Here is a 230686-nt window from a genome sequence, read left to right as displayed (position 1 = left end):
CGCTCTATCGCGCCTATTCGGTAGCCAGCCCGGCCTGGGATGAAGAGCTCGAGTTCTTCTCGATCAAGGTTCCCGATGGCCCGCTCACCAGCCACCTGCAGAATCTCAAGGTCGGCGACACCGTGCTGATGCGCAAGAAGCCCACCGGCACGCTCGTCAATGACGCACTCGTCCAGGGCAAGCGGCTCTATATGTTCTCGACCGGCACCGGCGTCGCGCCGTTTGCCTCGCTGATCCGCGATCCGGAAACCTATGAGAAGTTCGAGGAAGTCATTCTTTGCCACACGACGCGCGAAGTCGCGGAGCTGCAATACGGCTTCGACCTCGTGGAGGAGATTCGCAACCACGAATTCCTGTCGGAAGTCGTCGGCGTCAAACTCAAGCATTACGCGACCGTGACCCGCGACGCTAACTATCCGCATCAGGGCCGCATCACCGATCTGATGCGCAACGGCAAGCTGTTTACCGATCTCGGCGTGCCGCCGATCGATCCGGCAGTGGACCGCGGCATGATCTGCGGCTCGGCCGCGATGCTGAAGGAAACCAAGCAGTTGCTGATCGACGCGGGCCTCAACGAAGGCGCCAACAACAAGCCGGGCGAATTCGTCATCGAGCGCGCCTTCGTCGATTGATTTGATCGATAGCACCTACCGGACGACAGGGCGGCCATCGGCCGCCTTTTCTGTTTCTGAGGGCGCGATCACGTGTCCTGGGCGAGCAGTCCGTCGACCAATCGCGTCATCGCCTTTTCCGCTCCTGTTGCATCGCCTTGCAACAACGCACGAATGACGCCGACGTGCAATTCGACGGCCAAGGCAAGCGATTGGGAGGTGGCGCGATCGAACCAGTAGCGCCGCGAATGGGTCTGAAGCGATGCCAGCGCCTGCGAGATGAAGGGGTTGGGGCAGGCGGCCTCGATGATTTCGTCGAATGCCTTGTCAGCGGTGAGGAACCCCTCGAAGTCTCCCGTTAGCGAGCACTCTGCCATGGTCTTGGCGCAATCGATCAGCGCCTCACGCAAGTCTGCCGAAATGTTGCCGGCCATCAGCTGCGCGGCGAGGGGCTCCAGCTGCCGGCGTGTTTCCAGTACCATCTGTGGGTGGGCGGGGTTGAGCGGGGTGATCTGCAGCCCGGCGCGCGGACGCACGGCAAGCAGGCCCTGCCATTCCAGTTTCTGGATCGCCTCTCGCACGGGCGTGCGCCCATAGCCTGCAAGCTCGATCAACTGCTTCTCCGTCACCAGCGATCCCGGGGCAAGTTTGAGCGTGACGATAAGGCTTTCGAGCTTGAGATAGGCGAGGCGGCTTTGCGATTCCGGGGCTTCGCGCATTTGCTTGATTCCAACTGATATATCAGGCGCCAGCATGTCGTAAAAGGAACGCCCAGACTACTGATATATCAGATTGGGAATTTGTCCATGCGCTGAGAAGACAAAGCCTTAACCAGAGGGCTGGACTTCAAGTCTGTTTTGCATTGCGTCTGCAGAGGCGAACAATCGCCGACGTCAATCGATGAACTGTTCCGCGAGGATCCGGTCGGACCAGGAATGATCGGGATCCGACAGCAGTTTCGCCGACCGCCCCTCGGACAGGGTGATGGTAACCTCGACCACGGACTTTATCTCGGTATTGTCGGCGACAGCGTTTACCGGCCGCTTTTCCGGCTCCAGCATGAAGATTTCCACCTTGACCCGCTCCGGCAGCAGCGCCCCACGCCAGCGGCGCGGCCGGAAGGCGCTAACGGGCGTCAGCGCCAGCAGCGGCGCTTCGAGCGGCAGGATCGGCCCGTGCGCCGAGAAGTTATAGGCGGTGGAGCCTGCAGGTGTGGATAGAAGCAATCCGTCGCAGATCAGTTCCGGTAGTCGCTCATGGCCATCGACGATCACGCGCAATTTGGCCGCCTGATAGGATTGCCGGAACAACGACACTTCGTTGATCGCATAGGCGATCGCCGTATTGCCGTCAGAATCGACGGTCTGCATCTTCAACGGCCGGATGGTGTTTTCCACGGCATGCGCGATGCGTTCGAGCAAGCTCTTGGAAGAGTATTTGTTCATCAGGAAGCCGACCGAGCCGCGGTTCATGCCGTAAACCAGCTTGCCGGTATTCATCGTTGAATGCAGGGTCTGCAGTACAAAACCGTCGCCGCCCAGGGCCACGATCACATCCGCTTCATCCACTCCGACATGCTCATAGAGGTTGGTGAGCTCGTCACGCGCTGCCTGCGCGTCATCCGCGTTGGAGGCGACAAAGGCGATGGCGTTGACGGCACGGGGCATGGCACTCGATCATATGAGGTCGGGAGAAGACTGCTATAGCAAAAACCTGAGGATCAGAAGAGCCTGTTTCTTCCATGATTGCAATATCATGCGGATTCTTCTCTTTGATGACGATTGACGCCGGACGCCGCAGAAAGCAAAACGCGGACGCGATGGACCTGCTAGATAATCGGTAGGCGGAACTGGAGTGGCAAGATGCGCGAAATCCTGATTGTGGGCATCGGCTCGGGTAACCCCGAGCACATGACGATCCAGGCCATCAACGCGCTCAATCGCGCCGATGTGCTGTTCATCCCCACCAAGGGCGAGGCCAAGGCGGAACTCGCCGATGTCAGGCGCGAGATCATTGCCCGCTTCGTGAGCAACCCGGCAGGCCGTGTCGTCGAATATGCCGTGCCGGAGCGCAAGACCGCCGACCGCAGCTACACGACCAGTGTCGACGACTGGCATGCCGCGATCACGAAGATCTATGTCGATCTCTTTGTGAACGAACTCGGCGAAGCCGGCATCGGCGCGTTCCTCGTCTGGGGCGATCCGATGCTCTATGATTCGACGATCCGCATCATCGAGCGGGTGCGTGCAAGCGGCAAGGTCGCCTTCGACTATTCGGTGCTCCCCGGGATCACCAGCCTGCAGGCGCTCTGTGCCTCACACCGCATCCCGCTCAATCTGGTGGGCAAGCCGGTGGAGATCACCACTGGCCGACGCCTCGCCGAGACCTTCCCGCACCACACTGAAACGGTTGCTGTGATGCTTGATGGACAGCAGGCGTTCAAGGACATCGACGATCCCGATGCCGAGATTTTCTGGGGCGCCTATCTTGGAACCGGCCACGAGATCGTCATCTCCGGCAAGCTCGCCGACAAGAAGGACGAGATCCTCAAGGCACGCGCCGAGGCGCGCGAAAAGAACGGCTGGATCATGGACATCTATCTGCTTCGCAAGGGCGCGGATTTTGACGACTAGACCGCCATGTTGATCCTGCTCAATGCACGCTCTTGCGGGCTTCGGCTAAAAGCGGTTTAGAATGTGCACGTGAAAGAGACGATGACCTTGGCCCGGCCGAAATCAGCTTTGAACGATGTGACGCCGCCCATGCGACGCGGCGAATGTCCGACTGTGGCCCGGCCGATGCAGACAGGCGATGGCTTGCTGGCGCGGCTGCGGCCGATCGGAAACAGCCTTTCGATACCGGAGTTGAAGGGGCTTGCCGTGGCGGCATCCCGTTACGGCAACGGCATCCTCGAGATCACCGCGCGCGGCAGCCTGCAGATACGCGGGCTGCGGGCCGACACGGTTTCGGACTTTGAGAGTGCCGTTCTGGCCGCCGGCATTCGCCCGGAAACCGGCACTAGCGTCGAGACACCGCCACTCGCCGGCATCGACACTACAGAGCTGGTTGATACGAGGCCGTTTGCTGCAAGCCTGAGACAGAAAATTGCCAGCCACCAGCCAATGCTCGATCTGGCGCCAAAGCTGGCGATCACCGTTGATGGTGGCGGCAGATTTCATCTCGGTGGCGTCTCTGCGGATGTGAAGGTGACGGCATTTCGAGATGGCGAGGACATTCGCTTCCTGCTGGCCGTCGGTGGAACGGTGCAGACCGCAAGGGCTGTCGGCGTTTTTTCACCCGATCGCATCGAGGGTGCGGTTATGGCAGTTCTGGACTTGCTGTCCAACATGGGCCGAAAGGCGCGCGGCAAGGATCTCGAGCTTAGCAGGCTGGAATCGCTCCACGGCTCCCCATTGAGCACTCCTGAAATCGCTCAGGCCATCGCACCATTACTGGGCATCCATTCGCCCCCCTCTGCCCTTCGGGCATCTCCCCCACAAGGGGGGAGAGCAGCGGAGTCCGTAGAAGCTTGCTCGCCCCAAGTGGACGATTTCATTTCAGGCGAGAGGGAGCCGCGAATCTCTACTCTCCCCCCTTGTGGGGGAGATGTCCCCGAGGGACAGAGGGGGGTGATCCTCGGCATCGCCTTCCCCTATTGCCAAGCAAGTTCCGAGCAACTCACCGCTTTCGCCGATGCAGCCGAAGCTGCAGGCGCCGCTGAAATCCGTCTGGCACCGAACCATGGCTTCTTCCTCCCGGGCCTGACATCCCAGGCCGCTCTAATGCTCCAGCATGCCGGCTCAAATCTCGGCTTCCTGACCAAGCCGAACGATCCACGCGGCTCGATTGCGCTCTGCGCTGGCGCACGCGGCTGTGCCTCGGGGCTGTTGGATACGCATCGCCTTGCAGATCTCGTGCTCAAAACCGCTCCCGATCTCCTGGATGGTTCGTACACGCTGCACCTCTCCGGATGCCCGAAAGGTTGCGCGCATCCGGCACCTGCGTTGCTGACGCTCGTCGGTGCGCCATCAGGCTACGGCCTTGTCGTAAATGGCGCCGCCTCGGCAAAACCCAATGCCTATCTTGACGAACAGGGCATCGAAACTGCATTGAAGCGGCTGGCGGCGCTGGTCGGGGAGGAACGGCAGGCTGGCGAATCGGCCGGAGCCTGTCTTACACGGCTGGGCAGCGAGCGCATCGGCGCGGCCTTGCAACTGGAAAAACAATGATCGAATACGACTATATCCGCGACGGGAATGCCATCTATGAGCAATCCTTCGCCATCATCCGCTCGGAAGCCGACCTCAAGCGCTTCTCTGAAGCCGAGGCCGATGTCGCCGTGCGTATGATCCATGCCGCCGGATCGGTGGGCGCCGCACAGCATTTTGAATTTGGTCCCGGCTTTGTCGAGGCTGCCCGCAAGGCACTGCAGGCCGGCGCGCCGATCTTCTGCGATGCCGAGATGGTCGCTCGCGGCATCACTGCCGCCCGGCTGCCGGCTGGCAACGAAGTGGTCTGCACGCTGCGTGACCCGATGACAGCTGAAATCGCCAAAGAAATCGGCAATACCCGCTCGGCTGCCGCCCTTCGCCTGTGGGGCGAGCGGATGGCGGGTTCTGTCGTGGCCATCGGCAACGCACCGACCGCACTGTTCTATCTCCTCGAAATGCTGCGCGACGGTGCCCCCAAGCCGGCCGCCATTCTCGGCATGCCCGTGGGCTTTGTCGGCGCCGCCGAATCCAAGGCAGCACTGGCCGAGCATTCCTATGGCGTGCCCTATGCGATCGTGCGCGGTCGCCTTGGCGGCAGCGCCATGACAGCCGCAGCACTGAACTCGCTTGCGAGGCCGGGCCTGTGACCGGTGTGACAATCGGAAAACTCATCGGCGTCGGTACTGGTCCTGGCGATCCGGATCTCCTGACCGTCAAGGCGGTCAAGGCCATACAGAGCGCAGACGTTCTGGCGTGGTTCGCCAAGGAAGGCAGGCGTGGAAACGGGCGCGGTATCGTCGATGGGCTGGTGCCGGATACCACCATCGAACTGCCTCTTTATTATCCCGTCACGACTGAAATCCACCGGGCGAAGCCGGAGTATATCGATCAAGTCACCAGCTTCTACGAAGCCTCGACCGCCACGATTGCCGAACATCTCGCCGCCGGCCGCACGGTCGCGGTGCTCAGTGAAGGCGATCCGCTGTTCTACGGCTCCTACATGCATCTGCATGTGCGCCTTGCCAGCCGCTTTCCCACCGAGGTCATTCCGGGCGTCACTGCCATGTCGGGTTGCTGGTCGCAGGCCGGACTGCCGATTGTACAGGGCGACGATGTGCTGAGTGTTTTGCCGGGTACGATGGATGAGGGTCAACTGGTTCGTCGGCTAAACGATACGGAAGCTGCCGTGATCATGAAGGTTGGCCGCAACCTGCCGAAGATTCGCCGGGCGCTTGCTGAAGCCGGCCGCGTCAACGAAGCCTTCTATGTCGAGCGCGGCACGATGGCCAACACATCGATGACCCCGCTCGCCGAGAAGGATGATGACGAGGCACCGTATTTCTCCATCGTCCTGGTGCCTGGCTGGAAAACGAAACCATGACCGGCACGCTCTACGTCATCGGCACCGGCCCCGGTAGCCCTGAGCAGATGACGCCGGAAGCGCTGGCAGCGGTTGGCAAGGCGACCGAGTTTTTCGGTTATTTTCCGTATCTTGATCGCCTGTCACTGCGTAGTGACCAGAAGAAGATGGCCTCGGACAATCGCGAGGAACTCGACCGCGCCAAGGCGGCGCTCACCCGCGCGGCGTCCGGTATCGATGTAGCAGTCGTCTCCGGTGGCGATCCCGGTGTATTCGCCATGGCTGCGGCCATCTGCGAGGCCATCGAGGCTGGCCCCGACGAATGGCGCAATATCGATATCGTCGTCACACCCGGCGTCACCGCCATGCTGGCCGTAGCCGCGCGCGCCGGTGCGCCTCTGGGCCACGATTTCTGCGCCATCTCACTCTCCGACAATCTCAAGCCCTGGGACGTCATCACACGTCGGCTGCAACTGGTGGCTGAGGCCGGTCTGGTGATCGCGCTCTACAATCCCATCAGTAAGGCGCGGCCATGGCAACTCGGCCAGGCCTTCGATGTGCTGCGCAAAATTCTGCCCGGCACGGTGCCGGTGATCTTTGGCCGCGCTGCGGGCAGGCCGGACGAGAAGATCGTCGTCATGCCGCTTGTCGATGCCGATCCGCTGGTCGCCGACATGGCCACCTGCGTCATCATCGGTTCGCCCGAAACCCGGATCATCGATCGCGGTGATAAGCCTGGCCTTGTCTACACGCCGCGTTTCATCGCCGGAGCGAGCGAGTGATCGATGGTCTCGAGCGCGGTCTGGACGTCCCCAACGGTCGGGATGCCCAGTGGCTTTTGCCGTTCAATCATGACGACGGCGATGCCGAGCGCTCTTGCTGCGGCGATCTTGCCGTAGGTGGCCGTGCCACCGCTGTTCTTGGAGACCACGACATCGATCTCGTTGTCGCGGAGCAGATCGCGTTCATCGGCCTCGTTGAACGGCCCGGAAGCCAGCAGATATCGGCAGTCCGGCACATCGAGAGGCGGCTCTACCGGATCGACGCTGCGCACCAGATAGGAATGCTGGGGCGCTCGGGAAAACCGATGCGCTTCCTGCCTGCCGATCGCCAGGAAAACACGGCGCGGCATCTCTCCCAACGCCTCGACCGCAGCCTCGACACTGCCTACGGAAATCCACCGATCGCCATCTTGCCGCACCCAGCCCAGGCGGCTGAATGCGAACAGCGGCACGCCTTCCATCCGCGCCGCTTCGGCAGCATTGGCAGAAATCCGGTTGGCAAACGGATGCGTCGCATCAACGACGAGCGCTATTTCCTCGGATCGGATATAGTCGGCGAGGCCGGCCGCACCACCAAAACCGCCGATGCGCGTCGGGATCGGCAGCGGTTTTGGATCAAGCGTCCGCCCGGCAAGCGAGATGGTGGCATCAATGTCGCTGCGCATCGCCAACCGCTCGGCCAGCTGCCGCGCTTCGGTGGTGCCGCCGAGTATCAGGATGCGGGGTCTGCTCATGCCTGAAATGTCCAAATCCTCCATCGCGCCGATCCGTTGGCTGACCATCGTCGGCATCGGCGAGGACGGTATAGCCGGGCTCGGCGACGAGGCCAAGCACCGGATTACCCAAGCCGAATTCGTCTTCGGCGGCAAGCGGCATCTCGACCTTGCCGGTGCTCTGATCAAGGGGCAGGCCGAGCACTGGTTAAGTCCGCTTGACCACTCCATTGATGTGATCAAATCGCGGCGCGGGCGAGGGGTTGTTGTGCTGGCTTCGGGCGATCCGTTCTTCTTCGGCATGGGCGCAACACTTTCGCGGCACATCGCTCCCTCGGAGATGATTGCGCTGCCCGCACCTTCATCGTTCAGCCTTGCCGCCTCACGTCTGGGCTGGCCGCTTCAGGACGTGGCAACGGTCTCCGTGCATGGCCGTCCGGTCGACCTCATCCGGCCGCATCTGCAGCCGGGGGCGAGAGTTTTCGCACTGACTTCCGATGAAAAAGGGCCGGCCGAATTGGCACGACTACTGGCGGCCAATGGCTTCGGTCGCTCCGAAGTCACCGTGCTCGAAGCGCTGGGCGGCGAGCACGAAGAGATCAGCCGGCATGTTGCGTCCGACCTCGGCGATCCCAGGTTCAACGCGCTGAACATCTGCGCCATCGATGTTGTTGCGGATGCTAATGCCCGCGTGATGCCACTCGCCTCGGGGCTGGATGACAGCCTGTTCGAGCATGATGGCCAGATCACCAAGCGCGAGATCCGCGCTGTCACGCTGTCGACACTGGCGCCGCGCAAGGGCGAATTGCTCTGGGATATCGGCGCCGGGTCGGGTTCGATCTGCATCGAATGGATGCTTTGCGATCCCGCCATGCGTGCTATCGCCATCGAGGAAAATGCAGCGCGGGCCGCCCGCATAACTAGCAATGCATCGGCTTGCGGCGTGCCCGGTCTCAGTGTGGTGATAGGTGCTGCGCCAGATGCTCTTGACGATTTGCCGACGCCCGACGCGATCTTCATCGGCGGCGGCGGCAGCGAATCTGGGGTCATCGGGCGCGCCATAGCAGCGCTTCGTCCCGGCGGCCGGCTGGTCGCCAATGGGGTGACTTTGGAAATGGAAGCGGTGCTGCTGAGCCATCACGCTCGATTGGGTGGTTCGCTGATCCGCATCGATATCGCCCGCGCCAACCCGGTCGGCAGCATGACCGGCTGGCGGCCGGCGATGCCGGTGACGCAATGGTCCTGGACCAAGCAAGGATAGAGACATGAAAGTGCATTTCATTGGCGCCGGCCCCGGTGCCCCAGACCTGATCACCGTGCGCGGCGCAAAACTGATCGGCAGCTGCCCGGTCTGCCTCTATGCCGGCTCGATCGTGTCGCCCGAACTCCTGCAATATTGCCCGGAAGGCGCTGATATCATTGACACCGCGCCGATGTCGCTCGATGAGATCGAAGCGGAATACGTCAAGGCTGCAGGCAAAGGCCAGGATGTCGCCCGGCTGCACTCTGGCGACCTTTCCGTCTGGAGCGCGGTGGCCGAGCAGATTCGCCGGCTTGAAAAGCACGGCATCGAATTCACGATGACCCCCGGTGTGCCGTCTTTCGCTGCGGCAGCGGCCGCTCTCGGTCGCGAGCTGACAATCCCCACTGTGGCCCAGAGCCTTGTATTGACCCGCGTTTCCGGCCGCGCGTCGCCGATGCCGGCCAAGGAAACGCTCGATAATTTCGGCCGTACTGGATCGACACTGGCGATCCATCTGGCCATCCACGCCCTGCCGCAGGTGGTCGCCGAGTTGATGCCGCTCTATGGCGCCGATTGCCCTGTGGCGATCGTCGTCAAGGCGAGCTGGCCGGACGAGCGCATCATCCGCGCCACACTGGCCACGATCGAGGCAAAGGTGCTGGCCGAGCCGATCGAGCGCACGGCATTGATCTTCGTTGGGCCGGGATTGGAAGCCTCGGATTTCCAGGAAAGCTCACTTTACGATCCCGCCTATCAGCGCCGTTTCCGTGGCCGGGATTCGCTTTAGCAGTTGAAGCTATTGCGCAAGCCCTGATCGTCTGCGTGCCGTGCCGAGGCCACGCAGCCCGAACAGGCAAAGCAGCGCCGAGGCAAACAGGAACGCGTAGCCGCCGCAAAACCGGTAGAGCATCACGCCACCCACGCCGCCGAGCAGGAAGGCGACGATCGTCGTCAGATGCAGCCGGAGCCTCGTAATATTTCCCGCGGAATTGGGATTTGTCCTGCCGTGGAGTTTCCAGGCGAGGGCGATCTCGATTCCCAGATCCGTCGCCATGCCGGAAACATGCGTGGTGCGGACGCGCGCGTTCGAAAGCCGGGTGACGACGGCATTCTGCATCCCCATCAGGAATGCCAGCCAAACCACGAGCAAGTCGACGCGGATGGAGCCGGTTACCCAGAGATCGACTGCGGCAAGCGGGGCGAGAAGCAATCCCTCGAACAAGACCACGAAGGCATAGGGGCCCGTCATTTCCCGCCGCTCACCGGCAAGGACGACAAACGTGCACGCGGCGGCTCCAGTGATGAATGCAAATACAATGGCGACATAGAGCCACGCGCTGGCAAAGGCCCCGGTCGCAAGATGGTCCGAGAGTATGGACACATTGCCGGTCATGTTGGCCGAGAAGAAGCCGACAGCGTAGAAGGCGGCGGCGTTGATACCGCCGGCGATCGAGGCAAGCGTCACCGCCAGCCTCTGGTCGATGACTGCGTCTCTCTGGGTTCCGGGTGTGATTAGCATGCGCAAATGATGAATGTGGCGGGGCGGGAAGCCTGAACAGGCCTAGGCTTGATCATGCACGAGTCGCGCCGCGCCGCAAGGGGCTCTTTACATCGATTTCCTCGCCTGCCAGGCCATGCTCGTGAGTGCAGCACCGATACTGATCAGTTGGATGCCGAGCATCAACCCCACCAGCCAGATGGCGGTGACCGGCAGGTAGGCGAGCAGGAAGACCGATAGCAGTACACCGATGATGCCGCTCGCCAGCACCCATCCCCATTGCGCCATCGGCCGGATGGTGAGTGCAAACACGATCTTCGAGACGCCCTCGATCATGAAGAAGATGATGAGCAGTAGGGTGATCGTCACGAGGCCTTGGCCCGGATCGCGCAGGAACAGGAAGCCGATCAGGACACCCAGAATAGCGGAGATCAGTTGCAGCCAGAAATGTGGTACGTGGCGGGCGCCGAACAGGCTGAAACCCTGGATGACGCCGCTGAAGATGAGCAGCCAACCCAGCAGGACGACGACGGCAACCGCTGACATCAGCGGATAGATGATCGCCAGAATGCCGCCGATCAGCAACAGCACACCCTGAACGAGATACCAGAAAGAATGTCGCTTGAAGGTCTCGCGCATAGCGGTTCGGAAGGCTTCCGCCGCTGCTTCCAGATCGTTTGCCATGATGTCCCCTCTCGCATCGATTGATGAACAAGAGGAGACTATTCCCGTTTCGCTGGTGACTCAACACATGATTGCAACAGCGACGGTGTCGCTGTCAGTGACTGCGCGCCTCGAGCACCTCGACCGCTGCCTTGGACACCGTGATACGCTCGGCATTGGCAGTCCGAGCCGAAAGGCGCTTGTCGCCCGGCAGGCGCACGGCGGGCGTTTCCAGCACTGCCTCAAGCATCATTTCCAGTCGCTCGGCAAAGCCGGCGCCGGCGAACTTTTCCGGGGAGAGCGCAATAATCATCTGGCCGGTGCGCGGCGGGCCGCCCTCGTTGTCGCCGAAGGAGGAAGCCTCGAACGACCAATGCGAGCCTGTGAGACCGGCGGCAAGGATATCGACCATCAGCGCCAAGCCAAAACCCTTGTAACCGCCGATCGGCAGCAGGCTGCCTTCCATCGCCGCATTGGCGTCGTTGGTGGGTTTGCCGTCCTTGTCGATCGCCCAGCCATCAGGCAATGAAATACCAAGTGCCTGCGCTTCGATGACGGCGACCTTGGCCACCACGCTTGAAGACTGGTCGATGACCAGCGGGGCGCGATCCTTGCGCGGCACACCGAAGGCGATCGGGTTGGTGCCGAAAAACGGTGTCTTGCCGCCAAAGGGAGCGATCGACGGCGAGGCATTGGCGACCATGAAGGCGACGAGCCCCTGATCGGCAAGTTCCTCGACGAAATAGCCGAGCGAGCCGCAGGCATAGGAATTGCCGACCGCAAGCGCCGCAATGCCCTGTGCCTTGGCGGACTGGACGAGAGCAGGCAGGCCGAGCGCGATGGCTGGATGGGCAAAACCGGTTCCGGCATCGACGGTGACCAGCGACGGGGTGCGCTGTTCGAGCTTGGGCTTAGCGAAACCATCGACCTTGCCGACAGCAGCATGATCGCAATAGACGGGCAGGTAGGACAGGCCGACGATCTTCTGGCCGTCGCGCTCGGCAGCAGCAATCGAGCGGGCGACCGACGTTGCATTTTCCGGGCTGACCTTGGAGGCGGCAAGCGCGCGCTCGCCCAGTACAACGATCTCGTCGAAGGTCATCGTCATTGTTTCGGACATTATGCGGTCGGCTCCATTTCAGTCTTTTTCTGCAGCTTCGCCAGCTCGGCGAGCGGAATGTGGCAGCGTAGAGAGTGGCCGCTCTCCGCTTCGAGCAGTTGCGGCTCTTGTTCCTCGCAGATCGCCCCGATCTTGCGTGGACAGCGGGTCTGGAACACGCAGCCGCTTGGCGGATTGCTGGCCGAGGGGATCTCGCCTTCGAGCCGGATGCGCTCGCCATGCGTGCCGTCAAGTTTTGGCACGGCGGACAGCAGCGCCTCGGTGTAGGGATGGTGCGGGCCGTTGAAGACCTTTTCGGACGGTCCGAGCTCCATGATCCGGCCAAGGTAGAGCACGGCGATCTTGTCGGAGAGATAGCGGACGACACCGAGATCATGCGAGATGAACACATAGCTCACCTGCCGCTCGGCCTGTAGATCAGCGAGCAGGTTGAGGATTGCCGCCTGCACAGAAACGTCAAGGGCCGAGGTCGGCTCGTCGCAGACCACGAGTTTCGGCTCGCCAGCAAAGGCGCGGGCGATCGCCACGCGCTGTTTGAGACCGCCCGAAAGCTGGCGCGGCTTGAGCGCAAGGTGCCGTTCGGAAAGCCGCACGGATTTGATCAGTTCCAGCAATCGCGTGTTCAGCGCTTCGCCGCTCATACCGCCGAGCCGCTTCAGAGCTCGACCAATGACATGCCGGATCGTGTGAGAGCGGTTGAGCGCCGAATCCGGGTTTTGGAAGACGATCTGCATCGCCTTGACCTGTTCGCCTGAGCGCTCTTCAAGAATGGAAGGCAGCGGCTTGGCGTCGAGCGTGATTGCTCCGACCTGATCCGGCGGCATAAGACCCAGCAGCAAGCGGGCAAATGTCGTCTTGCCTGAGCCGGATTCGCCGACCAGTCCGAGCGTCTCGCCGGCCTCGATTGTCAGCGACACATCCGTCACCGCGCGCAGCGGGTGGCCATGCTGGTTGAACGTCTTGTTGAGATGCTCGATCTGCAGCACAGGCGCGGACGCCACATGACGTATCGGCACCTTGATTTCGTCCGGCGTCTCGCGCGGTAGAGACGCGGCCCGCTCGTGATAATGGCAGCGCGAGAAGCGACCGCCAAGATCGTGTAGCGGCGGTAGTTCGGTGCGACAGCGACCGTCGGCCAGCGCACAACGATCGACGAACGGACAGCCCTTGATCACGGCACCGGGCGCGGGAAGCGACCCGGGGATCGTATCGAGCCGGTTCTCATCCTTGCGCTCGCCTGCGCGCGGCAGGCAGCGGAGAAGTGCGACCGTATAGGGATGGCGCGGATCGTTGAACAGTGTATCAGTCGGGCCTTCCTCGACCAGCATGCCGGCATAAAGCACGCCAACGCGGTCGCACATCTTGGCGACGACAGCCAGATTGTGGCTGATGAACAGGATCGAGGTCGAAAATTCCCGGCGGAGGTGACCGATCAAGTCCAGAACTTCGGCCTCCACGGTCGCGTCCAGCCCCGTTGTCGGTTCATCAAGAATCAACAGGGCCGGATCCTTGGCGAGCGCCATGGCGATGGCCACGCGCTGTTGCATGCCGCCCGAGAGCTGGTGCGGATAGCGATCCATGACACTGGCCGGGTCGGCAATTCGGACGCGGCCCAGCATCTCGATCGAAAGCCTGCGAGCTTCGGCGGCATTCTCGCCATTGAGCTCGAAGGTTTCGGCGATCTGGCGACCCACCTTGATGGTCGGATTGAGCGACTTGCCCGGGTCTTGATAGACCATGGAAACCGCCTTGGCGCGCATCTGGTGCAGCGCATCGCGATCGAGCTTGACGATATCGGCGCCGTCGATCTCGATCTTGCCTGCGGTGATCTTGCCCGAGCGAGGCAGGTAGCGGACGGCGGTGAAAGCGACGGTGGATTTGCCGCAGCCGGATTCGCCGACGAGCCCGTAAGCTTCGCCCTTGCCTATACGGAAGCTTACGTTGCGTAAGACCGCCTTGTCGCGGCCCCCGGATCGGTAGGCAACGGAGAGATTTTCGATTGAGAGCGCGTCAGTCATCGAGGGCTCCCTGGAAACCGTCTGCAATCAGGTTGACGCCGATCACCAGCGAGGCGATGGCGAGTGAATCGAATAGCACCGCCCACCAGAAGCCGCCGGCGATCATGCCGTAATTCGTGGAAACGCTGAGACCCCAGTCCGGCGAGGGTGGCTGGATGCCAAAGCCCATGAAGCTGAGGGTGGCGACCGCAAAGATCGCATAGCCGAGTCGCACGGTGGTCTCGACAAGGATCGGCGGCAGAACGTTGGGCAGGATTTCAACGAACATGATGTGCAGCGCATTCTCACGCCGGAGCTTGGCCGCTGCGACATAGTCGAGTTCGCGCTCAGACAGCACGGCCGAGCGGACGGTGCGGGCGATGATCGGCGCAAACGAAAGGCCGATGACGCCGATGACGGTCCATTTCGACGTACCGAGAGCGACGATCGCCAGAAGTGCGATGATCACCGAGGGGATGGCCATGAAGGCTTCGAGCACGCGGCTTATCACATCGTCGACGATACCGCGGAAATAACCGGTCGCCAGCCCCAGCGCCGTGCCGACAATGGTGGCGGCGATCGTCGCCAGCGGTGCGACCGTCAGGATATCGCGCGAGCCGACGATGACGCGCGAAAAGATATCGCGGCCGAGCTGGTCGGTGCCGAACCAATGATCGGCATCCGGCGGCATCATAGAATTGATCACATCGTCGGCGAGCGGATCGTAGGGTACGAAATAGCCGCCGAACAGTGCGCAGAACACCCAGAACGACACGATAGCCAAGCCGGCGAGAAAGGTGGGTGAACGGAAAAGCGCCGACAGGATTTTTGAAAAGCCGGTGCGTTCCGGCGTGGGCGTTGCTTCGATCGTGCTCATTGTTCACCCCCAAGGCGGATGCGCGGATTGAGCACCGAATAGAGAATATCTGCCACCAGCGTTGCCACCGCATAGACGATGCCGATCGTCAGGATACCGGCTTCCAGCACAGGGAAGTCCTTGCCGCGCGCTGCTGTCAGGATCAGCGAACCGATGCCCTGGTAGCGAAACAGCATTTCGACGACGACCAGGCCGCCGATCAGGTAGCCGGTCTGGGTGGCAATCACTGTAATGGTCGGCGTGAGCGCGTTGCGCAGCACATGCCGCCAAATGACGGTCCGCCAGGGCAGGCCCTTGAGCACGGCAGTACGGGTATAGTCGGAATCCAGCGCTTCGATCATGCCGGCGCGCGCCATGCGGGCGATATAGCCGAACAGCACCAGAAACAACGGCAAGGCGGGCAGGATGAGATAATAGAGCTGAGTTCCAAATCCGGAGCCTTCCGGCCAGGTCGCCGAGATCGGCAGCAATGGAAACCAGATGCCAAGCACCAGGATCAGCACGATGCCGGTCACGAATTCCGGCAGCACAGTGGCCGAAAGCCCGCCGAGGCTGATGATGCGGTCGAGCGGTCGATTGACGTTGAGCGCGGCGATCACGCCGCCAAGGATGCCCACCGGCACCACCATGACGAAGGCGACGGCGGCGAGCTTCAGCGAATTCAGCAGGGCGCCGATGACGAAGGGCGCGACGGGCAGGCGATAGGCATAGGACATGCCCATGTCGCCGATGACGAAATGGCTGATCCAGTCCCAGTACTGCACGAGATAGGGACGATCGACGCCGAACTGATGATTGAGCAATTGCACGGCGGCTTCATCGGCAAACGGGCCGAGAATCGAACGGCCGACATTGCCCGGCAGCACTTGGCCGCCGAAGAACACCATCATGCTGAGTAGGACGAGCGTCACCAGCGATAGGGCGACACGTCGAGTGATAAACCTGGTAATGGCCGAAATCCCCTGTAGTCCGCAGTCGGCCGGGCGCACGCGCCCAGCCGATGGCGTTTAAGCCGATGCAGAGATCAAATCACGCCTTGGAGGCGCGGTCGAGGAAGATCTGCGACATTGCTGTCAGGTTGACACCGGACACGCCCTTGGTGGTCGCGCCGAGGTAATCGAGGAAATATCCCCAGATCACGGGCGTTTCCTCGAGCAGCAGCTTCTGGATCTTGCCGGCTTCAGCCTTCTGGGCTTCGAGATCGAGCGCAGCAATGTATCCGGCTGCGAGCGTATCGTAGTCCTTGTTCTTGAAGTGGGCGGAATTCCAGGTGCCTTCGCTCTTGAGAGGCGCCGTCAGATAGACGTTCGGCACACCGCGATGGCCGTAGTCGGTAATGCCCATGGCGGAATCCAGCCACTGCGACTTGCCGTAGACGGCATCGCCGTAATAGGCGCCGGAATCCATAACATTGAGTTCCATGTCGATGCCGATTTCCTTGACCGCATTCTGGATCAGCTGGGCGTAGTCAGGGATTTCCTGGTAGCGCTGCGTGGTCAGCGTGATCTTGGTGCCAGCCTTGTAGCCGGCCGCAGCCAGCAGTTCCTTGGCCTGGGCGATATCCTGCACACGCTGTGGAACCGTGGTGTCGGTCGATGGATAGACCGGCGCGAACGGGTTGTCGTTGCCGAGCGTGGCACGGCCACGGCGCAGGCCCTTGACGAGCTTTTCGCGGTCGATGGAGAGCGCAATAGCGCGGCGGACACGCGGATCCTTGAAGGGATCCATATCGGTGCGCATGTGCACCTGATAGTGGGTCGCCGACTTGATCGAGAGCATGGTGATGTTCGGATCAGCGATCAGGCCCATCGAAGCGAGCACCGGAAGCTGGTTGACGACGTCGACCTGCCCGCCCTGGAGTGCGAGAATCTGCGGCTGGATATCGGCGAAGAACACGAATTCCAGCTTGGCCGGAAGCGCCTTTTCACCCCAGTAATCGTCGTTGCGGACGAACGTCGCGCCGACCTTGGGCGTATACTTCTCAAGCTTGAATGCGCCAGTGCCGACGAAGTTCTTCTCGAAATCGCCGGCATAGTTGGCCGGCAGGATGATGGCGTTGTAGTTGTCGGAGGATAGCAGATACGGGAAATTGCCGTTCGGCGCATCGAGATGGAAGGCGACGGTGTAGTCGTCGACCTTCTTGGAGCCGCCCTTGGAAAGCACGCCGGCAAACACCGAAAGCGCATTCGAGGAGTTCTTCGGGTCGGCAAGGCGATCGATCGAGGCAACGACGTCGTCGGCGGTCATTTCGGCGCCGGTGTGGAATTTCACGCCCTTGCGCAGCTTGAAGGTCCAGACGATGCCCTTGTCATCCGGCGACCAGCTTTCGGCCAGCGCGGGCTTGAGGACGAGGTCCGAGCCGTCCATGCAGAGAAATTCGCCGGTCTGGCCGATCATGATCAGGCCGCCGACATCCGGCAGCGTGACGGGATCGATGGCGCCGGTCGGCGTGGAGCAGGCGACCTTGATGGTGGCGCCGGCAGCGCCTTCCGCACGAGCGAGCGACGGCGTGAAGCCGAGGCCGGCGGCAAAGCCGATCTGGCTGAGCAGCGGCAAGGAAAGGCCGAGAACGCTGCCGTGGCGCAGGAATTCGCGGCGGCTGACGCGGCCGTCGACGAGGCCGTCGATGAGGTGATTTTCAATTGGGTTGCGGTTACGCCGCAGGAGGTCGAGTAAGCGATAGTCTTTCATGGTCTGGTCCTTCCCCTTTTGTCTTCTGACTGAGAACACTTTGAAAGATATTATAATTCGTTTGGCCTTACCGCCATATCAGATCGGGTCGCCCCGATCTCTTTCTCCCTGGTCGCTTCCCACCCCGTCACCCAAACGGTCGGTCGCGTTTTTATTGTATATACTTATTACCGGTTTTTAGTTGAGCGGCAAGCGCCGATATGTGCCCGGCTTGACTGGATCGTGATATTTATTGCATGGCCCATTGTCGATGAGATCCTGATGGCAGATGGCGAGCTTCTCCTGCGAAAGCGTAACGCCGAGGCCTGGGCCTTCCGGTACACGCACCACATTGTTCTTCGGCGCGAACGGCCCGCCTTCGATGACATCCATCGGCTGCATGCGGAACAGCGATTGGTTCGGCTCACGAATCCATTCGATGGCGGCGCAGAGATGCAGATACGCCGAACTGCCGATACCACTGTCGCCACTATAGCACCAGAAATCGATCCCCGCAGCTTCACAGGCACCGACAAAGCGCAGCAGACGCCGAATTCCACCGACCGGCGTCGGATTGCCGACGATGGCATCCGGAACCCTCAGTTCCATGGCGCGGGCGATATCGAGGTTATGCGTCGAAAACGGAATGGAGCAATGTTTCCTCAGCTCACGCATGTCTTCGATCGTCGGCACCGGGTCTTCCCAGTTGCGGATGCCCAGCTCTTCGAGCTGATGTGCCAGCTGGCGCGCGGTGGCCAGCGAATAGGCCTGGTTGGAATCGATGCGGATCATCACATCGTCGCCAAGCTTTTGGCGGATCAGTTCGATCATCTTCAGCGATGTGCGTGGGTTCTCGGTGGAGAACTTGCCCTCGAACATGGTCGTACCATGCTCCTGGTTCATCCGCACACAATAGTCAGCGACCTCCTCGGGCGTGCCTTCGCCGCGCACATTGGGGCCGTCGCCGCGCAGCGAGAAGTAATCTGTGAACGGGATGTCCTTGCGCACCGCGCCGCCCAGCAACTGGTAGAGTGGCTGGTTCCAGGCTTTGCCCCTGATGTCCCAAAGCGCCATCTCGATAGCGCCGAAGGCCATGATGCGGGTGCGGTCATTGATGCTTTGAACGCCAGTCCAGTAGGGCAGGCAGACATGCTCGGCGCCGGCGAGATCGATGGGGTCGCGACCGATCAGCCGTGCTGCCAGCACATCGTTGATGATTTGTGCTGCAGCCGGGGTAGGGCATTCGCCCAGCCCGACAATGCCGTCGTCGGTCTCGACCTCGACAATCGTCGGCGAAAAGCCGTCGAGTTCTCCGAACACCCAGAGATAGGGCGCTTCGAGCTTGAGGTTGATCGGTGTCGCCTTGATGCTGCGGATCTTCATGTTCAGGCCCGCAGTTCGAGGAAGGGCTTGCCGATAAGGTCCGGGACCACGTCGATGCCGAGGCCCGGGCCATCCGGCACGCCCATCTGGCTGCCGACCACAGGCGGCTTGTTCGACGCCGTGCGCACGGTCACCCATTCGTGGAAAGCGATGGCATGCAGGCGACGCTCGACCGGTGTCGATAGCGACAGATGCGCCATCGCCGCCGTATCGATTTCCGCGCCGCCGGTATCCTCGACGGTCACCAGCAGGCCGAGATCGACGGCCAGATCGCGCAACTGGCGGGTCCGCGACACGCCGCCGAGGCGGGCGATCTTCAGAGTCACGCCGTCGGCTGCGCCGAGACGGTGGATTTCAAGCAGCGCCTCCAGCGTTTCGACGGACTCGTCAAGCACCATCGGCTTGTCCAGCGAACGGCGTACCGACATATTCTCGTCGATCGTCACGCAGGGCTGTTCGAAGACATAATCGATGGCGCGCGTGGCATCGGCGAACTGGCGGGCCTGGAACGGCGTCCAGCCGGCATTGGCGTCGCAGAAGATCACCGTGCCCTTGGGCACCGAAGCGGCAACGGCCGTCACGCGCTCGATGTCGCCATGCACGTCGCCGCCGACCTTGACCTGGATACGCTTGTAGCCTTCGCCGATGATGCGCTTGGCATGCGCTGCCATCGAATCCGGCGTGCCATGGGTGACGACCTTGTAGAGCTCGGCCATATCGCTGTCGGAACCGCCCAGCATCGTCACCAGCGGCGTGTCGGCAGCACGGGCCGTCAGATCCCAGGCGGCCATGTCGATCGCCGACTTGATATAGGGATGGCCCTTGAAGACGATGTCCATGCGGCGGTTGAACTGGGTCAGCGCGCGCGGATCGAGGCCCAGCAGATGAGGGGCGATCTCCTTGACGCCGGCTTCGGCACCCGCCGCGAAAGCTGCAGAATAGAAAGTGCCGAGCGGCGCCATTTCGCCCCAGCCGGTGATGCCATCATCTGACGTCAGCGCCACGATGATCGAATCGAAGGCATCGGCATGCCGGCCCTTGGACATCTTATAAGGTCCATCGATAAAGGGCTGCAGCATGCGGTAGGCTTTGATCTCTTTGATTTTCATGTCTTTATACCATTCTCCTCGAGGCTCTTGGCGTAAGCGACCAGTTCCTCGAAATTCCAGTTGATATGCTCATGTGCATGGTTTTTGGCAGCAGTGATGTCGTCGCCCTTGAGCAGCCGCACATAGTCCTCGTGCATGGTAACGTCTGGCACGACCTCGTCGCGGGCGCGCTGGTGAAGCGCAAAATACATCTGCAGCCGCCGCGCCAGCCGCTGCCAGCTGTCAAGCAGCAAGGCATGGTCGACCCATTCGTAGATCAGGCTGTGCAGTCGCAGCGCGGTTTCGATCTGCCGAGTCGTGTCCAGCGCCAACGTCGCCTGCTTAACGGCTTCATGGCGGCGGTCGAGTTCGGCAATAAATTCCTCGTTGCGGAGAGGCCAGACACGGGTAATCGCGAAGTCCTCAAGCACATGATGCATGGAATAGGCTTCGCTGATGTCCTTGGCGGTGACATTGATGACGTATGCGCCCGCATAGGGAATGTTGGTCAGCAGGCCTTCCTGCACCAATTCGCGGATCGCCTCGCGCAACGGTGCGCGGCTGACCTTCATCTGTTCGGAAATGCGGAGCTCGTTGACTTTCTGCCCCGGCTTCAACTGGCCGTCGAGGATCGCCCGGCGCAGCTGGCCGACGACTTCGGCGCGGCGCGTCGTATCGACAACGGGCTCGAATTCTGCCTTGGCCATGAGGTCCCCTGGATTGCTTTTTGCCAACAAATCACATTGTCGACAATCTAGCAATCAAGAAAAATGCGTTATCCAGACTTCGCTTGGACTCGCACTCTTGCTAACCAAGCAGTGGCTAAAACGTGAACATTGCCAGATATTTACCTATTGGAAACCATGTTTTTAGAATTCGAGGTTCTCAACACGTTTCCATTCGCAATTCGGCCGGGTTGTTGGCATCCTTTTAGGAAGTGTGGTTAATGAAGGCGTCTTCGCTGGGCGAGAAATTCGCCTTCATGAGCCAAAAGAATACAAAAATCGGCGCGGGACGCATGATCAAAAAAATGAATGCTGCTTGGTGGGCGAGGGGGTCGAAATGGCTCGTACTCGGCCTGGTATGCGCTGGAGTCGCCTCGTGCGGCACGACCGGCAAGCGTACTCACACCAAGCGTCACGGCAAGGAATATTTCTCCGAGAAGGAGTATGGCGTCAAGGCGAGCCCGCGCGTCTATTACGGCAAGAATGTTCCCAAGGGTGGCGGCCGCGACATGACCGGCAAGCCCTATATGGTCAAAGGCCAGTGGTATAAGCCCAAGGAAGACAAGAGATACGACAAGGTCGGCCTTGCCTCCTGGTACGGGTCCGCTTTCCATGGCCGCCTGACCGCCAATGGCGAAGTCTACGACCAGTATCACCTCTCTGCTGCGCATCCGACGTTCCCGCTGCCGAGCTATGCCCGCGTCACCAATCTTGCATCCGGTGATTCCGTCATCGTGCGCGTCAACGATCGCGGCCCCTATCATCCCGGCCGCATCATCGACCTCTCCAACAAGGCCGCCGACATGCTGGATCTCCAGCACCACGGTACCGGCATGGTCCGTGTGCAATATGTCGGCCGGGCGCGGATGGACGGGCGCGACATGCCCTACCTGATGGCATCGTTCAGCCACAAGGGTGATCGGCTCAAGCGGTTCAATCCGGGCGGCGAGATCGCCACGGGCGTGATGGTGGCCTCAAACGAAAAGCACATCAGCATTCCGAAAGACAATTCGGTAAGCGAGGTCGATTTCTCCTCGACCGCGACTGCGCTTCAGCCAACCAGGCAGGATCCTGCCATGATGCAGGCGCTCGCCGAGTTCGAGCAATTCGTCATGCTACCGGAGATCGGCCCGATCCCGCGCGAGCGACCGGGCAACTACGTGCTGCACAATGGCGCGCTCGCCGCCTATGCCGAAATGCGCGTCGATCAGGCCAATACGCCGTTCGACAAGGTACTGAAATCGAAGGGCAAGCTGACCGCCGAGAACATTCGCAAGGCGGGACAGAAGCGCTACGTCGCGATCGACTACAGCACCTGGCGCGACCAGCGCTAACCATCTGAATAGCGTTGGGCTTGTTGCCTGGGGCTTTTCGGTCCATTATCCCGCATGCGGCATACTGCATGTCCGAAGGGATGGGTTCGCGGCATCCGCAAGGAATTGAAGTGGAGCATGGACCTGGCGGGGCTCAGCCGCCCGCCCGGTGATTGCGCCAAAACTCCCAGGACGCCATGGTGCCGGAATTCTTGAAATATTGCGCATTCGCCGTCAGCCTTGTCCTGAGCTTGTCCGGCATTTCCGTTGCATCCGCGCAAACCGCCACCCAGTTCGAGCCGAAAGCCAAGCAGGTGTTCCTTCTCGAGGACAGCACCGGCACAGTGCTTTATGCCAAGAACGCCGATGATCTCATCCCGCCGGCCTCGCTCGCCAAGCTGATGACCGTCGAGTATGTCTTCAACGAACTGAAGCTGGGCCACATCAAGGAAGACACCCAGTACAAGGTGTCCGAATATGCATGGCGCACCGGCGGAGCATTGTCACGCACCTCGGCGATGTTTGCGGCGCTGAATTCGGAGATCAAGGTCATCGACCTGCTACAGGGCGTCATTGTGCAATCCGCCAACGACGGCTGCATTGTGCTCGCCGAGGGCCTAGCAGGCTCCGAGACTGCGTTCGCCGACCTGCTCACCAAGCGGGCGCGTGAGCTTGGGCTGGAGAAATCCACCTTCGGAAACTCCAACGGCCTGCCGAACCCCAGGAACCGCGTGACCATGCGCGAACTGGTGACGCTGGCCCGCCATATTCACTCGACCTATCCGGAATACTTCCACTTCTATTCCCAGGAAGGTTTCGAGTGGAACAAGATCTTCCAGCGCAATCGCAATCCATTGCTAAAGCTGAATATTGGCGTCGATGGCATGAAGACAGGCTACACCGAGGAATCCGGCTACGCAATCGTCGCCACCATCCAGCAGAATGGCACGCGATTGTTCCTGGCCATGAGCGGGCTTAAGACCGACAAGGAGCGCGCCGAGGAATCCCGCCGCGTGCTCGAATGGGGTTTGCAAAATTTCAGTCGCCGCACCGTGTTCAAGAAGGACGAGGTCGTGGCCGAGGCACCGGTGTTTGGCGGCGATCTCAGCCATGTGCCGCTCGAAGCGCCTGACAACGTCGATATTTACATTCCGGTCGACAACACCGACAGAATTCGAGCAAGAATCGACTATACGTGGCCATTGAAAGCGCCGCTGAAGGCGGGCCAGCAGATCGGCACGATGCAGATTTCGCTGGGCGAGCGCGTGCTACGGTCGGTTCCGGTGCATGCGACGAAGGATGTCGGCGTCGGCACGTTGACATCAAAGGCATTCGACGGCTTGAAGGAACTGATGTTTTTCTGGCTGTGATATCACTATATCAGTATGGCGCTATTTCCTGCTCAGTGCAGGATCGAAATAGGAACGGATAGGACTGGTGCGGTCAAGACAAGGTCTCTTTGTGACATTCGAGGGCGGTGAAGGCACGGGCAAGAGCACCCAGATCCGTCTGCTCGCCGACCGTCTGCGCCGCAAGGGCATCGATGTGCTGGTGACTCGCGAACCCGGCGGCTCGCCGGGCGCCGAAGCTGTTCGTCACGTGCTGCTGTCGGGCGCCGCCGAGCAATATGGCACGCGCATGGAAGCCGTGTTGTTTGCCGCTGCCCGCAACGATCACGTGGAGGAAGTCATCCGTCCGGCGCTACAAAGCGGAGCCGTGGTGCTCTGCGACCGCTTCATCGATTCCTCGCGTGTGTATCAGGGCATCACCGGCAACCTCGAACCGTCCTTCATGCAGAATCTTGAGCGGGTGGCGATCAATGGCGTCATGCCGGATTGCACGATCATTCTCGACCTGCCGGCTACCGTGGGTCTGCAAAGGGCAAAGTTGCGTGCAGAGGCCGAAACTGTAGGGCAGGCACCCGATCGTTTCGAGAAAGAGGAACTCGATACGCATGAGAAGCGCCGCGAGGCCTTTCTCGACATCGCCGATCAGGAGCCGTTGCGCTGCCGCGTCGTCGATGCCTCTGGCGACGCGGACATGATCGCCGCCAAGGTCTATTCGATTGTCGAGCCACTGCTGCCAATCCACGCCACGCGGGTCAAGGAGACTGGAAACGCGTGAGTACCGCAACCGAAACCACCACGCTGGACGGCGCGATCCCGCCGTCCGAAAACACTGTTCTGTTCGGCCACGATGCCGCGCAGGAATTCCTTGCGCAGTCCTATAAAAGCGGCAAGGGCCACCATGCCATCCTGATGGAGGGGCAGGAGGGCATCGGCAAGGCAACGCTGGCTTTCCGCTTCGCCAATCATGTTCTGTCGCATCCCGACCCCGCGAGCGCGCCCGATGCGATGATCGACCCGGATCCGGCGTCACCGGTTTTTCGCCAGATTGCCGCGGGCGCCTCCCACAATCTACTGCATATCAGCCGCCCCAACGATGCAAAGTCCGGCAAGCTGAAGTCGGCGATCACCGTCGATGAAATCCGCCGCGCCGGAAAATTCTTCTCGCAGACCTCCGGTACCGGCAATTGGCGCATCGTCATCGTCGATACTGCAGACGAGATGAACCGCAGTGCGGCCAACGCCGTATTGAAGATCCTCGAGGAGCCGCCGAAGCGGGCGCTGTTCCTGATGCTGTCGCATGCGCCCGGCAAATTGCTGCCGACCATCCGCTCGCGCTGCCTGCCGCTCAATCTGCGCCCGCTCAGCGAGGATGACCTGGTCGCGAGCCTCGGCCATCTCGGTATCCGGCTGGATGCCGGCAGCGCCGAGAAAATCCTCGCGCTCAGCGGCGGCAGCGTCGCCCAGGCGATCAAGCTCATCAATTATGGCGGGCTGGAGATCCTTGCGGCCTTCGATGCCGTTCTCTCGCAAAAAGGCCCGGCGCAGCGCAAGTCGATGCACAAGCTGGCCGATGCGGTGACACAGAAGGATCAGGAGACGCTGTTCTCGTTCTTCACCGACCATCTCAGCCAGTTCGTCACGGATCAAGCGCGAACGGCAGCGATGACCAACGACGTCCAGCGCGCCTATCAGCTCTCACAGCTGCAACGGGCGCTGACCGAGCGATTTACTGTCGCCGATGCCTACAATCTCGACCGCAAGCAAACGGTGCTGACGGCGCTCACCGAGCTCGCCGCCGCCGTCTGAGACAATCAGGAAAGAACAAGCTTCAGCGCCACCAGCGCCAGTGTGACGGCGAGGATCGGGCGGATGATCTTGTCCGGCATGCGCGGCGCCAGATGGCTGCCGATGATGATGCCGGGGATCGAGCCGATCAGCAGTGACACGAGCAAAACCCAGTCGATCTCGCCGATCATCCAGTAGCCGATGCCGCCCACCAGCGTCAGCGGTACCGCATGGACGATGTCGGAGCCGACGACATCGCGAATCTGCAGGCGCGGGTACAGGATTAGCAGTACGGTGACGCCTAGAGCGCCAGCGCCGACCGAGGTGAGCGTTACCAATGTCCCGAGCACGAGCCCGAGAACGACGGTGAGACCCGCAACGGTCGATTCCCTCACTGGCTTGTGATGAGCACGCCAGTCCGCGACTTTCGCGACGATCTGGTTGCGGAAAATCAGCAGGAACGCTGTCAGGAATAACATCCATCCCAGCGAATAGGTGATGAAGGAAACGGCGGAAAGGCTCTTGCGATCGACACCCGACATCAAGAGCAGTGTGATCAGCGCCGCGGGCACGCTGCCGACGGCGAGCAGCCGCACAATCTTCCAGTTGATCGTCTTGTTGGCGCCATGCACGGCAGTGCCGGCCGATTTGGTGATTGCCGCGTAAAGCAGATCGGTTCCCACAGCTGTAGCCGGATGAATGCCGAACAGCATAACCAGCAGCGGCGTCATCAGAGATCCGCCACCAACACCTGTAATACCGACCAGAATTCCGACAAACAGCCCCGATACCGAGTAAAGCGGTTCAAGCAGACCTAAAAATTCCAAAAGTCATCCCTTTCAAACATGGCGGTTGTACTCCGCCATGCTTGGCTTCCGGCGAGACGTTGCCAGCCTGCCTTTCACCACCCACACATCCCCCGGATAGTATTCGGCTGCTGCCAAGTCAAGCACGGGTGGTCGTTCGCCTGCCGCAAGCGGGCGGTGCGCCAATTCGCCAAGTGGGTTAAACTTGCTGTTTCCACAGGGATTAACATAGGTTAGAAGCGCCACAACAAATTGTGCGTAAAATCCAAAAGGCATTCGCGAATGAGCAACAATTCGCCCTATTACATCACCACAGCGATCTCCTATCCCAACGGCAAGCCGCATATTGGCCACGCCTACGAGCTGATCGCAACGGACGCGCTGGCGCGCTTTCACCGTCTCGACGGAAGGCCGGTCATGTTCCTGACCGGCACCGACGAGCACGGCCAGAAAATGCAGCAGACCGCGCGCGCCGAGGGTATTGCGCCGCTGGAACTGGCCACCCGTAATTCGGACGAGTTTCGCCGGATGGGCAAGGTCCTGAATGCCTCCAACGACGATTTCATCCGCACTACGGAGCCTCGCCACTACGAGGCTGTGCAGGCGATCTGGATCAAGATGTTCGACAAGGGCGACATCTACAAGGACAGCTATTCCGGCTGGTACTCCGTGCGCGACGAAGCCTATTACCAGGAAGGCGAAACGGAGGTCCGCGATGGTGTCCGCTACGGACCGCAGGGTACGCCGGTCGAATGGGTCGAGGAAGAGAGCTATTTCTTCAAACTGTCCGAATATGAGGACAGACTGCTGAAGCTTTATGCCGAAAATCCCGATTTCATCGGGCCGGACGAGCGTCGCAACGAAGTCGTCTCGTTTGTCAAATCAGGGCTGCGCGATCTCTCCATGTCACGAACGACATTCGATTGGGGCGTCCCGGTTCCCAACGATCCGAAGCACGTCATGTATGTCTGGGTCGATGCGCTGACCAACTACATCACCGCCGCCGGCTATCCCAACACATCCGATCCGAAATGGAAATTCTGGCCGGCGATCCACATCATCGGCAAGGACATCATCCGCTTCCACGCCGTCTACTGGCCGGCTTTCCTGATGTCGGCGGGCATTGATCTGCCCAAGCGCGTCTTTGCGCATGGCTTCCTGCTCAACAAGGGCGAGAAGATGTCGAAGTCGGTCGGTAATGTCGTCGATCCCTTCGATCTCGTCAGCCATTTCGGCTGCGACCAGGTCCGGCATTTCTTCCTGCGCGAAGTCTCTTTCGGTCAGGACGGTTCCTACAGCGAGGAGGCGATCGCTGTTCGTATCAATGCCGATCTCGCCGACAATATCGGCAACCTCGCACAGCGCTCGCTGTCGATGATCGCGAAGAACTGCGAGGGCCTGGTGCCGGACGCGGGCGCCTTCACAGCCGAGGACGAGGCAATCCTGGCTCTCGCGGAAAAGACCATCGTCACCTGCCGCGAAGAGATGGCGGGACAGATGATCCACAAGTCGCTCTCGGCCGTGTTCGCGCTGAGCTCGGAAGCCAATGGCTACTTCGCCGCACAGGCCCCCTGGGCATTGGCCAAAACGGACCTGCCGCGCATGGCTACGGTGCTCTACATCACTGCCGAGATCGTCCGCCAGATCGGCATCTTGTTGCAGCCCTACGTTCCGGCCTCGGCTGAAAAGCTGCTCGATCTGCTGGCCATTCCGGCCAACGAACGACATTTCTCCTATCTCGGCGAAACCGGCCGGCTGAAGAGCGGCGTGCCGCTAGACAAGCCCGTCCCGGTCTTCCCGAAATACTTCCCGCCTAAGGAGGTGTAAGGCCTCGGATGCTGATCGACACCCATTGCCATCTCGACTTTCCGGATTTCGATGCCGAGCGCGACGAACTCGTTCGACGCGCTGCCGATGCCGGCGTCAAGCAGATGATCACCATCTCGACGCTGGTGCATCGCTTCGAGCGGATCAAAGCGATTGCCGAGACCTATCCGACTGTCTTCTGCTCGGTCGGTACCCATCCGAACCATGCACATGAGGAGGATATCGACACCGAGGAGCTGGTGCGGCTTTCCGAATACGAAAAATGCGTGGCGATCGGCGAGGTCGGCCTCGATTATTTCTATGATTGCGCAACGCCCGAGCAGCAGGCCAAGGGATTGCGCAAGCATATTGCAGCTGCCCGCATCACCGGCCTGCCGCTGGTCATCCATGCGCGCGCTGCCGATGACGACATGGCGGAAATTCTCAGGGATGAGCACGCCAAGGGCGCGTTCCCCTTCCTGCTGCATTGCTTCTCGTCCGGCCCGGAATTGGCCAGGACCGGTGTCGAGCTTGGCGGCTATGTCTCTTTCTCGGGCATCCTGACCTTTCCGAAATCGACCGACATCCGCGATATCGCCAGGAACGTGCCGCGTGACCGCCTGCTGGTGGAAACCGATGCGCCCTATCTCGCGCCGAAAAAATGGCGCGGCAAGCGCAACGAACCGTCCTATGTCACGAACACGGCCGAAATTCTCGCCGAAACCATTGGCGTCTCTGCCGAAGAGATCGCCGATATCACCACGGAAAATGCGTTCCGTTGCTTTTCCAAGATGCCCAGGGTGGCCGATTGATGGGGAGACGGCGCTTCACCATCCTCGGCTGCGGTTCTTCTCCTGGCGTGCCGCGCATCACGGGTGATTGGGGCGCCTGCGATCCCAACAATCCGAAAAATCGCCGCACCCGCTCCGCCATGCTCGTCGAGCAATTCGCTGATGATGGTTCGCTGACCTCGGTCGTCATCGATACCGGCCCGGATTTCCGCGCCCAGATGGTGGCGGTCGGGGCCATCGACCTGCATGCCGTGGTGCTGACCCACGCCCATGCCGACCACCTGCACGGCATCGACGATGTCCGCGCGTTCGTCTACAAGAACCAGCATCGCATGCCGGTCTGGGCCGATGCCGTGACCATGGAACGCGTGCTCGAAGGTTTCCGCTATTGCTTCGAGACGCCCGAGGGCAGTTCCTATCCGCCGATCGGCCGGTCAAAGATCATCCCGGATCTCGAAGCGGTATTTGAGGTCGAGGGGCCGGGCGGCGCCATCCCGTTTCTGCCGCTCTGGCAGCAGCATGGCGATAGCCATTCGCTTGGCTTTCGGATCGGCGATTTCGCCTATTGCACCGATGTCAGCGATTTTCCGGAAGCGTCGGTCGAGAAGCTGTTGGGCCTGGATACGCTGGTGATCGACTGCCTGCAATACCGGCACCATCCCAGCCATTTGTCGCTCCAGCAGGCTCTCGGCTGGATCGATCGTATCAAGCCCAAGCGCGCGATCCTGACCCATATGCATATTCCGCTCGATTACGAGACAGTGCGCCGTGAGACGCCGGATCATATAGAGCCGGCGTTTGACGGCATGCGGATCGAAGTCGAGTTTTGACCCCATGACGTCATCCTCCGGCTTGTCCCGAGGATCTGCCTATGGTTCGTTAGGTAGTTGAAAATAATATATTTATTGCAAGTGCGCAGATCCTCGGGACAAGCCCGAGGATGACGAGAGAGACTTGAGGCGTCTAGTTCTCCCCTGTTGTGGGCAGGATTTAAGAGGGGAGCCTCCTACAGTTAGAAATACGGCTTCAACGCCGCCCGGATGCTCTCAAGCGGCTTTTCCTCGATCGTGCGTTCAAACGTGCGCCCGGTGATCATCTCGTAGGCCTGGATATAGACGTCCGATGCCTGCACCACGAGGTCTGCCGGGATCGCCGGAATATCGTCCTTGTAGGGATCGCAGCGTTCGGCCACCCAGGCGCGGATGAAATCCTTGTCGAAGCTCGCAGGCCGTTTGCCGGTGGCCAGTGCCTCGGGATAGCTTTCCGCGATCCAGTAGCGGCTCGAATCCGGCGTATGGATCTCGTCGGCAAGGATGATATTGCCGGCTGCATCGGTGCCGAATTCGTATTTGGTGTCGGCGAGGATAAGGCCGCGCTGGGCGCTCATCTTCTGGGCGCGCTTGAAGAGGTTGAGTGCATAGGTCGACACCGTGTTCCACTGCGCCTCGGTCAGCAGGCCTTGTTCGAGGATTTCGGCTGCCGACAGTGGCTCGTCATGACCGCCATCGAAGGCCTTGGATGTCGGCGTTATGATCGGCTCGGCAAGCTGCTCGTTGTCACGCATGCCGTCGGGCAGGGTGACGCCGTACATCTGGCGTTCGCCGTTCCTGTATTTGGTGAGCACCGATGTGCCAGTCGTCCCAGCGAGATAGCCGCGCACGACCATCTCGACCGGCAGGATTTCAAGCCGCTTGCCGATCACCACATTGGGATGGGGATAGGCGACCACATGGTTGGGGCAGATATCGGCGGTTTGTTCAAACCAGTAGCGCGCCGTCTGCGTCAACACCTGGCCCTTGAAGGGAATGGCCGTCAGGATGCGGTCGAAGGCGCTCAGCCGGTCCGTAGCGATGATGATGCGGTTGCCATCGGCGAGGTCATAATTGTCCCGCACCTTGCCTTTGTAATAGTTCGGCAATTCGGGAATGAATGCATCGTCGAGCACGGGGAGCGCGGTCATCGGGCCAAAACCTCTTCCGTTGGGGAATACCTGGCGATTAACCAGCGCCATCCCGAAACGTCAAGGGCCAATCGCCACAGCGCACAGCTACCGTCCGGTAGCGGCCGGGATTAGTGCGTGTTCAGCGTCTTCGGCCGATAGGTGCCCTTGCCGTCGGGGCTGAAATTCTCGCTGACGGCGGGATGCCGGAACGGATCGCCGCTCTCGTCGACGACGAGGTTCTGCTCGGAAACATAAGCGACATAAGCGCTTTCGGAATTCTCCGCGTAGAGATGGTAGAACGGCTGGTCTCGCGACGGCCGCACTTCGGCTGGAATGGAGTTCCACCATTCCTCGGTGTTGGCAAATTCCGGGTCGACATCGAATATGACGCCGCGGAACGGAAATACCCGGTGCTTCACAACTTGGCCGATCTGATATTTCGCTACTCTTTCACGCATCTGCGCACCTCGAATTTCTTGCCCAATGATGTGGTGCAAATAGGCAACATTTCAAGAGACATCAGTCTATCGCAGTGGTGAACATAATAGCGTAACATTGATGGCTGCGATATTGCCGCATTGAAAAAAATCGTGCATTTTCCGTGGCATTCCTGAATATGCTCCGGGAAAGTCAATCGCAGAGGTCAAACGTGGTCAATCAGTGGGGCAGGGACGGAACTTCTTCTTCCGGCGGCGGGCGTTCTGGAGGCAGTATCCTCATTCCGGCGCTGGTCGCATTGGTCATCGGCGGCGCCGGTGGCTATGCCGGCGGGCGCTATTTCAGCGGCGTTTCCACCTCCGACATCCAGTCGCGCGACAAGAAGATCGGCGAATTGCAGCAATCACTCTCGGAACTGAAGTTTAACACGGACGGCGCCAACACCCAGCAGGTGGTGATGCGCGAGCGGCTCAAGGAGTTGGAAGGTCAGGTCGCAACAGCCAACCGCATCAAGGAAGCCTTGCGCGCCGATATCGACAAGCAGGTAGCCGCGGCCAAGAGCCAGGCGCAGGCCGAGATCGAAGCGCTGCAGAAGACGCTCGACGAGGCCGGCGATGTCAATGGCCAGCTCGGCCGGGCGCGAAAGTCGCTTAAAGTTTCGGAACTGCAGATCATCGAGCTCGAAAAGCTGACCGAGGACCAGAAGGCGCAGATCGATGCGCTTCAGAAGACTGCCGATGCCAATGGCGGCGAAGCGGCGGCAGCGCTTGCCGTGCTGAAGAAGACCAATTCCAATCTCCGCGCCTCGCTTGACGATGCCAAGCAGAAGCTCGGTGCGATACCACGCCTTGAAGACGAGATTGCCAGCCTCAAGGAGCAACTGTCTCAGAAGGTCACCGACGCCGGCAGCGAGGCGCGCAACCAGATTGCAGCTCTCCAGAAGGACAAGGACAGCCTGCAGCGACAGTTGAGCGATGCACTGAAGGCCTCCGGCGATGTGGATGCCAAGGCTCGGCAGATCACCGAGCTCAGGAAGCAACTCGACGACATCACCGGGCAGCTGGCGGATCGGGATGAAGCTGCGCGCGATGCGGAGAAGGACCTCAAGAAGGCTGAAGCCGATCTCGAAAAATCCGAGCAGCAGGCCAAGTCTCTGGAAAGCGAAAACGAAACACTCAAGGACACGCAAGGCGAGCTGGCAAAGCAGGTCGATGCCTTGAAGGCGGAACTGGTGAAGGCGACGGTCAAACCGGTAGATGATACCCAGCCGCTGAACGACAAACCCGCCAGTGATGGCATGAAGGCCAGGGACCGCGACGAGGTCGAGAAGGCCGTCGCCGATCTGCCCGGTTTTGATAATCTCAGCGATGCGAAGCAGCAGACGCTGGTCGCGATGCTGGAAAAAGGCGAATGCGTGACGACATCGCTCAAGGCTGCCTATGGCCATGTGCCGGCGGTGGCACTCAGGAATCTCATACGCGAGCTCGGCGGCCGCTGCTGACCGATTGGAGGACAAGATGCGGATTTTGACAACGATCGGCGCGGTGCTGATATCGGCCATGCTGGGCATGCCCGCGATGGCTGCCGAAGTAGAAAAGAACATCATGACCGGCGGTGCCAAGGGCACTTACATCAAGATCGGCCGCGACATCGCCGGCCTCGGCAAGGAATGCGGCCAGACGCTGAACGTCGTCGAAAGCGCTGGCTCCCTCGAAAATTTCATCGGTGTCCGCAACCGCAAGAACACCCAGTTCGGCATCGTCCAGAATGACGTGCTCGACTACCTCAAGACCTTCGAGGCCAACGACAAGGACATCCAGCAGGCCGTCAAGGGCGTGCGGATCATGTTCCCGCTCTACAATGAGGAGGTTCATGTCCTCGCCAAGTCCTCGATCGCCAATCTTGAGGGTCTGGCCGGCAAGAAGGTTGCGGTCGGCGTCAAGGACAGCGGTACCTATCTGACTTCGACGCTGATGCTCGATATCCTGCAGATCAAGGGCGTCGACAAGATCACCATCAATCCCGACGAGGCGCTGCCGAAGCTGGAATCTGGCGAGATCGATGCGTTCTTCTATGTTGCCGGTGCCCCGGCCTCGCTTTTCCAGGGCGATGAGATCGATGGCACGAAATTCCATCTGCTGCCGATCACCGAGGCTCCGCTGCTGGCGACCTATATCCCCAGCAAGATCGATGCGGGCACCTACGCATTCCAGAAGGATCCGGTTGATGTCGTCTCGGTCAAGGCCGTGCTGATGACCTATGACTACGACAAGAAAAAGAACGCCTATCACCGTGACAGCTGCAAGGCAGTCGCTGATTTCTCCAGCCTGATCCTCAACAATCTCGACAAGCTGCAGGCGACTGGTCACCCCAAATGGAAGACTGTGGACCTGACTGCGCTGCCGCCCGGCTGGAAGGTGGGTGTCTGTGTCAAGGAGGGCATGGCGATGAACTACAAGCCGACCTGCACGGCGGCCGCCGAGCCCGCGGACGATGCCGGTGGTGAGAATGACGATTATCTCAAACTTCTGAAGCAGCGACTGAAGAAGTAGTTCAGGCGAGTTCGGCTAGCTGCTTTTCGATGAACCTCTTTTCCGGCGCCAGCAACGGCAGTTGCGCCGCTGTGCGATAGGCCTCGCGCGCCGCCGTGGTTTCGCCAAGTCGCTTGAGAAAGTCTGCACGAGCGAGATGGGCGAACTTGTAATCGACCAATTCGCCTTGTTCGAGCAGCGCATCTATCAAATCGAGCCCCGCTTGTGGCCCGTCGCGCATGCCGACCGCGATGGCGCGATTGAGTTCGATGATTGGGCCGGGATCGGCAATCAACAGCAGGTCATAGAGCCTGACTATCGCGGTCCAGTCCGTGGCGTCGGCCGTTCTGGCCTTGCTGTGTACAGCCGAGATCGCCGCCTGCAGCGTATATGTCGCGTATGGCGGTTGGGCTAATGCCTCATCTGTGAACGCCAAGCCCTGCTCTATCATCGGTAGATCCCACCGCGCGCGGTCCTGGTCGGCAAGCGGAACGATGTCGCCCGCCTCATCCAGCCGCGCCGCGCGCCGGGAGTTCTGCAGCAACATCAAGCCCAAAAGCCCGGCAATATCGGGATGCTTCAGGTCTGCATGCAGCAGGCGTCCGAGCCTGATGGCCTCGTCGCAGAGTTCGGTCTGGATCAACGTGTCGCCTGACGATCCCGAGTAGCCCTCCGAAAACACCAGGTAGATGACGCGCGCAACGTGGTCGAGCCGTTCAAGAAGTTCGTCTCCCTCCGGTACCGCATAGACGATCTGTTCATCACGGATCTTCGACTTCGCCCGAACGATCCGTTGCGCGATCGTTGCCGGCTTGGAGAGGAAGGCGGCCGCGATCGCTTCGGTCGTAAGCCCGCATACTTCCCTAAGACAGAGTGCACTCTGCGCATCTGCAGGCAAAACCGGATGGCAGCACGTGAAGATAAGCCGCAGCATGTCGTCCGGCATGGCTTCTATCTCCGCCTGCTCCACTAGTTCGTCCAGCGTTCGGGTCAGTTCCGGGGCGATCTCCTTGAATCGCTTGTTCTTCCGCAGCAGGTCGATAGTCTTGAAGCGCCCGGCTGAGATCAGCCAGGCACGGGGATTGGCGGGAATGCCACTGCTCTTCCATTGCTGGGCCGCGGCCAGGAATGCCGTCTGTACCGCTTCCTCGGCAAGCTCGAAACTGCCGAGCAGGCGGATCAGCGTCGCCAGGATGAAGGGCGATTCCCGGCGATAGATGGCTTCGATCGCGTCCAAGCCTCACCGCTCCGGATCGGGAATATTGTAGACGGCGCGGACTTCGATCGTGCCCAGCCTTGCCATCGGAATGCCGCCGGCGATGTTGACGGCTTCGGTCATGTCGCAGGCCTCGATCAGGATGAAGCCAGCGATCTGTTCCTTGGCTTCGGAGAAAGGGCCATCGGTCATCGACATCGCGTCATTGCGCACGCGGACCAGCACCGCGCTATCCGGCGATTGCAGCGCCTCGGCATGGATCATCTTGCCGCGCGCCAGCAGCGCCTGATCGTAACCCAGCGAGTCCCGGTCAAGCGTGCGCTTTTGCTCGTCGTTCAGTTCTGCGAATGCCGATTCCGCGGCGTGCACGATGCAAAGATATTTCATGTCATGGCTCCTGTTGTTGACAGCCATAGTCGAGCGGTGGCGCCGTCGATCGACATTATCCGGGAAAAAATCCAACCGAGGAAGAAAAAAAGCCGGCGGGACCTTTCGATCCCACCGGCTGGACTATCCGTCGATAGCTGTCTGATCAAACCGAATAGTACATGTCGAATTCGACGGGATGCGGGGTCATGTCGTAGCGCATGACTTCCTGCATCTTCAGGTCGATATAGCTGTCGATCTGGTCGTCATCGAATACGCCGCCGACGGTCAGGTACTTGCGGTCCTTGTCCAGGTTTTCCAACGCTTCGCGCAGCGAGCCGGACACGGTCGGGATCTTCTTCAGTTCCTTCGGCGGCAGGTCGTACAGGTCCTTGTCCATGGCCTTGCCGGGATGGATCTTGTTCTTGATGCCGTCGAGGCCAGCCATCAGCATTGCGGCAAAGCCGAGATACGGGTTGGCGGCCGGATCCGGGAAGCGGACTTCAAGACGCTTGGCCTTCGGATTGTTGCCGAAGGGGATGCGGCACGATGCCGAGCGGTTACGCGCCGAATAGGCGAGCAGCACCGGTGCTTCATATCCCGGAACCAGACGCTTGTAGGAGTTGGTTGTCGGGTTGGTGAAAGCATTCAGCGACTTGGCATGCTTAATGATGCCGCCGATGAAGTAGAGGCACGATTCAGACAAACCGGCATATTCGTCGCCAGCAAAAGTCGGCTTGCTGTCCTTCCAGATGGATATGTGCACATGCATGCCCGAGCCGTTGTCGCCGAAAATCGGCTTCGGCATAAAGGTAGCCGTCTTGCCATAGGCGTTGGCGACCTGATGGACGACATACTTGTAGATCTGGATCTTGTCGGCGTTGCGCACCAGGGTGTCGAACTTGACGCCGAGTTCGTGCTGGGCAGCGGCCACTTCGTGGTGCTGCTTTTCGACCACGACGCCCATTTCGGCCATCACGGTCAGCATTTCGGAGCGCATGTCCTGCAGGCTGTCGATCGGCGGCACCGGGAAATAGCCGCCCTTGACGCGGGGGCGGTGGCCGAGATTGCCGGAATCGTAGTCGGAGTCGTCGTTGGACGGCAGCTCGGAGGAGTCGAGCTTGAAGCTGGTATTGTAGGGATCGGCCTTGTACTTCACGTCATCGAAGACGAAGAATTCAGGTTCCGGGCCGACAAACACCGTGTCGCCGATTCCCGACGCCTTGAGATAAGCTTCGGCCTTCTTGGCGGTACCGCGCGGGTCGCGGTTATAGGCTTCGCCCGAGATCGGGTCGAGAATGTCGCAGATGATCACCATCGTCGATTGGGCGAAAAACGGGTCCATGTGGACCGTCGCGGGGTCCGGCATCAGAACCATGTCCGACTCGTTGATCGCCTTCCAGCCGCCGATCGAGGAGCCGTCGAACATGACGCCATCGGCGAACATGTCTTCGTCCACGACGCCTACGTCCATGGTCACATGCTGCAGCTTGCCCTTGGTGTCGGTAAAGCGCAGGTCCACGAACTTGACGTCGTTGTCCTTGATCTGCTTCATAATATCTTTAGCGGTCGTCATGCTGAGTTTTCCCTTTGAAATGACGATGTTTTCAGCCAGCTATACCCTGGCTGAATTTTCTATATGGCGTCGACGCCCGTTTCACCAGTGCGGATGCGAACCACTTCTTCCACATTGGAAACGAAGATCTTGCCGTCGCCGATGCGGCCCGTCTGGGCAGCATTGCGGATCGCGTCTATGACACGCTCCACATTCTCGTCGGCGAGCACGACCTCGACCTTTACCTTTGGCAGGAAATCGACGACGTATTCCGCGCCGCGATAGAGTTCCGTGTGACCCTTCTGCCGTCCGAAGCCTTTTGCTTCCGTGACCGTAATACCCTGCAAACCGACTTCCTGAAGGGCCTCCTTCACTTCGTCGAGCTTGAATGGCTTAATGATCGCTTCGATCTTTTTCATGAGAAAATGTCTCTCCGCTTCTCCCGTTTAGCGGGTTTAATCCCGCCCGCGTTGGTTATGCACGTAGCGTGCCAAGCGTCACCAACAATTCAGATTTTTGCTTGAAAATCTCCCGTATGAGCGCGATCATGCGCAAATCTCGGCAAAAAACCAGCGAAAAAATTGAAAAACAAGGAAATTTCGTGATGAAAGTGCCCGTCTTTCGCCAAGCAGCGTTTCCAACACGTTTATACCCATGAGCGGGCGGATTGATATCTAGGCAAATGCCTAAAAAATAATCTAAATCAAAGGCATCTCGCAGGAGCCTCAATTGTTCCCAACAAAGTTCCCAGAGTTTTTAGCGAATTCCTGCACCCATTTTAGGCAAAGGACACCGGAATGCTGATCGAACCATCCGCGGTGGCCAAAATCGATTCCGTCTGCATTGCCTCCGGCATTCCTGGATTTTCGCTGATGCTCGCTGCAGGCCATGCGGTCGCGGCCCACGCTTTGAGCACCTTTCCGGGTGCGGTTCGCTTCGTCATTCTGGCCGGTCCCGGCAACAATGGCGGCGATGGCTATGTCGTGGCGCGCTTGCTGGCCGAAAGCGGCGCCGCCGTTGCGGTTTTCGAGCTGGGCGCCAAGGGGCCGGTGACCGCTGATGCGAGGCGGGCCAATGCAGAATGCCCGATCAAGGGGGTGCCAATCGCCGCCTATGACCCGATGAAGGGCGATGTGATCGTGGATGCTTTGTTCGGCGCTGGCCTGTCGCGCGACCTCGACGACGGCTTGGGCGCTTTGATCGCAAAGATCCAAGGCCTGTCGCTGCCGGTTCTGGCGATCGACATGCCGAGCGGCATCGACGGCCGCACTGGCGCAGTGCGCGGCCATGCCTTCCGGGCGGATATCACGGTGACTTTCATGGCGCTGAAGCCGGGGCAGATCCTGATGCCGGGAAGGGAGTATTGCGGCGCTGTCGAGATCGCCGATATCGGCATCCCCAAACGCATTGTCGCTGCCCATTCCAGCCCGACGAAGATCAACCATCCCGACATCTGGCGGCAATTCGCCGGCGGCAAGTCTGCCGGGTCGCATAAATATTCGCATGGTGCGCTGGCTGTGTTCTCGGGTGGGGCGACGCATACCGGCGCGGCGCGGATGACGGCCGAAGCCGGGCTCCGCAGTGGTGCGGGACTGGTGACGCTCGCCAGCCCGAGCGATGCTCTCGGCGTCAACGCCAACCACACGACGGCGGTCATGCTGCGGCCAATCGATGATCTTGCCGAGCTCATGGATTGGATCGAGGACAAGCGAATTTCCGCCTTCGTGCTCGGCCCCGGCTTCGGTATCGGCCAGAAGGCGCGAGACTTCGTGCTTGCTCTGAAGGATCGCAACCTGGTTCTGGATGCCGACGGTATCAGCAGCTTTCGCGACGATCCCGACACCCTGTTTCAGGCCTTCTCCCAAGGTGAGCCGCATCTGGTGCTGACACCGCATGACGGCGAATTTGCCAGACTGTTTGCCGATATCGCCAGCGACGCCAGCCTTTCGAAGGTTGAAAAGGCCCAGATTGCCGCGAAACGCTCGCATGCCGCAGTTATCCTCAAGGGCGCCGATACCGTCATTGCCAGCCCCGATGGGCGCGCGGCGATCAACACCAATGCGCCGCCCTGGTTGGCCACTGCTGGCTCGGGGGACGTGCTTGCCGGCATTTGCGGCGGATTGATCGCGCAGGGTTATCCGGTCTATGAGGCTGCCTGCGCCGCGGTCTGGCTCCACGGCGAGGCGGGTAATCGTGCGGGCAGGGGCCTGACAGCCGAGACGCTGCTGGATCATGTCACTGGCTAATCGTCGCATTGTCGTCGGCTCAATTTATCAGAGCAGACGGCTGGTTCTCAGCAGTCCCGCCTGTGCCAGCACGGGGTAGGCGATCGACACCAGCAGCGAGTTGATTTCCTTTAGGTCCCGCATCGTGTCGATGTGGATAGAGGATGTGTCGATGCTCGCCGAATTGCCGCCACTCAGGCGCTTGAGATGCTTCTCTTCGCTCTGACGCACCATTTCGCGAACGATCTCTTTCTCATGCACCAACTGGCGGGCATGCTCGATGTCGCGATTGACGATCAAGTTGAAAGCAAGCCGAGCATTGCGGATCACCCGCTGATGCATGGCCGACAGTTCCTTCCAGCCTTCGTCGGAGAAGGCGGCATTGCGGAACTGCTTCTTCTTGGCCTTGGCGAGCATGTTCTGCGAGATCACGTCGCCGACCTGCTCAAGGCTGATCGTGGCGCTCAACAGGTCCTGTTGGCGGCGTGCGGCATCCTCATCGAGCTCGTTGCTCGACACCTTGGCGAGATACATCTTTATGCCGCGGTTGAAACTGTCGACGTCGTCGTCGAGCTTGTCGATCATCGCCATCTGCGCGTCGTCGGGCTTTTCGAAAACGTCGAAGATCCGGCTGAGCATCAGTTCGATCCGGTCGCACATGCCGATCACTTCGCGGGTGGCATTGTCGAGCGCCCGCGGCGGATTGGAAAGGTCGGTGGGATTGAGGGCGGTGGTCGGCTCCAGCGCCTGCGCATCGCTTTTCTGCGGCTCGGGCAACATGCGGCCCAAGAAGGCAGCGATGGAATTGACGAAGGGCAGGCCGATTGCCAGCACCAGCGCATTGGCGATCATATGCACCCAGACGACGGAATCGCCGGCCTGGGCGAAATAGTGCTCCGGCTGCAATTTGAGCGACATCTGCAGCACAAGCGCCAGCACCATGCCGAGCCCGCGGATCATCACATTGCCCAATGGCACGATGCGCGCGGCCTTCACCTCGCCGCGAGTCAGCGCCGCGCCGATGATCGCACCGCCAAAATTGACCCCGAGCACGAAGGGGATGATCAGTGCCGGCGGCACCAGCCCCTGTTCGGTCAGCGAGGCAAACAGCAGGATGGTGGCGACGCTGGAATGAAACGCCCATGCGAGCAGCCCAGCGAGAATGAAGGCAGTGATCCAGTCCTGGCTGAGATAGCCGATGATGATCGGCAGGATGTGGCTTTCCTTCAGCGGCAGCGATGCTTCGCCCACCAGCCTCAGCGACAGCAGCAGTAGCCCCAGACCAAAAAAGATGCGGCCGATCTCCCGCCAGCGCCGCGAATTGGTGCGGAACGAGATTGTGCCGAACACGAACAGCAGCGGCACCAGCAGCGACAGGTCATGCCGAAGCAGGCGGGTAACGAAGGCCGAACCGAAATCGGCACCCAGCAATGTTGCGATGCCGATCCCGGTCGACACATAGCCGCCGGCGACGAAACCGGAGATGATCAAGGCGACCGCGGTCGAGCTCTGCAGCGCAACCGCCATGAAGAAGCCTGCGGCCGCGGCGTTGGCCCGATTGCCGAGCGCATGGCGCAATTGCTGGCGCATGAAATCGCCATAGGCGCGCTCGATGCCGGTCCGGACCATGCGCGTCGCCCACAGAAGCAGCGCCACGGCACCCGCCAGATTGATGAAGATCACCGAGCCGCTCAATGCGAATTCACCTCCAGATGAAAGGAATGTTCCACGTTTGCGAAGTTTGCCGAACGAAAATGTATCAGGGCTTTCTTGATATTTCTCAAGTCCAATTGCGTCACTGTATGTCCGCTTGCGTCATTAACGACAGTTTTGTGACGGGCGCAGCATATCGTTCACGCGGCGGGATTCCGTCCGTGGCATGGGTCTCGATCCCTTTCGGCGTCAGCTTCGCTGAAGCCTGTCGGGATATTGGCGATCTGCTACGCAGACGCCGGGCCGGCCGGGGCGCATTACGTGCCTCGTTTAGTAATTTATATGTGGCGCATAATGCGCCCCGTTTCGGTGGTTTTTGCCTGCGAACCTGGAGATCTGCTTCCCCACCGCGGCAGTGTGCCCGGTGGGGAGATGTGTGCCTCTGAGGCACGTCCGCGGCCAGCCACGTCCTTTCGAACGCCGCCGAAGAGGGCTCCGTTTCTCACAAGCCCCCGATAAGAGAATTTACGTCGTCCTCTCAAACCAGGCACCGGCCCCACCTCGCCATGACGCCTCATGGTGTATCCGTGATGGGACGGGAATCAGTATAAGTGGGTTGGAGAGGGCGGGGATATTGGCGAGTAAGCTATTGAGTATGTTGGTGTATCTTGATTCACACGGTTGCTGGCTTGGTTTGTCTCCGCCTCATGAGCCCCTCATCTGCAATTTCTATCGTTTAGCGATTGCGCGCACCGTCCCATTTGTAGGCACCCTTTTTGGGCGCAATCGCTAAGCCGATGAAATTGCTTCTTCTCCCGCAAGGGGAGAAGTAGAGGTGCGGCGCAGCCTCGATTTTGCCTCTCCCCTTGTGGGAGAGGATAGCAAGCCCGCATGAGACATAGTCGAATGCTTGGGCGCGCTTGGTGAGGGGTAATGGAGAACTCCGCTAGACCCCCACATTCGGCCGATCGATAATCTCCCTGAGCGCGAAGCTCGACACGATCTTCACCACATGCGGCAGCGCCGACAGCCAGTCGCGGTGAATGCGCTCGTAATCCTCAAGATCCTTGCAGGCGATGCGAAGAATGTAGTCGTATTCGCCGGACATCAGGTAGCAGACCAGCACATTGGGCACCCGCTTTACCGCCGCCTCGAATTCGCTGAGCGTCTTGGCAAACTGGCCGGACAGCGAGATATGGACGATCACCATCATCTTGTAGTCGAGCGCCTTGTGGGAGATCTGGGCGTAATAGCCCGAGATGACGCCCGCCTTTTCGAGGATATCGAGCCTGCGCGAGCATGAGGAAGGCGACAGGCCAATGCGCTCGGCAAGGTCCGCGTTGGAGATTCTGCCATTCTGCTGCAGCACGCGCAATATGGAGATATCGATATTATCCAGCTTATCCATTCGCAGAACCTTCGAAAAAATGCTATATTTGCGAAAGAATATTCGAAATGTGTGAGCCGCGCAAACCCACTTTGCAAGGACATTCGGCGGCAATTGCTGTTTAATCCGCCCACCGAAAAACACCACGCCACTGGCGTCAACATTAGGGGAAAATTCAATGCGTGTCGGTTGCCCGAAAGAGATCAAGAATCACGAATACCGTGTCGGCCTGACGCCGGCTTCGGTCCGCGAATATGTCGCACACGGCCATGAAGTGCTGGTCGAAACCAATGCCGGCTCCGGCATCGGCGCGTCTGACGCCGACTACATCGCTGCTGGCGCGACGATTGCCGCCACGGCTGCCGAAGTCTTCCAGAAGTCCGACATGATCGTCAAGGTCAAGGAACCGCAGCCGTCCGAATGGGTGCAACTGCGCGAAGGCCAGATCCTCTATACCTATCTCCACCTCGCTCCGGACGCTGAACAGACCAAGGGCCTGCTCGCCTCCGGCGTCACTGGCGTTGCTTATGAAACCGTCACCGACGATCGCGGCGGCCTGCCGCTGCTCGCACCGATGTCGGAAGTCGCCGGCCGCCTGTCCATCCAGGCCGGCGCCTATTCGCTGCAGAAGGCCAATGGCGGCCGCGGCATTCTGCTCGGTGGCGTACCGGGCGTGCTTCCGGGCAAGGTCGTCGTCATCGGCGGCGGTGTGGTTGGCTTGCATGCCGCCCGCATGGCCGTCGGCCTTGGCGCAGACGTGACCATCCTCGATCGTTCGCTGCCGCGTCTTCGCCAGCTCGACGACATCTTCAACGGCCACATCCACACCCGCTTCTCCTCGATCGATGCGCTGGAAAGCGAAGTGTTCTCGGCCGATCTGGTCATCGGCGCGGTACTCATCCCGGGTGCTGCGGCTCCGAAGCTCGTGACCCGCAAGATGCTCGGCGGCATGAAGAAGGGTGCGGTCATCGTCGACGTCGCCATCGACCAGGGCGGTTGCTTCGAGACCTCGCATGCCACGACCCATTCCGATCCGACCTATGAAGTCGACGGCATCATCCACTACTGCGTTGCCAACATGCCGGGCGCAGTACCCGTCACTTCGGCCCATGCGCTCAACAATGCGACGATCTTCCATGGTCTCGCACTCGCCGACAAGGGCGTTGCCGCCATCCTCGCCGACAAGCACCTGCGCAATGGTCTGAACGTCCACAAGGGCAAGATCACCAACCAGGCTGTCGCCGACGCACTCGGCCTGCAGATGCATGCGCCGGAAGCCGCACTGGCTGCCTAATCGGCATCCACGACCATATCAGCATAAGGCCGGTCCGAGATTTCGGGCCGGCCTTTTTCGTTTTGTTGTTGGGCGTAGAAAAGCGCCCGGATTTCGCGTCTCAGACGTGCCAGGCGTTGTGATGATCGACGAAGGTGAAGTCCTTTTCCGACAGCGATGACAGGCTGACGCCCTTGAGGACGAGCACATCGTTGGCATCAAAGGTAATGACCGTGTCGGTGCCCTTCGTCGTCATCATCCCAGCCAGTTCCGAGAAGTCGGACACCAGGGCAATATCGAATTCGATTGTGTCGTGGAACTCCACGGTGCTGACGTGGAAGCCGGTGATCGAATCCTTGCCGAAGCCCTCGTTGAACACGAATGTGTCGCAGCCGCCGGCATAGCCCGTGAACGTGTCGCTGACGGCAGCATGTGAGGTGAGTTCGACGCCATTGGCATAGGATGTCTGCAGATGCGAGCCATCCGCCTTGGTGTAGTCCATCCACTGCTTGGCTCCCGAGGCGCCGTAATGGACTTGCTGGACAGTCGCAGCGGCCGTCGCCGAGCCGGAATAGGTATAGTTGAAGGCATCGCGGGAGCCGTCGGCGGCGGTAAGCATCTCGCTCGTCTCGCGGCCAAGGGTGTCATAGTTGTGCAGTTCGTTCGAGCCATCTGCATGGTTCTGCTGCAAAAGCGCGACTGTGTGATCCGCATCGCCATATTTTCGGGTCATTTCGACGAGCTTGCCGGTGGCGTCGTAGGTCACAAACTGCTGGGCGTAGGTCTTGCCGGTAACGGCGAGATTGGCTTCCTCGCGGCTCTTGTCCGCATAGACGATTTTGTAGCTCAGTTCGTCGTGTGTGAGCGGATTGTAGTTGTGGTATTCCCTCGAGCCGTCGTCATTGCGAATTTCGGCAGCAACGAAGTGCCCATTGGCGTCGAATGTGTCGATCTCGTAAAGTCCGCCTTGCGCCGAGTATTTTCTGGAGGAGATGGTGAGTTCCTCGTGGCCCGCGACAAACGTCGTAACGATGTAGGAACCATCCGCCGATGTCGTCGTATAGCCGATGGCGAGGCCCGTCGTGGCATTGTAGCTATAGACCCGGACGTCGTCGCCGAGATGTCCGTAGACATTGCCGTTGTCGTCATAGAGCAGTGTGTCGACCAGCGTGCCGGCGCTGTCGTAGATCGCCTTCTGCGCGATCTTGGTCTCGCTTCCGGCGACAAATGTCACGACTTCATAGGACTTGTCAGCGGCATAGAGTGTATAGCCGGTCATGACGAAGGACGCGTTGTAAGCGATGACCTTGAAGGTGGCGTTGGTTCCGAACGTCTCGGCGCTGATGAGATGACCATGTGAATCGAGAAGATCCCGTTCGATCAGCACCCCTGCCGTGTTGTAGGAGAGAACACGGCCGGAATAGGCCTGGCCTGTAATGCCGAGTGTTCCTTCGACACGCGAGCCGTCGAGTTCGATCAGCAGGAAGCTCGTTTCCTTGCCCGTGGCATCGTAGATATGCGTGTCGGTGCCGCCGTCGGCCGTCCACACACGAGAAAACAGCAGCGTGCCGTCAGCGGCGTAACGTTCCGCCGAAACCTGTTTGCCGTTCTTGTCGAATGTGGCGTCGGTCTCGACATAGGCCTGGCCGGTGATGCCAAGGGTGGCCACCTTTCGGCTGCCATCGGCGTTGTAAAGGGTATAGCTTGTCATTTTGCCGGTGACGGGATCGAAATTGTCGAATTCCTTGGACCCGTCGGCAAAATAGGTCTGCTTGTAGTAGAGAACACCGGAAGCTGTGAACCGCGATTGGCTAAGGAGCTGCCCATTGTCGAGGAGGGAGAATTCCGATGTCCCGTCGGCCTTCCATGTCGTCAGCCCCGTCGTGCCGTCTGCGTTTATCTTTGCGTCGAAGACCAGCAGGCTTCCTGAGTAACGAAGGGTTTCGGTAGTGACGCCGTTGGAGTCGTAAATGATGTCCTGGCGATCGTAGCCCGCCTGTCCTGAGACCGCAGAGCTGACCTTGAAGTTGAAATCCCCCACGATCTTGTCCATCGTGTCGGCGTATTTTATGAAGACGCGCATCTGAAATGCGCTGTCGACCGTCAGCGTATGCGTATCGGTAAGCACGATGGCTGCCAGGCCGGTGTTCTGGGCGATCGCATCCATCCGGGCGACAATGTCGGCAGCGGTGGAAATCTCGAGGGTCATCGGCGCTGCGGTGATGCCATGGCGCCCGGTATCGTCAACGGCGACGGCACTGAAATTATGCTGTCCGTTCGTCGTCAGTCTGACGTCCAGGCTGAAGTGGCCGGTCGAATCGACCTCGGCGGTGCCAAGCAGCAGGCCATTTTCAGAGATCCTCACCGTGGTGCCGGCTTTCGCTTCGCCGGTGAGATTGACGATGTGATCGCCATTGGCCGGATAGTCGATGTCGTTGAGCGTCAGTTTCGGTGCACCGATGAATTCGCTCTTGTCGGGAAAGACAACAGCCGTGCCGGTGTCGATCTTCAGATGGCCATATTCGGCAGCGACCGTCTCGGTTGCATTGGCGTGCCTGTAGATCCCTTCAGACCAATAGACCCCGCTGTTTCCGACGTAGCCGAGTGGTCCCGAATAGTCGGCGATGGTGACGCCGTCGAGAGTGACGACCAGCCGCCCGTTGCCATTGGGATCGAACACCGCCTTGATGTCGATATCGTATTTATGCCCGCGGTCTATGTCGGCAACATCTGTGAACAGTCGTTCGGTAACCGGTTGCCCGTCTGTACCTGTGTAGCGGATCTGGATGCAGAGTCGTTCCCCGACAAGACCGAGTTCATAAGGCGGGCTGCGAGGGTCATCAAGGGTTTGCAGATCCTGGTGAAGCTGACCCAGCACCATGAACCAGGCAGTGTTCGGTTCACCTGGTTCGAGCGTGAACTCATAGGAAATGTGCATCGGCGTGCCATTGGCGATTGTCGCCCTGTCGGCAAGCTCGGCACGCTCGACCTCATGGTTTTCCTGGACGTCCCACCAATGCTGGTTGCCGTCGCGCAGTTCGAAGCGGACGACATCCGCTTCCGGAACCGTGATGGTCCACGGCTTGCTGGCACTCTGCAATTCGAAAAGCTCTGATCCGATCTCAATCGAATAATAGCCTGTCATGGACGAGGTCCACTCTTCGGGCGTTATGATCGTGACTGCCATGCGGGTGCCTCTGGTTAAGCTACCAGAGGTTTTGTCAGGCCGGCATTAAGGGAGACGAAAATGGATTGCTAAAATGCAATCCATTCCCATTTTCAAAGCGGGCAGGGGCGCCAGATTCACTCCAGATTTTCGGCAAAACAACGGTAATAGTTGCTCGAAAACCGGCATGTTGCCGAGGGGCGTCGAAAACAACCTAAATATTGAGGCAAAAGGTTCCTGTGGTATTTTTTGAACGTTGTTGCAGCATGCTTAACACCCGGTAAGCGTTATATTCCATATCTTGCACTTTCCCCCTCAGTGCCGGTCGATCCGGCACTGGTAGCAATTATTGCGCGCCGAACGAACGTGGACATAGGCGATGTCGTCGCGCACCAGCAGGCCCTGCGCATAGGTCACCAGGTCGTCCGTTGGAATGACCGCTCCGGTGCCATAGACAATGCGATTGTCCTCCCCATAGCCGCGCAGGATGTAATCCTTGCTGGTCTGCAGGACCGGCGGCTGGATTTCCTTCGCCTCGTAGCGATTGCAGCGACGCGCATGCAGGAAGATCGGCCCGGTTTCCGCATAGGGCTGCAGACCGGGGAAGGGCCGGTAAGCAAAGACCAGCAGTTCCTCGCCTTCCTCGATGTTCTGCAGGCAGTGACGGCAGGGATACCCCGGGCCTCGCGACGTCATCGTTTCTGGCGCCAAGCCGTAGGCGTCCGTGGCGCCACTCCACAAGGCTTCGGCGTCGTCAGTCGGCATTGCGTGGAAGAGAATGTCGGTCATGGCAAATCTCCTTGATTGACTTGCCGTGTTATGGCCGCACAGGGGCGGCGGCGCCACCCGAAACCTGCAAAAGCGCTTGAGAACCAATGGCTGAAAAATTGCTAAAAATACTCGTCGCTGTTCAGGCGCGAAACATGGATGGTAACAAGATCGCCAACGACGACCGGATCACCATTGTCATCCATTCGTCTTTCAAGACGCCCCGGCAACAGTTGGCCATCCTGCGGCGATAGATAATGGAAATCGATAAATCGGGAACGAACGACAATCGGGCGCATCGTGAGTCTTGTATCGCTGAGCAACAGTCGTTCCAAGTCTTCGCAGTTGGGAGTGGGTCTTGTGTGCGATGACCCCCCACGCCCGAGAGGCGTCTTGATGTAGCATAAAGTCTCAACGTGCTCCACGCTCACCTTTTGCTTTGCGTGGACAACGAGGCGGAGCACGTAGACCAGCGGTGTCGCCACAAGCAGCACCAAGCACAGGACAGCAAGCGATTTCGGCCGCCTTAACATCAGCTTTTCTTGGCTAGATCCATCAATTCCTCGTCGCTCAGCGGCCTGACCAGTGCGTCGAAGGTCGAAACGGGATTGAAGCCGAACATCTGGTAGAGATGCAGCGCGCGGGGGTGATCGAGGTTGCTGGTGGTGACGCTGACCTTCTTCGGCTCCAGCGCCCATGCGGCATAAAGCGTCTGCAGCAGGAACCATTTGCCGACGCCCAGTCCCAGCGCGTGCTCGAACAGGCCGAAATAGCAGAGCTCGACCTGCTCCTCGGATTCGTGGAACAACTCGCAGAAGCCGGCTGGCGCGCCGTTGACGTAGAGCACGGTGATGTGAGTGCGCTTGTCACGCAGGATCGCCAGAAGCTTCTCTTCCGGCAGCCGCATCCGCTCGACCCAGTGCCAGCGTCGCCCGACATTGGTGTAGAGGAAACGATAGAAGGCCAGAGGAACCTCCGGCACGCCCATGACAGCTGTGTGCAGGTTGACGGGCAGCGGCAGGCTCTGGCGCGGCGCCGAATTCATTTCCAGGCGGGTGATATGCGCCTTGAGTGCTTTCGGCTTCTTGGAGGTCGAAGGTATTTTCATCAGTTCTTTCCGGTCACGACAGGCGTGTCGTCGCGGCTGCCCCATTCCGACCAGGAACCGTCATAGAGCGTATTTTCGGAATGGCCAAGCGAAGTCAGTGCCAGCGTGACGATCGCCGCCGTGACGCCGGAACCGCAACTGGTGACGACAGGCTTGGAGAGGTCGATACCGGCATTTTCGAAGTTGGCTCTGAGCGCTGGCAAAGACTTGAACCTGCCATTCTCGAAGAAACTGGCCGACGGCAGGCTTTTTGCACCCGGCATATGCCCGGAGCGCAGGCTGGCGCGCGGCTCGGGGTCGGTTCCTGCGAAACGGCCGGCGCTGCGAGCATCGGCGATCTGCCGGCTGCCGCTCGCGACGATCGCCTTCATCTGGTCGAGCGTGGTTACCTTTGAACTATCGAAATTGGCGTGGAAGGTCGCAGGCTTCGGCTCGGGAAGGTCGGTTTCCAGCCGGCGGCCTTCCGCTTTCCAGCCGTCAAGTCCACCATCGAGCACATAGACGTGGGCGGCGCCCATCAGCCGGAACATCCACCAGATGCGCGGTGCGGCCATCGTGCCGGGTCCGTCATAGACGACGATTGTATCCGTCTCCGTGATGCCGAGCTTGCCGACTGCATCAGCGAAGAACGCAGGCGAGGGGATTGTGTGCGGCAGGCCGCTCGTGTGATCCGCGATCACATCCTGGTCGAAGAACACCGCACCCGGAATATGGCCAGCCGCATATTCGGCGGCACCGTTACGATTTTGCGCCGTGAGGTACCAGGAGGCATCGACGATGCGGAATTCCGGCGCGCCGAGATTCTTCTCCAGCCAATCCGCCGATACGACAAAAGCGTTCTTCTGCTCGGCCACGACCCTTCTCCTGTAAATTATTAAAGGCTAACGTAAGGTAATGTCAGGCTTCCGGCGTGCCAAAACGTATGCGGAAGCGCCTGTTTTCCTTGCCTTTTTTCTCGATCTTCGCGATATGGATGTCGCCGACTTCCTGCGTTTCCGACACATGCGTGCCGCCGCAGGGCTGGCTGTCGATAGCAGCGCTCTCGCCAATGCAGACGAGGCTGACCCGCCCAAGGCCCATCGGCGGCCGGACATTCTTGGATTTGACGATGCCGGGATTGGCCGCAAGTTCAGCGTCGGTAATCCACTGCAGGTAAACGGGGTGATTGGCGCGGACGATATCCATCATCCCAGCCGTCACGTCGTCCTTGTCGATTGTCTCCGACATGTCGAAGTCGACGCGACTCTCGTCCTCGCCGACGGCTGCGCCGGTGATCGGGAACTGGCAGACGACGGACAGGATATGACAGGCGGTGTGCATCCGCATCAGCTTGTAGCGGCGTGGCCAGTCGACATGCAGGGTCAGCTTTTCGCCGACTTCAGGCGAGGGCTGTCCCTCCAGCGGCTTGTGCACGATGACGCTCTTGTCTTCACCATTGACTGTGAGACCGAGCTCGATCTTCGAGCCATCGGCGCGCTCGAGAAAACCGGTATCGCCGGGCTGGCCGCCCGATGTCGCGTAAAAACAGGTCTGGTCGAGTTCTATTCCGCCGTCTTCCCGGACTGCTGTGACCGTTCCCTCCGCCGTCGCCAGGTAAAAATCGTCGCGAAACAGAGGGATAACAGGCATGAAACGGTCTCGTTATTATGCAGCTTCGTAAGGCGGCTTGATCGTCGACGTTCTCGCCATCCATTCGGGAATCGGCAGGCCCTTGGAGGAGAGAAATTCCGGATTGAAGAGTTTCGACTGATAGCGGTTGCCGTAGTCGCACAGGATGGTCACGATTGTATGGCCGGGTCCGAGGTCTTTTGCAAGCCGGATCGCGCCTGCGACATTGATGCCCGACGAGCCGCCAAGGCACAGGCCTTCGTTCTCCACCAGATCGAAAATCAGCGGCAGCGCCTCGGCATCCGGGATCTGGTACTGGAAGTCCGGCGTAAAGCCTTCGAGATTGGCGGTGATGCGGCCCTGGCCGATGCCTTCGGTGATCGAGCCACCCGAGGATTTTAGTTCGCCATGTGCATAGAATTCATAAAGCGCGGCACCTTCCGGGTCGGCAAGGCCGATCTTGATATCGGGATTGAACGCGTTGAGGCCCGCGGCGACACCAGCCAGCGTGCCGCCTGAACCAACCGCGCATATGAAGCCATCGACCTCGCCATTGGTGTCGGCCCAGATTTCCGGTGCCGTGGTCTCGATATGGGCCTGACGGTTGGCTGTGTTGTCGAACTGGTTGGCCCAGATGGCGCCGTTCGGTTCTGTACGAGCGAGTTCCGCGGCGAGCCGGCCGGAAAGCTTCACATAGTTGTTGGGATTCTTGTAGGGGACGGCGGGAACCTCGACCAGTTCGGCGCCGAGCAGTTTCAGCGCGTCCTTCTTTTCCTGGCTCTGCGTCTCGGGAATCACGATCACCGTACGATAGCCGAGCGTCTGGGCGACCATGGCGAGCCCGATGCCGGTATTGCCGGCCGTGCCTTCGACGATCACGCCGCCGGGCTTCAGCAGGCCCTGCCGTTCGGCGTCGCGGATGATGTAGAGCGCGGCGCGATCCTTGACCGACTGGCCGGGATTGAGGAACTCGGCTTTGCCGAGAATCGTGCAGCCGGTGAGCTCCGAGGCGCGGTTCAACCGGATAAGCGGCGTCTTGCCGATGGCGTCGAGAACGTTTGCGTGCACGGTCATGAATCTTTCCTGATCTTTGTCTTCACGGTAAGCCCGGTGTTTTTCACCCGCAAGCGTTTTGGCGCAAGAAAATTCGTTGCGTTAGCCCGACCGCTTTGAAGAATAGAATTCTGATCGTATCAGGCATACACGACGTGGCGCACGTCGATGTTCCGTGTGCGAAATCCCGCTTCGCAATAGAAGAAGTAGAATTCCCACAGGCGCTTGAAGCGCTGGTCGAAGCCGAGCGGCTGCAATCCTTCCCAGACATCCCAGAACTTGACGCGCCATTCGGCAAGCGTTCGGGCATAATCATGGCCGAAGCCGAAATTGCTGACCAGCGACAGCCCCGCCTTCTTTCCTTCTTCTGAGAGGTGCTCGACCGTCGGCAGCATGCCGCCGGGGAAGATGTATTTCTGGATGAAATCGGGGTTGGCCTTGTAGTCGTCGAAGGCCTTGTCGTCGATCGTGATGACCTGCAGGCCGGCCTTGCCGCCGGGTTTGAGGCAGGCGCGCAGCTTGTCGAAATAGATTGGCCAGTATTTCTCGCCGACGGCTTCGAACATCTCGATGGAGACGATCTTGTCATAGAGGCCGCGCTCGTCGCGATAGTCCTGGAATTTCAGGTCCACCTTGTCGGAAAGTCCGCCGCGCTGCATGCGCTCACGAGCGAACTTCAGCTGTTCGTTGCTGATCGTCAGGCCGGTGACCTTGCAGCCGATCTCGCCGGCGGCATATTCGGCAAATCCGCCCCAGCCGCAGCCGATTTCCAGCACATGATCGCCGGGCTTGATGCCGGTGGCTTCGGCAAGCGCGCGGTACTTGGCCGTCTGCGCCGAGGTGAGATCGTTGGCGCCCGTCGAGTAGAGGGCCGAGGAATAGGTCATGGTCGGGTCGAGCCATGCCTTGTAGAATTCGTTGCCGAGATCGTAATGCGCAGAGATGTTGCGCTTCGAGCCTTTCCTTGTGTTGGCATTCATCCAGTGGCGGAATTTTTCGACGATCCGCAGCAGTCCGCGTGCGCCGTTGGCAAACCGGCCGCCGACATGCTGGTTGACGAGAAACAGCTCGAGGAAGGCGCCGATATCGGCGCTGTCCCAGTCACCATCCATATAGGTTTCCGCCGCCGCAATCGTACCGCCCGAAATCGCCCTTGTGAACAGGTTCCAGTTCTTCAACCCGATCTGGGCATCTGGGCCGGGTTTGGAGCCGGCGATCTTGCCGACCCGTCCATCCGGCAGCGTCACCGAGAGACTCCCGACATCGATGTTGATGAGGCCCTTGAAGATCATCTGCACCGACAGCGGCAGGCCCCGGACAAAGGCCGAAAGATTATGCGCGTCAAGCATCGTCAGCATCCCGTCGGAAGCGGGTGTTGTGGTCGAAGACATCCATTCCCCCTGGCCCGGTCGGTCAGTGCGCCTGCGGGCTGCTCTCAGAGTGCATTTCCGCAAATTTCCCGCGTCTTGTCGAGGGCAAAAGCGGAAAATCACAATTGTTTCATGGCTCTATCGAACCGGAAATCTCCTTGTAGGCGCCGAGCGGGCGCTTTTTGGCAGCATCATGCTCAATCAGCGGCTTCGGATACGTCTCGCCGAGCGCCACGTCCGCTGTCTTCAGCACCTCTTCGGGTGCATCGAAAAGCCAGTGGGCGTAGCGTTCGGGCAGACCGGAGAGTTCCGGGCAGGGGGCAGCCACCAGACTTGCGCTGCTGGCGTTTGGTTGGCAGCGGAGTCGGGCATGCAGGTGTCTGGGTATAAGCAGATCAGTGCTGTCACGCCGGCAGCACACAAGGGGATCAGTCTCTATGTCTGCGGCTTTCGATCTTCATCATATTGCGAAAGGCCGGGCAGGGCGGCAAGCCATGGCTCGCGGCGTTTCACCCATAATTCGTACTGGGGTTCGAGATCGGTGGGCGCGACGTCGAGAGAGCCTATGTGAATCTCGGCCTCCGTTTCGCTGACATTGAACAGCCTCGACCCGCACTTCCCGCAAAAGCCCCGGCCCTCATAGACCAGCGGCTCGCCCGAATAGCGGAAATGGTCGCGCGGCCAGATGGCGAAGACGGTGAAGACCGAACCGCTGTCCTTGCGGCAGTCCATACAGTGGCAAATGCCGACCCGCAAGGGCTCGCCGACAACCTCGTAGCGAATAGAACCGCACAAACATCCGCCCGCACGTCGTTGCATCATTTGCTCCCCGGCATTTGGAGATCCTGTTTGGCCCGCTGTGCGATGCGGCTTTGGGCATCTGCCCGTCTACTGCCGTCCCAGGTGGCCTCGGCAGGTTCGGCTTGCTCTGTCGATTTGCCGCTGCGTTCGGGTAGCTTCTTGGTGCTCGCCATTTCCATCGGGCTGGCAGAGTTGCGCTGCTCCTCGATGGGCTCGTGACCGCCCAGGGGATCGGTGGGATGGGCGACATCGTTCTGATCCAGGGTTTTCATGGGCACATCTCCATTCGTCTTGTTTGTGACAACGGATGGCGACGGAAACAGTTCCAATACGGTGTATTTTCATGAAACCAAATTGGAAAGCAGGCGTTGACCTGTCGAGACGCGAAGGCGTGCCAAGTGGACGTGACGGCGCGAAGAACATGTGGATTTTTCCGCTTTCTCCGCATGGCCAACGAAACGGCAGACGAGCTTCCTACCCGTCCGCCTCGCGTCTCTCCCCCTCAGGGGATGCTGCATAGAGCGATTCTCCAGATCATTTCAGCACGTCGCATGTGTCCTCCGGCAGAGCCTTGGGAACGGTGCAGGAACGACTCCTGCCACGGCGCGGCCTGCGGTGGCGTTCTGTTCTGCCACACCTGAGATATTATCAGGCAAAAACAAATGCTTGGGAATGGTGTATTTTTGTATTGGAGGCCTCGCCCGGAATCGAACCGGGATGCAAGGATTTGCAGTCCTCTGCGTAACCACTCCGCCACGAGGCCCCAATCACCACACCGTTAAGCCACAAAGCTTAATTGTCCGTTTGGATAAGGACGTTTTGGGTAAAAACCGACAACGCCCCGGCGGATGGCGGGCTTCTAACAGGAAGGTTTGTGATCCGCAAGACGATTTCTAGAGTCTTTCTATTTCCACTGACGGGTTTTTCCACATGCAACGAAGAAGGCCGAGTGATACAGTGCTTTGCTGGGGATAGGCTCGGCATCGGCCGATTATTCCGCGTGTTTTTGAAAAAATCGCTTGGCAAATCGGAAAAGCATTTGTATTAGGCGCACCAACGCTGCGGCAACGCAGATATTCCCTGGTAGCTCAGCGGTAGAGCATTCGACTGTTAATCGACAGGTCGCCGGTTCGAATCCGGCCCGGGGAGCCAAATTTGCAGGCCATGTGCCTGAAAAATTGAAGGAGCCAGTTCTTGACTGAACTGGCTCCTAATTTTTTTTCTGAATGATACAAATGAAAAACCCGCCGATTTCGGCGGGTTTTCGTTTCGGCACGGAATGTCTTATCTCCATGCGCAGCGATAGCGATTCCATCTCGGTCCGCACCAGCGCCAGTGGCCACGCGGCCTGACGACGATTACGGGGCCGAACGCGACCGGGGGGTACCAGAAGCCGCCGTAGTAGCGATATCCCGGACGGGAATATCGATAGCCGCGATGACCACGGTAGTAGCCGTATCGCACGACGACACGGGCCTGCTCTACGTCTGTACCGCGATTGACGGTCTGTGTTGGCACCGGCATCGCTTCAGCCGGCATGATGGCGGAAACGGCCATCATGGCGCCGAGCGCCGCAGCACAAATAGAAGATTTGCTCATGATGTTACCTTTGTGTTGACCCCTGTCGGGCGCAAAACACGCGGCGAGAATAAAAAGTTCCGCGCAACGCACACTATTGAACAGATTCCCTGTTCTGTCGTCAACAAGAGAAGGCGTTGGGCAGGTGCTCGAGATGGCGCCGGAGCGGGTAGCCCTAGGCGGCGATCCGCGCAAAATTCCTTCTGATATGATCGATGTAGAATTGGCCAGGAGATTGGGAAGAAACCATGTCGCGGACCACGTGCGGCGGCACGTCGGCAAACAGCCGCACCTGTTTATTCCTGAAGACGATATGCAGCTTGCGGCCGTCGCTGTCATAAGCCAGGCTCGATATGATGCGCGACTTTACGAGTATCTCTGTCATGTCTGCCTCCGTCTTTTGCGTTTGCACATTGCTAGCCCAAAAGCATGAAAGGAGGCCCAACCAAGGTGGTTAAAGGGCTGATAAAAGCGGCATTACTGCTGCGTTGCGATAATATTGCGGAGCCGCCCACGCTTTCGCCTTGAAAGCTTGCCGCAGGCAAATTATGACCAGCTTACGAATATGCCTATTTTCCGTGACTGAAGGACGGACTGACAATGGATTTCACAGCCCAGCGCAACAAGATGGTCGACAATCAGATCCGCACCACGGATGTGACCTCGCACTCCGTCCTCAACGCCTTCCTCGACGTGGAGCGCGAGAATTTCGTCGCAGAGAGCCTCAGGCCGCTCGCCTATAGTGACAACGACCTCGAGATCGCTCGCGGCCGCTACATCATGGAACCGTCGCCGCTGGCCAAGCTGCTGCAGCTTGCGGGCCTTTCCAAGAATGACAAGGTTCTCGAGATCGGCGCCGGCACCGGCTATGCAACGGCCGTCATGGCGCACCTCGCGGGCAGCGTCGTCGCCGTCGAAAGTGACCCGGCACTCGTCGAGGCCGCCAAGGCCAATCTCGCCGGCATCGAAAACGTCACGGTCGAAAGCGCCGAACTCACCGCCGGCTGTCCGTCGAAGGGACTGTATGACGTCATCCTCGTCAACGGTTCGGTCGCACAGGTTCCGGATGCGCTTTTCGCCCAGCTCAGGGAAGGCGGCCGGCTCGTCGGTGTCGTCGGTCAGGGCCTGTCGTCGAGCGCACAGATTTTCGTGCGCGAGCGCGGCACGCAGTCGCAGCGTTGGGCATTCAACACCTCGGTGCCGAAGCTGCCGGGTTTTGATAAGGCGGCAGAGTTCGTCTTTTAAGTAATTTCTGCGGATTTATCCGCAATTATTTGAAAATAATTCGGAAAGGCGAGGCGCACTCGCCTTTTTTCTTGTCTTGGAATGCGAGTATCTGGGCTGATCGGCTCAAACTTGTTGCGGATGCGCAACGTGGCTGCACATTGTTCCTGTGCCAACCAGCGAAATGATTGCCGCACCGGTTGTCACCGGTCATATAATGCGCAGTTATTGCGTCGAACAAGTTCCATCCGGGGCATGCGGGCGGATACCGGGACCGCATGACGCGGCCGTAGATAGAGACGGGCTGTTAAAGGTTCGCGATTTGGTGGCCTTACGGCTGCAGGCAGGGTGTGTGACGTGTTGAAGTTCAGAATGGCTACGCTGGCCGCGTTCATGCTCCCGGTATCGTTTGCCATTGCCGGTCCCGCTTGGGCCGATTCCATCTATGACGCGATGGCGAAAGCGTATGAGAACAACCCCGACCTCAATGCCGCCCGCGCCGGCCTCCGCGCCACCGACGAAGGCGTGACCATTGCCAAGTCCGGCTGGCGGCCGCAGGTTTCCGGCTTCGTGCAGAAGACGACGACGAACTTCAAGACGGTCGGCAAGTTGACCGTCGGCCAGACATCGATTGGCTTGCCGATTCAGAGCGATGACATCACCACCCATACCGGTCAGATCGGCATCACCGTCACGCAGCAAGTGTTCGACGGCTTCCAGACCTTGAACAATGTCCGCGCGGCCGAATCGAACGTCTATTCCGAGCGCGCCCAGCTCAAGGCCAACGAGATCCAGATCCTGCTGTCGGCCGCGGAAAGCTATGCCAACATTGCCCGCGATCAGCAGATCGTTTCGATCCGCAAGCAGAACACCGCCTTTCTGCGCGAACAGGTGAAAGCCGCCAATGCGCGGCTTGATGTCGGCGAGGGCACCAAGACCGATGTGGCCCTGGCCGGATCATCGCTTGCGCAGGCGCAGGCGCTGGTGGCGGACTCGATCTTCCAGCTCAAGCAGAGCGAGGCGGTGTATGTGCAGATCGTAGGCGACACACCGCGGGGCATCACCCAGCCAAAGCCGATCAGCAAGCAGGTCCCGAAGAACATCGACACGGCGGTCGCCACCGGTTGGCGTGAGCACCCTTCCATCGTCGCGACGATGTATGCGATCGACGCGGCAGGCTACAAGGTCAAGTCCGCCGAAGGCACGATGCTGCCCGGCGTCGTCGTTCAGGGGCAGTTCGCCAACAATACTGGTGACTCGCCGCTGACCTCCCTCAACAACTACAATTCGACCTCGATCACCGCACGCCTCAACGTGCCGATCTATCAGGGGGGCGCTGAATACGGTCAGATCCGCGAAGCCAAGGAACGTCTGGGCCAGCAGCGCATCCTGCTCGACTCCTCCCGCCTCGAAGTCCAGAAGACCATCGTGTCAGCAATGGCGCAATATGAAGCATCGCTCGCGGAAATCGCTGCGATCGACGTCCAGATCAAGGCGGCCAACGAGGCGCTCGCCGGGGTCATCGAGGAGCGCAAGGTCGGTCAGGCAACGACGCTGGACGTACTCGACTCCCAGACCCGTGTCTTGACCGCCCAGGAAAGCATGGCACAGGCGCGCCGCACAGCGGTGGTCGCGAGCTTCTCGATCGTGGCCTCGATCGGCCGACTGACCGTCGATGAGGTCAATCTCAAGGTCGCGAAATACGAGCCCAAGGATCATTACAAGGCCGTCAAGGACAAGTGGTTCGGGCTGCGAACCGTCGACGGACGCTAACTTCCGATGATTGCATGCGTGAGCGGGGCCGATTGGCCTCGTTTTTTCTGCTGACGATCTCAGACAAATCTGTGCATCATCGCATTTAATTGATTCGAGGCGGTTTTTTCGAATCCGCCGATGACATAAGCTTGCCTTGCTGCGTCGGGTGGGGCGCATGCAAGTTGAAATGCGGCACTTATTTCCGAGGACAAGCAATGGCTCAGCCCAATGTTGTGCGAGAACCTTCCATGGACGAGATTCTGGCGTCGATACGCCGGATCATCGAGAGCAACGATCCGGTGCCGCAGGCAGGGGTCGCGACCGCCATGGCCGAACCCGAAGGGTTCATGGGACGTCCCGCCAACGACGACTCCGAGGAAGTCACCCTGACCGTTGACGATGCCTTTGCAAGAGAAGTCGACGACTTCGCCGCAACCGAGCCGCCAATCGCGGCGCCATCGCCGATGATGGCGCATCCGCTGCGCACCGAAGCCACCGCAAGTGCCCGCGAGCCGGCTCGCATGCAGCGCGTCGAGCCTTCCTTCCATTCCGCGCCGCTCGAGGCACAGCCGCAGCCAAAATCCTTGTCGCTCGCCGATGTTGCTGCCCGCGTGCGCGCCGCCTCCGAGCGCGGCCAGGCCGAGCGCAGTGCTGCTTTGCAGGACCTAACCCCCGAGCCTGTGGCTGAGGAGCCGCTCTACGTCGCGCCTGAGCGCGAACCGGAACCGGTATTCGCTTCCAGCCCAGCGCCCGAGCCGGTTATGTCCGAGCCTGAACGCCCGGTGGAGCAAGTCGAGGTCCAGGCGCCTGCGACGCATGTCGAGCCCGAGCCGGTGAGCCAACAGCCGATTTCGCTGCTTTCGTCTTCGGTTGGCGAACAGGTTGCCCGTTCCTTCCAGGATCTCGCCTTTGCCGTCGATGACGCCGAGCGCCGTTCGCTGGACCAGATCACCGAGGATATGCTGCGGCCGATGCTGCAGGAATGGCTCGACGACAATCTGCCGACCATGGTGGAGCGCCTCGTACGCGAAGAGATCGAGCGCGTGGCCCGCGGCTCGCGCCGCTAAGACTGCTCGACACTTGCTGGCCAAGACTTGCCGAATAGCGAAAAGCCGCCGCACTGGCGGCTTTTTCATTGCGTCTGATTGACTTGCCCACGCTTCTCACATTACGGAAAGCGCACTTTCATACCATTGGCGGTACCATCATGCTTGAAAAAACCTATGACTCGGCCTCCGTTGAGCCGAAGATCGCGAAGAAGTGGGAAGATGCGGACGCATTCGCCGCCGGCGCCAACGCCAAGCCGGGCGAGGATTCGTTCTGCATCGTCATCCCGCCGCCGAATGTCACCGGCTCGCTGCATATGGGCCATGCGCTCAACAACACCTTGCAGGACATCCTGGTGCGCTTCGAGCGCATGCGCGGCAAGGACGTGCTTTGGCAGCCCGGCATGGACCATGCAGGCATCGCCACCCAGATGGTTGTCGAGCGCCAGCTTGCTGAACGCCAGCAGCCGTCGCGCCGCGACATGGGCCGCGAGGCCTTTGTCGAGCGCATCTGGCAGTGGAAAGACGAATCCGGCGGTATCATCTTCAACCAGTTGAAGCGCCTTGGCGCCTCCTGTGATTGGTCGCGCGAACGCTTTACCATGGATGAAGGCCTGTCGGCGGCCGTGCTCGAAGTCTTCGTCTCACTCTACAAGCAGGGACTGATCTACAAGGACAAGCGTCTCGTCAACTGGGACCCGAAGCTGCTGACCGCGATCTCCGACCTCGAAGTCGAACAGGTCGAGATCAAGGGCAATCTCTGGCACCTGCGCTATCCGCTGGAAGCCGGCGTCACCTACCAGCACCCCATCGCCTTTGATGAAGAGGGCAAGGCGACGGAATGGGAAACGCGCGACTATCTCGTCGTCGCCACGACCCGCCCCGAAACCATGCTCGGCGACACCGGCGTTGCCGTCAATCCGGAAGACGAACGTTACAAGTCGATGATCGGCAAGCATGTCATCCTGCCGATCGTCGGTCGCAAGATCCCGATCGTCGGTGACGACTATGCTGATCCGACCGCCGGCACCGGCGCCGTCAAGATGACGCCCGCGCACGATTTCAACGACTTCGAGGTTGGCAAGCGCCGGGGCTTGAGGCAGGTCAACGTGCTGACGACCGATGCCAAGGTCATCCTCAAGGACAACGAGGATTTCCTTGAGGGCCTGACGCCTAATTCGACTGAGCAGGGCTTCTGGGATCAGCTTGAAGGCAAGGATCGCTTTGCCGCCCGCAAGCTGATCGTCGAGATGATGGAAGAGGCCGGCCTGCTCGACAAGATCGAGCCGCACACCCACATGGTCCCGCATGGCGACCGCGGCGGCGTGCCGATCGAGCCGCGCCTGACCGAGCAATGGTATGTCGATGCGGCAACGCTCGCCAAGCCGGCAATTGCCTCGGTCCGCGAAGGCCGCACCAATTTCGTCCCGAAGAACTGGGAAAAGACCTATTTCGAATGGATGGAAAACATCCAGCCTTGGTGCGTCTCGCGCCAGCTGTGGTGGGGGCACCAGATCCCGGCTTGGTATGGTCCGGATGGCACCGTCTTCGTCGAGAAGTCCGAGGAAGAGGCGCTGCATGCCGCCATCCAGCATTACCTCGCCCATGAAGGCCCGATGAAGGCCGTTGTCGAGGACCTGCTCGAAAACATGAAGCCTGGCGAGATCCTGACCCGCGACGAGGATGTGCTCGATACCTGGTTCTCTTCGGCGCTCTGGCCATTCTCGACGCTTGGCTGGCCGGAAAAGACGCCGGAACTGGCCCGCTACTATCAGACCGACGTTCTGGTCACCGGTTTTGATATCATCTTCTTCTGGGTCGCCCGGATGATGATGATGGGCCTGCATTTCATGGAGGACGGGGAAGGCACGCCGGTCGAGCCGTTCCACACCGTCTACGTGCATGCGCTGGTCCGCGACAAGAACGGCCAGAAGATGTCGAAGTCCAAGGGCAACGTCACCGATCCGCTCGAACTGATCGAGGAATACGGCGCCGACGCGCTGCGGTTTACGTTGTCGATCATGGCGGCGCAGGGCAGGGATGTGAAGCTCGACCCGGCCCGCATTGCCGGCTACCGCAATTTCGGCACCAAGCTCTGGAATGCGACGCGTTTTGCAGAGATGAACGGGGTTAAGGCGGATCCGAATTTCAAGCCGGCTGATGCCAAGCTGACCATCAGCCGCTGGATCCTGACCGAACTCAACAAGACCGTGGCCGAGGTTACCTCGGGCATCGAGCAGTTCAAGTTCAACGAAGCCGCTGGTTCGCTCTACCGCTTCGTCTGGAACCAGTTTTGCGACTGGTATCTCGAACTCCTCAAGCCGATCTTCATGGGAGAGGACGAAGCGGCCAAGGCCGAAGCGCAGGCCTGCGCGGCCTATGTGCTGGAAGAGACCTACAAGCTGCTGCATCCCTTCATGCCGTTCATGACCGAGGAGCTGTGGGAGCACACCGACGCGAGAGCGAGCCTGCTTTGCCACGCTGCATGGCCAGCACCGTCCTTTGCCGACAACACGGCGGCTGACGAAATCAACTGGCTGATCGATCTGGTCACCGGCATCCGCTCGGCGCGTTCTGAAATGAACGTCCCGCCGGCTGCAACCGCGCCGCTGATCCTCGTCGGCGCCAGCCCGATCACCACGGAACGTGCCGAACGCCATGATGCGGCGATCAAACGTCTGTCGCGCGTCGAGAGCATCCAGTTTGCCACCGAGGCACCCAAGGGCTCTGCCCAGATCGTCATCGGCGAGGCGGTTGCCTGCCTGCCGCTGGGCGCTCTGATCGATCTCGTGGCCGAAAAAAGCCGACTCGAAAAGGCGCTAGTCAAGGCTCAGACCGAGATCGACCGCATTGTTGGCAAACTGGGTAACGAAAAGTTTGTCGCAAATGCAAAACCGGAGGTCGTCGAGGCTGAACGCGAGCGTTTGGCCGAACTCGACCAGCAGAAAATCAGCCTCAAGATTGCCGTCGAGCGGATCGCCGAAGCCTGATTTTCAGGGCTTTGCGCCAAAATGACATAGGCCCCGTCGCGATGTTGTCGCGGCGGGGCCCATCTTTTTTGCCTGCGTCATTTTGTGACGATTTCGCAACACTTTTAGCGTTATTCTTGGAACCAGCCCGGCGGTATGGAAAGCTCGTCCATTTCCTGCCACAAACCGGGAGCAGCCATATGCAAAGAGATTGCGGTGGCTGCAGATGCCCTCGCGCCAAGGCCAGTATGAATACGTTAGTGATGCAGTGTCCGAGTACCGCCGTCCCGCACCTCCCGTCATCGGAGAGCTGTGGTCCCGGGCGGTTTGACACCGTGTCGGTGCAGCATTCGGCCACCACTCTGCAACGATTTGCGTCGGGAAGCAATCTGCCCCGGCAAGTGAAAGATATTGCGTGAAATGCCGATACGTGCGTTGAACAGGGTGAGCAGGTTAGTTGTCGGCGCGACCTTGATCGTGCTGACCACCACTGGTGCTGCGTTCGCGCTTGACCCGAACGGCGCCGTCTCCAAGGAATCCGGCCCGTTCGATCTGTTCCGCCTCGGCTTCAAGGCCTATCGCGAAGGCAACAAGCAGGAAGCCGTCGAGGCCTATCGCTATGCCGCTGAAAAAGGCCATACCGGCTCTCGCTGGGCACTGGCCACCATGTATGCCGATGGCGATGGCGTGGTGAAGAACGATTTCGAAGCCTTCAAGATCTACTCCGAAATCGCCACCGAGGGCGTCGAGCCCGGTTCCAACGACACCAGCTTCTTCGTCAACGCGCTGATGTCGTTGGCCGAATATTATCGCAAGGGCATTCCCGACAGCCCGGTGCGCACCGATCTCAGCCAGGCGCGCCAGCTCTATTTCCAGGCGGCGTCCGCTTTCGGCAATGCCGAGGCGCAGTTCCGGCTCGCCAAGATGCTGCTGTCGGGCGAGGGCGGTGAGCCCAATATTCGCCAGGCCAAGAAGTGGCTCAATCATGCCCGCAAGGAAGGCCATGCCGGCGCCATGGGCATCTTTGGTAACGTGATTTTCCAGGAAGGCCAGACCGTGCGCGGGCTCGCCTATATGACCGCGGCGCTCGATACCTGCGAGCCACGCGACCGCGACTGGCTGCAGTCGATGCAGGAGCAGGCCTTCTCGATCGCCAGCGAAGACGATCGCCGCAACGCCATCGCGCTCTCGGCCAATATCCGCAAGAACGGCGATTGAGCCGCTTCTTGATCCGGCGTACCATCGACATTGCATTCTGGCGCCGCGATACCCAACTTTCACTCGACCGTACCGGAATGGCCAAAGGCGATAGTGACAGCTATCGCCATTTGCATTAGGACAGCCTGAAAACAGGCCTTTATAGATGTTTCAGGCCACGAGACTTTTCAGGGAAATATCGGCGCCAAGGCGCCGGCGGAATCCGAGGAACACACCATGCCAGCATATCGCTCGAGAACCACCACGCACGGACGCAACATGGCAGGAGCCCGCGGGCTCTGGCGCGCCACCGGCATGAAGGACGAGGATTTCGGCAAGCCGATTATTGCTGTGGTCAATTCCTTCACCCAGTTCGTTCCGGGCCACGTTCATCTCAAGGATCTCGGCCAGCTCGTGGCACGCGAGATCGAAGCAGCCGGCGGTGTCGCCAAGGAATTCAACACAATCGCCGTCGATGACGGCATCGCCATGGGCCATGACGGCATGCTCTATTCGCTGCCGTCGCGCGAACTGATCGCCGACAGTGTCGAATACATGGTCAATGCCCATTGCGCCGACGCCATGGTCTGCATTTCCAATTGCGACAAGATCACCCCAGGCATGCTGATGGCGGCGCTGCGCATCAACATCCCGGTCGTCTTCGTTTCCGGCGGCCCAATGGAAGCCGGCAAGGTCGTCCTGCACGGCAAGAAGCATGCGCTCGATCTGGTCGACGCCATGGTCGCCGCTGGCGACGACAAGATCAGCGACGAGGACCTGAACGCCATTGAACGTGCGGCCTGTCCGACCTGCGGTTCATGCTCCGGCATGTTCACTGCCAATTCGATGAACTGCCTGACCGAAGCGCTCGGCCTGTCGCTGCCGGGCAATGGCTCGACGCTCGCCACCCACGGCGACCGCAAGCGCCTGTTCGTCGAGGCTGGCCACCTAATCGTCGACCTCGCACGCCGCTACTACGAACAGGACGACGAGAAGGTGCTGCCGCGCACCATCGCGTCGAAGGCGGCATTCGAGAACGCCATGGCACTCGATATCGCCATGGGCGGCTCGACCAACACCGTCCTGCATATCCTCGCCGCTGCCCATGAAGGCAAGGTCGATTTCACCATGGCCGACATCGATGCGCTGTCGCGCCGCGTGCCGTGCCTCTCCAAGGTCGCGCCTGCCAAGAGCGACGTGCATATGGAAGACGTCCATCGTGCCGGTGGCATCATGTCGATCCTCGGCGAACTCGATCGCGGCGGCCTGCTCAATCGTGACAGCCCGACTGTGCATGCTGCGACGCTTGGCGACGCCATCGACCGTTGGGACATCACGCGCACCAACAGCGAAAGCGTCCGCGATTTCTATCGCGCGGCGCCGGGCGGTATCCCGACCCAGGTGGCTTTCAGCCAGAACGCCCGTTGGGAGGAACTCGATACCGACCGCGAAAACGGTGTCATCCGTTCGGTCGAACATCCCTTCTCAAAGGACGGCGGTCTGGCCGTGCTCAAGGGCAACATTGCGCTCGACGGCTGCATCGTCAAGACAGCCGGCGTCGATGAAAGCATCCTCAAGTTTTCCGGTCCGGCCAAGGTTTTCGAAAGCCAGGACGCCGCCGTCAAGGGCATTCTCAACAGCGAAGTTGGTGCCGGCGATGTCGTCGTCATTCGCTACGAAGGCCCCAAGGGCGGCCCGGGCATGCAGGAAATGCTCTACCCAACTAGCTACCTGAAGTCCCGCGGCCTCGGTAAAGAATGCGCACTGATCACCGACGGACGCTTCTCGGGTGGCACATCCGGTCTGTCGATCGGCCATGTCTCGCCGGAAGCCGCCAATGGCGGCGCCATCGGCCTGATCCGCGAAGGCGACACGATTGTCATCGATATCCCCAACCGGACGATCGAGCTTGCGGTCGACAAGGCAACCTTGGAAGCCCGCCGTGCCGAGCAGAATGCTCTCGGCTGGAAGCCTGCCGCTCCCCGCCGCCGCAACGTCACGACAGCGCTCAAGGCCTATGCGGCCTTTGCGACGTCGGCAGACCGTGGCGCAGTCCGCGATCTCGGCAACTTCGAATAATAAAATGGGGCTTTGCCGCCAAGGAAAGCCCCGATACTTCATTGATGGTTGAAAGCAGGCGATCCCGGATCGCCTGCTTTTTTCGTTGTGGGTTACACGAAGACGATATCGTCGAGATGGGCAATATCGAAGTTCTTGAATATCAGGCCAGCGGTCGTGGAGAAGCTGACGACGAGGTCTGTACCAACCTGTTTGGCGAGCGTATCGAACGTCGTTGCCATGGTCGCGAGATCGAAATGCAGGCTGTCGGTCGCATAGTCGAAGTCGGTGATGGTGTCCTTGCCAAAGGCCGCCTTTTCGAATTGGAACGTGTCGCCGTCGTCACCGCCTGTCATGATATCGTTGCCCGCGCTGCCGCGGATGGTATCCGCACCGGCCTCGCCGTAGAGGATATCGTTGCCGACACCGCCTGTGATGACATCGGCACCGTCGCCGCCATAGATCGTGTCGATGCCGCTACCGCCGGTGATCGTGTCGTTACCAGCATCGCCCACCAGGAAATTGGTGCCAGAGACACCGTAGATCTTGTCGTCCCCGTCGCCGCCGTAAATCGTGTCGTTGCCGGCATCCGCGTAGAGCGTGTCGGCTCCGCCGCCGCCGCTGACGTAGTCGTTGCCGGCGCCTGCCTTGACGTAATCGTCGTAGTCGCCGCCATAGATCGTGTCGACGACTGCACCGCCGACGATCGAGTCATTGCCGGCGCCGCCCGAGAGGTAGTTGATACCGGCACCACCGGTGATCGTGTCGTTGCCGTCGCCGCCATAGATGGTGTCGAGCTGAGCACCGCCGATCAGCGTGTCGTTGCCTGCATCGCCGTCGAGATAATTGTTGCCGGCCTCACCATTGATCTTGTCGGCACCAACGCCGCCGTAGACGGTGTCGTTGCCGGCCCCAGCGGAGATGATGTTTGTGCCGTCGGTTTCGTAGATGAAGTCGTTGCCCGCACCGGTCTTTATCGTGTCGTTACCGGTGCCGCCCTGGATGATGTTGTTGCCAAGCGTGTCGGTGATGATGTTCGTGCCGCTGTTGTAAGCGTGGATTTCGTCATCACCCGCACCACCGAGCAACGTGTTGTTGCCCGTACCACTGACAAAGAGGTAGTCGTTGCCAAGGCCGCCGTCGAGAATGTTGTTGCCATCGCCGCCGCCGAGCTGATCGTTGCCGGCAAAACCGTAGAGCTTGTCGTTACCGCCGTTGCCCAGAAGGACATTGTCCAGCAGGTTGCCGTTGATGATGTCGTTGCCCGAGCCGCCCGTGGCGTTCTCGATCAGAGAAGACGTATCCTTGTTGTAGAGCAGGGCGTTGTAGATGTTGCCGACTGCGCGCTTATTTGTTCCGAGGACCGCGATCTGATCGACATTGAAGTAGGAACTCTTGCCGGCGTCGAGATTGAGCTTCAGGTCCGTCGTGTAGTCCGAGAGATCGTAGGTGTCGTTGCCGCCGCCATCCCAGATGGTCGCGAAAATGACGTTGCCGCCGGCGTCGATCGCCACGTCGCCGTTGACCGTCGTGTCGCCGGATCCTGGCGTCCATTTGTAGACGGTGTCGCCGCTATTGGTTGTGTAGTCGGCGCCATACATACGCTGCAGGGCCGCAATATCGGCCATCATGTAGGTCTGTGGCGCGCTCCATGTCGAATAGGTGTAGCCCGTCTTCACATTGGCGCCGATATAGGCCTTGTACGACATGACGGTGTATTCGACATCGTCGTTGGCCGAGGCCATGAGGCCGAACGAGCCGTACTTTTCATGGGCGTGCTTCAGGCCAAGCGCGTGGCCCAGTTCGTGCAGCATCGTATGCCAGGCATAGTTACCGGCCTGTGGCGCCGTGTAGTCGTAGTTGGTGCCGAACCAGACGTCGCCACCGTGGACATCCGTCGTCGGAAAATAGGCATAGGCCGTCGCTGGATCGCTGGACTGCGCGAACCTCAACGTCGAGGTACTTGCAGCACCGGACTCGAAATTCGCAAGCGTGAAGCCTTCTACTGAAAATCCGTCATCAGCGCTGTTGCCATTGTCGACCTCGAGCGCGAAAAGAGCGTTGGCCTGTTGGGCGGCGCCGATCGCCGCAAAGCCGTTCGACGGTGCGCCCGTGTAGGAGTAATCCGAAGCCGAGGTCGGAAACGCGTAGGTGATCGTGCCCGACCAGGCAAGGCCGGTCAGAATGCCGTTTGCCATAGCCAGGTCGGATTTTGTGATTGCAGAAACTGTATGCGATGTGCCCGTCATTTATGCCCCCATAGAAGTCTGTGGAGGCATAAAAACAAATCCGCATTAAATCCCCGCCAAGAAGTTTGGCGAAGATTCCGTTACTGAGACTCAGAAGTTTCCAAATAAATTAATGCAAGATCTGGCTGAGGAACAGCTTTGTCCGTTCGTGCTGTGGATTGTCGAAGAACTGGCCGGGTTCGTTCTGCTCGACGATCTGGCCCTGGTCCATGAAGATGACCCGGTTTGCGACCTGGCGGGCGAAGCCCATTTCATGGGTGACGCAGAGCATGGTCATGCCTTCCTCAGCAAGGCCGACCATCGTATCGAGCACTTCCTTGACCATTTCCGGATCGAGCGCCGAAGTCGGCTCGTCAAACAGCATGATCTTCGGGCGCATGCAGAGCGCGCGCGCGATCGCCACGCGCTGTTGCTGGCCACCAGAAAGCTGGCCGGGATACTTGTTGGCCTGTTCGGGGATCTTGACGCGCGCGAGGAAGTGCATGGCGACTTCCTCCGCCTGCTTCTTGGGCATCTTGCGGACCCATATCGGTGCCAGCGTGCAGTTTTCGAGGATGGTCAGATGCGGGAAGAGGTTGAAGTGCTGGAACACCATGCCGACTTCGCGCCGCACCTCGTCGATCTTCTTGAGATCGTTGGTCAGTTCGATGCCATCGACGACGATGCGGCCCTTCTGGTGTTCCTCCAGACGGTTGATGCAGCGGATCATCGTTGATTTGCCCGAGCCGGACGGTCCTGCGATAACGATGCGTTCGCCCTTCATGACCTTCAGGTTGACATCGCGAAGCACGTGGAATTCGCCATACCATTTGTTCATGTCGGTCATCTCGACGGCGACTTCCGTCTTGGAGACTGCCAGTTTCTGAGCGGCTTCAATGGCCATGTTATTTCCCCTTTTTATCTTTTGTGGCCGGTATCGAGCCGTCGTTCAACGAAGGCTGAATAGCGCGACATGCCGAAGCAGAAAAGCCAGAATATGAAGCCGGCGAAAATTAGCCCCGTCAAGGGTGTTACCGGCGTGATCCATCGTGCGTCCCCAAAGCTCGCTTTGACGATGCCCAAGAGGTCGTACATGTTGATGATCGATACCAGCGACGTGTCCTTGAACATGCCGATGAAGGTGTTGACGATGCCGGGTATCACCAGCTTGATCGCCTGCGGCATGACGACGAAGGTCATTTTCTGGAAGTAATTGAGGCCAAGTGCGTCGCCGGCCTCATATTGCCCCTTCGGGATCGCCTGCAGGCCGCCGCGGATGACTTCGGCCATATAGGCGGAGGCAAAGATCGACACACCCACCAGCGCGCGCAGGAACTTGTCGATATTGGTGCCGGGCGACAGGAACAGCGGCAGGAGCACGCTGGCCATGAACAGCACGGTGATCAGCGGCACGCCGCGGATCAATTCGATGAAGCCGACGCAAGCCGCCTTCAGGATCGGCATTCTCGAGCGCCGCCCCAATGCCAGCAGGATGCCGAAGGGCAGCGAGACTGCGATGCCGATGAACGACAGGATCAGCGTTACCATCAGCCCACCCCAGTTCGATGTCTCGACAGGGCTAAGGCCGAACCAGCCGCCAAGCAGCAGGATGAAGGCGACGATCGGCAGCGCGATCAGCAGCAGGATGGCATTCAGCCCCTTGCGCGGTACCGAAGGCATCAGGAAGGGCACCAGCAGGCCGACGAACAGCACGGCCACCAGGATCGGCCGCCAGAGTTGCGTGCGAGGATAGGAGCCGACCATGAACTGGGTAAACCAGTCGCCCACATAGGCCCAGCACGCACCCTTCCAGCCGTCGGGCTGGATGCCACCTTGGGCGACCGTCGCGCACGCGGTGCGGTTTTCGCCCGTCCAGACGGCTTGCAGGAACAGGAAGTCGATCACAGATGCCACGAACCAGACAATGATCGCCAGCGTCAGGAGGCTGACGATCGTATCCTTGATCGAGGCGAAGAGATTGCGCCGCGCCCAGCCCCAGGCAGTTTTGTCGCTCATCGGAGCTTTGAGCGGGGCGAGGAACTGTGTGCGCACATAGGCGATATTTTCGGCCATCTCAGCGCTCCACCAATGCCATTTTGGCGTTGAACCAGTTCATGAACAGCGAAGTCACGAGGCTGATCGACACATAGATCATCATCCAGATACCGATGATCTCAATTGAATGGCCGGACTGGTTGAGGATCGTGCCGCCCACCGCCACCAGATCCGCATAGCCGATTGCAACGGCCAGTGAAGAATTCTTGGTGAGGTTGAGATATTGCGATGTCAGCGGCGGGATGATGATCCGCAGCGCCTGCGGCAGCACCACAAGACGTGTCGTCAGGCCAGGGCGAACGCCCAGCGCATGGGCCGCCTCCGATTGTCCTTTTGAGACGCCGCGAATACCCGCGCGGACGATTTCGGCGATGAAAGCGGCGGTGTAGAAGGACAGTGCCATATAAAGCGACAGGAATTCAGGCCCGACGACTGTGCCGCCCTTCATGTTGAACTTGCCGAGGATCGGAACATCGAAGGTCACGGGAAAGCCAGTCGCGACAAAGGCGATCAGCGGCAGACCGATGATCAGCGCCAGATTGACCCAGAGCACCGGCGGGCGGATACCTGTCGCCAGTTGCTTCTTGTTTGCCCAGCGTGTGTAGAAGATCGCACCGACGATGCCGATCGCAAAAGCAATCAGCACGGTCCAGATCCCTTCGCCAAAGATCGGCGCCGGCATAAAGATGCCGCGGTTGCTGACATAGACGGACAGAGGCAGCGACAGGGCCTTCTTGACGTCGGGCAGCAGCGACAGAACGCCCTTGTACCAGAAGAAGATGACCAGCAGAGGCGGGATATTGCGGAAGACTTCGACATAGATGGTCGAAAGCCGGGCAATCAGCCAATTGTTGGAGAGCCGGCCGATACCGACCGCCAGCCCGATGACCGACGCCGTGACGATGCCACATGCCGCGACGATCAATGTGTTGATCAGCCCGAGGACGAGGGCGCGAAAATAGGTGGAATCGCTCGAATACGCGATCGGCGTCTGGGCGATATCGAAGCCCGCACGGCCATTCAGGAAGCCGAAGCCCGCCGTCATGTTGGCCTTGGCGAGGTTTTGTGCTGCATTTGTCCAGGCGTACCAGACCAGCCAGACGATGAAGATCACGGTTAGCGCCTGGTACACAAACTGGCGCAATTCCGGGTTATAGAGCAAAGACTGCGACGGACGGCGCGCGCCGGCCCGCCCTGCGGCTTCAACTGCCATGCATTTTTCCCCTGTTTCCGCTCGCCCTTTTTCCGGGCGTTATTTTTCGGAAGTGTGGGAAGGCGGAGGCCGCCTTCCCGAAGTGTCGATCAACTCAGCTCGACGTGTCGATCGGGATCAACGGATCGGAGGTGCGTATTGCAGGCCTCCCTTGCTCCACAGTGCGTTCAGGCCACGCTTGATCTTGAGCGGGCTGCCTTCACCGACATTACGTTCGAAGGATTCGCCGTAGTTGCCCACCAGCTTGACGATGTTGTAGGCCCACTTTTCATCAAGGCCGAAATCCTTGCCGATCGTCTGGTCAGCTTCCTGGCCGAGGAAGCGCTTGATGTCCGGATTTTCCGACTTGGTCATTTCATCGACATTGGCCTGGGTGATGCCGAAGTCCTCGGCGGTCACCATGGCGTAATGCGCATAGGAAACGACGTCGAACCACTTGGAGTCGTTCTGGCGAACAGCCGGCCCGAGTGGCTCCTTGGAGATGATTTCCGGCAGGACGATATTGTCGTCGGGGTTGGCCAGCGACAGGCGGATCGAATAGAGGCCCGACTGGTCGGTTGTGTAGACGTCGCAACGACCCGCGCTGTAGGCGGCATCGACTTCTTCCTGCTTTTCAAACACGACCGGCTTGTATTCAAGCTTGTTGGCCTTGAAATAGTCGGCAAGGTTGAGTTCAGTCGTGGTACCGGACTGCACGCAGACTGCGGCGCCGGAGAGTTCGAGCGCCGACTTCACGCCGATATCCTTGTGAACCATGAAGCCCTGGCCGTCATAATAGTTGACTGCACGGAAATCAAAGCCCAGCTGACTGTCGCGGCTGGCGCTCCAGGTGGTGTTGCGGGCGAGCATGTCGATTTCACCCGACTGCAGGGCAGGAAAACGGTCCTTGGCGGAAAGTGGCGTGTACTTCACCTTGCTCGTATCGCCGAAAATGGCTGCCGCTACGGCTTTGCAAAGGTCGACGTCGAGGCCGGACCAGTTGCCGGCGGAATCCTGCGCGCCGAAGCCCGCCAGATTGGAACCGTTGACACCGCACTGCACGAAACCCTTGGCTTTGACATCATCAAGCGTGCCGGCATGCGCATAGGAGGCGCCGAGGGCGAGAACGGCGGCACCAAGCACACCGGTCAAAAGCTGTTTTGTCATTTTTCCAACCTTTATCTTTGTTGTTGTTTTTCCCCACGGAATCCCGCTGGGGACCCCGATCGCCACCCGCTTTCCCGAACGGGCGGCAGCGTATTAAAGACAATCTTAAAACCTGGTGGTGTCAAGACCAACAAACCAGTTTGTGAAAAAAAATGCGTAATTTAGCGTAGTTGTGAAAAATTGTGCAAAGGAAGGGTCGTAAACTGGGCGTTTTGGCGAATAATTTTGCGTTTTTATGCTTTCTCTATGTCGCGAGGGCAGGGCGAGCGGATTGATCTTGACCCGTCAATCGTCCTATGAAAAGCCAGACCGACAATCAATGGCAGGCAGAGGATCATGGCGGAAAAACAAAGCGGAAACAATCAATTCGGACCCAATACCAGGCTTGCGCATGACGGCTTCAACCCGCGCGACTACCATGGCTTCGTCAATCCTCCCGTGGTCCGCGCCTCGACGGTGCTGTTTCCCGATGCCAGGACGATGGATCAGCGCGCGCAAAAATATACCTATGGCACGCGCGGCACACCGACCACCGATGCTCTCTGCGAAGCGATCGACAGCCTCGAAGGCTCGGCCGGAACGATCCTCGTGCCATCAGGACTGGCGGCGGTCACGGTGCCGTTTCTCGGGCTGGTGAAATCGGGCGACCACATCCTCGTCGTCGATTCCGTCTATTTCCCGACCCGGCATTTCTGCGACACGATGCTGAAGAATCTCGGCGTCGAAACGGAATACTACGATCCGCTGATCGGCGCCGATATCGCCAAATTGATGCGTCCGAATACCGCGCTGGTGCACACCGAGGCGCCGGGCTCGAACACATTCGAGATGCAGGATATCCGTGCGATTGCCGATGCCGCACATGCCGGTGGCGCGGCCGTGACCATGGACAATACCTGGGCGACGCCGCTCTATTTCAAGCCGCTGGATTTCGGCGTCGATATTTCAATCCACGCGGCCACAAAGTATCCATCCGGCCATTCCGATGTGCTGATGGGCACGGTCTCAGCCAATGAGAAATATTGGCCGATGCTAAAGGAAGCGACTGTGACGCTCGGCATCTGCGGTGCGCCGGACGATGCCTACCAGATTTTGCGCGGCCTGCGTACCATGGGCATTCGCCTGGAGCGACACCACGAAAGCGCGCTTTCGGTCGCCAAATGGCTGGAAGGCCGCGATGACGTCGTCTCGGTGCTGCATCCGGCACTACCGAGCTTTCCTGGCCATGAGATCTGGAAACGCGACTTCAAGGGCGCATCCGGCATCTTTTCCTTCGTATTGAAGGAAAGCGATCCCGCGAAATACAAGACGAAAGCCTTCGCGTTTCTAGACACGCTGAAGCTGTTCGGGCTTGGTTATTCCTGGGGTGGCTACGAGAGCCTCGCAGTGCTCGTCAACCTGCATGACCGAAAGATCGCCAGGGCGCCGGCGGGCGGACCGCTCATCCGCCTGCAGATCGGTCTTGAGGACGTGCCGGATCTGGTCAACGATCTTGAAAACGGCTTCGGGGCATCTTCGGCCGCGACCGTCGATTGAGAGTCTATCTCAATCGCCGAAACGAACTGAACTGAAATTTCTGCACCGACCCCCACGGGGTCTGGTGCTCATGTGGCCGAGTGTCGATCAGTTCGAACGCGTCGCCGAGCATGTCAGCAAGGCTTGCCGCATCATGGCGCATGACCGGCAGGCCGCTGCATTTTTCGGGGCCGTCCGGGGCAAACGTACCGATGATCGCAACCCCTCCGATGCGTAGTGCGGCGCAGAGCGCTCCAACATATCCGGCCCGGTCGTCTTCCTCGGTCAGGAAATGCAACGCCGCCCGGTCGTGCCAGATATCGTAGAGGCCCGTGGGCTGCCAACGGGTAATGTCCGCGACAATCCAGCTGATATCATCTGCACGTACGCCGATTCGGCTTTTCGCGGCCTCAAGCGCCGAATGCGACAGGTCCAGGACTGTTACGGTGAAGCCCGGACGTATGACGAGGGCGTCGGCAAGCCGGGAGGCGCCGCCTCCGACGTCGATAAAGGATGCGGGTTTTGTCCCCCAGAGCGACTCGATGATTTCGAGGGACATAGCAGGGCTTTCCTGGAACCAGCTGACATCCTTTTCGGTCTTCGTAGCGTAGACCGATTCCCAGTGGTTCGCTCGCTCGACCCCATCACTCACGTTGCATCTCCCTCCATTCATCGGCCCGAAGATCATATCGTGATTGACGAGAATGTGTTCAACCCGGGGCCTTGTAGCCGTAAAGCCAATCGAGGTCCGCGGCGACATTCTGCGGGCTTCTGATCTTCAGAACCATGTCGCGGGCCATGCGCATCGGTCCGCGTGCATGATAGGCGAATTTGTTGAACGCGCCGCGCAGGCGGACGCGCGAGACGCGCATCTGTCGATGGCGCTCGAAGAAGGTCAGCGCATCGCCCATCTCCACATCGGCGGTGACGATGCCGGCCAACTCATAGGCATCCTCGATCGCCATCGCTGCACCCTGTGCGGCAAATGGCGTCATGGCATGGGCGGCGTCACCGATCAGCACATTCTGCTTGCCATCCGTCCAACGACCTTCGGAAACGCCAAACAGCGGCCACCAGGTGGGCTTCGGTGCATAGGAAAGCAGCGTGCGAATATCGCGATGCCAGCCGGCGAACTGCGCGGTCATTTCCGAACGGTTCATCGGATTGCAGTCGGCAGCCCAGGTCTCGCCGGGATTCTTGCCCTGCGACAGGGCCACCACATTGAACGCCCCGGATGCCTGCAACGGGTAGGCGACGATATGCGCCTTCGGTCCGACAAAGGCGGTGACGTTGCGCGGATTGAGGAAGGGCGGCGCATCTTTTTCGGGAATGATGTAGCGCCAGGCGACGAGGCCAGAAAACTCCGGCGTTCCCGAATGGGGAACGGAATTGCGGAATTCCGACCAGACGCCGTCTGCGCCAATCATCAGGTCCGGCGTTTCGCCTGTCAGTGCGCGAAACTCGTCCGACGTCGTCACCTTGGTGTCGAGCATCAGGGTGATGAGCGGTTCGGCCTTGACGGCGTCGAGCAGCACCTTTTGCAGCGTCGCGCGGTGGATGGCCGCATAGGGCGAGCCCCAGCGTTCCGTGGCGGCACGACCGGCCGACACCGAGGTGATCGGCGCCAGCGTCGAGCCCGATACCAGGCAGATATTGTCCGGCTCGCGCCAAAGCGTTTTCAGGGTCTCGTTCAGTCCGAGCTTGCCGAGCACATAGGTGGCGTTCGGCGACAGCTGCAGGCCGGCGCCGACCTCCTGGAGGTTGGCCACGCGCTCGACAACGACAGACGCCACGCCCTTGCGCGCAAAGGCCAGCGCACTCACAAGGCCGGCAATGCCGGCCCCAACAATTGCTACAGATTTCATAGTTCCAATCCTGCTCCCTCACAAGGGAGCCGAAAGCCGGTCAGGCAGCGCGTTCCGTAAAGACGCAACCAGCGGGGTTTGACTGATTTGCCTTCAGGTTCGCATCGTACTTGTAGAGGGTCGAGCAATAGGGACAGATCTTTTCATCGTCCTCGCCCATGTCGATGAACACGTGCGGGTGGTCGTAGGGAACGGATGCGCCTGTGCACATGAATTCCTTGACCCCGATATCGATCGTCTTGTATCCGCCATCATTCTGAAAGTGCGGGATGCTGTGACCAGCCATGCAAGTCTTCTCCAAAGGCATTATTGTGTGGCGCAACATAGTGCGTGTCGAATGAAAAGTGTAGGGCCTAATAGGCGCAATTCGCACATCCCAGTCATTTCGTTTTTGCAACTGTCGGCAGGTAAAGATGCATCTCAACGCCCCCGAATTTTCCCGCTTTACTCACGACGGACTGGAATTTGCCTATTTCGACGAGGGCGATCCCGCAGGCGCCCCTGTTCTGCTGATTCACGGATTTGCCTCCTCGGCAATGGTCAACTGGGTGCAGCCGGGATGGCTGCAAACGCTGGGCGGGGCAGGGCGGCGGGTGGTCGCCATCGACAATCGCGGCCATGGTGCGAGCGCCAAGCCGCATGATCCGGCCGCCTATCATCCCGCGCTGATGGCGGGTGACGCGGTGGCGCTGCTCGATCATCTCGGCATCGAGAAAGCGGATGTGTTCGGCTACTCGATGGGTGCGCGCATCTCCGCCTTCCTTGCCGTGGAACATCCCGAACGGGCGCGTTCGCTTGTCTGGGGCGGCCTCGGCATACGCCTGGTGCGCGGCACCGAGGATTGGGATCCGATCGCCAAGGCGCTGCTCGCGCCCTCGCTGGACGATGTGACCAATGAGCGCGGCCGCATGTTCCGCAGCTTTGCCGATCGAACAGGCAGCGATCGGCTGGCGCTCGCCGCCTGCATCGCCTCCAATCGGGTCTTGGTCAGCGAGGCGGCGGTATCGAGGATCATGCAGCCCGTGCTGATCGGCGTCGGCACCAACGACGATCTGGCAGGATCGGCGCAGGAACTTGCCGATATGCTGCCGGACGGACGTGCCGTGGATATCCCCGGCCGCGACCACATGCTGGCCGTCGGCGACCGCGTCTTCAAGAAGGCCGTGCTGGACTTTTACGACGATATTTCAGGTTGTTGAGGCGTCCGGCCGGATTTCTTCACCTTCCATCAAGGACAGCAGCGTCCACCCATTTCTAAATGTACCGAAATCCCCTATATTGGCGAGATGAGGAACGAAAAGGAGGGCCGTCATGGCCGTTAAGCCCGATATCCGACCGAGCGAGTTCATCGCGTCCGTCGATCCGATCTGGGACAATCTGAGGCAGGAGGCGCAAGCCGCTCTCGACCAGGATTCCGTCCTGACGACGTTCCTCTATTCGACCGTGCTCAATCATCGCAGCCTTGAGGAGAGCGTGATCTATCGCGTCTGCGAGCGCCTCGACCACGAGGACATGCCGGCCGCCCTGTTGCGCCAGGCGTTCCAGCAGATGTTCCAGGACTGGCCGGAATGGGGCCAGATCATCCGTGTCGATATCCAGGCCTATTACGACCGCGATCCCGTCTGCACGCGGTTCATCGAACCGGTGCTCTACTTCAAGGGCTTTCACGCCATCCAGACCTATCGGCTGGCCAACTGGCTGCTGAAGCAGGGCCGCAAGGATTTCGCGCTCTACCTGCAGAGCCGCTCCTCCAGCGTCTTCCAGACGGATATCAATCCGGCGGCGCGCATCGGCAAGGGTTTCTTCCTCGATCATGCCACCGGCCTGGTGGTCGGCGAGACCGCTGTGATCGGCGATAACGTCTCGATCCTGCAAGGCGTCACCCTTGGCGGCACCGGCAAGGAAGCCGGCGACCGCCATCCGAAGATTCGCGACGGCGTGCTGATTGGCGCGGGTGCAAAGGTGCTGGGCAATATCGAAATCGGCAAATGCTCGCGCGTTGCCGCCGGCTCTGTCGTGCTTAAACCGGTGCCGCCCAAAACCACCGTTGCCGGCGTTCCGGCCCGCGTGGTCGGCGAGGCTGGTTGCTCCGAGCCATCGCGTTCGATGGACCAGATTCTAGCCGCGATGGAATAGGTACCAAGCCAGGTTTGGGGTTTACACGACGCGTCTCTGCATGGCAGAAGCGCTGCAAATCAGTCAGAGACATGGAGAAACGTCGTGAAGCCCGACGAACTGAAAAAGCTGGACGCCTACCTCAAGAAGACACTCAATCCGGGCATCGTGGTCAAGGCACGTCCTCGCAAGGACGACTCGGCCGAGGTCTATGTCGGCGACGAGTTCCTCGGCGTGATCTATCGCGACGACGAGGACGGCGACCTTTCCTACAATTTCTCGATGGCTATCCTGGACGTCGATCTCTGAGGCATTCAGGTTTCATCGACGCGCATTTTCAACCCCGCCGATTCGGCGGGGTTTTGTTTTCATTCGGTTTTGTTGCTTTGCACAAATATTGACTTTATTGTGCAGTGCACATATATATCAGGAACTGATTGAAAACGGAGGATACCTACAATGTTCAAATTCGAAGATGCCAGCGTGTTCGGCAAGGAAGCCATGGATTCGGCTCTTGCCAGCTATTCCACGACCACCAAGGGCTTCCAAGCAATTGCCACGGAAACCGCCGACTATTCCAAGAAGAGCTTCGAAGCCGGCGTCAGCCATTTCCAGCAGCTTGCCTCGGCCAAGAGCGTCGAGGCTGCTTTCCAGCTTCAGGCCGCTTTTGCCAAGAGCGCGCTCGAAGGCTACATCGCTGAAGTAACAAAGCTTGGCGAAATGTATTCCTCGCTCGCCAAGGAAGCCTACAAGCCGGTCGAAGCGACGGTTCAGAAGACCACAGCGACCGTCAAGGCAAACGTCGAGAAGGCCACAGCCGCCGCTGCCTGATCCGTTTTGGGATGATTCTTTCGAGCCGGCTGCCTTGATTGGCGGCCGGCTTTTTGTTTGCCGGCTACGACATTGCAAACCTCGGGTTGTCCGGGAACTTTCCGCCGGCATTCCGGCTTTGATGAAATATGATTTCACCACTCCATTTCCCGACAAGTTTGCTGAATTAGTATTGCAGCGCAGGGAAAGGGTCTTAAAATGGTGGTTCGCGATACCACATAACGCAGTGGTTAAAAGTAGCTGAAGCCATGGGCTCAGTTGAATTTCGGATTTGAAGGTAAAAATGACTGAGAAGGCATACCGAATGCAGGGCGATGGTGAGCGGGACGGGGTTTCCGGTAGCCGCGGCACGTCGGTCATCACGCGCGTACAGCCTAAAGTTAAGAAGCCAAGTCTCTATCGGGTTCTGCTGATCAACGACGACTACACCCCGATGGAATTCGTCATTCATGTGCTCGAGCGGTTTTTCCAGAAGGATCGCGAAGCGGCAACGAAGATCATGCTTCAGGTTCATAATCACGGTGTGGGCGAATGCGGCGTCTTCACCTACGAGGTGGCGGAAACCAAGGTCATGCAGGTCATGGATTTTTCGCGAGAACACCAGCATCCGCTTCAATGCGTCATGGAAAAGAAATGAGGTTTTAAGTGCCCACATTCTCCTCAAGCCTTGAAAAAGCCCTGCACAGGGCACTCACGCTGGCCAACGAACGCCGGCACGAATATGCAACTCTAGAACATCTCCTGCTTTCGCTGATCGACGACAGTGATGCGGCCGCGGTCATGCGCGCCTGCAATGTCGATCTCGACAAGCTCAAGAAGGCCGTCAGCGACTATGTCGACAATGACCTGGCCAACCTCGCCACGGGTTACGACGAGGATTCCAAGCCGACATCCGGCTTCCAGCGCGTCATCCAGCGCGCGGTGATCCATGTCCAGTCGTCAGGTCGCGAGGAAGTGACTGGTGCCAACGTGCTGGTGGCGATCTTTGCCGAGCGGGAAAGCCATGCGGCCTACTTCCTGCAGGAACAGGACATGACCCGCTACGACGCGGTCAACTACATCTCGCACGGTATCGCCAAGCGTCCCGGCGCCGCCGAAACACGCGCGCCCAAGGGCGTCGAGGAAAGCGAGCAGGAGGCAAAGCCTTCCAAGGAACAGCAGGAAGACGGCCAGAAGAAGCCACTCGATGCGCTCAAGGCCTATTGCGTCAACCTCAACGACAAGGCCCGCAACGGCCGGATCGACCCATTGATCGGCCGTCATGCGGAAGTCAACCGCACGATCCAGATCCTGTGCCGTCGCTCCAAGAACAATCCGCTCTATGTCGGTGACCCCGGCGTCGGCAAGACGGCGATCGCCGAAGGCCTTGCCAAGCGCATCGTTGAAAAGCAGGTGCCTGAGGCATTGTTGAACGCGACGATCTTCTCGCTCGACATGGGCACGCTGCTGGCCGGTACCCGCTATCGCGGCGATTTCGAAGAGCGTTTGAAGCAGGTCGTCAAGGAACTCGAGGATTTCCCGGGTGCTGTGCTGTTCATCGACGAGATCCACACCGTCATCGGTGCCGGAGCGACTTCGGGCGGGGCCATGGACGCCTCCAACCTGTTGAAGCCTGCGCTGTCTTCTGGTGCAATTCGTTGCATCGGCTCGACCACCTACAAGGAATATCGTCAGTTCTTCGAAAAGGACCGGGCACTCGTCCGCCGCTTCCAGAAGATCGACGTCAACGAGCCGAACATCGAGGACGCCATCGAAATCATGAAGGGCCTCAAGCCCTATTTCGAGGAGTTCCATCACTTGCGTTACTCCAACGACGCCATCAAGGCGGCGGTGGAACTGTCGGCGCGCTACATCACCGACCGCAAGCTGCCGGACAAGGCGATCGACGTGATCGACGAGACCGGTGCCTCGCAGATGCTGCTGCCGGTTTCCAAGCGGCGCAAGCTGATCACGGAAAAGGAAATCGAAGCGACGATCGCAACGATGGCCCGCATCCCGCCGAAGACTGTGTCGCGCGATGACGAAGAGATGCTGTCGACGCTCGAGCAGGACCTCCGCTCAGTCGTCTACGGCCAGGAAATCGCCATCGAAGCGCTGACCTCGTCGATCAAGCTGGCGCGTGCCGGCCTGCGCGAACCCAACAAGCCGATCGGCTCCTACCTGTTCTCCGGTCCGACCGGCGTCGGCAAGACCGAAGCGGCCAAGCAGCTGGCCTTGTCCCTGGGTGTGGAACTGTTGCGGTTCGACATGTCGGAATACATGGAACGCCACACAGTCTCACGGCTGATCGGTGCGCCTCCGGGCTATGTCGGCTTCGACCAGGGCGGGCTTTTGTCCGACCAGGTCGATCAGCATCCCTATTGCGTGCTGCTGCTCGATGAAATCGAGAAGGCACATCCGGATATCTACAACATCCTGTTGCAGGTTATGGACAACGGCTCGCTGACCGACAACAACGGCAAGAAGATCGACTTCCGCAATGTGATCCTGATCATGACCACCAATGCCGGTGCGCAGGACATGGCCAAGTCGAACATCGGCTTTGGCTCGTCCAAGCGCGAAGGCGACGATCTGGAGGCGATCAACAAGCTGTTCACGCCGGAATTCCGCAACCGTCTCGACGCGATCATACCGTTCGGCTCACTGCCGATGGCCGTGGTCCACAAAGTGGTGCAGAAGTTCGTGCTGCAGCTCGAAACGCAACTTGCTGAACGCCATGTGACCTTCGAACTGACCGAGGAAGCCACGAGCTGGCTCGCCGAGAAGGGCTATGATGAAAAGATGGGTGCGCGTCCGCTGGCCCGTGTCATCCAGGAGCACATCAAGAAGCCGCTCGCCGAGAAAATCCTGTTCGGCAACCTGAAGAAGGGCGGCATTGTCCGTGTTTCGATTGGCAAGGGCGACGATGGCAAGGCGGGCATCGTGCTCGAAACCCTGCCGGACAACGTGCCGGTCAAGCCGAGGGATGAAGTGGAAGTCGCGGCAACTGCATCCACCAAGTCACGCAAGGCCAAGCCGGAAACGGTCGGCGCCGTCGTGGATGCTGAGCCCGCCCCGGCCAAGCCGAAGCGCAAGCCGGCCAAAAAGGAAAGCTGAGCGCTTCAATCTGACTGTCTAATAAGAGCCGGGGCGGTTGCGCACCGGCTTTTTTTGTTGCCTGTTCCGGTTACCTTTGGACTGGCCTATGACAAAAAACCGATGTATCGAAGAAGGGCTGAACCATAAAAGACACGAGCCGGGGGCGGGGGCGCAATGCGAATTTTCAGCTATGTTTTCAATTACAAAGCCGTTCCCTATGCCGAGATTCGCGCATTTGCTGTGCATTTGCTGACGGCATCCGGATCGTTCCTGGCTTTCCTGGGTGTGGTTGCTGCGTCCGAGCTGCGCTTCATCGACATGTTCTGGTGGCTGGGGCTTGCCTTGCTGGTGGACGGCATCGACGGACCGATCGCCCGCAAGGTGCGGGTCAAGGAAGTGCTGCCCAACTGGTCGGGCGATACGCTTGACAACATCATCGATTACGTGACTTACGTGTTGCTGCCGGCCTTTGCGCTTTACAAGAGCGGCATGATTGGCGAGCCTTGGTCCTTCGTGGCGGCGGGATTGATCGTCGTGTCGTCGGCGATCTATTATGCCGACATGGGCATGAAGACCGACGAGTACTTCTTCTCCGGCTTTCCGGTCGTCTGGAACATGGTGATCTTCACGCTGTTCGTCATCGACGCGAGCGAAAACACCGCTTTTGTCGTCGTGTTGATCTCGGTTATCCTGACCTTCTTCCCGATCTATTTCCTGCATCCCGTCCGGGTCAAACGCCTGCGCAACCTCAATCTCGGCGTCTTCATCCTCTGGGCCGTGCTCAGCGGCATTGCATTGCTCATGCATTTCAAAACGCCCGACTGGGTTGCGTGGGGCGTGGTCGCGACGGGCATCTATCTCTATTGCATCGGCATGGTGCTGCAGATTTTCCCCAATCTCGGACGGACCAAAGACGCATGAAGACCAAAGCACTTGTTATCCGCGGCCATGGCGGGGTCGACGTTCTCGAATATACCGATGTCGAAGTGGCGCCGCTGCAGTCCGGTGAGGTGCAGATCCGCCAGGTGGCGATCGGCGTGAACTTCGTCGACACCTATATTCGCAGCGGCCTTTATCCGATCCGGACGGGCCTCCCCTCCGTGCTCGGCGAAGAGGGCGCAGGCGAAATCACTGCGCTTGGCCCTGATGTCGAGGGTTTTGCGGTGGGCGATCGCGTTGCCTATGCCTCCGTCAGCGGCGCCTATGCCCAGATCCGCAATATTCCAGCCGACAGGCTCGTCCACGTGCCCGATGGCATCGATCTGAAGACAGCCGCCGGGATGATGCTGAAGGGCATGACAGCGCAATTTCTGTTGCATCGGACATACAAGGTCGGGCCAGAGACCACATTGCTGTTTCACGCTGCGGCGGGCGGCGTCGGGTTGATAGCCGGCCAGTGGGCCAAAGCGCTCGGCGCTACGGTGATCGGCACGGCCGGCAGCCCCGAAAAGATCGAGCTGGCCCTGCGGCACGGCTACGACCATGTCATCAATTACCGCAGCGACAATTTCGTCGAGCGCGTCAAGGAACTGACGGCAGGCAAGGGCGTCGATGTCGTCTACGATTCCATCGGCAGGGATACGTTTCCCTATTCTCTCGATTGCCTGAAGCCGCTGGGCTATTGGGTCAGCTTCGGCCAGTCCTCCGGCGCGCTCGAACCGTTCAAGCTGGCGATCCTTGCGCAGAAGGGCTCGCTGTTTGCGACTCGCCCGACGCTGGGCTCCTACATCGCGACACGCGGCGAGCTAGATGCCTGCGCAAACTCGCTTTTTTCAGTTGTGCAGAGCGGCAAAGTCGTTATCAATATCAATCAAACCTATGGATTGGCGGACGCCGCGCAGGCCCACGCCGATCTGGAAAATAGAAAAACAAGCGGAACAACCCTGCTCATTCCCTGAACCAACGGGCGAAGAGCTGGGTCAAATCGGGGTGGTTCGTGGCCAACACGGATGCGGGGAGTGTTCGTCCTCTTCTGGAAGTGCGCAAGATCTCCAAGCTGTTCGGAACGTTCGCGGCCTGCAGCGAGATCGATCTTTCCATTCGCCCCGGCGAGGTGCATGCACTGCTGGGCGAAAACGGTGCCGGCAAATCCACGCTGGTGAAAATGCTGTTCGGCGTGCTTGCGCCGTCATCCGGCCAGATCCTCTGGGAGGGCAATCCCGTCCGTATTGGCAGCCCGAGCGAAGCGCGCAAGACCGGCATCGGCATGGTTTTCCAGCATTTCTCGTTGTTCGAGGCGCTGACGGTGGCGGAAAACATCGCCCTGTCGCTCGACCACAAGGTGCCGCTTTCCGAAATCGCCGAGCAGGCCAGAACGCTCTCCAAAGCATATGGCCTGCCGCTCGATCCCTATGCACATGTCGCCGATCTGTCGGTCGGCGAGCGCCAGCGTATCGAGATCGTCCGGGCGCTGCTGCAGAATCCGAAGCTGATCATACTCGACGAGCCGACCTCGGTCCTGACACCACAAGAAGCCGACAAGCTGTTCGAGACGTTGGCCAAGCTCAAGGCAGAAGGACGCTCGGTCCTCTATATCAGCCACAGGCTGGAAGAGGTGCAGCGCATCTGCGATCGCGCCACCGTGCTGCGTCACGGCAAGGTAACCGGCGCCTGCGACCCACGTCAGGAGACGACCGCGTCGCTGGCGCGAATGATGGTCGGCAGCGATGTTGCCGAGGTCGAGAAGACCAGCACAGATCTCTCCGGTCCCATCGTGCTCGAAACGCGTGCTCTGAATGCTACCTCGCGTACGCCCTTTGCCGTGGCCCTCAAAGACATCGCCTTGCAGGTTCGCGCCGGTGAAGTGCTGGCGATCGCCGGCGTGGCCGGCAACGGCCAGGGAGAACTGTTCGACGTGCTATCCGGCGAGTATCTTGCCGCCAGCAACGATGCTGTACAGATTCGTGGAAAGGCGATGGGCCGGGCGGGCATTTCAGCGCGGCGATTAATGGGTGCTGCCTTCGTGCCTGAGGAACGTCATGGCCACGCAGCCGTGACGACGATGAGCCTGTCGGAAAACCTCATTCTCTCCCGCAACGCCTCGGACCGTTCGGCTTTTCTGGGGGGAGGATGGCTGAAGGTCATTCGCGGCTCGGCGATCACTGCCGCCACCAAGCGCATCTGTTCGGACATGGATGTCCGCAAGAGCGGCGAGGACCCAGCCGCGGGATCGTTGTCCGGTGGCAATCTGCAAAAATTCATCGTCGGCCGTGAGCTAGACCGCCAGCCATCGGTCATGGTCGTCAACCAACCCACCTGGGGCGTCGATGCCGGTGCTGCCAGCCACATCAGGCAGGCACTGGTGGACCTCGCCAAAGCTGGCTCGGGCGTGCTGGTGATCAGCCAGGATCTCGACGAGATCTTCGAGATATCAACCCATATTGCAGTCATCTCCGACGGCAAGCTTTCGGCCGTGTATCCCGCGTCACAAATGAACCGCGAGAAAATCGGCCTGCTGATGGGCGGCACGCATCATATGCCGAAAGAGGCCGCGCATGCGCATTGAACTAGAAAAGCGCCCCAACGCCTCAAAGCTCTACACGTTCCTGTCGCCGGTCATCGCGCTTGTCCTGACGCTGATCTGTGGTGCAATCCTGTTTGCCGCGCTCGGCAAGGATCCGCTGCAGGCGCTGTATCTGTTCTTCATCGATCCGCTTCGTGAAGAATGGTCGCTGCACGAGCTGGCAATCAAGGCCGGACCTTTGATCCTGATCGGCGTCGGCCTGTCGATGTGTTACCGTGCCGGCAACTGGAACATCGGCGCCGAAGGCCAATTCATCTTTGGCGGCATCTTCGGCTCGTTCATCCCGGTGGTGTTCTACACCTGGAGCTCGCCGCTGCTGCTGCCGCTGATGATGATCATGGGTATGATCGGCGGTGCCCTTTATGCCGCCATCCCGGCACTGTTGAAGACCAGGTTCAACACCAATGAAATCCTCACCAGCCTGATGCTGGTCTATATCGCCCAGCTTTTCCTCGACTATCTGGTGCGCGGGCCCTGGCGCAATCCGGAGGGCCAGAACTTCCCGGAAACGCGGATGTTCAACGAGTCCGCCGTCCTGCCGGCCATGTGGGAAGAATCCGGCCGCGCCCATTGGGGCTTTGCCTTTGCCATCATTGCCGCCGTCTTACTGTGGTTCATGATGGAATTCATGCTGAAGGGCTATCAGGTCAAGGTGCTCGGCCAATCCGGTCGGGCAGGGCGGTTTGCCGGCTTCTCGGCATCGGGCATGGTATGGTTCTCGATGCTGCTGTCGGGTGCGCTGGCGGGACTTGCAGGAATCGCCGAAGTTTCGGGCGCCATTGGCCAGCTTCGGCCGTCAATCTCGCCCGGCTACGGCTTCACGGCCATCATCGTCGCTTTCCTGGGACGCCTCAATCCGCTGGCCATTATCGTCTCGGGGCTGATCCTGGCGTTGACCTATCTCGGTGGCGAGGCCGCGCAGCTGTCGCTCGGCGTCTCGGATAAGGTGACACGGCTGTTCCAGGGGCTGCTGCTGTTCTTCGTGCTCTCCTGCGACACCCTCATCTACTACAAGATCCGCATCGTCTGGTCGCGTCTGACCGGCGCTGAAAGGCAGGCGTAAGGCAATGTCTCCAGCCGAATCCATCCTCATCACCGTCATCACCGCCTCGACGCCGCTGGTCATTGCCTCCAGCGGCGAGCTGGTCACCGAACGTTCCGGCGTGCTCAATCTCGGCGTTGAAGGCATGATGGTCATGGGCGCCGTCTCGGCGTTTGCCGTTTCGCAGATGACGGGATCGCCCGTTCTCGGCATGTTTGCCGGCATTGCGGTCGGCGCACTGACATCCCTGCTTTTCGGCTTCCTGACATTATCGCTGGTTGCCAACCAGGTTGCCACCGGCTTGGCGTTGACCATTTTGGGCCTCGGCCTTTCCGGCATGATCGGCGAGCCCTATGTCGGCGTCGAGGGCATTCGCCTGCCGCCGCTTGCCATTCCGGGCCTTTCATCGATCCCGTTCATCGGCCCGGTCCTGTTCAATCAGGACATCATCTTCTATCTGTCCATCGTGCTTGTTATAGCAACGCACTGGTTCCTGTTCAGGACTCGCTCCGGCCTGATCCTGCGCTCGATCGGCGACAACCACGCCTCGGCGCATGCGCTCGGCCTCAATGTCATCAGTATCCGCTATCTCGCCGTGATGTGGGGTGGCGCCTGCGCAGGTCTGGCCGGCGCCTATCTGTCGCTCGTCTATACGCCACAATGGGTGGAAAACATGACGGCTGGCCGCGGCTGGATCGCGCTTGCGCTGGTCGTTTTCGCCTCCTGGCGGCCGCTGAGATTGCTTGCGGGCGGCTATCTTTTCGGTGCAGTATCGATCGGACAGCTGCATGCGCAAGCCTTCGGCATTGCCGTGCCGTCGCAGTTTCTGTCAGCACTGCCTTATGTCGCGACGGTGATCGTGCTGATCGTCATTTCGCAGAACCGTCGCCTGACCTTGATCAATACGCCTGCATCCCTCGGGAAGAGCTTTGTTCCCGACAGATAACCAACAAAAAGAGTTCCACCAAACCGATAGGGGTAAAAATGAAAAAACTCATCCTCGCACTCACCGCGACTGCTGCAATGGTTGGCTTCGCCACCACCTCGCAGGCTGCCGACAAGCTCAAGGTCTGCTTCCTTTATGTCGGCTCGAAGACCGATGGCGGCTGGACACAGGCGCATGATATCGGCCGCCAGCTGCTCGAAAAGGAACTCGGCGACAAGATCGAGACTCAGTTCCTCGAAAACGTGCCGGAAGGCCCCGATGCCGAGCGCGCGCTCGAGCGCTTCGCGCGTTCCGGCTGCGGCCTGGTCTTCTCCACCTCGTTTGGTTTCATGGACCAGACCGTCAAGGTCGCGGCCAAGTTCCCGAAGGTGAAGTTCGAGCACGCCACCGGCTACAAGACGGCGCCGAACCTGACAGCCTACAATTCGCGTTTCTACGAAGGCCGCTATATCCTCGGCCAGATCGCCGCGAAGATGTCGAAGACCGGCACCGCCGCCTACATCGCCTCGTTCCCGATTCCGGAAGTCGTCCAGGGCATCGATTCATTTGAAATCGGCGCGCGCTCGATCAATCCGGATTTCAAGCTCAAGGTCATCTGGGTGAACAGCTGGTTTGACGCCGGCAAGGAAGCCGATGCCGCCAAGGCAGCGATCGACCAGGGCGTCGATATCATCACCCAGCACACCGACTCCACCGCGCCGATGCAGGTTGCCGAAGAGCGCAAGATCCATGCTTTTGGCCAGGCGTCCGACATGATCAAGGCTGGTCCGAATGCCCAGCTGACCGCGATCGTCGACAATTGGGGCGCTTACTACGTCACGCGCACCAAGGCTGCGCTTGACGGAACCTGGCAGTCGCAGATGAGCTGGGATGGTCTTGCCCAGAATATCCTCTACATGGCGCCCTACACTAACATGCCGGACGACGTGAAGAAGATGGCCGAGGAAACCGAGGCCAAGATCAAGTCGGGCGAACTCAAGCCCTTCACGGGCCCGCTCAAGAAGCAGGACGGCACCGAATGGCTGAAAGCTGGCGAAGTGGCCGGCGACGACAAGCTCGGCCCGCTCAACTTCTTCGTCGAAGGCGTCGAAGGCGAACTGCCGAAGTAAGCTTGGACGATCGGTTGAAATATCAGGCCCCGCTGGAAACGGCGGGGTTTTTCTTTGGCTACGCCATCGCCGGCTTCGGTTTCTGGAACCGTCCCGCCACCTGTCTTCCGAGCGCGATGCCCGGCAACTCGACATAGCGGTAGGCCAACCAGGCCAGCCCGTAGGTGATCGGTATGGTCAACGCCAGCACCGCCCAGAAGCGCGGGAAGGGCGCCAGGTGAGGAAAGGTCACAGCGAGCCAGCCGCAGACTGGCAGCATCACCAGCAGGTGAATGAGATAGGCGCCATAGGACAGGTCACCGATCCAGCGGCTCAGTGAATTGGAAAACACAGTATCGAGTGCGCCGATTAGGCGTTTGGCAATCACCGGCATCGCGTCCTTGTAAAGCAGCGCGAAGAAGCCGCAGACGATGACTATCTTGATCGTCCGGTGGAAGGCATCACGGCCGCCGCCAAGCGGCACGAAAATGACCGCGCAAGCGGCAAGCAGCAAAAGCCATTTGTTCGCGCCTACGGCGCGGATCGACATGGCGATCAGCATGCCGGCGGCAAACAGATGGAATTTCATCGCCAGGATCGAATAGGCGCCGATGACGAAGCCATTGCGATCTAGCCAGCTTCCGAGGATCCAGCCGAATGCGATGAGCAGCGCCATGCCCGCCATCCAGCGTAGCCGCATCAATACCAGCATCAGAAGCGGGAGGAACGCGTAAAACTGCATCTCCAGGCCGATCGACCAATCCGGCAGGGCAGTGCGGAAATTATATGTCGAGGTCATGCCGAACAGAAAGCTGACATGCATCACGATGTTGGTCAGCGATTGGTCGAGATAGCGACCAGAATAGGTCAGCGTCTCCGTCATCGAACCCGGCATGGCGGACGCGGCTCGCAGCCTGGCCTCCCAGAGATCCGGTCCGAAATAGAGCGCTGCTGCCAGGCACACATAATAGAGGGGTGCAATGCGGAAGAAGCGCCGGATCCAGAACACCTTCCACGTCGACGGCTCGGTCCAAGGCTCGCGAGCCTCGCGCAGCTGATAGTGAAACACCATCAGGAAGCCCGAAATGATGATGAAAAGATCCACCGCCATGTCAGGCTGGGCGAAGATGCCGACCTTGTAGCCGGTCAGAAACATCGCGTGGCCGATGACTACCCACAGGGACGCCAGCCCACGCAAACCATCAAGAAATGCCAATTCGTGGCGGGTGCCAGCCATTCATTCTATCCCGGATCTTCTTGCTTATGGTTCAGGCCTTGTTGGCCAGGAACCACTGGTAAACTGCCGCGATGCCTTCTTTAAGGCCGATCTTCGGAGCCCAGCCGGTGGCGCGCAGCTTTTCGGCGCTCATCAGCTTGCGCGGCGTACCGTCGGGCTTGGTCAGGTCATGCTCGATTCTGCCGTGATAGCCCACCGCTTCACAAACCATCTCGGTCAATTCGAGGATGGTTACATCCGTGCCCGAACCGACGTTCACATGGCCCGCTTCGGAATGCGTCTTCATCAGATGCACGCATGCATCGGCGCAGTCATCTACATGCAGGAACTCGCGCCGCGGCGTTCCGGTTCCCCAGATGGTGATCGAGGGTGCCTTGGCGAGCTTTGCCTCGTGCGCCTTGCGGATCAGCGCCGGCATGACGTGGCTGGAATTGAGGTCGAAATTGTCGCCAGGCCCATAAAGGTTGGTCGGCATGCCGGAGATATAGTCGTCGCCATGCTGCTTGCGATAGGCGTCGGCCAGCTTGATGCCGGCGATCTTGGCGATCGCATACCATTCGTTGGTCGGCTCCAGCGTGCCGGTCAGCAACGCATCCTCGGTAATCGGCTGCGGTGCAAATTTCGGGTAGATGCAAGACGAGCCGAGGAACATCAGCTTCTCGACGCCCGCCTTGTGGGCGCCGTGGATGATGTTGGCCTCGATCATCAGGTTGTCATAGAGAAAATCGGCGGGATAGCTGTCATTGGCGAGAATGCCGCCGACCTTGGCGGCAGCCAGAAACACCGCGTCCGGCTTGGTCTTTTCGATCCAGCCCAGCGTTGCTGCCTGATCGCGCAGGTCGGCGTCGGCACGCGAGGCCGTGACGACCTCGCAGCCTTCGCCTGCGAGCCTGCGGATGATTGCCGAACCGACCATGCCGCGATGACCTGCGACCCAGACCTTCTTGCCGGAAAGCGAATACATCGATCAGGCTTCTTTCATCACGGTGGCGGTCTGCATGACCTTGAGGTCTTCATTGACCATCTCGCGGCAAAGATCGCGCACGGACGTGTCATGGCTCCAGCCGAGCTTAGTATGGGCCTTGGTCGGATCACCGATCAACAGCTCGACTTCAGTCGGACGGAAATAGCGCGGGTCGATCTCGACCACGATCTTGCCGGACAAGATGTCGTAGCCCTTTTCGTCGACGCCTTCGCCGCGCCATTCCAGATTGATGCCGACATCTTCAAACGCCCAGGTGATGAACTGGCGGACCTCGGTGGTTTCGCCGGTCGCCAGCACATAGTCGTCGGGCTTGTCCTGCTGCAGCATCATCCACATGCCGCGGACATATTCGCGGGCATGGCCCCAGTCGCGCTTGGCATCGATGTTGCCGACATAGAGCTTTTCCTGCTTGCCGAGACGAATGGCAGCGGCAGCACGGGTGATCTTGCGGGTCACGAAAGTCTCGCCGCGCAGTGGGCTCTCATGGTTGAAGAGAATGCCGTTGGAGGCATGCAGGCCATAGGCTTCGCGGTAGTTGACCGTGATCCAGTAGGAGTAGAGCTTGGCGGCTGCATAGGGCGAGCGCGGATAAAACGGCGTCGTTTCCTTCTGCGGCACTTCCTGCACCAGGCCATAAAGCTCCGACGTCGAGGCCTGGTAGAAACGGGTCTTCTTCTCTAGCTTCAGGATTCGGATGGCTTCCAGCAGGCGCAACGTGCCGATGCCGTCGGCATTGGCAGTGTATTCCGGCGTCTCGAACGAGACGCGCACATGGCTCTGGGCGGCAAGATTGTAGATCTCGTCGGGCTGCGCTTCCTGAACGATGCGGATCAGGTTGGTGGAATCCGTCATGTCGCCGTAATGGAGGATGAAACGCTGGTCCTCTTCATGCGGGTCCTGGTAGATGTTTTCGATGCGGCTCGTGTTGAACGAGGAGGAGCGGCGCTTGATGCCATGGACGATATAGCCCTTGCTCAGCAGCAATTCTGCGAGATAGGCCCCATCCTGACCGGTGATGCCGGTAACCAGCGCTACTTTCTTATTGTTTTTGCTCAATAGAGTCTCCTGTCACACGCAATTGGATTGGGCAAGCCATCCATACCGCCTACCGCGCTAAGTGCGGAATCAGGCGGTAAAATGTCAAATCTCAAGGAAACCGCAGCCACACAGGCGAAAGTACAAATGCTTTCGCCATGATCCGCAATAATCTTCTGAAAAATTGAAAAGCCCCATGCGAATTTCCTTATCCGAGACGGGGAAATTTCGCAATCGCTGCAGCGTGCAAAGGTAAATGCGCAATATTACTCTCGCCGCCGCGTAATGGACGGCGAGGGACGCGCGTCACTGCTTAGTGATAGCGGCGGATCAGGCCGACAAGCTTGCCCTGGATCTTGACGCGATCGGGCCCGAAGATACGGGTCTCGTAAGCCGGGTTGGCGGCCTCGAGCGCGATCGATGCGCCCTTGCGACGGAAGCGCTTGAGCGTTGCTTCCTCGTCGTCGACGAGCGCCACGACGATGTCGCCGGGGCTGGCACTGGAGCCGTTCTTGATGATCACCGTGTCGCCGTCGAGAATGCCGGCCTCGATCATCGAGTCGCCCTTGACCTCGAGCGCGTAATGCTCACCGCCGCCGATCATGCCAGCGGGAACCGCGATGTCATGGGTGTTGTTCTGGATCGCCGAGATCGGCACGCCGGCGGCGATCCGCCCCATGACGGGAATGGACACCGAGTCGGAGCGATCGTCATTGGCGGGCGGCTTGGCAGCGACCGGCGCCGCCTGCGGCTTGCCGAGCGAACCTTCGATGACGCTTGGGGAGAAGCCGCGCTGTTGCGGCTTGATGCTCGCCGAATAGGCTTCCGGCAGCTTGATGACTTCCAACGCGCGCGCCCTATTTGGGAGGCGGCGGATGAAGCCGCGCTCCTCGAGCGCGGTGATAAGCCGGTGAATACCGGACTTCGAGGCGAGGTCGAGCGCATCCTTCATTTCGTCGAAGGAAGGCGGCACGCCGGACTCCTTCATCCGTTCGTGGATGAACAGGAGTAGCTCTTGTTGCTTTCTCGTTAGCATCGCAGCCCTCTCAGAATCGCGAAACAAATCTGGAACAAACACTATCTGTTCCATTTATGTTCTGCAAGGGCTTTAGATAAGGTTAATGATGATGGGGCGTTGTGTTGGAGGCGCGAAAGCTATTTGGGAATGGCTGTCAGAGCTATTCTGGAATGAAAATCCCTAGCGACGTCTGATTTTAAAGGGTTTTCCGGCAAAAAATAGGGTTGCCAATCGCGGCATTTGCCAACCTCAATTTTTCCATTCCAGCATAGCGATGAAGTGTTTGATTCCATTTCGTTTATTGGACAACCCAGTGCCGGAATAAATTGTAAACGTCAGTGATTGGTAAACCTATTGGTAAACCTAGCTTCTAAGCGCCTTACCGACGTCGATGAAAAACCACGCCACTTCAATTAGCTTGTCGTCATCGAGCCCTCCCCAAAGTCGCTGGATTATCTCGGCCTCGGAAGCTCCGTGCGACGCTTCGTCTCTAATATGGGAAAGTAGCCCTTCTTCAAGATCATTGAATTGTATACCCAACTTGGCAAAGTCGTGTGGTGCCAATGGCTGTGCGTAGGTCGAAGCCAGGCGGGCAAAGATTCTTGAGAGGCACGCATATAAGATCGCTTTCTCGCGTTGCACATGACCGAGCTGTTCCCACTCGTCGGCCGCAAATTCGGGGCCGGCCAGTTGTGCGATCTTTGTCCGAGCCTTGTTTGGCACAGCGCCACGTCGCCGCCAGTTCGCGATTGCCTGTTTAGAATAGCCAATTCGTGAAGCCAGTTCTTCATCCGTCTGGATGAGGAGCGCGGCTTTTAGACGTTCGATGAAAACCCGAACATGCTCATCCATTTTCTATTTGACACTCACGAAAAATGAAGTCATAGACTTCACTATGAAGTCTGAGACAACAAAACAAATAATTGCATCGCCCGGCTGCCATCTTTTTGCCGTGGTACGTGCTGGCTTTATCGCCCAAGGCACTTCACTCAGCAAGTGGTGTTCGCAAAACGGCATTTGTCGCGTGTGGGCATCCGATGTCCTTAAGGGAAAGCGAAATGGCCCAAGCGCGAAAAGACTGAGACTTCGTCTGATGAAGGAAGCGGGAGCTTTCAATGGCTAACTTCGTGGATGTCGACATACTCAGCCATGTTTCGGGTATCAGCAGACAGGCGGTTTGGAAGGCACTCAAGAATGGTAGTTGGTATGGCGCGGCGCTTGAAGTCCGGACCGCCTTCGGTCGGGGCGGCAACTCCGGCAAGCAATATCAGGTGAAGGTTTCGAGCCTTCCGGCGCATATTCAAGAGCGTTTAAAGGCCCTTCAGACCACCGATGAAGCCGTTTCAAAACTTCGTTTCGGTGATGCTGCGCAACTTGAGCGCAACTGGAAATACGATCTGATCAGCCGCGCCCTTGAACAGCCGAAGGGCAGTTCGGGCCGCAAGGCTGAGATCGACCGCCACCATGGACGCATCGTGCATGACTGGACAGGTCAGCCCACAAAGCTCTCCAAGTCCACACTTTATAAATGGATGCAGGATTTTGAGCTTTATGGGGTCCACGGTCTGACCAGCAAAATTCGGAAGGACAAGGGCGAAAAGAAGGTCTTCATAAGCCGCGCCTGGACGAATGCCGTCCCGTTCGATGATGCCATGAAATCCACAATCCAGCACGATCTGAAGCAATACGTTCGCAGCCTGATCAAAGGCGACGGTCAGTTCAAACAGACACTCGTCCTGACTTCAGAGAAGCTGAAGGAAATCACCGCCGCCTACGGCTTCCGTTTGAATGATACTACACGTGAAGAGCCCATATTCCGCATTCCACAGGCCTTTGTGCAGGAAGAGGCGCACTTCAAAGCTGTTGCGCGCCACCGCAAAGACCGAAAGGCTAGCGAGGACAACAAACCTCGCATACGCCGCACCACGGCCAATCTTGTTCCGATGGAAGTTGTGGTGATGGACGTTCACCATATCAACGTGGAGGTTCTTCGCGGTGATGGAAGCTATTCGACCCCAAAGTTGATCGCCTTTCACGACATTGCGACCAATCGCGTGTTCTGCGAGCTGATCCAATTCGATGACAGGGGCGGGGTCAGAAACAGCGATATCATAACGGCTTTCGTCAACATGTGCCAGCATCCGGCCTTTGGCGTTCCGCAATATCTTTATGCCGATAATGGATCGGAGTATGGCTTTGCGGACGATCTTGAGGATGCGCTTAAATTGGGAGCCAATGTAGTTGGCTTCAGTGGGCCGGAAGAGCGTAACCGTGTTATTCGCGCCAAACCGTACAATGCTGCCGCCAAACACGTTGAAGGCTGGTTCCGACAGTTCAATCAACAGCACGCGCGCCATATTCAAGGCTGGCGCGACGATGATCCGATGAACCCAAAGGTTCCCAAGCTCGGCAAGCGGCACGCGCCGTATCCCGGTGGATTTGACGGGTTCCGCGAAGAGTTTTTCAGCCACCTGACCGCATACGAACATATGCCGCAGAAAGGTGCACTGAAAACCTCGCCGGCGCTCGCTTTCGGTCAGCATGTTCGAAACGGTTGGAAAGCCAGCCTTCTCGATGCCGAACGGCTCCTAACAGTATTCACGCGCCCTGTGACGCGTATCGTTGATCGGCACGGCATTTCAATAAAGGACACACCGTGGATTTGCGACGGCTTGCTCGAGTTCTTTGGACGACGAGTGATTGCCCACGTGCCGAAATACCACGGCTTTGCCGAACTGCTAATCACTGACGAACACGGCGCTGAGATCGGTATCGCGGTTGCCGATCGTGCTTTCGATGTCTTGGATGGGCGAGGGGCTAAAGAAAGTGCCAGGCGCACAAGCATTCGCAACAAAGCTATCACGAAGCTTTCTAAATCCGTCCCTGACATTGATGTAGGTGCTGAGCTGATTGCCTACGGACAAAGGCAGATGCCGGTGATCCCGAACGAACCGGACGCTACAATCACGGTCAATCGGCCGGGATCGCAAAGGCGGGCAATCCTCCCTGTCGCAGCGGACAATGCTTCCTGGCTTGTAGAGGAAGAACGCATTCGGATCGCCAACCGCGAAGCCGCGGCCGCAATGGCAATGATAAGCGCCAACACTAGGAGCAATTGATGGAGCGTCCTGCCAATATACCCGCTTCTATAGTCGAGACCGAAGCCGTCTCAATTATTCGAGAGGCGGCCACACTTGCTCTTGCGCTCCGTTTCCCGGTTCATATCGTCGGCAGGCCAGGTACAGGAAAGAGTTCGTCGCTGTGGCATATCGCACGTGAAATGGGCGGTTCCTATTGCGAGGTTTCCGATCCAAGCAAAAGCACCAAAGGCATGTTCGAACTCCTGCTCGACAGCATCGGGAGACGCACAGGCAAGAAATATGAGCGCGAAATTGCGGAGGATGTCTACCACAATTTTAGTTCTCAAGAAGTCTATAAGGACGGTCGTTGGCAGCATGTCCAGCGATTGCTTGTGGTGGACGAAGTTCAAACGCTTGAGGCAACGGCGTTCCGGGAACTCCTACGTGTCCAAGAAAAATGCGATATGGGTTTGGTTTTAGCCGGCAATGCCGAGCGCCTTGCGGGCACAACGCGTGATGCTCGCACCTGGGAGCAAATTGAAAGCCGGATCGCCGTCCGCAGGGCATTGCCGGGACCGAACAAAAATGACTGCGAGCTGATTGGCAGCACCTACAATGTTGAGGGTAAAGATGCCTACGAGGCCCTATGCGCCTTTGGAAGGCGAACCAACTTCCGCGATCTGACGCAACTACTCGAAATTGCGAAAAGGTTGACAGGCGGTGCTACCGGCATCCGCAAAAATCATCTGGAAACCGCGCTTCGCGTCGCAAATTCTAAACCCGAAGCCATGAAGCTATTGAAATCCGAAGCGGCCTAACCGTCGCTGCTGACTTCCCATCACATGAAACCAATCACCTCCGCGCCTTTGTGTGGCGTAGTGCGGAGCTATGCCCAAAAAGGAGAAACTGAAAATGTCTGACACATCTGATTTGCTTGACGAAATGGAAATGGCGGTATCCGCTATAAAGTCCTTTGGAATAATGCTGGAGCATACCTTGCGGTCCGGTGAGAACATAAGTCCTGATACAGACGGCGTTTGGATCTTGTTGAAGCGGCAATGCGATGACTTGGACGATGTACGTAAGGAACTCATCAAGCAGATCGCTGATATCAGGGCCAACAAGCTCGAAATCAGGAACTCCGAACGGATTGCTGAGTGGGCTGGCGTGTCCCAATACGTTGTCAACTGAGTGATCGCCATGGCGACGGGCATCATCCTTGGCCCGCCCACGGAACGGCATTCGGCACATCCGCCTCATGCATCGAAGGCTCGGGAGGTTGCCGATGCGTAACAGCCCGTCAAATGCTGCGATCACCAAAAAGCAGATCGGCCTGTTGCACGTCGCCAAACGTGATCTCGGGCTTGATGACGAAAGCTACCGGGCAATCCTTGCCCGGTACGGTCGCGCTGAGAGCGCCGCTGATCTCGATCTTGCGGGCTTCAACCAGGTCATGCGATATTTTACTGCCTGTGGTTTCCGTTCGACCTGGACGAAGCGAACCTATGGTTATCGCCCGACGATGGCGACCCCTCCGCAGATTGATTTGATCCGGTCTTTCTGGATTAGATTTTCCGGTGCGAGTGATCCCGACGATGCCGAGTTGAACAAATGGCTGGAGCGGTTTCACAAGGTGTCCGCGTTGCGCTTCGTCGACAACAAAAAAGCCGCGAAGGTGATTTCGTCGCTCAAAGCGATGATCGCTCGCAGATAGGATCAAAATTAAAGCGGCTTCAAAGGCCGAGCGCGAGCGTTTTGGTAAAAGTTGGTGTAGCACTTGGGTTGAGCGCGGCTTGCGCTCTGTGGAGGTTTCTATGGCTTGGCCGAACAATTTGACTGCCGACGAGCGATTAGACGCCGCCGCCGCCAAAGTGGAAGTGATCACTTCCAATCTGCGTGCCGCGATCCAATTGTTCGAGAGCAACCGCTTTTTCGTGTTCGATCGGGACTTCGATGCAAAGATCCCGGAAAAGAAGGAAGGAATGCTTCTGCAATTCCTGCAACACACATCGGTACGATCATTGGTGATGGATACATGCCGGCTCTGGGATAGAGCAAGCGAAGATCGGGATAGTCTTCCGACTATATGCGCACTGATTGACAACCCGGATGTTTTGAATCGTCAGAGAGAACGCCACTTGGCGAACTCTAAGGCCCACCGGCATCTACGCGGAGAGAACCGGCAGATATTGGAATGGGTGGTAAGGATAAGCGATGAAGACGCTGAAAAGGTGGCCGATGAACGTCATGCGGCACTTTCAGCAATCGCCCCGGCTCTCAAGGATTTCTTCGAGAACGCGGCCCTGCTTGCGCGACTTCGCGACTTTCGCGATAAGCACATTGCGCACTCGCTTTCCAGCAAGCCGGCAAAGGCTGATCTTCCGTTCTTCGGAGATGCGGGCGACCTTCTGAACCTTAGCGAGCCCTGGGTTGAAGAGCTTGTCAAATGCCTTTGCTACAGCAATTTTCCTTGGAAGAAATATCACGACGATGCCGCCGAAACCGCTGCTAAGTTGTGGGGCGCTTGCCGGTTTGAAATCACGGCAGCTTGAACCGACTCGAGGAAGATTGCCTTGGTCGTTTGCCAAGAGGCTCGTTGCGGTGCTACAAGGCGGTTGGATCCATGGCTACGGCCACCGACGGCCGTCGTGTAAGCTATGGGACAGAGCGCGCCGTCGGTGGCGCGCTCCTGTTGGTTTACGGTTGCTGGATATTAACGCTGTCAGGCTGTTGTCACCATACGTCCGTCAGCCGAGGCCGCTATCCGGCCCTCCGTAGGTTGGCGGCTGGGGTATATTCGGATGGCGAATTGCCCCTTTTTTGCGCCTCGCAAACTTTTTAATCTCTAGTATGTGGACGACTGACAGCTGTCAGCCCCGGTGTCAGCTGACACCGTGCCAAGCAGATCCTCCAAGACCTATAAGGTTTGTGAGGATGCGCGCCATGACAAGCAAGAATGACGATTACCCGGTATTGGATTTGATCCGCGACAAATGCGGCGCTGATATTGCGGAGCAATTGCAGGCCGCATTTGGAGGATGCCGACTTTATGTTGGCCGGCCAGACAAGCTTAATGAACAATCGCCTCTCGTAAAAAAGTTGGGTTGGACCGCTGCTTTGAAGGTTGCGGAAGCTGCCGGTGGTGTTCCGATTGATGCAATAGTTCCGCTTGGCGATACGTCAATGCACTCCAACCGAACTGATGCGATCGAGAACGGCTTGAGGCAAGGCAGATCCGTTCGCGACGTTGCGCGAGAAGCAGGCGCGCACGAACGGACGGTTTTCCGCATCCGGAAAAAGCTGAAGGAACAAGAGACACCCGATGTCTTACGCATGCTCTCACGAGGTCGGGCAGTCGATGATATCCGTCGCTTCACTATTCTTTCCACCAAGGAAATTGGTCATCTTCGCTCACGGCTAGTTGCTGAAGGCAAACTACGGCCTGCGAGCGCATCAACCCCAACAAATCCCGATTTCAATCCCTCCTGAAAGGCAGGTAACGCATGTCCATGTCCGGTTCGCAATATCGTGTTGTCGATCCCATTCTTTCCACCCACGCCCGTGGCTATCGTCATCAGGATCGCGTCGGGCATCTGCTGTTCCCCTCGGTTGATGTTGCGGTTTCAGCCGGCAAGGTCATCGAATTCGGCAAAGAGAGTTTTATGCTCTACAATGCCCGCCGCGCGCCAGGCGCTTCCACCAAGCAGGTGGAATTCGGCTATCAGGGCAAGCCTTACGCGCTTGTCCAGGACAGTCTTGACGGCAAGGTGCCTCGCGAATTTGCGCGTGATGCCGCCGCAATTCCGGGGGTCGATCTCGGCATGCGGTCGGTCAATCAGGTGATGAACTCGTTGACCCTTGGCCTTGAATACGAGCAGGCGCAGATAGCAACCACCGCTGCGAACTATGACGCCAATCACCAGCTCGTGCTTGCCGGTGCCTCGCAATGGTCGAACGCTGCCAGCAATCCGATTGCTGACGTTGAAGCGGCACGGCAGGCCGTTCGTTCGGCCAGCGGCATGTATCCAAACGTCATGGTCGCCGGGCCGAAGCCCTACGGCGCACTGAAAACAAACGCTAAGATTGCCGCCAAGTTCGCCAACACCGATATTGTCACGGCGCAGATGCTCGCTGCTTTGTTCGAGCTCGACACCGTTGCCGAGGGCCGCTCGGTTGTTTCGTCTGATGACGGCGTCTTCTCCGACATCTGGGGCAATTACGTCATCCTCGGTTATGCGCCGAAGACGCCCAGCGGTTTTGAGGAACCGAGCTATGGCTACACCTACACCATGAAGGATTATCCCTTCGTGGAAGAGGCCCGCTGGGATGGCGGCACCAAGAGCCATATTCGCCTCTTATCCGATCAGATAAAAGAGGAGTGCATTAAGCAGCACACTCCGGACGAAATGGGAAAGTATGGCACCTATGACGATTTTGCCCTGGGCAACTGCAATTCATTAAACGTCCGCATCGAAAACTATTTATCTTCTCCAGAAATGCGGTGTCTTTTCTCTGATGAAGGCGCTGACATATGTGACGAGATAAAGAAATTCATTGCCGATCCAGACCAGCACGCGCTTGTTCTTTCTTTCGAGCATGTCAGCTTCAAATATAATGCACGCGAGCTGCTGTTGAACGCGCTTGGCCGCTACCTGCTCGGCCTAGCGCGGCAGAACTCTTTTCAAAGGTGTCCACTTGTCTGCTTCCTTGACGAAGCCCACCAGTTTATCGGTCGGTCGATAGGCGATGATACCAACCACGTCATGCTGGATGCTTTCGGCCTCATCGCAAAGGAAGGCCGAAAATATGGGTTGACGACAACGATAGCCACACAGCGCCCCAGAGACGTTCCTTCGGACGTCTTGAGCCAGCTAGGCACGCTGTTCGTCCACCGTCTCACGAACGATCGCGACCGGGAAACTATCGAGCGATCATGCGGAGAATTGGATCGCGACGCTGCGGCATTCATTCCCTCGCTCGCTCAAGGAGAAGCGATCATCGTTGGTCCAGAGCTTCCGGCCCCACTCCCTGTGCTCATTGATCGACCAGAGAAAGGGCAGCAGCCAGAGTCCCATGGACCTCGCTATCAAGCTTTCTGGGGGACGTCCACCGGCTCAAGCAAAAACTGAGATTTAGAGCCGTGCGATGGCAGGAACGCGCCCTCATGTCGGCCATGGAGATCGTCCCGGCTTGGGCCCGAAAAAAAACACTGCTCTAAGCAAGGCGCGTAATAAGCTAGAGGTGAGCGGACTATCGCGCAAAATGTTGGTTTCCACGCAGAACTGAGCCGGTTAGGCGCATAATTTCCATTGAGAATTGAGCCATGTGAACCTTCCCCCCAACGCGGTCAGCGACGGGGGCAACGGAGTGATCCACATGGGACTTTTAAATATTATCCGGCGGATGGCGCTGCGCGAGAAGCAGTCGATCCGCGAGATCAGCCGGCGTACTGGGCTGTCACGCAACACGATCGCGAAGTATCTGAGCGCAGGCACCATCGAGCCGACGTTCACGGTACCGGAACGACCGAGCAAGCTTGATCCCTTTTCCGACAAACTGGCTGGCTGGCTGAAGACCGAGGCCGGGAGGTCGCGCAAGCAGCGCCGAACGCTGAAGCAGCTTCATGCCGATCTGGTGGCTCTTGGCTTTACCGGCTCCTATGGCCGGGTTGCCGCTTTCGCCCGTGATTGGCGGGCTGAGCAGCAGACGACGGGCCGCGGCATATTCGTTCCGCTATCTTTCCGCCCAGGCGAAGCATTCCAATTCGATTGGAGTGAAGATTATGCCGTGATAGGCGGCGAGCGCACGAAGCTTCAGGTTGCACATATCAAGCTATCGCACAGTCGGGCCTTTCTGGTCAGGGCCTACCTACTGCAAACGCATGAGATGCTCTTTGACGCCCACAGGCACGGCTTCCGTGTGTTTGGCGGCGTACCTGGTCGCGGCATCTACGATAACATGAAGACAGCGGTCGATCGGGTGGGTCGCGGCAAGGAGCGACAGGTCAACATCCGCTTCCTCGCTATGACGAACCACTACGTCTTTGCACCTGAGTTCTGCAATCCGGCGGCAGGCTGGGAGAAGGGTCAGGTCGAGAAGAACGTCCAGGATGCTCGTCCACGACTGTGGCAACAGATGCCTGACTTCCCGGACTTGGCGGCATTGAATGCCTGGCTGGAACAGCATTGCCAGGACCTGTGGCGGGACACGGCGCATGGCACCTTGTCCGGTTCGATCGCAGATGTTTGGGCTGATGAGCGGGCAGCATTGATGGCATTGCCTATCGCGTTTGACGGCTTCGTCGAGCAGAGCAAGCGCGTCTCGCCGACATGCCTGATTACCTTTGAGCGGAACCGCTACAGCGTGCCTGCGTCTTTTGCCAACCGGCCCGTCAGCCTGCGGATTTATCCCGAGCGACTGGTCGTTGCGGCGGAGGGCAATATCCTATGCGAGCATGAGCGGGTCATTGAGCGCAGCCACGACAAACCGCCGCGAACGATTTACGATTGGCGACATTACCTTGCCGTCATCCAGCGCAAACCCGGTGCCTTGCGCAATGGTGCACCCTTCCTGGAATTGCCGTTGCCCTTTCGGCAACTGCAGGACCAGATGCTTCGCCGCCCCGGCGGTGATCGCGAGATGGCCGATATCCTTGCCCTTGTCCTTCATCACGACGAACACGTCGTACTCAGGGCTGTGGAACTCGCCCTGGATGCAGGAGTAGCGACCAAGACGCATGTGCTGAATCTGCTGCATCGGCTGATCGACGGCAAGACGGCTGACGGTCCCGACATCGATACGCCACAGGCGCTGACCTTGCTGCGTGAACCCAAGGCCAACGTCGAACGCTACGATGGCCTACGCGCCCGGATCGCAGGAGGTCGCCATGCGTCATGATCCCGCAAGTGCTGCCGTCGTCATCATGCTACGGAGCCTCAAGATGTATGGCATGGCCCAGGCCGTCACAGACCTTATCGAGCAAGCGGCTCCCGCCTTTGATGCGACCGTGCCCATCCTGTCCCAGTTGCTGAAGGCTGAATTGGCCGAGCGCGAGGTTCGCTCGATCGCCTATCACATGAAGGCTGCCCGCTTCCCGGCTTATAAAGACCTCTCCGGCTTCGACTTCGCCGCCAGCGAGATCAACGAGGCCACTGTGCGCCAACTACACCGATGCGAGTTCATGGATGGGGCGCAGAACGTTGTCCTTATCGGTGGCCCTGGCACTGGTAAAACGCATGTCGCGACCGCTCTTGGAATCCACGCCATCGAGCATCATCGCCGCAAGGTCCGCTTCTTCTCGACCATCGAACTGGTCAATGCTCTCGAGCAGGAGAAGGCCAAGGGCAAGGCAGGTCAGATCGCTGAGGCCCTGGTACGGCTCGACTTGTTGATCCTGGACGAGTTGGGGTATCTGCCGTTCAGCGCGTCCGGCGGTGCATTACTCTTTCACCTGCTGAGCAAGCTTTACGAACGCACCAGTGTCATCATCACCACCAATCTCAGCTTCAGTGAATGGGCCACCGTATTCGGTGACGCCAAGATGACAACCGCTCTACTCGACCGCCTGACCCATCGTTGTCATATCCTGGAAACCGGCAACGACAGCTTCAGATTCAAAGCCAGCTCGGCGGCGGCAGCCCAGAAGAGAGGAGAAAAAGCCAACCCCTTGACCAAACCCTGATCAGAAAATCATACTTAGAGGTGGCTCACTTCTCGGTGGAAAAACCGGCTCAGTTCCGCGCGGAAACCAACAACATATCCAGTAGGGCGAATCGGCAGCGGTGCGGCCTTGGCAATCACCTCTCGAAGCAGCGGAAACGCGTCGGTACGGTCAGTTTTCGCCTTGGCCACTGCTCCGGTGAGCTCCCGCAGGACCGCATCGGTGCGATCGGCGGGGACGTGATGCTTCTGGCGTAGGCGCTCTGCACATCGGATCTGCAGCGCATCGTCGTCTATCTGATCCAGGACAACGACCCGGCGGAGGGCGTCACGGACTTTACCCACGTCGGCATCTCTCGCAAAGGCCGAGTTGTGGGCTTTGCGGTCGCCTTTTAATTTGCCATCCTCGTCTCCCGGGACTTCGGCAACGGCGAATGCCTGAATGAGCGCGTCGGTGTGCGATTCGCTGATCTGCGTCTTGGAGTGTCGCTCTCCAATCCAGCTGTGGCTCGCCAAGTATCGTGACGAGGCGTCATCTGCGCGGCCGCTCATGACCAGAAGCGCAAGCCGTTTGGGGTCGGCGATAAGCCGCTCGAGCAGAGTGTTGTCGGCGCGCCTAGGCGGAGTATGAGCGAGGCAGGTTGCAAGGGCGGCGAGCGACACAGCCGCTCCGGCGCCCTTCACCTGTATCTCACATCGCGAGATGTCATGTCTCGCTGCAAAGACCAGCTCTCCGTCCTCGCCGCCGTCCGGCTCGACAAAGAACGCGGCATCGCTTTCAGACCAGAAGCGCAGCATAATCTCGACGCAGACGAGATCCTGGAATGCAAACTTCTGTGGCGCAGTGATCGCTATGGTCATGAGATCTTTTACCCCATCAGCTCAGCATTAAAAGGTGGTTCAAGACTAATTATCACCTTGAATGCGCCGCTTCACTTCCACTGAACGCTGTGTCGAACAGGTTGAAAGTAAGCTGTCAGCTTTGGCCATTCTCCATTGCTATCACCAGCTCAATCGGCTCGCTCGTGGCTATCGACCCGTTGTGAAGCAACATGGAAGCCCATTCGCAGCATGGTTCGAACTGAACTGCTCCACGTCCAACCACTGAGGCGCGGATGTCCACTTCGTCGATGGCCGAACGGCGGCTACTCGTTCTCACAGCTGCGCTGCGTGCGTATTTGGGTCTGTTGTTCGTGGCGATCCGTGCCGAAGGTCATCGGAATTGGCCTTGTGTTCTTCAGTAATGCGTTGGGGTCTCGTGAGGACGATGATCGCGCGATCACCACAGGTCTTTCGAGAATTGCTATTTTCGCAACGCTTGGGTCACCGGAACTTCGACGACCTCGCCCAAACTAACGGCAGCTTCTGCGGCAACACGTTTTACCGGAGTGGCCCCGACACCGAGCGCTTTGATGATCGACAGGCTCCCACCATTTGCTGAGAGCGCCTCTTGGAGTTTCGAAAAATCTCCGCAAAACTCGGTCTCCGCTGCGATGTCGAAAGGCGCATTGCTGGCGCCGATTGGTCCAAACGCCACTGTTCGTACTTGCATCGCCTTACTCGGATCGCCCCCTACTTCGACGCCGTAGCCCTGCGATTTCTGGCTTCGCAAAACCACTTTGCCGTTCTCAACCCATGCCGTTTGCATTCCTTCCTGGACCTCGTATCCAAGCTCAGCCAGGCCCTCAAGAATGGCCGCTCGTCTATCGATATCGGCCTGCCTCGCCAGCATTTCTTCTAACGTGCCGTTGGCAATCGCTACCAGTCGTTCAAGCTCATTCAATGAAACAGAAGACCCCAAGACCGTGTCGATCTCGACGACCATGTTCATCGCCTCGTGCGAAGAGCTCCTACGGAGCTGAACCGCAATCGCCGAGAGGCGTTGGATCGCAGCGGCATGTGCAACTGCATTCTGCCGTGCATCTGCGATATCGGCTGCAAGACTATCGATCAGCAGCGACCGACGTGACGATCGTTCATCGACGGTTTGTTTTACCCGAACCTCGAACGTCTCGGCGCGGTTCGGGTCGAAGGATTTCAACTCGGCAAACCTTCGGTGCAGCTGCCTGACAGCATTGTCGTCAGGATCCAAAGGTTGGTGTTTGAGCCACTGCTCGAGTGTTATGCGAACCTCTCCGTTGCCCAGTTTCTCTGCAAGCTCGCGTTGCCGATCTGATATTCCATAGCTATCAAACGGTCCCGAAAGAGTATTGAATCCTTCGGATATGGCGCGGCTGAGTTCAGCCTGAGAGATGCTTGCCGGACGCATGAGGGCAGGGGAGACGGCCATGCCTTTCTTTTGCAGGGCGTTTGCAAGTAAAGCCGCTGCTCGTATCCGCCGGGTGTCTTGCATCTGGACTTCCGCGGCTTTTTCCGCTGCGCGTTCGATCCGTTTTTCAATATCGACCTGGAGAAAAGCTATCTCCTGGGGGACCTGCTTTTGGATCGCGTCAAATTGGTCCGTAGCCAAGAGGGCGCGTATTTCCGCGACGCGAGCGTTAATCATCTGGAGATCTGTGTCAGTAGTGACGCCGTTTCTTTTTCCAACGCCCGACCAATGATCTAGTGCTGCCTGGAGACTTGCCAACAAGCCCTGGCAGATCGCGATGATTTCGTCTCGCGTGACAATCGTTACGACCTTTGGCCCGCTCATTCGGCAGCCTCCTTGAAGATCACGTCGGCGATCGTTTTTCGCAAACGCTCCTGCTCTTCGTCTCTGGAATGGTACCACGCTTGAGAGGATAGACGATGGATCACCGGTATCGAACGGCCGAGAACTGACGGACGCCAGACTTCTCTAGCGCGTGCGCTGTCGAGAATACGATGTCGGGGTGCATCGCATTCGATGCCTAGGCCGTAGAGGCCCGTGCGAGGATCTTCGATGGCAAAGTCCAGCCCAAAAGCGGAACCGTCATTCCCGCGGTCCGCGGCAACCCCAATTTCGGCCAGGTAGCCCGCAACCGAGGCAGCGAAGCCATCAAGCTCGTCGGCTTGCCGGAAGCGAGACCCGCTACGATCAGTCAGCATTCTATCAAGGAGTGCGCGACCATTATCAAAGTCGCCATCGGACATCGAGCGTGCATATTCAAGGTAGCCCTGAAGGTAGTCGCGAGGGCTTACAGGCTTTCGACGGCTGCTGAGCATATCTGAGATGTCAGAGATCGGCATCGAGGTCACCATGATGACCTTGGATTTGGCACGGGTGACAGCGACGTTGAGCCGACGTTCTCCACCCTTCTGGCCGAGAACCCCGAAGTTCCTGCGGAACGTACCCTGAGCATTCCGTCCAAAGGTGCTTGAGAAGACGATGTAATCGCGCTCGTCGCCCTGAACGTTCTCTACGTTTTTCACGAAAAACCCGACGTCCTCGCCCTTTTCAACCCGTTCTCGTTCGCGCCCAAGCATGCTTCGGAACCAATCGTCATCCTCGGCTCGGCCTTCAAGAGTTTCTTCGATAAGATCCGCTTGCTTGCGATTGAACGTCACAACGCCGATTGTTGGTGCTGCTGAGGAGCTGCGCCAGATATTTGCAAGGACCTCGACAACCTTGTCGGCCTCGGCCTGGTTAGACTGGTCGCTGTAGATGCCATCTACCCGGATGACCTCGATCGGCTTTGCTCGGCGGACCTCTTCTTCCGGGTGTTTAACGGGGACACTCAAGCGACCAGCGTAGAACGAGCTATTTGAGAATCCGATGAGCTCACCATAGGTCGATCTGTAGTGTATTTGAAGTGTGGTTGTTGGCAGTGCTGACTTGCCTAGTTGCAGAAGGTCTGGACAGTCCTTGATTTCGCGGCGGTTCCACGTCTCGTTGTACGTCTCACGTTCCACCTCAGTAGCGTCTTCGTCGAGGTCCTCGCCATCGAAGACATCAGCTTCATCATTTTCAACGCGGCTAGCAAAGAAGGCTGTTGGTGGCATTTGCTTCTCATCGCCACTGATCACCACGATTTGGCCACGGAAGAGACTAGGCAACGCATATTCGACCGGCATCTGAGATGCCTCGTCGTAGATGACGGTATCGAATAGGTTTTTCCGGAGCGGCAACAGCCTGCTAGCGACGTCAGGATTCATGAGCCACACGGGCCGGAGTTCTGTCAGGCCCAGATCAACGCCCTTGTCCAGAAACTCGCGCAGCCGCTGCGCGCGTTGACCCCTCAATCGAGTGATCGCTTCCCAATCTCGGGCAGGCGCAATTCGTGAGATGTCGATACCACGGATCAACATCTGCCTGTTAAAGCGTCTCATGGCATCTTCGGCTTCAGCCACGGATCGGATTTTCGATTGAAGCTCTGCTGCCTCATAAAGCAGTTTCGGGTCATTCGCCTCCAATCTGGATTTCCAAGCCAACATGGCCTCACGCTTGATGATGCGCCTGACCTGATCTTCGAGGTGCTGAGACGGAAGCAGTTCCAAAGCTTCGGTCAACGACCTCAGGCCTTTAAAGATGTCGAGAGCCATCGGCGGCAAACCGTGCGTCCGAATTCGGAACCTTTGGAAAGCTTCCAGAGTAGGTCTCGCCTGAAGGATCAATCCAATTGCCGAACCGTTTTGTCCGTTTTCGTTTATGGCCAGCAGTCTGTCGGAGACCCAATTCGGGTCAAACCACTGAGCTGCGTTCGCCAATGCCGCGCGGCTGAACTGCTGACTTTCGTAACGGTCAAACGCTTGCTGTGCGCTGTCACGCAGCGCTTCAAAAGCGGATCTCGTCGCGCTCTTGATAACGATTTCAATCACAGGAGATGGATAGCTCGAGGCTCTGGAGGCAAGGCCATTCACCCTTGCTATGGCTTTTCCCCGGTGGACCGTGATGGCCATGAGATCTTCAATGCTGAGGTCGTCGGAGATCATCGCAGCTTCGCCGAACGGCCGCAGCGTTTCGGCGAGTTCGCGCCTGATTGGGCGGAGCTGTTGCTCCCAAAGCAGTGTTGAATGAAATAGCGGAATGTCTGCAGGAAGACCCACGGAATGCAAAAAACTCTCGGTCTTTCGCTTGCGGAGCCAACGAAATGGGCTGATGCTGCTAAAGAACGACGGTGGCGACAAGAGCTCTGCGGCTAGAGCGCTCCATTCAGAAAGACCTTGGTCGGAGAGGCCTACCGCTGCGAGTGCATTCTCCTTGGAGGGCCGAGGACCCTTCAGATTGGCGACTCCATCATAGAGCTTGCGTAGATGGCGAGCTGATAACATCGCCTGGCTCGTACCGTTTTCATCGTCGCAGAGGTGATACCAACGAGCCAACTCTTGCCGCTCGTCGTCGTTCAGTGACAGAAATTCATGCTCGTTTTGGTCGAACCACATCCTGAACGGTGTCGGGTCGACCATGGGTGTTGCGCCCGCAGTTCGGTTGAAAACCGTTGCTCGCTCCGTCTCGCTCCGGATGAAGCTGTTGACGTCCCCATCAAACGCCGCAACATTCGCACTATCCGGGTTAAATGCCTTAAGGCTGTGAAGTGGGTTTTCCTCATATCGTGCTGGCAGCCAGTATCGCGTTTGCGGCGAAACAGCTTCGGCCAACTCAGCGACGCTGCCAATGTCCAGTGGAGCCAGGATTCGTCGAAGTCCTGGCACATCAATTGGGGCTTCTGGTGTTTCAATGGTAATCAGATCACCGATGAGGCTGCGGTAGGAGATGCCGGTCTGATCGTCAATGTCGTGAAGAGCTGCATGGTGGGCGTTCAAGTCGTCTTCGATTGCCTGGATGCGGGTTGCCCAGCTCTGACGGTCGCGTTTCCATCGATCGCTCGGGGGATCATTTTGAAGTGCTTCGAGTTGATCTCTGACTGCCTGGATGATTGGCCCACGGTCTTGATTAACGTCCGTAACCAGAACAATGCGATCTGCGAGGCCCTCGGCATCCAAGCGCTTTTTTACAACTTCGAGCGCAGCCTGCTTTTGGCAAACGATAAGAAGGCTCTTTTTTCGTCCAATCGCATCTGAGACCATATTCGTAATGGTCTGGCTTTTCCCAGTTCCGGGTGGACCTTCGATTAAGAGCCCAGGCGCAAATCTTGCCTCAAGAACAGCGGCTTCTTGGGAAGGATCGCTTGCCACGGTGAAGTATCGGTCGATCTCGGTGGGTTTCTCGCGTTGCACGCTTACCGGAGGCTCATTTGACACCTTCAGAGCCGTGTCGAGCGCACTGCCGTGGATATCCTTGCCCTTGAGTTGGCGGAGGTCTTCAACGATCGCCTGTCCCATGTAGGCTAAGTGGAAGAATACTGCCGCGCAAGCGATGGCGTCCTTTCCAAGGGCTGCGTTGGCGTCCTTGTTCGGAAGCGAAACGAGTGTTCGCCCGTCAATCCTAGCAAGGCCCCCGAAGCCGTCGACGACATCTGCTGCTGTCAAGGTCGCCCTGCCAAGGAGGTCATCTGTCGCCTCCTGCCAACGTCGGGCCGCATCGATACCGATCATACCTTCGAAACCAGGGTTTAGACGCACTTCATTGCGATCGCCATCGAAGGAGACATTGGCGTGACCCCGATTGCCGACTTCGGGTATTACGCGCACCGGCCATAGCAAAATGGGAGCAATCTTCGGCTTACGGCGATCGTCACCATGCACAAGAAACGGAAAGCCGAGGTACAGGCCGTCAATTCCGGTATCACGTTTGTAGAGTGCGGCATGGGCATGGAGCGATCTGAGGCGTCGTTCGAGAGTCTCACTCAAGCCGAATGCTGCAGGATCGAGATGTTCAGTTCGATCTGTCCTCGCCAACAGGAAATCGAGAAGGGCCGCAGCCGGGCGACGCTCTGTTCCCAACTCCATCAAATCTACGCGCGGCGTCGTCTTGCCAATCACCATCCTGGTGAGAGGGCCGCGCAGGATGCTGCCTGAAATCTTCTTTGAGAAGTAGTCCAACAGCGTGGAGACATACTGCTGCTTGGGTGGTTCGCGCCACTGGTCTGCGGGCAACGACAGCACGATAAGAGCTCTGTCCAGACCAATCCGTCGGTCAAGCCGAAACTGGTCCGCCCATTCATCGACTCTCTCGATCCCGCAGCGTGCGAAGCCGGAAAGCCGGATGTCGATAGAGGCGTGCAGCTCTCTGCGCGAACAGCTGAGGAGTTTTCGCGCATTCTCCTTGTCGAACGAGCCGACATTCGCGCGTTGAGCAGTAGCGGCCGCTTCGTCCAAGATCTCGTCGACGGTCCGGAACTGGCCCACGTCCGCCGACAACAGCAAAATGTAATCTTCGTCGGTGGTCTGTCTGCGTTCAAATAGGGAATTGAGACCGGGGTGCCCAGTATCTGGAAGGAGCCGACGCTTCTCAGTCCAAAGAGCGGCCAATCGTGCTTTGGAATTAGATAGTAAGTGGATCCGAAGATCTTCTTCATTCAAGGCGATATCGAATTGGCGTGCCTTTTCGCGGACTGAAAGCCCGCGCTGCTTGAGACGCTGAATCCAATCCTCCACGCCGAGACGGGCAAGAACGTCCGACGCTGGTCCGAAAATCAAATCGGAACCCTCGACAGGATGATCCAGGAGCCAGCCGGGGGTGACTATGTTACCTTTCACGATCAAAGGCATTGCTGGGTAAAGAATCTTGAGAGCGAGCGATAAGCGAAGATCGTCGGCCAATCCCTCTATATGGGTCAATCGCCGGAGAGCTGATTGGATGGCATCGCTAAAGCCAGCATCTTCAGCCCAATGACCGATGTAACCGCGAGCAGCTTGTTCTCTCGCTTCATCCCAGTTGGCGGGCTCTGCAGCTGCCAGCGCATAGGTTGACGCTTTTGAACACTGCATTCCCGCGAGCGTGATATGTGCGCGCCCTGCAGTTTCGGTCGGATCGATTGCTTCTTCATGTACCGGCACAACTTCGCCGTCGACCCAAGCGCGGACTTCCGGCCACTGCCACCGGTTTCTATGGTCACGCGCCAGCAATCCTTTCAGCAGGATTTCAATCGACGGATCGAGGCCATCCGGTATCGTGATGCCCTTGGTCAAGACGTGTATGAGAAAGGCTCTGGGATTGATGCCTGCGAAGCAAGCGCCACTGGTTACAATCTCAAGGACGACGACGCCAAGGCTCCACCAATCTGATGCTGCGGCAACGCCCCCGGCAATGGCCTCAGGTGCCATGTATTGCGTTGTCTCAAGAGGCGCAACAATGTCCAAATCATAGTCAGAGAGACGAGCGGAGCCGAATCCTGTTACAACGAGGTCAAGTGGCCTCATCGTGCGAATGAGGATATTCGACGGAGTGATGTCCCTGTGCCGAAGTCCCGATTGGCCGAACGACGCCAGCGCTTTTCCGATCTCAAACACGACTGATCGAACAATCCCGAGGTTGCGTGGATCCAGGGCAACATCATCGAGACTACCGCCCTTTATCTCTTCGGCAATTTCAAACGCTCGGTCTTGCCAACGTCCAACTTCAAAGATGCGCGGGAGGTGATCTTCGGACATGCCGCGGATAGCATCATACACTGCTGGATCTGGCTCAGAACCATCCGCGTATAGAGTAAGTACCCCGCGAGCTCCATTTGCTTGGTTTGTTGCTATGAAACGCTCGCGAATTGCGCTGGTCGAAACCAGTTTAGACTCGATTGTCCAACCCGAGATCTCAGTGGCGGCTTCTATTGTTGTGACGGCAACGGACTCAGCAGCACCTCTGGCGGTAGAGTCATCGTTGGTTTCATCAACGATTTCTTCTCCGCAAACCAGGCAGATCAGGTCACCTGGATCTGCAGGATGACCATTGGGGCAGGTTCTTCCTTCGGCAATTTGTGTCGCGAGCGTTAGTGTGTCGGCCGCGACGGGCTCTCGCTCGCCCGGCTGGCGCGGAGCAACCGATGTAAGGTCCCAATTGCATGTGGCGCCGTCATCCAGAACCGCCTCACAAAAGAACTCCGAGATCGGCCGCTCTGTATCGCAATTTGGGCAAAGTCTAATCATGCGTAATCATTCGGTCAGATGACCGATCCTGCGTCGTAAAAACTTGGTGATGCCTAGAGGAAAGCAGGTCCTGCAGTCGCCGGAAATCATTTTCACGCGGAATGCCCGCCATCCAAAACTCGCCGTCGTCGCTGACCATCAAATCAAGTCTGCGATCGTCGGTGGTCGCTATTCGGTCGTACTCCGCGAACCGTGCCGTGCCGAGGTCCGTGAAAACTGTGAGACGTTGATTATCGCTTCCACGTAGCGCAAGCGTTTGACCACTTTCGGGTGAATAAGGGTCGGTAATTATCGCATCGATGAGCCCATGCAGATCAGACAGTTCATTCTGGATCGCTTCCAGCGAATAGCCCGAGAACACCAGGATGTCCTTCGTGGCTATGGCGCGGATGCGCTCGAGCAAAGTCTTCAATCCGATAGGCTGATCGAAAGGTTCTCCACCCGAAATGGTGACTCCATCGGCCTCATTGAGCCAAGGTCGGAGCGCGTCAATTAACTCGTCCACCGACGTCACGCCTCGCTTTGCGGCCCAGGTGTCGGACGACACGCACCCTTGGCACCTTATCGAACATCCCTGTGTCCATATCCCCACGCGGCGCCCCGGTCCAAGCGTCGTGACGGGAAAATGAAGTCTAGAAATAGCGATGTCGACCATGAGCTTATGCCGTGTCCAGTTCCAGAGTTGTGACGGGACCCGCAGACAGGGCAGTTATTGAAACCGATCCCTCGGTTTTGCCAGTGTCGAACAACGCGCGGGAGAGCGGGTTCGTTAGATGCGCTTCAACCATATTCCGCACGCCCCGGCCGCCATTCGACAGATCCTTTAGGCATATCGCTTTGAGCGCCTCTTTCGCTTCGACACTTATCGTGACGTTGAATCCCACGCTTCGAGTGCTTTCGAGGACACTTCCTACCATGCTTTCAAAGATGGCCTCAGCGACATCTGGCCTGATAAAGTCGAAAATGATGATATTTTCGCCGATGCGGTTGAGAATTTCAGGCCTGTTCAGCACCAGCTTGAAATGTCGATCGATTTCACTTCGGACCTTTGTTGATACTACATCGTGAGGTTCATCTTCGGAGACACTTTGAACACGTTCGCCGTGGGGGTCGGTTTTGTAGATCCCCAGGTTCGATGTGAACAAGATCACAGCTTCAGAGAAATAGACACGATCACCGCGGCCGGAAGTCAGAACTCCGTCGTCAAGGATCTGCAGGAATTTATCAAGAATGCGTGGGTGCGCCTTTTCGATCTCGTCAAACAGCACGACACTGAACGGTTTTTCCCGAATAGCGTTTGTGAGCTCGCCGCCCGCATCGTAGCCGACATAACCCGGAGGTGCGCCGATCAGGCGTTGGTCGGAGTGTTCTGCCGAGAACTCCGACATGTCGAACCTGATATATGCGGTCTCATCTCCAAAAAGGAGGCTGGTGATTGTCTTGGCGAGTTCAGTCTTGCCTGTACCTGTCGGACCAGCAAGAAACGCGACGCCACGCGGCCGCCCGGTTGTTGCTGACCTCCCGACTCCGGTAACTGCACGCTTGATAATGTCCAGCATATGTACAACGGCATGATTTTGACCCTTCACTCGGGACCGGATGAATTCGCCAGCAGACGCAATCTTGGAGCGGTCTATCTTACGCCAGGGGTCTTCAGTAATGCCGACTTTGTACCGTCTCACGGCGTCGGCGATGTCACTGATCCTAAGATTTTCGTTTCTTCCCAGCTGAGCAATCGAATGCATGTCCGACAGAAGCAGCCCTTCAGTCAGATTTACAAACAAGTCGGCATGCTTGGCCAACTGATCCGGTGTTTCATCATTGATCCCTGGCAACAATCGCAGGAGCGTTGGAGCCAAAACTTTTCGAATTTGGCTGTCGGGTACGGCAATGGGAATGCTCCGAAGTTTCGGGTTATCCACCGTTAGCCAATCGGGGAGGTCCGCCTCCCTGTCTGTGATCCAGATAATGGAATTGTAAAATGGCTTCCGAGCGGCACTCGCGGGACGCGTTGCAGCCGAGTGGGCCAGGATTTGGGCTCTAGTAAAAAACGCGTGCTCGCCGGTGGTGAGGACGTCCGAGCGATTGACGAGCCTTGACGCAAAATCAACGATTAGAACGGCTGGTTCGCCGGTGGACGCGACGAACGGGCCGAGCAGCGAGGTAAGGGCCTCGATGCCCATGCCGGTCGGATTTTCGCTACCAAGGCCATTCCTTGCCATCGCCTCAGCTAGCGTACCCGCTTCGATCGAGCCAGGGATGCTGAATCCGGAAGTTGGTGTGAATAGAATTACGTCGTGATATCCATAAGCCTTCAACTCGGCGTTCAGGCAGAGTGGCAGGGACAAAGGTGCGATGCCACCATTGTCGAGCTGGTAAGCCTGCAGGTCTCGAACGTTACCGAACAATACAAACTGACTTTTTAGCGGCAGATACCTAGCCAGATCGCGCAGCCAACGGGGTTTTGTATTCACTTCAGTACAATCGCTCTCGTTTTTGCGGCAGTGAAGGCTTCAAACTTCTATTGTGCGGCTCACTCCCTAGTCCAGAAGCATGCATCTTCTTGGTTGCAAATGCGAGAGGATTTCACCACTACGCACACTCTTCTGCAGAAGGTCAGGAACGGGACGTCGAAAGGAAAATCAGTACTGCAACTGCAGGAAGTGGGAGTATCGAGCAGATGAAGGCGGTGTGAGCTCTATGAGCCACACCCGTCATGGCCATGTCTACCCGGGCGGCGACCATGTTTCTTCAATGAGCTTTTATCTCACGATTTGAAACTCGACAAAAGCGTTGGCGGGACCGGATCGCGCAGCCGCCACGAAACAGTGATCGGCGTCTCATTTTCCCACGCTTCAAAATCCACTTCTCCGCAATAGATAAATGGACTCGGTTTTGCGCCAATTTTCTTCGTCTTGCGCACCAGCAAGTGGACACTCAATCCAAGACGCCGGTGATCTCGGATCATCTCTCCGTGTTTGGACGCTTGACGAGTCCGGTTTTGGCTTTGCCACGAGAATTCGGTGGCGGAAACAAAGTGATCGCTGTAGCGGTGCTCATCGACCATATCTTCCTTCTGCAAGGTGACCAGCAGAAAAACATGGGGTGGCTTCGGAACAAAACCCGCATTCCATGTAGCTGTATCGAAGGTGAGCCCGAATGCTTGTGGGATTGCTTCACGCGAATACCGTTCCCAGAGCCTGAGACCGGTTTGATTTTGGCTTGAAGCGATAATTGGCTCCAAAAACCATTTGTCGTTATGCGGACGAAGCCGAACACGGTCGCCCTTTCCTTGTAAACCTGCATCGTTCCCAAACCAACCGCGTAGGATCGACGGCAACTGGTTCGCCGTATCCGGTGCGATCCGGACTACATTAATGGCGATCTTGGCGATCGTCGCCTGCATCGACTGGCCATTGATCTCGACATCGAGTGGCCCCTCGGCCAAGGGCCGCGGACCTTGGAGGGTAGGCAGAAACAGGATGGGTTGTCCCCCAGTGTTGCGCGCCACCCGGCAGATGACGTCGCGTAGTTCGAGGCTTGATCCGGTTCGGCTGAGATACTGCGAAAGGCGCCAATCCAGGATTTCACGCAGCAGGTGACCAAACGTCTCGCGATCTGCCGGCACGCGTGCGAGGCGGAACCGATCGCTCTCCAAGACGAAATAGGGCGCGTTGTCGGAGTCACAGAGGTTGGCGAGTAGATCTAGAGGATATCTGAGCAAGAGGTCGCGCAGTTTCTTGCGGTCGTTCACGTCGATGGAGAAATCATCCTGCAGTTTGTGAATGCGGGAGACAAATCGTGTCACTTGGTCCAGAAGCTCGTCCAGCGTACATTCAACCCGGATCATGTCGTCATCGAGCATGGCGAAGAGTACGACCAGCTTATAGCTCCTAGTCAGTTCGGTCTTTTCCATCTCTCGGAAAAAACTCTCATGATCACGCCAGGTCCGCTGTTCCTCCGCATGCAGGCCCTGGACACGGTCTACGAAGCCAAGCCAAGACCTCTCGCTGCTCGATCGTGGATTGATGCCTGCGTGAAATGTCTCAGCAGCGGTTGGACGAATTCCATGGCGCTCGAGAAAATCTCGGTAGAAGCTATCGAGTGCGTTTTCTGTGCTGGTGGGTTTGAGCAGGCTTTGGAGGATGTCGATTGTCGTTAGGTCGTAGGTGACTTCGCAACCAACCGGCAGGCTAATCTGGTCGCCTCTGAGCTTCTCCAGAAATTCACGGAGATGGCCGATCGAGGAGGTGTCATGGTCGGCGATCGAGGCCAGCGCCCGCAGTTTTGTCAGGAAGACGCGGTGGTTGCCGATATAGTCGATGACGACGAGATGATCTTTTCCTGCCGATCGTCGCAGTCCTCGCCCGAGTTGCTGAAGCCAGATGATGGTCGATTCCGTCGGCCGCAGCATTAGCACCGTATCGATGCTCGGAACATCGACACCTTCGTTGAACATGTCCACGGCAAAGACAACTTCGATGTCGCCGGATTGCAGACGTTGCAGTGACGTCGCTCGTGGCGCGGACTTTGCGCCGGAATGGACGGCGACCGATTTTACCCCATTGCGATCGAAGAACTCCGCCATGAAGTCCGCATGCGTCTGGGAACAGCAAAAGCCGATGCACTTGCTTCCACCGCGCGTGCGAAACTGTTCGAGCGCGTTCTGTGCTCGAGATTCGGTCGCCACTGCAGCCGTCAATTCGTTGATGTCGAATTGCGCATTGCGCCAGGGGATGTTGCGGTAGTCGACATCATCAGGCACGCCGAAATAGTGAAACGGGCTCAGATGACCGCCCTCAATGCCTAGATGGATGCCAGCCTGAAAAACAAGGTTTTCCTGACAGAGGCCGAGCAGGTCCGCCCCATCGCTTCTTTCCGGCGTTGCAGTCAGGCCAAGAAGAAACTTCGGCTCGAAATAGTCGATAATCCGTCGGTAGGTGCCGGCCGCCGCGTGATGAAATTCGTCGATGACGATATAGTCGAACGCATCTGGGCGAAAGCCTTTGATGTGGTTGGCTCTGCCGATCGTCTGAACCGAGGCGAATAGGAGATCGGCTTCGACATCCTTGGCATCGCCCGACAGGCGTCCAATGCGTGCTGTAGGCCGAACCCGCCGGAATGTCTCGACGGCCTGATTGAGGATTTCCTCGCGGTGGGCAACGAACAGGATGCGACGGTAGTCGATGCGGTCGCTGTCGAAGGCGGCGAGCCAGGTTTTGCCGAGCCCTGTGGCCAGGACGACCAACCCGGCGGTAAAGCCATCCTGCCTGGTTCGCACAAGAGCTTCTAGCGCCTCGCGCTGAATTGCATGCGGCTCAGGCACGGGTAGGGGAGGCTCATAGGCTACGCCCGCCTCCTGCGGACCGAGCGGGTTTCGACGGAGCTCGTATTGGTCAATCCAATCAGGTGTGACGGCAACAGCGCTATCGCAATCGAATAGGTCTTTGAAACTGTTAGTGATCTCCGGAAATGCAGTGTGATCATGACTCGAAATCACCTTGTAGTTCCACTCGATCGAGGTGGTCAGAGCGGCTTCCGAAAGATTGGAACTGCCGACAAAAGCGACGCCGTCGGTGTCCGACAGGAAGATATAGGTTTTCAGATGAAAGCCCTGCGAACGCGTTTCGTAGACCTTGAAGGATAAATCTCCCTCAAGGTCTGCCAGCTTGCGGAGCGCCGATGGCTCGGTCACGTCCATATAGTCACCGACCAGAATGCGCGCCCGTCCACCTCGCGCCAAGAAGTCCTTTAGATGCTCGACGATCAATCGTGCGCCGCTGTCGAGGAGAAATGCCACCGCGATGTCACAGGCCTGCGATTGATCCATGTGCAGGATGAGGTGGGGTAGAAGATGGTCACTCCCGCCCGTGATGAGGCGCTTCACCTGTTCAGTGCTGCCCGACTCTTGAGCCAGATAGTTAGCCTTGTGCGAAATGACTTGCCTGACGCCGCCTCGAGGATCGGCGACATCGCCGCGGTAGCGTGGAATGACGTGCAGATGGAAATGGAAAACGGTCTGTCCCGCGGCCTCCGCAACGTTGAAGCCCACATTGTAGCCGTCAGGCTCGTGGTTTCGTTCGATCTCGGATTTCGCCCTATCGATGGTCTGCCAGATGGCCAGTTTCTCATTCGCCGAGAGATCGTCCCATGTCGCGGCATGCCTTCGTGGAATGATGAGCAAATGCCCCGGAGACACGGGAAAGGCATCCCACAGCGCGACGACACTATCGTCCATGAAGGCGATGCGGTTCAACTCGGCGGTGCAGAAGGGACATTGAATCATCTGCACACTATGGGCGTCGTCGTCGATGCATCCCAGGTCGGTTGATGAATTGTCCACATTTTGATTCTCGCCGATCCGCAGTTGCATTCGGCACTTTGGCGATCTCCGCGCCATGAAATGTGATGTAAATACGCCACAGTTCGCTCGTAGATGAGCCGCACTTCGCATATGCATTTAGTGACACCGCACCAAAACTTCGGAGCAGCAGGCATTTACCTCCGGTCAATACGACGGCAAGCCTTCACAAATGCCCACCAAGCCGATGAGAGGCGAAGCAGGTGACCTTATTTAACGATGAAAATAACCGTCATGATCAGCTTATTTCGACTTTCGACGAGGAACGGGAGGTAGAATACGATGGTGAGCGCTATGTGGTCCGCGACAACGGCGCGGTCTATCGCCGAAATCAATCCAGACGAAAGGCCCGCCCTCTTGATAACGCGTGGACCTTCGGACGCCAAAGCCGAATGACCGGATACATGTTCCTTGCCGGCGTCCCTGTTCACCGTATCGTTTGCAGTGCCTTTCACGGGGCACCACCGGTCAAGGCCCATATCGTAGACCACAGAGACACTAACCGGGCCAACAACCGTGCTGAGAATCTCCGTTGGCTATCCCGGCTAGAAAACGTCTTGCTCAATCCGATTTCTGCTCGCCGGATCGAGCTTGTCTACGGCTCGATTGAGGCTTTCTTCGAAAATCCTCAAAAGGTCAAAAGCGACTTATCATTCCCGGACGTTTCCTGGATGAGGACAGTTTCAGGGAATGAGGCTGCTGCCACTCGCGAGCGACTGATGAAGTGGGCGAACATCGGTTCGGTCCCAAGCGGTGGTGCGCTTGGCGAATGGTTATATGGCACAGCTGAAAGAGATGACTCGGAACCCGAGCCCGAACAGTTTGAGTCCCTAACGCCATCTGCTGTTCAAGTTCGCTGGCGGGTGAAGACCGAGTTCCCGGCGTGCCCGGAAGTAGCATCAGAGAATGGCTTGGAAGAGTACGCAACGCATTTGGAGTTCGGCGGCGTGTTCTCACGCAACGTGTACACCACGAGCTTGGTCGTTCAGCACGGTATGGCCGACGACGGCCTCGTTGTCCTGACTCGTTTCGCCGGCAATAACATAAAAGATTGGGCGGTTGCACACGTCTCTATCCACGGCGAGTTCTTCTATCATCGCAGCGAGTCAACATTTTTCGGGCTAACGGGCGCGCTTAAGCACTTTTGCGAGCTAACGGGCGAAAGCTACGACGATCCGTTTGACGACCATTGCTGAGGTTCGGCCGGTTGGTGGGCAACGCTTGTGTACCCCTGGGCGCGCGCCGATGGCCTCGTCTGCGGATCGATTGTCCTTAAGCGTGCAGCGCTGCAATCCTCGAGGCAGCGGTGACGACCGCAGTTGGCCCGACCGGCCATGACGTACTGGCAACTTTAACGTGGCGCGACGGGGTAGGGCGTTTCAGCTAATTCCCCAGCTCCGCGTCTCCCAATGAACGAATTGGTCGTGTGCCAGGTAGATGCAGGGTCAATGTATTCTCTGCGAAGAACAGAACCCAGTAGGACTTGCCCCGGCAAATGGTCATCATTCCCGGAAAATCCCGCTTAATCCCACTTAATCCCAGATATCGGCGTCCATTCCCGAACAAATATCTCACGTCCATTGTGTGCGGAGCCATGGCGAAAGGGAGACTTTGGAGATGCCTGCATTACGAACCGACAACTACGGAGGACACGTGTGTCGTTGCTGTGCATGAAGCGGCTTCGGCAACGGCCAACGCTAAGGATGCCGGTACGCGTCTCCATCAGATAGGAGAGCCGTCAAACTAATCACTTAGGATTGTCTCGAGTTTATGTTCTCTGCCGCCGACATACATTGCCAATGCGTGGACCTCAGACCAGCGCAGCGACGACGTATCGGTAACATCGGGCGGCATTTTCCAGCCCGGATCTATGCCCTTCATGTTGGGCAGTTCATGCGCAATGCCCTTGTGGCAATCTATGCAGGTGGCCTTGCCAGACAGCAGATATCTCGTGTGGATGTCGGCTGCCCTCTGCGTCTGTTTGGAGAGATCCATCGCCACAGAAGAGTGGCAATTGCGGCATTCGAGGCTGTCATTGGCCTTCAATCTCGCCCATTCGTGCTGGGCAAGTTCCAAGCGGTGATCAAGGAATTTCTCGCGCGTATCGATGGTGCCGAATATCTTGCCCCAGACTTCTTTCGATGCCTGCATCTTGCGGGCGATCTTGTGTGTCCATTGGTGGGGCACGTGGCAGTCGGGGCAGGTGGCGCGCACGCCCGAGCGATTGGAGAAATGAACGGTTCGCCCGAGTTCCTCGAACACATTATTCCGCATCTCGTGACAGGACGTACAGAAGGCCTCGGTGTTGGTGAGTTCAAGCGCTGTATTGAACGCCCCCCAGAACATCACGCCACCGATAAAGCCGCCAAGCGTGAGGAAGCCGAGCCCGAGCGTGGTCGGTGGCTTTGTCAGAATGCCCCACGCCCATAGGATTGCCGATTTTACCCAGCTGATCATTGTTCGCTTCCAGCCGGTCTGAAGCCGAGTTCGCTCATGTCCTTGAACGTGTTGTCGACCAATGGTTTCGTGTCGGCTTGGGGCACATGGCATGCGGTGCAGAAATAGCGCCTGGGCGACACATCAGCGAGCATCTGGGCACTGCGGGTCATGTAGTGCGTCACGCTGATCATCGGTGCACCCGAGCCTTCCGTCATCTCGCGGCGGTGGCAGGAAAGGCATCGATTGGTATTCACCGTCAGTTGGTAGCCCTCGATCGAGTGTGGAATTATGGGCGGCTGCTCCGGATAGGCGCGCATGATCCGTTGGTCGTTCACGACCCACTTGGGCACAGGCACGGCGGCGCCAGTCGCCATCGAGGGGGTCCGCCCCACCAGCTGCGGCACCGTTGTGAGTGCCACCTGAGCAATCGCGATGGTCGTGACGAACAACAGAACTCCTGCCGCGACCAGCGTCCATTCGGGCCGCCTCAGAGGGAGACGGGAACAATCTTGACCGCGCATTTTTTGTAATCCGTCTGTTTGGAGATGGGATCGGTTGCGTCGAGGGTCACCTTGTTGATCAGCTGGCTGGCATCGAACCAGGGGACGAAGATGACGCCGGGCGGCATGCGGTTGCGGCCGCGGGTTTCCACGCGCGAGCGAATCTCGCCGCGCCGCGAGACGATGCGGACTTCCGCGCCCTGGTTGATGCCGCGCGTGCGCGCGTCTTCGGCATTCATGAAGACACGCGCGCCGGGGAAGGCCCTGAAGAGCTCGGGCACCCGCATTGTCATCGACCCGGAATGCCAGTGCTCCAGCACGCGGCCAGTCACAAGCCAGAAGTCGAACTCCTCGTCGGGCGATTCCGCCGGTGGTTCATACGGAACGGCCAGGATAACCGCCCGGCCGTCCGGTTGGCCATAGAAGTTCACACCTTCCCCGGGTTTCACGAAGGGATCGAAGCCCTCGCGATAGCGCCAGAGTGTCTCTTTGCCGTTGACGACCGGCCAACGCAGCCCCCGGACCTCGTGGTACATGTCAAAGGGCGCGAGGTCGTGGCCATGGCCGCGCCCGAAGGTGGCATATTCCTCGAACAGGCCCTTCTGAATGTAGAAGCCGAACGCCTTGGCCTCGTTGTTGTCGTAGTCCGGACTGGTGTCGCTGAGGGGGAAGCGATCGACCTCGCCGTTGCGGAAGAGCACTTCGTACAGGGTCTTGCCACGATACTGGGGGCTTGCTTCGAGAATGTCGGCGGGCCAGACCTCGTCGGTCGTGAAGCGCTTGGAGAATTCCACGATCTGCCACAGGTCGGACCGCGCCACGCCGGGGGCCTGGACAAGCTGGCGCCAGAGCTGGGTCCGGCGTTCGGCATTGCCGTAGCCCCCCTCCTTCTCCACCCACATGGCGGCCGGCAGGATCAAGTCGGCGCTCATGGCCGTAATCGTCGGATAGGCGTCGGAGACGACGATGAAGTTGTCCGGGTTGCGATAGCCCTGCCAGGTTTCGTTGCTGGTGTTGGGTGCGGCCTGGATATTGTTGTTGACCTGCACCCAGTAGAAATTGAGCTTGCCATCCTTCAGCATGCGATCCTGCTGGACGGCGTGATAGCCCGGCTTGTCGGGGATGATGCCGTTCGGGATGCGCCAGATTTCCTCTGCGTGTGCGCGATGCTTGGGATTGGTGACGGTCATGTCGGCGGGCAGGCGGTGGGCGAAGGTGCCGACCTCGCGCGCGGTGCCGCAGGCGGAGGGCTGCCCCGTCAGCGAGAACGGGCTGTTGCCTGGTTCCGATATCTTCCCGGTCAGAAGGTGCAGGTTGTAGACCATCTGGTTGGCCCAGACGCCGCGCACATGCTGGTTGAAGCCCATCGTCCAGAGCGACATGACCTTGCGCTTCGGATCGGCATAGAGCTCCGCTAGTTGCTCGAGGAATCCGGGATCGACGCCGGTCAATTCAGCCGTCTTTTCAAGCGTATACTCCGAGACGAACGTCTTGAAGGTCTCGAAATCCGACGGCTCCATCTTCGTCGGATCGGCCGAATTGGCGGCCTTAATCTCCATAGGATTGTCCGGCCGCAGGCCATAGCCGATGTCGGTCACGCCAACGGCAAACCGCGTGTGCCGCTGCACGAAGTCCTGGTTCACCCGGCCGGTCTGGATAATGTGGTTGGCGATATAGTTGAGAATCGCCAGATCCGTCCCCGGCTTGAAGATGATCGGAATGTCCGCAAGATCCATGCTGCGGTGGGTAAAGGTCGAGAGAACCGCCACCTTCACATGCTCGTGACCCAATCGCCTGTCGGCCACCCGGGTCCAGAGGATCGGGTGCATCTCGGCCATGTTCGAGCCCCACAGCACGAAGGCGTCGGCATGCTCGAAGTCGTCGTAAACGCCCATCGGCTCATCCATGCCGAACGTGCGCATGAAGGCGTACGCCGCCGAAGCCATGCAATGACGGGCATTGGGATCGAGGTTGTTTGACCGGAAACCGGCCCGCATCAATTTGGTGGCGGCATAACCTTCGAAGATCGTCCACTGGCCGGAGCCGAACATGCCAATAGCAGTCGGTCCCTTTTCCTTGAGCACCCTTTTGCACTGCTCCGCCATGACGTCGAAGGCCTCGTCCCAGCTTACCGGTTCGAATTCGCCATCCTTGGTATAGACGCCGTTGCGCTTTCTGAGAAGCGGGGTTGTCAGTCGGTCCTTGCCGTACATGATCTTGGACAGGAAGTAGCCCTTGACGCAGTTGAGGCCGCGGTTGACCTCCGCCTCCATATCGCCATGCGAGGCGACGACTTGACCTGCCTTGACGCCGACCATGACGCCGCAGCCCGTTCCGCAGAAGCGGCACGGCGCTTTCGACCACTTGATTTCGACGGCCTCGACGCCACCCGCGATCGATTGGGCGGCGGCCGGCAGTGCGATCCCGGCCGTGGACGCGGCGACCGCGGCAGCATGAGCCTTGAGCAATTGGCGGCGTGTCAACTCAATGGTCATGGCATTTCCTCCTGCGGTATTGCCTGTTCGAAAACCATGTTGGCGGAGAGAACACCCTCCATCGCCGAGATCTCGATCAACCTATCGCCTAACAAACTCAACCGATCTCCCTCGATCACCACGACGATCTTGCTGCCGCCGGTGGCGTGAACCTCCACCCCAGGCAAGAGATCAATCGTCGCAGCCACGGCTGCCGCTCGGTCCGGAAAGGCCACGACGATCGCGCTTGAGACATGCCAGAATTCCCGGACGTCAGACATGCTCCGCCTCCCTTGACATGGGTGACAGCGCAATCGCCTGGGCGGGACAGACGGAGAGACACGCGCCGCATCCGGTGCAGCGATCGGTCTCGAGTACGGGTTGGAAGGGCATGCCGCGCGACGGTACGAAACGGATCGCTGACTCCGGGCAGGTGTCTCTGCAGGACTGGCAGTCCACGGCGTTCAGGGCCAGGCAAAAATCCTGGATGCTGGCGATATGGTCGAAGCGGATCGCATGGGCCGTGACGAATACGGCCTCGGGACATCGGGCGCTGCATTCGCCGCAGAAGGTGCAATCGCCGCGCGAGAAATCGACAGTCGGGAGGCCGCCATCCATCACGATAATCTTCTGAGGACAGTGTTCGGCGCATTCGCCGCAGCCCGAGCATTTTAAAATGCTCTCAGCCGTTGTTCCAGGCGGTAAGACTCTTTGTGGTCGGGCATGGCCCAAGCCGAACAGAAAACGACGTCTCGTTTCGACCGAACCAAGCATGGAGGTCTACCCTCCATGCGGGCCAGGCGGCCCGTTGAGAATTTGGTAGAACCATACTAGAAAACCGTACCCGCCCACGACGCCGACTGCCACGATCGGCCAAATACCAAATGCGAGCACGAAAAAGGTCGCCAACTCGCGGAGCCGGCGCTTACGGAAGTCGATCGGCCTATGCGCTACGATCTTATCTTCCACATCATCCTCCCAGATGTGCAACCGAAAGCTAGCACCACCTGTATGGCGCGTAAAGGCTGAATCGCAAGCGAGTACAGAAGATGTCATTGCGATACGACAGAGGCTCTCGTTACGAACAAGCCAAGTCCCAGGCAGTTTTGAAATCGAAACCGCTTCAATCACGACTGGCATGAAAGCGTGCAGTCTTGAGCTGAAAAGCTACCGGCTTGACTTCGCGTTAGGCTAGAAGTATTTCTACCGGCAGCAGATCTGCCATTGCCGCAAAAAAGCGCCAATGTCCGGGTGGAGTGGGTGATTCTCTCGTTGAACCAGCCGCTGTCGAAAGAGATGGAGATGGCGATTTTGCCGCTCAGGTTGATATGCTTCCGTGCACTTGGTGGAACAAACAGTTAATTGCATCTCGCACAGCCTTTTGGTTGTGTGATGTTGCACATGGTTGTGACCCACAGTGGCCCGTTCGGCTGACAACGCATCTCATAGGAGTCTAAGCCATGAGAAATCGCATCGTTCCTATTGGTATTCTTCTGGTGGCCATGGTGAGCGGCTGTCAATCATCCTCTCCCTCGAGCCGGAGGCACCATGAGGCGGGCTGTCTGGTGGGCAGTATTTCCGGAGCGGTTGTCGGAGGTTTGATCGGCAGCACGATTGGTGGAGGTGCGGGCCGCACCATAGCGACGGCTGCAGGGATCGGTCTCGGTACCGCCGCCGGCAACAGGCTAAGCTGCAATTAAGGAGAAGGGTTATGTCGATCAAATTGCTGTTTGCAGGCGCACTGCTCGCCTTTGCCGGAGCGGCCAACGCTCAGGAGCACCCGATTACCCAGGGTCAGCTCGATTTTATTGACAAAAGCGGTGATGGCAACGTTAGCCGAACCGAGTACATTCAATACATGCAGAACGCATTTCACTATTTAGATGCCAATGGCAACGGCGCCTTAACCAGGGCCGAGATCGCTGGATTGCTGAGCGAATCCCAGTTCGATCAAACCGACACCAATGGAAACGGCACGATCAGCGAAGCGGAGTTGTTGAATCGAGCCAATGCGGACTACACCGCTGCCGACAAGGACGGCTCGGGTTCACTGAATTGACATCGTGCGATACGCAACGCTTTCCAATTTAGCAATGCGCATGTCCGGTTCGACTGGCACTATGGCAGGGCAACAGGGCCAGCGGCCACTTGCCCCCCGTTTGACGAAGGGTCTCTCCGCTCTTCGACGATCAAGGCGCCATTGCTCAAACATGGGCTTCAGGTCGTTCGGGCATTTCAATGATCCGCAGGCCAAACATCACCATGGCTCGCATCAGAAATAGCAGTGTTCGGTCTCCCAAGCTTGTCATCTTCTCCGCGCTCTTCTGATTGACCCGACACGGCGACCGCAGGGTCGTCGACGGGCCAAACCAGGGCAGCCAACAAGAGGGCAAATCCCGCGATACCCGACAGTACCACGAAGGTAAGCGGTAAACCGAATCTCACTCCCAGCCATCCCGCCAGAAGATACGCAACCAGCCAACAGGCATGGGACAGTGCGAACTGAGCAGCGTAAACCGCAGGCTTGTCTTCCGGTCGCACAGATCTTCGCAAAAGCCTGCTCGACGGGGTTTGCACGATAGAATATCCAATGCCGAGCAGAAACCACAGCGTAAGCAGGGAGATGTAAGAAGAAATCCACGATCCCTCCAAAAGCCCCAACGCCAGCAGCAATGTGCCGCTCAGCATGGCAAAGCGGTCGGAGATCATCTCAAGCAGATCGGGCAAGACAATTGACGCCAGGATCGAGCCGCCGCCGAAGGCCGCTAGAGCCAGCGCCACAGAGCTTTCTGTCATACCCAGATCAGCTTGCACCATCACCACTGTGTTATCCATTACCATCGCCCCCGCTGCCGCTACGGCGATGTTCAGCGCGAACAATCCCCGCAAGCGCGGCGTCACCATGAAGATACGGCACCCCAAGGTTATTCGGTCATAGATGCCGCGATGTCGCAGGGGGCGCGGATTTGGCAAGGCGACGGATGCCACCAAGCTGGCCGAAACGAGAAACCCAATGACTGTGCTCACAAACAAACTGTTGGAGCTGACCACGCTCAACAAAGCCGCTGCCAATATGGGACTGATAATGATGTCAAGTTCGTAGGCCGACCGGGAAAGCGAGAGCGCGCGCGTATAATCCCGTTCGTCATGCAATATTATCGGGATCGTCGCCTGAAAAATCGGTGTGAAAGCGGCTGACGCTGACTGGAGCACGAAAATCAGAAAATAGATTTGCCAGATTTCGTTTACGAAAGGCAAGGCCAGCACTGCCAAGGCACGCACCAGATCAAGGCTGACGAGCATAAAGCGTCGTGGCAATCGCTCGACAAAGGCTGCGGCAATCGGAGCGATCGCAATATAGGCGATCATCTTGATGGCAAAGGCTGTTCCAAGGACCTCGCCCGCGCTCGCTCCCGCTATGTCGTAGGTCAGCAATCCCAACGCCACCGTAGCCAGACCTGTACCGAGGAGGGCGATGATTTGGGCCAGGAAGAGGTGGCGGTATGTTCGGTCCCCCAAAACGGAAAACATTGGCGATCCTCATGCTGGACTCAAGATCTGTATCTACAGCCATCAACCCAGACTGGGATGTTTCCGGAAGGGACGAACGATTGCTCATTGAATGGAGCCCCATCGGAGGGTCGGGCGACCAATCGTTCAACCTATTGAGATACTTGCAACACCTGCGGGCGAAGTATAGCCGCGAGCGATCAGCGTCGCTATCGTCTTGCAATCTTCCACGCTGAAATACACGTCAGGCATAGTCCTGGGATTTTTTGCTGATTGCGAGGCTGTCGTACACCCTGCCATGGCTAGGCCGTGAGCTATTCGTCCGCTTCCCACAAAGAGACACAGAGCACAGCTGCAGGACTCTCAGCTAGTTTCTTCTCGGGAGTGGGAAGATAGACTGGTTGAGTGCAATAGCTCGGCATATGCTTGGGGGCGTTTATGTGCAATCTCATCGACATCGTGTCCCCCACCGAAGCCAAGGCCAAAGAAGCACGCAACAAGCTTTTCGGCCTGCAGAAGAAATATCTCGTCAGGCCTGGCAGGTCTAGCGGTCATGTCTGGGCTTGAGAGTGGCATACTGCTGGTCATCGAATTCCTTTGCGGCTCCGCTGCGGCAATTGCGCTTGGCCGCCAAGTCCGCAGTTACAGCCTAGGCAGGGTGGTCGATGGTCTGATCGGCGGCATAGGCGGCCTACTTTTTGTATGGCCTTCGCCGCGCATTCCGGGTGTCGCGCGCTTCATGGGCCACCTCGCGGACGGCCTGACGCCGACTATGTTGATTGGAGCCGGAATAGCGGGGCTGCTGGGAGGCCTTATCCTGATGGCGCTGGTCGGTTTCGCCAGCGCACTCATACGGGGTCGGCGATAACGCCGGAAGTGGGAGCGACGCAATGACAACCCGCGCATATCAGTTCTTCGTCATCATTCTTACGCTGGCAACGCTGGGCGCCTGCACGGTCGCAGTGGAACAACCCTCACGTCCGGTGCGCCCGCAGGCCTGCACGCGCGAATTCGCCCCGGTTTGTGCCCGACGCGGCAACCAGCAGCGGACCTTCGATAACGCCTGCTCGGCGCGGTCGTCGGGGTTCCAGGTCGTGCACCGCGGCCAGTGCAATGCGAGTGTCTGGCCGCCTGCCGGCCGACCGGCGGCCTGTACACGCGAATTCGCCCCGGTCTGTGCCCGGCGCGGTAATCAGCAGCGAAACTTCAACAACGCCTGCTTGGCGCGGTCGTCGGGGTTCCAGGTCGTGCGCCGCGGCCAGTGCAATGCGAGTGTCTGGCCGCCTGCCGGCCGACCGGCGGCCTGCACACGCGAATTCGCCCCTGTCTGTGCCCGACGCGGCAGCCAGCAGCGAAACTTCAACAACGCCTGCTTGGCGCGATCGTCGGGGTTCCAGGTTGTGCGCCGCGGCCAGTGCAATGCAAGTGTCTGGCAGCCTGCCGGCCGACCGGCGGCCTGCACGCGCGAATTCGCTCCGGTCTGTGCCCGGCGCGGCAACCAGCGGCAGAACTTCAATAACGCCTGCTTGGCGCGTTCCAGAGGGTTCAGCCCCATTCATCGGGGGCGCTGCGGATGACCACTAGCCCCACTAGGAGTCGCTGAAATCAAGGCCCAACTGGGCCTTGTTGCAAAGGACGCGAGCGGGTGGGGAACGGGAACGCGGTTGGTGCTTCGAGGTCGAAATAGACTAGAAGCACTGTTTTGGGATTCCAAGCCGATTACGGCCCCCGCCGGGCAAGACTAAAGTGGCAACCGAAAAACACGACAACTCCGCCAAGAGCGCGTAACAAATGGCCTCGGATTCAAACCCGCATTTTTCTGTTTGGACACTGATGGCGATGGTCGTGGGCTCGATGGTCGGGGCCGGGATCTTTTCACTCCCTCAGGCCTTTGGGCGGGCAACCGGACCATTCGGTGCACTGATCGCCTGGACAATCGCCGGCACCGGTATGCTGATGCTGGCCTTCGTGTTTCAGACACTGTCTCGACGAAAGCCGGAGCTTGATACCGGCATATACGCTTATGCAAAAGCCGGGTTCGGCAGCTATCTCGGATTTCTGTCAGCGCTTGGCTACTGGGCGGCTGCCTTGCTCGGCAACGTTTCGTATTTCATCCTGATCGCGTCGACACTCGGCCTGTTTTTTCCCGTCTTCGGCGCCGGCAACACTGTTACGGCGATCCTTTGCTCATCGGTCCTTCTCTGGATCTTTCACGCCCTCATCTTGCGCGGGGTGAAGGGTGCGGCTGCACTCAACACCATCGTGACTTTCGCCAAGATCATTCCCATTCTGCTATTTATCGTTTTTGTTGCCTTGGGGTTTCAGGCCGACGTTTTCGCCGCAAATTTCTGGGGCGGCGAGGAGGTGACCTTCAGAAATGTTGCAGGCCAGGTCCGCGCCACGATGTTGGTGACGGTCTTTGTCTTTGTCGGGATCGAAGGGGCGAGCGTTTATTCCCGTTATGCGCGAAACCGCCACGATGTCGGCGTTGCGACGCTCGTGGGCTTTCTTGGCGTGTTGTGCCTGCTGGCTCTAGTGACGATCCTGTCTTATGGCATCCTGTTGCGCCCCGATCTTGCGGCCCTGCGCAACCCGTCCATGGCCGGCGTTCTTGAAGCCGTGGTCGGACACTGGGGAGCAGTCTTTGTCAGCGTCGGTTTGATGATTTCGGTTCTGGGCGCCTACCTAGCGTGGGTTCTGCTCGCCGCCGAAATTCTATTTTCCGCCTCAAAGTACGAAACCATGCCGCGGTTCCTGTCGTACGAGAACAAAAACGGTGTGCCGTCCAACGCCCTGTGGCTCACCAATATCGTCGTCCAGACTTTTTTGATCCTGACACTGTTTACACAATACGCATTTAGGCTTGCGCTTGAGCTCACGAGCTCGATGATCCTCGTTCCCTATCTCCTCGTTGCCGCCTATGGATTTAAACTCGCCCGGTCAGGTGAAACCTACGACAGGGATCCGTCTCACCGCGGGACAGATCTGGTGCGCGCCGGTATTGCCTTGATATATACGGCGGGGCTGATCTACGCAGCCGGAGCGAAACACCTGCTCCTTTCGGCTGTGATCTATGGCCCCGGCTCAATTCTCTTCATCATCGCGCGCCTCGAAGGCGGCAAGGGGCTGTTCTCGCCACGAGAAATGGTCATTTTCGCCCTGGCGGTCCTTGGCGCCGCGGTTGGCATCTATGGCATCGCCACAGGTCTCCTTGCAATCTAGCCGCCCACGAAAGCGCTTTGGCGCTCGTGGGCGCATCGCGGTGTTTCATTTTGGGGCAATTGTTCGTTGTTTCGAACGTTGCCGTGAAAATCGGGACGCGAGGAATGGTGCTGGGATTCTAAGCTGATCCCTAAGCGAGCCCAACAACACTATACTTTCAAATGAGGACACGCAGCGGTCTGCGCGCGGGGACACTGACAAAGTTTTGTAGAGGGCACCATGGCTTCAGACTCTACTCAAAAATTCTCACTATTTGCGTTGACGGGGATGGTCGTCGGTTCGATGGTCGGCGCGGGCATATTCAACCTGCCCGGTCGGTTCGGCGCGGCGACGGGGCCATTCGGCGCCATGATCGCCTGGGCGATCGCGGGAACCGGCATGTACATGCTGGCCCGCGTGTTTCAAGCGCTTGCCGAGCGAAAGCCGGATATCGACTCGGGCGTGTTTGCCTATGCCAAGGCCGGCTTCGGCAACTATATGGGCTTCCTGTCGGCCTTCGGCTACTGGCTCGGCAGCTGCCTTGGCAACGTCTTCTACTGGGTGCTGATCGGCTCAACGCTGGGGCGCTTTTTCCCTGCCGTCTTCGGCGACGGAAGCAGCGCCACGGCCATCATCGTATCGCTGATCGGTATCTGGGCATTTCATTTCATGATCCTGCGCGGTGTCGAGCAGGCGGCATTCATCAACACCGTCGTCACCGTCGCCAAGATCGTGCCGATCCTGGTCTTCATCCTGGTGCTGATCTTCGCCTTCCACTACGGCCAGTTCGCCGAAAACTTCTTCGGCGGCGTGGACATGCCGGAAAAGCCGTTGGTCGCGCAGGTGCGTGACACCATGCTGATCACCGTGTTCGTGTTCCTCGGGATCGAAGGGGCGAGTGTCTACTCGCGCTTTGCCAAACAGCGCTCGGATGTCGGCACCGCCACGATCCTGGGCTTTGTTGGCGTCACCGGTTTGATGGTGGCGGTCACCTTGCTGCCTTACGCGGCGATGCCCCGATCGGCGATCGCAGCCGTACAGCAACCTTCGCTCGCCGGCGTTCTCGAGGCGGTCGTCGGTCATTGGGGCGCCGTCTTCATCTCCATCGGCGTCCTCGTCTCGGTCCTGGGTGCCTACCTCGCCTGGTCGCTGATTTGCGCCGAGGTCCTGTTTGCTGCGGCCAAGTCGGCGGATATGCCAAGAATGTTCGCCGCACAAAACGGCAACAGGGTGCCCGCCAATGCGCTATGGCTGACCAATATCGTCGTATCGCTATTCGTCATTTCGACTTACTGGTCGCAGGACGCGTTCAACGTCATGCTCGACATGACCAGCGTTACGGCCCTTTTGCCCTACCTGCTTGTCGCGGGTTACGGCGTCCTGCTCGCCCGCAGCGGCGAAGGCTATGAAGCCGCCCCCGGCAAACGCGGCCGCGACCAGCTCTTTTCCTGGATAGCGGTCATCTACACGCTCATCATGTTCCTCGCCGCCGGGCTCAAATACGTGCTGCTCGTGGCCGTGCTGTTCGTGCCGGGCACCATTCTCTACGTTTGGGCGCGGCGCGAGCAGAACGCGCAGATGTTCACGTCCGTCGAACTCATCGTTTTGGCCGTCACGGTGATCGCCGGCCTGATCGGCGCCTACGGCCTCATGACGGGCACCATCACACCTTGACAGGGGGAGAAGACCCATGACCCAGGACATCACATTTGGCGTTCATTCCGAAGTCGGCCAGTTGCGCAAGGTCATGGTCTGCGCGCCGGGCCGGGCCCACCAGCGCCTGACACCCTCCAACTGCGACGACCTGCTGTTTGACGACGTGCTGTGGGTCGACAATGCCAAGCGCGACCACTTCGACTTCATGACCAAGATGCGCGACCGCGGCGTCGATGTCGTTGAGATGCACAACCTGCTCGCCCAGACGGTTGCCCTTCCGGAGGCAAAGAAGTGGATCCTCGACAACCAGATCCACCCCAACCAGATCGGGCTTGGCCTGCTCAACGAAGTCCGCTCCTATCTCGAAGGCCTGTCCAACCGCGATCTTGCCGAAACGCTGATCGGCGGGCTGTCGACCCAGGAATTCCCGGAAAGCATCGGCGGCGAGCAACTGGCGCTCATTCGCGACGCGGCGGGCGTCAACGAATACCTGTTGCCGCCATTGCCCAACACGCTTTACACCCGCGACACCACCTGCTGGATCTATGGCGGCGTGACGTTGAACTCGCTCTATTGGCCGGCCCGGCACGAGGAGACCATTCTCACCACGTCGATCTACAAGTTCCATCCCGATTTCGCCGGCAAGGTCAATGTCTGGTGGGGTGATCCGACCCAGGACTGGGGCCTCGCGACCTTCGAAGGCGGCGACGTCATGCCGATCGGCAAGGGAAATGTCCTGATCGGGATGAGCGAGCGCACCTCGCGCCAGGCCATCAGCCAGGTCGCCGCGGCGCTGTTCGAAAAGGGCGCGGCCGAACGCGTCATCGTTGCCGCCATGCCGAAGCTGCGCGCCGCCATGCATCTCGACACCGTCTTTACCTTCGCCGACCGCGACTGCGTGCTGCTCTATCCCGACATCGTCAATGGCATCGAGGCCTTCTCCTACCGCCCGGACGGCAGGGGCGGCGTCGAACTGCACAAGGACAAGGGCAGCTTCGTGGAAACGGTTCGCGATTCCCTCGGGCTGAAGAAGATGCGGGTCGTCGAGACCGGCGGCAACGACTACATGCGCGAGCGCACACAGTGGGACAGCGGCGCCAACCTCGTCTGCGCTTCTCCCGGCGTTGTCTACGCCTACGACCGCAACACCTACACCAATACCCTGCTTCGCAAGGAGGGCATCGAGGTGATCACCATCACCGGTGCAGAACTCGGCCGTGGTCGCGGCGGCGGCCATTGCATGACCTGCCCGATCGCCCGCGATGCCGTGGACTACTGAGGCGAGAGCCCGCCGTCGGCGCCGGGCAAAGGGCGACTATTGCCCGACGAGGCGTGTTTTGGCAGGATAAGGTTGGAAGTGCGCCCTGGGCGGGGGAATTGTTGCAAGCAAAAATCGCAGTATTTGTGGCATCCTTTTCATTTGTCGGCTTGATTGTCGGCGTTCTGTTTTTTGCCGCATCCTTGACTCCCAGTTTGATGCCTCGAACCTATCTGGTTCAGGACGTTCTTTCGGGGGGCTGTGCCGCGCTCGGCTATGGCTGCGGTATACTGTTAGTTTGGCTTTGGCACTATCTGGAACTGCCGTTGCTGCGCGCACGAGCCAGGACGATAGCGGCCATTATTGCCGTCGGTGTCAGCGTTGCGGTGGCAGGTGTGTTCCTTTGGCGGAGCGCGGAATGGCAAAACTCCGTTCGAGATCTGATGGGCCTCGCCCCTGTGCAAGGCGGTGATTTGATCAAGCTCGCCGGGGTCGCTTTCGCGACTTTCGCAGTGCTCGTTTTTCTTGGACGTCTCTTCAGGCTGACCGTCCTGTTCCTCTCCGGTCTGTTTTCACGCATTCTTCCAAGACGAGTCGCCAACGTCGTCGGTGGAGTGCTTGCCCTCGGCTTGTTTTGGTCGATCGCAGAGGGTTTGCTTTTCAGAACCGCGTTGCGGATAGTCGACACGTCGTTCCAGGAACTCGATGCCTTGATCGAAGACGATCGACCGATGCCAATGGACTCCGAAAAGGCCGGCAGCGCAGCATCATTGATTGCCTGGAGCAATCTCGGCAGACAAGGCCGGCGGTTCATTTCTTCGGGCCCGACCGGAGCGGAAATTGGAGAATTCTTCCAGGCACCCGCCCGCAATCCCGTTCGCGTTTATGTCGGGCTCAACACGGCGGATTCGGTTGAGGAGAGAGCTCGCCTCGCTTTGGCTGAGCTGAAGCGCGACGGCGCATTCGAGCGGTCCATTCTGATCGTCGTTGTGCCGACGGGGACCGGCTGGATCGATCCTGCGGCATTGGACACCGTCGAATATCTCCACAAGGGCGACATTGCGAGCGTTGCTCTTCAGTATTCCTACCTGAGCAGCTGGCTGTCGCTGCTGGTCGAGCCGTCATACGGCGCGGAAGCCGGACAAGCCCTCTTCCGTGAAGTCTATCGCTATTGGACCACGCTCCCTCGTAATCATCGTCCAAAACTGTACCTGCACGGACTGAGCCTCGGTGCCATGAATTCGGAACTGTCGGCGGATATCTACGATATCGTCGCGGACCCTTTTCAGGGTGCACTCTGGAGCGGGCCGCCCTTTCAGAGCCGCACCTGGAAATCGGTGACCGCCAACCGCAACCCGGGATCGCCTGCCTGGTTGCCGCAATTCCGTGACGGCTCCATCATCCGCTTCACCAACCAGAATAACGCGCTGGATATACCGAATGCGACTTGGGGACCGATCCGGATCGTCTACCTGCAATATGCAAGCGATGCGGTAACATTTTTCGATTTCTCCTCGCTCTATCGGGAGCCTGACTGGATGAAGACGCCACGCGGTCCGGACGTCTCCCCGGAGCTGCGCTGGTTCCCGGTCGTCACGATGGTGCAATTGCTGCTGGACATGGCAACCGCGACAACATCGCCGATCGGCTATGGGCATGTTTATGCGCCACAACACTATATCGATGGCTGGATCGCAGTCACTGATCCGCAGGGCATCCAACCGACAGATGTCCTGCGCCTCAAGACCTTTTTCGCAGACAAGGTCCGAAGTGAACCCGAGCAGCCCGGAGGCGGCTAAAGACCTTGAGAGCGGCTTAGTCGTGGGCCAGCAAGTAGCGATGGCAGGGGCCCGGAACGGGGGCAGGTCCTCGAATGCCTTGAACGTTGCACAAAAAGGGACGCCGTGCATCGTGCTGGGATTCTCTGCCAATTTCCTCGTTGCGCCGACGCGATATGATTTGAAGTGACTTTCGTCACCCAGGTCCAGCGTTCACAACCGGGAGTCTGCTATGTCTACCCTCATCGCCATCGTTTATCCCACGGAAGCCAAGGCCGAAGAGGTGCGCCGCCGCCTCCTCGAGCTACAGAAGGAATATTTGATAACGCTCGGTGACGCAGTCATTGCGACCAAGACCGACGCGGGCCAAGTGAAGCTAAATCAGCTTGTCAGCACGACGGCGACTGGAGCGATATCCGGTAGTTTCTGGGGGCTTCTGGTCGGTATGATCTTTCTCAATCCGCTCATTGGTGCGGCGATAGGCGCAGCTTCGGGGGCAATTTCCGGCGCACTGACCGATGTTGGAATCAACGATGCTTTCATGAAAGACCTGTCGGGCAGCCTTGAGCCAGGAAATGCAGCACTATTCGTGCTGGTGCGGGAAATGACCGCGGATAAGATCCTCAAGGAAATAGCCGGCTTCGGCGGTGTAGTGCTGAAAACCTCTCTGGATGAAACCAAGGAGCAGGTCCTGCGTGACGCACTGCAAAAAGCGTCAGCAACATAGTCGTTTGTCGGCCATATTTCCTTGGGCGTGAGTGGCGCAACTGCCATTGCTCTGGTCGGCGTTGGCGTCGCCGACTTTGTGGATTTCTTCTGGTCATCCTTGTTCGGCTGGCGCGAAAAAACGGCGCGGCATTGGAGTAGCCGAATAATCCAACCTACCGCCCGGCCTAAGCAGTGATCGCACTGCCCTTTTTCCTGTTGGCGAGCCGAGAGAGAGCTTCACATGGCAATACAAAGTGAAAGCCAGCCAATTGGTCCTGTCGCGACTGGCATTCTTGTTCTTGCTCTCCTCCATTTCGCTCAGGCGATCTTTGTCCCGCTCGCTTTCTCTCTGTTTCTCATAGCTCTGGTCTATCCAATCCAATCCACGCTGCAGCAGCGACTTCCACGGCTCGTCGCGCTGCTTTTCACCGTTATGGTAACGATGGCGGTTATCGTGGCGATTGGCTCTTCGGTCGCTTGGGGTTTCAGCAAACTTGGCCAATGGCTGTTTGCCAATACGGGCCGATTTCAGCTGATCTATACGAGCTGGACAGACTGGCTGGAAGGACACGGCATAGCAGTTGCCGGCGCGGTCACCGACCGTTTCGATGTGAATTGGCTATTCCGCTTCACACAGGGGATCGCCGGACGAGTCAACAACTTCGCCGGCTTCGCACTGCTTGTCCTCGTCTTGACCATGCTCGGTCTGCTTGAAGTCGACGATTTCAACAAGAGGCTCGACAGTCCGGCTGCTCAGCCGCGCGGAGCCCAGATTTTGCTTGCCAACCGCGAAATCGGCATCAAATTGCGCCGCTTCATGATCGTGCGCACATTCGCCAGCGTGCTGACGGGCTTTGTCGTCTGGATGTTCGCACTTGCCGCCGGACTCGAGCTTGCCGCCGCGTGGGGCGCAATCGCCTTCACGCTCAATTACATCCCGTTTTTGGGGCCGTTTGTCGCAACGGTGTTGCCAACCTTGTTCGCCATTGGCCAGTTCGAGTCCTTGCCCATGGCTGTCGGGGTCTTCGTGGGACTCAATCTAATCCAGTTCATCATCGGCAGTTATCTCGAACCCTGGTTGATCGGAACCTCTCTTTCGATATCGCCTTTCGCCGTCATTTTTGCTGTCTTCTTTTGGAGTTTCATGTGGGGTGTTCCAGGCGCCTTCATCGGCGTGCCCCTATTGATCGCCTTCATTGTCTATTGTTCACGTGGTCAATCCAGCAGGTGGATTGCGGTTTTGGCTTCGGGGAAGGCGAGCGACGTAGCAGGGGAGTAACGTCGTGCCGGTCAGCGGAATGCCCAGCCGCTATTTCGCGCCATCCCCTTTTTGAGCATCGTCGAGCGAACGCCCAAACAGGCCGGAGAACCATTCTGCAAATCGTTCCACAACGACAAACAATCCGGGGATGAACAACATTCCCACGGTTGTCGCCGCCAGCATGCCTCCGAGGATGGTAACGCCAAGCGCTTGGCGCGCATTTGCGCCTGCGCCCGTCGCGACCACCAGCGGGATCATCCCCAAGATAAACGAGACCGCAGTCATCATCACAGCTCTGAAACGCTGCGCTGCCGCTGAGATCGCGGAGTCGACGATGGAGAGCCCGCGCTCACGCTCGACGCGTGCAAATTCGACTATCAGGATGGCATTTTTCGAAGCGAGTCCGATCAGCAGAACGATGCCAATCTGCGCATAGAGCGAGTTCTCCAATCTCGTGACCGCGAGAGCCGCGATTGCGCCCAAGGCGGCGAAGGAAAGCGAAAGGATAATCGAAACCGGCAGGGTCCAGCTTTCGTACTGCGCAACAAGAAACAGGAACGCAAAAACGAGCGCCAGCGCCAAAATCAACGGAGTCTGGGCCGCGGACTGCCGCTCCTGCAGGGATAGCCCCGACCACTCATAGCCATATCCATCCGGCAACGTCTCGGCGGCCGCACGCTCGAAGGCGGCCATGGCCGTGGCCGAACTGGTCCCCGCGGCTGGAATTCCGTTCACCGGAGCGGCTGGAAAAAGATTGTATCGAGATAGCGAGAATGGCCCGAGATCGGGCTCGAGCGTCACCAGCGTACGCAGGGGCACCATTGCGCCGGCACTGCTCCTGACATGCAGGTTAAGAATGTCGTCCGGGACGATCCGGAACTCGCTGTCCGCCTGAAGGTTGACCCTGAATGATCGGCCGTCATGCGTGAAATCGTTGACATACCGTCCGCCGAACTGGGCGCCGAGAGTCGAATAGATTTGATCCACGCCGACGCCCAGGCTTTCGGCACGCGCGCGATCGACACTTACAAAAACCCGGGGAACTTCTGCGGAGAAGGGACTGGATGCAAACGCGATCTCCGGTGTCTCGCTGGCTGCCGCAATAAGTGCCCGCGTCACCTGACCAATGTCCTCGGGCGACTGGCCCAGCCGCGCCTGGAGCCGAAAGTCCAACCCCCCGACCTGCCCGATGCCAGGAATAGGGGGAGGAGCAAACACAGCAACATTGGCCTGTGGAAGAGTGGAGAAACGTGCATTGAGCGATGCCAGTAGGGCAGCCGTAGACAGGTTTGGCGTATCTCTCTTTTCCCAAGGCTCCAACATGACGATGGCGAAGCCGCCGTTTGGTACAGCGCCGTTCTGCAAAAGGCTGAAACCCGAAATCGCTACGACCTTGGCGACACCTTCCGTCTCCCGGAGGCTCTTTTCAATCTGTTGCATCGCTCTTTCGGTAGTCGAAAGCGCCGATGCATTTGGCAACTGAACGTCGACAAAAAGGAAGCCCTGATCCTCGTCTGGCAGGAACGACGTCGGCACGCTGCGGAAAAGAAGTGCTGCGCTAACGATCGTGGCAGCGAGGACGCAAAGAACAATGACGATATGACGGGCGATCCCGCCGACAATCCAGGAGTACCCGCTCCGTGTTCTTTCGAGCAGGGACTCAAAGCCTGCCAACAGGCCGCGGAGATCCGTCGGTTTGCGGAGAAGAGTTGCGCAGAGCGCCGGACTCAAGGTTAGACCGACGAATGATGAAAAAACCAGAGACGCGGAAATGGTGACCGCAAACTGTCGATAAAGCTGGCCGTTGATGCCTTCCAGGAATGCCGTGGGAACAAACACCCCCAACAGCACCATTGTCGTGGAGATAATCGGCCCGGTAACCTGCAGCATAGCTTTTTCGCTTGCAGCTTTTGCCTCCAGTCCCTGGTCCTTCATCAACCGCTGGACGTTTTCGACAACGAGAATAGCGTCGTCAACCACGAGTCCGGTCGCCAGTATGAGTGCAAGCAGCGTGACGAGATTGATTGAAAACCCGGCGACATAAAGAACAGCGAAGGTTGCGATCAGCGATACGGGAATGGCCAGAGAGGGAATAATCGTCGCGCGCCAATCGCCGAGAAACAAGAAAGTAACCGCCACAACGATCGCGAATGTGATCGCGAGCGTTATCATGATTTCGCGGATGGAGGCGCGCACAAACAATGTTGAATCATATACCGGCTCATAAGCCAGACCGGGCGGAAACTGTTTTGAAAGACGTTCAAGCTCCTTCCCAACCGCATCCACTGTGCCGAGAGCATTGGCGCGCGGCGCTTGATTTACGACCAGCATTGCGCCGGGAGCCCCGTTTACTCTGACGCTGGACGCATAGCTCTGCGCCCCGAGTTCGACCCGGCCGATATCGCGAACATGGACGAGAGCACCCGCTTCGCCCGTTTTCACGACGATGTTGCCGAAAGCTTCGGCGTCCTCCAGTCGCCCTTGGGCGACCAGCGTGTATTGAATCTTCGCGTGGTCTTGCGAAGGTGGGCCGCCGATCTGGCCGATCGACGCCTGAATGTTCTGGGCTTGAATGGCGGCGGCCACATCATCCGGTGTGATCTCCAGCGCCGCCATGCGCACGGGATCCATCCAGATACGCATGCTGTATTGGGAGGAACCCATGACCGACGCTTCGCCGACGCCATCCACGCGCGACAGGGCGTCGGTCACATTCATGGAAAGGTAGTTAGAGATTTCAAGTTCGCTGAGCGTCTGGTCCGGAGAATAGAACCCATAAGCCACAAGGAAATCAGGCGAACGTGCCCGCACGGTAATCCCTTGCTGAGACACCGCGGCCGGCAGCTGTGCCGTCGCGAGCTGGGCTCGATTTTGAACATTAATCTGGGCAAGGTTGGGGTCGGTGCCGGCAGCGAAGGTCACTGTCAGCGAGTAGGAACCCGCATCGGAACTGTTTGACGACATATATATCATGTCGTCAACGCCGTTGATCGCCGTTTCCAGCGGGTCCCCGACCACCTTTGCGATAACCTCGGCGCTGGCGCCAGGATAGAACGCCGAAACCGTGATGCTCGGCGGCGTTATGTTGGGGTATTGGGCAATGGGAAGGCCGAAAATTGACAAGGCGCCGGCAAGGCACAAGATGAGGGCGACGACGATTGCAAACCGTGGACGGGAGATGAAGAAGCCCGAAATCATGGTTGCTCCCCGGTGTCTTGCTCGACAGGCTGCACAGCGATGCCATCGGAGAGCCGTTGCGTCCCTTGCACAACCACCTTTTCCCCTGATTTCACGCCCTCGCGGACAGCCCAGAGGTCACCGACCTTCGCCCCGGTGTCGATGCGGCGTTGCCGAACAATATTGTTCTCGCCCATCACGTATAGGAAGCGACCATCACGATCCTGCAGGACGGCGGATTGGGGAACGGACGGCCCGCTGGCCTGCTCGACACTACCAACAATGAGCTTGACGAACTGGCCCGGCATCAGCAAACCCTCAGGATTTGGGAATATCACGCCGACGGTTGCCGTTCCTGTAGTCGCAGAGACTTCCGGCGACAAAAACTCCAGAGTGCCCTCATGCTGATAAAGAGTTCCATTCGGCAATCTCAGGCTCAATTTCATCGCGTCGACTCTGGACGTCAACGCCCCTGCTTCTTTTTGACGGTAGGTCGTGATCTCCCTTTCGGTGACAGAAAAGACAACGCGCACCGGATCGACCTGGACCAGTCGGGCAATCGCTCCGACGTCAGGTCCGACGAAATTGCCCTTTGTGAAGAGTGGCTGTCCGATGCGTCCGGAGATCGGCGCCACTATCTGCGTGTAGGAAAGATTGAGCTCTGCGGTAGTCAATCCTGCTTGAACTGCGGCAAGATCCGCTATCGCAATGTCGACGGCTGATTTGGAATCGTCGTATGCGGCGCGCGCCACCGCATTGCGCTGGATAAGCTGCGCATTTCTATTTCTGGTATCCTCGGCCTGCCGTCGGGTCGCCTCAGCGCGCTCGACTTGTGCCTTGGCGGCGGCGACGGCAGCTTGGTAACCCGCTGGCTCAATGGCAAACAGAAGATCACCTTCCTTTACCGCGGCGCCTGGCCTGAATGCAACTTTCTCAATGAACCCGGAAACGCGCGCGCGAATATCCACGGCCTGTAGTGCTTCTACCCGACCAATGTTCTCAGTCGGTGGTTCGATCGGCCCATCGACGACCGTCTGCACCACGACAACAGGTGAAGGCCTGCCCCTAGAAGTGGCATCCTGTGCCGATAGGGGGGAGGGCTCTAGCGGAAAAATTGCGAGATAAACGGGGAAGACTAGGACTCTCCAGGAGATGCTTCTCATACTGAATCCCCAAGGCGATCATGGCACCGTGTGGTCGAAACATATATCGGAATCCATTAGGCGGACAAGAAATTCCCTGCCTGCACCAGTAGTATTGGACCCAATGCCAAAGGTTGGGACGCAGAGCGGACATGCACGGTGTCGTTACCGATCCGGGTGTTGGGTGACCTGGAAATCTGCGAGTTGCCGCCGCCTGGAGTGCATCCCAGTCGCGCCTTGGCCACTTTGGAGCGCTACTAAAGATTGAACAACATAGAAGGTCGATATCGCCCATCGCAACATTAAAGTGCACTCTGCTCTAGGTGCGACTGCCTACTAAACAACTCAAACTGATTGTGCTACACCCTCTCTGGTACGCAGACGAAAGTGAGGTCACGGAGATCCGGGAGAGAGCGATGTCGAAGCAACACCTTCGAACGAGTGGGTTTCTCTTGATTGTGGCATGCGAAGTTCGGTCGCATGCTGCCATCAGTCTTGTGAGTGCTGGGCTATGAGTGCAGAAGGCGCGAATGGGCGAGATATGCTGCCCAGCAGTATAATCTCGGATGTAGCCGCAACGGCGTCGGGGCAAATCCAGCCTGAACCAGAACAAAGAGTGCGTGGCGCCAAACTGCCCGCCTACGAGTTCACAACGCACGATCTCCCCCCAGGATATCAGTTTGAGGCTTGGCGAAACAATTTCGCATCGATGCTCGAGTTTGATGACCCCAACGACACGACGGTTGGCTTCGGCGGCAAGCAAGTGACCTGGGACCTCGGCTGCCTCGCCTTCTCTCGCATTAGGACGGATGAGCTGGGATTCTCCAGCCTGCCCGGACATACACGGAGGGATCCCCTGGACCACTGGACCTTGACAACGCTGCTCCATGGGAACGTCAAGACGATCGCGCCAATCAGGACGTTTGAGAGCAGCGCCGGCATGGTGCAAGTCCACCCCTTGGGACGAACGTTCGAAGGCAGCGTCAGCAACGCCGAAATGCTCATTCTGTTCGTTCCCCGCGATTTTTGTACCGAGGTTGCCGGTTCGTTAAATGCTTCGGAGTTCTCAAATCTCAGGACCGGGATGGGGCGGCTGTTCTCGGATTACATGATTGGCCTGGCCAAGCGCCTGTCGATGATTGAAGAAGCTGAACTTCCAGCGCTCGTGGCTGCCACGCGAGCGATGATACTGGCTTGCGCGTCGCCCTCGCCAGACCGCATAGAAGAAGCACGGGATCCGATTGCCGTGGTCCTGATCGAAAGAGCCCACCAAATTATTCAAGCTAGATTGTTCGATCCGACGCTCGGAGCTAAGACACTACGTCGAGAACTTGGCGTTTCACGTTCGCGGCTCTATCGCTTGTTTGAGCCTTTTGGCGGAGTCGTGCATTACATCCAGCATCGACGTCTGCTTGATGCTCATGCTGCACTGGCCGATCCCAACGATCAGCGCCGTATCATAGAGATCGCCGAGCAGCGCTGCTTTAATGATGGAACAGAATTCAGCCGCGCCTTTCGACGTGAGTTCGGTTGTAGCCCCTCCGATGTGAGGAGCGGGCGAAGGGCAGATTTGCCATACAAGCCTGCGGCCGACCTCAAGTCGTACGCCCCGGAAGATCGCTTCGGAATGCTGCTGCGCAGGCTTCAGGGTTGAGCCCATGATCTAGCGATGATCCAGGCGCGCCACCAGCCTGTCGCCCAGCCACTGGATGCCGCAAACCAGAACGATGAGCACGATCACCACCGCGATCATCACGCTGGTCTCGAAGCGCTGGTAGCCGTAGCGGATGGCGAGATCGCCAAGCCCGCCGGCGCCGATCGCTCCCGCCATGGCCGAGGCACCGATCAGCGTTACCAACGTCACCGTAAATCCGGCGACGATGCCGGGCAGAGCTTCCGGCACCAGAACCTCGCGGACGATTGTCCAGCGGTTGCCGCCCATGGAGCGCACTGCGTCCACCAACCCGGGAGCCACTTCGCGTAGCGACACCTCGGCGATGCGGGCATAATATGGCGTAGCGGCAATGGCGAGCGGCACGATCGCTGCCCACGTGCCCAATGACGTGCCGACGATGAGGCGGGTCAGAGGTATCAAGGCTACCAGCAGGATGATGAAGGGCACCGAGCGAAAACCATTGATCACGGCGCCGAGCGCTCGATTCAGCCAGAGATTTTCGGCAATGCCGCCCTTGTTGGTCATCACAAGCGCAAGACCGAGCGGCAAGCCGGCCACCAATGATATCAACCCGGAGGCGCCTGTCATCAGGATCGTGTCCCAGAGCGCGCTAAACAGCAATTCAAGCATTATAGGCGTCATGATCCCAGCACCTCCACCCGTGCGAGCCGGGCCGTTAGAAATTGTTCGACGCGATGAGCGAGCGTTGTGTCCGCAGTCGGCACGGCGATGAAGAAGCGGCCGACCGGTTGGCCCTGGATGTGATCGACACCACCATGGATCAATCGGAAGGAGCCGGGCAGCGCACCGGCAAGCTCGAACAGCACGGTCTGTGCTTCCGAACTGGCAATGTCGACACCCAGGACGATCTCATCGCCTTGCTGCGCGATCCTTGCCGCGATCGCTTCCGGAAGCTGCGGGCGGATGCCGCCGAGCAGGCTGGTCGTGACCTCGGACTGAGGGCTGGCGAAAACCGACCAGACCTGTCCTTCCTCCACTATGCGGCCGGCATTGATAACCGCGACGCGGTCGGCGATAGACCGCACCACTTCCATCTCATGGGTGATGAGCAGGATGGTCAGGCCGAGCTTGCGATTGATATCCTTCAAAAGCGCCAGGATCGACCGCGTGGTTTCGGGGTCCAGCGCGGACGTTGCTTCGTCGGAGAGCAATAGGGCAGGGCGCGCCGCAAGCGCTCGCGCAATGCCGACCCGCTGCTTCTGGCCGCCTGAAAGTGCCGCGGGATAGGCGCCAGCTTTCTCTGCCAGGCCGACAATCTCGAGCAATTCGCTGGCCCGCTTTAATCGTTCGGCTTTTGACACACCGCCGATCTTCAGCGGCAAGGCAACATTTTCTGCGACCGTCTTGTTGGCCAGCAGGTTAAAGTGCTGGAAAATCATGCCGACGCGGCGGCGGAGCGGCTGCAACTCGCGCTCGGCGAGACCGGTTATCTCCCGGCCTTCGATATATATCTTGCCGGAATCGGTTCGTTCCAGCCCGTTCAGGCAGCGGATCAGCGTCGATTTGCCTGCACCGCTGCGGCCAATGAGGCCGAGGATCTCGCCCTTGCGGATTGTCAACGATATGCCGTCGAGTGCCGGCGTCGTGCCGAAGTGCCGATGAACGCCGTCCAGTCGGACGATTTCGCTCTGCTGGTCGGATGGTGCACCCGCTTTGAGCTCTGAGGCTGAAACAAGGGAGTTCATGCATGGTCCTTCTTGGATATATCGCCCCACACGCACCTGTCGTTCCCCTTGCAGAGGCAGCATGGCGGTAGTCAAGTGCATGAAGGGCAAATTCCCTCGCCCCGTCTTGCGGGGAGAGGGTCAGCGGTCACGCTTGCTTGGCTATTCTCAATATGCGCTAAGGCCTGTGCCCTTGTAGACCTTTTCGAATTCGGCCTTGACCGCGTCGTTCTGGTAGGAGGAGACGAGGGTCTTTACCCATTCCTCATTCTCGCTACCCTGCTTGACGGCAATGAAATTGCGGTAGGGATTGTCAGCGATCGGCTCCTGGGCAATGCGATCGGACGGTGTGAGACCGCTCTTGAGGGCCCAGTCGGTGTTGACCACGGCGGCATCGAGGTCATCGATCGAGCGGCCGACGATGCCGGCATCGAGTTCCTTGATTTCAACCTTCTTGGGGTTTTCGACGATGTCGGCGATGGTGGCGAGAATGCCTGTACCGTCCTTGAGCTTGATCACGCCCTCATTCTGCAGGACGCGCAACGCACGGCCCTCGTTCGACGGATCGTTGGGCAGGCCGATCACGGCACCTTCCGGCAGTTCTGCCACTGTCTTGAACTTCTTCGTGTAGAGACCGATCGGCCAGACACCGGTAAAGCCGACGGGCACGATGTGATAGCCGTGCTGTTTGATCTGGTTGTCGAGATAGGGCTTGTGCTGGAAAGCGTTGGCGTCGATTTCGTTGTGCTCGAGCGCTTCGTTCGGCTGGGTGTAGTCGTTGAAGGTGACGGTCTCGATCTTGAGGCCCTTCTTGGCCGCCTCGGCCACGACGACGCGCCAGACGTCTTCATCCTCGCCGCTCATGATGCCGACCTTGATGGACTTGTCCTCGGCGTGGGTGATCGCGGGCGACGCGAAGCTGAGAAGTGCAAGGGTGGAGGCGGCGACGAAACCGAATGTGCGGCGCGTGAATTTCGAATTGTTGATCATGGTGTTTCCTGTCGCATTGTTTTGATTGGGAGGAGTAAACTTGCGCATCCTAGGATCGCAAAGCTGACGCGCCGTATCCAAGCATCGTTGCCTCATCAACATGGGCTGATGGGAAAAGCTTTGCTGTCGCAGCACGACGCATTGAAACAAAATACTATTAAATATATAGATTATATAATTTATTGGAATCGATCAACCTTCTTCATGATCTGCCCGGTGACGGCAACTCGGTGATCATGATGGCGAACAGTCGCGTGAGGCGGGCTTAGCCATCCTTCGCAGAAAGATATTGCGCCGCACACTTTACGATTGACATAGTGCTCTTTGTATATAGTTTTTATAGGTAATAGAGCGATTCAATCAAACGAGGATGCATTATGAAGTTCACGATAACAGGTCTTCTCTCGGCAGCGGTCATAGCGCTCGCCACGCAGGCGACGGCGGAGACGGTCAAGGTCGGGGTGGTGCCGGGCGTCTATGCCGATTCCATCGAGGCCCTTGTTCCCGAGGCGAAGGCCAAGGGGCTCGATATCGAGGTTGTCGAGTTTACCGACTGGACCACGCCGAATATCGCGCTGCAGGCCGGCGATATCGACCTCAATTATTTCCAGCACAAGCCCTTCATGGACAATGCCATCAAGGAGCGTGGCTACGAGTTTGGGTCAGTCGGCACCGGGGTGCTCGCCAATATCGGCATCTACTCGCTGAAGTACAAGGACTTCAAGAGCGTGCCGGATGGCGCCACCGTTGCCATCGCCAATGATCCGGTCAATCAGGGCCGCGGCCTTCTGCTGCTCGACAAGGGTGGCTTGATCAAGCTCAAAGACGGCGTCGGCTTCAAGGGCACGATCGATGACATCATCGACAATCCCAAGCACGTGACCTTCACCGAAGTCGAAGGCCCGCAGCTGGCGCGCATCACCGGCGACGTCGATCTGGCGCTCGGCTATCCCCATTTCATCGTTGCCTCCAAGGCCTTCGATCCGAGTTCCGGCCTGATCTACTCGGGCGTCGGCGACAAGCAGTTCTCGATCGTGTTTGCTGCTCGCAAGGACAAGGTGGATGAACCGGCTCTCAAGAAGCTGGTCGAGCTTTACCAGAACTCTGACGCGGTCAAGGCGGCGATCGACAAGGCTTTTGCCAACGACAAAAAACTCTACACGCTGTCATGGCTGAACTGATCGAAAGCCCACGCGCCAGAAGCGAGATGGGGGCAGCGCCTGACGCCGTCCCGAAATCCGCTGCAAAGGCGTTGCCTCCGCTACACCCGCATGTCGAGCCCGCGTCAAAGCAGCCCGGTACGGTCCGTTTTGACGCCGTCGAAAAGACCTATGTCTCTTCCTCCGGTGACGTGCATGCCCTGCAGGGCATCAGCCTCGATATCCCTGCGGGTGCGATCTGCGGCATCATCGGCCGCAGCGGCGCCGGCAAGTCCAGCCTGCTCAGGACGATCAACCGGCTGGAAAATCCGACAGGCGGCCGGGTACTGGTCGACGGCGAGGATATCGCCACCTATGACGAGAATACGCTCGTGGCGCTCCGCAGGCGCATCGGGATGATTTTCCAGCATTTCAATCTGCTATCGGCCAAGACGGTATGGGGCAATGTAGCGCTGCCTTTGCTGGTGGCCGGCGTGCCTCGCCGCCAGATCGAGACACGCGTCGCCGAAGTTCTGAAGCTGGTGGGGCTGGAAGACAAACAAAATGTTTATCCGTCCCGCCTATCCGGTGGCCAGAAGCAGCGCGTCGGCATTGCCCGTGCGCTGGTGCACAAGCCGGAGATCCTGCTTTGCGACGAGGCGACATCAGCCCTTGATCCGGAGACGACGCTGTCGATCCTGCAGTTGCTCAAGGACATCAACAAGCGGCTCAACATTACGATCGTGCTGATCACCCACGAGATGAGCGTCATCCGCGAAATCTGCGACGAGGTGTTGGTGCTCGAACAGGGCAAGGTCGCCGAAGCTGGTCCGGTCTGGCGGATTTTCGGCAATCCGGATCACGATGCGACCAAGGCACTGCTGCAGCCGCTCAGCCGGGATATTCCGGAGGATGTAGCCGCTCACCTGACCGCTGAACCGGGTGGCGGACGCGAGGCCATCATCGAGCTTTCCTATACGGGCGAGGGTGGCCTGGAACCGGACATCGCCGCCATTAGCGACGCCATTGGCGCGCCGGTGCGTCTGTTGCAGAGCGCGCTTGATCGGATACAGGGACATGTCCACGGACGGTTGCTGATATCAGCGCAGCTCGCCTCGGGCGCATTCGAACGGCTCGGCGCGCTTGCACACAGGGTAAAGGTCTTGGGCTATGTCGCCAGCAATGTTTGAACGGCTCGGATGGGCATTCCTGGATACGGTGATGATGGTCGGCATCTCGGCGCTGATCGCGCTCGCCGCCGGCATACCGCTTGCCGTGTTCCTGGTGCTTTCCGGACCAGGCGGGCTGATCCACGCGCCGCGCGCCAACAAAGTGCTGGCGGCCTTGATCAACGGCTTCCGCGCCACGCCCTTCATCGTGCTGCTGGTCGCGCTGCTGCCCTTCACCCGGTTTGTGACGGGAACGACGATTGGCGTCTGGGCGGCGGTCGTGCCGCTGTCGATCAGCGCCACGCCGTTCTTTGCCCGCATCGCCGAGGTCAGCCTGCGCGAGATCGACGGCGGTCTAATAGAAGCGGCGCAGGCGATGGGATGCCGCCGCTGGCACATCGTCCGCCATGTGCTGTTGCCCGAGGCACTGCCCGGCATCGTCGGCGGCTTCACAATCACCATCGTCAGCATGATCGGCGCATCCGCCATGGCGGGTGCGGTAGGTGCTGGCGGCCTTGGCGACATGGCGATCCGCTACGGCTACCAGCGCTTCGACACCACAGTGATGGCCGTCGTCATCGCCGTTCTGATCGCCATGGTCTGCATCGTGCAGTTTGCCGGTGACCACGCCGTGCGGCGCCTGCGCGCTCGATAGTTCTGAAAGTGCGGAGAATGCCCATGTCCCGTCTGTCTCAAGCCAAGCGAGCACCGCTCGCGCTCAACAAAGACAGCCGACGCAAGCCGCTGCCGCCCTCAACGCCACATCGCATAGTCGACGATGCCGAAGCCATTGCGCTTGCGGAGGCACTGGCCATGGTGTTCGCGAAAGGGGCTTCCGACCGAGACCGTGATCGGCGCCTGCCATGGGACGAGATCGAAGCCTTTACGGCAAGCGGCCTTGGCGGGATTACCGTGCCCAAGGAATATGGCGGCGCCGATGTCTCCTATGTGACACTTGCCAAAATCTTCGAAATCCTCTGTGCCGCCGATCCGGCGCTAGGCCAGATCCCCCAGAACCATTTTGGCGTGCTTGCTCTGATCCGCGAATATGGTACGCCGCAGCAGCGGTCACGGATCTATCGCGACGTTATGAACGGCTTCCGTATAGGCAATGCCGGGCCGGAGCGCGGTACCAGGGCCGTCAATGTCGGTACGACCCGGCTCAGCCGAACGGCACAGGGGTTGCGACTGACGGGCAAGCGTTTCTACGCGACAGGCTCGATCTTCGCGCATTGGATCCCCACGCGGGCACTTGACCACCAGGATCGTCCTGTCCAGGTCTGGGCTGCCCATGACGCCGCCGGCGTCAACGTCATTGATGACTGGAGTTCGTTTGGCCAGCGCACGACGGCCAGCGGTACGGTGGAATTCGACAATGTGCTGATCGATGAAATGCTGGTGCTGCCGGTTTGGTCGTTTGCGGATCGTCCCGGTCTAACAGGCCCCATCTCGCAATTGATCCAGGCGGCCATCGACAGCGGTATTGCTGCCGCAGCGATCGCCGATACCATCGCCTTCGTCAAGGACCACGCCCGGCCATGGACGGATTCCGGACTGGAAGTCGCAAGCGACGACCAGACCATCATCCACGAGATCGGCCATCTCCAGACCGAGCTACACGCGGCGCAGGAACTGCTCTATCAGGCAGGAGCTGCGCTCGACCGGATCGCAGCCGCGCCGGTCACCGATGCCTCGAGCGCCGAGGCGTCAGTATTCGTCGCCGAGGCCAAGATCCTGACAACAGAGATCGCGCTCGAAGCAACCGAAAAGCTGTTCGATCTGGCGGGCTCAGCCGCCACCCGCGCCAAGCACAATCTCGATCGTCACTGGCGCAATGCCCGGGTGCACACGCTGCACGATCCGGTGCGCTGGAAATATCACCTGATCGGCGCCTATGAACTCAACGGCACGTTTCCAGCGCGCCACCAGTGGAATTGAGGTTGATATGTCGATCACGGGGATTAGCGATATCGCCAGGCCCGCACCTGCGCCGAAACAGCGACCGCATTTGATCGCCTCTGACGCGGAAGCGATCGAGGTCGCGCATCGGCTGGCGGCGGAATTCCTCACCAATGCATCGCGCCGCGACCGTGAACGGCTGTTGCCATGGGATGAGCTGGACCAATTTGTGCAGAGCGGTCTTTGGGGCATTACCGTGCCGAGCGAGTACGGTGGAGCCGGCGTCTCGAATGTCACGCTCGCCAGGGTGGTCGCCATCATCGGCGCGGCGGACGGCTCGCTGTCACAGATCCCGCAGAACCATTTCTATTCGCTCGAAGTTCTGCGAGTGGGCGGCAGCGACGCGCAGAAGAAATTCTTCTACGATCGTGTGCTTGCCGGCGAACGAACAGGCAATGCATTGGCCGAGATCGGCGCCAAGGATTTCAAGCGGCGGACGCGGCTGGTGCGCGATCCAGCGGGCTGGTTCGTCGACGGCCAGAAATTCTATTGCACGGGGGCGATCTATGCCCACTGGATACCAACGCTGGTGGCGGCGGAAGAAGACGGCAAGCTGGTCCAGTATCTCGCCATCGTCCCCCGCAACGCACCCGGCGTCACCATCTACGATGATTGGGATGGGTTCGGCCAGCGGGTCACCGGCAGCGGCACGGTGCATTTCGAGCGGGTGGTTGTCGACCCGGAATGGGTGGTTCCGTTTCAGGTGTCGTTCGAGCGTGCCACGACCATCGGCCCCGTCGCGCAGATCATGCATGCAGTGATCGATCTCGGCATCGGGCAGGGCGCCTATCAGGACCTGCTGCGTTTCGTGCGTGAGCGCGCCCGGCCGTGGATTGACTCCAAAGTCGAGCGAGCCGCCGATCCGCTGACGCTACGGGAGATCGGCAATGTTCGGGTTCGGCTGAGGGCCGCCGAGGCATTGTTGGAGCGGGCGGGCCGCACCGTCGATGCTGCTCAGGCCGATATGACGGAGGAAAGCGTGGCGGCGGCTTCGATCGCCGTGGCGGAGGCGAAGATCCTCGCCACCAAGGCCGGATTGCTGGCTTCAAACAAGCTGTTCGAACTTTCCGGAACCTCTGCTACCCTGGCCGAGGATAATCTCGACCGTCACTGGCGTAATGTCAGGACACATACGCTGCACGATCCGGTGCGCTGGAAATATCAGGCGGTCGGCAACTATTATCTCAACGGCAAGCGACCGCCGCGCCATGGTGCTATCTGACCCCGACGCGATCTGACCGAAGAATGGAATGACAATGACCGCCAAGAAGAAGCAGATCCTGCTCAACGCCTTCAACATGAATTGCGTCGGCCACATCAATCACGGTCTCTGGGCGCATCCGCGCGACCGTTCCAGCGAGTACAAGAACCTCGATTACTGGACGTCGCTCGCCAAGACGCTGGAGCGCGGCCTGTTCGATGGCATTTTTCTGGCTGATATCGTCGGGGTCTATGACATCTACCAGAATTCCGTGGACCTGACGTTACGGGAATCGATCCAACTGCCGGTCAACGATCCGCTGCTGCTGATCTCCGGCATGGCGGCGGTAACGAAAAATCTCGGCTTCGGCATCACCGTCAATCTCAATTCCGAGGCGCCCTATATTTTCGCACGGCGGATGTCGACGCTCGATCACCTGACAGGCGGGCGGGTCGGCTGGAATATCGTCACAGGCTATTTGGACAGCGCCTCGCGCGCGCTGGGCCTCGACGGCCAGGCCGAGCACGACCAGCGCTACGATCGCGCCGACGACTATCTGGAGGTGCTCTACAAGCTTTGGGAAGGCAGCTGGGATGATGATGCGGTGCTCAACGATCGCGCGCGGCGGATTTTTGCCGATCCCGCCAAGGTGCGAGCGATCAAACACGACGGGCCGTACTACAAGTCAGAGGGCTACCATCTCTCCGAACCGTCGATTCAGCGCACGCCGGTGCTCTACCAGGCAGGCACATCGGGACGCGGACGGCAGTTCGCAGCCCGGCACGCCGAATGTGTTTTCATCACCGCGACGGATCGGAATGCGGCCCGTGCCACTGCGCGGACGCTGCGCGAGGCGGTGGTTGCCGCCGGTCGCCGCGCCGACGACATCAAGATCTTCATCGGCATAACAATCATTCCGGGCCACACCCAGAAAGAGGCGGACGACAAGCTCGCCGAATATAAGAGCTATGCCAGCCCGGAGGCAGGTCTGGCCCATTTCGCCGGCGGCACCGGCATCGATTTTTCGCAATACGAACTTGACGAGCCGATCACCTATGGAACCTCGAACTCGATCCAGTCGGTGACGCAGCTAGCCAAGCAGAAGGGCTGGACCAAGCGGCAACTGCTGGCAGAAGTCGAGATCGGCGGCCGCTATCCGATCATCGTCGGCGACGCGGCAAAAATCGCCGACGAACTGGCGGCGTGGATCGACGAGGGCGAGATCGACGGCTTCAATCTCACCCGCACAGTGACACCCGAGAGCTACGAGGATTTCATCGACATCGTCGTGCCGGAATTGCAGAGCCGTGGCATCTACAAGACCGAGTACGGGGAGGGATCGCTGCGCAACCGGATCTTCGGCGAGGGCAATCGACTGCCGGCGCGGCATACCGGGGCATCGTTTCGCGCCGAAGGCAAGATCGAGTTCGCCAACAGCGCATCAATCGAGAAATATGGCAGGTAGCCCGACTATCTTTTACGCGGTGGCTCGACGGTAAGGGGTACGCAAAGGCGTGAAGCCTGTCGCAGGGCTTCCCTCGATCTATGTCGCAACAGTTGCTGTCGCGTTCAGCCCATTCCGGCTGACGCCAATCTCTGCAAAGCCTCCGCCACGCTGATGCGCTGATAGGTTTCGCTGACCAGCCCGTTCTGCCGCAACGACAGGCGGCGGCTCTCCGCAAGTGCGCGCTCTTCCGCGGTTACATCCCTGGCCCGCTCCAACAGCCATTGCATATAGGTGTCCTCGGTCTCTTTCACGGGCCGCCCGCCCTCCGGCTTGGCGCGCGTGGCCTGGATCTCGGTCACCGCCTTCAGCGCCTGGCTGGGATTATATTCGGTGCGCTTGTCATTGCCCGATATTTCGAGGTCAGGATCACTGACGCGTCCGGTGGCGCTGTAGACGAAGCCCGAGACGATGCGATCGAACGCCGCATCCTCCTCCTTTGGGCGATGCACGACCGTGCGGGGAGGCGATCCGGCACCGCCAACCGGGTGATGCCGCGATCGTTGATCGCGTCGAGCACCTCGCGATGATCCAGCGAGGTGATGACCTCGCGGCGCGCCGGCCAGAAATCGTAGGGCGCATGTGCACCACGACCCTTGCCGATATGGAAGGCATATATTTCCGGATAGACCGCCAGTTCTTTCCGTCGCGAAGGTTTGATATCGTAGAAAGAGGTCATGGCGATCTGCAAGAGATGCGTCGCCCCGATGCCACCGAGGGATTCGTCGATCACCAGTCCGAAGCGGTCATGGGCGTGCCAGTGCGGAAAGACATCGGGGATGGAGGCAGATTCGCCGTTGATTTTGACGTCGAACATTCCGGCACTCAACAAACTTACCACATGCATCTACCGTCTCCTGGCGATATCGGCCCGACTCCGCGAACCATCTCTCGTTACGGCAGGTTAAAGTCCGGCGGGCATTTGTCCAGAGCGCAGATCTTCACGATGTCCGCGACATTGCCCGTCAGGCAAAGCGGTTGAGAATCTTGAGCAACTGGCGTGTCAGCCATCCATAGGGCGGGTAGAGCAGCGAACCCGACGAAAACCGCGACTGATAGAAGACCGGTTTCTCCTTCGACAACGACCGGAAGCCGTATTCGCCGTGATAATGGCCGCTGCCGGAGGCGCCAACGCCGCCGAAGGGCAGGTTGTCCTGGGCGATGTGCACGATCGTGTCGTTGATCGTCACGCCGCCGGAAATCGTATGGGCCAGCACCTTGTCGCGCGCCGCATTGTCGCCGCCGAACCAGTAGAGGGCGAGGGGGCGGTCGTGGTTGTTGACATAGCCGATCGCGTCATCAAGGGTGTCATAGGGAACGATGGGCAGGATCGGCCCGAAGATTTCCTCCTTCATCACCGTCATGTCGGCATCGACGCCAAGCAGCGCGACCGGCACCATGACGCGCGCATTGGCATCGCCGTCACCGCCCAGGGGCAGGAGCTGGGCACCCCGGGCCGTCGCATCTTCGATCAGCCCATTCAGCCGCGCGAACTGCCGGGCATTGACGATGCTCGCGTAATCGGGGTTTCCGGCAATGGTGGGATATTGCCTGGTGACGCTGATGCGTAGCGCATCGACGAACTTCTCGACGAGATCACGCGGCACCAAGGCATAATCGGGGGCGATGCAGGTCTGGCCGGCATTGAGCAGCTTGCCCCAAGCGAGCTTGTTCGCCGCCATCTTGAGGTCGGCCGTGGCATCGATGATGGCCGGCGACTTGCCGCCCAGTTCCAGTGTCACCGGCGTCAGGTTCTTCGCCGCCGCCTGCGCCACCAGCTTGCCCACCGCTGTCGAACCGGTGAAAATCAGGTGGTCGAAGGGCATGGCGGAAAACACCTGCGCGATCTCAGGGCCGCCGGTGACTACGGCGACTTCGTCCTCGGTGAAGAACTCGGCGATTGCAGCCTTCAGCACCTCGGAGAATTCCGGCGTGAATTCCGACGGCTTGAGGATGGCGCGATTGCCGGCAGCAAGCGCACCGACGAGCGGATTGAGCAGCAGTTGAAGCGGATAGTTCCATGGCGCCATGATCCCGACGACGCCGAGGGGCTGGGCGAGAATGCTTGCGCGGCCCGGCAAGAACGCCCAGCCGACCCCAATGCGGCGCGGAGCCATCCAGCCGCCCAGATGCCGGCGCGCGTGACGAATGGCAGCACGCACCACCATGACCTCGGTGATCGATGTCATCACAGCCGAGCGCCCGCCGAAATCGCGGTCGATCGCCTCGGAAAACTGCGCCTCGCGCGCGATGACCATTTTCTCCAGCCTGTTCAGCCGATCGACACGGACTTGCCTGGAGGGAGACATATCCTTGGCGAACGCCTGCCGCTGGATCTGGAGGATGCGGGTGAGCTCGGATGGGATGCTCTCGCCTTGCGAGGCGTTGATCGGCGTTTCGATATTCATGTCCAGACACTCCGCATCACTAGTCACTTCGGCAAGGCGCTCTAAGAGGAGCGAGCCACAATCCTAGCCGGGATCGACGATGAGTTGCAATCCGCCATTTTCACGTCATCCCTTGATACGAAGATGCCCGGGAAGCGGTGGCTTCCCGGGCCTCATATCGGTTTATCGATCGGGCGATCAGGCCGAAGCTTTTTCGCGGATCGGCAGCTTCCAGTTCGGGCGAATGAAATGGCAGGTATAGCCATTCGGAATCCGTTCGAGATAGTCTTGATGCTCCGGCTCTGCCTGCCAGAAGTCACCAACCGGCGACACTTCGGTCACCACCTTGCCCGGCCACAGGCCCGATGCATCAACATCGGCGATGGTATCTTCGGCAACCCGCTTCTGTTCGTCGCTGGTATAGAAGATCGCCGAACGGTAGCCCGTTCCGAGATCGTTGCCCTGACGGTTCTTGGTGCTGGGATCGTGGATCTGGAAGAAGAATTCGAGCAATCGGCGAAAACTGATCCGGTTGGGATCAAACATGATCTCGATCGCTTCGGCATGGGTGCCGTGATTGCGGTAGGTCGCGTTCTTGACGTCGCCGCCGCTATAGCCGACACGGGTCGAAATCACGCCATCATAGCGGCGGATGAGGTCCTGCATGCCCCAGAAGCAACCACCGGCAAGAACCGCACATTCTACAGTCATTGGATTTCCTCCACTTGGTTGAGATAATCGGCATAGCCCTGCGTTTCCATGTCGTCGCGGTGGACGAAACGCAGCGAGGCCGAATTGATGCAATAGCGCAGGCCGCCACGGTCACGCGGGCCGTCCGGAAAAACGTGACCCAGATGGCTGTCGCCGAATTTCGAGCGTACCTCGGTGCGGACCATGCCAAGCGTGGCGTCGCGCAGTTCGGCAACGTTTGCCGGCTCGATCGGCTTGGTGAAGCTCGGCCAGCCGCATCCGGATTCAAACTTGTCCGATGAGGCAAAAAGCGGCTCTCCGGAAACCACGTCCACGTAGATGCCGGGTTCCTTGTTGTCGACATACTGGCCCGTCCAGGGCCGTTCCGTGCCGTTTTGCTGGGTTACCCGATACTGCTCCGGATTGAGCTTGGCGACGGCTTCGGATGTCTTTTGATAGTTTGTCATGTTGATTCATCCCAGAGTTTGGCAGCGGGTTGGCTGGCGACGATTGCCTGTATCGATATTACGCGTCCTGCGATCGATGGCTACATCGTGCTCTATCCCGCCGCTCTTTTCCCGCCCAATATAGGAATTAGGCGAACAGAATCCAAGACGCTCCGGCGCAGGTGCCGGGGCAGGCTGGTTCGCCTCAATTGGCTTCGGAAACCTTCACCAGCACGGGCTGGTCACGGTAATCCTTGGGAAACAGTCGCTTCAGGTTTTCGATCTTCGGCAGGTCATTGTAGACGATATAGGGGTAGGTCGGATTGAGCGTCAGGAAGTTCTGGTGGTAGCCCTCGGCCGCGTAGAACGACTTGCCTGGCTCGATCGTCGTGGCAATCGGCTGGCCGAACACCTTCGCCTTGTCGAGTTCGGCGATATAGGCCTTGACGACCTCAGCCTGTTCGTCACTGGTCGGGAAGACAGTCGAGCGATACTGGGTGCCACTGTCCGGCCCCTGGCGGTTTAACTCGGTCGGATCGTGGGCGACGGAGAAATAGATCTGCAGCAGGTGGCCATAGCTCACCTTCTTCGGATCGAAGATCACCTTGACCGACTCCGCATGCCCCGTATTGCCGCTGCCGACGACTTCGTAGATCGCGTCTTTTTGCTTGCCGCCGGCATAGCCCGATGTCGCATCGATCACGCCGTTGACATGCTGGAAGACACCTTGCACGCCCCAAAAGCAGCCGCCGGCAAACACGGCCGTCTCCATCTTGGCGGTCGACTGCCTTTCGTCCACGCTCGGCGGTGGTATGGCGATGCCCTCTTCGGCAACCGCCACGCGGGAGTAAAGCGCCACGCCGGCTGCGAGGACGGCAGCCACCAGCACGGCGCGTGAGGTCCAGCGGCCAAGCCGGCTGGTAAGTGAGATTCTTGTCATCTCGATATCCTTTCAATGTGAGGCATTGCCGACTGCGGCGCTTACGCCGCCGCCGCCACGAATTTGAGCGCTACGCCGTTCATGCAGTAGCGAAGCCCGGTTGGCGGCGGGCCGTCGTCGAAGACATGGCCGAGATGGCCCGCACAACGGCTGCATTCGACGGCTGATCTGATCATGCCGAGGCTCTCGTCACTCCTGGTGACCACGGCATTGTCGAGCGGCTGCCAGAAACTCGGCCAGCCGGTGCCGCTGTCAAACTTGGTTTTCGATGAAAACAGAGGCAGGTCGCAGCCGGCGCAATCGAACGTTCCCACTCGGTGTTCATCCAGCAGCACGCTGGTGAACGGTGCCTCGGTGCCTGCGTGCCTGAGAACCTCATATTGCTCTGGCGTCAGTAGCTTTTGCCATTCCGCGTCAGTATGGGTGATCGTGTTGCCAGATGCGGCAAATGCGCCTCTGGCTGCTGTCAGAATAGCACCCGGAAATGCCGCTGCGGCCGCGAGCGCCGCTCCCGACCTTAATATTTGTCTGCGCGTGAACATGTGTTTCCTCCTGAGCATCGCGATTGCTGCGCGAGTACTCTCCATACGGGCGGCAAGGTCTCACAGTTTCAACATCACTGTAAAATCACTTGCTGTTGACGGACGACGGGCCGCCGATGCCGGAAAGTTGAGAACTGGTCGCATTTTCGTCACATCGGATCATGGCCCCCTCCCGCAGCCAGTTGCGCTGCAAAAAACTTTGCGAATTCTAGCGACAGACCTGCAGCAATTCACTCTCCGGCAACCATTTCCATTCAGGCTACAGTCACGCCAGCGTTGCTGGTTCGCTTCTCTTGATCGTGCACCCGGGGCGGGGGCACGAATCGAGAGAACCTCCAGGAGATTGTCCTTTTGAAGGAACTAGCGCCGATCTGCGCAGTTCTTTTGTTGACATGACTCCGTGTCTCGGCGAGGCTCTGTCTTGGAGGATCTATCGGCAAACTGGGGAAACGGGAATGCGGGTTCTGTCGGTGACATCGGAAATCTTCCCACTGGTGAAAACCGGTGGCCTGGCAGATGTTACCGGTGCGCTCCCAAAGGCCCTGCAGGAATTTGGCATTGCCACGATCACGCTGATACCCGGCTATTCCTCGCTGCTGCCGATGGCGCGTGAAGGCGCGCCGCTCGCGGTTTTCGAGGATGTGCTCGGTGAATCCGCCGTTATTCGCCTGCTGCAGACAGACGACCTGACGCTGCTGGTGCTCGACATTCCTACGCTCTACGATCGCCCGGGCAGTCCGTATCTCGATGAAAACGGCAAGGACCACCAGGACAACTGGAAGCGTTTTGCAGCGCTGTCTCTGGCCGCAGCAAAGATTGCCAGCGGTGCATTGCCGGGCTGGGTGCCGGACCTCGTCCATACGCATGACTGGCAGTCCGCACTGACCTCGGTCTATATGCGCAGCATGGGTTGCGAAACCCCCGTGGTGCTGACCATTCACAACATCGCATTTCAGGGACAATTCGCTGCAGCGCTGTTTCCCTATCTGCATCTGCCCGTCAGCACATATTCGCTCGATGGCCTCGAATATTACGGCGACATCTCGTTCTTGAAGGGCGGGCTGATGACGGCCAATGCCGTCACCGCGGTCAGCCCCACTTATGCCCGCGAAATCCTGACGCCGAAATTCGGTATGGGAATGCAGGGCGTATTGCGGGCGCGGGTGGATATCCTCAAGGGTATTCTCAACGGCATCGACGACGAAATCTGGGATCCCGGCAACGACGCATATCTGCCTGCATCGTTCGACGTCGACACCGTCGAGCAGCGTCGCAAGAACCGCCAGAAACTCGTCGAGGAGTCCGGTCTGGACGACAATGGCGGGCCGATCTTTGCTGCTGTCAGCCGCCTGACCTGGCAAAAGGGCATGGATATGCTCGCCGATGTTGCCGAGGAGATCGTCTATCGCGGCGGTAGGTTGATCGTCTGCGGGCAGGGCGATGCGGCCATCCAGGACATGTTGCTCGATGCTGCCGACAGGTTGCCGGGAAAAGTCGCCGTACATGTCGGCTATGACGAACGGGTCGCTCATCTCATCCACGGCGGTGCTGACGCAATCGTCCAGCCGTCGCGCTTCGAACCCTGCGGCCTGACCCAGCTTTATGGCCTTCGCTATGGCAACGTGCCGATCGTTTCGCGCACCGGCGGCCTGGCCGAAACTGTTATCGATGCCAACGACGCTGCGATGGGTGCAGGCGTGGCGACGGGGTTCCAGTTCCACCCGGTCACGACAGAGGGACTGCGCCACGCGATCCGCCGGGCGATCGAGGTGTTCAACACGCCAGGACAATGGCAACGGCTGCAGCAGCAGGGCATGAGCGCCCGCTTCTCCTGGGAGCGCAGCGCCAAGCTCTACGCCGAACTCTACACCAGTCTGCTGCCGTCAAAGGAAACCCCGATCTGGACTGCGCCGCAGGCTGCTGCGGCCTCCTGAAGCGTCTAGCGGGCAGTTGCGCAGGCTTGTCCAGCCAGGGGCGCCGAAAACCCACTGCGCTTGGCCACCGCGATGATCGTGCTGAGCAACGCCTCGCCGGCGTCTTCGATCGCACCGCTATTGTCGATCGTTATACATTCGCAGTTGCCCTGCCAGTCTTCAGTCGCACGGGCGAGCCGCTTGCGGATGTCCTCCGCACTCTCGCGGCCGCGCGCCGCCAGCCGCTCGGCGATGATCTCGGGGCGCGCCGTGATGGAGATCGCCACGACCTTCAAATAGGCCTTGAGGAATTCCGGGATGGCGGCGCGTGAGCCATTGACGACAAGCGTGTCACCGAGAGCGATCCGCGCACTGGTGTTGGCCGGCACGCCATAGAACAGCCCATGCGCACCCCAGGAAACCGCAAAGGCGCCCTGATTTCGCAGCGTTTCGAATTCCGCCACGGTCACCGCCTGGTGATCTTCGCCGCCGGCATCGCTGTCGCGGGTGATGAAGCGTCTGACAAAGCCGATATCGGTCTCGTCCGCCAGTCGCTGCCGGGCGTAGTCCAGAAGCGTGTCCTTGCCGGCGCCGCTTGGGCCGACAACGACGATCATCGTGCCGGGCATGTGTTCGCCGCTCATATCACCCGGTTTCCTTCCCTCCAGACCGAACGCACCACCGGCACGCCATCCATGCGGTGGATGCGGACGACGTCGGCGCGCAGTTCGGGAGCGATCCGGCCGCGGTCACTGAGGCCGACGGTGCGGGCAGGGGTGGAGGTGACCAACGCGATAGCCTGCGGCAAGGGCATGCCGTCATCGCCGTCCGCCAGTACGAAAGGCGCATGGATAAGGCTGAGCGGCACATAGTCGGAGGACAACACGTCCAGCAATCCTGCATTGGCGAGATCGCGCGCGGAAATGTTGCCGGAATGCGACTTGCCGCGCACGATGTTCGGTGCACCCATCAACACGCTGAGCCCGGCCTCGTGGGAGGCACGTGCCGCCTCGATGCTGGTCGGGAATTCCGCCAGGCGGACGCCATAGGCTATGGCCTCGTTGACATGCTCGATCGTGGCATCGTCATGCGAGGCAACGGTGATGTTGCGCTCGGCGCAGGCACCCGCAATCGCATCGCGATGCGGCTTGGCATAGAGCGCGGAAGATTGCTGGCGGGCGGCACAAAAGACCGCGAAATCCGCGTCCGACATGCCGCGCTTTTTCTGGTAGTACAGGCTGTACTGCTCGAGCGTCTGGAATTGTCGTTGACCGGGCGCATGATCCATCAAGGACACAAGACGCACCTGCGGATCATTCTCGAAATCTTCGAAATGATCGAGCACATTGGCGGACGACACTTCGCAACGCAGGTGGATCAGATGCTCGGCCTTCAGGCGCTTGTCGCGGCTGGCGGAAGCAAGCGCATCGGCCATGTCACGCATCTCGCCGAGCTCAAACCCGCCGTCCTCGTCCGAGCCCATGCGCAGGCAGTCGAACACTGTGGTGATGCCGGAGGCGGCGACCTGGGAATCATGGGCCTGGATGGCGGCAATCTTGCCCCAGCGGACACCGGGACGCGGGGAGTAATGCGCTTCAAGGTGGTCGGTGTGGAGTTCGATCAGCCCAGGGATCAGGTAGTCGCCTTCAAGATCATCCCCGAGACGAGTCGAGCCCTCGGAGATGTCGGCGATCTTGCCGTCACGGATGAGGATCGAGCCGGAGATAATCTCGTCGTCGAGGACGATATGGGCATTGCTGAAAACGGTTTCCTTGGACATGTCAGGCGGTCTTTCCTAGGCGAATGGCGGACAATGGCTGGATCCTGTCTAGCACGAAGGGGGCGCCGCGCGCCGGCTCCTTGAACAGGGCGAGATGGGCGATGTCGAGCGGCCTGTCGATGATCTCGGAGAAGGTTTCGGCAAGCACCGTGCGCATTGCGGGTTGGCGCTCGGCCGGCACCTGGCCGGTCAAGGTCATGTGGAAGCGGAAATCCTCGAACACATAGGGATAGCCCCATGTCATCAGGTGGTGGCGCTGGCTGGCCGACAGGCTGTCGGGCCTGCGCCGCGCAATGTCCTTTTCGTCGATCGGTGCGCGAAACTGCTCGAAATGCCGGACGCATATGTCGGCGAATTGCTGCAACTCGGTGTTCCAGTCAGCCGGCACCAGCGCAAAGAACGCGCCGAGCTGGCCGAGCGTGATCGAGGGAATTTGCAACGGCGCGATATTGGCGGCAAAGGCATCGAAATCAGCATGCAGCGCGGCTTCGCTTGCGCTTTCGGCGAGCTCGAAGGGTGCCTTCAGCGTTGCATGAAAGCCGTAGCGCATTGGTTCGGCCGTCAGTTCAGCGAGTTCCGCTTCCGGGAACGCTGCGACCTCTGGCTGCTGTATCTCCTGGTTGCGAAAATGATCGCGGCCGAGCCAATTGGCGGCGAGAACCGCGAGGGCATCCCCCTCCGGTGGAGTGAAATAGATGGCATACCGCATGGTGGTTCCAATGAGACTCGAATGAGACCAGGCTCGAAGGCAAGCCGGTGCTGTAGACGCTTTTTATGACACTAACGTGAAGCCGAGCCTATCAATTTAGAACGCAGGACGTTGGAAATTGTGTCGAAGATATAGACGACGATCAGGATCAGCACGACCATATATGCCACGTTCTCCCAGTCCGAATTGGTCCGCATCGCTTCCCAGAGTTTGAGGCCGATGCCGCCTGCACCGACGGCGCCGATGATGGTGGCAGAGCGGGTGTTGGATTCCCAGAAATACAGCGCCTGGCTGACGAATACCGGCAGCACCTGCGGTATGACGGCAAAGCGATGAATGGCGGCGGGCGCCGCACCCACGGACTTGATGCCTTCTCGCGGCTTGTTGTCGATGTTTTCCAGGGCCTCGGCATAGAGCTTGCCGAGCGTGCCGGTGTCGGTGAAAAAGATCGCCGAGATGCCGGCGAGCGGCCCGGGGCCGAAGGCGCGGGTGAAGAACAAAGCCCAGATCAGCATGTCGACCGAGCGCTGGAAGTCGAAGAAGCGCTTCGTCACCTGGTTGGCGATCTTGTTGCGGGTGATGTTGCGTGCTGCCACGAAAGCCAGCGGGAACGAAAGGATCGAGGCAAACAGCGTGCCGACGAAGGCCATGACAATGGTCTGCATCAATTTCACCCAGACATCGAGATGCTGCCAGGATGGATTGTACAGGAAATCGTTCATCGCCAGCGACGCATTACTTTCATTGGGATTGAGGCGCGGGCCGGACATGATCAACGTGTAGACTTCGCTGGTGCTCTTGCCGAAGAATTGCGAATTGGTGTCGAAGATGAAATTGGCCCAGCCGAAGAAGCGCTTGCGGATTTTCACGCGATCCGGCTCGACTTCCAGCCAGCCGGGAAAACCGAGGCTGATGATGACCTTGCCGCCGGCATAGGGTTGCGAGGCCCAGCTCGGCAGCGGCTTGCCGAGATTGATTTCCTTGCCGCCGAGCGGGATGGTCAGTACCTCGTTGCCGTTTCTGATCTCGGCGCGCTCGGTGGTGACATCAACGCTTTTCGACGAACTATAGGTGATATGCGCATGCGTGATCACCCTGTCGGTGACCGTTTCGGTCTTCTTTTCGGTGAGTGTGTTCTGTGCCTGGTTGTCCTGCCCCGTCGCCATGAAATTGAAGGCGGTAGACTTCTGCGTCGGTGCTGCAGCCTCGGCCGCGGCCGGGACATCGATCACGCGGGTGACCTTGGTCTCGTCCTTTATCAACCAGTCAGGATTGGGATTGTCGCCGAGTGATGAATTCTTCGGAAAGGCGATACGCATGGTGCCGTCGGCACCAATGCGGATGTCCGGGCGCTCCTCAAAGGTTGCCCAGTCGGCGAGATAGGCTCCCGCTAGGTTCCAGTCCGCCGACGAAAACACCCGGCCGAATGCGAAAAACCAGAAGCAGAAAGCAAAATAGGCAACTGCGCAAAGCAGGATGATCGGCAGCCGCAGCTTGCGCGAAAGCGGTACAGTCAGCAGGCCGGGGTGGCGGGCGGCGACCAGTTCCATGTCGATGGCGTTCATGGCGTGTCTCCGGCTATTGCATGAGTTGGAATGACTGCTCGCCCGCAAGCTTGCGGCGCAGCCAGGCAGAGAACTGGTCGACAGCGATAATGGTCACGAACAGCAGCGTCACGATCGCCACCGTCTTGGCGGCATGGCTCTGCGAGATCGAAAGACGCAGCAGCTCGCCGATGCCGCCGCCGCCGACGGCACCGATGATGGTGGAGGCGCGCACATTGATCTCGAGCCTGAGCAACGCATAGGAGACGAAGTTCGGCATCACCTGCGGGACGATCGCGAACCAGACGCGCTCGAACCAGTTGGCGCCCGAGGCGCGCAGACCCTCATCAGGCTTCATGTCGGCATTCTCGACGACTTCGTAGAACATCTTTCCCAGCGCGCCGACTGTGTGGATCGTCACCGCCATGATCGCCGGCACCGGGCCGAGCGAGAAGATCGCCAGGAAGAAGCCTGCAACAACGACTTCCGGAAATGCACGCAGGATTTCCATGATGCGGCGCACGAGCCCGCGCACCCACATATTGTGCATCAGGTTTTTCGCGGCGAGGAAGGATAGGGCGAAGCCGAAGGTCATGCCGATCAGCGTCGAGAAGATGGCAATATTCACCGTCTCCAGCATCTTGTAGAAATATTCGGGAATGTAGAAAGTCTGGGTAATATAGTAGCGGCCCTCGACATAATTGTACTTGAGGCTGCCGTCGTCATAGGGCGAGGGCAGGTCGAACATGGCGCGGAAGATTTCCCACGGGTCGCGCGGGATCAGTTCCTGGACGAAATCGAAGACATGCGGCAGGCGATCGAAGAATTTGCCGGAATTGGTGTCGTTGGCAAACCACAGCGAGCCGCCGAGCGCGAGCAGGAACAACACAATGCCGATGAAAGAGTAGAGGCGGCGCTTGGCCGCCAGCTCTTGCCAGTGGCGTTCGACCCGCGCACCATTTTCGCCGAGTGGGGCGATTGCCGCCATGATCTCAATCCTTTGTCGTCCAGCCGCAAAAACGCCGCCGGAAATCATTTCCGACGGCGTCTGGGTGTTTCAGTCTATCAACCGCCGATCGTCGACTTGCGGGCGTCGATGATCGGCTTGTAGAAGTCCGGCGTTACTTCCGTGAAGCTCTGGAACTCGCCGCCTTCGATCGCGGCAAAGCAGGCCGGGTCGGACTTCGGCAGGCCAAGCATGAAAGCCTTGAACTTGGTCTTCATGTCTTCGTTGAGCGAGGTGCGAACGACGATCGGGCCGTTCGGGATCAACGGCGAACGCCACAGTTCGACCAGGTCGTCCATGTTCAGGATACCCTTGTCGACCATCTTGCGCAGGTTGCCAGAGGTGTAACCATCCTTGAATTCGCCCACGCCCGAAGCAAAGGTCGTACCGGCGTCGAAGGTGCCCTTGAGCACTTCGAGGACCAGGTTTTCATGGCCGCCGCCGAAACCGGTTTCAGCAAAATATTCCTTGACCGGCGAACCGAGCTTTTCCGGCAGGGTCACGAGCGGCACGAGATAGCCAGACGTGGAATCCGGATCGGCGAAGCCGAGCTTCTTGCCCTTCAGGTCGGCGAGCGACTTGAAGCCCTTGTCCTTGCGGGCAACCATGACCGAATAGTAGCCCTTGGAGCCGTCAGTCTGGACGGTGGTCAGGATCGGCTCGACGGCCTTGGCATTGGCGAGATAGACCTTGGCATAACCGGAAGCGCCGAGTTCGGCGTAATCGAGCGTGCCGCCGAGTAGGCCCTGTACGACGCCGTCATAATCGGCAGCCGGGAACAGCGAGACCTTTTCGACGCCGATGACGGCAGGCAGCTTTTCGACGATGCACTGGTAGGACTTCAGACGGTCGGCTTCATTTTCGCCACCGATGATGCCGACGCGGAATTCCTTGAGGTCTTCAGCTGCAGCAGCGCCGGCGAGCGCGCAAAGAGCGGTCGCGGCAAAGAGGATTTTCTTCAACATGGTTCGTCTCCAGTCAGTCCGCTTGTGCGGAACATGGGTCAACTCGGATTGTGCCTTTGACGCGGGCGGGCGATTTCGGAATCGGCGCTCAGACGCCGTGCAGCACCAGCGGCTTGATTTCGGCGGATGCAGCCATCGCTGCGACCGGGGTATTGATGCTGGTTGAAGTAATGGATTCATCAAGGGTGGCGCCATCGGCGCCGTAGATCTTCTGGACGGCCTCAATATTGAGGTCCTTGGGACCGCCGTCGAACACCACGCGGCCGGCAGCCATGCCGATGATGCGCTGGCAATAGGCACGCGCCGTATCAAGCGTGTGCAGGTTGGTGATGACGGTGATGCCGTCATTCTCGTTGATGCTTTTCAGTGCGTCCATGACGATCTTGGCATTGAGCGGATCAAGCGAGGCGATCGGCTCGTCGGCGAGCAACACCTTCGGCTCCTGCATCAGGGCGCGGGCAATGGCGACGCGCTGCTGCTGGCCGCCCGAAAGCGTGCCGGCGGGCTGCAACGCACTCTGCTCGATGCCGAGGCGCTCAAGCGCGGCAATCGCCATGATCCGTTCTTCGCGGGTGAACATGTTGAGGATGCTGGAGACTGTCGAACGATGGTTGAGGCGGCCGAGCAGCACGTTGGTCAACACGTCGAGGCGCGGTACGAGATTGAACTGCTGGAAGATCATCGCGCAATCGCGATGCCATCGGCGCAGCTCGGAACCGCCGAGGCGCGATACGTCACGGTCGCCGAAACGAATCGTGCCGGATGTCGGGTCGGCCAGGCGGTTGATCATGCGGAGGAAAGTGGACTTACCGGCGCCGGAACGTCCGATGATGCCGACCATCTGGCCGGCAGGAATGTCGAGCGTGACATTGTCGACAGCAATTTTCTTGCCGAATTGTCGCGTGACATTTCTGAATTCGAACATTCCGCCAATCCCTATTTTCTTGTTTTATGCTTTGTGACCGGATTAGCTGTCTTGCTTGACGCTGCGGTGTCAGTTGAGTGACAGTTGGATGACAATCCACAGCGTCGGAAGTGGTGCAATTTCAAGCTTTGTTTACCAACGAAGCGCGGATCCTATATCGCCATCGATCGCAAACGCGTTATGATCTTGCTGGTTGCTGCAAGAGGCGTCTGCCACTATGAATTTCCATCGTGTATTAAGTGTGATCTGGAGGACTTGGCCTCGATCTGACAGGGTTGCGCTGACTTTGTTCCCGATTTTCATGATCTATGCCTCGTGCAGGATATGGAGTTTAATTGAAAACGGCAGCCGGCAGTCTATTGCCGTTTTTGTGATTATCGCCGCCCCACTTCTTGCGCTGAGTATTATTGCACTCTGTTATTCCTTCTACCGAGATGCAAAGAAGAGCATGAAAATTGCCGACCACACAGTGTCGAAGCCTAAGGTTTCCGACGGGCAATAGCCGTTGCCAATCGGCGATCCGGTTACTGCCCGCCTTCGTACTTCTCTAGAAATTCCTCCGCGCCGAGATCGCGGAAATCGTCGAGCGCGGCGCCGATCCTCGCGTGATCCCAATCCCACCAGGCGAGCTTTTCGTAGCGCTCGGCAATTTTCTCGGAAAAGCGCGGCCGGATGTTTTTCGCCGGCACGCCACCGACGATCATGTAGGGCTCGACGTCCTTGGAGACGACGGCGCCCGCACCGACAACAGCGCCGTTGCCGATCTTGACGCCCGGCAGGATGGTGGAGCCATGGCCGATCCAGGTGTCATGGCCGATCGACACATAATTGGCACGGCGTTGCGCGAAGAAGTCGGTGTCGGTCCCGGCATCCGGCCAATAGTCGCCGGAGCGATAGGTAAAGTGGTGCAAGGTCGGCCGTGTCAGCGGATGATTGGTGGCGTTGATGCGGACATTGGCGGCGATATTGGCGAACTTGCCGATCTTCGCGCACCAGATCATGCCATATTCCATCACATAGGAATAATCGTCGATCGCGGTTTCGGTGATCTTGCAGTGTTCAGTGATCTCGGTGAAACGGCCGAGCGTCGACTGGGTGATAACTGCGGTTGGGTGAACCAACGGCTCTTCGCCAAGCCTGGTGGTCAGGCTCGAGATTTCGGCTAAGTTGCTCATGCTGCGGCCTTTCGTGCGGAAAAGGAGGAGACGTCGACGATCCTGTCGGCGACGAGGTTGCGGACGTCTTCGTCGTGGAAAATCCCGAGCAATGCCGTGCCCTTGGCCTTCTTCTCGGCGATCATTTCCACCACGACGGCGCGGTTCTGCGCATCGAGCGAGGCGGTAGGCTCGTCCAGCAGCAGCACCGAATGATCGGTGATGAAACCACGGGCGATGTTGACACGCTGCTGCTCGCCGCCGGAAAAGGTCGCGGGCGGCAATTGCCACAACGCTTGTGGTAGGTTGAGGCGGGCGAGCATGGCGGCGGCAACGTCGCGTGCGCCGGCGAGCGGCACGCCACGCGCTGCCAGCGGCTCGGCGACGATGTCGAGTGCGCCGACGCGCGGGACTGTGCGCAGGAACTGGCTGACATAGCCGAGCGTCTCGCGCCGGATTTCCAGCACCTGCCGCGGATCGGCTTGCGCCAGATCGACGGTGCCGCCGCGATGGAAGATCTGGATCTCGCCGCGATTGACGCCGTAATTGCCGTAGATCATCTTGAGGATGGAGCTCTTGCCGACGCCCGAGGGACCGCCGAGCACGACACATTCACCTGCATTGACGAACAGCGAAGCATTGTGGACGACGGGCAGCGTCAGCCCGCCGCGCAGGTGCATGGTGAAGGTCTTGGCAAGACCGCTCACGACGAGAGGAGGGTGCATATCAGCGTCTCCGGTTTGATGTGTCATGTTCATGCCTGCAGAATCGAGGAGACGAGGAGCTGCGTGTAGGGCTCGCGTGGATCGTCGAGCACCCGGTCGGTCAGGCCCTGTTCGATGACATGGCCGTTCTTCATCACCATCATCCGGTGCGAGATCAGTCGCGCGACGGCGAGATCATGGGTGACGATGATCACCGACAGCGACAGGTCCTGGACGAGGCCACGCAATAGGTCGAGCAGGCGTGCCTGAACCGACACATCGAGGCCGCCGGTCGGCTCGTCCATGAAGACGAGGCGAGGGGAGGTCACCAAGTTGCGGGCGATCTGCAGACGCTGGCGCATGCCGCCGGAAAAAGCGCGCGGCTGGTCGTCGATGCGGTCTTCATCGATCTCGACGCGGCCCAGCCAGTCCACGGCCTCGGCGCGGATGTTGCCGTAGTGCCGGGCGCCGACCGCCATCAGTCGCTCGCCGACATTGGCGCCGGCCGAGACGGACATGCGCAGGCCATCGGCCGGATTCTGATGCACGAAACCCCATTCGGTGCGCATCAGCACGCGGCGCTCGGCTTCGCTCATCCGCGAAATGTCGGAGTAGCCGCTGTCGCGCATCCGGTATTGGATCATGCCCGAATCCGCAGTCAGACGTGTGGAAAGGCAATTCAGAAGCGTCGTCTTGCCGGAACCAGATTCGCCAACGATGGCAAGCACCTCGCCGGGCCAGAGATCGAAGGAAACGTTCATGCAGCCGATGCGGCTTCCGTAGAACTTGGACAAGCCCTGGATCTTGAGAAGTGGCATATCGTCCATCACGCGGCCTCCGTCGCTTCGCCGAGTTCGCCCACGTGACCGGCTTCGCGCCGGTCCTCGCAATAGTCGGTGTCCGAGCAGACGAACATCCTGCCGCCGCGGTCGTCGAGCACCACCTCGTCGAGATAGACGTTGCGGGCGCCACACAGCGCGCAGGGTTTTGAAAATTCCTGGATCTTGAAAGGGTGGTCGTCGAAATCGAGGCTGACGACATCGGTGAATGGCGGCAGCGCATAGATGCGCTTTTCGCGACCGGCGCCGAACAGCTGCAACGCCGCCGACATGTGCATTTTCGGATTGTCGAATTTCGGGATCGGCGAGGGGCTCATGACGTAGCGGCCCTCGATCTTCACCGGGTAGGAGTAGGTCGTGGCGATCTCGCCATTCTTGGCGATATCCTCGTAAAGCTTGACATGCATCAAGCCATATTCCTCAAGCGCATGCATCTTGCGGGTCTCGGTCTCGCGCGGTTCAAGGAAGCGCAAGGGTTCCGGGATCGGCACCTGGTAGACCAGCGTCTGGCCAGCCTTCAGCGTCTCTTCGGGTATCCGATGGCGCGTCTGGATGATGGTCGCGTCCGACGTCTTGGTAGTGACGGCGACATTGGCGACCTTCTGGAAGAAGGCGCGAATGGAGACGGCATTGGTGGTGTCGTCGGCGCCCTGGTCGATGACCTTCAGCACATCATCAGGGCCGATAATGGCAGCCGTGACCTGCACGCCGCCGGTACCCCAGCCATAGGGCATGGGCATTTCGCGCGACGCGAACGGCACCTGATAGCCGGGAATGGCGATCGCCTTAAGAATGGCGCGGCGGATCATCCGCTTGGTTTGCTCATCGAGGTAAGCGAAATTGTAGAGCGTTTCGCCGGTTTGAAGATCGGTCATTCTGCCGCTTCCTTCTGCGCGTCATTGTCATCGGGCCGGGCCTTGGTCGCCTCGTAGTCGGCGCGCATGCGGCGGACGAGATCGAGTTCAGCCTGGAAGTCGACATAGTGTGGTAGTTTGAGATGCTCGACGAAGCCGGTTGCCTGCACATTGTCGGAGTGGGAGATGACGAATTCCTCGTCCTGTGCCGGCGCCAGCACATCCTCGTTGAACTCACGCGCCCGAAGCGCCCGGTCGACCAGTGACATCGACATCGCTTTGCGTTCGTTCTGGCCGAAGACCAGGCCGTAGCCGCGCGTGAATTGCGGCGGCTGCTTGGCCGAGCCTTTGAACTGGGTGACCATTTGGCATTCCGTCACCTGCATCCGGCCGATCGAAATGGCAAAGCCAAGCTCGGGAATGTCGATCTCGATCTCCACATCGCCGATGCGGATTTCGCCGACAAAGGGATGACCGTTGCCGAAGCCGCGCTGGGTGGAGTAGCCGAGCGCCAGCAGGAAACCCTCGTCGCCACGCGCCAACGCCTGCAGGCGGCTGTCGCGCTCCATCGGAAATTCCAGCGGCGTGCGGGTGATGTCGCCGGTCATGTGCCCCGCATCCATCTGGCCGTCACCTTCGATCAGGTCTTCACCGGCGAGGATGTCGGAGACGCGCATGACCTTTTCGCCGCTGGCGGCCTTTTCGACAGCCGGTTCCGGCTCGGCCTCGGTGGAGAGCGCCGGGTCGATCAGCCGGTGGGTGTAGTCGAAGGTCGGCCCGAGAATCTGGCCGCCGGGCAGGTCCTTGTAGGTCGCCGAGACGCGCCGCAGCACCCGCATCGAGCCGGTGTCGATCGGCTTGGAATGGCCGAAGCGCGGCATTGTCGTCCGATGGGCACGAAGGATGAAGATCGCCTCGATCATGTCGCCACGCGCCTGCTTGAGCGCGATCGCAGCAAGGCTGCGGTCGTAGAGCGAACCCTCGGCCATGACGCGGTCGACCGACAAGGTCAGCTGCTCCATGATCTGTTCGATTGTGATGGCCGGCAACGACTGGTCGCCGCGACGCTTCTCGGCGAGAAGCTTGTGGGCATTGGCAATGGCGATCTCGCCGCCCTTGACTGCAACATACATGCTCAAGCTCTCCCTTTGCGGATGCGCGTCGTGCGCGGCAGGCAGGTGACGTCGGATCCCGCGACCAGGATCAGGTCGACGCCGCGCGGAAAATGCGCACCGTTCTGCCGCCACAGGCTTTCGAAATGGTCGGGCAGGCCGACAGGCGCGATCACCGCGGTTTCGGCAATGCCCGGTCCTTCGAGTGTGTATTCGATGCCGCCCGTCAGGCTGGCGATCTCGACGACGATGGTGGCCGAGCGATCGGGATATTCCTGTTCGCCAACCGAGAAGCTCGAAAGTGCCGGCAGGCCGCTTGCCTGGTCGACAAAAGCAAATTGTGCCTCCGTGCGGTCGTCCGTCACCAGCGCGCCAGTCTGGAAGGCGAGCCAGCCGGGAACACCGGCTTCGACCAGCGGCAGCGACAGGGCCACCGGGGTGTCGTGATCACAAAGCGTCAGCGCAATTGCGCCGGCGCCCTTGCTCATCGGTTCGGGCGGCGCGACGGCAGGCGTCAGAGTGTGGATGGTGCCGGGCTCGGCCATGGCGTCCATCAGCGACTTGAACACGGACTGGGAGTTGAAGACCGGATCGGTGAAGCCGCCGGTATAGGCTTGGTTCTGGTAGGCCATCAATCGTCTCCCCGGACCATGGTGAAGAACTCGACTCGGGTCGCAGCCGTGCGCTCTGCCTGCGCTCGGTCTTCCTCGGAGCGGGCGGTGGAGATACTGGCAAGCAATGCATCGATCGCCGCGACATGTTCCGGGCGCTGGTAGAGCGCATCAAACACCGCGATCAATTCAGCTTTCCGCTTGGAGAGACCGAGGCAGTGACCGTGGCCGATCTCACCGCTTTCCAGCCGGATGGTGGCGCGGCTGACGCTGGCCTCGCCGAGATTGAAGGGCGAACCGCCGCCACCGATCCGGCCGCGTATCATCACCAGGCCGGTCTCGGGACCGCGCACGATCTGATGTCGCGGCGGCTCGGGGAGTTTGGACCATGCGTCCACGAGATCAGCTTCATCAGCCTTTGCCAGGATCGCCATCCCGATCCGGCGCCGCTCCAGACCATTATCGGCCTGCGTTTCGATTGCCATTGTCTTTACTCCAGATGTCTATTAGTCTAGATAACTAGACATATTTCTCTGGTAGCCCTTCCTTATGACAGGCATGTGACATGGATCATGGATTTTCGGGTCAGGACTTCGCGATCGACCGCCACGGCGGCGTATCCGCCTGGAAGCAGATTGCCGACAAGATCAGCCGCTCGATCCGGTCGGGCGAGTTCGACCATACCGGCCGCGTGCCGCCGGAAACGGTGCTGGCAGAACGCTTCGGGGTCAACCGGCACACAGTGCGCAACGCGCTGGCGGCGCTGGTGGAAGAGGGGCTTCTGAGCCGCGTCCAGGGTCGCGGTACGATGATCGAGAAACGCGAGAAGCTGGTGTTTCCGATCACGCGCCGAACGCGCTTCACCGAAGGACTAGGCCAGCAGGCGGGCGCCATCACGCGCGAAGTGGTCCGCTCCGATATCCGGCCGGCGCGCAAGGATATTGCCGAGGCGCTGCATCTGAAAGAGGGCGAGCCGCTCGCCTGCATCTTCATGATCGGCTTTGCCGACCAGCAGCCGGTCTCGCTCGCCACCACCTATTTTCCGGAGGCACGCTTTGCCAATATCGGCGAACTGATCTCCCATCACCATTCGGTGACAAAGGCGCTCAATGCGCTGGGTGTGGCCGACTATGTTCGGGTTTCGACCGATGTCACCGGCAGGACCGCGTCAACAGAGGAAGCAGCCTATCTCAAGCTTTCCGGAGGATCGGTGGTGCTGGAAGCCGTGTCGCTGAATGCGGATCTGGATGGCGTGCCGATCCAGTATTCGCGCACTGTGTTCGCCGCAGACCGGATCGCACTACGCTTCGACACGCCTTAGGGGAACTCGGACGGGTCGGTTTAGTTGTCGATTTTCTCGAAGGGATCGGATAGCGCCGCTTCCGGCCGGCTGATCGGATACTTGATCGACGACACCTTGGCAGCCATGCGCTTGGGCCCCATTCGCTTCAACTGCTCGCGAAAACTCTTGTGCATTCCGCCGTCGGCATAAGCGCTGGCGTAGGAGGTTGATAGCGCATCGATCTGCTGCTCCTGCGTCGACGCCGTCAGCGTCGGGTCGGTGCCGATATCGGCGGGGCAGGCGGCCATAGGGTCGTCCGGCTCGCCATCCGCAAACGTCTTGTTGATGACATAGTGGCCGCCGCAGGCCGAAATTTTCAATTCCTGCTTGGTGCGTTCGAATGCATCATAGCCAACCTTGAGGTCGCGCCAGAAAGACATGTTGGGGTCGTGGGCATTCTGCGCCATGTTCTGCGCCGTCATGCGGAACGGATAGGCTTGCACCTGGAACTCGGTCTGGCCGCTTTGCAGCGCCTTGTTGGCCAATGCGAAGATTTCGTAGACACCCTGGTCCGACATGGCGAAGCAGCCTGCCGACGAGCAGGCGCCGTGTACCATCAGCGCTTCGCCGGAATAGCCGAGCGCGCTTTCAAGCCGGTTCGGATAGCCAAGATTGAACGAGAGGTAATATTTCGACTTCGGGTTCAGCATGCTGGTCGAAACTTCGTAGAAGCCCTCGGGCGCCTGGCGGTCACCGATTTGCTTCTTCGGGCCCAGCTTTCCGGACCAGCGGCAGATCGGATAGGTCTTGAACAGCGCATATTGGCCGTTCGATTTCTTTTTCCAGACCTCGAGTTCGCTCTCTTCCTTGAAGATGCGCACCAAGACGGCATCCTGCTGACGAAAGCCCTTGCGGCTGATTTCGCCGGCAAGCTTCGGCGAGATGGTCGTCTGCGGCGCGATATCGGAGAGATTGGTCGAGCAGCCCGAGACGACAGCGAGGGCAATGCCAGTCGCTGCGCCAAGCGCAATCTTCGTCAAAGTCGATATGGACTGGCTATTCGTCAGAGACATAAAACGGCTTCCGGCGTATTTCGTCGTCAATGGATAGGTGGATGCGAGAATCGTCCCATAGGGGCCGATCCAGGCTTTTTCAGGGTCGCTCATACACTATCATCGGGCCGAATGGTTAGTGAAAGGTTAGCGCCACCTTCCATGTCGACCTGCATCAGATCACTTCTGGCTTGCTGGTGGCTTGTCGGGCGTCATGAATGATACCGTGACATTGGCACGGTCTGACAATCGTCGGCGGATCGACCATCCGATCCCGAAGGGACCTACGGGAGTGGAAAAGAAAGTTCCAGAAAAAACTTCTAACCGGATATCTACTGCGTAGCCTGAGGGGAGCACCGCCGGCGGCATCGCACCTTGCGAAGCGATCGTCTGGATGAACGACGCATTCACATCCGGTTCAGTCGATGAGATCTAGAACCATCCCATACGAGAATGAAACGCTGAGGTTTCGGCTCGAGTTGGGAGAACACCATGAAGAAGATTATCATTGGCGCGCTTGCCGCTGTTATGGCGACTGTCTCGCTTGCATCCGTCGCCCAAGCTGACGGCCGTGATCGGGGCGAAGACTGGCGCCGCGATGGCCGGCATCACGAAAGCTGGCGTCACGACAACCGCCGCGACGACCGCTGGCGCCACAACGGCTGGCGTCATGAAGCATGGCGCCACGATCGCTGGCGCGGCGGCTACTGGGGCGGCCCACGCGTCATCATCGAGCCGACCTACTACAACGACTATTGCTTCATCAAGAAGGTTCGTCGCTACGACGATTGGGGTAATGTCTACATCAAGCGCGTTCGCGTCTGCCGCTGATCGGCAACTCGCCTCGTAAACATTGAAAGCCCGGCAAATAGCCGGGCTTTTTGCGACAAAGCCGGCGATATCGGCAATTGGAAACGATATGTGGGAAATATATCGGCGGATGGGTAGCCACGAGGCCACAAGCCACGCAATGGCTCCATATGGCTGATTTCCCCAACTCAGGCGTGTTCGTGCATCGGCGGAAGACCGGCACCTTCGCTTTGGCTAAAAGCGAATCCTCCCTCCTATTGCCGCCTTGAGAGTGTAGCTGTCTCAATCGGCCGGCCGCACCTGACGAAGATGAGCACTATATGTACGCTATAGCCCTCTAACGCCGCACAATTTTAATGGTCGGCAGAACTCGAATGCGCGCTGTCCAGTGCTTTCTGGCCGGTCAAGCGTAACGCTGCCTGCGCTACGAGGTGGGCGATGCGGTCCGACAACTCCGGGTCCGATACGGCTCGGGCAAGCGTAACGCCTCCGCTGAGCATGGCGAGCAGTACGATCGCCTGATCTTTTTGCGAACCGACGGGCGTGCCTGGCGCATCATTCTCCGGCAAACCTGCGGCGACCTCTTCGACGAGGCGCTTCAACTCTGCCGTATAAGCAGCGCGCGTATCGTCGTCCGCTCGCATCACGTCGGTGGACAGGCTCGGCAAGGCACAGCTTTCGCCGAGATCGCAGGTCCGTTTGTAACCAAGATAGAATCCCACGAAGGTCGTCAGCCAGCTCGTCTGTTCGCTGCCTTTGAGCGCTGCAATCCCTTGCCGTAACTCTTCCAAGCCTGACAGCACGGCGGTGCGGAAGGCTTCGCTCTTGGACTTAAAGTGCCCATAGAAGGCGCCGTTAGTCACGCCGGCGGCCTTGGTCAATGCTTCGATGCCGCCGCCACCATAGCCCTCCTTTCGGAAAACCCGGCCCGCCGCCGCCACGATCTTGGATTTGGTCTCCTGTTTATGCTCGGGGCTGTAGCGCATAGCCGTCCTTATTAAGAGTGATCACTCTTTATCTCTTGCATAGAGAGTGATCTGTGTTTATCGATAGAGAGCATTCGGTATATATCAAATGCCGTTCCTGTTCAAATGAGGAGAACTCCATGCCCATTACGCTCACCGTGCCCGAAGGTCTGCTATCGCCACAAGCGCAGGCCGAGGCCTTTTCCGGACTGACAGACGCGCTTCTCGAAGTCTCGGGTCTGACCGGGAATGCCTTCATGACACCCAACATCGTCGGGTCGATCAACGTGCTGCCCAAGGAGCATGTCCTTGCCGGTGGCAAGGTGGTGGCGGCAGCTTTTGTCGAACTCAAGCTCCCCGAGATCGCGCTGGCGACACCTGAGGCGAAAAGCGCTTTTATTAAGAAGGCAACGGATATCGTCGAAAAGGCGGCCGGGGGCCGGCTGAAGCGTGAACATATCTGGTCAAACATCGTCTACGCTCCGGAAGGAGCTTGGGGCATCGCCGGCCGCAGCTACGACAATGCTAGCTTGGTCGAGGCCATTGTGGGCACCGGTGTCGCCCCGTAGCGTTTCGCATCTCTAAATTCCTCAAAGCTGGACTGCGAGACGCGAAGATTTCGCGGTCTGGTACCTTACTGGAGGCCATGCCATGCAGCTTGCTAACTATCTCTTTTTTACGACCCAGTGTGAAGCAGCGCTCGACTTCTATACCGAATGTGGCCTTGGTCGGGTCACGGCGCTCATGCGTCATGGCGACCACGGAGTGCCGCTCGCCGGTGAGGGCATGCGGGGCAAAGTCATGCACGCCCGCTTCGAGGGACCTGGTCTTCTGTTCTTCGCCTCGGACAATCACGATGCCGAGCCGATGCGAGGCTCCGCTCACATGCTCATCATGGATGATCGCGCCACCACAGACAGATTGTTCGCGGTGCTCGCCGATGGCGGCAGGATTACCACACATCTCGCGGTGCAGCCGTGGGGAGTTATTACGGCAAACTCACCGATCGGTTCGGTGTCCAGTGGATGTTGGACTGCCTATCGTAGTCTGCCGTGTGATAGCCATGCGGTGATCGGAGTGTCATGTAGCTGCCGCGCAGAATATCGTGCCGTAGCGTGCAATCGGCGGTTTGGCGGATGGGGTGGGATTCGAACCCACGGTACGGTTTCCCGCACGCCGGTTTTCAAGACCGGTTCCTTAAACCACTCGGACACCCATCCAGCTTGGTCACGTGCGGCTTTTACCAGCTTTGGCAGTCGCGTCAACAGGTGCACGTAGCCTACTGGCATCGAACTTTAGCGAAAGTGGAAAAGAAAAATGGTGCCCCCAGCAAGACTCGAACTCGCGACCCCCTGATTACAAATCAGGTGCTCTACCAACTGAGCTATAAGGGCATTTCGGGGAGGGAGTTAGCACATTCTGCCGCGCTTTCAAGCGAAAAATGTCCGCGTGGCGGCTGCGTCCCGGATTTGCGGCTTTGGCGATAGAAAATCCCGGCGGATTGCGCCGCCGGGAGTTCGGCTTCTCAAAGGGACAGGGAGATCAAAGCAGCGAATCGATGTAATTCGCCACGGTATCCGTATAGGCCGTCGAGGTGCCGAGCTTGCTGTTGACCTCCGCGGAGGACAGCGCTTGGGGCGACACCGTGATCTGCACGCCGGCATTCTCGGCGGCATTGGCAAATGCGTTGGCTTTGGCGCAGGTGTTGGCAGTGCTTTCCGCGGAGCAGACCACCAGCATCGGCAGGCCAGACGACGCCACGAGATGGCTTGGCGACGAATCTTCCCAGAATTCGACATTCGAGCCGAAGGCGGTGTCATAGACCGAATCGTGATCGGAACTCATGATGGCCGGAATGTTGAGCGCAGGCGTTTCCAGCACCACTGCACCAGCCCAGACCGAAGCGCCCTGGTCCGACGCCAGCGAGGGATTGGACGACAACAGTGCGACCAGATGGCCGCCGGCGCCGGTGCCCATGAGCACGATCTTGTTCTTGTCGGCGTTCCAGTTCGGCGCGCTCTTTTGGATGTTGGCGATGGCCAGAGCCACGTCGGCGGCCTGGATCAGCGGATCCTTCTTGGGCAGCAGGCGATAGTTGAGCGACACGAAGACATAACCCTTCGACACCCAGTAACCCGCCTTGGCTTCGGCGACATTGGCATCCTGCTTGTCGCCGCTGGTCCACTCGCCGCCATGCACCATGACGATGATCGGCGCGTCGGACCGGCCTTCCGGCATGTAGACGTCATATTTCTGTGCATCGTCCAGGCCATAGGGAATGTCGACCGAGACGGTCGCGCCGCTGACGCTGGAAAATTCGCTGCGGAAATTGGCGGTCATCGTGTCCGACTGGAAGTCGAACAGCGGATTGACCGACGTCGCCATGCCGGATGGCACTGCACCGAAAAAGGTCAGGATGGCTGCGCTTGCGAGGCACTTGGCTATGGAGATCTTCGAGACCTGGAAACCCATGTTCAACCCTTCCGGTTTGCGATATGGCTTTGGACGCTCGAATAGGAATATGAAAGCCGACATTATGCAACCGCTTCCTGTCGGAATGGTTGCGCCGAAGTTTCATGGAGGAATTGGAATGCATCTGGTGTGCCGAAATGAAACAGGACTGCCGTCAAGTGCTGGCTTTCTCGGCGCTTTGAGGATCGCCTTGCTGTCCGGGCTGGTGGTCATGGGCGGGCCGGTTTGGGCCCAGCAGGACGCGCCGATGGACGATCAGGACAGCGTCACGATCACCTGTGACGACGGCACCGAGTTGCAGGCGGCCTTCGATGACAGCGGCGTCCAGATCACCTTCGCCGACGGCAAGAAGGTGTCCCTGCCTCAAACCAAGAGCAATGACGACGGCTACTCTTACTCCAACGGCAAGTTCACGCTGAGCGGTAATGACGAAAGTGCGGAGTGGATAATCGGCAGGAAGGTGCCCGTCGCCTGCAAGATCAAGGATGACACCCCGCCGACGCCTTTCGATGCGCCAATCACCATCGATGCCGATCCATTGCCGGCCGACAAGGCCAATCCCGATGCCCAGCCGCAGGTCAATTGCTATCGGTTCCCCGGCTTCATGGTCAAGGAAGTCGATCTTGGCGAGAAGGGGGCGGAAAAGCTGGCGATCACGCCACAGAACGCCGCCTGCAAGCGCGATGCGGCCAAGGACGAGAAAGTGGTGAAGGACGACATCGCCGGTTATTTCCTCGGCGTGAAGGGCAACTTCGCTTTCTTCCAGGGATCGGATGGCTGGGACGGCGGCATGCCATTCGTCGTCTATGATGCCAAGACGATGAAGCGACTGTTCGAAGACAGTTTTGAGGGGGAGGATTTCCACTCCATCGATACCGACGGCACCAACCTGACGCTCAATTTCCGCCGTTCCTACACCGCCGATTGCTCGCTTTATCTCGATGGCGGCGATTGCGCGGCGAGGCTCAGGAAGATGATTGGTCTGGGCGGTATCGCAAAGATCCCCGAATGCGGCCCGGCCTACGAAGCCGAGAAGAAGCGGACGCCGGACTACGCCAAGGAGATCGAGCAGCTGCCCAGCGTCATCTCCTACGAGGCAGTACTGAAGTTCGATGGCAAGATGGTCAATGTCAGCCCGATGGCCGGCGACACCGGCTGCCACGTGCCCGACTAATCCCGCAGAGTGGCTCGCTATAGCCGGCTTTACCACGCTTGAGGGGAGGCGTATTCTCAAGGGTATGGAAAGCCGTGGAGGCCATGCCATGCCCGCGCAGAGATTCTTGCTTGCCGCGACTTTGCTGGCGATCTTGCCAGCCACATCAGCTGACGCCCACAACTGTAAATGCCGCAATCGCGGCGTGATGTTCGAGCTTGGCCAGACGTCCTGCCTGAGGGTCGATGGGCGAAGCTATCTGGCGCGCTGCGAGATGAAGCTCAATGTGTCCTCATGGACGGAGATCGGCGACGGTTGCCCGGTAACGTCAAGGCAAAGAAATATGAGCGAGCCGCAACAGGGCTCATGAGCTCGGCCTAGCCCAGAAGGTGTTGCCGGGCGGTATCGACAGGCCCTGCCTGCCCGTGATATCGCCCGGTCTCAATTTTCAGAGCCAGTCTCAATTTTCACAGGAAGTCATCGCACCATGGACGTCAGGGATTCGAACGGCACCATTCTCGCCGAGGGTGACAATGTCACCCTCATCAAGGATCTCAAGGTCAAGGGGACCTCGGAGACTCTCAAGCGCGGCACCGTGATCAAGGGCATCCATCTGACCGACGACCCCGACGAAGTCGAATGCCGTCATGCCAAGATCAAGGGTCTGGTGCTCAGAACAGAATTCCTCAAGAAGGCGTGAGGATCACGCCTTCAGGTGGTTGCGGGCCGCATAGAGCGAAATCGCCGCGGCATTCGACACGTTCAGCGACTTGATCGCGCCGGGCATGTCGAGGCGAGCCAGGGCATTGCAGGTTGCCTGCGTCTTCTGGCGCAGGCCCTTTCCTTCTGCGCCGAGCACGAGGGCAATCTTCTCGCCCGAAAACGTGCCTTCCAGCGGCTGTGGTCCATCCGAATCAAGCCCGATCGTCTGAAAGCCGAGCTTGTGCAGCTCTTCCAGCGCATCGGCAAGATTGGCGATCTGGATATAGGGAATGAGCTCGAGCGCACCCGATGCGGATTTCGCCATCACGCCCGATTCGGTCGGTGAATGCCGCTCCGTCGTCACGACAGCGCCGGCATCGAAGGCCACGGCGGAACGCAGGATTGCGCCGACATTGTGCGGATCGGTGACCTGGTCAAGCACCAGAATCAGCGGCTTGTCACGCAACGAATCGAGCTTGCGCACGGGCAGGGGACGCGCTTCGAGCAAAACGCCCTGATGGATGGCGTCGGGGCCGAGATGCTTGTCGATCTCGTGCGGTGCGACCATGTCGATCGGGAAGGCGAATTGCTCGGTGTCGCCGAGTTCGAGCCGCGCAAGCGCGTTCTGCGTCACCATCAGCTTGAGAATCTTGCGATCCGGATTGGCGATGGCCGCTTTCACCGTATGCAGGCCGTAAAGTAGCACTGTGTCGGGTGCCAGCGGCGGTGCTTTCCAGTCGCCGGGCGCCTTTTTCTTGAAAGGTGCGGCAGGGGGCAATTCCCCGCGTTCCCGCTTCTGGTCGCGATGGGCGCGTCTGAGAGTGGCGTAGTGGGTGTCTTTGGGTGTTTTGGTATCTTTGGTCATGTGATCGCTATAGTCGGTCTCCGCGGCCAGGTCACTCCGGCAGCACTGAATAAGCCCAATTTTTTTGCTCCCCCATGTTGACAGGGCATATTTGGGCGGTCATATACCCGGCCCAGATTGCAGGACGATTTGCAGTCGGAAGTGCTTGGTCGCTTGATCCGGACGAAAGAATGGAGAGATGCCCGAGTGGTTAAAGGGGACGGACTGTAAATCCGTTGGCTCAGCCTACGTTGGTTCAAATCCAACTCTCTCCACCATTCGTCATCGGATCGAACGAGGCGGGTATAGCTCAATGGTAGAGCAGCAGCCTTCCAAGCTGAATACACGGGTTCGATTCCCGTTACCCGCTCCAGTTGGCTTGATTTCTTCGACATTGCTACATTGCATTACTTGCCGAGATCACCTGGTTCCGGCGGACATTGTGCGTTGCGCGCCAATTGATAGACCGGTTCCTGCACATCGAAGGTGCAGTCGTATTGGTAGAACAATTTGGGCACCCGCTCATGGGCCATCGACACCGTGTCGATGGCGATCTGCTTTTGCGGATGCTGCTTTCTCAGCGCTATCAGCAACGTCAGGCATTCATTGCCGGGCGAGGCACCGGCAGCGATCCATTCCGATTGCCGGATGATGGGTTCAAGTCGCGTCCAGCTTTCGACGCCGTTTGCCGCGATCCGGCAGGCCGGATAGCATAGGTTGAATCGCCGGCAGACGTCAGGCCATATCCACCACGCCGTGAGGCCGATCGCGAAAACTGCGAGAACAACGCCGGGCGTCCGAGCTCCCATTTCGGCTATCTCCTCCGCCCGATATCTGAGCTCTTGTTTCGCAAGTGTCCGTCCGAGCCCATCCAGACACTTGAAAACGCGGACAAATTCACCATGTTCGGCTGCACGGCCGGGGTTGCTAGCAGTTTCAACAATTTTGCTTGCGCATTACAAGCGAAACCTCTAAACGGCTGCGCAACCCGGCCCGGTTCACGGGCTGGCAGCCGTCTTTCGACAATAGGGATGCATCCAAATGGCAAAGAGCAAATTCGAGCGGAACAAGCCGCACGTCAACATTGGCACGATCGGTCACGTCGACCACGGCAAGACGTCGCTGACGGCTGCGATCACCAAGTATTTCGGTGAATACAAGGCGTATGACCAGATCGACGCTGCTCCGGAAGAAAAGGCCCGCGGCATCACCATTTCGACGGCGCACGTCGAATATGAAACGGCTGCCCGCCACTACGCCCACGTTGACTGCCCCGGCCACGCCGACTACGTCAAGAACATGATCACCGGTGCCGCACAGATGGACGGCGCGATCCTGGTGTGCTCGGCCGCTGACGGCCCGATGCCGCAGACCCGCGAACACATCCTCTTGGCCCGCCAGGTTGGCGTGCCTGCCATCGTCGTGTTCCTCAACAAGGTCGACCAGGTCGATGATGCCGAGCTTCTCGAACTCGTTGAGCTCGAAGTGCGCGAACTGCTGTCGTCCTACGACTTCCCGGGCGATGAAATCCCGATCATCAAGGGTTCGGCTCTGGCCGCGCTTGAAGATTCCGACAAGAAGATCGGCGAAGACGCGATCCGCGAACTGATGGCAGCGGTTGACGCCTACATCCCGACGCCGGAACGTCCGATCAACCTGCCGTTCCTGCTGCCGATCGAAGACGTGTTCTCGATCTCGGGCCGTGGTACGGTTGTGACCGGTCGCGTCGAGCGTGGCATCGTCAAGGTTGGCGAAGAAGTCGAGATCGTCGGCATCCGCGCCACCACCAAGACGACGGTGACCGGCGTTGAAATGTTCCGCAAGCTGCTCGACCAGGGCCAGGCCGGCGACAACATCGGCGCGCTGATCCGCGGCGTCACCCGTGACGGCGTCGAGCGTGGCCAGATCCTGTGCAAGCCGGGTTCGGTCAAGCCGCACAAGAAGTTCATGGCCGAAGCCTACATCCTGACCAAGGAAGAAGGCGGCCGTCATACGCCGTTCTTCACCAACTACCGCCCGCAGTTCTACTTCCGTACGACTGACGTGACCGGTATCGTGAGCCTGCCGGAAGGCACGGAAATGGTCATGCCTGGCGACAACGTCACGGTGTCTGTCGAACTGATCGTGCCGATCGCCATGGAAGAAAAGCTGCGCTTCGCCATCCGCGAAGGCGGCCGTACCGTCGGCGCCGGCATCGTCGCTTCGATCATCGAATAACGATCGACAGGGCGTAAGCCTCAATTGATCGGTCTTCGGAGCCCCGCTGGCAACAGCGGGGCTTTTTGCATTCGTCCGGGTTCTTGCAGTTCCCTGCTGCGCGCACTGGCTATTGTCATATGAATTCGCTAGACCTTCGCGACACGATTGCGGAGGAACGATCATGAAGAAGCGCATTCTTTTCACCGGCGGTTCGGGCAAGGCAGGACGGCACATGGTGCCGTGGCTGATCAATGCCGGATACGAGGTTCACAATATCGATCTGGTGCCGCTCGACAGCCCTGGCGTGACCAATCTGATCGTCGATATCACCGATGCAGGACAGGTGTATAACGCGCTGTCCATGCATCGGGATTTCCCCGACATGGAGCAGGGTAATGGCCCCCAGCCCTTCGATGCCGTGGTGCATTTCGCAGCGATCCCGCGCATCCTGATCAAGCCCGACAACGAGACATTCCGCATCAACACGATGGGCACCTACAATGTCATCGAGGCGGCGGTGAAGCTGGGTGTTCGCAAGATCATCGTCGCATCGAGCGAGACGACCTATGGCGTCTGCTTTGCCGAAGGTCACCGCGATTTCCACCAGTTCCCGCTGGACGAAGACTATGATGTCAATCCGATGGACTCTTATGGTCTTTCCAAAGTGCTAAACGAGAAGACGGCGCGCGCCTTCGCCGAACGTTCCGGCGCCGATATCTATGCGCTGCGCATCGGCAATGTCATCGAACCACACGAATACGAGCTTTTCCCGAAATTCTTCGCCAATCCGGAAATGCGCAAGCGCATCGCCTGGTCCTACATAGATGCGCGCGATCTGGCGCAGATCGTCCATCTCTGCATCGAGAAGGACGGCATGGGCTATCAGGTCTTCAATGCCGCCAATGACACCGTCTCGGCCAACACGCCAAGTCGCGAACTCGCCGCGCGCTTCTTCCCGAATGTGAAATTCACGCGCGAAATCGGCGAGTACGAGAGCCTGCTGTCCAACCGAAAGATCCGCGAAGTGCTCGGCTTCAAGGAAGAGCACGACTGGCGGAAATACGTGAAGGTTTAGTCAGACCTTCACGGCGCCTCGAAACCCGCCGTCTTGTGGGTGCCGTCGCAATAAGGCTTCTTCGAGGATTGCCCGCAGCGACAGAGCCAGGCTTTGTCGACGCGGGTGACATTACGACCGGTGCCGGACTCGATCTCGAGGTTGCCGATCACCTTTAGCGGGCCATTCGGAGTCGGCGTAATCGTCACCGGTCCAGTGAGATCGGTGATGGCCAGATTGGATTCCGTCGAGGCGGGTTCACCCGACGTGTGAAACCCGCCCTCGATGTGGGAATTGTCACAGAACGGTTTGTTGCGCGACAGCCCGCAGCGACAGAGCGTCGCCCGGAACATCTGGCCATGACCCTCGATCGTCAGATCGGCATGGATCGCCAATGGGCCGTTTTCGCGCACTATGACGATGTTGGCCTTGGGCGCATGCTCCTCGGTGCCGCCATCCTTGCGCCGGATGGTGATCGCGCCGGAAGGACAGTTCAGCGCGACATGCTTGATTTCTTCGGCCGTAGCCCCATTGGCGTCGATCCATGGGCCTTCGACATTGGCGCGGAAAACGGCGGGTTCACCCATGACGCAACGCCGCGCATGAATGCAGCGCTTGCCGTCATAGGTGATCGCGATGGCAGTTCCTTCGGTGGTCTCGATCGTCATGGCAAATGGCTCCGCTGAAATTGCTTAGAACCATTATAAAGACATAGGCGTCGATCGACCACAAGCTTCAGGTTATCGTCTTCGATATCTTGAACTTGCGCTTTTCGAGTTCCGGAAAGTAGGTTGCGGCGTCGAAATAGCCTTCAGGCGCGTAGACGCCCGGCTTTCGGGGATGTTTGAGGATCAACTGAGCCGCAATCGAGGCATTCATCGACGTGCAGGCATCGACATAGCCGTCATACATCGGATCGGGGGTGACGATGACGTCGCAGCGAACCGTACGCGGCTGGCCATTCTGGCGCCCATGGCCGATGGCGAAATGGATCTCATGGCTCTGCTGTTCGGGAATCCGCTCGCCGTTCTTGTCGATGTTTCGCTGTATCATCTTCGTCAGCACATCGAGTGCCTTGACCTGTACGCCATTGACTTCGACTGTAGCATCCAGATCGCCAAAACCGGCCTTCACTAGTCCGACCCACGCCTCGTGTTCGCGATGCGGCAGATGCAGTTTCCAGGTAAATTCCTGAATACCCTTTCCCGAAATGCCTTCGGCGAGCGGCACGGTCAGCTGTTCTGAATGTGGTGAATACATGAATTCACAGCGACCCCAAGGCTCCGGCAGGTCGATGACTTCGACACCGGTCATAGGCGCGCAGGTGACATGCTTGCCGTCGAGAAACTGCGTCGAGGGATGGGCGTATTCGGCCAGCACGGTGGACACAGAGTAGGGCGGCACCAGGATCGGGTTTTCGGCACCGACCAGTTCTGCCGCCCAGTAGAGGTTAATGCGGTCGATCTCGTCGAGTTCGTCGGCAACGGCACGGCAGATGACGTTGGACATCCCCGGATCGGCCCCAATACCGGTGACAGCCGTCATGCCGGCGGCCTTGAAACGTTCGTGCTCGGCGATCTGCTTGACCGTATAAGTACCGAGCCCGCCAAGGTCGACATAGGGCACTCGGGCGGCAAACGCTGCTTCGAAAATCACCATCTGGTGACCGGCCAGCGTCGGCACGCAATTGATGCAGATATCGGCGCCAGAAATCGCGCTGGCGAGCAGTGCAGGATTTGTAACGTCGAGGTCGACGAGCTGCAGCCTCGCATCGCCGAGTTCGGCGACCAGTGCCTCCATGCGCGGGCGTGACGTATCGCAAATACGGATCGTTGTGATGTCGATAATGGCGCGATCGGAAATCATGTCGCGGACAATACCCGCCCCCATGAAACCTGCGCCGCCGAGAATGGTGATGATCATTTGGGAGATTCTTTCGGTTTCTTATCCATTGGGTTTACCCCCTCATCCGACCCTTCGGGCCACCTTCTCCCCGCAGGGGAGAAGAGGGAGTTTACTTTTCCTGCTTCACTGGGAAGTCAACGCCGTGTGACGGCGTCTGAATTTCTCAAGTCGATGCAACGAGTTGCCTCTTCTCCCCTGCGGGGAGAAGGTGGCTCGAAGAGCCGGACGAGGGGGCGTCACAAACGCAGTGCTCAAACATGTTTCCTCCCGCCGCGCTCAAAGAACCAGTCGTCGGGATACGGATACCACCAGCTCTGCCGCACAGGCTTGTGGTCGATGATCACCATCTTCGAGCGGCGGAACGTGTCGAGCCCGAGCCTGGACAGCTCCCGACCGATACCGGAATTCTTCCAGCCGCCGAAGGGCAGGGCGTCGTTGTCGATCATGGGATTGTTCACCCAGACCATCCCGGCTTCGAGCCGCTCGGCTGCCTCCATCGCTTCTTCCAGCGACGTCGTGAAGACTGAAGCGCCAAGGCCGAACTCGCTGTCGTTGGCGCGTTCGATGGCCTCATCGAAATCCTTGACCCTGCAGACCGCAGCGACCGGGCCGAAGCACTCCTCGCGCATGATGGCCATATCAGGCGTTACGCCAGTCAGAATCGTTGGCTCGTAGAACCAGCCGATGGGTTGATCCGCCGGTATCCTGCCGCCGATCATGGCCTTTGCGCCCTTTGCTATGGCGTCTTCGACAAGCCGGATGACCTTGGCACGCGCTGCCTCGCTGACCAGCGGGCCGATCTCCGCTGTGTCCAACCCATTGCCGATGCGCAGGCGCTTGGTCTCGGCGACGAAGGCCGCGACGAACTCGTCATGGACATCGCCGACCACGAAGAAACGCTCGGCCGAGGTGCAGACTTGACCCGAGAGATGGAACGCTGCCGTCACCGCACCGGCAGCGGCGACATCGATCGGCGCATGCTTGGTGACGATGAGCGGATCGGAGCCGCCGGCCTCGATCACTGCCGGCTTCATCTGTCCGGCCGCGGCCATAGCCACGGCCTTGCCCGCCGCGACCGAGCCCGTGAAGGCGACGGCATGGGTGAGCGGTGAAGCGATCAGTGCCTGCCCGACCTCGGCGCCACCCGGTACGCAGGCAATCAGGCCGTCAGGCAGCGCCTCGAAAATCTCCATGAATTTCAGCGTCGACAGCGTTGTCGCCAGCGCCGGCTTGATGATGCAGCCATTGCCTGAGGCAAGCGATGCCGCGACCGTCCAGCACATCAGCAGAACGGGGAAATTGAACGGCATGATATGGACGGAAACGCCTACTGGCTCGTACCGAGCATATTGGAACGAGCCGGCCTGCGTCGTGCCCGCCACCTTGCCCGCATCGTCCCGCGCCATTTCGGCGAAATAGCGGAACGCGCCGGCGCAATTGGCGACTTCGCCGATTGCCTCGGGATAGGGCTTGCCCATCTCGCGCACCATCAGCTCGGCACAGCGACGCATGTCCGTGGCTTCGATCTTGTTGGCGATCCTGTGCAGGATGGTGGCGCGCGTCTTGGCGTCGAGTGCTTTCCAACCCTTCTGAGCAGCGTTTGCGGCCTTCAGCACCGCCTGCAGTTCGTCCGAAGTCGTCTCGGCGATCCGGCCTTCATGTGCAAGCGTGGCCGGATTGGTGATGTCGAGCGTCTGTCCGTTAGCCGGCTCATAATTCGGATGCAGGTAGTAGACGGGAACCTGAGGGTCGAACGAAGCTGCGCCACTCATCGGATCATGTACACTTTCTTGATCGTCTCATGGACGGTGCAGACGCCTTTCCAGTCCTGCGGGAAGAAGGCAGCAGTGTCGGGCATGATCTCGATGACGTCGCCATTTTCATGCACATAAGTGCTGCGGCCTTCAAGGAAGTGGCAGAATTCGTCGCGTGTCACGTGGCATTCCCATTTGCCGGGAGTGCAGATCCACAGGCCGCATTCGTTTTCACCGTTCGGGCCCTTGTGGATCAGCTTGCCGGATACATGGGAGACGCCCTCGATCATTGTCGGGATCGTGCCCCAATCGACGAGATCGGTCTGTTCAAGCGGTTTGCGCATCAGTGGTGCAGAGGTCATCGATATTTCCTCTAGAAATCAACGGCTCATGAAGGCCTTGGAGAGTGTTTTTGTAACGATCGAGCGACCGGTCCAACCAGCGGGGAAGAAGACGATCGCGCCGCCTTGTACCGGAATGACTTCTCCATCGTGGCGGACATAGGAACCTTCGCCGTCGAGGAAGTAGCAGAACTCATCCTTGGGAAAAGTGATCGTCCGCTCGCCCGGGGTACAGGACCAGATACCGGATTCGCTGGATCCATCTGAATTCACCGACAGGATCTTGCCGTGCATATGCGGAGTGCCCGAGATTGCGGTCGGGCTCGCGCCCCAATCGTCCATGGTGACTAATGTGTAGTCGGGCCAGTTCGGCGTGGTCATGTCGGATATTCCTCAGGCCAGCATGTAGATGTTGCGCATGGTCTCATGCACCACGCATTCGCCGGTCCAGCCGGCCAGGAAGGTGACGGCGGTACCGGCAGAGACTTCGATCACGTCGCCATTGTCATGCGTATAGGTCGCGCGTCCGCTGACGAAATGGCAGAACTCGTCGCGCGGGATCGACAGCTTCCAGCGACCCGGCGTGCACACCCAGATGCCGGTTTCCGGCTGGTTGTTCGGTCCCTTGAACAGTAGCCGCCCGGTCGAATGCGACTGGCCCTCGACGCTATCCGGCTGCGAACCCCAATCGACGAGATCGGCGAAGGCGGTGGCATTGTGGATGTGCGGGGCTGAGGATTTCAGGGTCTCAGGCATGATAGCTCCCCGTCTTGACGAGTTGGTCGAGGATGCCGGCAGCCTTTTCCGGACCATTGCGAGCCTGCATATGTGCTGATGTTGCCGCAAGCCTGGCTTTCATCGCGGGGTCGTTGATCATCCGATCGAGCTTGGCGGCAAGATCGGCATCCGTCCAGTCGTAGCGCGGCATCTTGAAGCCATGCCCGGTCTCGTCCACGCGTGTGGCATTGTCGTGGCCGTCCCAGACATACGGCATGATGATTGCGGGCTTGCCGAAATACAGGCACTCAGTGAACGAGTTGTTGCCGCCGTGATGGATGGCCGCATCGATCTGCGGGATGACGGATGGCTGCGGGAACCAGCTGTCGACGATCACATTGCCCGGCAGGTTCTCGTACTGGTCCTTGTAATCGCCGACATTGACCAGCGCGCGATAGGGCAGCTTGCCGATGGTGGCGATCAGTCGCTTGAGCAGGTCGGTGTCGCCGGCGCCGAGCGAGCCGAACGAGATGTAGATCAGCGGCTTGTCGTTGTTGGCGGCAAAGGTCGGAACTTCGTAGGGTGCTTCCTTGCGCACGCAACCCTCGAGATACTGGAACTGGTTGGGATCGAGCGGCTGCTCGCGGTCGAACTTCACCGGCTCCGGATAGAGCAGCAGGTTCATGAACGGCGAGGCCTCGAAGAACTGGCCGACCGGGTAGGGCGCTTCGCCGGTGCCGGCAATGAAGGTGTTGAAGTCGTCATGGATCGGCTGGATCACCTCGTTGAAATGATCGCGATACGCCTTGTGGCCGGCATAATCGTCCTGGCGGCAGCCTGACAGATGCGGCGGGATTTTCTCGTCTTCGATCTCGTTTTCCGAGCAGGAGATGATCCGCACCCATGGTTTGCCGAAATGCTTGATTGCGGGAAACAGGATGACATTGTCGACGCAGATCATGTCCGGATTGATTTTCGCCAGCACATTAGGCAAGTCCTGCTCGGCCCACTTGGCGCTATCGACGATCGCCGTCCAGCAATCCTTCACGTAGTTGTCGATCTGGTCGTAGGGCGACTTGCGGAAATTCGGGATGTGGCCGTTGATGAAGTCTTCCCAGAATTTCGCCATCTGTTCGGGCGGCATCGGCGCCGACAGGTTCACGGGATGCGCCTCAAAACCATAGCCCTCATAGACCGACACGAAGCCGGGGTCGGACAGGAACACGGCCTTGTGACCCAGCGCCTCGACAGCCTGCGCGATGCCGACGGAATTGAGTGCCGGGCCAAAGGCGGCCTCCGGGAAGAATGCGATCGTTTTTGACATAATGTCCTTCCTCAATCAGTAAAGGCGGCTCTTGGCCGTATTGATAGCGAGCGTCACCGGTTGGCCGGGCGCGTAGTTCTGCCCCTCGGCGGCGGGAATGCGAATCTGTAACGGTTGGGTGGATGCCTTGCTGGCGATATGCAGCACGCGGTCCAGGCCGTGGTAGGCAATGTCTGAAATCGTCCCATTGAGGCCGCTTCCATCGGTGGAGAGCGACATATGTTCCGGCCTGACCGCCAGCGTTGCCTTACCGAGGGTTTTGGTGCCGGGCAGGGCAAAACGTGCGCCGTCGGCTGAGAACTGGCCTCCGCCATCCACTTCGCCATCGATGAAATTCATGATGCCGATGAAATTGGCGACGAAGCGATCCGACGGTGTTTCGTAGATCTCCTCCGGCGTGCCGACCTGCAACAATTTGCCGTCCCTGAGGATTGCCATGCGATCGGCCATGACAAGCGCTTCCTCTTGGTCATGGGTGACGATGATGAAGGTAATCCCCGCCTCGTGCTGCAGCCGCTTGAGTTCGAGCTGCATGCGTTCACGCAGCTTCTTGTCCAGGGCGCCGAGCGGTTCGTCGAGCAGCAACACCTTTGGCCGCTTGACCAGGGCGCGGGCCAGCGCGACGCGTTGTTTCTGGCCGCCCGAGAGTTGTTCGGGCTTGCGATCCGCCAGTGCGACAAGATCCGTGGAAGCGAGCGTTTCGTCCACGCGACTGCGTATCTCGGCTTTCTGCAGGCCTTCCATCTCCAGCCCGTAGCTGAGGTTCTGCCGGACTGTCATATGCGGAAACAGAGCGTAGGACTGGAACATCAGGTTGAGCGGGCGCTTTTCCGGCGGCAGCGGTGCGATGTCCTTGCCCGACAGCAGGATCTGGCCGGAATCCAGGCCTTCGAAGCCGGCGAGCATCCGGAGCAGCGTGGTCTTGCCGCAGCCGGACGGGCCGAGCAGCGCAAAGAACTCGTTCTCCATGATATCGATGCTGACCTTGTCTACAGCCGTCACCGGCCCGAAACTCTTGGCGACGGCATCGATCTTCAGCAGGGGCTGGCGGGTGGAATTGGCATTCATGAAAACTGTTCCCGGTTCAGCCATTGGGAAATGAGGAGCGCGGTGGCACTGACGCCCATGACGAGGGTTGCCAGAGCATTGATTTCAGGCGTCACGCCAAAGCGGATCATCGAGTAGATCTGCATCGGCAGCGTAATCGACGAGCGGCCTGCACCGGCTGTGAAGAAGGCGATGATGAACTCGTCTACCGACAGCGTAAACGCCAGAAGCCCGCCCGCGATGATGGCAGGCAGGATCACCGGAAATGTCACGCGCCAGAAAGTCGTCCAGGCGGATGCGCCGAGATCGCGCGACGCCTCGACGATCGAATAGTCGAAATTCTTGAGGCGCGCCCTGACGACCGAACAAACGAAGGCAAGATCAAAGACCACGTGGCTCATGACGATTGTGTGCAGGCCGAGCGTCAGGTTCAGCCGCGACAGGAAACTCAGCAACGCCACCGCCAGCACGATATCGGGGATAACCATCGGCGCAAAGGCCAATGCCTCCAGCGTATTGGATTTCCGTCGCCGCGATTCCATCCCCAGCGCCAGCAAGGTTCCAAGCACTGTTGAGATCAGGGTGGCAAAGACAGCCACGACCAGCGTGTTCCAGGCGGCGTGGAGGATATCGCTGTTGCCGGCCAGCGATACATACCATTTGGTGGAGAAGCCCGACCACGTGGTCGGCAGACCGGAGGCATTGAAAGACAACAGCACCAGCACCGCGATCGGCAGGTAAAGGAAGGCAAACACCAGAACCAGCGTCAGGCGGCCATAGAGCTTTTCGCGTGCCTTATGCATCCTCACGCGCTCCCTTGGTCTCGCCGGATGCATGCGACGTCGCACGAGCCTGGATTAGCAGCAGCACCATCATGATGATGATGAGCGCCATGCCCAGCGCTGCACCAAACGGCCAGTCGTTGGCCGTCAGGAACTGGTCATAGACGAGGTTGCCGATCATCTGGAAACGTCCGCCGCCGAGCAATGCCGGGGTTACGAAATTGCCGATCGACAGAACGAAGACAAACACGCCGCCGGCCACCACGCCCGGAAGCGTCAGCGGCAACGTTACCCGCCAGAAGGTCCGTATCGGACCAGCACCCAGATCGCGCGAGGCTTCCATCAGTTCGGGGTTCAGCCGAGACAGGGTCGAATAGATCGCCAGGATAACGAAGGGAAGGTAATTGTAGACGAGGCCGGTGATCACGGCGCCTTCGGTATAGAGCATTGACAACGGCTCACCGGCATAGCCCAACCATGTCAGCAGGTTGTTGAATAGTCCTTCGCGATTGAGCAGCACGATCCACGCATAGGTGCGAATGAGGTAGTTGCTCCAGAACGGCAACACGGCGAAGAACAGCAGGATCGGCTGCATCGTCCGCGGAGCGCGGGCGATGGCATAGGCCGCAGGATAGGCGATCAGGATAGCGAAGACAGTCGCGGTAAATGCAATCCGCGCCGAATTCAGGAAGATCTTCGCATAGAGAGGATCAACGACACGCTGGAAGTTTTCGAGTGTGAAGACGTATTCGATGCCGCCGAACATGCCACGCTGGAAGAACGCATAGACCAGCACCAGCGCGCAGGGCAGCACCATGAAAATGATGAGCCAGGCGATGGCCGGGGCTGCAAGCCAGTTCGGTTTGGCGGCGTTGAAGGACATGCGGGTCTGTCTGTTTGCGTTTCAAGATTGCCCCTCACCCTAGCCCTCTCCCCGCAAGCGGGGCGAGGGGACTTGCTCCGCATGTGCGGCATCCACTGAACGTCTTTCGGCGTTCGAGACTTGTTCAAGACTAAAGGCGAGTGCGCAGCAGATTCCCTCTCCCCGTTCTTACGGGGAGAGGGTTAGGGTGAGGGGCAATTCAGGTTCAGTTCGCCGCCTTAATCTCGCTCACGGCCCGCGAATAATCCTTCATCGAAGCACCGAGGTCACGCAGCAACTCGTATTTGGCAAGCTCCGCAGGTGTCATCGCCATGTTGGGATATTGCTTGGCCAACGCCGGGTCGAGGCTTTCCATGGCCGGCTTGTTCGGCACCTTGTAGAGAATGTTCTGGGCCGCCCAGGCGTGGTTCTTGGCGTCGAGGATGAAGTTGAGGAACTTTGCCGCCGCTTCCTTGTGCTCGGAATTCTTCATGACCACGATCGTGTCGACCCAAAGATCGGAGCCTTCTTTCGGCACGACGAACTTGATGTCCTTGTTCTCGGTGATGCCATAGTTGCACCAGCCGTCCCAGGCCTGCACCAGAAGCGCTTCGCCAGACACCAGCTTGGAATAGAAGGTCGTGTCGTCATAGGCGAGTAGCGTCTTCTTGGCTTCGATCAACAGGTTCTTGGCCTCGTCGATCTTGGCCGGATTCTTCTCATTGACCGAATAGCCCTTGTCGAGCAGGCCCGCCGCCATCAGCCAGCGGTCGGTCGCCAGCATCGTCGTCTTGCCCTTGAGCGCCGCATCCGGTGTCAGCAGTGCGTTCCAGCTGTCCACGGGTGTCTTGACCAGGTCCGACCGATAGCAAAGGCCGGTCGTGCCCCAGGTATAGGGAACGGAATAGGCGTTGCCCGGGTCATAGGCGAGGGCGGCGGCCTCCGGATAGAGGTTCTTGATGTTCGGGATCGCGGCATGATCGAGCGGTTCGACAAGGCCCTGGCCGTTGAGGATTTCGGCAAACGGCGACGACACGAACACGACGTCATAGCCCTTGCCCTGGCTCGCCATCAGCTTGCCCATGATCTCTTCATTGGTGGCATGGTTGACGACCTCGATCGTCAGGCCCGTCGCCGCCTTGAAGCTCTCGGCGATGTCCTTCGCCATGTAGCCGTCCCAGTTGGAAATCACCAGGTCGGCGGCATTGGATGCCGCGGTGCTCAGCGTCAGTCCGGCGAGCGCGGTGGCCAGTGTCAGGAAGCGCGCGCGGCGCAAATGTATTGTCACGAAATTTCTCCCATGGCTGTCGCCAAGAACCTGTGGCCGTTGGCGGTTCAAAACCGGAAATTGCCAGCGGCTTGTTCGGATGAACCAGCCGCCTGGCGTTAAAATCTGTGTTCCCGAGCGGCATGCCGGTGATCCGGTCTTTTGTGATCCGCTTGTGGGACGCAGTATTATTTATTAAAAAAATACGTCAACCATGAATCTGCATATCAACGGAATATTTTTGAAATGCTCTTGCACGACACTGGCAATGAAGGCAGCATGGCCGGGAATTGACCGCGCAAGGATGGCTTGTCGCCATGGAAGATAGCACTGGCAAGGTTCGGCAAAGGCATGTCGAACTGGCGCAGAAAATACTGGACTATGCAATCGAACGGGGCGTGCCGCTGGGCGGCAGGCTGACTGAACAAACGCTTGCATCACATTGTAATGTCTCACGAACACCTATCCGCAAGGCCCTGCAATTTCTCGCCGAGCGGCAGATTGTGGCGCCGGAGCCCGAAGGCGGTTACCAGCTCGCAATCGAGCCCGCATCGTTCCCCGGACTTGAGGAGGAAGCGGCACCCGCCGAGGAAACCGAACTCTACAATGCTATCCTGCGCGATATTTCCGCCGGCCGTATTGGCGATTCCCAGACCGTCGCTGGCCTTCAACGTCGCTATGCTGCATCTCGCAATGCAGTACAAAATGCGCTGATGAAACTGACGGAAGACAATCTGGCCGAACGCGCACCCGGCCAGCAATGGCTGATCAAGCAGTTTGCAATTTCGGGCGATGCTGTGGCCAAGAGCTACGAATTTCGCCTTGCCTGCGAACCCCTGGCCCTGACCATGCCCGGTTTCCGGCGAGACGGCGCAGCGCTGATGTCGCTTCGCCAGTCGATGGAAATCCTGCGTGGCATGAATGAGGGCAATTTCGACCAGAAGCTCTTCGAGCGCACAGATCACGATTTCCACATGCTGATTGCCAAGAGTTCCGGCAATCCCTTCATGTCGGAAGCGCTTGTTACCCACCATCGCCGGCGCAAGAGTTCGCAGCCGGCCATGCATGTCAACGCCTTCCGGCTGATGCAGTCCAATCTTGAGCACATGCAGATCCTCGAGCAGATCGAGCGGGAGCAGTTCGACCTTGCTGCCGATCTGCTGCGCGTGCATATCCAGATGTCGCATTTCGAGCGGCCGCGCCTTGCCGGGCGCGGCGTGCCGATCGCCTTTCGCATAGCCGGCTAAGAGAGTTCGTGCCTGAATGACCAAACAGAAAGTCATCGCCCTGTTTCCCGAAGCGAGTTTCGGCGCGGCGCTGAATTGCATCGGCATCGCCCAGCAGCTTCGCAGCCAGGGCGCCCGGCCGGTCTTCATCTGTTATGAGAATTTCCGCGGTGTTTTCAGCGAGTATGGGTTTACGGAATACAGTCTTTTATCCGGCAACAGCGACGGCCAGGTCGACTGGAACGACTTCATCAATCGCCACAAGGATGCCTTTCAACAGTCGCCACTCGAGCAGATCACCAGCTATGTCGCGCCGACCTGGGACGCGATCGTCGACACTGCGATCCGTGCAGAGGAGCCCCTGAGGCGATTGATTGCGCAGATCAAGCCGGACGCCATCGTGCTCGACAACGTTGTGATGTTTCCAGCGGTCGCCAATGCCGGCGTGCCTTGGGTGAGGGTGGTCTCCTGCGCCGAAACCGAGATCCCGGATGCGTCGGTGCCGCCTTACCTTTCCGGTTGCGGCGCCGAAAAGAGTGCCGATTGGGACAAGTTTGCCGCACGTTATGCCCGGGAGGTCGCCCCCGCGCACCGCAGGTTCAACGCATTCCTCGGTGAATGCGGCCTGAAGCCTTGCGCGCCGGGGCAGTTCCTGGAAAATTCCGCGCATCTCAATCTGCTTCTTTCGCCCGAAATCGTCCGTTTTGAGCGCACGACACCGCTCGATCCACAGAAATTCGTCTATCTCGATGGTTGCGTACGCAAGGAAGCGCCCTATGCGATGCCGGTGTTTGCGGCTCAGAACGACAAGCCACTGGTACTGGTGAGTTTTGGCAGCCTCGGCGCCATGGACGTGGCGATGATCCGGCGGATGATCGCGGTGTTTGCGACTTTGCCGTTTCGCTTCATCGTCAATGCCGGCCCCTGGCGCGATGACTATGCGCATGTGCCCGACAATGTGCTGCTGGAAAGCTGGTTTCCGCAGCCATCGCTTGTGGAAAAGTCCTCGGTTTTCATCCATCACGGCGGCAACAATTCCTTCTGCGAGGCGCTGTTTTACGGCGTGCCGTCTGTCGTGATGCCCTATTGCTGGGATGGTCACGACAACGCGCGGCGTGCCGCCGAAACCGGCACCGGCCTGAAGCTGGATCGTTATCGCTGGACGGACACCGAATTGGCCGAGGCGATTACGTCACTCGCTGGTGATGTGGTCAGGCGCACGCGGCTGAAAGACAATAGCCTGAAAATGCAGGCGTCGGCAGGTGCGGCCAAGGCGGCAACGGCCATTCTCGACCTTCTCTGACAGGAGATTTCGCTATGCAGGACAAGCTTTTCATCGATGGACGCTGGGTGGCACCAGTCAACGGCGGCACGCTCGACGTCATCGATCCGGCCACCGAAGAAGTGTTCCACAAGATCCCGGCCGCCACTGCACCCGATATCGATCGCGCTGCAAAGGCTGCGCGCGAAGCATTCGACAGCGGGCCATGGGCGGCCATGAAGGGCGCCGAACGCGCCCGCTATCTCCGCGCCATTGCCGACAAGATCCTCGAGAAGAAGGATTATCTGGCAAATCTTGAAGTCCGCGACAACGGCAAGCCGCTGCCGGAAGCTGCGTGGGACATGGACGACGTCGCCGGTTGCTTCCAGTTCTACGCCAATCTCGCCGAGGAATCCGACGCCAGACCAGAGGAAGAGATTCCGCTCGGCGATACCAGGTTCCAGTCCAAAGCCGTGCGCGAGCCGCTCGGCGTCGTTGGTGCCATCACCCCGTGGAACTACCCCTTGCTGATGGTCGCCTGGAAGGTCGCGCCCGCGCTCGCCGCCGGCTGCACCATGGTGCTGAAGCCTTCCGAACTCGCCTCGCTGACGACGCTTGAGCTCGGTGTGATCGCCGAGGAAGTCGGGTTGCCCAAGGGCGTGCTCAACATCGTCACCGGGTTGGGACAGGATGCGGGATCAGCGATCACCGAACACCCACTGATCGACAAACTTGCCTTCACCGGCTCGGTGGCGACCGGCCGCAAGGTCATGATCGCAGGCGCGCAGGACATCAAGAACGTCAGCCTGGAGCTTGGCGGCAAGTCGCCCTTCGTGGTGTTTGCCGACAGCGATATCGAGCAGGCCGTCGAATGGATCATGTTCGGTATTTTCTGGAACCAGGGTCAGGTCTGCTCAGCAACCTCGCGCGTGCTGATCGAGCAGAGCATCTACGATCAAGTGTTGGCGCGGCTGGTCGAGGAGACCAGAAAAATCAAGATTGGCAACGGCCTTGCCGACGGCACGTTGCTTGGGCCGATCATCTCGCGCGGCCAGTATGACAAGATCCTCGCGGCCGTCGAACGCGGCAAGTCGGAAGGCGCTACGATCGCCACCGGTGGCCAGCGCCCGGCTAACCTGAATACCGGCTATTTCCTCGAGCCTACCGTTCTCACCGATATGAGCGAGGACTCGTGGGTTTGGCAGGAGGAGATCTTCGGCCCGGTCGTCTGCGTCAAGCCGTTCAAGAGCGAGGACGAGGCTATCCGCATGGCCAACAACAGCAAATATGGCCTCGCCGCCGCCGTGATGTCGAAGGATCTCAAGCGCGCCGAGCGGGTGGCGAAAGCCTTTCGCGCCGGCATCGTCTGGATCAATTGCTCGCAGCCGACTTTCACCGATGCGCCGTGGGGCGGCTACAAGCAGTCCGGCATCGGCCGTGAACTCGGCAAGTGGGGGTTCGAGAACTACCGCGAAGTCAAGCAGATCACCGGCTTTGTAAGCGATGAGCCGTGGGGATGGTACATCAAGTGATCAGGCGGCCGCCGCGCCGTCGAACTCCATGCGGCACTGACGAATCTGTTCGTGGTTCTTCGCTGCCCAGTCGACCAGCATCACCAGCGGCGTCATAAACGACTGGCCGAGATCGGTCAGTGCATATTCGACACTCGGCGGCTGGGTGGGATAGACCGTGCGGCTGAGATAGCCGTCTCGCTGCAGGTCGCGCAACGTCTGTGTCAGCATGCGCTGCGAGATATCCGGCACCCGGCGGCGAAGTGCGCCGAAGCGCTGCGGCCCATCGATCAGTTCCAGCATCATCAGCGTGCTCCACTTGCCGCTGATCTGGTCCATCACGTCACGGACCGGGCAATTCTGCACCGTAAATCCGTATTTCTCGAACGCTTCGGTTCGCGATCCCGGCACGCCCTTTTTCTGCAGTTCATTCACGGGGTAGTTCCTTCCAGGTAACCAGGCTACGAAAAACTGCCGTCTTTACAGAGGATTTCAAATCTCTAGATAAGAGCAAGTCTCGAAAAGAGACCATATCTCGATTTGAAATCCAGAGCAAGGCATGGGCCTTGCGGCAGCAAAGGACAGCACCATGTCGCAGAAACTTCTCATCACCGGCGCATCCGGTCATCTCGGCCGCGCCACCATCGACGCCCTGCTCGCCAGGGGCGTCGCCGCAGGCGATATCATTGCCACGACGCGTGACGTCTCCAAGCTCGCCGACCTCGCCGCCAAGGGCATCGAAGTCCGCAAGGCCGATTTCAACGATGCTGCAAGCCTGCCGGCTGCCTTCAAGGGCGCCGATCGTCTGGCGATTGTCTCGACCGACGCGATCGACGGCGAAGGCACCCGGCTGAAGCAGCAGACCGCGGCCGTCAACGCCGCCAAGGCAGCTGGCGTCAAGCATATCATCTATACCTCGATGCCCAATCCGTCGGTTGATTCAAAGATCACCTTCGCCGGCGATCACCGCGGTACGGAGGAAGCCGTCAAGGCATCGGGCGTGCCTTACACGATCCTGCGCAACGCCTGGTACCATGAAAACCTGTTCATGAGCCTGCCGCAGGTGCTCGCATCTGGCCATTGGTACACATCGACCGGCGAGGGCAAGTTCAACAGCCTTGCCCGCGCTGACTGCGCTGCCGCCTTGGCCGCGGCTCTGGCGTCGGACACCAGCGAAAGCAAGACATACACGCTGACCGGCGGCGAAAAGCTGACCACGGCGCAGGTCGCAGCGCTCGCTTCTGAAGTCCTCGGCAAGAAGATCGACGTCATTCAGCTCAACGATGAGCAGCTCGCAGGCGGCATGAAGGCAGCCGGCGTGCCGGAGTTCCTCGTTCCCTTCTTGATCGGTTTCGAAGCCAATACCCGCGTCGGCGATGCCGACATCCAGACCGACGATGTCGAAACGCTCACTGGCAAGAAGCCGACGCCGTTCCGTGCGTTCTTCGAAGCCAACAAGGCAGCGCTTCTCGGCTAATGCTGGCTGCTCCGGCGGCGGCAGAGCGGCACGACCGTGAATAGCGCCAGCAGTCCCGCGATGGAAACAATCGCATAGAGCCAGAAGGCGGCAGCAATGCCGCCTTCGACGCCTCCGGGCGTCACCAGGCCGGCCGTATTCGCGATCACCCCGGCGATTGCCGAGCCGAAGGCCGCAGCCAGCGATGGGATCAGATTGATCGCCGCGGTCGCCTTGTCGGTCTCGGGGCCGTCGGAAAGCGTCATAACCAGCGATATAAGGTGCGCCCAGCCCAAGCCGATTCCGACACCCATGCCGAACAGCAACACGCAGATCCCACCGAGTATTCTGATATCGCCCGAGGGGTTGGCACGTCCGATGACGAAGGCCAGGATTAAAGTCGACACGAAGAGGACCACAGGCCCGGCTAGCATCGCCAATCGCGCGCGTCGGCCCTGCCATGAGGCGGTCCACATGCCGGCCACCGCCCAGCCTGTCGCCACCAGCGCAACGATATAGCCTGCCACCAAGGGCTTTGTGCCATGCATTGTCTGCAGGAAATACGGTACGAAAATATCCGAATTCAGCCCAACGATCAGCAGGAACATCACCAGATAGGTCTTTGCCAACGGATGGGTAAAGATGGTCGCAACGCGCGGAAACAGCCGCGTTTCTGATCGCCGCTCGTAGAGCACGAGCGCAACCAGCGAAGCAAATCCCGCCGCAACCAACGCGGCGCGCAGCAGCGTACCGTCGACATTGCCGGCATAGGACATCGATAGTATGCCCGCGAGGATCAGCACGATCTGCACCCCTGGCAGTTTCTGCTTCTCTCGTTCGTCCTCGCCGGCCGGCAGGAAGCGCGGCGCAAAGAGCGCCATCAGCAGCGACAGTGGTACCAGGATGAAGAACGCCCACCGCCAATAGCTGCCATGGGCGAACAAACCGCCGAGCGTCGGCCCGAGCAATGTCGAAACACCCCAGAGCGCGCTGTAGAATGCGGAGGCAGCATTCTGCATGCCCTCGGGATAGACGAAGCGGATGAAGGAATAGGCAAGGGTCACCAGCAGACCCGCTCCAAACCCCTGGACGAACCTTCCAACGAGCACAACGGGCATAGAAGGCGCAAGCCCGACGATCAGGCATCCCAGCGAGAAGATCAGCGAACCCCAGATATAGACCTGACGCAACGTCATGCCCTCCGGGCGGATGACGATGGCGACGCCGCCAAGCACCAGCGCCGCGACGAACAATGACATCGTCCAGGCCAGCAGCGCCAGCCCGCCGATATCGCGCACCATCGACGGCATCAGGCTGGCTGTGACATAGAATTCCAGTGCTTCGAGCCCGACCCCGGCGCCCAGCAGCAGGGTCGGCGCAACCAACTCACGCGTGAACAAGGCCGTAATTCCGGCTGTGGCGGGAGGCGTATCGGAGGAATTCATGGGTTGGCTTCGGCTAACATTAAGGTGCGCCTTTTAGGAACTATTTTCGGAAAGAGTGCAACGAGAATAAACACATGCGGCCATCCGTGATATCTCCATCACCAGGGCACATCATTGATATGGGAGTGGGACAATGCGTATTTCAACGATCGGCATCTTCACGGCGCTCGGCGTTATTCTTTCAGTCGAGCCGGCGCTGGCCGCAAGTTGCTATGATCTGTGGTACGAGCGCAATTCGATCTACGACCAGAACGGCTTCTGCTTCTCAACTCGCCTCGGCCGGCAGACATTCGACAACAGCGATTGCTACACCAAACAGGCCCAGCTTTCCGAGGACGAGCAATGGCGCGTCGATCAGCTGAAGGATGAGGAAGACCGCCGCGGTTGCCACGTCAACTGAGTTACACCGAGCAGGTTGGCACTAGCCTTTCCAGAGCAATGCGCTAAAAGCGCAGCATTCCCGCATGGGAAGCGTTTTGGAAAGGCAATGCGGCCAAGATGACGGCTCTCGGGCAAGACAAAAAACAGGCAAGACATGTGGTGGTGACGCGCAAACGCACCGGGATCGGCAGCGACCTCGTCTCGGTTGTCGGCGCGATTGCCTATGCGGCACGAACCGGCCGAGATCTCGTCATCGACTGGCGCGACAGCCGCTACGTCGCCGATCCCAAGATCAACATGTTTGGCGAGCTGTTTGTCGCGCCGTCGGCATTTGACAATGTTGGCGTCACGCTTGCAGGCGCCGCATTCAATGACAAGGCGTTGCCGGGGCCAGTCCGGCAGGCGACGAGCAAGAGCGAAAGCTTCGAGGCGTTTCATGCCGAGATGGAGCGCGAAGCCCGGCCGGTGGCGGAAAGCGTCGTCATCACCCGGCCCATGCATCATTTGCCTGACGTCGCCGACCAAAAGCGATGGCTGAGCGCAATCACGCCGGTGCCTAGAGTTGCTGAGGCGATCGAGGGATTTTACGAGAGGCACATGCAAGGGCACACCGCCGTCGGTATTCACATCCGCCACGGCAATGGCGAGGCCCTGGGATCGGGCCGCGACGACCTGATCCAGCGTAGCGTCGACGATCTGGTAGACCTGTCGATGGCCGAATTTACCAGGATGGGCCTGCCGGAAGATACCAGATACTTCGTCTGCACGGATTCGCAGGAGCTGCGAGATGCCTTCAATGCCCGCGTCAAGAATGTCATCAACTACGACAGCCGCATCGGATCTGCAAAGTCCGGTCCGATCCACACATCCGATTATGGATTGCAGGGTGCAGAAGATGCAGTCGCCGAGATGTGGTTGCTCGCCAGGTGCGACCGGCTGATCTATACGCCCAGCTGGTTCTCACACTATGCGCGTGTCGTCGGCGAGTTCAGCTCCGAACCCGTCAATCTCGACACCGTCAGTCTCTACGGCACGGCTGAGCTTTACGAGAAGCGGCTGAACGAGCCGCCAGCTAAGCCGCGTGGGCTCGCAAGACGGATTCTTGGGGCGATTGGCCTCGGAAAATAGGCATGAAAAAGGGCGCAGACCCAACGGGACGCGCCCTTTTGAAACTTTTGCTGCCTAGCGGATGCGCTTTGCAGCCGGTTCCGGCACCAGTTCGCCGGCAAGGCGGCGGTCGAGATAGTCACCGCATTCCTCGATCAGCGCATCCATCTGTCCCGAGAAGAAGTGGTTGGCATCCGGAAGGACCTTGTGGGTGATCAGGATGCCCTTCTGCAGCTTGAGCTTTTCCACCAGTCCTGCGACGTCTTTTTCCGGCGCGACCTTGTCGGCATCGCCATTGATGATCAGGCCGGAAGACGGGCAGGGCGCCAGGAACGAGAAGTCATAGGTGTTGGGCTGCGGTGCGACAGAGATGAAGCCCTCGATCTCAGGCCGGCGCATCAAAAGCTGCATGCCGATCCACGAGCCGAAGGAATAGCCGGCCACCCAGCAGCTCTTCGAATCCGGATGCAGGCTCTGCACCCAGTCGAGCGCCGAGGCGGCATCGGACAATTCACCGGCGCCATGGTCGAATTCACCCTGGCTGCGGCCAATCGAACGGAAATTGAAGCGGAGCGTGGTGAAACCGCGCTTCTGGAACATGTAGAACATCTGGTAGACGATCTGGTTGTTCATCGTGCCGCCGAACTGCGGATGTGGATGAAGAATGATCGCGATCGGTGCGCTTTTCTGTTTGGAAGGTTGGTAGCGTCCTTCCAGCCGTCCGGCCGGACCGTTGAAGATGACTTCGGGCATTCGTACTCCAGGTGTTGAAACTTCTCAAAAACCGCCCCGAAACGCCATTCCAGTCTTGACGAAACCAGTCAGCTTTTCTAAGAGCTAGTTTAGAACCATTCGAAAGTTGGGCGCTGCCCATTTCGTGTGACGCTTCATAGGACAGGCGAGACCGGAATTTCAAGGAAAATGCGATTCGTCGCCGGTTATCTCGTCATTGATGGAAACAGAGTGTGACCGACACCCGCGCCTATATGGACTGGAATGCCACAGCGCCGCTGCTGCCAGCAGCGCGCGAAGCCTTCCTGCGCGTGGCAATGATGGAGGGAAATCCCTCGTCCGTGCATCGCGAGGGCCGTGCCGTCCGCGCCGAAATCGAGGCTGCCCGCCGCGCCATTGCCGAAGCCTTGGGTGCCAAGTCAGCAAGCGTCACGTTTACCAGCGGTGCCACCGAAGCCGCCAACATGGTGCTGACCCCGGATTTTCGCATGGGCCGCGCGGCACTTGCGATCGGCAGGCTCTATGTCTCGGCCATCGAGCACAAGGCTGTGTTCGAAGGCGGTCGTTTTCCCGCTTCCATGGTTTCCGTCTATCCGGTCGACCACAACGGCGTCGCGGATCTCGCCGCTCTCCAGTCGATGCTGGAAGCGCATGATAAAGCCAGCGGCCTGCCGATGGTGGCGATGATGCTGGCCAACAACGAGACCGGCACGATACAGCCCGTCGCAGAGGCCGCCAAGCTGGTGCATGCCAATGGCGGCATTCTCGTCGTCGATGCCGTGCAGGCCTTTGGCCGCATGCCGCTCGATATCGAGACTCTCGATGCCGATTTCCTGATCGTGTCGTCGCATAAGATCGGTGGCCCAAAAGGTGCCGGCGCACTCGTTGCGCGCGGCGAGACAATGATGCCGACCGCTTTGGTCCGCGGCGGCGGCCAGGAAAAAGGCCATCGTTCGGGGACTGAAAATACTGCTGCGATCGCCGGCTTCGGTGCCGCGGCACGTGAGATTGGTGAGGGGGTCGATGCGCGCATCGCCGAGTTGCGCGCGCGTCGTGACATTCTTGAAGCGGCGCTCGCCGACATCGCACCTGGCATCGTCATTCATGGCCGTTCGGTGGACCGCCTGCCCAACACGACGTTCTTTTCGCTTGAGGGACTGAAGTCCGAAACCGGCCAGATCGCCTTCGATCTTGAAGGTGTCGCGCTGTCTGCGGGCTCCGCCTGTTCGTCCGGCAAAGTCGGAGAAAGCCATGTGCTCACGGGCATGGGTCTCGACCCGCGCATGGGTGCCTTGCGGATTTCGTTCGGGCCTTCGACTGATGAGGCTGATATGCAGCGAACCATCGAAGCGTTCCGGCGCCTGACCGGCCGGATGCGGAAGGCGGACGCGGCGTAATTTTTGCGGAAAAGCAAATTTCCGCTTGCCAAATGGGGTGAAAATACCCTTTTGGCGCACTTATATAGACGGTGACGCATTGCATTGTATGCAAACGAAAGCTGTCACAACGACAACAAGCTGCCGGCCTTGACCCGGCGAGATTGGAGATCGAAATGGCTGCGGTTCAAGAGACCATAGACCAGGTCCGCGCGATCGATGTGGACCAATATAAATACGGGTTCGAGACCAATATCGAATCCAACACCGTACCGCCGGGCCTGAATGAAGACGTGATCCGCCTGATCTCGGCCAAGAAGGACGAGCCGGAATGGATGCTGGAATGGCGGCTGGATGCTTATCGCCGCTGGCTGACCATGGTCGAGCCGGATTGGGCGCGCATTCACTACCCCAAGATCGATTTCAACTCGATCAGCTACTATTCCGCGCCGAAGAGCCAGTCAGGCCCGATGTCGCTCGATGATATCGATCCGGAAATCCTCAAGACCTATGAGAAGCTCGGCATTCCGTTGCGCGAGCAGGAAATCCTCGCCGGCGTACAGAAGCCGAGGATCGCCGTCGATGCCGTGTTCGACTCGGTGTCCGTGGTCACCACCTTCAAGGAAGAGCTGAAGAAGGCCGGTGTGATCTTCATGTCGATCTCCGAAGCTTTGCGCGAGCATCCCGATCTCGTCCGCAAATATCTCGGCTCGGTCGTGCCGATGACCGACAATTTCTATTCGACGCTGAATTGCGCCGTCTTCACCGACGGTTCTTTCGTCTATGTCCCGAAGGGCGTCCGCTGCCCGATGGAACTGTCGACCTATTTCCGCATCAACGAGAAGAACACCGGCCAGTTCGAACGCACACTGATCATCGCCGAGGAGGGCGCCTACGTCTCCTACCTCGAAGGCTGCACCGCCCCGCAGCGCGATGAAAACCAGCTGCATGCGGCCGTCGTCGAACTCGTTGCGCTGGATGACGCCGAAATCAAGTATTCGACCGTCCAGAACTGGTATCCCGGCGACAAGAACGGTTTGGGTGGCATCTACAACTTCGTCACCAAGCGTGGCGATTGCCGCGGCAAGAATTCCAAGATCTCCTGGACGCAGGTCGAAACCGGCTCGGCGATCACCTGGAAATACCCGTCCTGCATCCTGCGCGGCGATGGCTCGCGCGGCGAATTCTACTCGATCGCAGTGTCCAACGGCTACCAGCAGATCGATTCCGGCACCAAGATGCTGCATCTCGGCAAGAACACCTCGAGCCGCATCATCTCCAAGGGCATCTCGGCCGGCCATTCCAACAACACCTATCGCGGCCAGGTCTCCATCCACCGCAAGGCGGAGGGTGCGCGTAACTTCACCCAGTGCGACTCGCTGCTGATCGGCGACAAGTGCGGCGCCCACACCGTGCCCTACATCGAGGCAAAGAACTCGACTGCGCAGCTCGAGCACGAAGCGACGACCTCGAAAGTGTCTGAGGATCATCTGTTCTACTGCATGCAGCGCGGCATCCCGGAAGAGGCGGCGCTCGCGCTGATCGTCAACGGCTTCGTCCGCGAAGTCATCCAGGAACTGCCGATGGAGTTTGCGGTCGAAGCGCAGAAGCTGATCGGGATCAGCTTGGAAGGCAGCGTGGGGTGATGACTGAACTGGTCACGCTCTACCGACCGGTCGGATTGGAAGAGTTGAAGTTGATTGAGGAGGCCGAGTGGAGAGCATTTCCGCCACGTCTTCCTGATCAGCCGATCTTCTACCCGGTAACCAACGAGGGCTACGCTGCACAGATCGCGCGCGATTGGAACACGAAGACCGGCTCACGCCACGGATATGTGACGAAATTTGACGTGGATGCGAAATACATTGCCAAATTCGATCGTAGGATTGTCGGTGGCAGGGAGCATGAGGAACTGTGGGTCCCCGCCGAAGAGCTGGATGAGTTTAACCGACACATTTCAGGTTCGATCGAGGTCACGCAGCGTTTCCTGCCGGAAGGGTGAGTTGGGATGGAATCCGCTTACGAAGGTCGGTGGCGAATGATTGAGGGTGAAGCGCCCGAAACATTTGTTCGTCGGCTTACAGAGTTTGGTGATCGACCCGGCGAGATTATTAAGGCTCTGCGCGCCGCGACAGGGATGGTTCTAGCCGAGGCGCGTGGCTATGTGGTGACTGACAGAGAGTTAGACATCTTCTTCCGCGCGAACAAAGAACGCGGGCTGAGCATAATAGGAATATCTCGCTTGACCGCCTGGGTTTGGGGAATGGGCAAGCTTGAGGCAAAAAAGCGAGCGTTGGTTTCCGGTTTATGGGCGGACGGCGCGTGATGAGTAGCGGTCATCGTCGACGTGCGTGGCCCAGAGACAGTTGAATAAGTATGCGGGTCCTTGAAACCCGCTATATGAACAGGAAAAACGAAATGCTTGAAATCAGAAATCTGCATGCCCGCATCGCCGAGGACGGTACCGAGATCATTCGTGGCCTGAACCTGACGGTCAAGGCTGGCGAAGTTGCTGCTATCATGGGCCCCAACGGCTCGGGCAAGTCGACGCTGTCCTATATCCTTTCCGGCCGCGAGGACTACGAAGTCACCGAAGGTGACATCCTGTTCAATGGCGAGAGCATTCTCGAACTCGATCCGGCCGAGCGGGCCTCCAAGGGCATTTTCCTCGCCTTCCAGTACCCGGTGGAAATCCCGGGCGTTGCCACGATGCAGTTTCTTAAGGTGGCGATGAACGAGCAGCGCAAGGCGCGCGGCGAAGCCGAACTGACGACGCCCGAATTCATCAAGCGCGTCAAGGCCGAAGCCGGCGAATTGCAGATCGACATGGACATGTTGAAGCGCCCGCTGAATGTCGGCTTTTCCGGCGGCGAGAAGAAGCGCGCCGAGATCCTGCAGATGGCGCTGCTGCAGCCGTCGCTTTGCGTTCTCGACGAAACCGATTCCGGTCTCGACATCGATGCGCTGAAAATCGTCGCCGACGGCGTCAATGCGCTGCGCTCGCCTGATCGCGCCATCATCGTCATCACCCACTACCAGCGCCTGCTCGACTATATCGTGCCGGACTCGGTGCATGTGCTTTACAAGGGTCAGATCATCAAGTCGGGTCCGAAGGAACTGGCCCATGAGCTGGAAGCCAACGGCTATGCCGACATCATCGGCGAGGCGGCGTAAGGCCGAGGGTTCAAACACATGACCATCCAACCACAAATCTCCCTGACGCCAGCGGAAACCGCGCTGCTCGACGCCTTCGGCGGTGCGATCGGCCAGCTGCCTGGTGACGCTGCCGTCACCACGCAGCGCTCGACGCTGATCCAGGGCATCAAAGCCAACGGCCTGCCGACACGGCGTATCGAAAACTGGCACTACACCGACCTGCGCTCGCTTCTGCGGACCATCCCGACATCGACGTCTGCTTCGGTCATTGCGGAAAAGCCGCTTGTAGCCGGCTCGAGCGTGCTCACCCTCATCAACGGTGTCGCCGATGGCAGCGCCAAAATCGATGGCGCAAGCGTCAAGAGCTACAAGGAAGCGCTGAGCGATGGCTCAGCACTCAAGGGCCTTTCGGTCCGCGGCAGTGACGATCTCATTGCCCGCCTCAATGGCAGCTTTGTCAGCGATGGCTATGTCGTTCACTTCTCCGACGGATTTGAAGGCGACAAGCCGGTCGAAATCCAGCTGGTGCAGGGTGGCGGCTTCGTCAACACCCGCGTTCCGGTCAACTTCGGCGCCGGTGCCAAGGCAACGGTTGTCGAGCGTCATCTTGCCGGTGCGACTGATGCCGCACTCGTGTCTGCGGTCAGTGACATCACGCTGGGCGAGGGGGCCGACATCATCTGGATCGTCGTCCAGCAGCAGGGCGCAGATGACACCCATCTCGGCCAGATCCGCGTGCGCTTCGGCAAGGACGCCAAGCTCAAGCTCTACGTCCTCAACGCTGGCGGGCGCCTGGTACGCCAGGACATCTTCATCGATGTCGAGGGCGAAGGCTCCGATCTGACACTGCGCGGCATCAACCTGCTCGGCGGCAACAGCCATACCGACGTGACGCTGGTGCTCGGTCACAATGTGCCCAACACGACGTCGACGGAAATCATGCGCAACGTGATCTTCGATCAGGCCAAGGGTATCTTCCAGGGCCAGATCCGGGTCGCACCCGATGCGCAGAAGACTGACGCCAAGATGTCGTGCAACACGCTGTTGCTGTCGGACGAGGCCGAGTTCTCGACCAAGCCGGAGCTGGAAATCTTCGCCGATGACGTCGTTTGCGGCCATGGCGCGACGGTTGCCGATATCGACCACACGCATCTTTTCTATCTCGCCTCGCGCGGCATACCGGAAAAGCAGGCACGTGGCATGCTGGTCCAGGCCTTCGTGCAGGAAACGGTGGAAGAGCTGGAAGACGAGGTCCTGATCGAGCCGCTGGAAGCAATTATCCAGGCTTGGCTGGAAAAGCACGCTTAGCATTCGCGTCGCCCCCTCATCCGGCCCTCCGGGCCACCTTCTCCCCGCTGGGGAGAAGAGGGAGTACGCGGCCACTTGCTGAGTCCCGAGGTTGTTGAGTTTTCGATGGCTGTAGATTGGCAACCCACCGCCGCAAATTGATCTTCTCCCCAGCGGGGAGAAGGTGGCCCGGAGGGCCGGATGAGGGGGCTTGGCTGCCCCAGCGAAATTGGAAAGATAATTCTATGTCTGGCAATGGCACTTACGACGTCGAAACGATACGCAAGGATTTCCCGATCCTGTCGCGCACCGTTTATGGCAAGCCGCTCGTCTATCTCGACAATGGCGCCTCGGCCCAGAAGCCGCAGGTGGTGATCGATGCCGTGTCGAACGCCTACTCCAACGAATATGCCAATGTGCATCGCGGCCTGCATTTCCTGTCCAATGCCGCGACCGATGCCTATGAAGCTGCCCGCGAAAAGGTCCGCAGGTTCCTCAATGCCGGTTCGGTAGACGAGATCATTTTCACGAAGTCCTCGACCGAGGCGATCAACACGGTCGCCTATGGTTGGGGCATGCCCAATATCGCAAATGACGACGAGATCCTCATCTCGATCATGGAGCACCATTCCAACATCGTACCCTGGCATTTCGTCCGCGAGAGGCAGGGCGCCAAGCTGGTCTGGGCGCCGGTCGATGACGATGGCGCTTTCAATCTCGACGACTTCGAAAAATGCCTGACCGACAAAACCAAGCTTGTCGCCATCACCCATATGTCGAATGCGCTGGGCACCATCGTCAATGTCAAGGAAGTCTGCCGCATTGCGCATGCGCGCGGCATCCCGGTGCTGGTCGATGGTTCGCAGGGGGCCGTTCACCTGCCGGTTGACGTCCGGGATATCGATTGCGACTGGTATGTGATGACCGGCCACAAGCTCTATGGCCCGTCGGGCATCGGCGTGCTCTATGGCAAGATGGATCGGCTGAAGAGCATGCGACCCTTCCAGGGTGGCGGTGAGATGATCGCCGAAGTGACCGTGGATACTGTGACCTACAACGACCCGCCGCATCGTTTCGAGGCCGGCACGCCACCGATCGTCCAGGCGATCGGGCTGGGCTATGCGCTCGACTATATGGAAGGTATCGGTCGCGCCGCGATCGCCGAGCACGAAGCGGGCCTTGCCGCCTATGCCGCCGAGCGGTTGCGCGGCGTCAATTCGCTGAAGATATTCGGCAACGCGCCGGGCAAGGGTGGTATCTTTTCCTTCGAGCTCGAAGGTATCCACGCCCACGACGTGTCGATGGTCATCGACCGGGCAGGGGTGGCGGTACGCGCCGGCACCCATTGCGCCCAACCGCTCTTGCAACGCTTCGGCGTGACCTCCACATGCAGGGCATCGTTTGGACTTTACAATACGCGGGGCGAAGTCGATGTTCTGGTGGATGCGCTGGAAAGCGCCCGCAAGTTCTTCGCCTGAAGAGGATTTGAGAGATGAGTAGCACTGAAGCCGAAAAGATCGACGTCCGCGAGGGGCTCGTGCAGTCGGCCATTCCGTCGGATGAACTCGCCCGCCTGTCCGACGACATCGTCGCGGCGCTGAAGACGGTCTATGACCCGGAAATTCCGGCCGATATCTATGAACTCGGCCTGATCTACCGTGTCGATATCGAAGACAACCGCATGGTCAAGGTCCTGATGACGCTGACCGCGCCGGGCTGCCCGGTCGCCGGCGAAATGCCGGGCTGGGTCGAAAATGCCGTCGGCGCCGTCGAGGGCGTCATGGGCGTGGAGGTCGAGATGACCTTCGATCCGCCGTGGTCGGCCGACCGCATGAGCGAAGAAGCCCAGGTCGCTCTTGGCTGGTATTGAACGTTTAACCGTCTGCGACTACATTGGAATCAGAAACGTCGGGCCTTGAACCCGGTTGTTGAAGGAGAATGAGCCGATGGGCTTTGCAGTCATGACCATGACGGATGCGGCGGCAACGCGCGTCCGCGAGATCGTCGAAAATTCCGCTTCTGATGCGATGGGAATCCGCGTCGGCATCAAGAAGGGCGGATGCGCCGGGATGGAATACACCATCAACCTGGTGACGGAAGCCAATGCCAAGGATGACCTGATCGAGCGCGATGGCGCCAAGGTCTGGGTCGAGCCGGCCGCTGTGCTCTATCTTCTCGGCACCGAGATGAGCTTCGAGACCACGACGCTTCGTTCGGGCTTCACCTTTTCCAATCCTAACCAGACATCCGCTTGCGGCTGCGGCGAATCCGTCGAGCTGAAGGCTGCGGACCTTTCGGCATTGGCCGCACGCGGCGACGCGGTGGTTCGGGCGGGATAAGCCGAGCGTCTTCAGCTCAATCTGCGAAGCGCGCGGCGAGCCAGCTGGCAATGTCGCTTGTTTCTTCTGATGAAAGCAGATGACCGGTCGGATAGTTTTTCAACTCTGCTTGCGCTCCGAATGCCCGCAAACGCGCGACGGATGTCGATGCGTCATCGGGCGCTCGTCGATCGTCGTTGTCGCCCGCGGTGAGGAGCACAGGTTTGCCCGATAGATCGATGCCTGCGCTAGCCAGGTCCGGCGACAGCGGACGCATCAGAACTGCTCCCGAAAAGCGCCCCGGCATTCGACGAAGAAGGATCGTGTCCCGTAGCGTGGTGTAGCTTTTGACAACCACGGTGTCTTCCGGTCTGGGCCGGAGGGAATATCAACGTGCCACGGCAGGCAAGTTGATGAGTGGATCATCGCTCATTTGGGCGATGGTTTCCAGTGTCATGTATCTTGATCGCTGGACGGCCCATTCGTCGTTCTGCTCCAGCAATAGCGCACCGACGAGACGGACGATGGCGTCGTCGTTGGGGAAAATACCGACGACCTCGGTTCGTCGCTTGATTTCGCCATTGAGGCGCTCGATGGGATTGGTCGAATGCAGCTTGGCCCAATGCTGCTTTGGAAAGGTCATGTAGGCCAGCACATCGTTCTCGGCATCGTCCATGAGCGCGGCAAGCTTTGGCACTTTCGGCCTGATCTGGTCGGCGACGCTGCGCCATTGCGTGCTGGCGGCCTCCGGCGTCTCCTGAGCGAACGCCGTGGCGATGAAGGCGGATACGACGCGCCGCCCGCTCTTTCCGGCATGGGCCAGGGCATTGCGCATGAAGTGCACCCGGCAACGCTGCCAGGTCGCGTTGAGCACCTTGCCGACGGCGGTCTTGATGCTTTCATGGGCATCCGAGACGACCAGCTTCACACCCCTCAAACCCCGGCGGGTCAGCTTGCGCAGGAACTCTGTCCAGATCGGCTCGGCCTCGGATGTGCCGATCTCCAGCCCAAGCACTTCACGGCGTCCATCGGTGTTGACGCCGACGGCGATAATCACGGCGACAGAAACGATGCGACCGCCGCGCCGGACCTTGAGATAGGTGGCGTCGATCCAGATGTAGGGCCATTCGCCTTCGATGGGTCGATCGAGGAAAGCCTTGACCCTGACATCGATTTCCTCGCAAAGCCGTGACACCTGGCTTTTGGAGATGCCACCCATGCCCATGGCTTTGACCAAGTCATCGACCGAGCGCGTCGAGATACCCTGGATATAGGCTTCCTGGATAACCGCCGTCAGAGCTTTCTCGGCCATTCGGCGCGGCTCCAGGAAGCTCGGGAAATAGCTGCCCGTCCGCAGCTTGGGAATGCGAAGCTCCACCGTTCCAGCCCGTGTTTCCCAATCACGGTCGCGATAGCCATTGCGCTGGGCGAGCCTGAGTGGCGTCTTCTCTCCATGCGCAGCACCCGTCGTATGGCCGACCTCCAACTCCATCAGGCGTTGGGCCGTGAAGCCTATCATCTCGCGCAACAAATCGCTGTCGGCGCTCTTCTCAACAAGCAAACGCAGGTTCATCATCTCGTCGGTCATCGGTGGTGTCCTTCAGGTTGGCTCTAAGCAACCCGACCCTACCGGAATTCACCGATGGCTATGAAACCCAGCTACACCACGCGCGGGGACACGATCCGAAGAAGCGCTTCGGCCATAACAGCACCATTGGAATAGCCAATCAAAATTGGCGAGAGAGCCAATGTTCTCGCCTGTTTGAGCGCCGAGAGAAAGACGCCGATCTCGGCAGCGCGATCCTCGAGATCAACGAGATCGAGGCCGCGATCGGGATATCGGCGAAAGAAGGCATAGCCTTCCTCCCAAGGCAAAGTACCACGCAAGAATATTGTCGGCCGCCCCGGCGCTATTCTGTCGGCCAATTCCATCAGATCGGTCTCGTCGCCGCCGGATCCGTGCAGGAAGATCGCCGGTCGCGTGGAGAGGCCGGCGTGGCGAATGACGTGATGCAGGATCATCGGCTTTGTTCCGTAACGTGGACTGCCCGCTGGTTAGGTGATTTGCATGACAGGCACATGATCGGCCGCCATCATCTCGGCAGCGATGCTGGCGAGCATTACTAACAATTCCTGAAACAATGCATTCTTGCAGTGCCGAAATAGAACAACTCTGTTTCGAAACGGTGGTCTTGCTCGCGAATCGCACCGCAAATCCGCGAGATTTTACAGCTTTGCCCCGGCGGCGTATGGCTACCTCCACGACAACCAATCTGGCTCGCCGTTTTTACTGTATCGCGAATGGACTGTGCCAATGCATGTCATGGAAGAAATCAATCGCCGCACCTGGAGCAAGCCGCTCTCGCTACGTGGCTACAAGCAGATCAGCGGCCATATCGACGACGGCGAGCAGCGGCTTTTTGAGCGGGCGTTTGCGCGCTATCGCGGTGGCCATTTCCTCGATATCGGTGTCGGCGGCGGCCGGACGGCTGGCCTGCTGCGGCCACATGCCGGCAATTATCTCGGCATCGATTACACCCCCGAAATGGTCGACATCGCCCGCGCCAATCATCCCGATCTGCGTTTCGAGACCATGGATGCGCGCGCTCTGACCGAGATCGAGGATCGCTCAATCGACCTGGTCGTCTTCAGCTACAACGGTATCGATTCCGTCGATCCTGAGGGGCGCCTTGCCATTCTCGCAGAGGTGAACCGGGTCCTTCGACCGGGCGGTGCATTTCTGTTTTCGACATTTCATCGTCATTGGTCCGGCTTCCAGCAAATCCCCAGCCATCGCAGCGTCGTGCCGGCCAGCTCCAATCCACTGCTTCTGGGCCTGCGCTACGCGCGCTATGCCATGGGTGCGTGGCGGGCGCGGCAGCACCGCCTGCATGAGGTTCGCGAAGGCGAGCACGCAATCCACCTGCATCCCGCCCACTATTTCGGCATCATGGTCTATGCAACGACGCCGGAGCAGATTAACCGCCAGCTCGAAGCGGCGGGATTCATCATTCCAGGTTCGATTTTTGACGAAAACGGCGCCGAGGTCAGCGGGCAGGCCTCAGCCGGAACGCAATACTTTCATGTATTTGCGGAAAAGCCCGCCTATAGCTGACGAAGAGGCGCCGGACATCCTTCGGCGCCTCCCATCGGTTTATTCCGCTGCTTCGAGATAGTCAGTCACCGGCGGGCAGGAGCAGACGAGATTCCTGTCACCATAGACATTGTCGACGCGATTGACCGGCGGCCAGTATTTGTCGACCCGGAAGGCACCGGGCGGGAAGCAGGCCTGTTCGCGCGTGTAAGGGCGGTTCCATTCTCCCACTAGATCCTGCACCGTATGCGGTGCATTCTTCAGCGGGTTGTTATCCCGATCCATCTCGCCGGATTCGATCGCGCGCGTCTCCTCGCGGATCGCCAGCATCGCATCGCAGAAGCGGTCGAGTTCCGCCTTGGTCTCGGATTCCGTCGGCTCGATCATCAGCGTGCCGGCGACGGGCCAACTCATAGTCGGGGCGTGGAAGCCGCAATCGATCAGCCGCTTGGCGATGTCCTCGACGGTCACGCCAGAGCTCGTCTGCAGCGGCCGCGTATCGATGATGCACTCATGCGCCACGCGACCCTTCTCCGAGGTGTAGAGCACGTCATAGGCGCCCTTCAGCCGTGCAGCGATATAGTTGGCGTTGAGGATCGCCACCTTGGTTGCCTGCGTCAGGCCTTCGCCACCCATCATCAGGATATAGGACCAGGAGATCGGCAGGATCGATGCCGAACCGAAGGGTGCTGCTGAGACCGCACCGTCCTTGCCGTTGCTTTCGGGATGCCCGGGCAGATACGGCGCGAGATGTGCCTTGACGCCGATCGGCCCCATGCCGGGGCCGCCGCCGCCATGCGGAATGCAGAACGTCTTGTGCAGGTTGAGGTGGCTGACGTCGGAACCTATGTCACCGGGCCGCGACACGCCGACCATCGCGTTCATATTGGCGCCGTCGAGATAGACCTGGCCGCCGAAGGAATGGGTGACGTCGCAGATCTCGCGCACCGTCTCCTCGAAAACCCCGTGGGTCGAGGGATAGGTGATCATCACGCAGGAGAGCGCGTCGGCATGTCTCTCCGCCTGTGCCCGGAAGTCATCGATATCGATGTCGCCATTGTCGGAGACCTTGACCGGCACGACCTTCATCCCGGCCATCTGTGCCGAGGCGGGATTGGTGCCATGTGCCGACGTCGGGATCAGGCAGACATCGCGATGCGCCTGGCCGCGTGCGATGTGATAGTTGCGGATCGTCAGCAGCCCGGCATATTCGCCCTGCGCGCCGGAATTCGGCTGCATGGAGAACGCGTCGTAGCCGGTGATGTCGCAGAGCTTCTGGCTGAGATCGTCGAGCATCACCCTGTAACCCTGCGCCTGATGCGCAGGCACGTAAGGATGGATTTCGGCAAACTCCGGCCAGGTGATCGGCAGCATTTCCGCCGTCGCGTTGAGCTTCATCGTGCACGAACCGAGCGGAATCATCGACCGATCGAGTGCGAGATCGCGGTCCGACAACCGTCTGATATAGCGGGTCATCTCGCTTTCGGCGCGGTTCATGTGGAAGATCGGATGCGTGAGGTAGGCCGAAGTCCGCAGCATATCCTCGGGCAGGCGCCAGTCCGGTTCGAAATCAACCGTCTTGAAATCACCGCCAAAGGCGCGCCAGACGGCTTCCAGTGTCACCGGCCGCGAGCGCTCGTCGAGCGAGATGCCGATATGGGTCTCGCCGATCTTGCGGAGATTGACTTCTTCCGCCTCCGCAGCCCTGAGGATCACGCCCTGCAGCTTGCCGACCTCGATGGTGATGGTATCGAAGAAGGTGTCGGGCTCCACCTTGTAGCCGAGCTTTTCCAGCCCCTTTGCCAGCCGCACCGTCTTCTGATGGACGCTCTGGGCGATGGCCTTCAAGCCCTGCGGTCCATGGAAGACGGCATACATCGAGGCCATGACGGCCAACAGCACCTGCGCCGTGCAGATGTTCGACGTCGCCTTTTCGCGGCGGATATGCTGCTCGCGGGTCTGTAGCGACAGGCGGTAGGCGCGGTTGCCGCGCGAATCCACCGACACGCCGACCAGACGGCCCGGCATCGAGCGCTTCCACTCGTCCTTGACAGCCATGTAGGCGGCATGCGGGCCGCCATAGCCCACAGGTACGCCAAAGCGCTGGCTGGTGCCGACAGCGATATCTGCACCCATCTCACCGGGGGACTTCAGCAGGCAAAGCGCCAGCGGGTCGGCGATGACGATGCCGATTGCGCCCGCTGCGTGCAGCTTGCCCATGATCTCGGTGAAGTCATGGACATGGCCGTGGGTGCCGGGATACTGGAAGATTGCGCCGAAGACATTGTTGGCGTCGAGATCCTTGAAGGGGTTGCCGACAATCACCGTCCAGCCGAGCGGCTCGGCGCGGGTCTTGAGCAGCGCGATGTTCTGCGGATGGCAATTCTCGTCGGCAAAGAAGGTCAGCGATTTCGACTTGGCGACGCGCTGTGCCATGGCCATCGCTTCCGCTGCGGCGGTGGATTCGTCCAGCAGCGAGGCGTTGGAGATGTCGAGACCTGTCAGGTCGCTGATCATGGTCTGGTAGTTGAGCAGCGCCTCCAGCCGGCCCTGGCTGATCTCCGGCTGATAAGGCGTATAGGCCGTGTACCAGGCGGGATTTTCAAGGATTGTTCGCTGGATCACCGGTGGCGTGATTGTGCCGTAATAACCCTGACCGATCAGCGACACGAGTTTCTGGTTCTTGTTGGCGGTCTCGCGCATCTTGTCGAGCGCCTCGCGCTCGGTCAGCGGTTTCTCCCACTTGAGCGGCGTCTTGAGCCGGATCGCGGCCGGCACCGTATCGTCGATCAGCGCGTCGAGGCTGGGGTAACCCACAGTCTTCAGCATGGCTGCCATCTCGTCGGGAGAGGGGCCGATATGCCGGCGGTCGGCAAAATTGTAGGGATCGTAGTCGGTGAAAGTGAAATCGGTGGGAAGGGCCATTATGCAATCATCCTGACATAGGCATCTTCATCCATCAGCCCGTCAGCATCGGCCGGATTGGCGAGCTTGAGCTTGAAGAACCAACCGGCCCCCATCGGGTCGGAATTGACGAGCGAGGGATCTGCGACAACAGCTTCATTGACCTCGGTGATCTCGCCGTCCAGCGGACAAAAGACGTCCGATGCGGCCTTGACGCTCTCGACAGTTGCCGCGTCCTCGTTCTTGGAAAAGCTGTCGCCCTGCCTCGGCAATTCGATGAAAACGAGATCGCCGAGCTGTTCGGCCGCATGTGCGGTGATCCCCACGGTCGCAACGCCACCCTCGATTTTCAGCCATTCATGTTCTTCTGTGAATTTCAGCATTTTTGTTCCTCTCAGCGTTTGTATGTCGGGGTGATGAAGGGCAGGGCGACGACGGTCATCGGCAGGAATTTGCCACGCACATCGGCGAAAACACCCGTTCCGATCTCGGCCATTTCGGTCGGCATGTAACCCATGGAGACGGGGGCATCGACGCTTGGGCCGAAGCCGCCCGATGTCACTTCGCCGATCCCGGAGCGGCCCTCCTCGTCGGCATAGAGCCGCGCATGCGCACGCACCGGCTGCTTGCCCTCAGGCTTCAGGCCGACGCGACGACGTGGTGCACCGTGTTCCAGTTCATTGAGAATGCGGCTGGCGCCGGGAAAACCGCCTGCGCGGGCGCCGCCCTTGCGGCGAACCTTCTGGATGGCCCATTCAAGTGCTGCCTCAACCGGCGTCGTCGTGGTGCCAATATCGTTGCCATAGAGGCAGAGACCGGCCTCGAGCCGCAGGCTGTCGCGGGCGCCGAGCCCGACAGGTTCGCAATCGGGATGATCGAGGAACCGGCTGACGACGAGCTCTGCCTTGTGGGCGGGAATGGAAATCTCGAACCCGTCCTCGCCGGAATAGCCGCTCCGCGAGATGATGCATTCGACGTCGTGCAGGTCGTCGGCCTCGACATCCATGAACTTCATCGACGTGATCTCCGGGCAGAACTCCGCCAGGACCTGCTCGGCATGCGGCCCTTGCAGCGCCACCAGTGCACGATCATCGAGCATTTCGACGCTGCATGTGTCGGAGAGATGCGCTTGCATATGGGCGAGGTCGGCGTCCTTGCAACCGGCATTGACGACCATGTAGAAATGATCGCCGCGATTGGAGACCATCAGGTCGTCGAGGATGCCGCCTTCTGCGTTGGTGAATAAGCCATAGCGCTGTCGACCGGGCTTCAGGCCGGCGATATCGACCGGGATCAGCCGCTCGAGCGCCAACGCTGCGTCTTCGATGCGGCCGGTTTTCGGGCGGATGATCACCTGACCCATATGCGAGACATCGAAGAGGCCGCAGGCGGAACGGGTGGCCAGATGCTCCTTGAGCACACCAGGCGGATATTGCACCGGCATATCGTAGCCGGCAAACGGAACCATGCGGGCACCCAGGGAAAGATGCACGGCGTGGAGTGGGGTCTTTTTCAGCGATTCTTCGCTCACGAACAGGCCTCCGGGTTTGGCGTCAACACGCCGCTCAAGACAGGGCGCCACCGGCACCCAGATGCTTAAGCCCCCTCTGTCCCTTTGCCTGAGATTGCTATCCCTTCGGCAGACGTCCATCCCTAGGGATTACGCCATTCTCCAGAGTCCGTTACCTGCCCACTGGTCCTTTTGCCTGAGAGTTTCCGGGGCGGTTGCTCCTTCGGCACTGCATTCGGAGATACAGATTCTCCCAATGGGTTGCTTTTTGATAGCCGCAGGAGAGGGCTGCTGGCAAGGGGCAAGTGACGCGATCGGCACACTTTCTGTCGCTCGGGTCTCATTGCTGCGGCGAAAGGCCCGCAAAATCCGGCTAGGCAGTTCTGAAATAGTAGTCTATGGAAAATGTGGGTTTCGGGGAATCTCGCCATGAGGCATTGGGTCAGGAGAGCTGCTGTGACGCGCATCGTCTGCGCGATCGCTCTCTTCATGCTCGGATTTGCCGCCCATGCCGATGCCGGACCAATACGCGGCCCCTTCAGCGCGGAATACCAGCTGCCCGATGGCACGTTTGCTTCCATGTGCCTGCCCAGCGAAGAGCATGGCAAGTCGCATACCGATGACAAGCATTGCGACACCTGCATCATGTCGACGGCGCATCTGTTCACGCCGCCGGACGCAGTCGAACTCGTTGCACAAGCATCACTGCATGGTGATGTTGTCTGGCCGGAAAGCAATGCCAATGCGAGGCGTATCCTTTCCCATCATGGCCAGAGCCGCGGACCGCCTCTGAACGCCTGATCATATCTTCACGATCATATGCCGCATCAGCGGCTAGGCCAGCACGCGACGCCGTGCGTTCAGAGTATCATTCCATGTTCAAGACCAGATTTTTCACCTCCATCATCCTCTCGGCACTTCCGGCTGCCGTCTTCGCCCACGCCACAATGCTCGTGCCGGAAGCGCCGGCCGACAGCTATTATCTCGCGACCCTGCAGGTGCCGCACGGCTGCGACGGCAAGACAACCACCGAAGTCCAGATCAAGCTGCCCGAAGGCTTCATCGCGGCCAAGCCGCAGCCGAAGGCAGGCTGGGAGATCGAGATCATCAAGGGCAAGTATCAGAAGAGCTATGACCTGCACGGCAAGACCGTCAGCGAAGGTCCCCTCGAAATCCGCTGGAAGAACGGAAACCTTCCGGACGAGTATTACGACACGTTCACGATCTCTGGAAAGTTCTCCGGAATCGCTGCCGGCACGTCGGTTCCGTTCGTCAGCACACAGGTCTGCGGCACGGATGGCAAGACCGCCTGGACGGAAATCCCAGCTGCAGGCCAAAGCCCGCACGATCTCAAGAACCACGCGCCAACCGTGACACTCACCGCGGCCGACGGCCATGACCATCATGACATGAATATGGGCGCGTCGGACTTTGCACCGGTCAAGATCGGCGATCTCGAAGTCACGGCAGCCTTCATCAAGTCCATGACGCCCGGCCAGCCGGTCGGTGGTGGCTTTGTCACCGTCGTCAATTCCGGCAAGGCGGATGACCGCCTCGTTTCAGTCAAACCGGCAGCGGGCGCAGATCATGTCGAAATCCATGAGATGAAGATGGATGGCGATGTCATGCGCATGCGCAAGCTCGCGGACGGGGTGGCGATCCCAGCCGGAAAGACGACCGAGATGAAGCCCGGAGGCTTGCACATGATGTTCATGGGTGTGAAGAAGCCGCTCGCCGCTGGCGAGAAGATCAAGGCCACCTTGACCTTCGAGAAGGCAGGCAGCATTGAAATCGAAATCCCGGTGGTCGATCTCAAGGGCGGTATGCAGCACAAGATGTGATTGTCGGCAGGGCGCAGCTGAAAGCCTGCGCCTTTTCTACCGGAACGGATCTTCGTCGGAAAGATCGGGAAGGGCGAGGATCGGCGACGCCAGCTCGAGCATATCGTTCAGCACCGACTCCTCGATCTCCTCGGGCTCTTCCTTTTTCGGAGGCGCCGATGTCTCTGTGAGATTGTTGAGGAGATATTCCTCTTCCGCGTGCTTGCGCGAGGTCTGCTGCTGGCTGCGCTTCTGGCCGGCGGTCAGGAAAAACAGCGTCATGGCAGAGGTGCCGACAATGTCCATCGTCGACTGCGGACCGTCGTCGCCCTGCATGGTCTCTTCGTTGAGCTGCCGCAATGTGCGCTCGGCCGGGCTCGATCCGCTGACGCGTGCGCTGGCCTTCAGGGGCTGGCTCGCATAAGCGGCGGTGACGGCAGAAACTGTGATGACCTGTGTCATGCTCAAGGTCCGATTTACACTATAATGGTGCATTTTACCCGGATCCTCTCTACAGCGCGTTGCGCCAATCGTTCGGATTTTAACGAGTAGCGCGCTTATCGGTTCCCGATCGCGTTCTTTTTACTGGATAAATAGGATTTGACGGCGGTATCCGGTTCGAGCGCGATGGCGGTCGCATAGGCCTCGCGCGCCTCGTCATATCGCCCGGTCTCAGCCAGCAGATGGGCACGAGCCGCCCAGAACGGCTGATAGGTTGCCATGCGCGCATCGCCGGCGATCGCCTCCAGAGAGGCGAGCGCTGACGTTGGTCCAAGCGTATGAGACAAAGCAATAGCCCGATTGAGAATGGCAATGGGCGAGGCGGTCATTGCGATAAGATGCTCATAAAGCGTAACCACCGCAGGCCAGTCCGTTCTGCCGCTCCTGCGCCGACCGGCATGCACCGACTGGATCGCGGCCTCGATCTGGAACCGTCCCGAACCCGGCAACCGGTTGGCGCGTGCCAGCAATGCCTCGGCCTCGTCGATCATGGCATGATCCCAGCGACCGATATCTTGCTCATCCAGCGGCACGTAAGCGCCGTCGCCGCTGCGCCGCGCCTTCCGCCGGGCTTCGGCATGTAACATCAGCGCCAACATGCCGAGCGCTTCCGGCTGATCCGGCATCATCGTGGCGACGAGCCGCCCAAGATAGAGCGCTTCATTGGCGAAATCGGCCGGCAGGTCATCGGCGAGATCGCACCAGTGCCTGGTGAAGGCGGCATAAACAGCGTCGAGTACAGCGCCAAGCCGCTCCGGAAGCTCTTCACGCTCGGGAATGCGAAAGGGAATACCCGCATCGCGGATCTTGGTCTTGGCCCGCACCAGCCTCTGTCCCATCGCGGAAGGCGACAGCAGGAACGCCGACGCAATCTCTTCGGCGTTGAAGCCAAGCATCGTCTGCAAGATCAAAGCCGGCCGTACCGAGGCGTCGATCGCCGGATGTGCACAGGCAAACATCAATAGCAGCCGTCGATCGGGGACATCGACCATATCAGTCTCCTCCTCGAGTTCTTCGGCGATCAGCTTGAGGTGGCCTGCTGCCGCAGTTCGGGTCTGGCGTCGCCGATGGGCGCTCATCAATCGCCGGCGGGCGGCGACGAACAGCCAAGCCTCGGGATTGTCGGGAATGCCGGTTCTAGGCCAGGTCTCAAGCGCGTGGGCAAAGGCGTCCGCCAGCGCATCTTCCGCCGCTGCCACATCGCGGTCGCGCGCCGAAAGCCAGGCCAGCAGCCGGCCGTAGCTTTGGCGGGCGACGGTCGCCGCAGTTTGCGCCGAATCCGCCACCATCAGGGCGACATGTGATGGAAAGGCCGAACTTCGACCGTACCCCAGGTCGAGGCCGGGCATTTGGCGGCACAGGCAAGTGCAGCATCAAGATCCGGCACGTCGATAATCGCGAAGCCCCCGAGCTGTTCCCGGGTCTCGGCGTAGGGGCCATCGAGGATCAGGGCCTTGCCGCCAACGGTGCTGACCTTGGTCGCCGAACTCGTTGGCTGCAGGCCGTGCATCGTGCCGGGCTGGGCAGCGCCGGCCTTGACCAGCGCGCCATGCCAGGCGCCCAGCGCATCCATCGCGTCTTTGATGGTCTCGGGGGGAAGCGTCGCACCGATGGATTCGTCGGCATAAAACATCAGCATATATCGCATCGTGGTCTCCATCTTTGTTGGCAACATAGCATTGCCGACAAGGACGCGCGACGGAGACGAATTTCGACAGCCCACCCGGATATTTCACCGGGTGCGCCACCGTTTGCGCTAGCGCAGACGGTCGCGCAATCTGAGCTTGATGTGCTTCTTTTCCAGGAACGCATCGAGACCTTCGGAACCAAGCTCACGACCAACGCCACTCATCTTCCAGCCGCCGAACGGTGCCTGCAACTCGCTGGTGTCATTGACGTTGACGCCCACGGCCCCCGCCTCGATCTGCTCGGCGACACCCCAGCCGCGTTCGAGATCGCCGGAGAACACGTAAGCTGCAAGTCCGAAGGGCAGGGCATTGGCGATGCGGATCGCCTCGCGGTCATCGGCAACCGGCCGAACCGCGGCGAGCGGGCCAAACGTTTCTTCGGTCGTCGCCAGCGCGCCATCCGGCACATCGTCGACGATCGCCGGCTGGAAGAAGAAGCCTCGGTCATAGGCCTCGCCTTTCGGCACCGATCCACCGGTCAGCAGTCTGCCGCCACGTGTCACGGCATCATCGATGTGGCGTTTGACGCGGGTACGGACGCTTTCGTTCAGAACGGGGCCGTAGAGCACGCCGGGATTGATGCCATGGCCGAGCTGGATCTTGCGCGTTTCCTCGACCAATGCTTCCACGAAACGCTCGTGGATGCCCTTGGAAACCAGGATGCGGTTCACCGCAATGCAGATCTGGCCCATATTCGAGAATGACCGGCGTGCCGCAGCCGCTGCTGCCTCCACCGGATCGGCATCGTCGAGCACGACGAACGGGCATTGGCCGCCCAGTTCGAGCGACATGCGCTTCAGGTTACCCGCCGATGCCCGCATGATCGCCTGGCCGGCCGGCACGGATGCGGTGGCGGTGATCATGTTGATGCCATTATGCGCTGAGAGTGCCGCACCGACTTCCGGCCCGGTACCCGGGATGTCGTTGAGCACGCCCGCCGGCAGGCCGGCGTCCGCAAAGCATTGCACTACCATGCCGATGGCCAGCGGCGTCTCATGTGGCGGCTTGGCGATGAGCACGCAGCCGGCAGCCAGGACCGGGGCCACTTTCCAGGCGTAGAGATCGACCGGGTAATTCCACGGAATGATGCCCGCAACGACACCCACCGGATGCGAAGTGACGATGTTGCGGATGTCGGCGCGCGAACCTGGCCGAAGCGAACCATGTACCCGGCGTCCTTCTTCTGCATAGTAGCGGATGACCTCGATGCCGAAGGCGATTTCCTTCTTGGAATCCGGCACCGGCTTGCCCTGCTCACGGGTCAGCAGATCAGCGATCTGGTCGATCCGTTCCGCAATGAGGTCGGCGGCGCGATGCATGATCTGCGCGCGCTTGTCGGCATGCATGCCTGCCCACATGGGAAAGGCACGGGTCGCCGCCTCGACTGCCTTGTCGACATCGGCTGATGCGGCGATGGTACTCGTGCCGACAATGTCGCCGGTGGCGGGGTCACGGATTTCGGCGCTCTGGCCGGACAGCGAATCCTGCCATTTGCCATCAATGTAAAGTTTGCGATCCATCACATCACCGCGCTTTCAGACGAGCCCAGAGGGCTTCGTAATTGGCGTCGTTCTGGGCATTGGCAGCCGCCTTGCTCGTCGTGTTGGGGCTGACCATGACGCCCGGTGTGATGCCTTGCTTGACCAGCTTTTCAGCAGTGGTCGAGACGATGGCATGCGCAATCGCAATCGTCACACTTGTCGAGCTTGCGCCTACTGGATGCTCGAGCCCATCGATATGTAAGGCTGCGTCACCCTTGGGGATGCCGGTGTCGATGACGACATCGGCGACTTCGAACAGGCGCTTGCCGGACGAATGCCGCGATGGCGTGACCGAGGAATGTGGAAGCGAGGTCACGGCGATGACACCGATGCCGCGCTCCTTGCATTCCATGGCGATGTCCATGATCACGGCATTGATACCGGAATGCGAAAACAGGATCATCGTGTCAGCGGAATCCAGCTGGTGCGAGGCGAGGATTGCCTTGCCGTAGCCTTCCTGGGCATGGATGAAACGGTATTGCCGCGCGCCCATGTCGCCCCAGACATGATGGAAGGAGATCATCGTGCTCTCGACGATCGGCCGGAAGCCGACGATCGTGCCAGTGCGCGGGAAGCTTTCGAGGGCCGGAATAGCGCCGTGGCCGGTGCCGAAGGTGAAAACGAGTTTGTCGGCCGCGATCGATTTCGCGCACATTTCGGCGGCCTTCTCGATGGAGGCGGCCTGTTCATCACGCACCTTGGCAAGGCGGTCGATCAGCGTGTCAAAATATTGTGTGAAGAGCTGTGTCATGTCCACGTCCTTTCTGTCTTTCAATTCTCGGAAGAGGCCATGGCCTTCATGACGTCGAGAGCGATTTCGAACATGTCGAACTCCAGTGTCGCCATCAGGTCGTCGGCAATCTTTTCTTGCGTTTGAGCATCGACGGTCGCGATGCAGAGGGTCGAGGCGCGAACGCCAAGGATGCGGGCAGCGGTCAGCAGCGCCGAGGTCTCCATATCTGTGCCGATCAGGCCCAGACGCTTGATGTCTTCCTTGAGCTTGCCGATCAGCTGGCGGCGTTCACCGGAAAGGGCAAACATCTCGGTGTAAAACCCGTCATAGGTGCCGAAGATGCCGGCATGCCAACGCTTTCCGCGAGCGGCCAGCTTCTGGCGGATCTCCGTGTTGAGATCGAAATCGGCGATCGCCGGGAAGCCGAGCGGCGCATAGGAATTCGAAGTGCCGTCCCCGCGCATCGCGCCGTCCGCCAGTACGAAGTCGCCGAGCTTGGCAGGCGCGACAGCCATGGCGGTGCCGATGCGCAGGAAATTCTTGATGCCGAGCGCATGCAGTTCATGCAAAACGATCGTGGCGATCGGGGCCCCCATGCCGAAGGCAGTAACAGTGATGCGCTCGCCGTCGCGGGTTCCTGTTACGGTCTTGAGACCGCGTTGTTCGGGAACGAAATGCACATCCGTCATGTGCTCGGCGATACGGTCGATGCGCGCGGGGTCGCCGACCAGAATGGCTGATTTTCCGACCTCCTCGCGCTTGGCACCGATGTACCACGCCTGGTTGGTTTGTTCTTTTTCAGTCATGCTGTCTACTCTCATTCTCTTCTGATTTTCGGGCGAGGAGGAGGGCGCGCGCGGCGGCATTGCCTGCGCGGCCGATCACCTCTGGATCTGTCTGGCCATTCATGATGGCGGCAATGACGCCGCCGGCGAAAGTGTCGCCGGCACCGGTGGGATCGGTGACGTCAATGGGTTCGGCTGCGACCAACGTGCTTTTGCCGTCCTGAAGAAACAACGCGCCGCGGCGTCCCTGTGTTTCGACGATGGTCTGCCCGGCGCGGCGCACGGCGCCGCTCGTGCGCGCACTTTCCAGGAAATCGCGTTCCTTGCCGTTGCAGAAGATCAGGTCGGCGCGGGCGGCCAGCGCGGCGGTCTGGTCTGGGGTGATTGCCCGCGGATCGTTCTTGACGATCCAGGCGAGCTTCTGCTCCGGGGTGATCAGCGCCAGCAACTGGTCGGTCGCAAGCTTCGGTCCAATAGTGACGCAGATCCACTCGGCTTGCCGCATGAGCGACAGTTGCGCTTTGGTGAAGCCGATGCCCGGCGGCAGGCCGGGATCGTATAGGCAGGCGCAATCGCCATTGGAATCGTAGGCCAACACCGCGATCGGCGTCCGGGCGCCGCCGACCTTCGCCATGCCGTCGCAGGAAATGCCGTTGTTTGCGAGCTGACTGAGATAGACGTCTGCTGACGGGTCTTCGCCGATCCAGCTCAGGGGACAAACAGGGCCGGAATAGGCCTTGCCAATGGCCCGCGCAAAATAGGCCGGACCACCACCAAGGCGGGGCCACGCGGCTTCCGGGCGGCTCAGGATCGTGGTGGTGCGGCCGGGACGAACGTCGCCATCGAGGACGATGACGTGATCCAGGCTTGCATATCCCGAAATGACGATGCCATTCATGCAAGCATCTCCAGGCCCTCGGCAAGGCTCACGACCTTGCCCATGTAGCGTTCGATATCTTCAAGCGATGCCTCGGCCAGGTGCGGCCGATTGGAATTGGTGGCTTCGCGGACGATGACGGGCTCAAAACCGTTGGCAAACGCGTCCTGTGCCGTGGCCCGAATGCAGACATTGGTCTTTACGCCGGCGATGATGACACGAGTCACCTGCTGCTCATGCAGGAACAGTGCGAGGTCCGTTGCGAAAAAGGCACTGAAACGGCGCTTGTAGACCGCGGTCTCGTTTTTACCCTCTGGGCGGAAATCCGCAAAGAAATCGGCATCGTGCGCGTCCTCGAGATGATGGATGGGCAACTTCTTCCACTCGAAATCATGAAATTCCGGGCGATGGCGCTCGACTGCATGCACGGTGATCATGTTGTTCTCTCGCGCTTTCACGCGCAGCTTGCGCATCGGCTCCAGCACCTCTTCGACGGCCGGGTAGTAATTGGAATGGCCTGGCTCGAAGAACGAGTTGATGACATCGACGAGGATCAGCGCGGTTTTTTCAGGTGTTGTCATGGTTTGGCTCCGCGGGTCTTCCTGGAGGTGATGGCGATGATAGTCAGGATGACGATGACCATCACGTAGGGTAGCGTCTGGACGAGTTCGGCCGGAACACCGCGACCCTGAAGACGGATCTGGAAGGCGTCGAAGAAGCCGAACAGCAATGCGCCGATGGCGGTCATCACGGGACGGTTGCGGCCGAAGTAGAAGGCTGCCATGGCGATGAAGCCACGGCCCGCCGTAATGCCCTCGTTGAAGATGCCGACCACGCCGATCGACAGATAGGCACCGGCCAGACCGGCCATGAACCCGGCAAACACGGTGGAAAGATCCTTGGTCCGCAGCGGGTCGAGACCCAGCGCACGTGCGGCTTTTGGTCCGGCGCCAGCCGCACGCAGCCTGAGGCCGGCCCGCGTACGAGCAAGCCACCAGACGGTGACCGGCACGAGCATCCAGGCAATCCAGGTGAGAATGTCATGGCCGGAAAAAATCGCACCGAGCACCGGAATATCCTGGATTACGGGGATGTTCCAGCGGGGCAGGCGGGTCACATCGGGCAGGCTGAGCGTGCCTGACGTCTCGTAGGTCGATTTCAGAAAGAACCGCACCAATCCCGCCGCAACGATGTTGAAGCCGAGGCCGACGATGATTTCATTGGCGCTGAGCCGCGTCACACAGAGCGACATCATCAGGCCCATCATTGCGCCCGACAGGCCAGCTCCGATCAACGCCACGCTCCAATATCCATCGCCCGAAGCGAGGATCAAGCCGACCAGTGCGCCGACCAGCATCATCGAGTCGAGGCCGATATTGACGAGGCCACCCGTGCGATTGATAAGGCCGCCGATCGCCGCGAGAAGAATAGGCGTCGTCATGATCAGGGCGGAGTGAATGATATTGTCGATCATGCCGCACGCCCCTTTCTGGTGAACCATCCAAAACGGGCGACTGCAAAGATCATAACCATGCCCTGAAGAATATTGACGATCTCGATCGGAACGTCGCTGAACAGCTGGATCGTCGCACCCGACGTCGCCAGCGCGCCGAACAGGATCGCGGCCAGCAGGATGCCGAACGCATTGCCGCGACCGAGCAGCGCCACGGCAATGCCGACGAAGCCGTAGCCGGGCGAAAAGCCCGAGACATAGCGAAAGACGTTGCCCAACGCATGCACACCGCCGGCAATGCCGCCGATGGCGCCCGATAGCAGCATCATCTTGAACATCAGGCCGGGCACATTCATGCCGGAGGCGGTGGCAAAGCGGGCATTCATGCCGGCAATGCGGGTCTCGAAACCCAAGGCCGCCCACTTGCCCCACAGCCAGTAGAGCACAACAAAAGCCAGCGCGATCAGGAAGCCTGCATTCAGTGTAGAGCCGCGCATCAGTTTCGGCAGGCGCGCTGCCTCGGCGATCATCGGTGTCGCGGAATTCGCCGAACCTGGCGCCAGCAATGGCCCGTTGACGAGGTATGCCGTCAGGCTGACCGCAATGAAGTTCAGCATCAAAGTCGTCACGACCTCATCGACATCAAGTCGCGACTTGAGCAGCGCCGGGATGACCATCCAAAGCGTGCCGACAAGTGCTGCAGCGATCAACGCCGCCGGCAACAATACGAAGGCCGACAGCGACACGAACGTGAAGCCTACAAAAGCCGCTGCGAGCCCACCAACATTGACGCAGCCCTCGACGCCGACATTGAATGCGCCGGTGCGGAAGGCTATGGCCGTGGCAAGGCCAGTGAAGATCAGCGGCGTCGCGGCCGCGAGCGTCGAGGCGATGCGCTTGGTCGAGCCGAAGGACTCGGTAAACAGCAGGCGGTAGACCTCAAGCGGATTGTGTCCTGCGAGCAAAAGCACGATGCCGGCCAAGACCAGCGCTATGACCAGTGGCTGCAGGGCGGTGATCGCCGTGGCGAGCCATGGATGCCGCCTGGCTGCAGGTGAAGGGGATGCAATGGCCACCATCACGCCGCCTCCCCGAGCATCATTCGGCCGATCAGCTCAATATCGCCATCGCCGCGATGTAGTTCGCCGCGGATTTCACCGTTATAGAGGACGATAATGCGGTCGGCGAGGGTGATGATTTCATCAAGCTCCTCTGACACGAGCAGCACAGCGCCGCCACGATCTCGGTAATCGAGCAGGCATTTGTGGATGAAGGCGATGCCGCGAATGTCGACGCCGCGCGTCGGCTGGCAGGCCAGTAGAACAGACGGATCGCCATCCAGCTCGCGCGCGATAGCAACGCGTTGCTGGTTACCGCCCGAAAGGCTCGATGTCGGCAGGTTGGAGGAACCGCGCCGGACGGAGTAGCCGTCAAGCAGCTTTTCCGCATGCGCCGCGATCGTGCCGAGCTTGAGAATGCCGCCCCGGACGAACTCCGGCCAGCGATGGTGGCCGATAACGGCGTTTTCGGCGATCGAGGCTTCCAGGCAAAGGCCTTCTGCAGCCCGGTCGGGGCTGAGGTAGGCCAAGCCACGTGCGCGGCGAGCGGGAAGCGACAGCGACGTGATATTGGCACCGGCCAGCGTCACGCTACCCTGCTTTGTGGACAAGAGACCAGTCACGACGGCGATCAATTCATCTTGCCCATTGCCGGCGACCCCGGCGATGGCGACAATCTCGCCGGCATGCACCGCAAATCCGGCATTCTTCAATTTTTCCACGCCCCTGATATCGTCGGCCGAGACGTGGTCTATGACCAGCACGGGCTTGCCCGGTTGACAGGCAGGCGCGGTGGTCTCATGCAGCACCTCACCGATCATCAGTTCGGCAAGCTCAGCCTTGCTGGTCTCGGACGTCTTCATGCTGCGGATGACGCGGCCGGTGCGCACGACGGTTATGTCGTCGCTGACACCCATGACTTCGTCGAGCTTGTGGCTGATGAACAAGATCGTGCGTCCATCGTCGCGCAGCCGCCGCAACAGCGCCATCAGTTCGCGGATCTGCTTGGGTGCGAGCACAGCCGTCGGCTCGTCAAGGATCAGAACGTCGGCGCCGCGATAGAGCAGTCGCAGGATTTCGACGATCTGGCGGACATGCACCGGCGCATCATCGACCGGCATATTCCAGTCGAGCACCACGCCGGCTTCCTTCTCCAGGGCGCGAGCCGCCTCAAGGGCCCTGTCGCGGTCAATCAAACCAGGACCCTTGACCGGCTCGCGCGCTAAAACCAGATTTTCGAGCAATGTCAGCCCCGGCGCCAGCATGAATTCCTGATGAACCATGCCGATGCCGAGCGCGAAGGCTTCCGCCGGGCCGGACAATTCAGTCGGTTCGCCGTTGACGATGACAGTGCCCTCATTGGGCTTGTCCATGCCCTGCAGGATGCG

Annotated in this window: 216 protein-coding genes, 6 tRNA genes, 3 pseudogenes and 1 riboswitch (2 of these 226 only partly in view); of the genes and pseudogenes, 99 read left to right on the top strand and 126 right to left on the bottom strand. The window is 59.3% G+C overall.

Annotated elements, in window-relative coordinates:
* Positions 1-632 carry the 3' portion of a ferredoxin--NADP reductase gene (locus ACXHRN_RS12785; RefSeq protein ID WP_488641679.1) on the top strand. 184 nt of this gene lie to the left of the window's left edge, so 632 of the gene's 816 nt are visible here — the last part of the coding sequence; the start codon falls outside the window, past its left edge; it ends in the stop codon at positions 630-632.
* A 68-nt stretch (positions 633-700) separates the two neighbouring features.
* Here the strand turns inward: ACXHRN_RS12785 and ACXHRN_RS12780 are convergent, their stop codons facing one another.
* Positions 701-1330, bottom strand: coding sequence for a GntR family transcriptional regulator (locus tag ACXHRN_RS12780; RefSeq protein ID WP_488641678.1), 630 nt, complete (start codon positions 1328-1330; stop codon positions 701-703).
* A gap of 174 nt (positions 1331-1504) precedes the next feature.
* Positions 1505-2278 (bottom strand): NAD kinase, encoded by a 774-nt coding sequence (locus tag ACXHRN_RS12775; RefSeq protein ID WP_488641677.1) that lies wholly within the window; start codon positions 2276-2278, stop codon positions 1505-1507.
* Positions 2279-2473: 195 nt separating this feature from the next.
* Here ACXHRN_RS12775 and cobF point away from each other — a divergent pair, with 195 nt between their 5' ends.
* From cobF to ACXHRN_RS12750, 5 genes are all read left to right on the top strand, one after another.
* Complete coding sequence (gene cobF / locus ACXHRN_RS12770) at positions 2474-3244, top strand: precorrin-6A synthase (deacetylating) (protein WP_488641676.1); 771 nt, start codon at positions 2474-2476, stop codon at positions 3242-3244.
* 69 nt (positions 3245-3313) lie between these two features.
* The gene (gene cobG, locus ACXHRN_RS12765) at positions 3314-4840 is read left to right on the top strand and encodes a precorrin-3B synthase (RefSeq protein WP_488641675.1); all 1527 of its coding nucleotides are present in this window, start codon (positions 3314-3316) and stop codon (positions 4838-4840) included.
* Positions 4837-5469, top strand: coding sequence for a precorrin-8X methylmutase (locus ACXHRN_RS12760; protein ID WP_488641674.1), 633 nt, complete (start codon positions 4837-4839; stop codon positions 5467-5469). The genes cobG and ACXHRN_RS12760 overlap by 4 nt, the downstream gene beginning before the upstream one ends.
* A complete protein-coding gene (locus tag ACXHRN_RS12755; protein WP_488641673.1) occupies positions 5466-6203 on the top strand; it encodes a precorrin-2 C(20)-methyltransferase in 738 nt (245 codons plus the stop codon). The genes ACXHRN_RS12760 and ACXHRN_RS12755 overlap by 4 nt, the downstream gene beginning before the upstream one ends.
* Positions 6200-6964, top strand: coding sequence for a precorrin-3B C(17)-methyltransferase (locus tag ACXHRN_RS12750; protein WP_488641672.1), 765 nt, complete (start codon positions 6200-6202; stop codon positions 6962-6964). The genes ACXHRN_RS12755 and ACXHRN_RS12750 overlap by 4 nt, the downstream gene beginning before the upstream one ends.
* Here the strand turns inward: ACXHRN_RS12750 and ACXHRN_RS12745 are convergent.
* Positions 6928-7698 carry a cobalt-precorrin-6A reductase gene (locus ACXHRN_RS12745; RefSeq protein WP_488641671.1) on the bottom strand — a complete coding sequence of 257 codons (771 nt, stop codon included), beginning with the start codon at positions 7696-7698 and terminating at the stop codon, positions 6928-6930. The genes ACXHRN_RS12750 and ACXHRN_RS12745 overlap by 37 nt on opposite strands.
* A gap of 7 nt (positions 7699-7705) precedes the next feature.
* Between ACXHRN_RS12745 and cbiE the strand changes: the two genes are divergently transcribed.
* Together cbiE and cobM are read left to right on the top strand one after the other, a co-directional pair.
* Positions 7706-8938, top strand: coding sequence for a precorrin-6y C5,15-methyltransferase (decarboxylating) subunit CbiE (gene cbiE / locus ACXHRN_RS12740; RefSeq protein WP_488641895.1), 1233 nt, complete (start codon positions 7706-7708; stop codon positions 8936-8938).
* Between the two features lie 4 nt (positions 8939-8942).
* Positions 8943-9707, top strand: coding sequence for a precorrin-4 C(11)-methyltransferase (gene cobM, locus ACXHRN_RS12735; protein ID WP_488641670.1), 765 nt, complete (start codon positions 8943-8945; stop codon positions 9705-9707).
* A gap of 9 nt (positions 9708-9716) precedes the next feature.
* Here the strand turns inward: cobM and ACXHRN_RS12730 are convergent, their stop codons facing one another.
* The 10 genes from ACXHRN_RS12730 to ACXHRN_RS12685 form a co-directional block, all read right to left on the bottom strand.
* A complete protein-coding gene (locus tag ACXHRN_RS12730; protein WP_488641669.1) occupies positions 9717-10439 on the bottom strand; it encodes a YoaK family protein in 723 nt (240 codons plus the stop codon).
* A gap of 87 nt (positions 10440-10526) precedes the next feature.
* On the bottom strand, positions 10527-11102 hold the full coding sequence (locus ACXHRN_RS12725) for an HdeD family acid-resistance protein (RefSeq protein ID WP_488641668.1): 576 nt from the start codon (positions 11100-11102) through the stop codon (positions 10527-10529).
* A gap of 94 nt (positions 11103-11196) precedes the next feature.
* Positions 11197-12201 (bottom strand): Ldh family oxidoreductase, encoded by a 1005-nt coding sequence (locus ACXHRN_RS12720; RefSeq protein WP_488641667.1) that lies wholly within the window; start codon positions 12199-12201, stop codon positions 11197-11199.
* Entirely contained in the window at positions 12201-14219 is a 2019-nt protein-coding gene (locus ACXHRN_RS12715; protein WP_488641666.1) for an ABC transporter ATP-binding protein, read from the bottom strand. Before ACXHRN_RS12715 ends, ACXHRN_RS12720 begins: the two co-directional genes overlap by 1 nt.
* Positions 14212-15075, bottom strand: coding sequence for an ABC transporter permease (locus tag ACXHRN_RS12710; RefSeq protein ID WP_488641665.1), 864 nt, complete (start codon positions 15073-15075; stop codon positions 14212-14214). Before ACXHRN_RS12710 ends, ACXHRN_RS12715 begins: the two co-directional genes overlap by 8 nt.
* The gene (locus ACXHRN_RS12705) at positions 15072-16025 is read right to left on the bottom strand and encodes an ABC transporter permease (protein ID WP_488641894.1); all 954 of its coding nucleotides are present in this window, start codon (positions 16023-16025) and stop codon (positions 15072-15074) included. The genes ACXHRN_RS12710 and ACXHRN_RS12705 overlap by 4 nt, the downstream gene beginning before the upstream one ends.
* A 79-nt stretch (positions 16026-16104) precedes the next feature.
* The gene (locus ACXHRN_RS12700) at positions 16105-17766 is read right to left on the bottom strand and encodes an ABC transporter substrate-binding protein (protein ID WP_488641664.1); all 1662 of its coding nucleotides are present in this window, start codon (positions 17764-17766) and stop codon (positions 16105-16107) included.
* A gap of 177 nt (positions 17767-17943) precedes the next feature.
* Positions 17944-19128, bottom strand: a complete 1185-nt coding sequence (locus ACXHRN_RS12695) for a mandelate racemase/muconate lactonizing enzyme family protein (RefSeq protein ID WP_488641663.1) — start codon at positions 19126-19128, stop codon at positions 17944-17946.
* Between the two features lie 2 nt (positions 19129-19130).
* A complete protein-coding gene (locus ACXHRN_RS12690) occupies positions 19131-20237 on the bottom strand; it encodes a mandelate racemase/muconate lactonizing enzyme family protein (RefSeq protein WP_488641662.1) in 1107 nt (368 codons plus the stop codon).
* On the bottom strand, positions 20234-20923 hold the full coding sequence (locus ACXHRN_RS12685; RefSeq protein WP_488641661.1) for a GntR family transcriptional regulator: 690 nt from the start codon (positions 20921-20923) through the stop codon (positions 20234-20236). The genes ACXHRN_RS12690 and ACXHRN_RS12685 overlap by 4 nt, the downstream gene beginning before the upstream one ends.
* 323 nt (positions 20924-21246) lie before the next feature.
* Between ACXHRN_RS12685 and ACXHRN_RS12680 the strand changes: the two genes are divergently transcribed.
* The 4 genes from ACXHRN_RS12680 (at position 21247) to ACXHRN_RS12665 (ending at position 25409) form a co-directional block, all read left to right on the top strand.
* Positions 21247-22275, top strand: a complete 1029-nt coding sequence (locus ACXHRN_RS12680; protein WP_488641893.1) for a septal ring lytic transglycosylase RlpA family protein — start codon at positions 21247-21249, stop codon at positions 22273-22275.
* Between the two features lie 176 nt (positions 22276-22451).
* Positions 22452-23624 carry a D-alanyl-D-alanine carboxypeptidase family protein gene (locus ACXHRN_RS12675; protein WP_488641660.1) on the top strand — a complete coding sequence of 391 codons (1173 nt, stop codon included), beginning with the start codon at positions 22452-22454 and terminating at the stop codon, positions 23622-23624.
* Between the two features lie 67 nt (positions 23625-23691).
* Entirely contained in the window at positions 23692-24378 is a 687-nt protein-coding gene (tmk, locus tag ACXHRN_RS12670; protein WP_488641659.1) for a dTMP kinase, read from the top strand.
* Positions 24375-25409 (top strand): DNA polymerase III subunit delta', encoded by a 1035-nt coding sequence (locus ACXHRN_RS12665; RefSeq protein ID WP_488641658.1) that lies wholly within the window; start codon positions 24375-24377, stop codon positions 25407-25409. The genes tmk and ACXHRN_RS12665 overlap by 4 nt, the downstream gene beginning before the upstream one ends.
* 5 nt (positions 25410-25414) lie before the next feature.
* Here the strand turns inward: ACXHRN_RS12665 and ACXHRN_RS12660 are convergent, their stop codons facing one another.
* Positions 25415-26215, bottom strand: coding sequence for a sulfite exporter TauE/SafE family protein (locus ACXHRN_RS12660; protein WP_488641657.1), 801 nt, complete (start codon positions 26213-26215; stop codon positions 25415-25417).
* Between the two features lie 261 nt (positions 26216-26476).
* On the opposite strand from ACXHRN_RS12660, the gene metG reads away from it, so the two are divergent.
* The 3 genes from metG to ACXHRN_RS12645 are packed head-to-tail and all read left to right on the top strand — an operon-like array spanning position 26477 to position 29621.
* The gene (gene metG, locus ACXHRN_RS12655) at positions 26477-28021 is read left to right on the top strand and encodes a methionine--tRNA ligase (RefSeq protein WP_488641656.1); all 1545 of its coding nucleotides are present in this window, start codon (positions 26477-26479) and stop codon (positions 28019-28021) included.
* An 8-nt stretch (positions 28022-28029) separates the two neighbouring features.
* Positions 28030-28812: a TatD family hydrolase gene (locus tag ACXHRN_RS12650; protein WP_488641655.1), complete on the top strand. Its 783-nt coding sequence runs from the start codon at positions 28030-28032 to the stop codon at positions 28810-28812.
* Complete coding sequence (locus ACXHRN_RS12645; RefSeq protein WP_488641654.1) at positions 28809-29621, top strand: MBL fold metallo-hydrolase; 813 nt, start codon at positions 28809-28811, stop codon at positions 29619-29621. Before ACXHRN_RS12650 ends, ACXHRN_RS12645 begins: the two co-directional genes overlap by 4 nt.
* Positions 29622-29803: 182 nt before the next feature.
* Here ACXHRN_RS12645 and ACXHRN_RS12640 read toward each other — a convergent pair whose 3' ends face one another.
* Both ACXHRN_RS12640 and hspQ read right to left on the bottom strand, forming a co-directional pair.
* Complete coding sequence (locus ACXHRN_RS12640) at positions 29804-30751, bottom strand: phosphoribosylaminoimidazolesuccinocarboxamide synthase (protein WP_488641653.1); 948 nt, start codon at positions 30749-30751, stop codon at positions 29804-29806.
* A 110-nt stretch (positions 30752-30861) separates the two neighbouring features.
* Positions 30862-31191, bottom strand: coding sequence for a heat shock protein HspQ (gene hspQ, locus ACXHRN_RS12635; protein ID WP_488641652.1), 330 nt, complete (start codon positions 31189-31191; stop codon positions 30862-30864).
* Positions 31192-31382: 191 nt separating this feature from the next.
* On the opposite strand from hspQ, the gene ACXHRN_RS12630 reads away from it, so the two are divergent.
* The gene (locus tag ACXHRN_RS12630) at positions 31383-32672 is read left to right on the top strand and encodes a hypothetical protein (RefSeq protein WP_488641651.1); all 1290 of its coding nucleotides are present in this window, start codon (positions 31383-31385) and stop codon (positions 32670-32672) included.
* Between the two features lie 16 nt (positions 32673-32688).
* Positions 32689-33723 (top strand): TAXI family TRAP transporter solute-binding subunit, encoded by a 1035-nt coding sequence (locus ACXHRN_RS12625; protein WP_488641650.1) that lies wholly within the window; start codon positions 32689-32691, stop codon positions 33721-33723.
* A gap of 1 nt (position 33724) precedes the next feature.
* On the opposite strand, the gene ACXHRN_RS12620 is transcribed toward ACXHRN_RS12625, so the two are convergent.
* From ACXHRN_RS12620 to ACXHRN_RS12605, 4 genes are all read right to left on the bottom strand, one after another.
* The gene (locus tag ACXHRN_RS12620) at positions 33725-34939 is read right to left on the bottom strand and encodes an RNA polymerase sigma factor (protein WP_488641649.1); all 1215 of its coding nucleotides are present in this window, start codon (positions 34937-34939) and stop codon (positions 33725-33727) included.
* Positions 34940-34942: 3 nt separating this feature from the next.
* Positions 34943-35305, bottom strand: coding sequence for a YciI family protein (locus tag ACXHRN_RS12615; protein ID WP_488641648.1), 363 nt, complete (start codon positions 35303-35305; stop codon positions 34943-34945).
* Positions 35306-35450: 145 nt separating this feature from the next.
* Positions 35451-36860 (bottom strand): type I glutamate--ammonia ligase, encoded by a 1410-nt coding sequence (gene glnA / locus ACXHRN_RS12610; RefSeq protein WP_488641647.1) that lies wholly within the window; start codon positions 36858-36860, stop codon positions 35451-35453.
* Positions 36861-36919: 59 nt separating this feature from the next.
* Positions 36920-37258 carry a P-II family nitrogen regulator gene (locus ACXHRN_RS12605; protein ID WP_137153622.1) on the bottom strand — a complete coding sequence of 113 codons (339 nt, stop codon included), beginning with the start codon at positions 37256-37258 and terminating at the stop codon, positions 36920-36922.
* 378 nt (positions 37259-37636) lie between these two features.
* Here ACXHRN_RS12605 and ACXHRN_RS12600 point away from each other — a divergent pair, with 378 nt between their 5' ends.
* Positions 37637-39085: an NAD(P)H-hydrate dehydratase gene (locus ACXHRN_RS12600; RefSeq protein ID WP_488641646.1), complete on the top strand. Its 1449-nt coding sequence runs from the start codon at positions 37637-37639 to the stop codon at positions 39083-39085.
* A 27-nt stretch (positions 39086-39112) separates the two neighbouring features.
* Here ACXHRN_RS12600 and ACXHRN_RS12595 read toward each other — a convergent pair whose 3' ends face one another.
* The gene (locus tag ACXHRN_RS12595) at positions 39113-40759 is read right to left on the bottom strand and encodes a Na/Pi cotransporter family protein (RefSeq protein ID WP_488641645.1); all 1647 of its coding nucleotides are present in this window, start codon (positions 40757-40759) and stop codon (positions 39113-39115) included.
* Positions 40760-41663: 904 nt separating this feature from the next.
* Positions 41664-42125 (bottom strand): Lrp/AsnC family transcriptional regulator, encoded by a 462-nt coding sequence (locus tag ACXHRN_RS12590; RefSeq protein ID WP_488641644.1) that lies wholly within the window; start codon positions 42123-42125, stop codon positions 41664-41666.
* Between the two features lie 157 nt (positions 42126-42282).
* Here ACXHRN_RS12590 and ald point away from each other — a divergent pair, with 157 nt between their 5' ends.
* Complete coding sequence (gene ald / locus ACXHRN_RS12585; protein ID WP_488641643.1) at positions 42283-43398, top strand: alanine dehydrogenase; 1116 nt, start codon at positions 42283-42285, stop codon at positions 43396-43398.
* Between the two features lie 100 nt (positions 43399-43498).
* Here the strand turns inward: ald and ACXHRN_RS12580 are convergent, their stop codons facing one another.
* Together ACXHRN_RS12580 and ACXHRN_RS12575 are read right to left on the bottom strand one after the other, a co-directional pair.
* A complete protein-coding gene (locus ACXHRN_RS12580) occupies positions 43499-46564 on the bottom strand; it encodes a heparin lyase I family protein (RefSeq protein WP_488641642.1) in 3066 nt (1021 codons plus the stop codon).
* A gap of 294 nt (positions 46565-46858) precedes the next feature.
* Positions 46859-47332, bottom strand: a complete 474-nt coding sequence (locus ACXHRN_RS12575; protein ID WP_488641641.1) for a DUF1203 domain-containing protein — start codon at positions 47330-47332, stop codon at positions 46859-46861.
* A gap of 86 nt (positions 47333-47418) precedes the next feature.
* On the opposite strand from ACXHRN_RS12575, the gene ACXHRN_RS12570 reads away from it, so the two are divergent.
* Positions 47419-47565 (top strand): hypothetical protein, encoded by a 147-nt coding sequence (locus ACXHRN_RS12570; RefSeq protein WP_488641640.1) that lies wholly within the window; start codon positions 47419-47421, stop codon positions 47563-47565.
* A 278-nt stretch (positions 47566-47843) separates the two neighbouring features.
* On the opposite strand, the gene ACXHRN_RS12565 is transcribed toward ACXHRN_RS12570, so the two are convergent.
* From ACXHRN_RS12565 to ACXHRN_RS12540, 6 genes are all read right to left on the bottom strand, one after another.
* Entirely contained in the window at positions 47844-48419 is a 576-nt protein-coding gene (locus ACXHRN_RS12565) for a GNAT family N-acetyltransferase (protein WP_488641639.1), read from the bottom strand.
* The gene (sseA, locus tag ACXHRN_RS12560) at positions 48419-49273 is read right to left on the bottom strand and encodes a 3-mercaptopyruvate sulfurtransferase (RefSeq protein ID WP_488641638.1); all 855 of its coding nucleotides are present in this window, start codon (positions 49271-49273) and stop codon (positions 48419-48421) included. The genes ACXHRN_RS12565 and sseA overlap by 1 nt, the downstream gene beginning before the upstream one ends.
* 43 nt (positions 49274-49316) lie before the next feature.
* On the bottom strand, positions 49317-50048 hold the full coding sequence (locus tag ACXHRN_RS12555) for an alanyl-tRNA editing protein (protein ID WP_488641637.1): 732 nt from the start codon (positions 50046-50048) through the stop codon (positions 49317-49319).
* Positions 50049-50063: 15 nt separating this feature from the next.
* Positions 50064-51101: a cysteine synthase A gene (locus tag ACXHRN_RS12550; protein ID WP_488641636.1), complete on the bottom strand. Its 1038-nt coding sequence runs from the start codon at positions 51099-51101 to the stop codon at positions 50064-50066.
* A gap of 119 nt (positions 51102-51220) precedes the next feature.
* Positions 51221-52471 (bottom strand): class I SAM-dependent methyltransferase, encoded by a 1251-nt coding sequence (locus ACXHRN_RS12545; RefSeq protein ID WP_488641635.1) that lies wholly within the window; start codon positions 52469-52471, stop codon positions 51221-51223.
* Positions 52472-52580: 109 nt separating this feature from the next.
* Positions 52581-52778 carry an FAD-binding domain-containing protein gene (locus ACXHRN_RS12540; RefSeq protein WP_488641634.1) on the bottom strand — a complete coding sequence of 66 codons (198 nt, stop codon included), beginning with the start codon at positions 52776-52778 and terminating at the stop codon, positions 52581-52583.
* 10 nt (positions 52779-52788) lie between these two features.
* Here ACXHRN_RS12540 and ACXHRN_RS12535 point away from each other — a divergent pair.
* Positions 52789-52851 (top strand): annotated as a pseudogene (locus ACXHRN_RS12535) (helix-turn-helix domain-containing protein); the annotation flags it as partial.
* A 34-nt stretch (positions 52852-52885) separates the two neighbouring features.
* On the opposite strand, the gene ACXHRN_RS12530 reads toward ACXHRN_RS12535, so the two are convergent.
* From ACXHRN_RS12530 to ACXHRN_RS12520, 3 genes are all read right to left on the bottom strand, one after another.
* A complete protein-coding gene (locus tag ACXHRN_RS12530) occupies positions 52886-53272 on the bottom strand; it encodes a GFA family protein (protein WP_488641633.1) in 387 nt (128 codons plus the stop codon).
* Positions 53269-53523 (bottom strand): hypothetical protein, encoded by a 255-nt coding sequence (locus ACXHRN_RS12525; protein WP_488641632.1) that lies wholly within the window; start codon positions 53521-53523, stop codon positions 53269-53271. Before ACXHRN_RS12525 ends, ACXHRN_RS12530 begins: the two co-directional genes overlap by 4 nt.
* Positions 53524-53940: 417 nt before the next feature.
* Positions 53941-54014 (bottom strand) — tRNA-Cys (locus ACXHRN_RS12520).
* 314 nt (positions 54015-54328) lie between these two features.
* On the opposite strand from ACXHRN_RS12520, the gene ACXHRN_RS12515 reads away from it, so the two are divergent.
* Positions 54329-54403 (top strand) — tRNA-Asn (locus ACXHRN_RS12515).
* A 132-nt stretch (positions 54404-54535) separates the two neighbouring features.
* Here the strand turns inward: ACXHRN_RS12515 and ACXHRN_RS12510 are convergent.
* Both ACXHRN_RS12510 and ACXHRN_RS12505 read right to left on the bottom strand, forming a co-directional pair.
* A complete protein-coding gene (locus ACXHRN_RS12510; protein ID WP_488641631.1) occupies positions 54536-54850 on the bottom strand; it encodes a BA14K family protein in 315 nt (104 codons plus the stop codon).
* Positions 54851-55004: 154 nt separating this feature from the next.
* Positions 55005-55214 carry a KTSC domain-containing protein gene (locus ACXHRN_RS12505; RefSeq protein ID WP_488641630.1) on the bottom strand — a complete coding sequence of 70 codons (210 nt, stop codon included), beginning with the start codon at positions 55212-55214 and terminating at the stop codon, positions 55005-55007.
* Positions 55215-55429: 215 nt separating this feature from the next.
* On the opposite strand from ACXHRN_RS12505, the gene ACXHRN_RS12500 reads away from it, so the two are divergent.
* From ACXHRN_RS12500 to ilvD, 6 genes are all read left to right on the top strand, one after another.
* A complete protein-coding gene (locus tag ACXHRN_RS12500; RefSeq protein ID WP_488641629.1) occupies positions 55430-56074 on the top strand; it encodes a protein-L-isoaspartate O-methyltransferase family protein in 645 nt (214 codons plus the stop codon).
* 351 nt (positions 56075-56425) lie between these two features.
* Positions 56426-57826, top strand: coding sequence for a TolC family outer membrane protein (locus tag ACXHRN_RS12495; RefSeq protein WP_488641628.1), 1401 nt, complete (start codon positions 56426-56428; stop codon positions 57824-57826).
* Positions 57827-58023: 197 nt separating this feature from the next.
* Positions 58024-58875 (top strand): PopZ family protein, encoded by an 852-nt coding sequence (locus ACXHRN_RS12490; protein ID WP_488641627.1) that lies wholly within the window; start codon positions 58024-58026, stop codon positions 58873-58875.
* 140 nt (positions 58876-59015) lie between these two features.
* Positions 59016-61844 carry a valine--tRNA ligase gene (locus tag ACXHRN_RS12485; RefSeq protein ID WP_488641626.1) on the top strand — a complete coding sequence of 943 codons (2829 nt, stop codon included), beginning with the start codon at positions 59016-59018 and terminating at the stop codon, positions 61842-61844.
* A gap of 423 nt (positions 61845-62267) precedes the next feature.
* Positions 62268-63041, top strand: coding sequence for an exopolysaccharide production regulator ExoR (exoR, locus tag ACXHRN_RS12480; protein WP_488641625.1), 774 nt, complete (start codon positions 62268-62270; stop codon positions 63039-63041).
* Between the two features lie 216 nt (positions 63042-63257).
* Complete coding sequence (gene ilvD / locus ACXHRN_RS12475) at positions 63258-65099, top strand: dihydroxy-acid dehydratase (RefSeq protein WP_488641624.1); 1842 nt, start codon at positions 63258-63260, stop codon at positions 65097-65099.
* 92 nt (positions 65100-65191) lie between these two features.
* On the opposite strand, the gene ACXHRN_RS12470 is transcribed toward ilvD, so the two are convergent.
* From ACXHRN_RS12470 to ACXHRN_RS12450, 5 genes are all read right to left on the bottom strand, one after another.
* Positions 65192-67327 carry a M10 family metallopeptidase gene (locus ACXHRN_RS12470; RefSeq protein ID WP_488641623.1) on the bottom strand — a complete coding sequence of 712 codons (2136 nt, stop codon included), beginning with the start codon at positions 67325-67327 and terminating at the stop codon, positions 65192-65194.
* Positions 67328-67436: 109 nt separating this feature from the next.
* Complete coding sequence (locus tag ACXHRN_RS12465; RefSeq protein ID WP_488641622.1) at positions 67437-68210, bottom strand: amino acid ABC transporter ATP-binding protein; 774 nt, start codon at positions 68208-68210, stop codon at positions 67437-67439.
* Between the two features lie 14 nt (positions 68211-68224).
* A complete protein-coding gene (locus tag ACXHRN_RS12460; RefSeq protein WP_488641621.1) occupies positions 68225-69379 on the bottom strand; it encodes an amino acid ABC transporter permease in 1155 nt (384 codons plus the stop codon).
* Between the two features lies 1 nt (position 69380).
* A complete protein-coding gene (locus ACXHRN_RS12455; protein WP_488641620.1) occupies positions 69381-70574 on the bottom strand; it encodes an amino acid ABC transporter permease in 1194 nt (397 codons plus the stop codon).
* A 117-nt stretch (positions 70575-70691) separates the two neighbouring features.
* On the bottom strand, positions 70692-71720 hold the full coding sequence (locus ACXHRN_RS12450) for an amino acid ABC transporter substrate-binding protein (protein WP_488641619.1): 1029 nt from the start codon (positions 71718-71720) through the stop codon (positions 70692-70694).
* Positions 71721-72056: 336 nt separating this feature from the next.
* On the opposite strand from ACXHRN_RS12450, the gene ACXHRN_RS12445 reads away from it, so the two are divergent.
* The gene (locus ACXHRN_RS12445; RefSeq protein WP_488641618.1) at positions 72057-73256 is read left to right on the top strand and encodes a cystathionine beta-lyase; all 1200 of its coding nucleotides are present in this window, start codon (positions 72057-72059) and stop codon (positions 73254-73256) included.
* A 4-nt stretch (positions 73257-73260) separates the two neighbouring features.
* Here the strand turns inward: ACXHRN_RS12445 and ACXHRN_RS12440 are convergent, their stop codons facing one another.
* From ACXHRN_RS12440 to ACXHRN_RS12430, 3 genes are read right to left on the bottom strand one after another with little or no spacing between them, the layout of a single operon-like run.
* Positions 73261-73887 (bottom strand): class I SAM-dependent methyltransferase, encoded by a 627-nt coding sequence (locus tag ACXHRN_RS12440; RefSeq protein ID WP_488641617.1) that lies wholly within the window; start codon positions 73885-73887, stop codon positions 73261-73263.
* A gap of 58 nt (positions 73888-73945) precedes the next feature.
* A complete protein-coding gene (locus ACXHRN_RS12435) occupies positions 73946-75100 on the bottom strand; it encodes an FAD-dependent monooxygenase (RefSeq protein ID WP_488641616.1) in 1155 nt (384 codons plus the stop codon).
* Between the two features lie 40 nt (positions 75101-75140).
* Entirely contained in the window at positions 75141-75386 is a 246-nt protein-coding gene (locus tag ACXHRN_RS12430) for a zinc-finger domain-containing protein (RefSeq protein ID WP_488641615.1), read from the bottom strand.
* Between the two features lie 127 nt (positions 75387-75513).
* Between ACXHRN_RS12430 and ACXHRN_RS12425 the strand changes: the two genes are divergently transcribed.
* The 12 genes from ACXHRN_RS12425 to ACXHRN_RS12370 all read left to right on the top strand — a co-directional run bounded on the left by ACXHRN_RS12425 (position 75514) and on the right by ACXHRN_RS12370 (position 87744).
* Positions 75514-76299, top strand: a complete 786-nt coding sequence (locus ACXHRN_RS12425) for an alpha/beta fold hydrolase (protein ID WP_488641614.1) — start codon at positions 75514-75516, stop codon at positions 76297-76299.
* Positions 76300-76411: 112 nt separating this feature from the next.
* Entirely contained in the window at positions 76412-77236 is an 825-nt protein-coding gene (gene cysE / locus ACXHRN_RS12420) for a serine O-acetyltransferase (RefSeq protein WP_488641613.1), read from the top strand.
* A gap of 84 nt (positions 77237-77320) precedes the next feature.
* Entirely contained in the window at positions 77321-77524 is a 204-nt protein-coding gene (locus ACXHRN_RS12415; RefSeq protein WP_488641612.1) for a DUF3126 family protein, read from the top strand.
* 150 nt (positions 77525-77674) lie between these two features.
* Entirely contained in the window at positions 77675-78046 is a 372-nt protein-coding gene (locus ACXHRN_RS12410; RefSeq protein ID WP_488641611.1) for a phasin family protein, read from the top strand.
* 283 nt (positions 78047-78329) lie between these two features.
* On the top strand, positions 78330-78683 hold the full coding sequence (gene clpS, locus ACXHRN_RS12405) for an ATP-dependent Clp protease adapter ClpS (RefSeq protein ID WP_488641610.1): 354 nt from the start codon (positions 78330-78332) through the stop codon (positions 78681-78683).
* 8 nt (positions 78684-78691) lie between these two features.
* Entirely contained in the window at positions 78692-81142 is a 2451-nt protein-coding gene (gene clpA, locus ACXHRN_RS12400) for an ATP-dependent Clp protease ATP-binding subunit ClpA (protein ID WP_488641609.1), read from the top strand.
* Between the two features lie 156 nt (positions 81143-81298).
* On the top strand, positions 81299-82045 hold the full coding sequence (gene pcsA, locus ACXHRN_RS12395; protein ID WP_488641608.1) for a phosphatidylcholine synthase: 747 nt from the start codon (positions 81299-81301) through the stop codon (positions 82043-82045).
* Entirely contained in the window at positions 82042-83022 is a 981-nt protein-coding gene (locus ACXHRN_RS12390) for a quinone oxidoreductase family protein (RefSeq protein ID WP_488641607.1), read from the top strand. The genes pcsA and ACXHRN_RS12390 overlap by 4 nt, the downstream gene beginning before the upstream one ends.
* A gap of 38 nt (positions 83023-83060) precedes the next feature.
* Positions 83061-84629, top strand: a complete 1569-nt coding sequence (locus tag ACXHRN_RS12385) for an ABC transporter ATP-binding protein (RefSeq protein WP_488641606.1) — start codon at positions 83061-83063, stop codon at positions 84627-84629.
* On the top strand, positions 84619-85710 hold the full coding sequence (locus ACXHRN_RS12380) for an ABC transporter permease (protein ID WP_488641605.1): 1092 nt from the start codon (positions 84619-84621) through the stop codon (positions 85708-85710). The genes ACXHRN_RS12385 and ACXHRN_RS12380 overlap by 11 nt, the downstream gene beginning before the upstream one ends.
* Positions 85711-85714: 4 nt before the next feature.
* Positions 85715-86635, top strand: a complete 921-nt coding sequence (locus tag ACXHRN_RS12375) for an ABC transporter permease (protein WP_488641604.1) — start codon at positions 85715-85717, stop codon at positions 86633-86635.
* Between the two features lie 38 nt (positions 86636-86673).
* Positions 86674-87744 carry a BMP family ABC transporter substrate-binding protein gene (locus tag ACXHRN_RS12370; protein ID WP_488641603.1) on the top strand — a complete coding sequence of 357 codons (1071 nt, stop codon included), beginning with the start codon at positions 86674-86676 and terminating at the stop codon, positions 87742-87744.
* A gap of 58 nt (positions 87745-87802) precedes the next feature.
* On the opposite strand, the gene ACXHRN_RS12365 is transcribed toward ACXHRN_RS12370, so the two are convergent.
* The 5 genes from ACXHRN_RS12365 to ACXHRN_RS12345 form a co-directional block, all read right to left on the bottom strand.
* Positions 87803-88960: an acyltransferase family protein gene (locus ACXHRN_RS12365; protein ID WP_488641602.1), complete on the bottom strand. Its 1158-nt coding sequence runs from the start codon at positions 88958-88960 to the stop codon at positions 87803-87805.
* A 31-nt stretch (positions 88961-88991) separates the two neighbouring features.
* Positions 88992-89924 (bottom strand): GDP-L-fucose synthase, encoded by a 933-nt coding sequence (gene fcl, locus ACXHRN_RS12360; RefSeq protein ID WP_488641601.1) that lies wholly within the window; start codon positions 89922-89924, stop codon positions 88992-88994.
* A 3-nt stretch (positions 89925-89927) separates the two neighbouring features.
* Entirely contained in the window at positions 89928-91001 is a 1074-nt protein-coding gene (gmd, locus tag ACXHRN_RS12355) for a GDP-mannose 4,6-dehydratase (protein ID WP_488641600.1), read from the bottom strand.
* 292 nt (positions 91002-91293) lie between these two features.
* Positions 91294-92016, bottom strand: coding sequence for a transcriptional repressor LexA (gene lexA / locus ACXHRN_RS12350; protein ID WP_488641599.1), 723 nt, complete (start codon positions 92014-92016; stop codon positions 91294-91296).
* Between the two features lie 345 nt (positions 92017-92361).
* Positions 92362-92850, bottom strand: coding sequence for a helix-turn-helix domain-containing protein (locus ACXHRN_RS12345; protein ID WP_488641598.1), 489 nt, complete (start codon positions 92848-92850; stop codon positions 92362-92364).
* Between the two features lie 263 nt (positions 92851-93113).
* Between ACXHRN_RS12345 and ACXHRN_RS12340 the strand changes: the two genes are divergently transcribed.
* From ACXHRN_RS12340 to istB, 9 genes are all read left to right on the top strand, one after another.
* On the top strand, positions 93114-95117 hold the full coding sequence (locus ACXHRN_RS12340) for a hypothetical protein (protein ID WP_488641597.1): 2004 nt from the start codon (positions 93114-93116) through the stop codon (positions 95115-95117).
* Positions 95117-95896: an AAA family ATPase gene (locus ACXHRN_RS12335; RefSeq protein WP_488641596.1), complete on the top strand. Its 780-nt coding sequence runs from the start codon at positions 95117-95119 to the stop codon at positions 95894-95896. Before ACXHRN_RS12340 ends, ACXHRN_RS12335 begins: the two co-directional genes overlap by 1 nt.
* Before the next feature lie 94 nt (positions 95897-95990).
* A complete protein-coding gene (locus ACXHRN_RS12330) occupies positions 95991-96269 on the top strand; it encodes a hypothetical protein (protein ID WP_488641595.1) in 279 nt (92 codons plus the stop codon).
* A gap of 94 nt (positions 96270-96363) precedes the next feature.
* A complete protein-coding gene (locus ACXHRN_RS12325) occupies positions 96364-96792 on the top strand; it encodes a regulatory protein GemA (protein ID WP_488641594.1) in 429 nt (142 codons plus the stop codon).
* Positions 96793-96892: 100 nt separating this feature from the next.
* On the top strand, positions 96893-97630 hold the full coding sequence (locus ACXHRN_RS12320; protein ID WP_488641593.1) for an AbiU2 domain-containing protein: 738 nt from the start codon (positions 96893-96895) through the stop codon (positions 97628-97630).
* Positions 97631-98021: 391 nt separating this feature from the next.
* Positions 98022-98567 (top strand): hypothetical protein, encoded by a 546-nt coding sequence (locus ACXHRN_RS12315; RefSeq protein WP_488641592.1) that lies wholly within the window; start codon positions 98022-98024, stop codon positions 98565-98567.
* 14 nt (positions 98568-98581) lie between these two features.
* Positions 98582-100207: an ATP-binding protein gene (locus ACXHRN_RS12310; protein WP_488641591.1), complete on the top strand. Its 1626-nt coding sequence runs from the start codon at positions 98582-98584 to the stop codon at positions 100205-100207.
* Between the two features lie 247 nt (positions 100208-100454).
* Positions 100455-101975, top strand: coding sequence for an IS21 family transposase (gene istA, locus ACXHRN_RS12305; protein ID WP_488638460.1), 1521 nt, complete (start codon positions 100455-100457; stop codon positions 101973-101975).
* The gene (gene istB / locus ACXHRN_RS12300) at positions 101965-102759 is read left to right on the top strand and encodes an IS21-like element helper ATPase IstB (RefSeq protein ID WP_488638461.1); all 795 of its coding nucleotides are present in this window, start codon (positions 101965-101967) and stop codon (positions 102757-102759) included. Before istA ends, istB begins: the two co-directional genes overlap by 11 nt.
* 14 nt (positions 102760-102773) lie before the next feature.
* On the opposite strand, the gene ACXHRN_RS12295 is transcribed toward istB, so the two are convergent.
* From ACXHRN_RS12295 to ACXHRN_RS12270, 6 genes are all read right to left on the bottom strand, one after another.
* A complete protein-coding gene (locus ACXHRN_RS12295) occupies positions 102774-103598 on the bottom strand; it encodes a hypothetical protein (protein WP_488641590.1) in 825 nt (274 codons plus the stop codon).
* 442 nt (positions 103599-104040) lie between these two features.
* Entirely contained in the window at positions 104041-105390 is a 1350-nt protein-coding gene (locus ACXHRN_RS12290; RefSeq protein WP_488641589.1) for a hypothetical protein, read from the bottom strand.
* Positions 105387-111638, bottom strand: a complete 6252-nt coding sequence (locus ACXHRN_RS12285; protein ID WP_488641588.1) for an AAA domain-containing protein — start codon at positions 111636-111638, stop codon at positions 105387-105389. The genes ACXHRN_RS12290 and ACXHRN_RS12285 overlap by 4 nt, the downstream gene beginning before the upstream one ends.
* Positions 111631-112293 carry a 4Fe-4S single cluster domain-containing protein gene (locus tag ACXHRN_RS12280; RefSeq protein ID WP_488641587.1) on the bottom strand — a complete coding sequence of 221 codons (663 nt, stop codon included), beginning with the start codon at positions 112291-112293 and terminating at the stop codon, positions 111631-111633. Before ACXHRN_RS12280 ends, ACXHRN_RS12285 begins: the two co-directional genes overlap by 8 nt.
* A gap of 4 nt (positions 112294-112297) precedes the next feature.
* The gene (locus ACXHRN_RS12275) at positions 112298-114112 is read right to left on the bottom strand and encodes an AAA family ATPase (RefSeq protein ID WP_488641586.1); all 1815 of its coding nucleotides are present in this window, start codon (positions 114110-114112) and stop codon (positions 112298-112300) included.
* 293 nt (positions 114113-114405) lie between these two features.
* The gene (locus tag ACXHRN_RS12270) at positions 114406-118011 is read right to left on the bottom strand and encodes a DUF3427 domain-containing protein (protein WP_488641585.1); all 3606 of its coding nucleotides are present in this window, start codon (positions 118009-118011) and stop codon (positions 114406-114408) included.
* A 191-nt stretch (positions 118012-118202) separates the two neighbouring features.
* On the opposite strand from ACXHRN_RS12270, the gene ACXHRN_RS12265 reads away from it, so the two are divergent.
* On the top strand, positions 118203-119195 hold the full coding sequence (locus tag ACXHRN_RS12265; RefSeq protein ID WP_488641584.1) for an HNH endonuclease signature motif containing protein: 993 nt from the start codon (positions 118203-118205) through the stop codon (positions 119193-119195).
* A gap of 547 nt (positions 119196-119742) precedes the next feature.
* Here ACXHRN_RS12265 and ACXHRN_RS12260 read toward each other — a convergent pair.
* Genes ACXHRN_RS12260 through napE form a run of 6 tightly spaced genes read right to left on the bottom strand, consistent with a single transcriptional unit; the run spans position 119743 to position 124369 of the window.
* Complete coding sequence (locus tag ACXHRN_RS12260) at positions 119743-120456, bottom strand: NapC/NirT family cytochrome c (protein WP_488641583.1); 714 nt, start codon at positions 120454-120456, stop codon at positions 119743-119745.
* Positions 120453-120959, bottom strand: coding sequence for a nitrate reductase cytochrome c-type subunit (locus ACXHRN_RS12255; protein WP_488641582.1), 507 nt, complete (start codon positions 120957-120959; stop codon positions 120453-120455). The genes ACXHRN_RS12260 and ACXHRN_RS12255 overlap by 4 nt, the downstream gene beginning before the upstream one ends.
* Positions 120926-123433, bottom strand: coding sequence for a periplasmic nitrate reductase subunit alpha (gene napA / locus ACXHRN_RS12250; protein ID WP_488641581.1), 2508 nt, complete (start codon positions 123431-123433; stop codon positions 120926-120928). The genes ACXHRN_RS12255 and napA overlap by 34 nt, the downstream gene beginning before the upstream one ends.
* Positions 123430-123693, bottom strand: coding sequence for a chaperone NapD (locus tag ACXHRN_RS12245; RefSeq protein ID WP_488641580.1), 264 nt, complete (start codon positions 123691-123693; stop codon positions 123430-123432). The genes napA and ACXHRN_RS12245 overlap by 4 nt, the downstream gene beginning before the upstream one ends.
* Positions 123686-124186: a ferredoxin-type protein NapF gene (locus tag ACXHRN_RS12240; protein ID WP_488641579.1), complete on the bottom strand. Its 501-nt coding sequence runs from the start codon at positions 124184-124186 to the stop codon at positions 123686-123688. The genes ACXHRN_RS12245 and ACXHRN_RS12240 overlap by 8 nt, the downstream gene beginning before the upstream one ends.
* 6 nt (positions 124187-124192) lie before the next feature.
* On the bottom strand, positions 124193-124369 hold the full coding sequence (gene napE, locus ACXHRN_RS12235) for a periplasmic nitrate reductase, NapE protein (protein ID WP_488641892.1): 177 nt from the start codon (positions 124367-124369) through the stop codon (positions 124193-124195).
* A gap of 503 nt (positions 124370-124872) precedes the next feature.
* On the opposite strand from napE, the gene ACXHRN_RS12230 reads away from it, so the two are divergent.
* Positions 124873-125112 carry a YMGG-like glycine zipper-containing protein gene (locus ACXHRN_RS12230; protein WP_488641578.1) on the top strand — a complete coding sequence of 80 codons (240 nt, stop codon included), beginning with the start codon at positions 124873-124875 and terminating at the stop codon, positions 125110-125112.
* An 11-nt stretch (positions 125113-125123) separates the two neighbouring features.
* On the top strand, positions 125124-125471 hold the full coding sequence (locus tag ACXHRN_RS12225; RefSeq protein ID WP_488641577.1) for an EF-hand domain-containing protein: 348 nt from the start codon (positions 125124-125126) through the stop codon (positions 125469-125471).
* Between the two features lie 176 nt (positions 125472-125647).
* Here ACXHRN_RS12225 and ACXHRN_RS12220 read toward each other — a convergent pair whose 3' ends face one another.
* Positions 125648-126943, bottom strand: coding sequence for an MFS transporter (locus tag ACXHRN_RS12220; protein WP_488641576.1), 1296 nt, complete (start codon positions 126941-126943; stop codon positions 125648-125650).
* A 417-nt stretch (positions 126944-127360) separates the two neighbouring features.
* Here ACXHRN_RS12220 and ACXHRN_RS12215 point away from each other — a divergent pair, with 417 nt between their 5' ends.
* From ACXHRN_RS12215 to ACXHRN_RS12205, 3 genes and pseudogenes are all read left to right on the top strand, one after another.
* Positions 127361-127489, top strand: a complete 129-nt coding sequence (locus ACXHRN_RS12215; protein ID WP_488641575.1) for a hypothetical protein — start codon at positions 127361-127363, stop codon at positions 127487-127489.
* Positions 127476-127790: a hypothetical protein gene (locus ACXHRN_RS12210; protein WP_488641574.1), complete on the top strand. Its 315-nt coding sequence runs from the start codon at positions 127476-127478 to the stop codon at positions 127788-127790. Before ACXHRN_RS12215 ends, ACXHRN_RS12210 begins: the two co-directional genes overlap by 14 nt.
* A 22-nt stretch (positions 127791-127812) precedes the next feature.
* Positions 127813-128022, top strand: a pseudogene (locus ACXHRN_RS12205) (Kazal-type serine protease inhibitor family protein); the annotation flags it as partial.
* Positions 128023-128114: 92 nt separating this feature from the next.
* Here ACXHRN_RS12205 and ACXHRN_RS12200 read toward each other — a convergent pair.
* On the bottom strand, positions 128115-128477 hold the full coding sequence (locus ACXHRN_RS12200) for a hypothetical protein (RefSeq protein ID WP_488642044.1): 363 nt from the start codon (positions 128475-128477) through the stop codon (positions 128115-128117).
* 236 nt (positions 128478-128713) lie between these two features.
* Between ACXHRN_RS12200 and ACXHRN_RS12195 the strand changes: the two genes are divergently transcribed.
* The 6 genes from ACXHRN_RS12195 (at position 128714) to ACXHRN_RS12170 (ending at position 136802) form a co-directional block, all read left to right on the top strand.
* On the top strand, positions 128714-130144 hold the full coding sequence (locus tag ACXHRN_RS12195) for a basic amino acid/polyamine antiporter (RefSeq protein WP_488641573.1): 1431 nt from the start codon (positions 128714-128716) through the stop codon (positions 130142-130144).
* 219 nt (positions 130145-130363) lie between these two features.
* Positions 130364-131797 (top strand): basic amino acid/polyamine antiporter, encoded by a 1434-nt coding sequence (locus ACXHRN_RS12190; protein ID WP_488641572.1) that lies wholly within the window; start codon positions 130364-130366, stop codon positions 131795-131797.
* A gap of 16 nt (positions 131798-131813) precedes the next feature.
* Positions 131814-133058: an arginine deiminase gene (locus ACXHRN_RS12185; RefSeq protein ID WP_488641571.1), complete on the top strand. Its 1245-nt coding sequence runs from the start codon at positions 131814-131816 to the stop codon at positions 133056-133058.
* Between the two features lie 101 nt (positions 133059-133159).
* Complete coding sequence (locus ACXHRN_RS12180; protein WP_488641570.1) at positions 133160-134836, top strand: alpha/beta hydrolase; 1677 nt, start codon at positions 133160-133162, stop codon at positions 134834-134836.
* A gap of 211 nt (positions 134837-135047) precedes the next feature.
* Positions 135048-135542, top strand: a complete 495-nt coding sequence (locus ACXHRN_RS12175; protein WP_488641569.1) for a DUF1269 domain-containing protein — start codon at positions 135048-135050, stop codon at positions 135540-135542.
* 222 nt (positions 135543-135764) lie between these two features.
* Positions 135765-136802, top strand: coding sequence for an AI-2E family transporter (locus ACXHRN_RS12170; RefSeq protein ID WP_488641568.1), 1038 nt, complete (start codon positions 135765-135767; stop codon positions 136800-136802).
* A 30-nt stretch (positions 136803-136832) separates the two neighbouring features.
* On the opposite strand, the gene ACXHRN_RS12165 is transcribed toward ACXHRN_RS12170, so the two are convergent.
* Positions 136833-139982: an efflux RND transporter permease subunit gene (locus tag ACXHRN_RS12165; protein ID WP_488641567.1), complete on the bottom strand. Its 3150-nt coding sequence runs from the start codon at positions 139980-139982 to the stop codon at positions 136833-136835.
* Positions 139979-141001: an efflux RND transporter periplasmic adaptor subunit gene (locus tag ACXHRN_RS12160; protein ID WP_488641566.1), complete on the bottom strand. Its 1023-nt coding sequence runs from the start codon at positions 140999-141001 to the stop codon at positions 139979-139981. The genes ACXHRN_RS12165 and ACXHRN_RS12160 overlap by 4 nt, the downstream gene beginning before the upstream one ends.
* Positions 141002-141614: 613 nt before the next feature.
* Between ACXHRN_RS12160 and ACXHRN_RS12155 the strand changes: the two genes are divergently transcribed.
* Entirely contained in the window at positions 141615-142757 is a 1143-nt protein-coding gene (locus ACXHRN_RS12155; protein ID WP_488641565.1) for a helix-turn-helix domain-containing protein, read from the top strand.
* 9 nt (positions 142758-142766) lie between these two features.
* Here ACXHRN_RS12155 and ACXHRN_RS12150 read toward each other — a convergent pair whose 3' ends face one another.
* From ACXHRN_RS12150 to ACXHRN_RS12140, 3 genes are all read right to left on the bottom strand, one after another.
* Positions 142767-143420: a methionine ABC transporter permease gene (locus ACXHRN_RS12150; protein ID WP_488641564.1), complete on the bottom strand. Its 654-nt coding sequence runs from the start codon at positions 143418-143420 to the stop codon at positions 142767-142769.
* Entirely contained in the window at positions 143417-144484 is a 1068-nt protein-coding gene (locus ACXHRN_RS12145) for a methionine ABC transporter ATP-binding protein (RefSeq protein ID WP_488641563.1), read from the bottom strand. The genes ACXHRN_RS12150 and ACXHRN_RS12145 overlap by 4 nt, the downstream gene beginning before the upstream one ends.
* Before the next feature lie 147 nt (positions 144485-144631).
* The gene (locus tag ACXHRN_RS12140) at positions 144632-145453 is read right to left on the bottom strand and encodes a MetQ/NlpA family lipoprotein (protein WP_488641562.1); all 822 of its coding nucleotides are present in this window, start codon (positions 145451-145453) and stop codon (positions 144632-144634) included.
* A gap of 377 nt (positions 145454-145830) precedes the next feature.
* On the opposite strand from ACXHRN_RS12140, the gene ACXHRN_RS12135 reads away from it, so the two are divergent.
* From ACXHRN_RS12135 to ACXHRN_RS12110, 6 genes are read left to right on the top strand one after another with little or no spacing between them, the layout of a single operon-like run.
* Positions 145831-146634, top strand: coding sequence for a MetQ/NlpA family ABC transporter substrate-binding protein (locus ACXHRN_RS12135; RefSeq protein ID WP_488641561.1), 804 nt, complete (start codon positions 145831-145833; stop codon positions 146632-146634).
* The gene (locus tag ACXHRN_RS12130; protein WP_488641560.1) at positions 146622-147782 is read left to right on the top strand and encodes a methionine ABC transporter ATP-binding protein; all 1161 of its coding nucleotides are present in this window, start codon (positions 146622-146624) and stop codon (positions 147780-147782) included. Before ACXHRN_RS12135 ends, ACXHRN_RS12130 begins: the two co-directional genes overlap by 13 nt.
* Positions 147763-148416, top strand: coding sequence for a methionine ABC transporter permease (locus ACXHRN_RS12125; protein WP_488641559.1), 654 nt, complete (start codon positions 147763-147765; stop codon positions 148414-148416). Before ACXHRN_RS12130 ends, ACXHRN_RS12125 begins: the two co-directional genes overlap by 20 nt.
* 23 nt (positions 148417-148439) lie before the next feature.
* Positions 148440-149699, top strand: a complete 1260-nt coding sequence (locus ACXHRN_RS12120) for an SfnB family sulfur acquisition oxidoreductase (protein WP_488641558.1) — start codon at positions 148440-148442, stop codon at positions 149697-149699.
* A 7-nt stretch (positions 149700-149706) separates the two neighbouring features.
* Entirely contained in the window at positions 149707-150942 is a 1236-nt protein-coding gene (locus ACXHRN_RS12115; RefSeq protein ID WP_488641557.1) for an SfnB family sulfur acquisition oxidoreductase, read from the top strand.
* A 34-nt stretch (positions 150943-150976) separates the two neighbouring features.
* Positions 150977-152386, top strand: coding sequence for an LLM class flavin-dependent oxidoreductase (locus tag ACXHRN_RS12110; protein WP_488641891.1), 1410 nt, complete (start codon positions 150977-150979; stop codon positions 152384-152386).
* Positions 152387-152490: 104 nt separating this feature from the next.
* Here the strand turns inward: ACXHRN_RS12110 and ACXHRN_RS12105 are convergent, their stop codons facing one another.
* From ACXHRN_RS12105 to msrB (ACXHRN_RS12075), 7 genes are all read right to left on the bottom strand, one after another.
* Positions 152491-152727: a hypothetical protein gene (locus ACXHRN_RS12105; RefSeq protein ID WP_488641556.1), complete on the bottom strand. Its 237-nt coding sequence runs from the start codon at positions 152725-152727 to the stop codon at positions 152491-152493.
* Positions 152728-152732: 5 nt separating this feature from the next.
* Positions 152733-153242: a hypothetical protein gene (locus tag ACXHRN_RS12100; protein ID WP_488641555.1), complete on the bottom strand. Its 510-nt coding sequence runs from the start codon at positions 153240-153242 to the stop codon at positions 152733-152735.
* 148 nt (positions 153243-153390) lie between these two features.
* Positions 153391-154833 (bottom strand): coniferyl aldehyde dehydrogenase, encoded by a 1443-nt coding sequence (locus tag ACXHRN_RS12095; protein ID WP_488641554.1) that lies wholly within the window; start codon positions 154831-154833, stop codon positions 153391-153393.
* 177 nt (positions 154834-155010) lie between these two features.
* The gene (gene msrA / locus ACXHRN_RS12090) at positions 155011-155523 is read right to left on the bottom strand and encodes a peptide-methionine (S)-S-oxide reductase MsrA (RefSeq protein WP_488641553.1); all 513 of its coding nucleotides are present in this window, start codon (positions 155521-155523) and stop codon (positions 155011-155013) included.
* Positions 155520-155969: a peptide-methionine (R)-S-oxide reductase MsrB gene (msrB, locus tag ACXHRN_RS12085; protein ID WP_488641552.1), complete on the bottom strand. Its 450-nt coding sequence runs from the start codon at positions 155967-155969 to the stop codon at positions 155520-155522. Before msrB (ACXHRN_RS12085) ends, msrA (ACXHRN_RS12090) begins: the two co-directional genes overlap by 4 nt.
* A 184-nt stretch (positions 155970-156153) precedes the next feature.
* A complete protein-coding gene (gene msrA, locus ACXHRN_RS12080) occupies positions 156154-156888 on the bottom strand; it encodes a peptide-methionine (S)-S-oxide reductase MsrA (protein WP_488641551.1) in 735 nt (244 codons plus the stop codon).
* Between the two features lie 41 nt (positions 156889-156929).
* Positions 156930-157430 carry a peptide-methionine (R)-S-oxide reductase MsrB gene (msrB, locus tag ACXHRN_RS12075; RefSeq protein WP_488641550.1) on the bottom strand — a complete coding sequence of 167 codons (501 nt, stop codon included), beginning with the start codon at positions 157428-157430 and terminating at the stop codon, positions 156930-156932.
* A gap of 455 nt (positions 157431-157885) precedes the next feature.
* Here msrB (ACXHRN_RS12075) and glgA point away from each other — a divergent pair, with 455 nt between their 5' ends.
* The gene (gene glgA / locus ACXHRN_RS12070; protein ID WP_488641549.1) at positions 157886-159364 is read left to right on the top strand and encodes a glycogen synthase GlgA; all 1479 of its coding nucleotides are present in this window, start codon (positions 157886-157888) and stop codon (positions 159362-159364) included.
* A 5-nt stretch (positions 159365-159369) separates the two neighbouring features.
* Here the strand turns inward: glgA and phnN are convergent, their stop codons facing one another.
* From phnN to phnG, 14 genes are all read right to left on the bottom strand, one after another.
* Positions 159370-159987 (bottom strand): phosphonate metabolism protein/1,5-bisphosphokinase (PRPP-forming) PhnN, encoded by a 618-nt coding sequence (gene phnN, locus ACXHRN_RS12065; RefSeq protein WP_488641548.1) that lies wholly within the window; start codon positions 159985-159987, stop codon positions 159370-159372.
* Positions 159984-161123, bottom strand: coding sequence for an alpha-D-ribose 1-methylphosphonate 5-triphosphate diphosphatase (locus ACXHRN_RS12060; protein WP_488641547.1), 1140 nt, complete (start codon positions 161121-161123; stop codon positions 159984-159986). Before ACXHRN_RS12060 ends, phnN begins: the two co-directional genes overlap by 4 nt.
* 1 nt (position 161124) lies before the next feature.
* Entirely contained in the window at positions 161125-161832 is a 708-nt protein-coding gene (locus tag ACXHRN_RS12055) for a DUF1045 domain-containing protein (protein WP_488641546.1), read from the bottom strand.
* A gap of 71 nt (positions 161833-161903) precedes the next feature.
* Positions 161904-163397: a phosphonate ABC transporter, permease protein PhnE gene (gene phnE / locus ACXHRN_RS12050; protein ID WP_488641545.1), complete on the bottom strand. Its 1494-nt coding sequence runs from the start codon at positions 163395-163397 to the stop codon at positions 161904-161906.
* 13 nt (positions 163398-163410) lie between these two features.
* A complete protein-coding gene (gene phnE, locus ACXHRN_RS12045; RefSeq protein WP_488641544.1) occupies positions 163411-164364 on the bottom strand; it encodes a phosphonate ABC transporter, permease protein PhnE in 954 nt (317 codons plus the stop codon).
* Positions 164365-164441: 77 nt separating this feature from the next.
* The gene (gene phnD, locus ACXHRN_RS12040) at positions 164442-165347 is read right to left on the bottom strand and encodes a phosphonate ABC transporter substrate-binding protein (RefSeq protein ID WP_488641543.1); all 906 of its coding nucleotides are present in this window, start codon (positions 165345-165347) and stop codon (positions 164442-164444) included.
* Positions 165348-165435: 88 nt separating this feature from the next.
* Entirely contained in the window at positions 165436-166272 is an 837-nt protein-coding gene (gene phnC / locus ACXHRN_RS12035) for a phosphonate ABC transporter ATP-binding protein (protein WP_488641542.1), read from the bottom strand.
* A 524-nt stretch (positions 166273-166796) separates the two neighbouring features.
* On the bottom strand, positions 166797-167447 hold the full coding sequence (locus ACXHRN_RS12030) for a DapH/DapD/GlmU-related protein (protein ID WP_488641541.1): 651 nt from the start codon (positions 167445-167447) through the stop codon (positions 166797-166799).
* A complete protein-coding gene (gene phnL / locus ACXHRN_RS12025) occupies positions 167444-168151 on the bottom strand; it encodes a phosphonate C-P lyase system protein PhnL (RefSeq protein WP_488641540.1) in 708 nt (235 codons plus the stop codon). Before phnL ends, ACXHRN_RS12030 begins: the two co-directional genes overlap by 4 nt.
* A 29-nt stretch (positions 168152-168180) precedes the next feature.
* The gene (phnK, locus tag ACXHRN_RS12020) at positions 168181-168957 is read right to left on the bottom strand and encodes a phosphonate C-P lyase system protein PhnK (protein ID WP_488641539.1); all 777 of its coding nucleotides are present in this window, start codon (positions 168955-168957) and stop codon (positions 168181-168183) included.
* Positions 168957-169844: an alpha-D-ribose 1-methylphosphonate 5-phosphate C-P-lyase PhnJ gene (locus ACXHRN_RS12015; RefSeq protein ID WP_488641538.1), complete on the bottom strand. Its 888-nt coding sequence runs from the start codon at positions 169842-169844 to the stop codon at positions 168957-168959. Before ACXHRN_RS12015 ends, phnK begins: the two co-directional genes overlap by 1 nt.
* Positions 169841-170956: a carbon-phosphorus lyase complex subunit gene (locus ACXHRN_RS12010; protein WP_488641537.1), complete on the bottom strand. Its 1116-nt coding sequence runs from the start codon at positions 170954-170956 to the stop codon at positions 169841-169843. Before ACXHRN_RS12010 ends, ACXHRN_RS12015 begins: the two co-directional genes overlap by 4 nt.
* Positions 170957-170958: 2 nt before the next feature.
* Positions 170959-171567 (bottom strand): phosphonate C-P lyase system protein PhnH, encoded by a 609-nt coding sequence (gene phnH, locus ACXHRN_RS12005; RefSeq protein WP_488641536.1) that lies wholly within the window; start codon positions 171565-171567, stop codon positions 170959-170961.
* Entirely contained in the window at positions 171567-172031 is a 465-nt protein-coding gene (phnG, locus tag ACXHRN_RS12000; protein WP_488641535.1) for a phosphonate C-P lyase system protein PhnG, read from the bottom strand. The genes phnH and phnG overlap by 1 nt, the downstream gene beginning before the upstream one ends.
* A gap of 80 nt (positions 172032-172111) precedes the next feature.
* Between phnG and phnF the strand changes: the two genes are divergently transcribed.
* Positions 172112-172867 carry a phosphonate metabolism transcriptional regulator PhnF gene (gene phnF / locus ACXHRN_RS11995; protein ID WP_488641534.1) on the top strand — a complete coding sequence of 252 codons (756 nt, stop codon included), beginning with the start codon at positions 172112-172114 and terminating at the stop codon, positions 172865-172867.
* 20 nt (positions 172868-172887) lie between these two features.
* Here the strand turns inward: phnF and ACXHRN_RS11990 are convergent, their stop codons facing one another.
* Positions 172888-173901: a L,D-transpeptidase family protein gene (locus tag ACXHRN_RS11990; RefSeq protein ID WP_488641533.1), complete on the bottom strand. Its 1014-nt coding sequence runs from the start codon at positions 173899-173901 to the stop codon at positions 172888-172890.
* 471 nt (positions 173902-174372) lie between these two features.
* Between ACXHRN_RS11990 and ACXHRN_RS11985 the strand changes: the two genes are divergently transcribed.
* On the top strand, positions 174373-174711 hold the full coding sequence (locus tag ACXHRN_RS11985) for a hypothetical protein (RefSeq protein ID WP_488641532.1): 339 nt from the start codon (positions 174373-174375) through the stop codon (positions 174709-174711).
* A 332-nt stretch (positions 174712-175043) separates the two neighbouring features.
* Here ACXHRN_RS11985 and ACXHRN_RS11980 read toward each other — a convergent pair whose 3' ends face one another.
* Positions 175044-175676: a TetR/AcrR family transcriptional regulator gene (locus ACXHRN_RS11980; protein ID WP_488641531.1), complete on the bottom strand. Its 633-nt coding sequence runs from the start codon at positions 175674-175676 to the stop codon at positions 175044-175046.
* 119 nt (positions 175677-175795) lie between these two features.
* On the opposite strand from ACXHRN_RS11980, the gene ACXHRN_RS11975 reads away from it, so the two are divergent.
* Both ACXHRN_RS11975 and ACXHRN_RS11970 read left to right on the top strand, forming a co-directional pair.
* On the top strand, positions 175796-176224 hold the full coding sequence (locus ACXHRN_RS11975; protein WP_488641530.1) for a tautomerase family protein: 429 nt from the start codon (positions 175796-175798) through the stop codon (positions 176222-176224).
* An 82-nt stretch (positions 176225-176306) separates the two neighbouring features.
* Positions 176307-176701: pseudogene (locus ACXHRN_RS11970) on the top strand (VOC family protein).
* 84 nt (positions 176702-176785) lie between these two features.
* Here the strand turns inward: ACXHRN_RS11970 and ACXHRN_RS11965 are convergent.
* From ACXHRN_RS11965 to ACXHRN_RS11955, 3 genes are all read right to left on the bottom strand, one after another.
* A tRNA-Ser gene (locus tag ACXHRN_RS11965) sits at positions 176786-176875 on the bottom strand.
* Between the two features lie 98 nt (positions 176876-176973).
* Positions 176974-177049 (bottom strand) — tRNA-Thr (locus tag ACXHRN_RS11960).
* A 148-nt stretch (positions 177050-177197) separates the two neighbouring features.
* Entirely contained in the window at positions 177198-178127 is a 930-nt protein-coding gene (locus ACXHRN_RS11955; RefSeq protein WP_488641529.1) for an alpha/beta hydrolase, read from the bottom strand.
* Between the two features lie 127 nt (positions 178128-178254).
* Between ACXHRN_RS11955 and ACXHRN_RS11950 the strand changes: the two genes are divergently transcribed.
* The 3 genes from ACXHRN_RS11950 to ACXHRN_RS11940 all read left to right on the top strand — a co-directional run bounded on the left by ACXHRN_RS11950 (position 178255) and on the right by ACXHRN_RS11940 (position 179980).
* On the top strand, positions 178255-179301 hold the full coding sequence (locus ACXHRN_RS11950; protein WP_488641528.1) for a hypothetical protein: 1047 nt from the start codon (positions 178255-178257) through the stop codon (positions 179299-179301).
* 88 nt (positions 179302-179389) lie between these two features.
* The gene (locus ACXHRN_RS11945) at positions 179390-179650 is read left to right on the top strand and encodes a hypothetical protein (RefSeq protein WP_488641527.1); all 261 of its coding nucleotides are present in this window, start codon (positions 179390-179392) and stop codon (positions 179648-179650) included.
* 117 nt (positions 179651-179767) lie between these two features.
* A complete protein-coding gene (locus ACXHRN_RS11940) occupies positions 179768-179980 on the top strand; it encodes an alkylphosphonate utilization protein (protein WP_488641526.1) in 213 nt (70 codons plus the stop codon).
* Positions 179981-179983: 3 nt separating this feature from the next.
* Here the strand turns inward: ACXHRN_RS11940 and ACXHRN_RS11935 are convergent, their stop codons facing one another.
* Positions 179984-180847 (bottom strand): TrmH family RNA methyltransferase, encoded by an 864-nt coding sequence (locus ACXHRN_RS11935; protein ID WP_488641525.1) that lies wholly within the window; start codon positions 180845-180847, stop codon positions 179984-179986.
* Positions 180848-181019: 172 nt separating this feature from the next.
* On the opposite strand from ACXHRN_RS11935, the gene ACXHRN_RS11930 reads away from it, so the two are divergent.
* A tRNA-Tyr gene (locus ACXHRN_RS11930) sits at positions 181020-181104 on the top strand.
* A gap of 21 nt (positions 181105-181125) precedes the next feature.
* Positions 181126-181199, top strand: a tRNA-Gly gene (locus tag ACXHRN_RS11925).
* A 34-nt stretch (positions 181200-181233) separates the two neighbouring features.
* On the opposite strand, the gene ACXHRN_RS11920 is transcribed toward ACXHRN_RS11925, so the two are convergent.
* Positions 181234-181635 (bottom strand): hypothetical protein, encoded by a 402-nt coding sequence (locus ACXHRN_RS11920; protein ID WP_488641524.1) that lies wholly within the window; start codon positions 181633-181635, stop codon positions 181234-181236.
* A 232-nt stretch (positions 181636-181867) separates the two neighbouring features.
* Between ACXHRN_RS11920 and tuf the strand changes: the two genes are divergently transcribed.
* On the top strand, positions 181868-183043 hold the full coding sequence (tuf, locus tag ACXHRN_RS11915; protein ID WP_488641116.1) for an elongation factor Tu: 1176 nt from the start codon (positions 181868-181870) through the stop codon (positions 183041-183043).
* Positions 183044-183206: 163 nt separating this feature from the next.
* The gene (locus tag ACXHRN_RS11910) at positions 183207-184100 is read left to right on the top strand and encodes an NAD-dependent epimerase/dehydratase family protein (protein ID WP_488641523.1); all 894 of its coding nucleotides are present in this window, start codon (positions 183207-183209) and stop codon (positions 184098-184100) included.
* An 8-nt stretch (positions 184101-184108) separates the two neighbouring features.
* Here ACXHRN_RS11910 and ACXHRN_RS11905 read toward each other — a convergent pair whose 3' ends face one another.
* The 11 genes from ACXHRN_RS11905 to ACXHRN_RS11855 form a co-directional block, all read right to left on the bottom strand.
* A complete protein-coding gene (locus ACXHRN_RS11905; protein WP_488641522.1) occupies positions 184109-184747 on the bottom strand; it encodes a CDGSH iron-sulfur domain-containing protein in 639 nt (212 codons plus the stop codon).
* A gap of 67 nt (positions 184748-184814) precedes the next feature.
* Positions 184815-186002 carry a saccharopine dehydrogenase family protein gene (locus ACXHRN_RS11900; protein WP_488641521.1) on the bottom strand — a complete coding sequence of 396 codons (1188 nt, stop codon included), beginning with the start codon at positions 186000-186002 and terminating at the stop codon, positions 184815-184817.
* 233 nt (positions 186003-186235) lie between these two features.
* Positions 186236-187756 (bottom strand): aldehyde dehydrogenase family protein, encoded by a 1521-nt coding sequence (locus ACXHRN_RS11895; protein ID WP_488641520.1) that lies wholly within the window; start codon positions 187754-187756, stop codon positions 186236-186238.
* Positions 187753-188100 (bottom strand): cupin domain-containing protein, encoded by a 348-nt coding sequence (locus tag ACXHRN_RS11890; protein ID WP_488641519.1) that lies wholly within the window; start codon positions 188098-188100, stop codon positions 187753-187755. The genes ACXHRN_RS11895 and ACXHRN_RS11890 overlap by 4 nt, the downstream gene beginning before the upstream one ends.
* Before the next feature lie 18 nt (positions 188101-188118).
* Positions 188119-188460, bottom strand: coding sequence for a cupin domain-containing protein (locus ACXHRN_RS11885; protein WP_488641518.1), 342 nt, complete (start codon positions 188458-188460; stop codon positions 188119-188121).
* A gap of 12 nt (positions 188461-188472) precedes the next feature.
* Entirely contained in the window at positions 188473-188835 is a 363-nt protein-coding gene (locus tag ACXHRN_RS11880) for a cupin domain-containing protein (protein ID WP_488641517.1), read from the bottom strand.
* Entirely contained in the window at positions 188828-190123 is a 1296-nt protein-coding gene (locus ACXHRN_RS11875) for a nucleotide disphospho-sugar-binding domain-containing protein (RefSeq protein ID WP_488641890.1), read from the bottom strand. Before ACXHRN_RS11875 ends, ACXHRN_RS11880 begins: the two co-directional genes overlap by 8 nt.
* A gap of 12 nt (positions 190124-190135) precedes the next feature.
* Entirely contained in the window at positions 190136-191188 is a 1053-nt protein-coding gene (locus ACXHRN_RS11870) for an ABC transporter ATP-binding protein (protein WP_488641516.1), read from the bottom strand.
* A complete protein-coding gene (locus tag ACXHRN_RS11865) occupies positions 191185-191970 on the bottom strand; it encodes an ABC transporter permease (RefSeq protein ID WP_488641515.1) in 786 nt (261 codons plus the stop codon). The genes ACXHRN_RS11870 and ACXHRN_RS11865 overlap by 4 nt, the downstream gene beginning before the upstream one ends.
* Entirely contained in the window at positions 191963-192832 is an 870-nt protein-coding gene (locus ACXHRN_RS11860; RefSeq protein WP_488641514.1) for an ABC transporter permease, read from the bottom strand. The genes ACXHRN_RS11865 and ACXHRN_RS11860 overlap by 8 nt, the downstream gene beginning before the upstream one ends.
* Before the next feature lie 205 nt (positions 192833-193037).
* Complete coding sequence (locus ACXHRN_RS11855) at positions 193038-194099, bottom strand: polyamine ABC transporter substrate-binding protein (protein WP_488641513.1); 1062 nt, start codon at positions 194097-194099, stop codon at positions 193038-193040.
* Between the two features lie 296 nt (positions 194100-194395).
* Here ACXHRN_RS11855 and ACXHRN_RS11850 point away from each other — a divergent pair, with 296 nt between their 5' ends.
* From ACXHRN_RS11850 to ACXHRN_RS11840, 3 genes are read left to right on the top strand one after another with little or no spacing between them, the layout of a single operon-like run.
* The gene (locus ACXHRN_RS11850) at positions 194396-195325 is read left to right on the top strand and encodes a GntR family transcriptional regulator (RefSeq protein ID WP_488641512.1); all 930 of its coding nucleotides are present in this window, start codon (positions 194396-194398) and stop codon (positions 195323-195325) included.
* 16 nt (positions 195326-195341) lie between these two features.
* Positions 195342-196607 (top strand): glycosyltransferase, encoded by a 1266-nt coding sequence (locus tag ACXHRN_RS11845; protein ID WP_488641511.1) that lies wholly within the window; start codon positions 195342-195344, stop codon positions 196605-196607.
* 14 nt (positions 196608-196621) lie between these two features.
* Positions 196622-198097: an aldehyde dehydrogenase family protein gene (locus ACXHRN_RS11840; protein ID WP_488641510.1), complete on the top strand. Its 1476-nt coding sequence runs from the start codon at positions 196622-196624 to the stop codon at positions 198095-198097.
* Here ACXHRN_RS11840 and ACXHRN_RS11835 read toward each other — a convergent pair whose 3' ends face one another.
* Positions 198098-198502 carry a winged helix-turn-helix transcriptional regulator gene (locus ACXHRN_RS11835; RefSeq protein ID WP_488641889.1) on the bottom strand — a complete coding sequence of 135 codons (405 nt, stop codon included), beginning with the start codon at positions 198500-198502 and terminating at the stop codon, positions 198098-198100.
* A 163-nt stretch (positions 198503-198665) separates the two neighbouring features.
* On the opposite strand from ACXHRN_RS11835, the gene ACXHRN_RS11830 reads away from it, so the two are divergent.
* Entirely contained in the window at positions 198666-199553 is an 888-nt protein-coding gene (locus tag ACXHRN_RS11830; RefSeq protein ID WP_488641509.1) for an SDR family oxidoreductase, read from the top strand.
* Here ACXHRN_RS11830 and ACXHRN_RS11825 read toward each other — a convergent pair.
* Positions 199550-200977, bottom strand: coding sequence for an MFS transporter (locus tag ACXHRN_RS11825; RefSeq protein ID WP_488641508.1), 1428 nt, complete (start codon positions 200975-200977; stop codon positions 199550-199552). The genes ACXHRN_RS11830 and ACXHRN_RS11825 overlap by 4 nt on opposite strands.
* Before the next feature lie 133 nt (positions 200978-201110).
* Between ACXHRN_RS11825 and ACXHRN_RS11820 the strand changes: the two genes are divergently transcribed.
* Positions 201111-201377, top strand: coding sequence for a YARHG domain-containing protein (locus ACXHRN_RS11820; RefSeq protein ID WP_488641507.1), 267 nt, complete (start codon positions 201111-201113; stop codon positions 201375-201377).
* A gap of 143 nt (positions 201378-201520) precedes the next feature.
* Positions 201521-202486 (top strand): nodulation protein NodZ, encoded by a 966-nt coding sequence (locus tag ACXHRN_RS11815; protein ID WP_488641506.1) that lies wholly within the window; start codon positions 201521-201523, stop codon positions 202484-202486.
* A gap of 54 nt (positions 202487-202540) precedes the next feature.
* On the opposite strand, the gene ACXHRN_RS11810 is transcribed toward ACXHRN_RS11815, so the two are convergent.
* A complete protein-coding gene (locus tag ACXHRN_RS11810; protein WP_488641505.1) occupies positions 202541-203218 on the bottom strand; it encodes an alpha/beta hydrolase in 678 nt (225 codons plus the stop codon).
* A 212-nt stretch (positions 203219-203430) separates the two neighbouring features.
* On the opposite strand from ACXHRN_RS11810, the gene ACXHRN_RS11805 reads away from it, so the two are divergent.
* From ACXHRN_RS11805 to sufA, 9 genes are all read left to right on the top strand, one after another.
* Complete coding sequence (locus ACXHRN_RS11805) at positions 203431-204594, top strand: cysteine desulfurase family protein (RefSeq protein WP_488641504.1); 1164 nt, start codon at positions 203431-203433, stop codon at positions 204592-204594.
* A gap of 155 nt (positions 204595-204749) precedes the next feature.
* The gene (gene sufB / locus ACXHRN_RS11800) at positions 204750-206219 is read left to right on the top strand and encodes a Fe-S cluster assembly protein SufB (protein ID WP_488641503.1); all 1470 of its coding nucleotides are present in this window, start codon (positions 204750-204752) and stop codon (positions 206217-206219) included.
* Complete coding sequence (locus ACXHRN_RS11795) at positions 206219-206575, top strand: ADP-ribosylation/crystallin J1 (RefSeq protein WP_488641502.1); 357 nt, start codon at positions 206219-206221, stop codon at positions 206573-206575. Before sufB ends, ACXHRN_RS11795 begins: the two co-directional genes overlap by 1 nt.
* Before the next feature lie 36 nt (positions 206576-206611).
* The gene (locus ACXHRN_RS11790; RefSeq protein ID WP_488641501.1) at positions 206612-206899 is read left to right on the top strand and encodes a hypothetical protein; all 288 of its coding nucleotides are present in this window, start codon (positions 206612-206614) and stop codon (positions 206897-206899) included.
* Positions 206900-206991: 92 nt separating this feature from the next.
* Positions 206992-207747: a Fe-S cluster assembly ATPase SufC gene (gene sufC, locus ACXHRN_RS11785; RefSeq protein ID WP_488641500.1), complete on the top strand. Its 756-nt coding sequence runs from the start codon at positions 206992-206994 to the stop codon at positions 207745-207747.
* Positions 207748-207765: 18 nt separating this feature from the next.
* Positions 207766-209037, top strand: coding sequence for a Fe-S cluster assembly protein SufD (sufD, locus tag ACXHRN_RS11780; protein WP_488641499.1), 1272 nt, complete (start codon positions 207766-207768; stop codon positions 209035-209037).
* A gap of 224 nt (positions 209038-209261) precedes the next feature.
* A complete protein-coding gene (locus tag ACXHRN_RS11775) occupies positions 209262-210494 on the top strand; it encodes a cysteine desulfurase (protein ID WP_488641498.1) in 1233 nt (410 codons plus the stop codon).
* A gap of 14 nt (positions 210495-210508) precedes the next feature.
* Positions 210509-210886 (top strand): SUF system Fe-S cluster assembly protein, encoded by a 378-nt coding sequence (locus ACXHRN_RS11770; RefSeq protein WP_488641497.1) that lies wholly within the window; start codon positions 210509-210511, stop codon positions 210884-210886.
* A 76-nt stretch (positions 210887-210962) separates the two neighbouring features.
* Entirely contained in the window at positions 210963-211355 is a 393-nt protein-coding gene (sufA, locus tag ACXHRN_RS11765; RefSeq protein ID WP_488641496.1) for a Fe-S cluster assembly scaffold SufA, read from the top strand.
* A 16-nt stretch (positions 211356-211371) separates the two neighbouring features.
* Here the strand turns inward: sufA and ACXHRN_RS11760 are convergent, their stop codons facing one another.
* The 3 genes from ACXHRN_RS11760 to ACXHRN_RS11750 all read right to left on the bottom strand — a co-directional run bounded on the left by ACXHRN_RS11760 (position 211372) and on the right by ACXHRN_RS11750 (position 213356).
* On the bottom strand, positions 211372-211611 hold the full coding sequence (locus ACXHRN_RS11760; protein WP_488641495.1) for an alpha/beta hydrolase: 240 nt from the start codon (positions 211609-211611) through the stop codon (positions 211372-211374).
* Between the two features lie 111 nt (positions 211612-211722).
* On the bottom strand, positions 211723-212922 hold the full coding sequence (locus ACXHRN_RS11755) for an IS256 family transposase (protein ID WP_488638174.1): 1200 nt from the start codon (positions 212920-212922) through the stop codon (positions 211723-211725).
* A 71-nt stretch (positions 212923-212993) separates the two neighbouring features.
* The gene (locus tag ACXHRN_RS11750; protein WP_488641494.1) at positions 212994-213356 is read right to left on the bottom strand and encodes an alpha/beta hydrolase; all 363 of its coding nucleotides are present in this window, start codon (positions 213354-213356) and stop codon (positions 212994-212996) included.
* A gap of 292 nt (positions 213357-213648) precedes the next feature.
* On the opposite strand from ACXHRN_RS11750, the gene ACXHRN_RS11745 reads away from it, so the two are divergent.
* Positions 213649-214449 carry a class I SAM-dependent methyltransferase gene (locus ACXHRN_RS11745; RefSeq protein ID WP_488641493.1) on the top strand — a complete coding sequence of 267 codons (801 nt, stop codon included), beginning with the start codon at positions 213649-213651 and terminating at the stop codon, positions 214447-214449.
* Positions 214450-214488: 39 nt separating this feature from the next.
* On the opposite strand, the gene gcvP is transcribed toward ACXHRN_RS11745, so the two are convergent.
* From gcvP to gcvT, 3 genes are read right to left on the bottom strand one after another with little or no spacing between them, the layout of a single operon-like run.
* Entirely contained in the window at positions 214489-217353 is a 2865-nt protein-coding gene (gcvP, locus tag ACXHRN_RS11740) for an aminomethyl-transferring glycine dehydrogenase (protein ID WP_488641492.1), read from the bottom strand.
* The gene (gene gcvH, locus ACXHRN_RS11735; protein WP_488641491.1) at positions 217353-217715 is read right to left on the bottom strand and encodes a glycine cleavage system protein GcvH; all 363 of its coding nucleotides are present in this window, start codon (positions 217713-217715) and stop codon (positions 217353-217355) included. Before gcvH ends, gcvP begins: the two co-directional genes overlap by 1 nt.
* Before the next feature lie 11 nt (positions 217716-217726).
* Positions 217727-218863 (bottom strand): glycine cleavage system aminomethyltransferase GcvT, encoded by a 1137-nt coding sequence (gene gcvT / locus ACXHRN_RS11730; RefSeq protein WP_488641490.1) that lies wholly within the window; start codon positions 218861-218863, stop codon positions 217727-217729.
* A 153-nt stretch (positions 218864-219016) separates the two neighbouring features.
* Positions 219017-219108, bottom strand: a riboswitch (glycine riboswitch).
* A gap of 190 nt (positions 219109-219298) precedes the next feature.
* Between gcvT and ACXHRN_RS11725 the strand changes: the two genes are divergently transcribed.
* The gene (locus ACXHRN_RS11725) at positions 219299-219643 is read left to right on the top strand and encodes a hypothetical protein (RefSeq protein WP_488641489.1); all 345 of its coding nucleotides are present in this window, start codon (positions 219299-219301) and stop codon (positions 219641-219643) included.
* A 74-nt stretch (positions 219644-219717) separates the two neighbouring features.
* On the top strand, positions 219718-220683 hold the full coding sequence (locus tag ACXHRN_RS11720; RefSeq protein WP_488641488.1) for a copper chaperone PCu(A)C domain-containing protein: 966 nt from the start codon (positions 219718-219720) through the stop codon (positions 220681-220683).
* Between the two features lie 36 nt (positions 220684-220719).
* Here ACXHRN_RS11720 and ACXHRN_RS11715 read toward each other — a convergent pair whose 3' ends face one another.
* The 11 genes from ACXHRN_RS11715 to ACXHRN_RS11665 form a co-directional block, all read right to left on the bottom strand.
* Entirely contained in the window at positions 220720-221124 is a 405-nt protein-coding gene (locus ACXHRN_RS11715; protein WP_488641487.1) for a hypothetical protein, read from the bottom strand.
* Between the two features lie 95 nt (positions 221125-221219).
* Positions 221220-222452: an RNA polymerase sigma factor gene (locus ACXHRN_RS11710; protein ID WP_488641486.1), complete on the bottom strand. Its 1233-nt coding sequence runs from the start codon at positions 222450-222452 to the stop codon at positions 221220-221222.
* Positions 222452-222811 carry a YciI family protein gene (locus ACXHRN_RS11705; protein ID WP_488641485.1) on the bottom strand — a complete coding sequence of 120 codons (360 nt, stop codon included), beginning with the start codon at positions 222809-222811 and terminating at the stop codon, positions 222452-222454. The genes ACXHRN_RS11710 and ACXHRN_RS11705 overlap by 1 nt, the downstream gene beginning before the upstream one ends.
* Positions 222812-222919: 108 nt before the next feature.
* The gene (locus ACXHRN_RS11700) at positions 222920-224371 is read right to left on the bottom strand and encodes an aldehyde dehydrogenase family protein (RefSeq protein WP_488641484.1); all 1452 of its coding nucleotides are present in this window, start codon (positions 224369-224371) and stop codon (positions 222920-222922) included.
* 4 nt (positions 224372-224375) lie between these two features.
* Positions 224376-225143 carry a sugar isomerase domain-containing protein gene (locus tag ACXHRN_RS11695; RefSeq protein ID WP_488641483.1) on the bottom strand — a complete coding sequence of 256 codons (768 nt, stop codon included), beginning with the start codon at positions 225141-225143 and terminating at the stop codon, positions 224376-224378.
* Between the two features lie 20 nt (positions 225144-225163).
* Positions 225164-225931, bottom strand: a complete 768-nt coding sequence (locus ACXHRN_RS11690) for a nucleoside phosphorylase (RefSeq protein WP_488641482.1) — start codon at positions 225929-225931, stop codon at positions 225164-225166.
* Positions 225924-226808, bottom strand: coding sequence for a carbohydrate kinase family protein (locus tag ACXHRN_RS11685; protein WP_488641481.1), 885 nt, complete (start codon positions 226806-226808; stop codon positions 225924-225926). The genes ACXHRN_RS11690 and ACXHRN_RS11685 overlap by 8 nt, the downstream gene beginning before the upstream one ends.
* Positions 226805-227368, bottom strand: coding sequence for a cysteine hydrolase family protein (locus ACXHRN_RS11680; RefSeq protein ID WP_488641480.1), 564 nt, complete (start codon positions 227366-227368; stop codon positions 226805-226807). The genes ACXHRN_RS11685 and ACXHRN_RS11680 overlap by 4 nt, the downstream gene beginning before the upstream one ends.
* Positions 227365-228261, bottom strand: a complete 897-nt coding sequence (locus tag ACXHRN_RS11675; RefSeq protein ID WP_488641479.1) for an ABC transporter permease — start codon at positions 228259-228261, stop codon at positions 227365-227367. Before ACXHRN_RS11675 ends, ACXHRN_RS11680 begins: the two co-directional genes overlap by 4 nt.
* The gene (locus tag ACXHRN_RS11670; RefSeq protein WP_488641478.1) at positions 228258-229319 is read right to left on the bottom strand and encodes an ABC transporter permease; all 1062 of its coding nucleotides are present in this window, start codon (positions 229317-229319) and stop codon (positions 228258-228260) included. Before ACXHRN_RS11670 ends, ACXHRN_RS11675 begins: the two co-directional genes overlap by 4 nt.
* Positions 229319-230686 carry the 3' portion of an ABC transporter ATP-binding protein gene (locus ACXHRN_RS11665; protein WP_488641477.1) on the bottom strand. Its footprint extends 168 nt past the window's final position, so the window shows 1368 of its 1536 coding nt (coding positions 169-1536); its start codon lies off the right edge, out of view; the stop codon is at positions 229319-229321. The genes ACXHRN_RS11670 and ACXHRN_RS11665 overlap by 1 nt, the downstream gene beginning before the upstream one ends.

The organism is Shinella sp. OV683 (assembly GCF_057787725.1).
This window is presented reverse-complemented; position numbering and strand designations above follow the sequence as displayed.

Coding starts and splice junctions, on each gene's coding strand:
- ACXHRN_RS12165 (WP_488641567.1), bottom strand. CDS start 139,982: ATGATTTCGGGCTTCTTCATCTCCCGTCCACGGTTTGCAATCGTCGTC.
- ACXHRN_RS11870 (WP_488641516.1), bottom strand. CDS start 191,188: ATGAATGCCAATTCCACCCGCCAGCCCCTGCTGAAGATCGATGCCGTC.
- ACXHRN_RS12290 (WP_488641589.1), bottom strand. CDS start 105,390: ATGAGCGGGCCAAAGGTCGTAACGATTGTCACGCGAGACGAAATCATC.
- ACXHRN_RS12625 (WP_488641650.1), top strand. CDS start 32,689: ATGCGGATTTTGACAACGATCGGCGCGGTGCTGATATCGGCCATGCTG.
- istB (WP_488638461.1), top strand. CDS start 101,965: ATGCGTCATGATCCCGCAAGTGCTGCCGTCGTCATCATGCTACGGAGC.
- ACXHRN_RS12430 (WP_488641615.1), bottom strand. CDS start 75,386: ATGGCTGGTCACAGCATCCCGCACTTTCAGAATGATGGCGGATACAAG.
- ACXHRN_RS11975 (WP_488641530.1), top strand. CDS start 175,796: ATGCCCATTACGCTCACCGTGCCCGAAGGTCTGCTATCGCCACAAGCG.
- ACXHRN_RS12330 (WP_488641595.1), top strand. CDS start 95,991: ATGTCTGACACATCTGATTTGCTTGACGAAATGGAAATGGCGGTATCC.
- ACXHRN_RS12270 (WP_488641585.1), bottom strand. CDS start 118,011: ATGCAACTGCGGATCGGCGAGAATCAAAATGTGGACAATTCATCAACC.
- clpS (WP_488641610.1), top strand. CDS start 78,330: ATGACTGAGAAGGCATACCGAATGCAGGGCGATGGTGAGCGGGACGGG.
- sufD (WP_488641499.1), top strand. CDS start 207,766: ATGACCATCCAACCACAAATCTCCCTGACGCCAGCGGAAACCGCGCTG.
- ACXHRN_RS12505 (WP_488641630.1), bottom strand. CDS start 55,214: ATGACAGAGATACTCGTAAAGTCGCGCATCATATCGAGCCTGGCTTAT.
- ACXHRN_RS12125 (WP_488641559.1), top strand. CDS start 147,763: ATGTCGCCAGCAATGTTTGAACGGCTCGGATGGGCATTCCTGGATACG.
- ACXHRN_RS12120 (WP_488641558.1), top strand. CDS start 148,440: ATGTCCCGTCTGTCTCAAGCCAAGCGAGCACCGCTCGCGCTCAACAAA.
- ACXHRN_RS12240 (WP_488641579.1), bottom strand. CDS start 124,186: ATGCTTGGTTCGGTCGAAACGAGACGTCGTTTTCTGTTCGGCTTGGGC.
- ACXHRN_RS12435 (WP_488641616.1), bottom strand. CDS start 75,100: ATGAAATCTGTAGCAATTGTTGGGGCCGGCATTGCCGGCCTTGTGAGT.
- ACXHRN_RS11910 (WP_488641523.1), top strand. CDS start 183,207: ATGAAGAAGCGCATTCTTTTCACCGGCGGTTCGGGCAAGGCAGGACGG.
- ACXHRN_RS11700 (WP_488641484.1), bottom strand. CDS start 224,371: ATGGATCGCAAACTTTACATTGATGGCAAATGGCAGGATTCGCTGTCC.
- ACXHRN_RS12730 (WP_488641669.1), bottom strand. CDS start 10,439: ATGCTAATCACACCCGGAACCCAGAGAGACGCAGTCATCGACCAGAGG.
- cobF (WP_488641676.1), top strand. CDS start 2,474: ATGCGCGAAATCCTGATTGTGGGCATCGGCTCGGGTAACCCCGAGCAC.
- ACXHRN_RS11715 (WP_488641487.1), bottom strand. CDS start 221,124: ATGACACAGGTCATCACAGTTTCTGCCGTCACCGCCGCTTATGCGAGC.
- ACXHRN_RS12410 (WP_488641611.1), top strand. CDS start 77,675: ATGTTCAAATTCGAAGATGCCAGCGTGTTCGGCAAGGAAGCCATGGAT.
- ACXHRN_RS12575 (WP_488641641.1), bottom strand. CDS start 47,332: ATGACCGACATTCTCTTCCACGCAATGCCGACTGACGACGCCGAAGCC.
- ACXHRN_RS12335 (WP_488641596.1), top strand. CDS start 95,117: ATGGAGCGTCCTGCCAATATACCCGCTTCTATAGTCGAGACCGAAGCC.
- ACXHRN_RS11685 (WP_488641481.1), bottom strand. CDS start 226,808: ATGAATGGCATCGTCATTTCGGGATATGCAAGCCTGGATCACGTCATC.
- ACXHRN_RS12155 (WP_488641565.1), top strand. CDS start 141,615: ATGAGTGCAGAAGGCGCGAATGGGCGAGATATGCTGCCCAGCAGTATA.
- ACXHRN_RS11745 (WP_488641493.1), top strand. CDS start 213,649: ATGCATGTCATGGAAGAAATCAATCGCCGCACCTGGAGCAAGCCGCTC.
- glnA (WP_488641647.1), bottom strand. CDS start 36,860: ATGACGACCGCTAAAGATATTATGAAGCAGATCAAGGACAACGACGTC.
- gcvH (WP_488641491.1), bottom strand. CDS start 217,715: ATGCTGAAATTCACAGAAGAACATGAATGGCTGAAAATCGAGGGTGGC.
- phnK (WP_488641539.1), bottom strand. CDS start 168,957: ATGGACGATATGCCACTTCTCAAGATCCAGGGCTTGTCCAAGTTCTAC.
- ACXHRN_RS11680 (WP_488641480.1), bottom strand. CDS start 227,368: ATGACAACACCTGAAAAAACCGCGCTGATCCTCGTCGATGTCATCAAC.
- ACXHRN_RS11750 (WP_488641494.1), bottom strand. CDS start 213,356: ATGATCCTGCATCACGTCATTCGCCACGCCGGCCTCTCCACGCGACCG.
- ACXHRN_RS12470 (WP_488641623.1), bottom strand. CDS start 67,327: ATGACGGGCACATCGCATACAGTTTCTGCAATCACAAAATCCGACCTG.
- metG (WP_488641656.1), top strand. CDS start 26,477: ATGAGCAACAATTCGCCCTATTACATCACCACAGCGATCTCCTATCCC.
- ACXHRN_RS12255 (WP_488641582.1), bottom strand. CDS start 120,959: ATGCGCGGTCAAGATTGTTCCCGTCTCCCTCTGAGGCGGCCCGAATGG.
- ACXHRN_RS12095 (WP_488641554.1), bottom strand. CDS start 154,833: ATGAATATCGAAACGCCGATCAACGCCTCGCAAGGCGAGAGCATCCCA.
- ACXHRN_RS12675 (WP_488641660.1), top strand. CDS start 22,452: ATGGTGCCGGAATTCTTGAAATATTGCGCATTCGCCGTCAGCCTTGTC.
- ACXHRN_RS11990 (WP_488641533.1), bottom strand. CDS start 173,901: ATGTCTCTGACGAATAGCCAGTCCATATCGACTTTGACGAAGATTGCG.
- ACXHRN_RS12780 (WP_488641678.1), bottom strand. CDS start 1,330: ATGCGCGAAGCCCCGGAATCGCAAAGCCGCCTCGCCTATCTCAAGCTC.
- ACXHRN_RS12725 (WP_488641668.1), bottom strand. CDS start 11,102: ATGGCAAACGATCTGGAAGCAGCGGCGGAAGCCTTCCGAACCGCTATG.
- ACXHRN_RS12555 (WP_488641637.1), bottom strand. CDS start 50,048: ATGCCTGTTATCCCTCTGTTTCGCGACGATTTTTACCTGGCGACGGCG.
- ACXHRN_RS12055 (WP_488641546.1), bottom strand. CDS start 161,832: ATGCGGTATGCCATCTATTTCACTCCACCGGAGGGGGATGCCCTCGCG.
- ACXHRN_RS11850 (WP_488641512.1), top strand. CDS start 194,396: ATGGAAGATAGCACTGGCAAGGTTCGGCAAAGGCATGTCGAACTGGCG.
- ACXHRN_RS12580 (WP_488641642.1), bottom strand. CDS start 46,564: ATGGCAGTCACGATCATAACGCCCGAAGAGTGGACCTCGTCCATGACA.
- ACXHRN_RS12370 (WP_488641603.1), top strand. CDS start 86,674: ATGAAAAAACTCATCCTCGCACTCACCGCGACTGCTGCAATGGTTGGC.
- ACXHRN_RS11845 (WP_488641511.1), top strand. CDS start 195,342: ATGACCAAACAGAAAGTCATCGCCCTGTTTCCCGAAGCGAGTTTCGGC.
- ACXHRN_RS12495 (WP_488641628.1), top strand. CDS start 56,426: ATGGCTACGCTGGCCGCGTTCATGCTCCCGGTATCGTTTGCCATTGCC.
- ACXHRN_RS12380 (WP_488641605.1), top strand. CDS start 84,619: ATGCGCATTGAACTAGAAAAGCGCCCCAACGCCTCAAAGCTCTACACG.
- ACXHRN_RS12325 (WP_488641594.1), top strand. CDS start 96,364: ATGCGTAACAGCCCGTCAAATGCTGCGATCACCAAAAAGCAGATCGGC.
- msrB (WP_488641552.1), bottom strand. CDS start 155,969: ATGACAAACTATCAAAAGACATCCGAAGCCGTCGCCAAGCTCAATCCG.
- tuf (WP_488641116.1), top strand. CDS start 181,868: ATGGCAAAGAGCAAATTCGAGCGGAACAAGCCGCACGTCAACATTGGC.
- ACXHRN_RS12465 (WP_488641622.1), bottom strand. CDS start 68,210: ATGGCCATTGAAGCCGCTCAGAAACTGGCAGTCTCCAAGACGGAAGTC.
- ACXHRN_RS12345 (WP_488641598.1), bottom strand. CDS start 92,850: ATGGATGAGCATGTTCGGGTTTTCATCGAACGTCTAAAAGCCGCGCTC.
- ACXHRN_RS11955 (WP_488641529.1), bottom strand. CDS start 178,127: ATGGGTTTCCAGGTCTCGAAGATCTCCATAGCCAAGTGCCTCGCAAGC.
- ACXHRN_RS11865 (WP_488641515.1), bottom strand. CDS start 191,970: ATGCATAAGGCACGCGAAAAGCTCTATGGCCGCCTGACGCTGGTTCTG.
- ACXHRN_RS12710 (WP_488641665.1), bottom strand. CDS start 15,075: ATGAGCACGATCGAAGCAACGCCCACGCCGGAACGCACCGGCTTTTCA.
- hspQ (WP_488641652.1), bottom strand. CDS start 31,191: ATGCGTGAAAGAGTAGCGAAATATCAGATCGGCCAAGTTGTGAAGCAC.
- fcl (WP_488641601.1), bottom strand. CDS start 89,924: ATGTATTCGCTTTCCGGCAAGAAGGTCTGGGTCGCAGGTCATCGCGGC.
- ACXHRN_RS11770 (WP_488641497.1), top strand. CDS start 210,509: ATGAGTAGCACTGAAGCCGAAAAGATCGACGTCCGCGAGGGGCTCGTG.
- ACXHRN_RS12320 (WP_488641593.1), top strand. CDS start 96,893: ATGGCTTGGCCGAACAATTTGACTGCCGACGAGCGATTAGACGCCGCC.
- ACXHRN_RS12425 (WP_488641614.1), top strand. CDS start 75,514: ATGCATCTCAACGCCCCCGAATTTTCCCGCTTTACTCACGACGGACTG.
- ACXHRN_RS12695 (WP_488641663.1), bottom strand. CDS start 19,128: ATGAAGATCCGCAGCATCAAGGCGACACCGATCAACCTCAAGCTCGAA.
- napA (WP_488641581.1), bottom strand. CDS start 123,433: ATGACCATTGAGTTGACACGCCGCCAATTGCTCAAGGCTCATGCTGCC.
- ACXHRN_RS12550 (WP_488641636.1), bottom strand. CDS start 51,101: ATGACCGTGCACGCAAACGTTCTCGACGCCATCGGCAAGACGCCGCTT.
- ACXHRN_RS12190 (WP_488641572.1), top strand. CDS start 130,364: ATGGCTTCAGACTCTACTCAAAAATTCTCACTATTTGCGTTGACGGGG.
- ACXHRN_RS12365 (WP_488641602.1), bottom strand. CDS start 88,960: ATGGCTGGCACCCGCCACGAATTGGCATTTCTTGATGGTTTGCGTGGG.
- istA (WP_488638460.1), top strand. CDS start 100,455: ATGGGACTTTTAAATATTATCCGGCGGATGGCGCTGCGCGAGAAGCAG.
- ACXHRN_RS12130 (WP_488641560.1), top strand. CDS start 146,622: ATGGCTGAACTGATCGAAAGCCCACGCGCCAGAAGCGAGATGGGGGCA.
- ACXHRN_RS12150 (WP_488641564.1), bottom strand. CDS start 143,420: ATGACGCCTATAATGCTTGAATTGCTGTTTAGCGCGCTCTGGGACACG.
- ACXHRN_RS11795 (WP_488641502.1), top strand. CDS start 206,219: ATGACTGAACTGGTCACGCTCTACCGACCGGTCGGATTGGAAGAGTTG.
- ACXHRN_RS12600 (WP_488641646.1), top strand. CDS start 37,637: ATGCTGATCGAACCATCCGCGGTGGCCAAAATCGATTCCGTCTGCATT.
- cbiE (WP_488641895.1), top strand. CDS start 7,706: ATGTCCAAATCCTCCATCGCGCCGATCCGTTGGCTGACCATCGTCGGC.
- ACXHRN_RS12775 (WP_488641677.1), bottom strand. CDS start 2,278: ATGCCCCGTGCCGTCAACGCCATCGCCTTTGTCGCCTCCAACGCGGAT.
- ACXHRN_RS12215 (WP_488641575.1), top strand. CDS start 127,361: ATGTGCAATCTCATCGACATCGTGTCCCCCACCGAAGCCAAGGCCAAA.
- ACXHRN_RS12650 (WP_488641655.1), top strand. CDS start 28,030: ATGCTGATCGACACCCATTGCCATCTCGACTTTCCGGATTTCGATGCC.
- ACXHRN_RS12445 (WP_488641618.1), top strand. CDS start 72,057: ATGGCGGAAAAACAAAGCGGAAACAATCAATTCGGACCCAATACCAGG.
- phnE (WP_488641544.1), bottom strand. CDS start 164,364: ATGGCGGCAATCGCCCCACTCGGCGAAAATGGTGCGCGGGTCGAACGC.
- lexA (WP_488641599.1), bottom strand. CDS start 92,016: ATGCTAACGAGAAAGCAACAAGAGCTACTCCTGTTCATCCACGAACGG.
- ACXHRN_RS12500 (WP_488641629.1), top strand. CDS start 55,430: ATGGATTTCACAGCCCAGCGCAACAAGATGGTCGACAATCAGATCCGC.
- ACXHRN_RS11710 (WP_488641486.1), bottom strand. CDS start 222,452: ATGGTGGCGGATTCGGCGCAAACTGCGGCGACCGTCGCCCGCCAAAGC.
- ACXHRN_RS12060 (WP_488641547.1), bottom strand. CDS start 161,123: ATGTCCAAGGAAACCGTTTTCAGCAATGCCCATATCGTCCTCGACGAC.
- ACXHRN_RS12590 (WP_488641644.1), bottom strand. CDS start 42,125: ATGGATAAGCTGGATAATATCGATATCTCCATATTGCGCGTGCTGCAG.
- ACXHRN_RS12200 (WP_488642044.1), bottom strand. CDS start 128,477: ATGGGGCTGAACCCTCTGGAACGCGCCAAGCAGGCGTTATTGAAGTTC.
- phnE (WP_488641545.1), bottom strand. CDS start 163,397: ATGAACGCCATCGACATGGAACTGGTCGCCGCCCGCCACCCCGGCCTG.
- pcsA (WP_488641608.1), top strand. CDS start 81,299: ATGCGAATTTTCAGCTATGTTTTCAATTACAAAGCCGTTCCCTATGCC.
- ACXHRN_RS12745 (WP_488641671.1), bottom strand. CDS start 7,698: ATGAGCAGACCCCGCATCCTGATACTCGGCGGCACCACCGAAGCGCGG.
- ACXHRN_RS11825 (WP_488641508.1), bottom strand. CDS start 200,977: ATGAATTCCTCCGATACGCCTCCCGCCACAGCCGGAATTACGGCCTTG.
- ACXHRN_RS11890 (WP_488641519.1), bottom strand. CDS start 188,100: ATGACCTCTGCACCACTGATGCGCAAACCGCTTGAACAGACCGATCTC.
- ACXHRN_RS12110 (WP_488641891.1), top strand. CDS start 150,977: ATGACCGCCAAGAAGAAGCAGATCCTGCTCAACGCCTTCAACATGAAT.
- ACXHRN_RS12315 (WP_488641592.1), top strand. CDS start 98,022: ATGACAAGCAAGAATGACGATTACCCGGTATTGGATTTGATCCGCGAC.
- ACXHRN_RS11670 (WP_488641478.1), bottom strand. CDS start 229,319: ATGGTGGCCATTGCATCCCCTTCACCTGCAGCCAGGCGGCATCCATGG.
- cobM (WP_488641670.1), top strand. CDS start 8,943: ATGAAAGTGCATTTCATTGGCGCCGGCCCCGGTGCCCCAGACCTGATC.
- ACXHRN_RS12310 (WP_488641591.1), top strand. CDS start 98,582: ATGTCCATGTCCGGTTCGCAATATCGTGTTGTCGATCCCATTCTTTCC.
- ilvD (WP_488641624.1), top strand. CDS start 63,258: ATGCCAGCATATCGCTCGAGAACCACCACGCACGGACGCAACATGGCA.
- msrA (WP_488641553.1), bottom strand. CDS start 155,523: ATGACTGTAGAATGTGCGGTTCTTGCCGGTGGTTGCTTCTGGGGCATG.
- ACXHRN_RS12750 (WP_488641672.1), top strand. CDS start 6,200: ATGACCGGCACGCTCTACGTCATCGGCACCGGCCCCGGTAGCCCTGAG.
- ACXHRN_RS11820 (WP_488641507.1), top strand. CDS start 201,111: ATGCGTATTTCAACGATCGGCATCTTCACGGCGCTCGGCGTTATTCTT.
- ACXHRN_RS11920 (WP_488641524.1), bottom strand. CDS start 181,635: ATGGGAGCTCGGACGCCCGGCGTTGTTCTCGCAGTTTTCGCGATCGGC.
- ACXHRN_RS12015 (WP_488641538.1), bottom strand. CDS start 169,844: ATGACCGATCTTCAAACCGGCGAAACGCTCTACAATTTCGCTTACCTC.
- ACXHRN_RS11860 (WP_488641514.1), bottom strand. CDS start 192,832: ATGTCCTTCAACGCCGCCAAACCGAACTGGCTTGCAGCCCCGGCCATC.
- ACXHRN_RS12490 (WP_488641627.1), top strand. CDS start 58,024: ATGGCTCAGCCCAATGTTGTGCGAGAACCTTCCATGGACGAGATTCTG.
- ACXHRN_RS12260 (WP_488641583.1), bottom strand. CDS start 120,456: ATGATCAGCTGGGTAAAATCGGCAATCCTATGGGCGTGGGGCATTCTG.
- ACXHRN_RS12715 (WP_488641666.1), bottom strand. CDS start 14,219: ATGACTGACGCGCTCTCAATCGAAAATCTCTCCGTTGCCTACCGATCC.
- ACXHRN_RS11885 (WP_488641518.1), bottom strand. CDS start 188,460: ATGACCACGCCGAACTGGCCCGACTACACATTAGTCACCATGGACGAT.
- ACXHRN_RS11775 (WP_488641498.1), top strand. CDS start 209,262: ATGTCTGGCAATGGCACTTACGACGTCGAAACGATACGCAAGGATTTC.
- ACXHRN_RS12680 (WP_488641893.1), top strand. CDS start 21,247: ATGAATGCTGCTTGGTGGGCGAGGGGGTCGAAATGGCTCGTACTCGGC.
- cysE (WP_488641613.1), top strand. CDS start 76,412: ATGGCCGTTAAGCCCGATATCCGACCGAGCGAGTTCATCGCGTCCGTC.
- phnN (WP_488641548.1), bottom strand. CDS start 159,987: ATGAGCGGCGAACACATGCCCGGCACGATGATCGTCGTTGTCGGCCCA.
- ACXHRN_RS12030 (WP_488641541.1), bottom strand. CDS start 167,447: ATGAGCAACTTAGCCGAAATCTCGAGCCTGACCACCAGGCTTGGCGAA.
- ACXHRN_RS12340 (WP_488641597.1), top strand. CDS start 93,114: ATGGCTAACTTCGTGGATGTCGACATACTCAGCCATGTTTCGGGTATC.
- ACXHRN_RS11790 (WP_488641501.1), top strand. CDS start 206,612: ATGATTGAGGGTGAAGCGCCCGAAACATTTGTTCGTCGGCTTACAGAG.
- ACXHRN_RS12135 (WP_488641561.1), top strand. CDS start 145,831: ATGAAGTTCACGATAACAGGTCTTCTCTCGGCAGCGGTCATAGCGCTC.
- ACXHRN_RS12220 (WP_488641576.1), bottom strand. CDS start 126,943: ATGTTTTCCGTTTTGGGGGACCGAACATACCGCCACCTCTTCCTGGCC.
- ACXHRN_RS11895 (WP_488641520.1), bottom strand. CDS start 187,756: ATGAGTGGCGCAGCTTCGTTCGACCCTCAGGTTCCCGTCTACTACCTG.
- ACXHRN_RS11940 (WP_488641526.1), top strand. CDS start 179,768: ATGGACGTCAGGGATTCGAACGGCACCATTCTCGCCGAGGGTGACAAT.
- gcvP (WP_488641492.1), bottom strand. CDS start 217,353: ATGGCCCTTCCCACCGATTTCACTTTCACCGACTACGATCCCTACAAT.
- ACXHRN_RS11985 (WP_488641532.1), top strand. CDS start 174,373: ATGAAGAAGATTATCATTGGCGCGCTTGCCGCTGTTATGGCGACTGTC.
- ACXHRN_RS12280 (WP_488641587.1), bottom strand. CDS start 112,293: ATGGTCGACATCGCTATTTCTAGACTTCATTTTCCCGTCACGACGCTT.
- ACXHRN_RS11810 (WP_488641505.1), bottom strand. CDS start 203,218: ATGCCCGAAGTCATCTTCAACGGTCCGGCCGGACGGCTGGAAGGACGC.
- ACXHRN_RS12390 (WP_488641607.1), top strand. CDS start 82,042: ATGAAGACCAAAGCACTTGTTATCCGCGGCCATGGCGGGGTCGACGTT.
- ACXHRN_RS12700 (WP_488641664.1), bottom strand. CDS start 17,766: ATGAAAGACTATCGCTTACTCGACCTCCTGCGGCGTAACCGCAACCCA.
- ACXHRN_RS11980 (WP_488641531.1), bottom strand. CDS start 175,676: ATGCGCTACAGCCCCGAGCATAAACAGGAGACCAAATCCAAGATCGTG.
- sufB (WP_488641503.1), top strand. CDS start 204,750: ATGGCTGCGGTTCAAGAGACCATAGACCAGGTCCGCGCGATCGATGTG.
- ACXHRN_RS12690 (WP_488641662.1), bottom strand. CDS start 20,237: ATGAAAATCAAAGAGATCAAAGCCTACCGCATGCTGCAGCCCTTTATC.
- ACXHRN_RS12170 (WP_488641568.1), top strand. CDS start 135,765: ATGGCAATACAAAGTGAAAGCCAGCCAATTGGTCCTGTCGCGACTGGC.
- ACXHRN_RS12640 (WP_488641653.1), bottom strand. CDS start 30,751: ATGACCGCGCTCCCCGTGCTCGACGATGCATTCATTCCCGAATTGCCG.
- ACXHRN_RS12450 (WP_488641619.1), bottom strand. CDS start 71,720: ATGACAAAACAGCTTTTGACCGGTGTGCTTGGTGCCGCCGTTCTCGCC.
- ACXHRN_RS11755 (WP_488638174.1), bottom strand. CDS start 212,922: ATGACCGACGAGATGATGAACCTGCGTTTGCTTGTTGAGAAGAGCGCC.
- ACXHRN_RS12115 (WP_488641557.1), top strand. CDS start 149,707: ATGTCGATCACGGGGATTAGCGATATCGCCAGGCCCGCACCTGCGCCG.
- ACXHRN_RS11695 (WP_488641483.1), bottom strand. CDS start 225,143: ATGACACAGCTCTTCACACAATATTTTGACACGCTGATCGACCGCCTT.
- ACXHRN_RS12140 (WP_488641562.1), bottom strand. CDS start 145,453: ATGATCAACAATTCGAAATTCACGCGCCGCACATTCGGTTTCGTCGCC.
- ACXHRN_RS12570 (WP_488641640.1), top strand. CDS start 47,419: ATGGCTGAAAAATTGCTAAAAATACTCGTCGCTGTTCAGGCGCGAAAC.
- ACXHRN_RS12605 (WP_137153622.1), bottom strand. CDS start 37,258: ATGAAAAAGATCGAAGCGATCATTAAGCCATTCAAGCTCGACGAAGTG.
- phnL (WP_488641540.1), bottom strand. CDS start 168,151: ATGCACCCTCCTCTCGTCGTGAGCGGTCTTGCCAAGACCTTCACCATG.
- ACXHRN_RS11945 (WP_488641527.1), top strand. CDS start 179,390: ATGCCCGCGCAGAGATTCTTGCTTGCCGCGACTTTGCTGGCGATCTTG.
- ACXHRN_RS11830 (WP_488641509.1), top strand. CDS start 198,666: ATGTCGCAGAAACTTCTCATCACCGGCGCATCCGGTCATCTCGGCCGC.
- ACXHRN_RS12545 (WP_488641635.1), bottom strand. CDS start 52,471: ATGTCTTCGACCACAACACCCGCTTCCGACGGGATGCTGACGATGCTT.
- ACXHRN_RS11675 (WP_488641479.1), bottom strand. CDS start 228,261: ATGATCGACAATATCATTCACTCCGCCCTGATCATGACGACGCCTATT.
- ACXHRN_RS12175 (WP_488641569.1), top strand. CDS start 135,048: ATGTCTACCCTCATCGCCATCGTTTATCCCACGGAAGCCAAGGCCGAA.
- phnC (WP_488641542.1), bottom strand. CDS start 166,272: ATGTTCGAATTCAGAAATGTCACGCGACAATTCGGCAAGAAAATTGCT.
- ACXHRN_RS12375 (WP_488641604.1), top strand. CDS start 85,715: ATGTCTCCAGCCGAATCCATCCTCATCACCGTCATCACCGCCTCGACG.
- sufA (WP_488641496.1), top strand. CDS start 210,963: ATGGGCTTTGCAGTCATGACCATGACGGATGCGGCGGCAACGCGCGTC.
- phnH (WP_488641536.1), bottom strand. CDS start 171,567: ATGGCCTACCAGAACCAAGCCTATACCGGCGGCTTCACCGATCCGGTC.
- sufC (WP_488641500.1), top strand. CDS start 206,992: ATGCTTGAAATCAGAAATCTGCATGCCCGCATCGCCGAGGACGGTACC.
- ACXHRN_RS12285 (WP_488641588.1), bottom strand. CDS start 111,638: ATGATTAGACTTTGCCCAAATTGCGATACAGAGCGGCCGATCTCGGAG.
- ACXHRN_RS12185 (WP_488641571.1), top strand. CDS start 131,814: ATGACCCAGGACATCACATTTGGCGTTCATTCCGAAGTCGGCCAGTTG.
- ACXHRN_RS11705 (WP_488641485.1), bottom strand. CDS start 222,811: ATGCGATATATGCTGATGTTTTATGCCGACGAATCCATCGGTGCGACG.
- ACXHRN_RS11880 (WP_488641517.1), bottom strand. CDS start 188,835: ATGCCTGAGACCCTGAAATCCTCAGCCCCGCACATCCACAATGCCACC.
- ACXHRN_RS12510 (WP_488641631.1), bottom strand. CDS start 54,850: ATGAGCAAATCTTCTATTTGTGCTGCGGCGCTCGGCGCCATGATGGCC.
- ACXHRN_RS12720 (WP_488641667.1), bottom strand. CDS start 12,201: ATGTCCGAAACAATGACGATGACCTTCGACGAGATCGTTGTACTGGGC.
- phnD (WP_488641543.1), bottom strand. CDS start 165,347: ATGTTGAAGAAAATCCTCTTTGCCGCGACCGCTCTTTGCGCGCTCGCC.
- ACXHRN_RS11720 (WP_488641488.1), top strand. CDS start 219,718: ATGTTCAAGACCAGATTTTTCACCTCCATCATCCTCTCGGCACTTCCG.
- ACXHRN_RS12525 (WP_488641632.1), bottom strand. CDS start 53,523: ATGAAAACCCTGGATCAGAACGATGTCGCCCATCCCACCGATCCCCTG.
- ACXHRN_RS11760 (WP_488641495.1), bottom strand. CDS start 211,611: ATGCGTCCGCTGTCGCCGGACCTGGCTAGCGCAGGCATCGATCTATCG.
- ACXHRN_RS12010 (WP_488641537.1), bottom strand. CDS start 170,956: ATGTATGTTGCAGTCAAGGGCGGCGAGATCGCCATTGCCAATGCCCAC.
- ACXHRN_RS12245 (WP_488641580.1), bottom strand. CDS start 123,693: ATGTCTGACGTCCGGGAATTCTGGCATGTCTCAAGCGCGATCGTCGTG.
- ACXHRN_RS11935 (WP_488641525.1), bottom strand. CDS start 180,847: ATGACCAAAGATACCAAAACACCCAAAGACACCCACTACGCCACTCTC.
- ACXHRN_RS11900 (WP_488641521.1), bottom strand. CDS start 186,002: ATGATCATCACCATTCTCGGCGGCGCAGGTTTCATGGGGGCGGGTATT.
- ACXHRN_RS12530 (WP_488641633.1), bottom strand. CDS start 53,272: ATGATGCAACGACGTGCGGGCGGATGTTTGTGCGGTTCTATTCGCTAC.
- ACXHRN_RS12455 (WP_488641620.1), bottom strand. CDS start 70,574: ATGGCAGTTGAAGCCGCAGGGCGGGCCGGCGCGCGCCGTCCGTCGCAG.
- msrA (WP_488641551.1), bottom strand. CDS start 156,888: ATGACAAGAATCTCACTTACCAGCCGGCTTGGCCGCTGGACCTCACGC.
- ACXHRN_RS12685 (WP_488641661.1), bottom strand. CDS start 20,923: ATGGCCAAGGCAGAATTCGAGCCCGTTGTCGATACGACGCGCCGCGCC.
- ACXHRN_RS12145 (WP_488641563.1), bottom strand. CDS start 144,484: ATGAACTCCCTTGTTTCAGCCTCAGAGCTCAAAGCGGGTGCACCATCC.
- ACXHRN_RS12460 (WP_488641621.1), bottom strand. CDS start 69,379: ATGGCCGAAAATATCGCCTATGTGCGCACACAGTTCCTCGCCCCGCTC.
- ACXHRN_RS12225 (WP_488641577.1), top strand. CDS start 125,124: ATGTCGATCAAATTGCTGTTTGCAGGCGCACTGCTCGCCTTTGCCGGA.
- ACXHRN_RS12615 (WP_488641648.1), bottom strand. CDS start 35,305: ATGAAATATCTTTGCATCGTGCACGCCGCGGAATCGGCATTCGCAGAA.
- ACXHRN_RS12210 (WP_488641574.1), top strand. CDS start 127,476: ATGTCTGGGCTTGAGAGTGGCATACTGCTGGTCATCGAATTCCTTTGC.
- msrB (WP_488641550.1), bottom strand. CDS start 157,430: ATGTTCACGCGCAGACAAATATTAAGGTCGGGAGCGGCGCTCGCGGCC.
- ACXHRN_RS12195 (WP_488641573.1), top strand. CDS start 128,714: ATGGCCTCGGATTCAAACCCGCATTTTTCTGTTTGGACACTGATGGCG.
- ACXHRN_RS11690 (WP_488641482.1), bottom strand. CDS start 225,931: ATGACTGAAAAAGAACAAACCAACCAGGCGTGGTACATCGGTGCCAAG.
- ACXHRN_RS12230 (WP_488641578.1), top strand. CDS start 124,873: ATGAGAAATCGCATCGTTCCTATTGGTATTCTTCTGGTGGCCATGGTG.
- ald (WP_488641643.1), top strand. CDS start 42,283: ATGCGTGTCGGTTGCCCGAAAGAGATCAAGAATCACGAATACCGTGTC.
- ACXHRN_RS12100 (WP_488641555.1), bottom strand. CDS start 153,242: ATGTTCGACGTCAAAATCAACGGCGAATCTGCCTCCATCCCCGATGTC.
- glgA (WP_488641549.1), top strand. CDS start 157,886: ATGCGGGTTCTGTCGGTGACATCGGAAATCTTCCCACTGGTGAAAACC.
- ACXHRN_RS12295 (WP_488641590.1), bottom strand. CDS start 103,598: ATGACCATAGCGATCACTGCGCCACAGAAGTTTGCATTCCAGGATCTC.
- phnF (WP_488641534.1), top strand. CDS start 172,112: ATGGATCATGGATTTTCGGGTCAGGACTTCGCGATCGACCGCCACGGC.
- ACXHRN_RS11905 (WP_488641522.1), bottom strand. CDS start 184,747: ATGACGATCGAGACCACCGAAGGAACTGCCATCGCGATCACCTATGAC.
- phnG (WP_488641535.1), bottom strand. CDS start 172,031: ATGGCAATCGAAACGCAGGCCGATAATGGTCTGGAGCGGCGCCGGATC.
- ACXHRN_RS12485 (WP_488641626.1), top strand. CDS start 59,016: ATGCTTGAAAAAACCTATGACTCGGCCTCCGTTGAGCCGAAGATCGCG.
- ACXHRN_RS12565 (WP_488641639.1), bottom strand. CDS start 48,419: ATGAAAATACCTTCGACCTCCAAGAAGCCGAAAGCACTCAAGGCGCAT.
- ACXHRN_RS12760 (WP_488641674.1), top strand. CDS start 4,837: ATGATCGAATACGACTATATCCGCGACGGGAATGCCATCTATGAGCAA.
- ACXHRN_RS11840 (WP_488641510.1), top strand. CDS start 196,622: ATGCAGGACAAGCTTTTCATCGATGGACGCTGGGTGGCACCAGTCAAC.